We start from the raw sequence: 228,974 nt of genomic DNA, 5'->3' as shown, positions 1-228,974 counted from the left end.
CGATCGGTGCTGGGGCGGCGGCGACGATCTCGAGCACTCGGGCCATCGTCGGCTGCAGCGAGCGGGTCGTCGCCGCCCGGCGCGGCGGCGCACCGCGCAGGCTGTAGAGGGCGTCGACGACGTGCTGGTCTGCTTCGGGCGACCGGTCGATCCGCTCGACCCAGGTGCGGTAGCCCTCGAGCTGCTCGCGCAGCGCGACGAAGGTGAACGGCTTGACGAGGTAGTAGAACGCCCCGAGCTGCATCGCGGTGCGCACCGAGTCGATGTCGCGGGCGGCGGTGACGAGCAGGAAGTCCGGCACCCGCTCCCCCGAGACGGCCACCTGCCGCACCAGCTCGAGGCCGCTGAAGTCCGGAAGGTACATGTCGAGCAGCAGCAGGTCGGGCGCGGTCGACGCCACCAGCTCGAGCGCTTCGGCACCGGTGTGCGCCTCGCCGACCGTCGTGAAGCCGGGGATCCGCGCCACGCTCAGGGCATGGGCGTGCGCGACGTGGTAGTCGTCGTCGACGACGAGGACACGGATCACGTCACCACCTCGCGCACCCGGAGCGGGAGGCGGACCTCGAACCGGGCGCCGGCGGGCGAGCTCGCCTCGATCGTGCCGCCGGCCCGGGTGACGAGGCGGTGCACGAGCGCGAGCCCGACGCCGCGCCGCATGGCGCCGCGCGGCTTCTTCGTCGTGTAGCCGTCGACGAAGACGTCACCGAGCCGCTCCGCGGGGATGCCCGGACCGGTGTCGGTGACCGTCAGGAGGAGGGCGTCGGCGGTGCCCTCGATGCGCACGAGCACCTCGCCACGGGGATGGGTGCCGGCCGTGCGCGAGTCGTCGGCGACGGCGTCGACGGCGTTGTCGACGAGGTTGCCGAGGACCGTCACCACCGGCAGCTCGGCGTCGTGGCCGGCCTCGAGGCGGCTCGCCGGGTCGAGGCGCACGACGACGTCACGCTCTGCCGCCACCGTCGTCTTCGCGAGCAGCAGGGCGGCCACGACGGGTGAGCCGACCCGCGCCCGGATCTCCTCGCTGACGAGGGCCGTCTCGGCCTGCAGCTCCTCGCTGTAGCGCGTCGCCTCCTCGACCTCCCCGAGCTCGAGCAGCACGGACAGCACGTGGAGCCGGTTGGAGAACTCGTGCTCCTGCGCACGCAGGGCCGTCGAGAGCGCCTCCATCGAGTCGAGCTGGCGCATCAGGGCCTCGAGCTCGGTGCGGTCGCGGATCGTGACGACCCAACCGACGCCCCGCCCGCCCACGAGCACCGGCATCCGGTTGAGCACGAGCAGGTGCTCGTCGGTGACGGCGACGAGGTCGACTCCCTCGATCTCGCCGGTGATGACGCGTCGCAGGCGGCCGTCAGGCACGACGTCCTCGACCCGCTGGCCGAGGCTGGCCGACTCGATGCCGAGCAGGCGGCGGGCCTCGTCGTTGAGGACGTTGATCGCCCCCTTGGCGTCGACCGCCAGGACCCCCTCGCGGACGCCGTAGAGCATGGCCTCGCGCTCCTGCACCAGGGCGACGATCTCGGCGGGCTCGACCCCGAAGGTCACCCGCTTGATGGCGCGGGCGAGGAGCAGTGACGCCGCGACCCCGAGGGCGAGAGCGATCGCGGCGTAGAGGGCGATGTCGAGCACCTCGGCATCCAGCCGTCCGCTCACCTCCGACTCGAGGATGCCGACCGACACCTCTCCTACCGGTCGGCCCGCGGCGTCGACGATCGGCGCCCGGGCGTTGGCCGAGCGTCCGAGGCTGCCCTCGTCGATGCCGGTGTGCACCTGCCCGTCGAGGGCCATGACCGGCTCCTCGACGCGCTGCCCGATGAGCGCCGGGTTGGGGTGCGACCAGCGACGGCCGGTGCGGTCGATGATGACGACGTAGGAGGCGCCCGTCGAGGCCCGGACCTGCGACCCGAGGGCCGACAGCACGTGGGAAGGGTCGCCGTCCACGACTGCCTGGGCGACCTGCGGCACCCGTCCGAGGGTCACCGCGATCCCGCTGGCCTGCTCGATGGCGCGCTCGTCGGCGGTCTGCGACGTCAGGCGCGCGAAGAGCGCGAAGCCGACGGCGAGCGTCACGACGACGATCCCGAGGACGGCCAGCAGGATCCGGGCGGCCAGCGTGCGCGCCAGTCGCGGCATACCTCTCCTCCGCTCGTCGAGGTGCACGCTCAAGGCCAACGCTCCAGCTCCACACTCAGGTCCACACTCACGGTCCACGGTCGGCGTCACGTGGAGGGGTGACGCCCTCGTCGGCGTCGCCACCAGCATGGCTGAGCAGATTGCACAAAACCATGTCTATCGCGGCTATCTCTCCGAACGATCACAAGCATTCCAGCCACGCCCGATCCGCTCCTACGGTGACGCCACTCACGACGCCACTCAACGAGGAGAAAGGGCGAGGCGCATGGCAGCCATCGAGCTACGCAATGTCACCAAGAAGTTCGCCACGGCGGACGGCGGCACCTACACCGCGATCCAGGACCTGTCGCTGACGGTCGAGGACGGGCAGTTCTGCGCCGTCGTCGGGCCCACCGGCTGCGGCAAGTCCACGACGCTCACCCTCGTCTCGGGGCTCGAGCGGCCCTCTCGCGGAGAGGCGCTCATCGACGGCGTTCCGGTCCGCGGCATCGAGACGAGCACGGGCTTCGTCTTCCAGCAGGACGCCGTCTTCCCGTGGAAGACGGTGCTCGACAACGTCGCTGCCGGCCCGCTCTACCGGGGGCAGCGACGGTCGGAGGCCCTGGGCCTGGCCCGCGACTGGTTGCGGCGGGTCGGCCTCGGCGGCTTCGAGGACCGCTATCCGCACCAGCTCTCCGGAGGCATGCGCAAGCGCGTCGCCCTCGCGCAGTCGCTCATCAACCAGCCGCGGATCCTGCTCATGGACGAGCCGTTCAGCGCCCTCGACGTGCAGACCCGGGCGATCATGTCGACCGAGCTGCTCCACCTCTGGGACCAGACGCGGCCGAGCGTCGTCTTCGTGACGCACGACCTCGAGGAGGCCATCGCCCTCGCCGACAAGGTCGTCGTGCTGAAGGCCGGGCCCGGCACGGTGAAGGCGGAGTTCGAGATCGACCTGCCGCGGCCGCGCGTCGTCCAGGAGATCCGTTTCGACCCACGCTTCACCAGGCTCTACGAGCAGATCTGGGAGGCCCTGCGCACCGAGGTCGCCGAGGCGTATGCGCGGACGACCCGCCTGGCGGAGGTGGCGTCATGATCGACCTACCGACCCAGCGCGACGCCGTCGCGGGCCCGTCGGGAGCCCCGGCGAGCGCCGCAAGCACCCCCAGCCCGTATGCCGCCCCCTCCGCCGGCTCCGGCAGCCCCGTCGAGAGCCCCGCGGGCGCCCCGGCTGAGAACCTGGCCCGCGGCCCGGTCGAGAGCCACGCTGCCGGCCCCACCCCCCGGAGCCGGGCTCGGCGACGACGTGCGTGGCTCGCCGCCGCACGCCTCGCAGTCGTCGCCGCCCTGCTCGCGCTGTGGCAGCTGGGGGTGGGTGCCAAGGTGGTCGACCCCTTCTTCTGGGGCGAGCCCCAGGGAGTGTGGGCCACGATGTACGGCTGGTTCACCGAGGGCACGAGCCAGGGCTCGCTCGCGGACCAGATCATCATCACCCTCGAGGAGGCGGTGCTCGGCTTCCTCATCGGCGCGGTCCTCGGCGTCGTCCTGGGCATCGCCCTCGGCCGGGTGCAGCTGCTCTCCGAGCTCTTCGCGCCGTTCCTCAAGGCCGCCAACTCGATCCCGCGCATCATCCTCGGCTCGATCTTCACCGTCGCCTTCGGCTTCGGCATGCAGTCTAAGGTGCTCCTCGCCGTCGTCCTCGTCTTCTTCGGGGTGTTCTTCAACGCCTTCCAGGGCGCCCGCGAGGTCGACCGCAACCTCATCGCGAACGCCCGCCTGCTCGGCGCCTCACGCTGGCGGGTCACCCGCGACGTCGTGCTGCCCTCGGCCTTCACCTGGATCCTCGCGAGCCTGCACATCAGCTTCGGCTTCGCCCTCATCGGGGCGCTCGTCGGCGAGATCCTCGGCGCCAACCAGGGCCTCGGCCTGCTCATCCGCTCGTCGCAGAACAACTTCGACATGAACGGGGTGCTCGCCGGCATGGTCCTCGTCGCCGTCGTCGCCCTGACGGCGGAAGGGCTCATCACCCTCCTCGAACGGCGCCTGCTCCGGTGGCGGCCGCCACAGACCCACGGAGGTGCAGCGGTCGAGTGACGACAGCGACCCCAGCGCACCCGCCCGTCTCCTCCGACAACCCGTCCACCCCCACCACCCAACCGACACGACAACCCCACACCACCACTCAACGACTCAAAGGAGAGTTCCCATGAACACCAAGCGGATCGGCGCCGCAGGCGCCGCCCTCCTCGCGGCAACGACGATGGCCGCCTGCGCCAACAACGCCTCGGGTGCCACGACAGCCGCCGGCACCGCAGGCGCCGGCGCGGACGCCCCCACCGTGACGATCATGGTCGGCGGCATGAGCAAGCAGATCTACCTGCCCTTCATGCTCGCCAAGCAGCTCGGTTACTACGACAAGGCCGGGGTCAACGTCAACCTCGTTGACGAGCCGGCGGGTGGCGACGCGACGCAGAACATGCTCGCCGGCCAGGTCCAGGGCGTCGGTGGCTTCTACGACCACAACATCGCGCTGCAGGCCCAGGGCAAGTCGTCCGAGGCCGTCATCTCGATGCTCCAGATCCCCGGTGAGGTCGAGCTGTGCCGCAGCGACCTCAAAGGCACCGTCAAGAGCCCGGCCGACTTCAAGGGTCGCTCGCTCGGGATCACCGACACGGGATCGTCGACCGACTTCCTCACGCAGTACCTCAGCAAGAAGAACGGCGTCGACCCGACGCAGGAGACGCGACGCGGCGTCGGTGCGGGACAGACCTTCATCGCGGCCATGAAGCAGAAGGCGATCGACTGCGGCATGACGACCGAACCGACTGTCTCACAGGCACTTTCGGATGGGACCGCCTTCATCCTGCTCGACATGCGCACCGCCCAGGGCTCCAAGGCGGCGCTCGGCGGCACGTACCCCGCGACCTCGCTCTACATGCAGAGCGACTGGGTCAACAGCAACAAGGCGACGGTCCAGAAGCTCGTCAACGCCTACGTCGCCACCCTCTCGTGGATCCAGCAGCACGACGGCGCCGCCATCGCCGACAAGATGCCGGCCAGCTACTACAAGGGGGTCGGCAAGCCCGCCTACGTCGCGGCGCTCAACAGCGAGAAGGGCATCTTCAACCCGACCGGCGTCATGCCCGCGGACGGGCCGAAGACCTGCCTCGCCGTCCTCGGCGAGTTCAACCCCAAGGTGCAGGGCAAGTCCATCGACCTGAGCAAGACCTACACGAACGAGTTCGTCTCGGCAGCGCAGCCCGTCAGCTGACGCCTGATCCGGACGCCAGGCGTGCACAGGCCCATCGGACCCGGTCCGGTGGGCCTGCCTCGTGCGGCGGCGGCCTCCGCACCGACCTGTCGTGGCTGCCGGCGGGGCTGCGGGTGCGGGGCTACTGCGTGACCGTGATGGTCGGGCAGGGCCGCAGGGTCTGGGTCGGGGTGACGACGGCCGGAACCGGTCCGAAGCTCTTCCACTTGTTGCCGAGCACAAGGTCGACGGTGTCACCCTCGCGCTTGTCGTTGACGCCGACCGCACCGGGCAGGTGGGCGAGCAGCAGCTTGGCCGACGCCTCGCCCTCGGGGCCGAAGCGCACCTGGGCGGTCTGCTTGATCGTCGCCTTCTTCGGGTCGTTGCCGACCTTCTTGACCTTGAAGCCGCGGTCGATGGCGGTCTTGGAGGCTGCCGAGGCGAGGCCGCTGCGGTTCGTCGCGTTGTAGACGTTGAGGCTGACGTCGCTCGTGCGCAACGCGACGACGACCGGCTCGGTCGTGCACGGGCCGGCCTGCGGCTCGGTCGCCCGGAAGTAGGTCGAGGCGTAGTAGAAGGCCCCCGCGAGCGCGAGCAGGACGACGACGATGACGATCACCGAGCGCCGCTGCCGCCGCACCCGGTAGCCACGGCCACCGTCATCGTCGACGATCTCGGACATGCCCGCTCCTTCGTTCGTTCGTCTGCCCCGTCAGCCGCCCGACCGGTGTCCGGTCAGGTGAGCACCAGCACCCTCGCGTGCAGCACCGGTCGCTGCTGCAGCGCCGCCCGAAGCGCGCGGTGGAGCCCGTCCTCGAGGTAGAGCTCGCCCTCCCACTCGACACAGTGCGGGAAGAGGTCGCCGTAGAAGGTCGAGTCGTCGGCGAGCAGCCCGCGCAGGTCGAGCGTGCTCTTCGTCGTGATGAGCTCGCCGAGCTGCACCACGCGAGGTGGCACGTTCGACCAGTCCTTCGTCGTCTCGAGCCCATGGTCGGGATACGGACGGGTGTCGCCAACGGCCTTGAAAATCACCGGGTCAGCATAGGCGGCGAACCCGTGATGTCGGCGGATAGAGTTCGAAGCGTGACCGACACCGCTGCGGAGACGCCCGATCAGACATCCGGCCAGCTCGACGAGATCCGGGCTGGCTACGCCTTCGACGGGCCCATCCTCAAGCTCGGGGCGGTGGTCATCGGCAACGAGGCCCACGCCGACGCGCCGGTGCAGATCCCGCTCAGCGTGATGAACCGCCACGGTCTCGTCGCCGGAGCCACCGGCACCGGCAAGACGAAGACGCTCCAGCTCATGGCCGAGCAGCTGTCGGAGCAGGGCGTGCCGGTCTTCCTCGCCGACATGAAGGGCGACCTCTCGGGCGTCGCCACCCCCGGTGAGGGCGGCACGAAGATCATCGACCGCGCGACGAGCGTCGGCATGGAGTGGACGGCGACGGCATACCCCACCGAGTTCTTCAGCCTCGGCGGCAAGGGCGACGGCATCGCCATCCGCGCGACGATCACGAGCTTCGGCCCGACGCTGCTGAGCAAGGTGCTCGGCCTCAACGACACGCAGGAGAGCAGCCTCGGGCTGATCTTCCACTACGCCGACAAGAACGGCCTCGCGCTGCTCGACCTCAAGGACCTGCGCGCCGTCATCAGCCACCTCACCTCCGACGAGGGCAAGGCCGACCTCAAGGAGCTCGGCGGCCTCTCGAGCGCGACCGCGGGCGTCATCCTGCGCAACCTCATCACCTTCGAGGACCAGGGCGCGGGCGACTTCTTCGGCGAGCCGGAGTTCGACACGCGCGACCTGCTGCGCACGGCTGCAGACGGCAAGGGGATCATCTCCTGCCTCGAGCTGCCCCAGGTCCAGGACCGGCCCCAGCTCTTCTCGACCTTCCTCATGTGGCTGCTCGCCGACCTCTTCCACGACCTGCCCGAGGAGGGCGACCTCGACAAGCCCAAGCTCGTCTTCTTCTTCGACGAGGCGCACCTGCTCTTCGACGACGCGAGCAAGGCGTTCCTGCAGGCCATCGAGCAGACCGTGCGCCTCATCCGCTCCAAGGGCGTCGGCGTGTTCTTCGTCACCCAGTCGCCCAAGGACGTGCCCGCCGGCGTGCTCGCGCAGCTCGGCAACCGCGTGCAGCACGCGCTGCGCGCCTTCACGCCCGACGACGCCAAGGCGCTCAAGCAGGCCATCGCGACCTACCCGCACACGGCATACGACATGGAGAAGCTGCTGACGAGCCTCGGCATCGGCGAGGCCGTCGTCACGGTGCTCTCCGACAAGGGCGTGCCGACGCCCGTCGCGTGGACGCGCATGAAGGCGCCGAACTCCCTCATGGACCCCTCGCCGCAGGCGACGATCGACGGCATCATCGCCGCCTCGACCATCGCGCCGAAGTATGCCGCCGTGCTCGACCGCGAGTCCGCCTACGAGCTGCTGACCAAGCGTCTCGAGGCCCAGACCCCCGCGGCTCCCCCGGCGCCGGCGGCACCTGCGCCGGCCCCCGCAGCCCCGGCACCGAAGCGGCAGGCGGCGCCAAAGGAGGAGCCGACCATCATCGAGCAGGTCGCAGGCAGCTCGGCCTTCAAGTCGATGCTGCGCTCGGCCGGCACCGTGATCGGGCGCGAGATCACGCGCAGCATCTTCGGCACGCGCAAGCGCTGACCGCAACCCTCGCCTCGGGGGCGCCTCGACCGTTCGTGGGTCGGGGCGCCTTCGTCGTCGCGCACCGCGTGCGGGCAGGCCCGCACGCCCCCGCCCGTGGGCGCCCGCCAGATCCCGTGGCCCACCCGATGCAACCGAACCGGCTCCCCGGGTTTCGTCGAGGTGGAAGCATCGGGAGCAGGGGATCGGCAGGTGAGCGGCTCATGCGCCAGCACGACGATCGCCACAGCGGCGACGAGCACGACAGGCGGAGCGACGGGGACGATGCGCTCCGCGCGGTCTATGACGTGTCCTACCGGCGGCTCGTCACGCAGGTGACCGCCCTGTGCGGCAACCTCTCCGAGGCCGAGGACATCGTGCAGGAGGCCTTCGTCACCGCCATGACACACCGGGCCGACTTCGCCGAGGTCGCCAACAAGGAGGCCTGGCTGCGCACCGTCGCCGTCAACCAGCTGCGCAACCGCTGGCGGCGGGCGCGGGTGTCGGCTCGCGCGCTGCCACGGGTCCGTGCCGAGCTGAGCATCGACCTCGGCCCCGCGGCCCCGGAGGACCACGTCGCCATCGTGTATGCGCTGAGCCAGCTCAGCCTGCCCGTGCGGGTCACCGTGGTGCTCCACTACATCGCCGACCTCAGCGTGGCGCAGGTCGCCCGCGAGCTCGCGGTGCCGGAGGGCACCGTCAAGGCGCGGCTCGCCCGGGCCAGGGCACAGATGGCCACCCACCTCGCCGACAAGGAGGCGGACCATGTCTGACCTGACGAGCTTCGCCCGCGACACCGAGCGGCGGGTCGAGCAGCCCGGCTTCGAGCACATCGTCACGCGCTACCGCCGCCACCGCCGGCGGCGGTATGCCCTGGTCTCCGCGGCTGCCGTCCTCGCCGTGCTCGCCGTCGTGCTCGCGGCCAGCGGCGTCGGACGGCCCTCGGCCCAGCGCCTGCCCTCCGCGCCGACCCCGCAGCTGACCTCCGTCGCCGTGCCGGAGTGGACCGCCGACCAGATCGTCGGGCACCCGGACGCGTTCGTCGCGAGCCAGCTGGAGTCACGCGCCGACCGGCGCACCGTCCTCACGGTGTGGAAGCGATGCGAGGTGCCCACCCCCGACCACGACTGCCTCGGACGGGAGGCGATGGCGGTGGTCGACGGGACGGACCACCGCTTCCTCGTGCTCGGTGCCGTCACCGGCTCGAGCAACCAGCCGGACCTGCGTGACCCCGGCCTGTTCCGCGAGGTGGGCGACGGGGTGTGGTACTGGGCACACCGAAGCCCGGGGCCGTATCTGCTCTCGCCGATCATGCGCCAGCCGGTCCAGCTCACCGTCATGGACCGGCCTGTCGCCCCCCTCTACGGCACCCCGACGGTCGAGTGCGCCGACGGCGTCGGCCTCTGCTCCCTCGACGTCAACGCCCGCACCCTGCAACGTCTCGCCCTCCCCCAGGTCGACGGCATCCGGTGGGCCACCCCCACGTCGGCGGGCTGCGGCATCTGGGGCCTCGCCGGCGCGGGTGCGGACCGGCGCCTCGTCATCCAGCAGTCCGACGGCTCCTTCGCCACCGCGTCGCTGCCCCAGACCTCGCGCGGGGTCTCGATGGCGGAGGGAGGGCCCGCGTGCGAGGTCGCCGTCTACCAGGACGTCTCCGACACGAAGACGGAGATCGTCGTCAGTGTCGACAACGGTGCGACGTGGCAGGTGCGCGGACCGGTGCCGCCGCCCGCGCAGCAGAACGGGCTCATCGAGGAGCGTCCCCGCCTCCGCGTGCTCCTCACACCGCGCTGGGCGGCGCTGCCGACCACCCCGGGCACCTACCCGGTGCCCGGGCCACTGACCCCGCTCTAGGGGGCTCTGGGGGCACCAGGGGGAGGGACGCCGGGTGGCCGCGTGGCACGGACGCGGCCACCCGGCATACGCCCTCGTGACGAGCGGGGGCCTAGTAGTCGAACTCGACGTCGTCGAGGTCACCGTCGGCGTCGGCGAAGTAGCTGATGACGCGGATGTCAGGCTCCTCGGCGACCTGGAGCACGAGCTGTCGCAGCTGGATGACCTGCCCGGTGTCGAGGCGAATTCGCTTGGTGCGACCGCGAGTCGGGTCGAAGTCGTGCTGCTCCCACCACGTGGCGGTGGCGGGGTTGGCCTTGAACACCTCGTCGAGCACGCGCTTGAAGGCCGGGTCGTCGGGGTGACGGGCGTAGGCCTCGCGGAAGAGCGCGAGCTGGTCGGCGGCCTCCTGCTCCCAGTCGACGAAGAGGCTGCGCGCGGCGGGGTCGCAGCAGTAGAACCACAGGAGGTTGCGCTCGCGCTTCGTCCGCTTGCTCTCCCAGTCGGTGAAGAGCTGGCAGGCGGTGTGGTTGGCACCCAGGACGTCCCAGCGGGCGCCGACGACGTAGGCCGGGTTGGGGTCGATCGAGTCGAGCAGCTCCTCGAGCTCCTCGCTCAGCATCTCGGGCTCGGCCTTGTGCCGTGGCGCCGAGCCCGAGGCGATGGAGTGCAGGTGGGCACGGCCGTCGGCGTCGAGCTTGAGCGCCCGCGCGAGACCGTCGATGACGGCCTTGCTCGGGCGCAGGTCGCGGCCTCGCTCGATGAGGTCGTAGTACGCGACGGAGATGTGGGCGAGCTCGGCCACCTCGGTGCGGCTGAGGCCCACCCGGCGCCGGCCCTTGGCGCGCCTGATGCCGACCTCCTCCGGGGCGATCTGGTGCCTGCGGGCCCGCAGGAACTCGCCGAGGGGTGAGGGGGTGCGCACGCTCAGCGGCACGTCCGTCGTCATGCCGCTCATCCTGCCAGCGACGAGCGGCCGGCGGTCCATGGGAGCGGCCCGGCGCGGCGGCATACCTCCTTGGGCGATGTCCGATCGCCGGTCGATGTATCTGCGCGGGCTCTGGCCCGCGCAGATACATCGACGCGGGAGGGGACGATGCAACCGACCGGGAGCGCTGGGGTTCGAGAAGGTGAGGCCGGACGTCCCGGCCGCACGTCGCCCAGGAGGACCCATGCACCCCACCCTGCTCGTCCGTGGCCGTCGCGTCCGGCGGTCGCTCCTCGCCGCCGCCCTCGCCGGCAGCGTCGTGCTCACCGCCGCGCCCGCCGAGGCCACCCCGCCGGGCCCCAACGGGCGGATCAGCTTCATGCGGGTCGACGACGCGGGTCACTGGCAGGTCTGGACCGCGAACCCGGACCTGACAGCGGAACACCAGGTGACCGAGGGCAACGGCGACAACGGGTGGGCGACCTGGTCACCGGACGGCACCCGTCTGGCGTTCGACAGCAACCGGCTGGCGTCCGAGGAGAACGGCTACCTCAGCGAGGTCTTCGTCATGCGGGCCGACGGGTCCGACGTCACCCGCGTGACGCACGTCGGCAGCCTGAGCGGGGTTCCCTCGTGGTCGCCCGACGGCGGGCTCATCGCGTTCACCTCCGACGGCGCGGACTACCCACGCGCACAAGGGATCTACGTCATCCGACCCGACGGCACGGGGCAGCGCCAGGTGATCGCCCTGCCGGACCTGCCGGGCGCCACCTGGCTTGACGCACCACGCTTCTCGCCGGACGGTCGTCAGATCGCCTTCACGTTCTACCGTGGCGGCAAGGAGGTCGGCAGGGGCTACCGCGGCGAGGTGTCCTCCCTCTGGGTCGTCGGCAGCGACGGCACCGGCGCGCACCAGGTGACTCCTTGGGGGGTCAGGGTCGGTGACGCCGACTGGTCGCCCGACGGCAGCCGCCTCGTCTTCGAGACGATCACCGAGCACCTCGGCAACGGTGCCAGCGTGATGGTCGTGGACGCGGACGGTCGCCACCTGAAGGCCCTCACCCACGACGCGGGCATCGTCGGCATCGGCAACGCGGGCGCCCTCCGGTTCGAGGCCAGCTTCGACCCCGTGTGGTCACCCGACGGGCGGGCCATCATGTTCTCCCACGACGACTACACCGGCCGAGCGGGCGGTGACACCGGGTTGCAGACCATCGCACCCGACGGCTCCGGTCAGGCCTACGTGTCCGACGTGCACGCGTCGGAGCACCAGGTGGACTGGGGCACGGCGCCCCTGCAGTAGGCGGCGCTCGCGTGTCGGCTCGCGGGTAGCGTTGCGGGTGTGACGGAGCAGCAGGCGTACGAGGTCGTGGCGACCCACGAGGGCTTCGAGCTGCGGCGCTATGCCCCCCACGTCGTCGCCGAGGTCGTCGTGCGGGCGGCGTTCGAGGATGCGGGCAACACCGCCTTCCGGACGCTGCTCGGCTACATCAGCGGGCAGAACCGCTCGGCCACGAAGGTCGCGATGACCGCCCCCGTCATCCAGCGCGAGCCGCAGAAGATCGCGATGACGGAGCCCGTCGTTCAGCGCGAGACCGCCGAGGGTGAGTATGCCGTCGCGTTCGTCCTGCCCGCAGCGCTCACTCTCGCGAGCGCGCCGGTCCCGACGAGTCCCGACGTGCAGCTCCACGAGCGCCCGGCGGTGCTCGCGGCCGCTCGCCGCTATCGCGGGCGGTGGACGCAGGACTCCTACGAGCACCACCGTGCCGAGCTCGACGCGGCCATCCGGGCTGCGGGGTTGACCCCGGTCGGCCCTGCGAGATGGGCGCGCTTCGACCCGCCTTTCATGCCGTTCTTCCTGCGCCACAACGAGGTGGTGCAGGACGTCGTCGACGAGTCGGGCACCGGGTCGCCGTAGCGGTGCGGACGCTCAGACCGGCTTGTGGGGGCGGGGCGGGCGCGGGTGCACGATGCCGTCGGTCGGGGCCGGCACGACGCTCCCGTCGAGGGTGACGAGCGGCGGCATCGGCTGACCGAGGGGGCCGGCCCACGGCGCTGTCGGCTCGGGCTTCGGTCGCACGCTCGGCGGGGTCGGCTGGGTGATAGCAGTCCCCGGTGCCGGTGGCGCCGGCCGCGAGACCGTGCTGTCGACGAGGTGCGCGAGCGACGGCGCGTCGTCGACGCGCGGGACGTTCATGGGCGGCAGGCCGAGCAGGTCGATGATCGTCCGCGGGATGCTGGCGTGGGAGTGCCACTGGGTGTCGATGCGTTGTGGGACCCGGCCCCCGAACATCACGAGCGGGATCCGCGAACCGCCGATCGCGGCATACCCGCTGGGGTGGAGCGCGTCGGGCAGGGTCTCGATCGACGGGGTCGGGACGGAGTCGGCGTAGCCGCCCCAGTCGTCCCACGTGAGCACGAAGGTCGTGTCGTCCCAGCCGCCCCCGTCGATGACGGCCTGGACGCGCTGCCACACGAGGTCGTGGCCCTTGGTGACGTAGGTGGGGTCGCTGACGAGGGGCGGGTGCTCGTCGTAGCCGCCGGGGCTCCACACGTAGCAGACCTGCGGGAGGGTGCCTGCCTTGGCCATCGGCACGAACTGGCTCGGCGGGTGCACGTTGGCGTGGCCGGGCGGCGTGCTGAGCGACCGGTAGAGCTTGGCGGGGTAGCCCGAGTGGTCGGGGAAGGCGGCCCAGCTGACGCCCGCCGCCTGCGCGACGGTGAAGATCGAGGGCAGGTCCCAGACCGGGTGGGCGCCGACGAAGGGCGGGTTCTTCATCGTCGGCATCTGCCCGCCGACTGCGAGCATGTGCCCGGGCGTGGAGTTCGACCCGGACCCGAAGTGGTGGTCGCAGAAGACGAACTGCTTGGCCAGCCACGAGTAGAACGGGATGACGACGTCGCTGTCGACCTGTGCGGCGACGGCGGCGTAGTCCCCCATCGAGTGGTGCACCCAGGCGTTGCGGTCGTGGGGCTGGTCGAAGTTCGGAGGGCTCTCGAGCAGCGCCCCGTTGTCGGCGACGGCGGCGCCCCAGGCCGCCATCGACGCGAAGTAGAAGTCCGTCGTCTTGTTCTCCTGCAGGAAGACGATCACCCGGTGCCCAGGGATTCCGCTCACGTCCGTATTCCTTCCGATCCGTCGCGCGCCCTGTCGTCAGACCAGCCAAGCACGGTCGGCCGGTGCGGGGCCATGGTCCGGCGCTGCCGGTTCGCCGTGAGTCCTGCGGGCTTTGACTTAAAGCACTTGAAGTTCCTAGCGTTGACGACGTGACCTCCTCCACCACGCAGCGCGAGTACACGATCAAGGAAGCGGCGACCCTGACGGGACTGCCGGCGAGCACCCTGCGCTACTACGAGTCGATCGGGGTGATCGCCCCGGTCAGCCGCGGCGCGAGCAGCGGGCACCGCGTCTACGACGAGGGGGACCTCGACCAGCTGATGTGGGTGGCCTGCCTGGCTGCCACGGGGATGTCCGTCAGCGACATGCGCGCCTACGTCGCCAACGGCGCACTCGGCCCTGAGGCCGCCCGCGGCCAGGTCGAGCTGCTCTCCGCCCAGGCGCGCCGGCTCGCTGAGGAGGCCGAGCAGATCGTGCTCCGCCGGCGCTACGTCCAGATCAAGATCGACTACTGGCACGCGGTCGAGAGCGGAGACGGCGAGCGCGCCGACCTGCTGTCCGGGCAGGCGCGTGCCCTGGCCGACGAGCTCCGCGGCGCCGCGAAGAGGTAGCCCCCTCCGCCTGCACTCATGGCCGCCCCTGCGGCCGCGAGTCGCTCACACCTGCCCGAGAAGTCAACCGAGAGAAGGAAGACACCATGCGCGTGAACGCGTACGCGGCCCCGGCCGCCGGCCAGCCCCTGGCCCCCATCGTCATCGAGCGCCGCGAGGTCGGTGCCAACGACGTCCTCATCGAGATCCAGTACGCCGGGATCTGCCACTCCGACATCCATACCGTCAACGGCGACTGGGGCCCGCAGCCCTTCCCCGTCGTGCCGGGCCACGAGATCGTCGGTGTCGTCACCGAGATTGGCGCCGACGTCACCCGCCACTCGGTCGGCGACCGGGTGGGTGTCGGCTGCATGGTCAACTCGTGCGGCGAGTGCACCAACTGCCGGGGTGGCGACGAGCAGTACTGCCAGAAGGGCATGGTCGGCACCTATGCCGCCACCGACCGCGACGGCACCACGACGCAGGGCGGCTACTCGACCCACGTCGTCGTCGACGCCGACTACGTGCTGTCGGTCCCGGACGGCATCGACGGGGCCGCCGCCGCACCGCTGTTGTGCGCCGGCATCACCACCTACGCACCGCTTCGGCGCTGGGGCGCCGGGCCCGGCAAGAAGGTCGCGGTCGTCGGACTCGGCGGGCTCGGCCACATGGCCGTGAAGCTCGCCCATGCCATGGGCGCGGAGGTCACCGTGCTCTCGCAGTCGCTGAAGAAGCAGGAGGACGGCCTGCGCCTCGGGGCGGACGACTACTACGCCACCTCCGACCCCTCCACCTTCGAGCACCTGGCCAGCAGGTTCGACCTCATCATCAACACGGTGAGCGCGCGCATCGACCTCGACGCCTACCTCGGGCTGCTCGCCGTCGACGGCACCCTCGTCAACGTCGGGGCCCCGCCGGAGCCGCTCAGCGTCAACGTCTTCTCGCTCATCGGCGGCCGCCGCTCCTTCGCCGGCTCGATGATCGGTGGCATCGCCCTGACCCAGGAGATGCTCGACTTCTGCGCCGAGCACGAGCTCGGCGCAGAGGTCGAGGTGATCGCGGCGGACCAGGTCAACGAGGCCTACGAGCGCGTGCTCGCGTCGGACGTGCGCTACCGCTTCGTCATCGACACGAGCACGCTCGTCTGAGGCGTCACCGTCGACGCGCGTCAACCAGCAGGAAGGAACACCGATGAAGTTCACGAAGAGCGGCGGCCAGACGGCCGCCGGACCTGAGGACTGGTTCACCGGGCCCGTCTCCATCGACGGCATCCGCAACCCCGACGACCAGTCGGCCGTCGGCGCGGCCCACGTCCGCTTCAGCCCCGGCGCGCGCACGGCCTGGCACCACCACCCCAAGGGCCAGACCCTCTACGTCACCGACGGCGTCGGCTATGTCGCACGTCGTGGCGGTGCCGTGCAGGAGATCCGGCCGGGCGACGTCGTCTACATCGAGCCGGGTGAAGAGCACTGGCACGGAGCCACTCCGGACCGGTTCATGGCACACGTCGCCATCCACGAGGCCGACGCCGACGGCCAGGTCGTGACCTGGCTCGAGCACGTCAGCGACGAGGACTACGCCTCCTGACCCACCGTCCGGCAGTCACTCGAGTGGCCCCGTCGTCACGTGACGGCGGGGCCACTCGTGTGGGACGGCGGGGCCACTCGAGGGTGCAAACTGGGGGGCCGGTCTCAGAGCAGGATGACGGTGCGGCTGCCGTGGAGGATGACGCGGCCCTCGCAGTGCCACTTCACGGCGTTCGACAGGGCGCGGCACTCGGTGTCGCGCCCTGCCGCCACGAGGTCCTCCGGGCCGAACGCATGGTCCACCTCGCGCACCTGCTGCGAGATGATCGGCCCTTCGTCGAGCTCGCTGCTGACGTAGTGCGCCGTGGCGCCCACCGTCTTGACGCCGCGCTCCCAGGCCTGGTGGTAGGGCTTGGCGCCCTTGAAGCTCGGCAGGAACGAGTGGTGGATGTTGATCGCCCGCCCGGTCAGCTGCCTCGTCAGGTCGTCGCTGAGGATCTGCATGTAGCGCGCGAGCACGACGAGCTCGATCTCGAAGCGGTCGACGAGGTCGAGCAGCCGCGCCTCCGCCTCCGGCTTGGTCTCCGGTGTCACCGGAACGTGGAAGAACGGTATGCCGTGCCACTCCACGAGCGCGCGATGGTCGGGGTGGTTGGACACGACGGCCGCGATCTCCATGGGCAGCTCACCGATCCGCGACCGGAAGAGCAGGTCGTTGAGGCAGTGGGCGAACTTCGAGACCATGACGAGGACCCGGCGCTTGGCCGTGGCCTCCCGCAGCTCGAAGCGCATGTCGTGCTCCTGCGCCAGACCGCTGAACGCCGCACGCAGGGAGGCGACGCCCGGGTCGGCACGTCCCTCGCCGATCGTGAAGTGGACCCGCAGGAAGAAGTGTCCGCCCCGGATGTCGTCGAACTGCTTGAGCTCGTGGATGTCGCCGTGCTGCTCGAGCAGGAAGCCGGTGACGGCATGGACGAGGCCGGGCGCCTCGGGGCAGTCGAGCGTCAGGACGTAGCCCGCCTGCTGGGTGGTGTCGGTGGTCATTCGTGTCTCCTCTGACTGGCGCGCCTGTCGATCGGTCCTGCGTCGGCAGGCACGTCGGCTGGCACGCCGGCAAGCCGGCCCGTTCGGTCAGCACTCGACGACGTTGACGGCGAGGCCGCCACGCGAGGTCTCCTTGTACTTGATCTTCATGTCCGCGCCGGTCTCGCGCATCGTTTTGATCGCCTGGTCGATGCTCACCTTGTGCTCCCCGTCGCCCTGGCGGGCGAGCCGCGCCGCGTTGATGGCCTTGACCGAGGCGATCGCGTTGCGCTCGATGCACGGGATCTGCACGAGCCCGCCGACCGGATCGCAGGTGAGGCCGAGGTTGTGCTCGATGCCGATCTCGGCCGCGTTCTCCACCTGCTGCGGCGTGCCACCGAGGACGGCGCAGAGCCCTGCGGCCGCCATGGAGCAGGCCGAGCCGACCTCGCCCTGGCACCCGACCTCGGCACCGGAGATCGACGCACCGAGCTTGAAGAGGATGCCGATCGCGGCTGCGGTGAGGAGGAAGTCGACGACACCGTCGTCGTCCGCCCCGTCGATGAAGCGCGTGTAGAAGTGCAGCACTGCGGGGATGATGCCGGCCGCACCGTTCGTCGGGGCGGTGACGATGCGGCCGCCCGACGCGTTCTCCTCGTTGACGGCGAGCGCGTAGAGGTTGACCCACTCCATCGCCCAGAGCGGGTCGAGCATCGGGCCCCCGTCACGCAGACGTGCGTGGGCTTCCTGCTCCCGCAGGCGCTCTCGCAGCTCGGGAGCCCGTCGGCGGACCTTGAGGCCGCCGGGCAAGGTGCGCTCCTCGCGCGTGCAGCCGCTCTCGACGCACTGCTGCATGACGCCCCAGAGATGGAGGAGTCGCTCGCGCACCTCGCTCTCCGTGCGCCAGGCCCGCTCGTTCGCCATCATCACCCCGGCGATCGAGAGCCCCGTCTCGCGGCACCGCTCGAGCAGCTCGGCGCCCGTGCGGAAGGGGTGCGGCACCGGCGTCGTGTCGGTGACCACCCGGTCGGCGCCGACGGCCTGCTCGTCGACGACGAACCCGCCACCGACCGAGTAGAACGTGCGCGCCCGCAGCGAGCGACCGGCATCGTCGAACGCCTCGAACGTCATGCCGTTCGGGTGGGCCGGCAGCGCCTGTCGGCGGTGCATCACGAGGTCAGCCTCGGGGTCGAAGTCGATGCGGTGCGTGCCGTCGAGCGAGATCTTGCGGTCGAGAGTCACGGCCTCGACCCGGGCCACCGCATGCGACGTGTCGACGGTCTCCGGGTCCTCGCCCTCCAGGCCGAGCACGACGGCCCGGTCGGAGCCGTGCCCGTGGCCGGTCGCGCCCAGTGAGCCGAAGAGCTGGGCCTCGACCCGAGCCGTGCGATCGAGCAGCCCCGAGTCGGCGAGCCCGGCGGCGAACCGCCGGGCCGCCCGCATCGGACCGACGGTGTGCGACGACGACGGCCCGATGCCGACGGAGAAGAGATCGAGAGCGCTCAATGACATCAGCGGAACTCGCGCATCCCGTCGAGGAGCCAGCGCACCACGTGCGTGGCGAACGAGGCCCTGGGCATGACCCGCCACGACTGCTCTCCGGTGCGCCACAGGATGACCCCCGTGGAGCCGAGCAGGGTCGCGACGGCGGCACCGACGGGGAAGACCCGCGGGTGCAGGTCGAGCTCGCAGCTCTTCTGCAGGACCTGCAGCGCGCAGGGGCCGGACAGCTCGAGCGTCGTGCGGTTCGCGGATACGTCGACCACCTGGCCCGGCTCGGAAGCGAGGGCCTGCGCCACGTCGGCCGACCAGACGTCGGGCGAGAGACCGGACCGCCCCTCGTCCTGGCCCACGGCGAGGACCTCGTCGGGCGAGAGCCAGAGCACCGCCACACCAGACCCGTCCGTGGCGCCGGTGACCTCCCCGACCCGGCTCGGCAGAGCCACACCGAGAGCCCCGGCGACCGCAGCGGAGGATCGTCCTGCGCTGGCGGCCCGGACCGCGAGCTGGGAGAGGAACGGCAGCTCGCGCAGGCGCACGCGCTCGCCCGACCCCTGCTCCATCTCCTCCACGAGGTCGTGGGCGGGGCTGCGCCGGTGCGCCAGGACTGCTGCCCGGCCGATCCCCCTCGACCCGGACTCGGCGGAGCCTGTGGTGTCGCCCACCTGCTCCTGGGGTGGGTCGATCGTCAGCGTGCTGTCAGCCATCTCGCCTGGCTCCTTCCGTGTCGTAGAGCACCGCGTCGGCCACCTCGACCTCGGCGAAGCGTCCTTCGAAGGACGCGATGAGGGTCTGGCCGATCCGGTTCCGGCCGTCCTTGACGAGCGCCAGGCCGAAGGACCGGCCGAGCGCCTGGGAGTGGTAGCTCGACGTGACGTGGCCGAGCATGGGGATCGGGCGCGCGGGCAGCCCCTCCCCCGTGTAGTCACCGAGCGCGCCGGACTCCACGAGCTGGGCGCCTTCCGGCAGCCGCAGCGACCGGTCGACCGGCAGGACGCTGACGAGCTGCTTGCGTCCGGCGCCCTGGTGCGAGGCACGGGAGTACGAGCGCTTGCCGATGAAGTCCTTCGTCGTCGAGACGATCCAGTCCATGCCGAGGTCCTGCGGCGTCACCGTGCCGTCGGTGTCCTGGCCGACGATCGGGTAGGCCTTCTCGGCGCGCAGGACGTGCATCGTCTCGGTGCCGTAGGGGGTGATGTCGAAGTCGGCACCCGCGGCGGCGACGTCCTCCCAGACGGTGAGACCGAACCAGGTCGGCACGTTGATCTCGAAGGCGAGCTCGCCGGAGAAGGTGATCCGGCAGATCCGGGCGGGGATGCCCGAGGCGAGCACCGTCTCGCGGAACTCCATGAAGCCGAAGGCCTCCTTGGACACGTCGAGGTCGGGAGCGAGCCGCGCGATGACGTCGCGGGACCTCGGGCCGACGACTGCCACGGTGGCCCACTGCTCGGTCACCGACGTGCAGACGACGTCGAGCTCCGGCCACTCGGTCTGCGACCACTCCTCGAGCCACTCGAGGACGCGGGCCGCGCCGCCGGTCGTCGTCGTCGCGAAGTAGCGGTCCTCGGCGAGGCGCAGCACGACGCCGTCGTCGAAGACCATCCCGTCGGGCTTGCACATGACGCCGTAGCGCGCCTTGCCGACCGCGAGCTTCTTGAACGCGTTCGTGTACACGCGGTTCAGGAACTCACCCGCGTCGCCGCCACGGATCTCGATCTTGCCGAGCGTCGTCGCGTCCATGAACGCGACGCCCTCACGCGCGGCCCGACACTCCCGCGCGACCGCGGCGTCCATGTCCTCCCCCGGACGGGGGTAGTACCACGGCCGCTTCCACTGCCCGACGTCCTCGAAGCGCGCGCCGTGGTCGACGTGCCACGGGTGGACCGGGGTCGTGCGCGCCGCGTCGAAGAGCTCCCCCCGCGAGCGACCGGCGAGGGCGACGAAGGCGACCGGGGTGAAGGGTGCGCGGAACGTCGTGTTGCCGATCGCGCCAGGCGTCGGTCTCGGGGCACCCCCAGCCGGTATGCCGTCCGGCGCGCTTCCGGGTGCACCGACCCTCTCGTCCTGGCCGGGCTGGCCGGGCGGGATGGCCCGCGCGTCGTCACCGGTCAGGAGCCGCGTGAGCAGGCCGATCGCGTTGACGGCTCCGATCCGGCCTTGGTCGACGCCTGTGCTGATCGACGTGTAGCGCTTGACGTGCTCGACAGACCGCATGCCGGCGCCGGTGGCACGAAGCACGTCGGCGGCGGTGTTGTCGCGCTGAAGGTCGACGAAGTGCGTCGCATACCCGCCTTCCCGGCTCTCGACGAGCCAGAGCTGCCGGGTCCGACCGGCCCGCGCGGCGCGCTCCTCGTCGACGGCTGCGACGTCGAGATCCGTTGCGGCGCAGCCGTCCTCACGGGTGAAGCCCACGGCTGCGGCGGCCGTCTGCCCGACAGCGGCTCCTTCGACGAGGCAGCCCTCGGTCCAGTAGGTGCCGCGGACCGCGCCGGCCAGGTGCTGGTCGCGGACAGGCGCCGTCGGCACGAAGCCGGCGAGGTCGTCGTCCCAGTGGAGGGCGCCCTGGCGCTGGCTGTGCAGGCTGACGTTGGGCGTCCACCCTCCCGAGACGGCGACGAGGTCGCAGGGCACGCGCTCGGCATCGCCCACGAGGGCACCGTCGGCGTCGATGCGTGCGATCCACGCGGCCTCGACCGCGACGTCCCCGTCGACACCGACGACCGCCGACCCGGTGCGCACCGTCAGTCCCGCGGCGGTTGCCGCCGCGGCGACGCGCTCCCCCGGACCGCCGTCTCGCGCGTCGACGACCTGCACCGTCGCTCCGGCGCGCACGAGTGCGTGCGCCGCGGCATACCCCGAGTCGTTCGTCGTGAAGACGACGGCGTCACGGCCCGGGAGGGCGGCATACCGGCCGATGTAGCCGACCACCGCGGAGGCGAGCATGATGCCGGGAACGTCGTTGTCGGCAAAGACGATCGGGCGCTCGAAGGCGCCTGTCGCGAGGACGAGCTGGCCGGCGGTGACGTGCCAGATGCGCTGGCGCGACACCCCGTCGCCGGCGGTCCCGTGGAGGTGCTCGGCACGCTTCTCGACGGCGACGACGTGGTTGCTGTCGTAGCTGCCGAAGGCGGTCGTCCTCGTCAGGACCGTCACCTCAGGGGCGGCCTCGAGCTCGGCGCGGACCCGCTCGACCCACTGTGCGGCCGGGAGGCCTTCGACGAGGTCGTCGGGCTGGGCGAGGAGGCTGCCGCCGAGGGCGAAGTCCTGCTCGAAGAGGACGACCCGGGCGCCCGTCGCTGCGGCCTCCCGGGCGGCGGCGAGACCCGCCGGACCGGCGCCGACGACCGCGACGTCCGTGTGGACGTGCATCTTGTCGTACTCGGCCGGGTCCGGCTTCTGGTCGAGAACCCCGATGCCGTCGAGCAGCCGGAGGTCGAGGCCGGACACCAGCTCGAGCGTGGTGGCGGGGAGCATCGACTCGTCGTGCTCACCCTTGACGAGGACGAAGGCGTTGGGCTCCTCGACGCCGGCGGACAGGATGCCGCGCGGCCGGCCCCGGTAGATCGAGTTCCCCACTCGCAGAGCGCCGTTGGCGACGAGCGCCGAGGCGACGGTGTCGCCGGCGAAGCCCATGACCGTGGTGCCGTCGACGACGAGCTCCACGAGTCTGGATCGGTCGATCGCGCCTCCGACCTCGAGGCGCTGGGGCTGCGTGGCTCCCATGGTCAGGCTCCCTTGCTCAGGTCGGGGCGAGGGTCGCCCTGGCGGTAGACGTGCGAGATCTCGTAGGTGCGGGTGTCGCGGACCGCGTTGAACCACTTTCGGCAGCCGGCGGAGTGCACCCAGCGCTCGGCGTAGCTGCCCTTCGGGTTGTCGCGGTAGAAGAGGTACTGCGCCCACTCCTCGTCGGTGAGGGCGTGCGGGTCCGCCGGGTAGGCGACGTGCGCCTGTCCGCCGTAGCCGAACTCGGTCTCGGGGCGGGGCCCGCAGTTCGGGCAGTCGATGATGAGCATCGGGTCGTCCTTTCGATGCGCTCGGTGCGGTGGGTCAGTGGGCGACGGCGGCGGCGCCGTGCTCGTCGATGAGGGCGCCGCTCACGAAGCGGTCGAGGCCGAAGCCCCGGTTGAGCTCGTGCGGCTCGTCGGTGGCGATGGTGTGCGCGTAGGCGAAGCCGGCACCCGGCACGGCCTTGAAGCCCCCGGTGCCCCAGCCGCAGTTGACGTACATCCCGTCGACGGGGCTGCGGCCCATCACCGGCGAGGCGTCCATCGTCACGTCGACGATGCCGCCCCACGTCCGCAGCAGGTGGGCCCGGGAGAAGGCGGGGAAGAGCTCGACGGCAGCCGACATCTGGTGCTCGATGATGTGGAACGAGCCGCGCTGCCCGTAGCCGTTGTAGGAGTCGATGCCGGCGCCCATGACAAGCTCGCCCTTGTGCGCCTGCGAGACGTAGACGTGGACGTGGTTGGACATGACCACCGTCGGGTGGATGATCTCGTGCAGCTCGGAGACGAGCGCCTGCAGCGGGTGCGACTGGATCGGCACCCGGAAGCCGGCGAGCTCGGCGAGGACGGACGTGTGTCCCGCGGCGCAGAGGGCGACCTTGCCCGCGTTGATGCGCCCGCGGCTCGTCTCGACGCCGGTCACCCGGCCACTGTCGATGACGAAGCCGGTCACCTCGCAGTTCTGGATGATGTCGACCCCGAGCTCGCTGGCCCGGCGGGCGTAGCCCCAGGCGACCCAGTCGTGCTTCGCGATGCCCGCCCGGGGCTGGTAGGTGCCGCCCATGACGGGGTAGCGGATGTCGTCGGCGATGTTGATGATCGGGCACAGCTGCTTGACCTGCTGCGGGTCGACCCACTCGGCGTCGACCACGTTGAGACGGTTCGCCTCGACGCGGCGCACGGAGTCGCGCACGTCCTGGAGCGTGTGGGCGAGGTTGAGCACACCGCGCTGGGAGAAGAAGACGTCGTAGCCGAGCTCGTCCTCGAGACCCTCCCAGAGCTTGAGGGAGTGCTCGTAGATCGCCGCTGACTCGTCCCAGAGGTAGTTGGACCGGATGATCGTCGTGTTGCGGGCCATGTTGCCGCCGGCGATCCAGCCGCGCTCGAGGACGGCGACGTTCGTGATGCCGTGGTGCTTGGCGAGGTAGTAGGCCGTCGCGAGGCCGTGTCCGCCGGCGCCGACGATGACGACGTCGTAGCTGCCCTTCGGCTCCGGGTTGGCCCAGAGGAAGTCAGGGTGCTCTGGAAGCTCACGCTGGTTCATCGTCACAGTCCCTTGTCGAGGTCGGGGTAGAGCGGGAAGCGGGCGGTGAGGTCTGCGACCCGCTGGCGCAGACTCGCGAGCGCCGTCTCGGAGTGGCTGCCGGCGAGAGCGATCGCGATGACGTCGGCGACCTCACCGAAGGCCTCCTCGTCGAAGCCACGGGTCGCGAGCGCCGGTGTGCCGATGCGCAGGCCGGACGAGACCATCGGGGGTCGCGGGTCGAACGGCACGGCGTTGCGGTTGACCGTGATGCCGATCGAGTGCAGCAGGTCCTCACCCTGGCGGCCGTCCAGCTCCGAGCGGCGCAGGTCGACGAGAACGAGGTGGACGTCGGTGCCTCCGGAGATGACGCCGATGCCCGCTGCTGCGACGTCGGGGGCGGTGAGCCGCTCCGCGAGGATCGACGCACCGGCGAGGGTGCGCCGCTGCCGGTCGCGGAACTCCTCCGTCGCGGCGACCCTGAAGGCGACCGCCTTGCCGGCGATGACGTGCTCGAGCGGGCCCCCCTGCTGTCCGGGGAAGACCGCGGAGTTCACCTTCTTGGCGATCTCGGGGTCGTTCGTGAGGATGATCCCGCCGCGCGGACCGCCGAGGGTCTTGTGCGTCGTCGAGGAGACGACGTGGGCGTGCGGCACGGGCGAGGGGTGCACGCCCGCGGCGACGAGCCCGGCGAAGTGGGCCATGTCGACGAAGAGGTAGGCGCCGACCTCGTCGGCGATCCGCCGGAACTCGGCGAAGTCGAGGTGTCGGGAGTAGGCCGACCAGCCGGCCACGATCATCCGGGGTCGGTGCTCACGGGCGAGTCGCTCGACCTCGACCATGTCGACGACGTGGGTGTCCTCGCGGACGCCGTAGGCGACGACGTCGTAGAGCCTGCCGGAGAAGTTGAGGCGCATGCCGTGCGTGAGGTGGCCCCCGTGGGCGAGGTCGAGACCGAGGATCGTGTCACCAGGCGTGAGCAGCGCGTGCATGACCGAGGCGTTCGCCTGGGCGCCCGAGTGCGGCTGGACGTTGGCGTATGCCGCACCGAAGAGCGCCTTGACCCGCTCGATGGCGAGCGACTCGACGACGTCGACGTGCTCGCACCCGCCGTAGTAGCGGCGTCCGGGGTAGCCCTCGGCGTACTTGTTCGTCAGCACGGACCCCTGCGCCTGCATGACCGCGGTGGGTGCGAAGTTCTCCGAGGCGATCATCTCGAGCGTGCCCTGCTGGCGTCGAAGCTCCGCGTCGATCGCGTCGGCGATCTCGGGGTCGAGCTGCGCGAGGTCCGCGTCGAGGGCGGAGGGGGTGATGGTGACCTGGGACATGAGTCCTCCGTGCGGTTGATGTCACTGTTGTCGATGACTGATATATCATCTGGACGGCAATAGTATGGCTGAGGATGCGACCCGTCAACGGTCTGCCCAGCACCTCATGACATCGACCAGCCATTCGCTCGACATCCACTCGACATCGACCCGAAGGGAGTCGCCGTGACCGGAACGGCGCCCACGCTCGTCTACGGCTCGCTCGCCGAGGAGGCCTACCACCTGCTGCGCGACCGGCTCGTCATGCTCGACATCGCGCCCGGTGCCCCGATCAACGAGGCCCAGCTCGCCGCCGAGCTCGGCATCGGCCGCACGCCGATCCGCGAGAGCCTCAAGAAGCTCGAGCTCGACCACCTCGTCGTGTCGTATCCCCGCCGGGGCACCTTCGCCACCCAGGTCGACATCACCGACCTCGCCGAGATCTCCGAGATGCGGCTCGTGCTCGAGCCGCTCGCAGCACGGCGCGCCGCCCTCATGGCGCGCTCGGACGTGCGGGCCGAGCTCGCGGCGAAGGCCACGCAGATCGGGTCGATGGCAGGCGCCAACGAGGACAAGCGGGCCCTCATGGACTACGACATCGACGTGCACCGCCTCATCTACCGCGCGGCCGAGAACCGCCACCTCGAGGAGACCCTCGTGCGGCTCGACAACCTCGCGACCCGGATCTGGTGCCTCGTGCTCGAGCGCCTCCCCTCAGTCTCCGAGCACATCACGGAGCACGTCGCCCTCCTCGAGGCGATCGTGGCGAGGGAGCCGGACCGCGCCGCCGCTCTGGCCGAGGCCCACGTCACGCACTTCGAGAAGGCCATCCGCTCCGTGCTCTAGCCGTCGAGCCGGACCGCGAGGCGGACCGCGAGCCTGACGGGCGCCTCAGCCCGAGCGGCCCCGGTTCACGCCGAGGGGTGGTCGCGCAGCTGCGCCCCGCCGCGCACCAGCCGGACTGCCAGACCGAGCGCCACGAGCTGCCCCCGCCCGCGCGGGTCCCCACCGAGCGCGTCGAAGATCCTCCGGAGCCGCTTGTGCAGCGACTGCCGCTCGAGGAAGAGCACGCGAGCGGTCTCTGTCGCGTTGCACCCGGTCGAGATCCACACGTCGAGGGTCTGCACGAGCTCACCGCCGTGTCGCTGCTCGAGCCGCACCAGCTCCCCCAGCGCCTCCTCGACGAGCGCGTCGGCGACGCCTCGGGTCAGCGAGCGCTCAGCCATCCGCTCGACGAGGAAGTCGGATGCGTCGTAGGCGCCACCGGAGCCCTTGACGGACCGTCCGAGCCGCCACGTGGCACGGGCCTCGGCGAGCGACAGCGGCGCCTGCCGGATGGTGGACGCGGTCGGACCGAGGGCGGCCGTGAAGCGGCTGCCCGCGACGGAGGCCCGCAGCGCCGTCAGGACCGAGCCCCGCTCGGCATGCGTGGAGGTCTTCAACGGCACGAGGACGTCCAGCCACTCGCCGTGCGTGACGACGAGGCTTGACGGCAGCGCCCGCCGGCTCCACTGCTCCGAGTCCGTGTGGCCGGCCGGGCGCCGCACGGCGGCCATGACGACGGGGCGGTCCGGGTCGAGGCCGCTCGCCTGGGCGAGCTCGACCAGACGCTCGCTGTTGCTGCCCGCCGCGATCGAGCGGAGCAGCTGGTCCTCGGCGAGCCGCTCGAGGCTGGGCCGGCTCTGTCTGGCGAGGGCGAGGGCCACGATGCTGCGGACCCTCGCCAGCACCGTCTCCACCGTCTCGGCGTCGGTGTCAGCGTCGCCGACGAGCTCGAGGTGCGCGACGGCGAGCCCGCCCACCGCGAGCTCGGCGCCGCGGCGCTCGGCGCGAGCCTCGGTATGCGGCTCAGGCCCGGCCGAGCCCATCAGCACTCCGCGCGTGTCGACGACGCGGACGTGCACGTCGAGCGTCTCGGCGATGAGCGCGAGCAGCGGCTCGAGGGCAGCCCCCGAGCTGGCGATCCGCTCCGTGAGGGCTCGGGAGAGCTCGTCGGCGAGCCGCAGCGACGCGACCTGTGCGGAGACGATGCGTCGGTTGACGTCCTCGGCGACCTCGACGAAGGGGACGACCTGCCGCAGCTCCACGAGGGGGAGGCCCGCCGCCTCGGCCGCCCCGACGAGCTCGTCGGGAAGGTGGCGCCCGGTGCCCGCCGTCTCGACGGCGAGAGCGGCCACACCCCGTGACGCGAGGCTCCGGACGTACTCCACCTGGGCGGCGGGCCGCAGCGCGAGCAGCGCGTGACCGCCGGTGAGGAGCAGCTCCCCGCCGGACAGCAACGGAGCGATCTCGAGCACCTCGCTCGAGTGCACCCACCGCACCCGGGCCGGCCCCACGGCATACGCGGAGGCGACGACGACAGGGTCGCCGGCCGCGAGGACGTCGCTCCCGAGGATGTCGCTCAGGCGCAGGGACACGACGGCACCAAGGTCATCACGGGCGACATTCTGTCACCCGGAACCGCTGCGAGAGGTGACACAACGTATCTGGAGGCGACCGGGGCCGCGATCCTACCGTTGACGCCAGCCGGCAAAACATCCGCAAGGGGAACCCATCGAGAAAGCAGTCCCCACATGAGCCTTTCCACTGAAAGCCACTCGGAAGACGTCACGCAGACCGTCGAAGACATGCTGCAGCCCGTCCCGGAGTCGGCCCGCACGACCAAGGTCTCCGGACAGTTCTGGATCTGGGCCGGCGCCAACGTCGCCCCCATCAACTGGATCCTCGGCGCCCTCGGCATCGCCCTCGGCCTGGGGCTCTGGGACACGATGATCGTGCTCATCCTCGGCAACATCATCGGCATGGTCGGCTTCGGCTTCTTCGTGCTGCTCGGCCAGAAGACCGGGGCCACCGGCATGCTGCTGGCCCGTGGAGCCTTCGGGCGGCGCGGCGCCTACCTGCCGGCCGCGATCCAGGCGATCGTCGCCGTCGGGTGGTCGGCGGTCAACACCTGGGTGATCCTCGACCTCGTCATGGCGCTCTTCGGCCTCATCGGCTGGGTGGACCCGACGCAGTCCAACCTGCCGTGGAAGGTCGCGATCGCCGCCGTCATCATGACCGTGCAGGTCGCCATCTGCTACCGCGGCTACAGCGCGATCGCGAAGTTCGAGCGCATCACGATGCCGCCGACCCTGCTCATCCTCGTCGCGATGTCCGTCGTCGCCTGGACCAAGCTGCCGATCGACTGGAGCTACGCCGGCCCCGCTGGCCACGTCCTCCAGGGCGGAGAGCGCTTCGCCGCGATGTCGGCGATCATGACCGTCATCGGAATCGGTTGGGGCATCGGCTGGTTCACCTACGCCCCCGACTACTCCCGGTTCGTCTCCACGACCGTGCCGAAGAGGAAGCTGTATGCCGCGTCGGTCCTCGGACAGTTCCTGCCGGTCGTGTGGCTGGGTCTGCTCGGCGCCAGCCTCGCGACGCTGAGCGGCTCGGTCGACCCGGGCCAGCTCGTCGTCAAGAGCTTCGGCGTCCTCGCGATCCCCGTCATCCTGCTCGTCATCCACGGACCGATCGCGACGAACATCATCAACCTCTACACCTTCGGCGTCGCGTTCCAGGCCCTCGACGTGCGGATCTCGCGCAAGAAGCTGTCCATCCTCGTCGGGGTCCTGTCGATGGGAGCCGTCGTCCTGTTCCTCTTCGCGAGCGACTTCGCGACGCTGCTCGACAACTGGCTCGCCGCGATCGTCGCCTGGGTCGCCACCTGGGGCGGGATCATCGCGGTCCACTACTTCGGCTTCGAGCGACGTCACAAGGACTACGGCTACCTCTTCCTCAGCCCCCGCGACTCGCGCCTCAAGGCGGTCAACCCGTCGGCGATCATCGCCTTCGTCGTCGGCCTCTTCGCGACCTGGCTGTTCATGTACGGCACGCTCCCCGTCTTCCAGGGGCCCATCGCCACGGCGATGGGCGGCGTCGACCTCTCGTGGCTGGCCGGCACCGTCACCTCGGGCACGGTCTACTTCGCCCTCGCCTACCCCCGGTTCCGCGAGCGCATCCACGCCGGTGTGCCCATCGGGATCAAGCCCACCGTGACCGACGAGGACTACCTGCGCGACCACGGCGACGCCTGCGCACCGGAGCACGGCCGGACGGCGGTTCCTGTGGGAGCCACTGTCGCTGAACCCGCAGCCGCCGCTCCCGCTGCCCTGGGCTGACCCGTACGACCGCCCGCGGTGGGGTGGGCACGAGCTCCACCCCACCGCATACGGCATCGGGCCGAGCGGAACCCGCTCTCTCCCAACGACCCCCGCCGACCCGGCGATCCCACCGACTTCACTGACTTCACCGACTTCACTGACCCACGCCCGCTTCCGAGGAGCTGACATGCCCACCACCGTCCTCATGGAGGAGCTCGACGCCTTCACCTACCGCGACCTCGTCGGGAGCGGAGCGCCGGTCATCGTCCCCGTCGGCGCGATCGAGCAGCACGGACCGCACCTGCCGCTCAGCACCGATGTCGTCCTCGCCAAGGCGATGAGCCGTCGGCTCGCCGAGTCGGTCGGCGGCATCGTCGCGGCGCCGGTCACCTACGGCTACAAGTCGCAGCAGCGCTCCGGCGGCGGCAACCACCTGGGCGGCACGACGAGCCTCGACGCGGCCACGGTCATCGCGATCGCCCGCACGCTCACCCTCGAGCTCGCCCGCCACGGCGCCACCAAGGTCGTCTTCCTCAACGGCCACTTCGAGAACTACCAGTTCCTCTACGAGGGGGTCGAGCAGGCGACGGCGCAGCTGTCCCAGCGCGGCGAGGACGTCTCGGCGATCCTCCTCTCCTACTGGGACTTCGTCGACGAGGCGACGATCGAGGAGATCTACCGGGGAACCTTCCCCGGCTGGGACGTCGAGCACGGCGGCGTCCTCGAGACCTCGCTCATGCTGCACCTGCACCCCGAGCTGGTCCACCTCGACCGCGTCATGGACCTGCCCGCCGCCCAGCTGCCGCGCTTCGACCGGCTGCCCGTGCGACCGGAGCTCACGCCCGCCTCGGGCTGCCTCTCCTCCGCCGCGTCCGCGTCGGAGGAGGCCGGACGGCTGCTGCTCGACCGGACGTCCGCCGCGCTCACCGCCGCGCTCGGACCCGAGCTCGCTGTCCGTCCCCAGACCCCCGCCGAGACCCTCGCCCAGACCCCTGCCTTCGCCACCGCCTGACCTACGACCGCTTCAAAGGAGAACACCATGACCCTCGCCCCCGCCATCAGCTCACCCGTCACCTCGGTGAGCGAGCTCGAGCGGCTCAAGGAGCTGCACAACGGCGCGAAGGTGCCGCTGACCTTCTCGGACGCCGAGTTCGAGCGCCGGCTCTCGGGCCTGCGCCGGATCATGGCCGACAAGGGCCTCGACGCCGTCGTGCTGACGTCCTACCACGGCATCAAGTACTACTCGGACTTCCTCTTCACCTACTTCGGCCGCTCCTACGCCCTCGTCGTGACGCCCACCGAGCAGGTGAGCGTCACCGCCAACATCGACGCCGGTATGCCGTGGCGGCGCAGCTACGGGGAGAACATCGTCTACACGGACTGGCGCCGCGACAACTTCCAGCACGGGGTCCACGAGGCCCTCGCGCAGCGGGGCATCACACCCAGGCGGGTCGGGGTCGAGTTCGACACCCTTCCGCTCGACTCCCACGCCAGGCTCCAGGCCGCCCTCGGCGGCGCCGAGCTCGTCGACGTGGCCCAGGACGCCATGCGCCAGCGCATGGTGAAGTCGGCCGAGGAGATCGAGGTCATCAGGCACGGCGCGCGGATCGGTGACCTCGGCGGAGAGGCCATCAAGGCCGCCATCCGCGAGGGCATCACGGAGTACGAGGTCGCGCTCATCGGCACCGAGGCCATGGTCCACGAGATCGCGCGCACCTTCCCCGACTCCGAGATCCGGGACACGTGGGTGTGGTTCCAGTCCGGCATCAACACCGACGGCGCCCACAACTGGGCGACGACCCGCAGGCTGCAGCGCGGCGACATCCTCTCGCTCAACTGCTTCCCGATGACCTCGGGCTACTACACCGCGCTCGAGCGGACACTGTTCCTCGGGGAGCCGGACGCACGCTCCCTTCAGCTGTGGGACATCAACGTCGAGGTACACCGGCGCGGTCTCGAGCTCATCAAGCCCGGCGCCGTCTGCAAGGACATCGCCGCAGAGCTCAACGAGATCTACGTCAGCCACGGCCTGCTGCCCAACCGCACCTTCGGCTACGGCCACTCCTTCGGCGTCCTCTCGCACTACTACGGCCGCGAGGCGGGCCTCGAGCTGCGCGAGGACATCGACACCGTCCTCGAGCCGGGCATGGTCGTGTCGATGGAGCCGATGATCACCGTCCTCGACGGGCAGCCCGGCGCGGGTGGCTACCGCGAGCACGACATCCTCGTCGTCGGCGAGGACGGCGCCGAGAACATCACGAAGTTCCCCTTCGGCCCTGAGCACAACATCGTCCCCTGCTGAGGCACCTCAGGGGCGCGCACGGTCGGGGGCCCCGGGCGCACCTCGCGCATCGAGCCGGGGCCGGGCCGACACATCACTCGATCGAGTGATGTGCCGGCCCGTCACGCGAGACGACGATGAGCACCGCGAGCGCCGTCCGGCGCCGCAGATGCAGGAGGCACAGGTGAAGTCTTCACGCGCCCTGCTGGCGGCTGCGACAGCCGCACTGCTCGGCATGGTCATCATCGCTCCCTCGACCGCGGCCGTTCGTGCCGACTCGTGGAGCTCGTGGGGGTTCGACACCTCCAACAGCCGCTACAACCCCGGCTCTGGTCTCGGGGTCGGCAACGTCGGCTCTCTCGCGGTCAAGTGGAAGACCACGACCGCGGGCAACGTCTCGGCGACACCCGCCGTCGAGAAGGGCGTCGTCTACGTCCCGGACGACGCCGGGTTCCTCTACGCCATCGATGCGGCCACGGGCATCGTCAGGTGGCAGACAAGCATCGCCGGTGTCACGGGCATCGCGGGCGACTACTCGCGGGCGACGCCCGCCATCGCCGGCGACATCCTCGTCCTCGGCGACCAGGCGGGAAAGGCGTTCAGCCCGGACGGCTACCTGCTCGGGATCAACAAGACGACCGGCGCTCTGGCCTGGAAGACGAAGGTCGCGGGCGGCTACCCCATCCTCACGCAGTCGGCGACCGTCGTGGGCGGCACGGCATACGTCGGGGTCGCTTCCTACGAGGAGGCCCTCGTCAGGTTCGGCTACCCGCTGACCTTCCGGGGCCAGATGATGGCCGTCGAGGCCGCCACCGGCCTCATCAAGTGGGTCACCTACACGGTGCCCGCCGGCTACACGGGCGGATCGGTCTGGGGTTCGGCCCCTGCCGTCGACCTCAAGCGCAACTCGCTCTACATCGCGACGGGCAACAACTACTCGATCCCCGACTCGGCGACCACCTGCCTGTCGACCGCCCCCGACGACGCAGCTCGCGCCGCGTGCATCGACGCGGCGGACATGTTCGACGCGATCGTCTCGCTCGACCTGAGCACCGGCGCCGTGAAGTGGTCGATGCGCGCACTGCCCAGTGACGCATGGAACCTCGCCTGCGGCATACCCTTCCTGCCCGGGTTCACCGAGCCGACAGCCGACTGCCCCAACGACCCCGGCCCTGACTTCGACTTCGGCCAGGCCCCGACCCTCTACAAGGTCAAGGGCACGGAGTACGTCGGCGCCGGCCAGAAGTCCGGCAAGTACTGGGCCGTCAACCCGGACACCGGGGCCGTGATCTGGTCGACGCAGGCCGGCACGGGCGGCGTCGGTGGCGGACTCCAGTGGGGTTCTGCCGTCGACGGGTCGAGGGTCTACACGGCCAACGCCAACAGCGAGGCCAAGCCCTGGACCCTCAAGGACGGCAGCGTCACCACCGCCGGTGGCTGGTCCGGCCTCGACGCCGCCACGGGCCGCATCATGTGGACCACCGCAGCCTCGTCCGGAGCCGGCGCCCCCGGCCCGGTGACGGCAGTCGACGGTGTCGTCTTCGGATGCTCCGCCGATGCCGACGGGCACATGTACGCGCTCAAGGCATCGTCCGGCGCAGTCCTCTGGGACTTCACATCGGGTGACACCTGCTACTCCGGCGCATCCGTGGTCGGCAGCACCGTCTACTGGGGCACCGGCTACGCGCCGTTCGGGCCGGATCCGCGTCCGGGTGGTGCGGTCTACGCGTTCAGCGTGAACGGCAAGTAGCCCCACGAACGCGGCGCCCGCCCTCCGGCCCGGCAGGGGTCGACGGAGGGCGGGCGTTGCCGCGTGCGACCCGCCCGCGAGCGGCGGGTGCTCCGCTCAGGGTTCGGCCAGGCCGGGGCGGTCGACGTCGAAGTCGAGGACCGGTACCGGCGCTGCGAACCCCGCCGCGAGCGCGATGCCGTGGACGTCCTGCAGGCACTCGCGGAACCACTGGTCGAAGGGCTCCTGCGACTCGCCGATGACGACCATGGCGCGGCCGATGTCGTCCGCCTCGATGTAGACCACGGCGAGGTCGCCGCTCGGCGTCGCCTGGAGCCACACCGACTCCTTCGTGATTCCGGCGCGACGGCGGGCGTCCTCGTAGGCCTCCCGCCTCTTCCCCCGCCAGCACGACTCCATCGCGAGCCGATCGACCTCGGCCCTTCCGGGCGACAACAGGGTCGCGAACGCGATCGCCGGCATGAGGGTCTCCTCCCACTCGTGCGCCGATGATGGCGAACCTACGGACCGTTTCGGACGGAAACATCACTCGATCGCGGGATGCGTCCGTCGGACCTCGCGAGAGGCGTCGACTCGCAGAGCCCCACGCCTGCTTCAAAAACGCCTACGCCGCCTCGGGTCCTCGGGCAGGCTGAGGCCGTGTCCTCGCACGACGGTGTCGTGGGGCGTGCGGCCGAGCTGGCCGCAGCCGCTGCAGCCCTCGGCGCTCTCGCCGAGGGACGGGCTTCGGCGCTGGTCATCGAGGGAGAGGCCGGCATCGGCAAGAGCCGCCTCGTTCAGGCCATCGAGGAACAGGCCCGCGCCCGGCAGGTGAGCGTGTTCCACGGGCAGGCGCATCCCTTCGAGCGGACGCGACCGTTCGGGCTGATGGCCGGCGCGCTCGACCTGAGGGGGCGCTCGACGGACGCCCGCCGGACCGCGATCGTCGCGCTGCTGGCGCATGGCGTCCCGGATGGGGAGCACGCCGCCGGGGACGTGCACTTCAGAGCTCTCGAGGAGGTCGTCGACCTCGTCGAGGCTTCGTGCGCCGACCGGCCCGTCCTGCTCGTCGCGGAGGACATCCACTGGTCGGATCCGGCCAGCCTGTCGGTCGTCTCGGCCGTCGTCCGCCGTATGCCGTTCTCCCCGGTCCTCGTCGTCGTGACGCTCCGCCCGTCGCCCGTGTCTCCTGACGTGGCGCGGGTGCTCGAGGACCTGGCGTCGGCCGGCGCGCGCACGCTCCGGCTGGCCCCCCTGTCACGTGACGACGTCCACTCCCTCGCGGCCCTCGAGCTCGGCAGGTCGCCGGGGCCCACCTTGGTGAGGATGCTCGACCAGGCGGGAGGGAACCCGCTATGGGCGAGGGCGCTGCTGCGGTCGCTGGCCGACGAAGACCTGCTCGCGAGCTCGGGGAGCGGTGTCGAGGCGACGAGCTCGACGCTGCCCACCTCGTTCAGCGACCTCGTCGCGCGGCGGCTGGGAGAGCTGCCGCGCACGACGCTCGACGTGCTCCAGGTGACGGCGGTGCTCGGTGATGCCGTGCGGATCCGCGACCTCGCCGCCGTCGTCGGGCAACGGCCCACGACGGTCGCCGCGCTGCTCGCCGACGCCTTCGATGCCCACCTCCTCGACGAGGCCGAGGACCGTGTCGTCTTCCGGCACCAGCTCGTCCAGAGCGCGATCTACCGACACATCCCGGCGCCGACCCGCCGGGTGCTCCACCGCGAGGCGGCGGTCGCCCTCATGTCCACCGGAGCAGAGCCCCTCGACGTCGCAGACCACCTCGTGCTCGGGGCCGAGCGGGGTGACGACGAGGCGGTCGCGTGGCTGAGGGACGCCGCTCGTGAGGCGTCGACCGGCGCTCCGATGGTCAGCCTCGAGCTCCTCCATCGCGCCGAGGCCCTGCTGCCCGGTGGCCACCCCGACGTCGACCTGGTCTCCGCGGAGGTGGTCGAGGCGCTGCTGCGCGCCGGGAAGGTGGAGGAGGCTTCGAGTCGGGCGGAGGCGGTGCTCGCGCGGACCCACTCACCCACGGTGGACGCGAGGCTGCGCCTCTCGCTGCTCGGAGCGCTCGCGCTGCAGAACCGTGCTGCCGAGGTCATCACCGTCGCCCGAGCCATGCTCACCGCACCGACCCGGCTCGAGCCGGTGGAGGAGGTGCCGGTGCTCGCCCAGCTGAGCTGGGCCCTGACGTACTCCGGCGACCCGGCCGGCGGCGAGTCCGCGTCGCGGCGAGCGCTGGCGCGAGCCGAGGGGACGGGGGTCGGCGCGGCCACGGTGCTTGCCCTGACCGCACTGGTCGTGTCGGTGGGTCGACAGGGCCGGTTCGGCGAGGCCCTGGTGCACGCCCGGCGCGCGGCTGCCCTTGCCGCAGACCCGTCGCGGATCGGACCGCTGCCGCTGCAGCCCAAGCTCTTCCTCGGTCTGTCGCTGTTCGACTGCGACCTCGTCGCCGAGGCGCGCGCGGCGTACCGCGAGGCGCTGGACGACGGGTTCGGCTCCGGCTGGTGGCTCGCCGACACGTTGATGGCAGATGCCGAGGCGTGCTTCGAGATCGGCGAGTGGGAGGATGCCGGTCCCCGGCTCGTTGCCGGTGAGGAGGCTGCTCGTGAGAAGCACCACCCGCTCCTGCTGTCCCAGTCGCTCGCCTACCAGACCATCATCGCAACGGCGGTGGGCGACCTGGGCACCGCACAGACGCTGGCGTCCAAGATCGCCGGGTCGCTCGAGGGTCCGGAGCTCAGCTACAACGCCGGCATCGTCGCCTTCGCCCTCGCCGGCCTCCGCTCCGCGCAGGGCGACAACGCAGGCGCCTACGACCTGCTGCTGCGGTGCTGGCGCTACGACGTCGAGCACGCGGGTGCGTACTACCACCGGAGGTTGGCGCCGGATCTCATCCGCCTGGCGCTGGCCTCAGGCCACCGTTCCGTGGCCGTCGAGGTGACCGAGGGCATGGCGGCGGCAGCCGCTCTCGCGCCGGAGGTCGCGACGGTGGGTAGTGTCGCCCTCAGGTGCACCGCGTTGGCCGAGGGCGACGTCGACCACGCCCTGGAGGCGGTGGCTCTGGCTCGGCGATCGACGCTCCTGCTCGAGCACACCGGTGCCTGCGAGGACGCGGCGAGCCTTCTGGCCCGGGTCCGCCGGACGGATGAGGCGGTCGCGCTGCTCGCAGAGGCTCTCGAGCGGTTCGAACGAGCCGGGGCCGACGCGTGGGCGGTGCGGGTGCGGGCGCGGATGCGCGACCTCGGAGCCCACCCCGGGTCGCGCGGCTCGCGGCACCGGCCGGCGACGGGATGGCAGAGCCTGTCCGCGACGGAGCGGGCGGTGTCGGCCCTCGTCGCAGAGGGGATGACCAAGGGCGCCATCGCGAGACGGCTCTACATCTCGCCGCACACCGTGAACACCCACCTGCGGCACGTCTTCGCCAAGCTCGGGGTGTCCAACCGCGTCGCGCTCGCCGGGATGGTGCACCGTTCGATCGAGCGAGACGCTGAGGGCCATATCTGAGCCTTCCTGCATTGGCGCGACGAGCGGCTCTAGAGCGCTCCATGGCCGACGTTGATCAGTAGGAGGATGTCGTTGTGGATGCTGCGCTTCTCCGCAGGCGGCGCGTGCGTGTAGGCCTCGGTCAGCAGGTCGATGGCCTCCTGGACCGTGTCCGTGGCGGTGTGGGATGGCGGATCCGGCAGGGGCGAAGCGGCAGCGGCGGATGACACTGCCAGCAGGGCTGAGGCGACGATTGCGGCGGCGGTGTGACGTAGGTACATGACCTCTCCTGATGAACGAGTTTGACTGGGAGTCAAGCGATGTGACGGGGAATGGGCTCCGACTGCTGAGTCGGTGATGACGCTGGGTTCCCTGTTCAGAATCGCCTCAGAGACCCCCGGCCCACATTCGGAGAATCACTCGACTCGATCGCCGCCGCCTTGGGGATATCCCGCATCGGGGCATCGCGAAGAGTCATTAAAGGCGCAATCCGCCGGGCTTCGGGGCATGCTGCGCCCGCCATGGGAGGTCTTCACAGCGCGTCGGTCAGCCTTGCGCAGAGCCTGACCTCGACATCCCCGGGATCAGATGCTCCGGAGGTAGGTCAGAACCGCCAGGACACGGCGGTTGCTCTCTGGCGACTCGTCAAGCCCCAGCTTCGTGAAGACCTGGCGCACATGCGCCTCGACCGTCCGGTCGGTGATGAAGAGCTTCCTGCCGATGCCCTGGTTCGTGAGGCCCTCGGCGACGAGAGCGAGGACCTCGCGCTCACGCTCACTGAGCTCCTGCACAGGGCCCGCGGTTCGCTGCTTGTGAAAGAGGCGCGCGACGATCGTCGGGTCGATGACGGTCTCGCCCTCGGCCACCCGCCGTAGTCCGTCGACGAGGACGTCGCCCGAGTAGATCCGCTCCTTGAGCACGTAGCCGATGCCCTCGGGCTGGCTCTGAATGAGGCGCATCGCGTACGTCGACTCGATGTAGTGCGACAGCACCAGCACCCCGATGTCGGGGAACTCGGACCGGATCGCGGTCGCCGCGACGATGCCCTCGTCCGTGTACGTCGGAGGCATCCGGATGTCGACGAGGCAGACATCGGGCCGATAGACGCGAACGTGGTTCATGAGGGTGGTGGCATCTCCGGCCTGTGCCACCACCTCGACTCCACCGGACGTGAGCAGTGCGACGACGCCCTCGCGCGTCAGCAGAGTGTCGTCTGCAACAACGGCTCGCATGGAACCTCCGCTCGGAAGGCTCGCCCGGCAAGAGTCCGGCGACCACCCTGGTCACTTGTCAGTGTGACAGCGAAGTCGGCCGAGCACTCGGGGTTGGCGCCGAATGCGCCGCCCGTGCTCGTTCGGCCCGGCATGAGCGCGGATCGTGTCTCAGAGAACCTCACTTCCGCGCGCGATCGGGGGGTTCCGCGTCAGGTGAGGCACCACGCGCGAGCGGCAGCTCCAGATCGACCCGGCTGCCCCCGTCCACCTCCTGCGTCACCGCGATGCGTCCGCCCATGGCGGCAACACGGTCCTCGAGAGCGGCAACACCCACCCTCGCCCGCGCGACCTTCGCGCAGACTTTCAGTCTGCTCCCCTCCACTGTCGCCCGGACGGTCGTGGGTCCGCGGGCGGCGCAGGTCGCGATGACGAGGTATGCCGTTGTCTCGACTTCTGCCGGAAGCCGGCCCTCTGGAGCAGCCACCATCCGCAGGGGAGCTGTCTCGCTCAGCGCCCCGCACGCACCCGCGAGTCCTTCGGTGACCAGAACGTTCGGGAACAAGCCGTTTGCCAGCTGCCGGAGGTCTCGCACCGCGTCCTGAACCTCGGTCTCAGCCTCGTTCAGCATCCGGTCCAGCTCCGGCTGATCGCTCCTGGTGCTCGACCTCAGCAGGCGCAGGCCCAGCAACAGGCCGACGAGACGCTGTTGGGCGCCGTCGTGGAGGTCGCGTTCCAGTCGGCGCCGCTCGCGGTCACCCGCCTCGATGACGCGGACCCGCGACTCGGCAAGGGCTCGAACCTGGGCGAGACCCTCGGCACGCAACCGCTCGTTCTCGAGTCCCAACCGGGCTGCTGTCACGACCTCACGGACGGCATCCGGGTTGTCGAGAAGGCCCGTACGGTGCACCAGCACAGCGATCTCGTCGCCGTCGTTCACCAGCCGGCTGGTGGTTCGTCCCGGCCGGGCCGTCACGTCCACCGCATCGAGGTCGACGTCGCGATAGGTGCCGTCGACGGGATACGCCACCTGCAGTGACGGATCATGCAACCACGCTGCCAGCGCCTCGCGCATACCCCCCGCAACGGCTTCCTGATGCAGGTCGACGACGAGACCGGCGACACTCCGGCGCATGGCTCGCGATCGGAGCAGGCTGAACGCCACGGCGGCTCCGAGGGCGGCCAGCCCCGCGAGCTGCGCCCACCAGAGGGCCGGATCCGTCGTCGAACCGCCAACGAAGCCGTGGTCGAACTCCAGGACCAGCTGTGCCGAGACAGCCAACAGGTACAGGAAGCCGATCGTGGCGACCGCGCCGTGCGCTCGGCGCGACACGGCACTCATTCGAACCAGGCCGACGAGTAGAACGACCATCATGACGACGGTCCAGGCGAGGGCGGCAATCATCGCCAGTCGCGAGGAAGCTGCCGCCACCGCCGGGTCGTCACGCACCAGAAGGAGATTCGCCGGGCAGTCCGAGCAGCCATGGGCCTGCGGGTCGAAGAACAGTGCGGGCGCGAGCCCCAGTGCGCCGACGAAGACGAGGGCTCCGGCAAGGAGCAGATAGCGCTCACCTCGCCCGTCCACCCGTCCGGACTGGAAGGCCAGCACCGCCCACATCGCGGCCACCGGCACCGCGATGGTGAGAAGCAGACCCACCGAAAACATCACAGCAGAGAGGGATTCCGCCGCCGCGGCCCCCGGGATGTCCCACTCGGTGGCGAGCAGAAGGCTGGCGACGAGGATCAGCAGCCAACCGAGGGGGTTCGCCGGTCTGGCGATCCGGTGCACGATCCCGACGGAGGCCAACAGAGCCACCGTGCACACCAACGCGACCTCCGACCAGATCGACTCGCCGCTGTCGGAGAAGCCCGGCGACGTGGCCACGACGCGCATCGTCAACCAGGCCATGCTCGTCACGAGAGCCAGTGCCGCGAACGACCACGTGGCCTCGATGGCACGGATCTCACCTGCCCTCATGCGACCCAGAATCCACCCGAAGCGCGTTGTGTGACTCAGTGTTTGCACTGATTCGCTCGACCGATTGGTGGGACGACACTGGTGCCGACACGAGACAATTGGAGTTTCAAGGCACCGAAGGGAAGTGCCGGCCATGACCCGAGGAGCGAGGTCGACTGTCGCGCTCATGGTGGCCGCCGTACTCGGCCTGGTCGGTTGCACCTCCTCAACCACGGACCGGGCCGGTGGCCGAGGCCTCCAAGCGGTCACCGTGCTGGAGATCGCTCAGCTCGACGACGCTGCACCTTCACAGGTACAGGCCTATGCCACAGAGGTGGAGAAGGAGTCGCACGGGTCTCTGCGCCTTCACTTCAACGACTTCTGGCACAAGGGCGAGGTCGATTTCGAGAAGCACACCCTCGAGGACGTTACCGGTGGTCGTATGCCGGGTGCATGGGTCGGGGTGCGGTCGCTCGACCTCGTCGGCGTGACCTCGTTCCAACCCCTCGTGGCGCCGCTGCTGGTCGACAGCCAAGCCATGCAGGACCGCATCTTCTCGGCAGGAATCCCACTCGAGATGGCGCGCGGCCTCGAGGGGCACGGCCTGGTGGCGGTCGCCGTCCTGCCGGGTCCGATGCGCAAGGTGCTCGGGGTGCGCAAGCCGTTCCGGGAGCCCGAGGACTTCCGCAGGGCTCTCCTCGGGATCCAGGGCGGCGAGATACCTGAGAGCACGGCGAAGGCTCTCGGGGCGACCTTCACACGAATGCCCTCCGGCGCGAGGCTGTCCGCGGTCGACGCGTACGAGCAGCAGGTCGACAACATCTTCGGCAGCTTCTACGGGCTCGCGGCGAAGTACGTCACCGCGAACATCAATCTCTGGCCGCAGGCCATGGCGGTGATCCTCAACCAGGCGGCATACCGTGAACTGACCGACACCCAGCGGGAGATCCTGCGCAAGGCCGCCGGGGACGCGATACCGGCGGCCCTCAAGGCGACTCAGAGCGAGGACGACGCCGGAGTCGCAAAACTCTGTGGGCAGGATGTCGCGTTCCCGACCTCCTCGGACCTGCAGCTCGCCGCCTTGCGCCGGGCGGTCCAACCGGTCTACGACGAGATCGCCCGCGACCCGGACAACGCCAGGATGCTCAACCGGCTCACCACACTCAGGGCTGCGGTCGCGGCACCACCGGACGTCTCCGCGTGTACCCGGCCGGGACCCGGCGCACACTCTGGGTCGTTGCCTGAGGGGACCTACGACATGGTGCTCGAGAACGACGCCAGGTCGCAGTGCACGGACAGTCCGCCGCAGGGCACTCCCGGGCAGAAGTCGTGGTACTCGCTCGAGGTGCGTGACGGCCGAGTCACCATTCGTCAGCGCATAGACAACCAGAGTGCGCCCTGGGGGGTCGGGTACTACGGGTTCTACTCCACCCTGCGTGACCGGATCCGGATCGACAGCCTCAACGCCAGGTGGTCGTTTGACGGGACTGCCCTGCGCCTCAACGACATGACCGGCGGTTCGTGCAGCGACGCCGTCCTCTGGACAACGAAACCGTGGGTCCTGCGGTCCGGACCGGTCCAGGGCGCGCCGGTAGTGCCCGACGGCACCTACGAGGCAGGGCTCACCGACGCCGACCGCCACCTCTGTGATGGCAAGCCCGGAGGCCAAGGCCTCAACCCGCAGAGCGACCCACGCGGCAAGCCGACCTCGTTCTCGAGCATCACGCTCGACGCCGGAGCGCTGCGTGGCTACGCGCGCGAGGGCCGCCCCACGGTGATCCCCAGGTTGGAGTGGGTGGGCAGCTACCGCGTGTACGGCCACACTTTCGAGCTGACCACGCTGACATTCGTGGACGGCCCTGAACACTGGGACCGCTTGACCGCCACGTTCACCTTCGACGGCACGAACCTGACACTCAAACCCGTGGGCACCTGGCCGTGTTGGGCACGCGTCTGGTGGGCCCTTCATCCGTGGACCCTGCCGAAGAAGACGCCATGACACCAACGCTGGTGATCATCGACGACCATGCCGGCTACCGGTCCTTCGCCCGGGCGCTACTCGAGGCGGAGGGTTACGACGTCGTCGGAGAGGCCGCAGACGGCTCCTCCGGTGCTGAGCTGGTGTGCCGCCTCCTGCCCGACGTCGTCCTGCTCGACATCATGCTGCCGGACGTCGACGGGTTCGCGGTTTCCGAGCGCATCGCGGACGAGGCGCCGGGATGTGCCGTCGTGCTGACCTCAACTCGCAGCCGCAGCTCCTACGGCGGCCGTCTCGCAGCCAGCCCGGCGCGCGGTTTTCTCGACAAGAGCCGGTTGAGCGGGCCGGCCCTGGGCCGGCTGACCGGGTGACCCGTGGCCGGGACCGGACTGCTCCGGGCCGTCGACCTGCTGGTCGGCGTGATCGTGATGGGTGCGGGCCTCGCATCGATGCGGTTCGGCCGCGTCGCTCGGCTCATGCTGCTCGTCGGGACGACGTGGCTGGTCGGCAGCCTTTTCGCCGCAGCCGTCTTCCTCCACCGTGGGCCGCTCGTGCACCTGCATCTCACCTACCCCACCGGGCGCTCGAGGCGCCGCTACGTCACGGTTGTCATCGGGGCGGCATACACGCTGGGCGTGGTCGAGGCGTTCGTGCCCACTGCCGCGCTCACCCTCGCGCTCGCGCTCCTGGTCGCGGCAGCGGCGATCGACGTGTTCGTGCGCACGACGGGCCCCGCACGCAAGGCGGGTCGGCCGGCGCTGTGGGCTGCCCTCGGATTCTCCGCCGTACTGGTGACGAGCGCGCTCAACCAGCTGCTGGCCTGGGACATCGACCAGCCCGTCCTGCTGGCCTACGACGCGGTCGTCGCGGGGGCCGCGGTCGTGCTGGCTGCCGACCTGCGATGGGGTCGCTGGACCGAGTCGACGCTGAGCGACCTCGTGGCCGACCTCGGGGCGATGTCCGACACGAGCGGGCTGACCGGACGGCTGCAGCGCGCCCTGGGCGACCCGACCCTCAGGGTCGGCTACTGGGCCTCCGATCAGGCGGCATACGTCGACGAGCAGGGTGAGCGGATCGATCTGCCGGCGGAGGGTGGTGCCCGCTCGGCCACCCGTATCGACGACGAGGGCCGGCCCGTCGCCGTGCTGGTCCACGACCGGGCTCTGCTCGGGGACCCACAGCTGGTCGGCGGAGTCGCCACCGCGGCCAGGCTGGCGATGACCAACGCGCACATGCTCGCCGATATCCGCTCCCGTGTCGGCGACCTCACGCAGTCTCGGCAACGCATCGTCGAAGCCGTCGGCGACGAGCGGGCGCGGATCGCCGACGAGCTCGCAGGCGGCGCCCAGCGACGGCTCGACCGCGTCGCCGATCTCCTGGACGAGATCGCGGCCGCGGGCCTCTCGGGCGACCGGAATCTCACGATGGTGCGTGCCGAGGTCGTGCGGGCCCAGGAGGACCTGACCACCTTCGTCCAGGGAGTACGCCCCGCGGCCCTCGTCGAGGGTGGTCTCGACGCGGCTGTCCGTGACATGGCCGGCCACTTCCCCTTCCACGTCGACGTACGAGTCGACGTGGGACGGCTTCCCGATGCCATCGAGGGCGCACTGCTCTTCTTCTGCTCCGAGGCGGTGACCAACGCGGCGAAGCACTCCGGCGCGAGCCGGTGTCGGGTGACCATCAGCACCGATCCGACACTGGTGGTCGCCCTCGTCGAGGACGACGGGATCGGTGGGGCGGACCCGTCCGGCTCGGGCCTGCTCGGCCTCACTGACCGGCTCGAGACCATGGGTGGTCGGTTGACCGTGACGAGCCCGCCCCAGGGTGGCACGCGTCTCGAAGCGCGCGTGCCGAGACCAGCGATGCAGGGTTCGTTCGACACACCCGAGGGTCGCGGCAGCAGGAGCGAGGGGCGATGACGGCTCCTCGCGAATCGGGACCTACCGTTCGCCGGGGTCCCCGAGGGTGACCACATGCTCAGGGGCTCCGATGCACGCCCAAGGCGGACGGACGTGGATCTATTTGCGGATCCACGGCTTCGTCATGAAGATCGCTCCGCCGCCGCAGTCGCCGCCTTGCATCTTCGACAAGGTCAGAGCATGCCCGATCAGTGCGTACTCGAACGACGCGTCTCCAAAGGAGATCCGGTGCCCGTCGATGCGGTAGTTGTCGGCCAACCCGACCTCACGCTTGGCGGCCGGGCCGCCGACCTGGACCCAGACCACCAACGACCCGTGGTCCAGGTCGAGCTCGTACAGCACCTGAGGGCTTGTTCCCTCTGGGCCACCGACGCACCGGGCCCCGGCGGAATTGACCTTGGGCCAAGACACGCTCATCTGGTACGTGCCGTCGAGTGGTGTGCCCGAGGGGGTCGTGGCTGTTTGCACCGGTCGGGAGCTGAAGCGGATGCCGGCGAGGAGGTCGTTGAAGGACGCGACCTTGGCGGCCACGTCGGCGGCCTTCATGGCCTTGTCGGTTCGGAGCCAGATGAGGATGGTCCGGTCGTGCACCTGCAGCACGGCGATGCGCAGCTGAAGCTCCGGCTGGAGTCCGAAGCAGGCGGGCGCGAGCGTGCCTTTGGCGGGGCACCCGAGGGACCCATCCATGCTGGTGTCGGTCGTGGCCGTGATGATGGTGGCTGTCTGGCCCGCGACCGTGGCGTTGGTCTGGTCACTGAAGTGGGCGCCGACCTTCGTCTGCCCGAGCAGGTAGCCCAGATAGTCGTTCGGGACCGCGCTTTCCTTCGGGTCGCCCGGCCGGTAGATGCTCTCGGGGGCAAGGATGCGCACGGCGGGCAGGTTGGGCTCCTCCCACGTGACGAAGTTGGCCTGCTCGATGGCCGGCTTGGGGTCCAGCCACGCCGGTGGGGTGACATCGAACGGCACCACGAACGAGGTACTCGCATACCCCCGAGGTGGCACGGTCGAAGTAGGCGATGATGCCGCCCGCGAAGCGCCAGCGGACGTTGCCGAGCCCGCCGTGGCGGAACAACCGGCGGCGAAGCCCGCCAGCAGTAGGGCTGCCGTGACGACCACCCCCAGCCGTATACCGCCCGTGGTTCGCCGGGCCATAGGGCCCGCGAGCGCGGGTGTCGCGGCGGTGACGGCATCCTGCGTCCATCGTGATCTGTTCATCTTCCACCTGTTTCGGTTGGTCGGGCGGCTTCCGCTGTGGTCGAGCGGGCCCGCCAGTACCTGGTCTGGGCACTCGGGTCGGGGACGGCGACGATCGGCCGAGGGACGTCCTGCGATTCACGCCGCCCACTTGCGCGGGTGGCCTCGTGTTCGACGCTCGCTCTGGCCCCGCTTTCGAGCGTCGTTGAGAAGGAGACCTCCTGACCTGGCTGGATGTGCCCGGGCGCATGCGTGCCGCCGAGATGGGCTGACAGGGTGTTCGGGTGCGACCGCCGACGCACAGAGCGGCAGGTGCCGTGCCGTGCCGAAGTCCTTCAGTGCGGCACACCCTTCCGGCTACGGGAGCAAGGCGAAGCAGAACGACTGGCCCTCAAACTGGGGGTGGGGACCGTGGATCGCTTGAACAGATCCATCGACGAACACGATCTGGCCTGCATCGTGTTGAACCAGCCCCGGGCCCTGCCCTTGGATGTGCACGGTGTTTCCGACCGTCCGTGCCGACCCGTCGGGGTAGTAGGTGTCCATCCACGTGTCCCGCTCGACGATCGTGTGCCCGTTGGCCGAGATGACGGCCCGGTAGTCGACGTGCACCGCGACGAACGCAACGGCGCCAGAGGGAGCAAAGAACACGCGGAAGGCCAGTACCTCGTCTTGCACGACGTCCACCGAGAACCCCTCTGGCGCGCATACCTCGGAGTCCACGAAGACCTCGTGCGAAGAAAACGTGCCGTGGTAAGGCGGAGACGCCCACGCCGCAGCCGGAACCACCATGAGACCGGCCATCCCGAGGGTGGCTAGAACTGTCGACCGGACACGCCCTCTTGCCCCCGGTCGCCGCCGCGGCACGAATGCCCGGACGATCAGAAGCAGCAAGAGCGCGGCGGCTACGGGGAGAGCGAACATCGGAAACCTCCTGGGCTGCTGGATGAACCTGGCCAAGCGAATGCGACGTTGTGGTCGGTCGCAGAGGATGCTGGCCCACGCGTCGTGCACCCCCCGGGCGAGGGCCGATTGGGGCTGGCGACCGAGACAGCCGTATGGGTGCAGCAACGTGCGTCCATCGTGAACGTGTGCATCCTTCACCTGCCTAGATCGGTGAGGTGTTCTCCCAAGCACTGCCGCGTGCACCCGCATCTGACGTATGCGCTTGTTGGTCGTGGCGACGCGGCGACGAGCTGAGGCCGCCGAGGACTCCTTGACTCTTACGAGCCCTAACGCGCGGCCTCGGTTGCAGGGGCCACCGGACTTTCTCCCGGGCCGCCGTTGGCGCCGTGGTTTCAGCGCGGTGCTTGAACCGCCCGGCGTCAAGAGCGGCACACCAGGACCTCGAATGAGACCACTACGAGAAACGCCGGCCCTCGCCCGGAGGCTCGAACCGGCGTTTCTGCAGGTGACTGGCGGTGGCGGTGGGAACCGTCGCCTGCGCGCCGCGTCGTTCCTCGGCGCCCCGCTGGCTCCTCCCAAATCCCGCAGCGTCCAACAAAATGAGATGGACCGCCCCACTCGGCTTCGCTCCGGGGGCGGTCCATCTCATTTGGCGGTGGCGGTGGGATTTGAACCCACGGTGGAGTTACCCCCACACACGCTTTCGAGGCGTGCTCCTTAGGCCGCTCGGACACGCCACCGAGAGGAGACCTTACCGGAGCCTGCGGCCCTCGAAGAAATCCACCAGCAGGGCCGCCGACTCCTCCGCCCGCACCCCTCCGATGACCTCGACGTTGTGCGTCGCGAGGGGGTCGCGGGTGAGGTCCCAGACCGATCCGCACGCTCCCGCCTTGGGGTCCCACGCACCGAAGACGACGAGCTCAGCCCGCGCCGCCATCAGCGCACCGGCACACATGACGCAGGGCTCGAGGCTGACCGCGAGGGTGCATCCCTCGAGCCGCCAGGTCCCGAGAGCGCGCGCCGCCTCGCGGATCGCCACGACCTCGGCGTGTGCGGTCGGGTCACCGTGCCCCTCGCGCTCGTTGCGGCCGCGTCCGACGACGACGCCGTCGGGGTCGACGACGACCGCGCCGACGGGCACGTCGCCCGTGCTCCGGGCTGCCGACGCGAGCGCCAACGCCTCACCGAGCCACGCGGCATACCGCTCCTCGGTGTCGTCGGGGACGGTATCGCCCCGCGAGGGGGTCTGCGAATGCTTGGCCACACGCTAAGTTTCCACCCATGGACGTCCACGTCGCAGACCACCCGCTCATCGCCCACAAGCTGACCTACCTGCGCGACAAGCGGACCGACAGCCCGACGTTCCGACGCCTCGCCGAAGAGCTCATGACCCTCCTCGCCTACGAGGCGACCCGCGAGGTGCGCGTCGAGCCGTTCGAGATCGAGACGCCGGTGGCGCCGACGACCGGCATCAAGCTGTCCAACCCCAAGCCGCTCATCGTGCCGATCCTGCGCGCGGGGCTCGGCATGCTCGAGGGCATGGTCCGCCTCCTGCCGAGCGCCGAGGTCGGCTTCCTCGGCATGCAGCGCAACGAGGAGACGCTCGAGCCGGTCACCTACGCGAACCGGCTGCCCGACGACCTCACCGGCCGTCAGGTCTTCGTCCTCGACCCGATGCTCGCGACGGGTGGCTCGATGGCCGACGCCATCCGCTACCTCATCGACCGCGGCGCCGACGACATCACCGCCGTCTGCCTCCTCGCCGCGCCCGAAGGTGTCGCCCACCTCGAGTCCGCGCTCTCCGACACCGGCGTTCCCGTCAAGCTCGTGACCGGCACGATCGACGAACGGCTCAACGAGAAGGGCTACATCGTCCCCGGCCTCGGCGACGCCGGCGACCGCCTCTACGGCACTGTCTGACAACCGATTTCGTATGCCGTCCGCTCAGGGCAGCACGTCGCCCCACTCCGCGTCCCTCGCGTCGCGATACCGTTGACCCTGCTTCTTCGAGATCACCTCTCGCCCGGCGGTGCCGTCGGGTCGGCAGACCTGGAACTCGACGAAGCCCTTGCGCTTCAAGGGATGTCGAAGGATTCTGCCGGAAGTCCGTCGTGTGCCAACGGTGCCCGGCCGCGCTCCTGCGACCCACGAGAACTTCTCGTCCTCGTAGGAGAGCTCACCGCCCTTGATGCGGCGGTGCTCGGCGGAGCGGTTGACCCGCGCCGAGAAGTGGCACCAGTCCCCTGGTGCCAGCGGACACGCTCCGGCGTGCGGGCAGGGTCCGAGCAGCTGCCACCCGAGATCGCGGATCGCCGTGCGGGCGTGAAGGATCCGCTCATAGCCGTCAGGCGTGCCCGGCTCGACGATGACGACCACCGTGCCGAGCGCCAGGGCGTCGGCGACGAGCCGCTCCTGCTGCGGCACGTCGAGCTCGCTCAGCACGTAGGAGACGGTGACGAGGTCTGCAGCTTCGTGCGGCCAGGCGCCCGCAGCGGCCCGGGTGAAGCTCGCCTCTCGCAGCACCTCGACCGGGGCCGACCCGACGAGGCGCTCGCCGAGTCGCAGCGCCTCGACGGCCTGGTCGAGCACCGTGATCTGCCGCAGCGAGGGGAAGACCTCTGCCGAGGCCCAGGCCGCCGCACCGGTGCCCCCGCCGAGGTCGAGGTGGCTCACCGGCTCGACACCGGTCGCAGCCACGGTCTGGAGCACCCGGGTCAGGGCCGCGTGCGTCGCGGGCATCCGGTAGGCGGCATACGCGGCGACCTTGTCGGCCGAGTCGAGGATGGGCGGCCCGGCCGGGGCCACCGACCGGTAGCGGCCGATCAGCGCCTCGGTGGCCGACGCCAGGGCTGCGGGCCCGACCCCGCGCGTGACGTCGGCGATCGCCTCACGCAACGCGGCGGCATACGTCGGGGGTGGCAGCGGCACGTCAGGAGACTAGCGGCCGGTCGGCAACACGCGGGCGCCCCAACCGCACCTCACGAGTCACTTGCGGCACACTGGTGCCACCCCTGTGCCGTGGCCCGTCGGGGTCGGACCGCAGCATCACCCCGAGAGCCGAGGAGCGACTGATCGTGGGCAGCAAGGCCAAGAAAGTCATCCTGTTCATCGTGCTCGCGTTCTTCGTCTACGCGGTCTTCACGTCACCCACGAAGGCCGCCGACATCGTGGGCAACATCTGGGGCGTCATCGTCGACGGCTTCAACGCGATCCTCACCTTCTTCAACTCGCTGCTCAACCGATGAGGCCGGCGCACGCACGCGCCCGAGCGGTCTAGCCTGAACGGGGAGGTCACCGGCATGGCACTGCGACACGACGAGGTCCCGGCAGGGCTCGAGCCCATCCTGCTCCCGGGCGAGAAGCTCGTGACCGCGGTGCGCTCCCACTGGGTCAGCATCGCCGAGCCGATCGTCACGATGTTCCTCGGCCTCGCCGTCGCGGTCTGGGTCGACTCCAACGTCACCCGCAGCACGCAGGCGGTCGGCACGATCGTGTGGCTGGGCTTCATCTTCCTCGTCCTGCGGATGCTCTGGCGGCTCCTCGACTGGCACCACAGCTGGTTCGTGGCGACGGACAAGCGCCTGCTGCTGCGCTACGGCATCATCACGCACAAGGTCGCCATGATGCCCCTCATCAAGGTGACCGACATGAGCTACGTCCGGTCGATCCCCGGGCAGTTCCTCGGCTACGGCCGCTTCGTCCTCGAGAGCGCCGGTCAGGACCAGGCCCTGCGTGAGATCAAGTGGGTGCCACAGCCCGACGAGACCTACCGCGCCATCTGCGCCGAGATCTTCCACATCACGCCGCCCGCCGGGGAGCCCATCGACGGCGACGACGCCGACCCCGACTTCGGCGGCTTCGGCGGCACCGGCGGGCTGGGTGGACCCGGCGCCGGCGGTCCCGTCGGGCCTGGCGCGGGCGGTCCCACGGGCTACGGCGGCTACCCCGGAGCGGTACCGGGCGGATACGTGCCCCCGGTCAGCCCGATCACTGCCACACCGCAACCCCAGGAGCCGGCCTTCCCCGACGTCCACGGCACCCACGACCCGATCCAGGAGCGTCTCGACTCCTACTCCCGGGCAGTGCCGATCCAGAAGCGCAAGGACGGCGAGACCGTCTACGAGAGCGACGACATCAAGCGTCGGAGGCGCGGGGCCGACACCGGGCCCATCTGGCCGCAGTCCTGACGCGGGTCGACACGCACGGCCCGCGGCGGCGAGCATCTCTCGCCCTGCGGGCCTGCCGGGTCTAGTTTGGGTCAGATCACCCGACCCACCCCGCTCGGAGGTCAGTATGAGTGTCTTTCGCACCAAGTCGATCGAGCAGTCCCTGGCCGCCGCGGACGAAGCCGACCACCAGCTGAAACGGCGCCTGTCGGCGCTCGACCTCGTCGTCTTCGGCATCGGCGTCATCATCGGCGCCGGTATCTTCACCGTCACCGGACGAGCCGCCCAGCAGTATGCCGGCCCAGCAGTCGTCTACTCCTTCATCCTCGGCGCCGTGGTGTGTGGCCTCGCGGCCCTCTGCTATGCCGAGTTCGCCTCGACCGTGCCCGTCTCCGGCTCGGCGTACACCTTCTCCTACGCCACCCTCGGCGAGATCATCGCGTGGGCCATCGGGTGGGACCTGCTGCTTGAGCTCATGCTCGGCGCGAGCGTCGTCGCGCAGGGCTGGTCGACCTACTTCGTCACCCTGCTCGACCAGCTCGGCATCACCTGGCCCGCGGCCCTGGGCCCGGCGGAAGGCTGGCACTTCGACGTCCCTGCCTTCATCCTCGTCGCCGCGCTGACCCTGCTCGTCGCCAAGGGGATCAAGGAGTCGATGCGGGTCAACCTCGTGCTCGTCGGCGTCAAGCTCTTCATCGTCCTCTTCGTCATCATCGCCGGCATCGGCTTCATCAACCGCGACAACTGGACGCCCTTCATCCCGCCGTCGGCCCCGGGGGCCAAGGGCTCCGAAGGCATTCATGCGCCGGTGCTCCAGCTCATCACCGGCATGACACCCGCCACCTTCGGCGTGCTCGGCATCATGTCGGCCGCAGCGCTCGTCTTCTTCGCCTACATCGGCTTCGACGTCGTCGCGACGACCGCCGAGGAGGCGAAGAACCCGCAGCGGGACCTGCCGCGCGGCATCATCGGCTCGCTCGTCATCTGCACGATCCTCTACGTCGCAGTGGCCCTCGTCATCACCGGCATGCAGCCATACAACGAGATCGACCCCAAGGCCGCCTTGGCCAACGCCTTCGTGGCCGTCGGCAAGGACGGTTACGCGACCCTCATCTCCGCGGGCGCAGTCGCGGGCCTCACGACCGTCGTCATGACGCTCATCATCGGCGCCACCCGGGTCACGTTCGCCATGAGCCGCGACCGGCTGCTCCCGCCCTCCCTGGGAGTCACCAACCCCAACACGGGCACCCCGGTCAAGCTGACCCTGATGATCGGTGGGGCCGTCGCGGTGGCTGCGAGCATCACGCCGATCGGCACGCTCGAGGAGATGGTCAACATCGGGACGCTCTCGGCGTTCATCCTCGTGTCGCTCGCCGTCCCGATCCTGCGCAAGCGTCGCCCTGACCTCAAGCGCGCCTTCAAGGTGCCGGGCAACCCGTGGATCCCGTGGCTCTCGGCGGCGTTCTGCTTCTACCTGATCCTCAACCTCAGCCTCGAGACGTGGATCCGCTTCCTCGTCTGGATGGCCATCGGCTTCGTCATCTACTTCCTCTACTCGCGGCACCACAGCAAGCTGGCGACGGGCGCGGACGCCGCCCGCGCCGAGCCGTCCGAGAAGATCAGCGAGCGCTGATCAGGCCGCGCTCTCGATGACGACGAAGTGCTCTCTCGATCACAGGAATCGAGAGAGCACTTCGTCGTATGGCCGAGCCGCTGACGTGCTGCTCCCGCGGACGGAGCTGGCTCAGAGAGCCTTGATGATGTCCTCGACGCGCTCCTTGGCATCACCGAAGAGCATGGCGCTGTTGTCGCGGAAGAAGAGCGGGTTCTGCACCCCCGCGTAGCCGGCCGCCATCGAGCGCTTGAAGACGACGACCTCCCTCGCCTTCCAGACCTCGAGCACCGGCATGCCGGCGATCGGCGAGGTGGGGTCCTCGGCCGCCGCGGGGTTCACGGTGTCGTTGGCGCCGATGACCAGGACGACGTCGGTATCGGGCAGGTCGGGGTTGATCTCGTCCATCTCGAGCACGATGTCGTAGGGCACCCGCGCCTCGGCGAGGAGGACGTTCATGTGCCCCGGCAGGCGACCGGCGACGGGGTGGATGCCGAAGCGCACGTCGACCCCCCGCTCACGCAGCTTGGCGGTGAGCTCGGCGACGGGATACTGCGCCTGCGCGACGGCCATGCCGTAGCCCGGTGTGATGACGACCGACGACGAGTGGGTCAGCAGGTCGGCGACCTCGGCCGCGCTGGTCTCGCGGTGCTCGCCGTAGTCGACGTCGGCGTTGGACACCGCGCCGTCCGAGCCGAAGCCACCGGCGATGACGGAGACGAACGAGCGGTTCATCGCCTTGCACATGATGTAGGACAGGTAGGCACCGGAGGAGCCGACGAGCGCGCCCGTCACGATGAGCAGGTCGTTGCCGAGCATGAAGCCGGCCGCCGCCGCCGCCCATCCGGAGTAGCTGTTGAGCATCGACACGACGACGGGCATGTCGCCGCCCCCGATCGAGGCCACGAGGTGCCAGCCGAAGGCCAGGGCGATCGCCAGCATGAGCAGCAGGGGCACGATCGAGTGCGACGCGACGAACCACACGAGCAGCGCCGTCGACGCGACGAGCGCAGCGAGGTTCATCCAGTGCCGCGCCGGCAGCATCAGCGGCTTGCTCGAGATGCGCGCCGACAGCTTGAGGAAGGCGACGATCGAGCCGGTGAAGGTCACCGCACCGATGAACACCCCGAGGAAGATCTCGACGAGGTGCACGGCGTCGCCGCCGCCCACGTCGGCGAGGTAGGTGTTGATGCCGACGAGCACCGCCGCCGCACCGACGAAGGAGTGCAGCATCGCGATGAGCTCGGGCATGCCGGTCATCTCGACTCGGCGGGCCCGCCAGATGCCGATGCTCGCGCCGATGGTCATCGCGACGATGATCGCGACCCAGTTGCCCCAAGCGGCGTCACGCAGGGCCAGCCAGAGCGTCGCGACGAGGGCGATGGCCATGCCGATCATGCCGAGGACGTTGCCGTCGCGGGCGGTCTCGTGCTTCGAGAGCCCGGCGAGGGAGAGGATGAAGAGCAGGGCCGCCACGATGTAGGCGGCGCTGATGAGGGCGGTGCTGACGTCGGTCACGGGTCAGCCCTTCCGGAACATCGTGAGCATGCGGCGGGTCACCGTGAACCCTCCGAAGATGTTGATGCTCGCGATGAGCGTGGCGATGAAGGCGAGCACGAGTATCACGCTCGAGGTGGCCCCACCCGAGGTCGACGTCGTGCCCAGCTGCAGCAGGGCACCGACGACGATGATGCCGCTGATGGCGTTGGTCACCGACATCAGCGGGGTGTGCAGCGCGTGGTGCACGTTGCCGATGACGTAGTAGCCGATGACGACGGCGAGGGCGAAGACCGTGAAGTGTCCGAGGAAGCTCGCCGGCGACACGGCGGCAATGAGCGCGAAGACCACCGCGCCGATCGCCATCCCGACATACCTGCGTCTCGGATCCTTCGGCTTGTCAGGCGCTTTCACCACCGCCGCGGCCGGAGCAGCCACCGGCGCCGCCGACACCTGGATCGCCGGCGGCGGCCAGAGCAGCTCGCCGTCGCGCGCCACCGTCATGTTGCGCTGCACGACGTCGTCGAAGTCGAGCACCAGCTGCCCGTCCTTGCCGGGCGTCAGCAGCTTCATGAGGTTGACGAGGTTCGTGCCGTAGAGCTGCGAGGCCTGCGTGGGCAGCCGGGCAGCGAGGTCGGTGTAGCCGATGATGCGCACGCCGTTCGCGCTCATCACCATCTCGTCGGCCACGGACCCCTCGACGTTGCCGCCGTTGGAGGCCGCCATGTCGACGATGACCGAGCCGGGCTTCATGGCCGCGACCATCTCGGCCGTGATGAGGCGCGGTGCCGGACGCCCCGGGATGAGCGCCGTCGTCACGACGATGTCGGCGTCGGGGACCTGGGCGGCATACAGCTCCGCGGCGCGGCGGTTGTACTCCTCGCCCATCTCCTTGGCATAGCCGTCGGAGGACGTGGCCGCCGCGTCGACCTCGGGCATCTGCACCGCGAGGAAGTCCGCGCCCATCGACTCGACCTGCTCGGCCACCTCGGCGCGGGCGTCGGTCGCGCGCACGATGGCACCGAGCGAGCGCGCCGTGCCGATCGCGGCCAGACCCGCCACGCCGGCACCGGCGACGAGCACCTTGGCCGGCGGCACCTTGCCCGCAGCGGTGACCTGGCCCGTGAAGAACGACCCGAACTCGTGCGCCGCCTCCACGACCGCGCGATAGCCCGCGATGTTCGCCATCGACGACAGCACGTCGAGCGACTGGGCGCGGCTGATGCGCGGCACGGCGTCCATCGCCATCGCGGTCACACCGGCGGCCCGCAGCTTCTCGACGAGCTCGGGGCTGAGCGCCGGCGCCAGGAGCGAGACGAGGACCGTGCCGGCGCGGAGCCGCCCGATCTCCTCGTCGCTCGGCGCGTTGACCTTGTGGACGATGTCCGCGCCCCACGCCTCCTCAGCGCTGACGACGCGAGCCCCCGCGGCGGCATACGCCAGGTCGTCGAAGCTCGCGAGCGCGCCCGCGCCACTCTCGATCACGACGTCGTAGCCGAGCCCGACGAGCTGGCCGACGGTCTTGGGCGTCGCCGCGACCCGCGTCTCACGGGGACGACTCTCTCGTGGGACACCGATGAGCACGGCGACTCCTTCGCACTGAGGGGCAGGGGCTGGTCCCGAACCTAGAGCACGACCGGCTGGTAGGCCCGGCAAGTGCCACTCGAATCACACCGGTATGCCGCGCCGCCCGATGGCGGTGTCCACCCCGTGGGCGCCTCCGCGGTCACGCGGGCCTGTCGCGAGTCACTGCGACGGCGCCCGGCGACCGAGGCTGAACAGCTCGGGAGGCGGCTTCTGGTCGGACTCCAGACGGCGGTAGGCGCTCGGTGTGCTGCCCACCTCCGCAAGGAACTGACGGTTGAAGTTGGCCATGTTGTGGTAGCCGCTGCGCTCGGCGATCTGGGCGACCGAGTCGTCGGAGGTGTCAAGAAGACGTCTGGCGTAGGCGATCCGCAGCTTCTTGACCATGCTCGAGAACGTCATCCCGGTTGCGGTCTTGAAGTACTTCGAGAAGGTCGGCTCGGACATGTAGGCGAGGCGGGCAGCCGTCGACAGCCGGATGTCACCGGTCAGGTTGTCGAGGATGTAGCTGAGCCCGGCCTCACCGGCGTCGCGTGACGCCGGGTCGGTGGGTCGGCCCAGCCACTCGCTCGCGACGAGCTCGTACTCGTCGGTCGGGGCGTGCGCGAAGAGCGCGAGCAGCTTGAAGAGGTGGGCCAGCTGCTCGACGCCGTGGCTGTGGACGCACGCCAGGATCGTCTCGGCCGCGCGCCATGCGGTCGCGCCGGAGAACACCAGCCCGCGGGTCGAGCGCTGGAGCAGCTCGGACACCTCGGCGAGCTCAGGCAGGTGCTGGCTCGCCCCCCGGATCCACTCGTCACTGAACTGGATCACGGCGTCGCGGTCGACGGCGACCTGGCCCTCAGCGAGGTCGCTGACCCAGTCGTGCGGCAGGTTCGGACCCATCATGCTGACGTGACCGGGCGCGAAGGTCCCGATGTGGTCGCCGGCGATGAAGCTCCCCCGGGTCTTCGTGATGAGGTGGATCTCGTACTCGGGGTGGTAGCCCCAGCCGCAGATCTCGCTCGGGAAGTCGTGGGTGAGCACGCGCACGGACGCCTGCGGATGGGGCGGGATGACCTCTCGACGGATCGGGGCGCCCATCTGGGACCCCGACGGTGACGAGGTGGTACTCCCCCCGGTCGGGTGGGCCGTTCCTCGGTCGAGAGTCTCGCTGGATCGATACGAAACCATCATGCCCTTCGTCGGCCTGGGACCACGTTGTCTCCACCTCGTGCGGGGAGCGGCACCGAAGCGCGCCTCCCGACCGAGCCACCACGCAAAATCGTATCAACGACAGAGGGTCCATGGTGCTTGTTGACCCCGTCGTCCCGTCAATACCGTTCCGGCTAGTTCCAGTCAAGAACTGTTGCGGACGTCACACCGATCGGTGTGCCTGTCTCGCCCGTGATCGTCGAGCTCGGGCCGGAACGAGATTGCCTACCAAAGGAGTTGGGAATGCTTGCGAACAAGCGCATGCTCGCGCTGGGGACGGGCGCGGTGGCGGTGGCCATGACGGTGACTGCCTGCTCGTCCGGAGCCGTGCAGTCCGGGAACGGGTCGACCGGCGGCGCCGGCGGCGCCGTCACCCTCAAGGTGGCCACGGTGAACAACGGCCAGATGAAGGACATGGAGAAGCTCAAGACCGAGTACGAGTCGGCCAACCCCGGCGTCACGGTCAACTTCCAGGTCATGGAGGAGGGCGATCTCCGCGCCGCCGTGACCGCCGACGTCGCCAGCGGCGCCGGGCAGTACGACATCGTCACCATCGGGGCCTACGAGACGCCTCAGTGGGGCGCCAACGGTTGGCTCGTCGACCTCACCCCGGACCTGCAGGCCGACTCGTCGTACGACGTGAACGACCTGCTCCCGCCGGTGCGCGACGTCAACTCGTACGACGGCAAGCTCTTCGCCGTCCCGTTCTACGGCGAGTCCTCGATCCTCATGTACAACAAGGAGGTCATGGACAAGGCCGGGGTGACGATCCCGCAGAACCCGACCTGGCAGCAGGTCGCGGACGCAGCCAAGAAGGTCAACACCGCCGACATGGCAGGCATCTGCATGCGCGGCAAGCCGGGCTGGGGTGACCTGTTCGCCCCGTTGACGACCGTCGTTCAGACGTTCGGCGGCAACTGGTACGACAGCAACTGGAAGGCCACGGTCGACACCCCGGAGTGGAAGGAGGCCGTCGGCTTCTACAAGAAGATGCTCGACGAGTCCGGCGAGAAGGACCCGGTCTCCTACAGCTTCAACGAGTGCCTGACGGCGCTCAAGGAGGGCAAGGCCGCGATGTGGGCCGACGCCTCCGTCGCCGCCTCGATGCTCGAGGCAGCCGACTCGCCGGTCAAGGGCAAGATGGGCTACGCCCACATGCCCGTCGACAAGACCAAGGAGTCCGGCTGGCTGTGGAGCTGGAACCTCGCCATCCCGACGTCGACGAAGCAGAAGGACGCGGCCCTCAAGTTCGTCAAGTGGGCCACGAGCAAGGACTACATCAAGCTCGTCGGCAACAAGATCGGCTGGTCCAACGTCCCGCCCGGCTCGCGCACCTCGACCTACTCGATCCCCGAGTACAAGGAGGCCGCCAAGGCGTACGCGCCCATCACCCTCGACGTGATGAGCTCGGTCAACCCGAAGCAGCCGGGAGTCAACCCCCAGCCCTGGGTCGGCATCCAGTACGTCTCGATCCCCGAGTTCCAGGACGTCGGCAACCAGTGCGCCCAGCTCGTCGCGGACTACCTCGCCAACCGCGGCACGATCGACGACGCGCTCAGCAAGTGCCAGAGCGTCGCCCAGGCAGCCGGCGACAAGCACAAGAAGTGACGTCCCGCTGACGAACCGGTGACACGTGGTGCCGGGTCCGGCACGCCCCGGACCCGGCACCACCCCACCTTCCCACCCTGCAGTCGCACGAGCCGCACAAGGAAGTGCCGACATGACCGCCACCACGACCACCCCACAACCAGCCGAGCTCGAGGACGTCAAGGCCGCCACCGCGACGGACAAGCGGCGCGTGCAGAAGAAGGAGCTCTGGCGCAACCGGAGCCTGCTGCTGCCGGCCGTCATCTTCCTCATCCTGCTGACCCAGATCCCGTTCCTCACGACCATCGGGTTCTCACTGACGAAGTGGAACCTGCTCTACCCCAACGACCGCGCCTTCGCGGGGTTCGACAACTACACCAGCGCGCTCACCTCCGGCGACCTGTGGCCCTCGATCCGCGCCACGGTGCTCATCACGGCCTTCTCGGTGACCTTGGCCGTTCTCTTCGGTCTGCTCTTCGCCGTCCTGCTCGACCGCCAGTTCCGCGGTCGCGCCCTGGCCCGGACCCTGATGATCACGCCCTTCCTCATCATGCCGGCAGCCGCCTCGCTCATCTGGAAGTACTCGATGTTCGACACCAACATCGGGATGATCAACTGGGTCCTCCAGTCCCTGCACCTGCCGGTCGTCGCGTGGAGCACCGAGCACCCGATGGCCACGGTCGTCATCGTGCTGACCTGGCAGTTCACGCCGTTCATGATGCTCATCCTGCTGGCCGGTCTGCAGGGCCAGGACAAGGGCATCCTCGAGGCCGCCCAGGTCGACGGGGCCGGCGCCTGGCGGACCTTCACCTGGATCACGCTGCCCCACCTGCGGATGTACGTCGAGATCGGCGTGCTCCTGGGGTCGGTCATCATCCTCCAGGTCTTCGACCCGATCGCCATCCTCACCAAGGGAACCGGCGGCACGAAGACCCTCGCCTACCTCCTCTACGAGCGGGCCTTCATCGGCCTCGACGTCGGGCAGGCGGCGGCATACGGCGTCGTGACCGTCATCCTCACGATCATCGTCGCGACCATCGCTCTCAAGAGCGTCTTCAAGGTCTTCATGGCAGGAGGAAGCCGATGAACGGCTCCAGCACCACCACCAGGTCGAGCCGATCGGCCCGAGGTGCCCTCACGACCCTCGTCACGTGGGTCCTCGTGCTCCTCTTCTTCTTCCCGGTCTTCTGGATGGTCCTCAACGGGTTCAAGCCGGAGTCGCTCGCGTCGTCCGTCGACCCGACGTTCATCTTCAAGCCCGTCACGGAGGGCTACCAGCTCGCGATGGACCGCGGGATGGCCGGCTACCTCCAGAACTCGCTGACCGCCGCCGTCATCGCGACGATCATCTCGGTGGTTCTGGCCATCCCGGCCGCCTACGCCCTGTCGATCCGGCGGGTCAACAACGTCGAGAACTCCCTCTCGTTCTTCATCTCGACCCGCTTCATGCCGCTCGCGGCGATCGTCCTGCCGCTCTTCATGATCTTAAAGACCGTGGGGCTTCTCGACAACATCTACATGCTCGCCGTCGTCTACGGCGCCATGAACCTGCCGGTGACGGTGTGGATGATGCGCTCGTTCTTCCTCGAGGTCCCGTTCGAGATCATCGAGGCGGCCAGGGTGGACGGGGCCGGCATGTTCCGCGAGATCGTGCGGATCGTCCTGCCGCTGGTCCTCCCCGGGGTGGCGGCCGCAGCCCTCATCAGCTTCATCTTCGCGTGGAACGAGTACTTCCTCGCGCTGCTGCTGACGAGCTCGTCGGCTCGCACGACGCCGCCGTTCCTCGGCAGCTTCGTCGACGGCCGAGGCCAGTTCCTCGCCGTCCTCTCCGCCGCGGCGACCATCGCCGCACTGCCCGTCATCATCGCCGGTTGGGCCGCGCAGAAGCAGCTCGTCCGCGGCCTATCGATGGGCGCCATCAAGTGAGCGGCACTGGCGCGCAGGCCCGGCCGGCCACCGGCCGGGCAGGTGACCCGGCAGTCGACCGGGCCACCAGCCGGGCAGTCGACCGGAGCCGAAGCCTCGCGGACACGGTGGTCGTCGTCACCGGGGCGGGCGGCAGCATCGGGGGTGCGATCGCCCGGCTCGTCCTCGAGGCCGGCGGCCGCGTCGTCGCCGGCGACCTCCGGCCCGACGCGCTGGCCCCGCTCCGCGACGCGTGGGGCGAGGACCGCTTGGCCGTCGGCCTCGGCGACGTCAGGGACGAGGCCACGGCGGACGCGCTCGTCGCTGCGGGAGTGCAGGCCTTCGGGCGGGTCGACTCCGTCGTCGCCAACGCGGCCGTCGGCTTCTACGGTGGCGTCCTCGACTACTCGGCGGACGATGTCTCGCTCATGGTGGACGTCAACGTCAAGGGAACCGTGTGGCTCGCCCGGGCCGCGGTGCGCCAGTTCCGCACCCAGGGCGACGGCGGCGACATCGTCATCCTCGGCTCCGTCGCCGGCCTCCTCATCGGGGGCGGTCAGGAGGCGGTCTACGCGGCGACGAAGGCCGCCCAGATCAACCTCGGCTACGCGCTCGACCGCGAGCTGCGTTCCGAGGGGATCCGCACGACCACGATCGCACCGGCCGGCGTCAACACCCCCTTCGCCGCGGCCGACGGGCGCTTCGGCGACCGGGACCCGTCCGAGGGCGACTTCCTCGAACCGGAGGACATCGCCCAGGCCGTCGCCTACACCCTGCGACAGCCACGCCGGATGCGGACCGAGCTGTGGACGATGTGGAGCCTCTGCGAGTCGCACTGACCGAGTCGCACTGACGACCGTCAGACGACGACGCGTCGACACCCGCCTCGCCCGGTGGCCGCACGGCGCGCCACCCCTGCCTTCGAGACCTCCGAGAGGACACACCCGATCATGACCACCACCGACGCCCCGGCGTCATCGACGCCGATCCCGTTGTCGCAGAGCACGTATGCCGCCCTCCCGCGCGAAGTGGGCCGGCCGGCATACGACCGGGCGGAGGTCACTGCGAGCATCGTGCACTTCGGCGTGGGTGGCTTCCACCGAGCCCACCAGGCGATGTACGTCGACCGCCTCCTGAACGACGGGCTGGCCCTCGACTGGGGGATCTGCGGCGTGGGCGCTCTGCCCCAGGACCGGCGGATCGTCGACACGATGTCGGCGCAGGACGGCCTCTACACGCTCGTCGTCAAGCACCCCGACGGGCACCGCGAGGCACGCATCATCGGCAGCATCGTCGAGATGATGTTCGCCCCGGACGACCCTCAGGCCGTCGTCGACCGGCTCGCGGACCCCCGGACCCGCATCGTCTCGCTGACCATCACCGAGGGCGGCTACCTCGTCAACCAGGTGACCGGCGAGTTCGACGCCGACGACCCGGCGATCGTGGCCGACCTCGCAGAGGGTGCCGTGCCGGCCACCGTCTTCGGCTACGTCGTCGCAGGGCTCGCCGCCCGACGCGATGCCGGCCTGGCCCCCTTCACCGTCATGTCGTGCGACAACCTGCCGGGCAACGGCGATGTCGCTCGGAAGATGATGACGGCCTTCGCGCGGCTCAAGGACCCCTCCCTCGCGGACTGGATGGACGAGCACGTGTCGTTCCCCAACTGCATGGTCGACCGGATCACCCCGGTGACGGCACAGGAGGACATCGAGCTGCTCGCCGACGAGTTCGGGGTCGCGGACGGGTGGCCCGTCGTCTGCGAGCCGTTCACGCAGTGGGTCCTCGAGGACCACTTCACCGACGGGCGGCCGCCCCTCGAGGAGGCCGGCGTGCAGCTCGTCGACGACGTCGTGCCCTACGAGCTGATGAAGCTGCGCCTGCTCAACGCGAGCCACCAGGCGCTCTGCTACCTCGGCTACCTCGCGGGCTACCGCTACGCGCACGAGGTGTGCCAGGACCCGCTCTTCGTGGACTTCCTGCTCGGCTACATGGAGCGCGAGGGCTCGCCCACGCTGCCCGAGGTGCCCGGGGTCGACCTCGACGCCTACCGCCATGAGCTCATCGAGCGCTTCGCCAACCCGGAGGTGCGCGACACGCTCGCGCGCCTGTGCGCCGAGAGCTCGGACCGCATCCCCAAGTGGCTCGTCCCCGTCATCAACCGCAACCTCGCCACGGGTGGCGAGATCGACCGGTCGGCCCTGGTCGTCGCCTCGTGGGCGCGCTACGCCGAGGGGGTCGACGAGCAGGGCGAGCCGATCGACATCGTCGACCGGGTGAAGGGCAGGGTCACGGCTGCCGCGGCCCGCCAGCGAGAGGGCGACGACCTCGCCTTCCTCCGGGACCGCGACCTCTTCGGTGACCTCGTCGACGACGAGCGGTTCAAGACGGTGTATCGCGATGCGCTCGCTGCCTTGCACGAACAGGGCGCTCGGGAGACCCTTCAGGCATGGAGCGCACGGAACACACCATGACCGATGACCTGACCCTCGTGGCAGGAGTCGACAGCTCGACCCAGTCGACCAAGATCGTGGTGTGCGACGCCGCGACGGGCCAGGTCGTGCGCACCGCGCGGGCCCCGCATCCCGATGCCACGGAGGTCGACCCCGAGCGCTGGTGGGAGGCCTACGAGCAGGCGAGCGGAGACGGCATCCTCGACGGGGTCTCGGCCATCGCCGTCGGCGGCCAGCAGCACGGCATGGTCACGCTCGACGAGCACGACGCGGTCGTGCGCGACGCCCTGCTCTGGAACGACACGCGCAGCGCAGGCGCTGCCGCCGATCTCACCGCCGAGCTGGGTGGCACCGCGGCCTGGGTGGACGCTGTCGGCCTCGTGCCGGTCGCGAGCTTCACCGTGACCAAGCTGCGCTGGTTCGCCCAGCACGAGCCGGAGCTCGCCGCCCGCGCCGCCGGGGTCGTGCTCCCCCACGACTGGCTGACAGGCCGGATCCTCAAGCAGGGCAACGGTTTCCAGCGGTGGACGACCGACCGGGGCGATGCGTCCGGCACCGGCTACTGGTCGGCCGGCACGAACGACTACCGGCTCGACCTGCTCAAGACCGCCTTCGGCCGCGAGCTCGCGGTCCCCGAGGTGCTCGCACCGTCAGCCGCTGCCGGGCACACCGACAGCGGGCTGCTCGTCGCGGCCGGCACGGGCGACAACATGGGCGCGGCTCTGGGCCTGACGCTGAGCCCCGGTGACGTCGTCGTCTCGCTCGGCACGAGTGGCACGGTCTTCACGCCGCACGACTCGGCGATCCGTGACGAGACCGGCGCCATCGCCGGCTTCGCCGACGCGACCGGCCGACACCTGCCGCTCATGTGCACCCTCAACGCCGCCCGCGTGCTCGGCGCGGCGGCGACGATGATCGGCGTCGACCTCGGCGAGTTCGACCGGCTCGCTCTCGCAGCCGATCCCGGCGCCGGCGGCCTCACGTTGCTGCCCTATCTCGACGGCGAGCGCACGCCCGACCTGCCCGATGCCACCGGCACGCTGAGCGGCCTCACCCGATCGAACGCCACGCCGGAGAACCTCGCCCGGGCCGCCGTCGAGGGCATGCTGTGCAACCTCGTGAACGGCGTGGACGCCCTGCGCCGTCACGGCGTCGCGGTCGAGCGGGTGCTGCTCATCGGCGGCGCCGCGGCGTCCCGGGCGGTCCGCGAGATCGCGCCCGGGCTCTTCCGTGCCCCCATTGTCGTGCCCGCGCCCGGCGAGTACGTCGGCATCGGTGCGGCGCGCCAGGCCGCGTGGGCCCTCTCGGGTGAGAGTGCGCCGCCGACCTGGCAGCTCGAGGTCGACTCGGAGTATGCCGTCCCCTCGGGTCAGGAGGCCGCCGCGGCCGACGTCGTGGCTCGTTACCAGGCGCTCGTCGCCTCGACGCACGGCGCCTGAGCAACCCCGCTCGAGTGGCCCCGCAACACCACTCGAGTGGCCCTGTAACCCCATGCGCAAGCCGTGTCCCGGCGGCGGCGCCTGTGACGACGCGACCACTCGAACGGTAAGTCGTCAGAGGAGCCGTCAGACGCCAAAGGTGAGGACGAAGAACAACAGGAACATGAAGGTCGATCGACCGGGGGCGCGCCAGCCCATCCCAGGGCCCCGCTCCACTCCGGGCGGCGGACCCGACACGAGCAGGTAGATCGGCACGGCGACGATCGCGGCGGGACTGACCAGCAACCAGAACCAGCCCCACCGTGTGGCCCACCATGGCTCCGGCCCGAAGATCATGAGCAGCACCGTTGCGCCCCAGAGGAGCATCGTCGCCGGCCCCATCCAGTCGGGGAGGCTCCAGCCCGCGACGACCGGACCCGTCATGGCGGGCAGGTCGCCCGTGACGACGCTCAGGGAGCCGCTCGGATCGGCCGCGACGAGGTGCGAGCGCACGTCACCGACGGTGCGCTCACCGCTCGAGGCGTCGCTCGCGTCCTGTCCCGCGTCACTCAGCTGCAGAACCGTGGCGGTGTGATCGGGGGCGCCTTCCTCCCACTGGAGGGTCACCGCGCTGTAGCCCGTCGCCCCCGGCGGTAGACCCCCGTCGACGGTCACCTCGGTCACTCTGCCCGTCTGGATGGCGCTCGTGAGGTCACTCAACGTCGCACTGCGACTCCCGAGGCCGACCGCGCAGAAGACGAGACCGCCGAGGACTGCAAGGAGCGCGAAGCGCACGCGTGCTGACGTGACCACGACAAGCGCGGCCCTGGCCCGCGTCTCGATCGTCTGGACCCCCGTCATGGCCACACCGTAGGGGGCAGCACGCCCACCCGCCAGCCGAATCGGCTCCGGCGCGCCACTCGTGACATGCCGCAAGCCCGTCCCCACGCTGACGTGGTGACGGGCTCGCGGCGACGTTCAGAGCTGGGCGCTCAGGCGAGGGCCTTCGCCTTGAGGGCGGCGAACTCCTCGGCGGTGATAGCGCCCGAGTCGAGCAGCTCCTTGGCCTTGGCGATCTGCTCCGGGCCTGAGGCGCCGGAGCCGGCGACCGACCGGACGTACTCGTCCTGCGCCTGACGAGCCGAGGTGATTGCCGCCGCCGTGCGCTCGGACATGCCGCGACCGCGGATGATGAGGTAGAGCAGCAGGGTGAGGAACGGCAGGAAGATCAGCGCGATGATCCACACCGCCTTGATCCACCCCGACACGGAGTCGTCACGGAAGAGGTCGCCGATGACCTGGAAGATGACCATGAGGTAGGCCATGAAGGCAAAGAAGATGAAGATGAACCACACGATTTCCCAGAACGACACGGGACAGCAACCTTTCTCGGAGGACACGCGGAACCCCGTCGCAGGGGCCCGCTGACACCAGTGTCCCCAACCGTCAACGCCCACCGCATCATCCGTAACGGGTGATGCGACCCGCACCCGACCGACGGGTCGGGCCGCTCAGCGGTACTCGGGGTTGTGCCAGCCGAAGTGCTCCCCTGCGTTCCACTCGGAGCGCTGGTTGCCCTGTGCGGGAATGCCGCCCGCGTCACGCAGCAGCCTGGCGAGGTGCATGAGGTTCCACGTCATGAAGGTCGTGTTGCGGTTGGTGAAGTCGTTCTCGGGGCCGCCGCTGCCGGGGTCGAGGTAGGACGGGCCCGGGCCGGCCTCGCCGATCCAGCCGGCGTCGGCGTTGGGCGGGATCGTGTAGCCGACGTGCTGGAGGCTGTAGAGGACGTTCTGGGCGCAGTGCTTGATGCCGTCCTCGTTGCCGGTGATGAGGCACCCGGCGACCCGGCCGTAGAAGAGGTACTGCCCCTTGTCGTTGAGCATTCCGCTGAGGGAGTAGATGCGCTCGATGAAGCGCTTCGTCACGCTCGAGTTGTCACCGAGCCAGATCGGTCCGGCGACGACGAGGATCTGGCTCTCGAGGATCCCGGGGTAGAGCTCGGGCCACGCATCGGTCTCCCACCCGTGCTCGCGCATGTCGGGGTAGACACCCGTGGCGACGTCGTGGTCGATGAGCCGGATGACGTCGACGACCACGCCGTGCTCGCCCATGATCGCCGCGCTGGCGTCGACGAGGCCCTGGGTGTGGCTGACCTCGGGGCTCTTCTTCAGGGTGCAGTTGACGTAGGTGGCTCGAAGGCCGCTGAAGTCCCAGTCGCTCATGGCTCGACTGTCCTCCGTCGGCACAGGCCCGGCAATCCCCCGGGCTCGGTCGAGGAGCACGAGGACACCGCGCCGGTATGCCGTGTGGCCGGGTCACGCTCCGGCCGCACGGTTCACATCTGGTCGGGGGCCTCGAGACCGAGCAGGTCGAGACCTGTCGTCATGACGCGGAAGACGACCACGCAGAGCGACAGCCGCGACTCGCGCACGGCATCTGTATCGGCCTTGAGCACCGGGCAGTTCTCGTAGAACGCCGAGAACGACTGCGCAAGCTCGAAGAGGTAGGCGCACAGCCGATGCGGCTCGTACTCGTCACCCACCTCGGCCACGACGTCGCCGAAGCCGAGCAGGTGCAGGGCGAGGGCACGCTCTTGTGGCTCGCCGACGAGGATCGGCGCGTGCTGCTCGGCCGGGTCCATCGCGACCTGGCGGAAGATCGAGCGGATCCGGGCGACGACGTACTGCAGGTACGGGCCGGTGTTGCCGGTCAGCGCGACCATGCGGTCGAGGTCGAAGACGTACTCGCTGTTGTGCGCGACGGACAGGTCGGCATACTTCACCGCGCCGATGCCGATCTGGCGGGCGATGGTCGCCTTGACCTCGTCGTCGAGGTCGGGCCGCGCCTCGTCGATGACGGCGCGGGCCTTCTCGACGGCCTCGTCGAGCAGCATCATGAGCCGCAGCGGCTTGCCGGAGCGGGTCTTGAGGATCTTGCGGTCCTCGCCGAGCACGTTGCCGATCTGCACGTGCACGGGAACGACGTCGTCGGGCAGCCAGCCGGCCTTGCGCGCGGTGTCCCACACCATGTTGAGGTGCAGCGCCTGCGGCGCCCCGATGACGTAGAGCACGCGGTGCGCCTTGAGGTCGTGCACCCGGTAGCGGATCGTCGCGAGGTCGGTCGTCGCGTAGCCGTAGCCGCCGTCGGACTTGCGGATGATGAGCGGCACGGGCTTGCCCTCGCGGCCGGTGTAGCCGTCGAGGAAGACACAGAGAGCGCCGTCGGACATCGTCGCGATGCCCGCCGCCTCGAGCTCGTCGCAGAGCGACCCGAGCACCGCGTTGTAGGTCGACTCGCCCGCGAGGTCGAGGTCGGTCAGGGTGATGCCGAGGGTGGAGTAGACCTTGTTGAAGTACGTCTTCGAGAGGTCGACGAGCTCCTGCCAGAGGGCGAGCGTGTCGGGGTCGCCGGCCTGGAGGGAAACGACCCGCGTGCGCGCCCGGGTGTTGAAATCGCCAGCGCTGCCTGCCGGCTCGGCCTTCTCGGCGAGATCGAACTTGACCCGCGCGGCCTGGTAGAAGGCGTTGGGGTCGGTGACGAGCAGCTCGGCCTCGGCGGAGTCCTTGCCGACGTCGAGGAGGTGCTCGATGAGCATCCCGAACGGGGTGCCCCAGTCGCCGATGTGGTTCTGCCGCACGACGTTGTGGCCAAGGTGCTCGAGGGTGCGGGCCAGCGCGTCGCCGACGACCGTCGTGCGCAGGTGACCGACGTGCATCTCCTTGGCCACGTTGGGCGCGGAGTAGTCGATGGGGATGTTCTCGCGCTCCTGGAGCGGCACCCCGGTGCGCTCGTCGGCGGCGACCTCCTGCAGGAGCGAGGCGAGCCAGGCATTCGAGAAAGTGAGGTTGATGAAGCCCGGGCCGCTCACCTCGACGGCATCGCACACGCCGTCGACGTCAAGCGCGTCGACAATCTTCGCGGCGACCTCGCGCGGCGGCATACCGACCCGCTTGGCGAGCGCGAGCGCGGCGTTGACCTGCACGTCGGCGAACTGCGACGGGCGCAGCACCGGGTCGGCCTCGCGATACTCGTCGCCGAGTGCGGCGGCGATCGCGGACTGGACCCTGGGCGTGAGCGCGACGAGCGGTGAAACCATGCGGGCAAGTCTAGGTGCGGCCCGACGGTCGTCGCGCCGCCGTTTCCCGCTGGGGGGTGCGCGAGCACGCACGACGACGGGCAGGTCGCGTGTGGCGACCTGCCCGTCGAGGTGTGGACGGCCCCGCTGGGGCCGCGCGCCTACTCGCCGTGCCTGCGGAAGCCGGCGCGGCGCGCCGACTCCTCGTTGTAGAACCAGACGTCGGGCTGCGCGTCGTCGTAGCCCTCCTCGCCGGGCAGCAGGAAGGTGCTGCCGTCGCGGCTCGCCTTGACGTCGTGACCGAGCGGCTGGACGCCGTCGGGCAAGGGCGCGGCCGACCCGATGCCGAAGCCGCCGTCGACGACCTCCTCGAAGGACGAGACCCGCGGCCCCGACTGCTGCGGCTCGTCGTGGGCCGATTCGGGTGCGGCGTCGTGAACCGCGTCAGGTGCGTCGTCGGCGGCGGAGTCACCGGAGTCGGCGGTGCCGCCGTCGATCTCGGTCTCCGTCGACGGGTCCATGCGCGATCCCAGGGCGCCCTCGGTCGCCGGGCCCTCCTCCGCACCGGTCTCCGCACCGGTGTCCGAGTCGGTCTCCGAGTCGGTTTCCGAGTCGGTTTCCGAGTCGGTCTCGGCCTCCGGTGCCGGCGTGCCCGAGGTCGTCGCCCACGGCTGGCCCCGGTGGTCGCCGGGGTCGTCGCCGGGAGTGCCCTTGTCGCTCAGGTACTCGTCGCGGTCCTCGAGTGCAGGCACCGAGACGGTCTCCTCGGTGTGGTCGCGCACGAGCAGCCCATGGTCGTCGTACTCCGGCTCCACCGGCCCCTCGTCAGCGTCAGTGGTCGGCGAGGCGGGCGCCTCGCGGGGCTCGCTCGTCGTGTCTGCCTCTGCGCCAGTGGATTCGGCGTCGCTCGCGGTCTCGTCGCGGGTGGTCGTGTCGTCGTTGCTCACGTCGTCCCTGCTCTCGTGGGGGGTGCGGTCAACGGTGTCCGTACCCACCGTCGAGTCCTCCCACGCGGCGTCCGTCGAGGCGTCAGCCGTCTCCGCGCTCTCGTGAGCAACGTTCGTGGCGAAGGGGTTCTCCGCGTCGGCGAGGTCAGGCTCGTCGTCGTCGCGCAGGAACGGCGCCGAGGCTGCGGCGGCGGCGCCGGTCGCCACGACGGGAGCAGCGCCGTCGCGCTCCTTCCCGGGCAGGCGCTGCCCCGACTCGTCGAGCCGGTAGCCCTCGTCGTCGGTGCGCACGTCGGGGTCGATGAGGTCGGCGTTGCGCTCGAGCTCGACGAGCGAGGACTGGGCGGCCTCGGCCTCAGCGGCGTGCTTCTGGGCGTGTCCCTCCAGCCGGCGCGCCTCGGCGGCCTGCTGCTGCGCCTGCTCCTCGAGCGCTCGGGCCTCGGCGGCCTTGCGTTCGGCCTCGGCTGCGGTGCGCTCCGCCTCGGTGCGGGCGTCAGCTGCGATCGCCCCCGTCACCGAGGCGCGGTCCGCGGTCTCCTGCAGGTGCGGGGCGTGTTCGTCGATGCGGGCCCGCAGCTCGCCTGCCTCGAAACGCCGGTGCTCCAGCTCACGACGCTTCCTCGCGTTCATGAAGAGACTGATGATCACAGCGACGACGACAACGACGACGACGATCGCCAGGATCAGCTTGGTGGTGTCCGACATTCCATTCCCTTCGGATGGGCGGTCCTCACGACCCCTTCCCCCGAAACCTACTGCCCGGGAGCCTTCCCCGGCACGGCGGCACCGCACCGGTTCGCCTGGGTCCATACCCAGAGCCCGGCGCACCGCACGTGTCGACCTCAGACGAGACCGAGACGCTCGGCCGTCACCTCCCGCATCTCGACCTTGCGGATCTTGCCCGTCACCGTCATCGGGAACTCCTCGACGATCTCGACGTAGCGCGGGATCTTGTAGTGGGCGAGCTGACCGGTGCAGAACTCGCGCAGCGACTCGGCGGTGAGCGGGGTCGCGCCGTCCTTCATCCGGATCCACGCGCAGAGCTCCTCGCCGTACTTCGCGTCCGGGACGCCGATCACCTGCGCGTCGAGGATGTCGGGGTGGGTGTAGAGGAACTCCTCGATCTCGCGCGGATAGACGTTCTCTCCGCCGCGGATGACCATGTCCTTGATGCGGCCGGTGATCTCGACGTAGCCGTCGTCGTGCATGACCCCGATGTCGCCCGTGTGCATCCACCCGTCCTCGATGGCCTCGGCCGTCTTGTCGGGCTGCTCCCAGTAGCCGAGCATGACGGAGTAGCCCTTCGTCATGAACTCACCGGCCCTGCCCCTCGGCAGCGTCTCGCCCGTCACCGGGTCGGCGATCTTGATCTCGAGGTGCGGCCCGACGCGCCCGACCGTGCCGACCTTCTGGTCGAAGGTGTCGTCGGTGCGGTTCTGCGTCGACACCGGCGAGGTCTCGGTCATGCCGTAGCAGATCGTCATCTCCTCGATGCCCGAGGCGATGAGCTTCTTCATCAGCTCTGCGGGACAAGGGGATCCGGCCATGATGCCGGTGCGCACCGTCGACAGGTCGTAGTCCGCGAAGTCCGGCAGGTTCCACTCCGCGATGAACATCGTCGGGACGCCGTAGAGCGAGGTGACCTTCTCGTCCTGCGTCGCACGCAGCGTCGCCGCCGGGTCGAACCCGGGGGCCGGGATCACCATGCAGGCGCCGTGGGTCGTGCAGGCGAGGTTGCCCATGACCATGCCGAAGCAGTGGTAGAACGGCACCGGGATGCAGACCCGGTCGGCCTCCGTGTAGTCGCAGAGCTCTCCGACGAAGTAGCCGTTGTTGAGGATGTTGCGGTGGCTGAGCGTCGCGCCCTTCGGGAATCCCGTTGTGCCAGAGGTGTACTGGATGTTGATCGGGTCGGTGTTCTTGAGCCCCGCCTGTATGCCGCCCAGCTCGCTCTCCGACACCTCGTCGGCGTGGGTGAGCAGGTCGTCCCAGTCGGACGTGCCGATGTAGATGACGCGCTCGAGCCCCTCGACCTCGTCACGCACCTCGTCGACCATCTGGCGGTAGCTGCTCGACTTGAACGACTCGGCCGAGATCAGCGTCGAGATGCCGGCCTGGCCGAGGACGTACTGCAGCTCGTGGGACCGGTAGCTGGGGTTGATGTTGACGAGGATCGCCCCCATCTTCGCGGTCGCGTACTGCACGAGCGTCCACTCGGAGCAGTTGGGGGCCCAGATGCCCACCCGGTCACCGGTCCTGACCCCGACGGCCAGCAGGGCGCGAGCGAGCCGGTCGACGTCAGCCCGCAGCTCGGCATACGTCCATCGGCGGCCCTGGGCCACGTCGACGAGCGCCTCGCGGTCACCGAAGCGCCGCACGGTGTCGTCGAAGTTGTCGCCGATCGTCTGCTCGATGAGGGCTGGCTCGGACTCGCCACGGGTGTGCGAGAGGGTCGGGTCGAGGGTCTCGAGCGGAGCGTCGGTCATCGTGGCCTCTCGGGCGTGCGTCGGTGAACGGACAGGACAGTCTCCCCACACCCAACTCCGGGGTCGGTGCTGGCGCAAGGGAGAGTGACGGAAGTGGAGCGAACTCACATCCGCCGGTGGCCCGCGTCCCGTCAGGTCGTGCCCGGCAGGTGCTCCCCGCGGTGGATCTCGTAGGCCCGGGCCTGGCCCGGCGAGTTCGGGTCGTCGACGATCGGCTGGTCCGTCATGAACTGCCGGATGACGTTGGAGAGCTCGCCCGGGTGGCTGAAGTTGATGGCGTGCGCCGCACCGTCGATGACGACGAGCAGCACCGAGTTGGCCGTGCGCCCGGCAACCTCCTTCACGCGCGTGGGCCCGGGCATCAGCGGGTCCGACCTGCCGATCACGACGAGGGTGGGCACGTCGATCTCGAGCAGTCGGTCGAGCGCGGGGAACTGCGTGAGGGCGCGGAAGAGCCGCATCGTGCTCGGCACGCCGAACCGCAGGTAGTCGGGCACCGCCACCTTGATGAGGCTCGGGGGCTCGCGCACGGAGTCGATCATCAGCTGCCCGAGTGCCTTGCCGAGCGGCTGGTTGTGCAGGCCCCCGGCGGGGGCGACGAGGACCGCCCGGTCGAGTCGATCCGGGTGGTGGTGGGCGAACTCGCAGATGACCGCGCAGCCCATCGAGTTGCCGACCATCGTCGTCGTGGCCACCTGCCGCTCATCGAGGAAGGAGGCCGCGGCGTGAGCCAGCCCCTCGACCCCGAGCGGGCTGGGGCTGCGGCCGCTCCGGCCGAACCCGGGCAGGTCGGGCACGAGCGTGTGGAAGTCGTCTGCGAGCAGCTCGGCCGTCGGCACGAGGTAGCTGCCGGAGAGGCCGAAGCCGTGCAGGTGCGTCATCGTGGCGCCCCCGGGCGGCCCGGGCGACTCGCGGTAGTGCAGCTTGACCCCCTCGACCGTGGTCCAGCGCTGAGCCAGGGCCGAAGGCCGGGCTGGTTTGCGCCGGAGCGTCAGTCGCCGACGCCTCGCGGCCGGTGCCGTCGCGCCGGTGTCGCCGGCCTCAACAGTGTCGTCAGGCACCTCGGGACCCCTCCCTCTCGGATCACCCGATCCTCCCCCTCACCGCCTGGCCCGAGCGTCACCCGACAAGGGTGACCGACCACCCACGCCACCCTCCGGACACACTCCTCGGACGGCATACGGCCTCGGAACCGCTCTCGCGTGGCGAGTCGTCACGCGCGCAGCAGGTCGATGAGCGACCGGGCCTCCTCGTCGCAGGCTGCGCAGCCGCGCAGGTGGGTGTCCATCGCCTCGTCCACGTGGGCCGGGTCGGCGACGGTCGCCTCCGCATAGGTGTCCATCCGCTCGAAGCACTCCTCGCAGGAGAGCCACGGCGTCGTGTCCCGGAGGAGGGTGTCGACGGCGTCCGGCGGGAGCACTGGCTCTCGTGGCTGGCGTGGGGCGCTCATCGGACACCTCCCGTATGCGTCGTGGGGGCCTCGGAGTAGTCGGCGTTCGCGGGTGCCGGGCCAGGTCCGCCGCCCCTCGACCTGGCGGGCCGCGTCGGTAGGTATCCCCTGGCCGTGAGCTCGACGCGCAGGCGCACCCGAACGTGGTGGAGGGTCTTGTAGAGCGCACCACGCGTCGTGCCCAGCCGATCGGCAAGCACGTCGATCGGCACGCCGTCGACGAGCAGCGCCACGGCCACCCGGCGCTGGTAGGGCGTGAGGACCTCGCGCATGGCGGCCGCCACGGCGCGCGAGAGGTCGGCCCCCTCGGCGTGGCTCTCGGGGTCGTCGTGTGCGGACGCGCGGGGCTCGTCGAGGTCGCGCCACTGCACCTCGCGGTGCTGCCACTGCACGCGCCGCACCTCGGTCGCGGCCTGGAGGATGGCGAACTTGAAGGCCCAGGTGGTGAAGCGGCTGCGGCCCTCGAAGGAGTCCAGCTTGCCGAGCAGGGCAGTCATGGCCTCGTCAGCCGCTTGGTTGACGATGATCTCGACGGTGCCGGGCGAGGGGTCCGGCAGGGCGGAACGCATCCGCCACACCTGGTGGGCAGCGGCGCGGACCATCAGGGCGTGGAGCCGGCGCAGAGCCTCGGCGTGCTCGGCCCCCGCACCGTGGAGGGCCGCCACCCAGTCCATCGGGTCCGGCTCGTCGTGGCGACCGCAGACCGGGGCGCCGGGCGGCAGGGCCGCCGCACCGGGCGGCAGGGCCGCGGCGCCGCGGTGGGGCCGGGACGGTGCCGCCGCGCGCGGCTCGTCCCGGCTGAGGGCGGTCATCGGCCCGCCTCGGGGACGTCCCCGTCGAGGGGCCACAGGATTCGCGCGGCGAGCTCGGGTGGGCAGCCGGCATCGACGAGCCCGAGCAGCTCGTGGAGGTCGACCCGCATACGGGCGAGCGTGTCGGCGAGGGCGGGCCCGAAGCCTGCCTCTCGGAGCCGGCACGACCGCCACTCGACGACGTCGAGAGGAGGGCCTGCCGAGCGGCAACCTGCGGTGGGGGCCGTCGTACGGCTCGGATGGGTGATCATGCCCTGTTTGCCGCGGGCGGGGCCCCCGGTCTTACCGGATCCACCGCCCTCGGTAAGACGTGTGCCTCCGGATGGCGCCAACACACCGTCAGCGTCCCACCCCTTCGCCTCGCTGTCCGGCGAGCGGCGGTCGGACACCCGGTCACTCGTCCAGGAGGACACATGGTCACCACAGCCAGCCACCACTCGATGCAGGACACCCGGCAGAGCGCCCGACGTCTCAAGGGAGACCCGACGTTCCAGGCGTATGCCGTCCTGCGGGGTGCATTCGTCATCGCCCCCATCGTCTTCGGCCTCGACAAGTTCACCAACCTCCTCGTGCACTGGGACCAGTACCTCGCCCCCGTGCTGTCGCAGGCGCTGCCCGTCTCACCCCACCAGGCGATGTATGCCGTCGGCGTCGTCGAGGTCGTCGCCGGCCTCCTCGTGGCCGTCCACCCGCGGTTCGGCGCCCTGGTCGTCGCGGCCTGGCTCGGCGGGATCATCCTCAACCTGCTGCTGCTGCACGGCTTCTACGATGTCGCGCTGCGCGACCTCGGCCTGCTGCTGTCGGCGGTTGCCTTGCAGCGCTTGGCAACTCGCTTCGACCCGCGGCCGACCCTCTGGCCTCTGCACCGGGTCTGACCGTGGTCACGGCGTTCGTGCTGACGGGTGGCGGCAGTCTCGGTGCCGTGCAGGTCGGTATGTTGACGGCCTTGCACGAGCACGGGATCGAGCCCGACCTGCTGGTCGGCACGTCCGTCGGGGCGGTCAACGCGGCATACCTCGGCGGTCCGGGCAGCACGACGGAACGGCTGCGGGCGCTGACGATGCTGTGGCGAGGGATGCGCCGGCAGGACGTCTTCGCCATCGACCCGCGCCGTTGGTTCGCGGCCGCTCGCGGCGCCGCGCCCCGTCGCTGTTCTCCGGGATGGCGTTGCGGCGGCTGCTGGCGCGCCACCTCGGCTACGAGTTCCTCGACGACGCGCGCATCCCCGTCCAGGTCACCGCAACGGACCTCGTGACGGGCCGCGGGCTGGTCATCAGGCACGGTCCGGTCAGCACGGCGGTGCGGGCCAGCGCCGCAGTGCCCGGCGTGCTGCCGCCGGTGGCCCATGAGGGCAGGACGCTGGTCGACGGCGCGATCGGCGAGCTGGACCTGCTCGTGCGCACGGCGACGCAGGGCGTGTCCGACATATACCTGCTGCCGGCGGGCTACCCGTGCGCGGGTGCTCGGCCGACCTCGGCCCTCGGCACCGCCTTGACGGCCCTCAGCCTGCTCCTGCACCGCCAGCTCGCCGCCGAGGTGCGGGGCTACACCGCCCCCGCCCGGCTGCACCTCATCCCACCTCTGTGCCCGCTCGCGGTCTCCCCGGCGGACTTCAGCCAGACGTCGACCCTCATGACGCGAGCGCACGAGAGCGCGAGCCATTGGCTGGCGACGACGCCGGACGTCGATGACCCGAGGACGCTCCGTCTCCACGCGCACCGCACGCCCGCTCCCCTCTCGGACCCCCGTGCTCCGCATGCGCTGTCAGCCGGGGCCCACACCCAGGAAGGACTCATCTGATGAACCCGTCGTCCACCTCGTCGCACCCGTCCCCGACCGTCCTGCCACCCAGGCCTCACCACACTCGCCAGCCGTGGAACGGGACCGGTGCGGTCGGTGAACCAGACCTGGAGCGGGCGGCCACAGGGGCGCGAATCCTCTTGGAGGCGTTGGGCATCGACGTGCACAGCGAGGCCATGATGCGCACTCCGGAGCGGATGGCTGCCTCCCTTCTGGAGATGACCAGCCCACGACCCTTCCACCTGACGACCTTCCCCAACGACGGGAACTACGACGAGCTCATCCTCGCCAAGAGCATCCCCCTCCGCTCTCTGTGCGAGCACCACATGTTGCCGTTCGTCGGCACCGCGCACATCGGCTACCTCCCCGGAGAGCGCATTCTCGGGCTGTCAAAGCTGGCAAGGGTGCTCGAGCACTTCGCGTCACGTCCGCAAGTGCAGGAGCGGCTCACGGTTCAGATCGCCGACTGGCTGAGCGCCCAGCTGTCCGCCGCCGGGGTCGGTGTCGTGATCGAGGCTGAGCACCTGTGCATGACGCTTCGCAGGGTGCAGGCACCGGGCACGACGACGATCACATCGAGCCTGCTGGGCGTGATGCGCGAGGACCCCCGCACCAGGGCAGAGTTTCTCGCCCTGACCAGAGTCCCCCGGTACTGACGTGACGCGTCGGGACGACGATCGCTCCTGCCCGACGTCGGCCCGAAGCTGCGAGGGGCGCCGTCGTCGGGGCGCTCACGCCGACAGGCGCGACGGGTGCTCGGTGTGCCTTCTGGCCATCGAGAGGAAGCGCTCCAGCAGCCGCCAGTCCTCCTCGACATCTCCGGCGTCAGCCCGGTCGACCCCGGGGCCGGTCGGCTCCGTCGTGGGCTCGGCAGGCGAGGAGACCGCGAGGTGCAGCCGGACCACGGCGTCCATGAGTGCCGCCAGGGGGTCGTCGTCGACCTGCTTCGCGCGCTCGAGGAGCCGGCCGAAGGCCTCACGGACACCGGGCCCGGGGGTGCATCCGAGCTCGCCTGCGAGCAGGCGTCGGCACTCGTCGTAGGCGCGCAGGCCGTCGGCGTAGAGGCCGCGGCGCTCGCAGCACTCGAGGACCACGCGCCAGGCCGGCTCGTCGTAGGGGTCCATGGAGATCGCTGCTCGGGCCCAGCGGTGGGCCCGACCGAGGTCTCCGACCTCCAGGGCGACAGCGGCTGCATCGGTGAGGACCTGCAGCAGCTCGCCGTCCAGCTCCTCGCGTGCCTGCTCGATCCAGTCGACGTCCTCCTCGGGCAGCAGCGCGCCGGTCAGCGCGTCGATGGCTCCCGCATAGGCGAGCACGGCCTCCTCGGCCACGGCGGAGCGGGCCGTGAGGCCCAGCCTGCGGAAGCGGTGCACGTCGACGTCCAGGAACGCCAGGTCGGCCAGGTATCCGCCGGGCACCGTGCGAACCGCGTTCTCCAGGCCCGGCGCCAGGCCCTCGAGCCGCTTCCGCAGCAGGCTGACGTACCCCTCGAGCGTGCTGAGAGCCCCGGCCGGCGGTGAACCTCCCCACAGCAGCCGCACGAGACTCGCCTTGCACACGGCCTGCTCGGGGTGGAGCAGCAGCGCGACGAGGATCTGCCGCGGCTTCGCCCCGCCCAGCTGTCGGGGACCCACGGTCGTGCCGCCGACCGACACCGACAGGCTCCGGCAGAGCGTCACCTGTGCGCGTGGGCGCACGTCAGCCTGCGCGCGCGGGCGCGCAGCATGCTGTGCCCCGAAGTGCGTGGGCACCTCCACCTGCGAGGTTCCGGCGCCCCCGCCGGATGCCCTCGCCCACTCCTCTTGCATTGACTTCGTCATGTCAACCCTCCCGTGACCCCACCATGGTGCGCGTGAGGGACGGGATGACTCGACCACCACCTGCGGGGACGCGGGACCCGAAGATTGGGGGTCGGCGGCCGCGTCACTTCGCGAACAAACCGCGAGTCGTCTGCTAGCCGCCGGTCGTGCCGGAGTCGGCCATGCTCGACGTCTGGACGACGTCGAACCAGCCCGGCTGGGTGGCCGCCACCCCCATCACCAGCACGGCCAGCACCGCGACCACCGCGAGGCGGCTCAGGTGCTCCGGCCCGCGGTCACGGGTCCGCACGGCCGGTGCTGCACGCAGGAGGACCATGGCAAGGCCCAGCCCCACAAGCTCAAGGACGCCGGCGCAGACATCGGGCACGCCGACCGGCTCGGGCACGCCTGCACCGGGTCCGATCGGCAGCCCCCAGAGCCTGGTCCAGACCCAGAGCAGGAGCGTCGCGAGAGAGCCGGCGATCACAAGAAGCAGGACGACGCGGCCGGGCCTTCGCATCACGAGGCCCGCAGCCGCCAGCTGCGCAGCCGCCAGGGCGATGAAGAACAGCCCCGCTGCCAGCCACTCGTCGACGTGCTCCGGCACGACCAGGACGTGGATGAGTGCGCTGCCGACCAGAGCCAGCGCGAGGAGCCTTCGGAGCTCGACGTGTCCATCCGCAGCCGCGCGCGGCGGGCGCCCCCAGCGCACCGCGTCGAGACGGCCTCCCCGGAACATCGTCACCCACGAGAGGACCCCGAGGTTGGTGACAAGCAGGAGTGCCGCGCCCAGACCTGTGGCCCGCACCTGGAGCCACAACGTGTCATGCCGCAACCGCTCGATGCAGTCCGCGCGGCAGTCCCCGCGCATCGACGCCATCATCTGCACCTGCTCGGACTGCACGTGGTAGTCGGAGGCTGCGCCCGCCGCGATGGCGGCGACCCCGACGAGGGTCCCGGCCACGACGACGAGGAGTCCGACGACGGCCAGGCTCGGCCGAGACCGGCCCCGGAGCCTCGACCACTCCAGCGCCAGTGCGAGCGCGCCGATCACCGCGCAGACGTAGACGGGGATCAGGACGCTCGACTCGCGCCACCAGGTGGCGAACGGGCCCTGGCCGCGGCCTACGGCACCGACCGCACCGCGAAGCGAGGTGACCCAGAAGCCGTCCGCGTAGGCGAGCGCGACCGCGAGCGGCAGCACGGTTGCCCACGGCACGGCTGCGCGACGGACCGGCCTCGCGTCAGCGGGGTGGGAAGCTGTCGAGGAGGTGGAGGTTGTCGGGGGTGTGGTCATGACACTGCGCTCCTTGCCATCGGCTGCCGAGGCCGTGCGGTGGCGCCCTTGGTCCGGCGGCCACGACACGGCATACGGCTGCTACGACGTGATCTCCCAGCCGAACATCATGGCGTGGTCCTCGTGGGCCAGGTTGTGGCAGTGGGCCACGTAGGGGCCGACGAAGTCACGGAATCCGCGGTAGACGATGACTGACTCGCTCGGGTCGAGCGCCGTGAGGTCCTCTCGCGACACGTCGTCCGGGTGACCTGCGCTGCCCTTCGTGGCGTCCTTGCCGTTGCGCATGACGACCCGGTGCTCCTCCATGTGGAGGTGGAACGGGTGCACCCATCCCCCGCCGCCGTTGCGAATCTCCCAGAGGTTGAAGCTGTTGACCTTCTGCGAGGCCGGAAGTGCCTTACCTGCAGGGTTTTTCAGGCTCGTTCCGACATGGGTCGGGTCGAAGGGCTGCCCGTTGACGAGCCACTCGACATCCGCTGACGCGCTGCCCCGCTCGACCTCGAAGATGAGGCGGTTCTCGAGCATGCTCTGCCAGTTGCCCGGCAGGGGCGGCAGCTCGCGGAGCAGCTGACCGGGCTGTGGCATGAGGCTGTTGTCCGGAGCGTCGTCGCCGATGACGAACTTCAGCACGGGCACCTTGTACTTCGGGTCCGGCGAGAAGCGCGAGGAGCTCGCCCACATGCGCCCGTCCGGCATCTTCATGACGTTCGTCAGGTAGATGACGTCGCCCTTCGTCGTCGGCGTCCCGTCCTGGTAGCGCGTGAAGTCAATGATGACCTCACGCCGCTTGGCCGGCCACAGCTCGAACGAGTCGCGCGTCAGCGCGAAGGGCAGCAGCCCCCCGTCCGAGGCGATCTGGGTGAACTTCATGCACTGCTGGCCGTCGGGGATGCGGTACTGCCCCTCGAGCTCGTCGCCGCCGTAGCCCAGCGACGCCGAGGACTTCGGGCCCTGCGTCGAGGCCATCAGCTTGAACTCGTAGATGCGGGCGATGGAGGCGTCGAGGAAGCGGAAGCGGTACTTGCGACGCCGCACCTGCATGACGGGGTAGGCCGTGCCGTTGACGGTGAAGATGTCACCGACGAAGCCGTGGTTCGGGAAGTGCTTGTAGAACGTCTTGCCCCACCACTCGGGATGCGTCGCAGGGTTCTTCGCGGCCGGGAACTCCCCCATGCCGTCATGCACGTCCTGGTGCGTCGTGACGCCGTCGTCGAGACGGCAGTCGTAGAACGCGAGGGGCACGTCGTAGTCGACGTCGAACGAGCCGTCGGGGTTGTCCCGGCGGACACCGGGAAGCCGGAGGCCCCGGTTCTCGTCGCCCATGTCCATCCCGTTCTTCGGGTCGTAGATCGGGTAGAGACCGACCATGCCCTTGTAGACGTTGGACCCGGTGTGGTCCATCCGGTGGTCGTGGAACCAGAAGAAGGACTGCTTCTCGCGGTCGTCCCCGCCGGCCGGCCAGTTGAGGTAGAGGTTGTCGCAGAACGTCTTCGGCCCGTAGCCGCTCCACTTCGGCCCGTAGGTCATGCAGTAGTGCGGGTTGCCGTCGCTCTCGGGGGCCGTGTGCCCGTTGTGCAGGTGCGTGAGGAAGGACCAGTCCGGCGCCCCGAAGTCCTGGCGGTCGAGGTTCAGGGGGTTCTCGTCGAGATGGTTCTCGAAGCGCACGAGCACCGGCTTGCCGTACTCGGCGTTGATGCGCGGCCCGGGGAAGGTCCCGTTGAAGCCGTAGATGGTGCTCATCGGCAGCCAGCGCTTCGTGCCGGCGGCGTAGGTGGCGCCGAAGGCGTCGTAAGAGGTCGTCGGCTTGCCGTTGGCGTCGATGGGCAGCACCTGCGACGTCGTGAAGGAGTGCGTGCTCACGCGCAGGTCGATCTTGTAGACCAGAGGGTCGGGGTAGCCGATCTTGCTGGGCCAGATCTGGTGCCGCTCGTTGCCGAACGAGTTCTGCTGGCCGACTCCGGGTCCCGGCGGCTGGGCCCAGGCACTGAAGGTCGAGGCCGCGATCGGCGAGAGCGCCTGCGGGACGGGAAGCGCGTCGGTGAACGGCGAGAGGATGAGGGGGCTGGTGGGGAACGCCTCGACGTAGAAGAGCAGGTCCCCGAGCGTCGTCGAGGACTGGGCGAAGGCACCGTCGGGTGAGAGCAGCCCCCGGTCGGCCAGGAAGGGTGCCCCCAGGCCACGCGCAGCGACCAGGGCGGCGCCGAGGCCGCCGGCTGCCCCGAGCCGCAGAACGGTCCGTCGGTGGACCCCTGCGCTCCCCGACAGGGGCAGCTCCTGCTCCTCCGAGGGTGTGAATGCGTTCATGACATCTCCTCGTATGACTCACACCGAGCCGTGCGCCGCAGGAGGTGCTCGACCGTCCATGTGCGACCGGCTCTGGCTGAACCGTCCGCGGATCGCGGACGTCTTCCATTGGTCGACATGGTGAGGAGCCGGCCTCGGGAGAACCTCGGGGTGCGAGGCCGCGCGCCTCTCCGCAGTGGGCAAATGCGGACAACCAGTCGTCAGAACGCAATTCGCGAGACAGCCCCCATCTCCTGCCTGATACTGAGCGGATCAGATGCTCCCGGGGGGGAGGTGCCTATGGAGACTTCACCATGTCTCGACAGCGAGCAGACATCGGTGCTGATCGTCGACGACCACGGGGTGCTCGCAGACGCCATCGGGCTCGCGATCAACCGCGAGTCGGACATGCACTGCGTCGCCACTGCCGTCAACGGGGCGCAAGCCCGTGCCATGGCCGCGCACTGGAAGCCGGACGTCGTCCTCATGGACGTCCGGCTGGGTGACGACGACGGGATCGAGGTGGCCGCCGACCTGGCACGCGCTGCACCCGACGTGCGCATCATCGTGCTCAGCGCCTTCATCGACCAGACGCTGCTCACCCGGGCGGTCAACGCGGGCGCGTGCGCGCTGCTGCCCAAGGACGGCTCGCTCGACGAGATCCTCGCGGCCGTTCGCTCGTCGACGCGGACGGGCTTCGCGGTCAACCCCGTACTCATGCGCAACCTCGTGCGATCCGGCGAACCGCGGCGAGGACCGCCCGTCCCCCGGCTCACGCCCCGCGAGGAGGACGTCCTGCGCCGGCTCTCCGACGGGGCCGATGCCGTCATGATCGCAAGAGACCTGGGCATCTCGCTCTCGACCTGTCGTGGCTACGTCAAGAGCCTGCTGCGCAAGCTCCACGCGCACTCGCAGCTCGAGGCAGTGGTGACGGCGAGCCGGATCGGGCTCGTGTCAACCACGCCTCGTGACTAGGCTCCGGCTCCGGCGAGGGCATGGGTCGAAACCCATTGCCCGTCAGGCGCTCACGCGGTTCGCGCTGTGGAGTCTCGTCGCGTTCGTCCTCGTCGCCGTGGCCGTCGTCCTCGTGGCTCGCGCGCTCTCTGCCGACATCGCCTTGCACGAGGCGAGCCTGCGCGGAGGGACGTTCGCCCGAAACGTCGCGGCGCCCTTCGTCAACAAGGCAGTTCGGACCGGCGACGCCACGGCCTCCACCGGCCTGGTCACGGTCGTCGAGTCACGGCTTCGCGACGGCTCCATCGTGCACGTGAAGCTCTGGTCCAGTGACGGCAAGGTCATCTGGTCGGACGAGCAGGACCTCATCGGCAGGACCTTCACGATGGACGACGAGATCGTGGCGCTCTTCGGCACGTCGAACGTCGTCGCCGACCTCTCCGACCTGAGCAAGGTGGAGAACATCGAGGAACGGGGGGCGGGCCGGCTCCTCGAGGTCTACGCCGGCGCCGTCGACGCCGACCAGCAACCCGTCGTCATCGAGTCCTACTGGTCGACCGACCGTCTCGACAGCGACCAGAGCCTCATCCTGGGTCGGCTCACGGCCCTCGCCGTGGGTTCGATGCTGATCCTCACTCTCTTCGTCCTGCCGCTCGCCCTCTCCCTCGCTCGCCGGGTCGAACGCGCGCAGGCCGAGCGCAGTGCGATGCTGCGGCACGCGCTGGCGGCGTCCGACCTGGAGCGTCGCCGCATGGCGGAGGACCTCCACGACGGCCTGATCCAGGACCTCAGCGCCCTCGGCTACGCGCTCCCCGTCATCCTCGACGAGCTTCCGCCGGAGGCCCATGAGGCCCGCGAGGTCGTGGAGGTCGTGCGGCCGGCTCTCGCGAAGGACATCGCCTCGCTCCGCGGGCTGGTGACCGACCTCTATCCCGCCGACCCCTCACGCAAGGGCCTGATCGCGGCGCTGGGCGTGCTGTCGACGCGCGCCCACGCGTCAGGCGTCACGGTCGGAGTCGACGTGGCAGCCGAGTTCGACGGTGTGTCGAAGGAGGTGATCCAGCTGAGCTATCGCATTCTGCGAGAAGGACTTCGCAACGTCGTCAAGCATGCCCACGCATCGCGTGCCGACCTTGTCGCTGCAGTCGAGGACGAGAAGGCCGTGGTCACCGTCACCGACGACGGGGTAGGCCCCACTGCAGAGCCGGCAGCCGAGGGACACCTCGGGCTGCGCCTCCTCGAGGACACCCTCGCCGACATCGGAGGAGAGCTGTCACTGGAGGACCGTGACGGGGGCGGCACCCGGCTCGTGGCCCGGTTCCCGCTGAGCTTCTCGAGCGACTGGCAACCCTGAGCCCACTGCGCCCGACCGCCGACCGGGCCGGACGGCATACCCCGGCGGACGAGCGCTGACCCGGTCAGACGGCATACCCCGGCGGGCGAGCGCTCCAGGCGCTGCGCACCGCCTCGAGCACCGTCGCCGGGGCGGCGTCCTTGACGACGTATGCCGCCGCCCCCGCCTCGAGGGCAGCCTGCCTTCCCTGGAGGGAGGGCTCGCCCGTCAGGACGACGACCTGGGTCGCCGGAAGGTCGTGCCGGATCTGGCGCGTCGCCTCGACCCCGTCCATGCCGGGCATCCGGATGTCCATGAGGACCACGTCGGGGCACGTCTCCCTCGCGACCTCGATGCCCTGCTCACCGCTGCCCGCCGAACCGCAGATCTCGAGATCCGGCTCCAGACTGAGGAGCGACGCGAGCCCGATCCTCAGGATGAGCACGTCGTCGACGATGAGTACCCGCACCACGCATTCACCACCTGTCTCAGGGCGAGGCCGCCTTCGCGGCCCTGGTGCGAAGTCCTGGTCTCGAGGACGTCGCGGATGCCGTGTCGGCGCGCGGACCGTGCAGCGCGAACGCGGATTCTCCACCGCCACTTGATCATTGCAGTGCCCGGTGTGACAAGAGCCCGCCACGATCGGGGTGAGCGCTCCCCCAAAACTGGGCGGATGCCGCCGGGTTCAGGTGGGCCGCGTCCCCCAATTCTCGGGGAGTGGAGCCCCCCACCGTGGCGCATGCTCGCCGCTGCCGCCGAAGCCACCATGGAGTTCACATCCTTGAGGGGGGATCTTGCGGCGATCACGCCGCACGTCGTGCCGCGACGGGGGCAGTCGCTCGTACAGGCCCGTCCAGCGCACATCAACGCACGTCAACGCGCGTCAACACGGCAGGAAACGGACGGAGGACGACAATGTCTAGTCAACCCGGAGCTGCGCGCATCGCGCGCTCCACCAGCGGCCTGCGAGTGGGAGGTGGCGCGCGACAGCGGCGCCGTCTCTTCTCGGCCTTGGCCGCGATCGCACTGGCCGGGGGGCTGGCGCCGGTGGCAGTCGGTGCCGCGAACGGGGCGGTTGCCCCGTCGATCGCGCCGGTGGTCAACCCGGTGGTGGCCTCGAGCACCCAGTTCGACATCACCGGCTTCCTCCAGACGGCGACGCTCGACACCGCGGGCGACCCACACTCCGGCGGCACCTTGACCCTCGACGGCCACACAGTCGTCGTCCCCAAGGAGACGGTCGTCATCCTCCCGGCCAGCGCACTCACCTGGCAGGAGCTCTTCACCCACGCACCCGCGCCCTACGGGCCGACCCAGACCGGAATGGCGCTCGGTGACAGCCCCAAGCCGCTCACGACCTACGAGGTCCACGTCGTCGGCAACCGCGTCGTCAAGGCGGGCAGCGACCGCTACATCGCCGGGCTGATCCACATCGCCCAGCAGGACCTCAACTCCGGCGCCGGCTACGTCAACTACATCGACTACAGCACCGGGGAGATGGAGGTCGGTGGCACACCGGGCGCCTCCGGCACCGGCACGCGGGTGCGGATCAACGACCCCGCGATCTCCGGGTCGACGACTTCCGGCCGCTTCGGGCGAGCCATGTCACCTGACGACCGCTTCCAGGTCGACCAGGACAACCCGACCATCCTCGCCGAGACCGGCTTCCCGATGTGCATCCCGCGCACCGCTCCGACCTCGACCAACGACGACCCCGAGTGCCCGCAGTCCAACCGGCCGGTCTACGACGGCACGGACACGTCGGGCATCACCCCGCAGCCGGCCCTGCCGGTGCTGGGTGCGGCGTACACGATGTTCCGCATGGACTCCCCGGCCGACGTGGACGCGAACACGTGCGCACGCGGCACCTGCGCCGACCCACGCAAGCAGGCCCCGTTCGAGATCGGTGACTACGTCAACTTCGCCGGCAACCTCATCCAGGACGGTGGAGCCAACGGTGGGCAGTACATCTCGGCCCACACGATCGTGGCCAGCCTGGGCATCTACACGCAGCCCGGGGTCGACCCGGCATACGTGTCGGTCGACGTGTCGCTGATCGGCACCGGAGGCCTCACGATCTTCGGCGCCGGCGAGGCCGCGGTGCGCACGAGGTTCGAGGGCATGTCCACGGACGAGTCGCGGATGATCCGCCTCTACGGCGTGGACATCAACCCGGTCACCGGCGCCACGAGCGACCGCGAGTGGGGCACGATCATGCCCGACCCCGGCCCCCCTGGTGGCGCAGTGCGAGGCCGCTGGCGCTTCCGGCCGCCGTGCACCGCGACAGTCCCGACGCAGAAGGCCTGCACCCCGCCTCCTGCCGGCCAGTTCATCCCGCCCACGCGTGAGGTCCGGGCCGTCGTCGACGGGCTGTCGGAGTTCCTTCCCGGCACGATCAACGAGAACCCCGCGAGCCAGGTCCCTGGCACGCCCGGTGCCAAGACGGCAGCCAACGGCATCTACTACGGGCAGTACCACGCCCCGATCGGCGAGTACATCTTCCCGGAGAACGTCCCCGGCACTGCGGTCCCGGAGGACAACTTCAACTCGATCCCGTTCCTCGCCTACGGCGGCTACACCTCGCTCACGGGCGTCAAGGTCGGCGTTCTCGACCCGTGGCCCAGCAGCGTGGCGGCTCCCGCCGTCGTCTGCGCGACGCCGACGATCAACGGTGCGCCCTACTCGGTCGCGAACGGCGCCAGCATCCCGCTGTCCGGCAGCGTGACGGCAGGGGCGTCGACACCGCTCACGCTCCAGTGGACTGCGGGGACCACGGTCGGAGGCACGGACCTGGGCAGCGCCCTCACCGGCGCCAGCACGACCACGCCGACGTTCAAGGCGACAGGGCTCGCGGCAGGCACCTACCACCTGACCTTCACCGTCTCGAACGCGTGCGGGGTGGCGTCCGACTCCACCACGATCACCGTCCAGCCGGCACCCCCGCCGACTATCGACCCGATCCAGAACCAGACCGTCACGGCCGGCAACCTGGTGACGGTGACGGCTTCCAGCAGCTCGCTGCCGGCGCCGACCTGGGCCTGGACCCAGACGGCCGGCCCGGCGAACCCGGCCCTCTCGCAGACACCTGCTGCGGCCACCGCCAGCGGGACGTCCCAGCTGAAGTTCACGCCCACCGTGGCGGGCACCTACAGCTTCACCGTCAAGGCGACGAACGCCAACGGAACCTCGCCTGACACGACCCTCACGGTCACCGTCACGGCGGCGGTGCCGACCAACATCACCCTGACCCCCGTCGAGTACCGGACGTCGAAGCAACGGCTGATCGTGACGGCGACCTCGACTGACACGACGGTCAGCTCGATGGTGCTCCTGCCGTACCTCACGGAGAAGGGCACGATGTTCGACCCGGCCACTCTCGGTGCAGCGAACCTCACGGTCTCGCTGGTCGCACCGGGCTCCTTCACCGTCACCGCAGTCGGCGCACCCCCGCCGGCCTGCAACCTCGGTGGAACGTATGCCACCCCGTGTGCGCAGACGCCCCTGACGGTGAAGGCGGTCAACGCCTCCGGAACCGTGATCGGCACGAGCCCACCGTCGAGGCTCGACAAGATCCGGCAGTAGGACTTCGCCCCCCGGTGGCTGTCGAGGCCGTTCCCCCCGGCCTCGACAGCCGCCACGGCATCCCGTGACACCGTGACACCGCGGCAAGCGAGTCGGGAGGTCTCCGATGTCGGGTCACCGACTGCAGCGACTGCTCTGCGCGGCCACCGCCGCCCTCGCCGGCGGGCTTCTGTGTGCCTGCGGGGGCGATCGTGCCCAACCACAGCAGGCGTCGAGTGCGCTCGTCTCGCAGGTCGCCGCCGCGACCACGTCGATGTCGGTGACACCGGGCCGGGCGCGGATCACGGCCGTGCCCGATGCCGGAGCGACTGCGGCGCCCACTGCCGTTTCCCCTGCCCGGGCCGATGCCGGGCGCCGCGGCGGCGTCGACCACATCAGGGTCGACAAGTGCTGGACCAACGCGACCGCGAGCAGCGGGGGCCAGCTCCTGATCAGCGCAGACAGCTCTGACCGCCAGGCGCGCCTGCTCGCCTACCGGCAGGACGGCACCCTCATCGGGGAGGTCCAGAACGGCGGCGGCCAACGCTACGGCGGCACCGTCTTCGCATATGAGCCGACGGATCCCCTGACCGTGACGATCATGAGCAGCTCAGGAGGCAGAGTCACCGTGGCGACGACGCCGTTCCGCCCTGAGAACTAGCGGGTGGCCAGTCAGCAGAGTCCTGACTGGCGTTCCACCGGTCAGGCCTCGGGGATGGGGCGCCCGAAGGCTTCGAGCGTGATGTCGGCTGGCTCGGGGCCGCCTCGCTGGCCGGTGTCCAGAGCGTCGATGGCGGTCAGCTCGGCATCGCTCAGGTCGAAGTCGAAGACGTCGAAGTTCTCGGCGATGCGGTGTGCCTTGGTCGACTTGGGGATGACGGAGCGGCCGCGCTGCAGGTGCCAGCGCAGCATCACCTGCGCCGGGCTCCTACCGTGCGTGGCGGCGATGCCGCCGATGACGGGGTCCTGCAGGGTGCTGGCATGGCGCCCGTCGCGGTAGAAGGTGATCCCACCGATCGGCGACCACGCCTGGGTGAGGATCCCGTGCGCCGCGCCGAACTCCTGGACCCGCTTCTGCTGGAAGTACGGGTGGACCTCGATCTGGTTGACAGCAGGCACAACCTTCGCGGTCTCCAGCAGGGCGGTCAGGTGGTCCACCATGAAGTTGCTGACACCGATGGCGCGGACCTTGCCGGCCTCGAGCAGCGATTCGAGGGCTCGGTAGGCCTCGAGGGTGCTGTCGAAGTCGGAGGGAAGGGCCTGGTGCAGGATGAGGAGGTCGATCTGCTCGACACCGAGCTTGGCGGCGCTCTTGTCGAAGCCGTGCAGAGTCTGGTCGTAGCCGTAGTCGCTGATCCAGATCTTCGTCTCGAGGAAGACGTCGTCACGGGCGACGCCGGAGCTGCGGACGGCGTCGCCGACCTCCCGCTCGTTGCCGTATGCGGCGGCCGTGTCGATGTGGCGGTACCCGGTCGCCAGGGCCGCCTCGACGGCGTCGCGGGTCTCGTCGGGCGGTGTCTGGAAGACCCCGAGCCCGATGGCGGGCATCTCGACGTGGTTGTTCAGCTGCAGTGGCGTCATGCCTTCGACCGTAGGCGCGCGACCTGCCCTGTGGGAGGGACTGGCGTTACCCCCCTCGCCCGACTGTCGACGAGCCGATCCGAAGGGGGTACTGACAGCACCTCCCAGTCCGCTTCGTCGACTCATAGCGTGGAGGCATGAGCACCCCGCGAGGTGAGGGTCTGCCGGGTCCCCCTCGGCGGGATGATCGCTCCCCTGCCCCCGGGGAGGAGGGGATCCGGACGGCTGCCGCAGCTTCCGGGGTCAGGGCGAGCCTGGAGTCCTCCCCATGGGCACCGTTGCGGCAGAGGATGTTTGCGTGGTTGTGGGTCGGAGTGCTGATCTCCGGGATGGGCACCTGGATGCAGACGCTGGGTGCTCAGTGGCTGCTCGTCGACTCACCGAACGCCGCGGCGGTGGTGGCGCTGGTGCAGGTGGCGAACACGCTGCCAGTGATGGTGCTGTCTGTGCCGGCGGGGGTGCTGGCGGACTCCTTCGACAAGCGCTGGCTGCTCTTCGCGGTGCAGGTCTACTTCCTCCTCGCCGGCGCGTCTCTGCTCGTGCTGACCCTGGCCGGGCACATGCCACCATCGCTCCTTCTCGTGTTCACGTTGCTGCTCGGGGTGGGGGCCGCGGTGCAGCTGCCGGCCTGGCAGGCCAGCACGCCCGAGCTCGTGCCGCGCCACCAGATCCGGTCGGCGGCACGGTTGGAGATGGTCGGGGTGAACGTCTCCCGGGCGGCCGGTCCCGCCCTGGCGGGTCTGGTCATCGCGCAGTTCGGGGTGGCGGCCGTCTTCGCGTTGAACGCGCTGTCGGTCATCCCGCTGGGTATCGCCCTGCTGTTCTGGCATCGCCGCCCGTCCAGAGCCACCAGCGCCCGGGAACGGTTCTGGCCGGCGCTGCGCGCAGGTGGGCGTTACGCGTGGCACGACACCGACGTCAGACGCGTGCTGCTGCGGCTGGCGGTGTTCCTGCTGCCGGCGTCGGCGTTGTGGGCGTTGCTGCCGCTGGTCGCCACGCGCCTGCTGGGCGTCGGAGCCGGCGGGTACGGAGTGATGTTCGCGGCGCTGGGGCTCGGAGCGATCGCCGGCGCGCTCGTGCTCGGCAGGGTGCGTCGGGTGCTGTCGACCAACGCGACTCTCACCGCCGCCGGTCTGCTGATGGCGACGACCCTGCTGGCGCTGGTCGTGGTGCAGGGCTTCGCCGCGGCCCTGTTGATCCTGGTGGCCGCGGGCCTGGCCTGGACGACGACGATCTCCACCCTGGTCGGGGAGCTGCAGCTGTTCCTGCCCGGGTGGGTCATGGCCCGGGGCATGGCGATCTGGACGATGGTCTTCACCGGCTGCCAGGCCCTCGGCGCCGTGCTCTGGGGGCTCGTGGCCAACCAGGTCGACCTGTTCGCCACGTTCGTCGTCACGGCGGTGCTGGCAGCGGCCGCCGCCGGCACCGGGCTGATCTGGCGGGTCCCCGACGCGTCCGCAGACGCCCTCGACCCGCTCGCGTACTGGGGTGAGGCCCGGGTCGCCCTGACACCCGACCCGTCGGTGGGACCGGTGCAGATCGCGGTGACCTACACCGTCGCCCCCGAACGGGAGCCGCAATGGCTGGATGCGATGGGCGAGATGCGCCGATCGCGGCTACGCAGCGGCGCGACCCGGTGGGAGCTCTACCGCGACGCGGAGCACCGGGACAGGTTCGTCGAGCAGTTCTGGGTCTCGACCTGGGAGGAGCACCTGCGTCAGCACGAGGGACGGCTGACCGCCCGCGACCAGGCCATCGAACAGCTGGCGCTCAGCTTCTCCGACCCGCCGGCGACGGCCGTGCACCTCCTGCCGCCGTGACCCGACCCTGAGGGAGACGGCGTGAAACCTGGGGGAGTCTCACGAACACCCTTGGAAGAGCGCGCTGCTCGTCCGTGGTCTCGCTCCCGCCGCCGGCCGGGTGGAGGAGGTCAGATCCGCCGCAAGATCGCATCGGCGATCTCGGACAGCTCGGAGACCTGCTCGGGCGTCAACGCGTCGAAGATGCTCTCGCGAACCGTGGTCACGTGCCCCGGGGCCGCCTCGGTGAGGACACAGCCCCCCTCGTCGGTGAGGCGGGCGTTGGTCGCTCGACCGTCCTCGGGGCACGGGAAGCGCAGGACGAGCCCGCGTTCCTCGAGACGCCTGACGACGTGGGAGAGGCGGGTGAGCGTCGCGTTCGTGCGATGGGCCAGGGCGGTCATGCGAAGGGTGCGGTCGGGCACCTCGGACAGCATGGCAAGGACGAGGTACTCGAAGTGCGTGAGGCCCGAGTCGCGCCGCAGCTGGGCGTCGAGAACGCTCGGGATCAGCTCGACCACAGCCACGAGTCGCTTCCAGGCGACGAGCTCGTCAGCGTCGAGCCACCGCACGTCGCTGCCAGGTGCCGTCGAGGTCCGCTGCGATGTCATCCAGCCACTCTAGAGGATTACTTGACACATCAAGTAATCATTGCGATATTGGTTGAAGCATCAACCACACATGAGGAGAGCACCATGGCACACATCAGCATCATCGGAACCGGCACCATGGGTCAGGCCATCGCGGGCGTGTTCGGCAAGGGCAGTCACTCGGTCCAGCTGCTCGGCCAGGCCGACGGGTCGACCCCGGTCACCGGCGACATCGTCGTCCTCGCCGTTCCCTACAGCGCGGTCGCCGCCATCGTCGTCGAGCGCGGCGAGAGCCTCGCGGGCAAGACCGTCGTCGACATCACCAACCCGGTGAACTTCGAGACGTTCGACTCGCTCGTCGTCCCCGCCGACGGATCGGCCACGGCGGAGATCGCGCGGTCCCTGCCCCAGTCCAAGGTCCTCAAGGCCTTCAACACCACCTTCGCCGCAACCCTGGTGTCGGGGCTCGTCGGACCGAACCCCACGACCGTCCTCATCGCCGGAGACGACGCCGACGCGAAGTCACAGCTCGCCGACGCCATCGCGGCCGGTGGCCTCAAGGTCATCGACGCCGGCTCGCTGGCCCGCGCCCGCGAGCTCGAGGCCCTCGGCTTCCTCCAGATCAGCCTTGCCGCCGGCGAGAAGATCTCGTGGACGGGCGGCTTCGGCGTCGTCGCCTGAGCTGCACCAGCGACCCCCACCGACCCCTCTGCCGAGTCACTTCCAAGGAGCACACCATGTCAACGACCGCCTTCGACACCCCCGTCGCCGTGACCGCCGGCTCCGGGGACCCGACCGCTCCGCTCGTGGTGCTCCTGCACGGCCGAGGCTCCGACGAGTCGTCGATCATCGCCCTCGCGCCACACCTCCCGGTGGGGCCGACGTATGCCGCCCTGCGCGCCCCCATCCGCGAAGGCGGAGGCTACGCGTGGTTCGCCAACCGCGGGATCGGCCGCCCCGTGGCCGAGTCGCTGGCCGAGACCATGACGTGGTTCCGCCAGTGGCTCGGGGGCGTCGCGCCATCGGGTCGGCCCGTCGTTCTCATCGGGTTCAGCGGAGGCGCCGCCTTCGCTGGCGGCCTCCTCCTCTCCGACCCGCAGCGGTATGCGGGGGCCGCGATCCTCCTCGGGACGCTGCCGTTCGATGCAGGTGTGCCCGTGAGCACCGGCCGTCTCGACGACAAGCCGGTCTTCGTCTCCCAGGGCGAACAGGATGTCGTCATCCCGCGCGAGCTCCTCGACCGAACGTGGACCTATCTGCACGACGAGTCGGGCGCGACGGTCACCTCCCGGCGCGACCCCGTCGGCCACAGCCTCACCGACGCAACCGTCGACGCCCTCGGCACCTGGCTCGCCGGCGTGGCGAACCACCCCGCGGGGACCCACTCGGCGTAGGCCCACCGCACGACCACCTGGACCGACTCCTCTGGCGCCGCCGGCCCCGGAGGAAGCGGTCAGCTGCCGTGAGGTTCGCTCAGGAGCAAGGTCGCGGTGCCGAACGGGGGGACAGCCACCTCGAGCAGCGACGAGGAGGTCGGCGGTAGGGCAGTGACCGTCTCGCCGAGCACCGACGAGACGACACCCCCGGCCAGCACTCTCGTGGTGCGCAGGACGAGGCCGTGGAACGGGGTGGCGTTGACGACGGTGACCTCGCTCGTGCACGCCACGTCGAGATCGATCGTCACGGGGGCGTAGGCGAGCATCACGCTCCGGTGCAGATCTCGCCGCACCGCCGTGACGAGGTCGTAGCCGCGCTCCGGGCCCGACACCCGAATCTCGCCGCGCAGCGTCACCTCGCTGTGGTCGCGCCACAACGAGAGAAGGGCGCGCAAGGCGTGAGCCTGGGTTCCCGAGAGCTCCGAGAGGCGCATCGAGATCTGCGGGACGGCGAACCACCCTGCGTAGAGCTGTTGGGCCACTGCACCGGCACCGGCCGCGGGGCCCCACATCATCGGGTCGGCATGAACGACCTGTCCGACGGCAAGCAGTCGCGCGTCGATGCTCGCCGTCCGGTTGATGATGCTGTCCCCCGGGCAGTCGTTGGCTCGCAGGATCTCCCCGAAGCGGGCAATGGCTGGGCTGACGTACGGCTGCCGGAACTCGAAGGCGACCTCGGGCCGGCCGGCGTCCGCAAGGCGGGTGCGGACGTGTCGGAGCATCGCCGACATCGCTTCGCCGACGCCGCCGATGTCGCCGCCGCAGGGGCTGTCCCGGTAGGCCATGGCCTGGTCCAGGAAGTCGATCTTGAGGATGTCGACGTTGTAGTCACGCACGAGGCGGAGGCAGAGGTCGGCAACGTGATCACGGACCTGCGGGTACCGGGGGTCAAGGACGTGACAGCTGAGATCGTCCTCCCAGTGGGGCGCGTAGGGGTAGAGGTGCGGAAAGATCGTGCTCCGCTGCCCAAGGAGCAGGGGCGACACCCAGAGGGCGACCGAGGCGCCGGTGCCGTGGATGGTCTTGACCGTGCCCGCCAGGTCGGGGAACTTCGAGCCGTCCGGCAGCCAGTCGCCGCAGCCCTGATAGCCACGCCCCTGTGCGAACCTCTGCCAGCCGTCGTCGATGAAGATCGACCGGCAGCCGAGCTCTGTCGCGAGAACGGCCTCGCTGGTGACGAGCCCGGCGTCGATGTCCTGCGCGAACGTGTACCACGTCGAGTACACCGGCTCCCGAGCAATCTGCGGAGGGCTCAAGGACGGTCCGATGCACCGGTTGGACATCCACCGCGCCAGCCACGGGATGGAGTCGGAGACGGGCTCTCGCCTCCGGTCGACGACGACGACCAGATCTCCCTCGAGGGGCGCCACCGGCCTGATGTCCACGACGAACGTCTTGCGCTCTTCGGACACGCCGTAGTCGACCCGAAGCTCGGCGACAGCCTCGTCAGCCGCCCATCCGAGCAGGGTCTGGCCGGCAGCGTTGTAGAGCGCGCCGACCGGCGCCGACTCCACGAGGCTCGTCACCGATGCCGGCAACCAGTCCGGTGGCAGGAGTCGGTTGGTGCGATGACCCGGGTGCCAGTAGCCGACGGCATCACCGAGGTCTACCTCGACATGCAGCCCCGGGAGTCCGTCATCGGACGCGAGGCGCAGCTCGACGACGCGAGCGTCGTGGCTGGTCGAGCTGGACAGCCGCGTCCCCTCCCGCAGCGTCAGGACGGACAGGGCAAGGACGTCGCACAGCTCTGGGGACACAGGCGTGAGGCTTTCTGTTCGAGAGGATCGAGGAGCGCGGCGGCTCGGGGAGACGCCGGGACGAGACGGCATACTCTCTGCTTTGATCTAAGCGTGTAGATATTGAGGGTGACCGTTCAGTGAGCACGATGTCAACCTCTAGACACGACATCATCTAAGGGCTTAGAGTCACTTCACACATCATCGACGATGCAAGGAGTGGTCGAATGGCACGGACGCCAAGCCGGGGACGCAACGTCACCCTGGCCGACGTCGGACGGCACGCCGGAGTGAGCTCGGCGGTCGTCAGCTACGTCGTCAACAACGGCCCGCGCCCTGTCGCACCGGAGACCGCGGACCGCGTGCGGGAGGCGATCGCCTTCCTCGGATATCGGCCCAACACGACAGCCCGAGCCCTGAGCACGGGCTCCACCGGGATCCTGGGCGTCGTGCATCCAGGCACGGCCAACCCCTTCTTCGGCGAGTACAACGACGTGATCTACGAGACGGCCACGCGGGCCGGCATCGCGCTGCTCACCGCGACCTCGGCGGGGTCGGCCAAGACCGAGCGAGGTCTCATCGAGGCCCTCGCCGGACGCAACGTCGACGGCATCATCTCGATGACCAGCATGAACCGCCACGACGTCGCCCGGCTGCGCGACCCGGGCATCCCGCTCCTCTTCGTCAACTGCCCCTTCGCGGTGCCCGGTTTCCACACCATCGGCCCGGACGCCGTGGACGGCAGCCGGCGGGTGGTGGGGCACCTCCTGGACGATCACCACCACGCCCAGGTCGCCCTCATTGCCGGCGACACGGGCGCCTCCGAGCCGGAGGAACGCGAGTCGGGCTGGCGCGATGCCCACCGGATGCGGGGTCTCGAACCGGGGCCGGTGGTGCGCACCACCTTCACCGCCGACGGCGGCTACGAGGCCGCCCAGAGGCTGCTCGACCAGCCCTCCCCCGCCTCCGCGGTCTTCGTCACCTCCGACCTGCAGGCCCTGGGCGTCCTGCACGCGATCCACAGCCGCTCCCTCCGGGTCCCCGAGGACATCGCCGTCGTCAGCTTCGACGGCATCAGCGAGGCAGCCCATACCTGGCCGCCGCTCACCGTGGTTCGCCAGCCCCTGCGGGCGATGGCCCAGGTCGCGCTCGACAACGTCCTGTCCGGCACCGAGCCGGCCCACACCCTCGTCCCCACCGAGCTGGTCATCCGCAGGTCCTGCGGATGCAGCTCCCCAGGTGACGAGCTGCTCGAACCCTGACCGTCAGGTCACGACGACCACAACGGCACAACTGAACGCTTCGCTCTCGCCGCACACCCGACGCGGCGAGCCAAGCACCCAACCCACGGTCCGGCACCGTGCGCGATCCCGCACGTCCGGACCCGGGGAACACCACTCTGCGCACGCCCACGAGGGCGAGCCAGTCCGCTTCACACGTCTTAAAACAGTTCACAACTAGGAGGATTCAATGCGTACACCAACGAGGTTCAAGGCGGGCGCGGTGATCTTGTCTGCCGTCGCCCTCACGGTCACCGCCTGCGGCACGGGGGGTGGCGACACGAGCGGCGGAGCCACCGCAGACGCCGGCAGCGGCACAGGCGAGATCAAGGTCTGGGGCCACCAGGGCGAAGAGGGCGAGGTCGCCGCTTTGCAGGCGGCGGTCGCCGGGTTCAACTCGTCGCAGAAGGGCGTCAAGGCGACCCTCCAGCTCATCCCGTCCGCCGACTACACCAAGACCGTCAGCGCCACCAGCCCGGACCAGCTCCCCGACGTGCTGGAGTACGACGGGCCCCTGATGGCGAGCTTCGCCTACGACAAGAAGCTGGCCCCGGTCGAGGGACTCGTCTCGGCGCAGACCATCGGCAACCAGACCGACTCGGTCAAGACACAGAACACCTACCAGCTGGACAAGAAGCTGTACGGGGTGTCCATGTACGACTCGGGCCTGGGCGTCTACGGCAACAAGGCGCTGCTCGACGCCGCCGGCGTCACCTACCCCAAGGGCCTCGGCGACGCATGGACCGCCGACCAGTTCCAGACCGCCCTCGAGAAGCTGGCGGCGAAGGATCCGGACCAGAAGGTCCTCGACGTCAAGGAGAACTACGGCGGGGAGTGGCCGACCTACGGCTTCCTGCCGATCGTCAACTCTGCCGGCGCTCTGGCCATCAAGGACAACAAGGCCGAGGGCAACCTCAACAGCGCGCCAGTCGTCAAGGCCGTCCAGCAGTTCGCCGGCTGGCGCAAGTTCGTCGACCCGAACAGCGACGACAAGGCCTTCACCGACGGTCGCGTCGCCCTGAGCTGGGTCGGCCACTGGCAGTACAACCCGTACAACAAGGCACTCGGCCAGAAGCTCGTCGTCCTCCCCCTGCCCGACTTCGGCGCCGGCACCAAGAGCGGTCAAGGCTCGTGGGCGTGGGGCATCGGCGGCTCCAGCAAGAACGGCAAGGCGGCAGGCCTCTTCCTCGACTACCTGCTGAATGACAGCAACGTCACGGCCATGACCACCGCGAACGCGGCGCCCCCCGGCACCAAGACGGTCATCGCGACCGACCCGCTCTACAAGCCGGGCGGTCCGCTGCAGCTGTTCGCCGACGGGCTGAGCAAGACCTGCGGAGCGAACCCGCCCACGACGGCGTGCGTGGCCACGCCCCGTCCGGTGACTCCCGCCTACCCGGTGTTCAGCCAGCAGTTCTCGCAAGCCTTCCTCAACATCTACAAGGGCGGGGACGCACAGGCCGAGCTCGACAAGGCGGCCAAGGCGATCGACCAGGACTTCACCGACAACAACAACTACACCTCGTGACCGGCTGCCGTGGCGGGGCTGACGCAAGCCCGCCCCGCCACGGCGCCACCACTCCCGACACCCGAAGGAGGGTCGAGCGTGAGCACCGTCAAGACCATCAACCGTGACGCAGAATCCGCAGAGGTGGGCGCGGGCAGACCCCGACGAGACACCCGCAGCGCGCTGGTCATGATTGCGCCGGCCATCATCGGACTGGTCGCGTTCGTGATCGTGCCGTTCATCGCAGCGGGCTACCTGTCGCTGTTCAACGTCCGCGCGAACTCGAGCCGACCACCCGTCTGGTTCGGCCTCGAGCAGTACCACCGCATCCTGACAGACCCGACGTTCTACCGGGGCCTGCTCAACAACTTCATCTTCGCCGCCGTCGTCGTGCCTGTGCAGACGCTCCTCGCCCTCGGTCTGGCACTTCTGCTCAACCAGAGCCTGCGGTTCATGAGCGTGTTCCGCACCTTCTTCTTCATGCCGGTCGTGTTCCCGATGGCACTCGTCGCCGTGATCTGGAAGCTGATCTTCTCCCGCGACGACCTCGGCATGCTGAACGCGTTCCTCCACGCCATCTCGTTCGGGCACATCCCGCCGATCGACTGGCTCGGCAGCACGACGACAGCGCTGCTCTCGATCATCATCCTGTCGATCTGGCAAGGCGTCGGGTTCCAGATGATCATCATCCTGGCCGGCCTCCAGGGCATCTCCAAGAGCCTCTACGAGGCCGCCCAGATCGACACGGCAAACCGGTGGCAGCAGTTCTTGAACATCACCGTCCCGGGGCTGCGTAACACGCTCATCTTCGTCGTCATGGTCACGACGATCTTCGCCTTCCGCCTGTTCGACCAGGTGTACATCCTGACCCAGGGCGGTCCGCAGAACGCGACCACGACGGTCATGTACCAAGCCGTGACCAGCGCGTTCACCGAGAACAACGTCGGCCGGGGCGCCGCCATCACCGTGGTCTTCTTCGTCATCGTCCTGACCATCACCGTCGTCCAGCGGCGGCTGCTTCGAGAGGACAGGGAAGTCGCATGAGCACGAGACCGCAACCCACCGGAACGGCTCCCGTCGTCGTCACGGCCAACCAGGGACCGAGCGCGGCACGCAAGGCCGTCAACTACCTCGTGTTGATCGTTCTTGCAGTCTTCTTCATCGCGCCGATCCTCTACATGTTCATCGGGAGCCTGAAGCCCGCCGACAAGGTGCTGAACGGCCTGGCGGGATTCATCCCCGAGAGCCTCTCGCTGGACAACTACGCAGGGGTGTTCGCGCGCTTCAACAGTGAGGCGACCGGCTACTTCTACAACTTCTACCTGACGTCGCTCATCGTCTCCGTCGTCATCGTGATCGGCGGGCTCGTCGTCAACTCCATGGCCGCGTATGCGTTCGCCCGGCTTCGCTGGCGCGGGCGCGACGCCGTGATGCTGGCGGTCATCCTCCTGGTCATCGTCCCGTTCGAGGCCATCGCCGTGCCGCTCTTCTACCTGCTCAACGGCTCCCGCAACACCTACTACGTCCAGTTCATCCCGTTCGTCGCCAACGCCCTGTCGATCTACCTCTTCTACACCTTCTTCGTCGGACTGCCCAAGCAGCTGGACGAGGCGGCGCGCGTCGACGGCGCCGGGCCCTGGCGCACCTTCCTCTACATCATCGTGCCGATGTCCAAACCCGTGTTCGCCTCCGTCACGATCCTCACCTTCCTCTCGTCCTGGGGGTCCTTCCTCTGGCCGGTGATGATGACCGACCAGCCGCGCTACCGACCCCTGCCCCTCGAGATCTCGGTGTTCCAAGGGCAACCGCCCACCGACTGGGGACAGATCTTCGCCTTCGGGGTGATGTTCGTCCTTCCCCTGCTCATCGTTTTCCTCGTCTTCCAGCGCTGGTTCGTCCAGAGCGTCGCATCCTCCGGCTTGAAAGGCTGACCATGGCATCCATCACGTACGACAAGGTCCGCAAGGTCTATCCCGACGGCACCGAGGCGATTCCCGCCATCGACCTGGAGGTGAAGGACGGGGAGTTCATGGTCTTCGTCGGCCCCTCCGGCTGCGGCAAGTCCACCGCGCTGCGCATGACCGCAGGCCTGGAGGACATCTCCAGCGGCCGGCTCTACATCGGCGACGACGTGGTCAACGCGAAGTCGCCCCAGGAGCGCGACATCGCCATGGTCTTCCAGGACTACGCCCTCTACCCGCACATGACAGTTCGGCAGAACATGGGCTTCGCCCTGCGCATGATGCGCCTGCCGTCCGACGAGATCCGCAGACGGGTCGACGAGGCAGCCGAGCGCCTGTCGCTGACAGCCCTGCTCGAACGCACCCCGAAGAACCTCTCGGGTGGGCAGCGCCAGCGCGTGGCCATGGGCCGAGCCATCGTCCGTCAGCCGGCGGCCTTCCTCATGGACGAGCCGCTGTCGAATCTCGACGCCAAGCTACGCGTCCAGATGCGGGCCGAGATCGACGCGCTCCAGCACCAGCTCGGCGTGACCACGCTCTACGTCACGCACGACCAGGTCGAAGCCATGACCATGGGTGACCGTGTCGCCGTCATGAAGAACGGCCGGATCCAGCAGTGCGCGCCGCCACAGGAGCTCTACGAGAACCCGGCGAACGTCTTCGTGGCCGGCTTCATCGGCAGCCCCAAGATGAACCTCTTCCACTCGGTTCTGCGTCATGACCCGGACGGCTCGGTGCGTCTCAAGTTCGGACCGCAGGACCTGCACATCTCCCCCGCCTCCGTGGCCCGCATCCGCGGACTCGGCACATACCCGGAGGGTCCCATCACGGTGGGCCTGCGGCCGGAGTCACTGCAGTACACCCCTGACGCCAGCGGTGATCGGTCGATCGACGTCACGGTGAACGTCGTCGAGATGCTCGGCAACGAGAGCCTCATCCACTTCGTGGCGCCCGTCGAACAGGCCTCGGACGCCGACGTGAGAGACCGTGCCCAGGCCTCCGACGAGGAGGAGAGCCTGCTCGCCGGTGCCGGCTCGAGCGTCATGGTCGCCAGGCTCGTCCCACCGGTCCGTCTGGCCGAGGGGCAGGGTGTGCGACTCACGGTGGACACCGACCGTCTGTACCTCTTCGATGCGCAGGGTCAGGCGCTGGGACCGGCGCGCACTCCATAGCCGCTCGACCGCCGCCTACCAGCCGCTACCCCGGTGTCTCGCGAGACGCCGGGGTAGCGGCGGTTGGGGGTCCTTGTGCGTCGCGGCACCGACTCGACCAGACTTTCCGGCCAGTGGAGCTAACAGCTCGAAGTGCTCGTATTGGTGCTGTAGCGGTAGGTGATGCTTCCCTGGGCAAAGCGGTTGCGGCGGCCGTCGGTGATGGCGTACTCGTCGGTGGTGGGAAAGCCGAGGCAGGATCTCTGGTAGCCCATCGACGCGTACTTCGTGCGGATCTTGCCGTAGACGAGGTGCGCGCCGGTCGTGCCGGAGTAGAAGATGCTGCGGCCGCCGGTGAAGTGGGCGTACCAACCACCCGTCACCGCGGTGACGTCGGTCGTGGGCAGCCCGTACCGGTCGGGACCGCCGGCCGCGAGGTACTTGGTCAGGATCGCGCCGTTGACGAGGCGCGCTCCCGTTGTCGACGACCAGTAGATCCGGGCCTTGGTGAAGTAGGTCGCGAGCCCAGCAGTCACCCCGATCTCGTCGGTGGTGGGGAACCCGCGGACGGTCGGTCCCCCAGCGGCGAGGTACTTGGTCAGGATCCCGCCCTTCACCAGGTGGGCTCCGGTCGTGCCGGAGTAGAAGATGCTGCGGCCGCCGGTGAAGTAGGCGTACAGCCCACCGGTCACCGCGGTGACGTCGGTCGTGGGCAGCCCGTAGCTGTCGGGACCGCCGGCCGCGAGGTACTTGGTCAGGATCGCGCCGTTGACGAGGCGCGCTCCGGTTGTCGACGACCAGTAGATCCGGGCCTTGGTGAAGTAGACGGCCACACCGCCGGTCACCGCCACCTGGTCGGTGGTGGGGAACCCGAGGACGGCCGGTCCCCCAGCGGCGAGGTACTTGGTCAGGATCGCGCCGTGCGCCTCGTGTGCGCCGGCAGCAGCGCTCCAGTAGAGGCGACCGCCCGTGTAGTTGCGGGCACGACCCCCGGCGACGTCGTATTCAGGTGTGGTGGGCCCCCCGAGGAATGAAGAGCTCCCGCCCAGCGCGGCATACTTGGTGTCGATCGCGGTGGTGTACCGAGCGCTGATGGTGAGGTCGGCGTCGGGCATGGTGGTGGCGTGCGTGGCTGCACCCCCGTCGCTCCAGCTGCTGAACGACCAGTAGGTGGAGGTCACCGGGGCGGCGAGCTCCACACTCGAGCCAGCCACCACCTGGGCTGAGGCAGCGGTCACCCCGTTGATGTTCACCGCCACCGGGCTGTTCACCGCGATGGTGCGCAGCGTGGGCCTGGCTTCGTAGGTCGCCGTCGCGGTGGCGCCCTTGGAGTCCGCCACGTGGGCGGTCACGAGCATGGTCGTGTCCGCGCCGTGGTCGGTGAACGGCTTGCTGTAGGTCGGGCCTGTCACCGGGTCGGCATCGGGGTGCAGGTGGCAGCTGCCGGCGAACGGGCAGTGCAGCAGGCTCGTGTCCCAGCTGACGGTCAGCGGGCCGTCTTCGGCGTCAGTAGCGGTCGCCGACAGCGCGACGGTGTCAGCGACCGCGTAGGTGGTCGTCGCGGCCGGGGCGGTGAGGGTCAGCGTCGGCGTGTAGTTGTCGGGATAGATCGTCGATGTGGCGGTGTTCGTGGCTCCGAGCTGGTCGCGTACGGACAGGGCCACCGTCATGGGGTCCGCGGTTGCGTACGTGTGAGTCGCCGTCAGTCCGGACCCGCTCGTGCCGTCCCCGAAGTCCCAGCTGTAGGTGAGGGCGTCACCATCCAGGTCGTAGGAGTCTGCCGCTGAGAAGGTGACTGTCTTGCTGGCAGCGTTGGTGGTCGAGCTGAACTTGGCCGAAGGGGCACGGTTGCCGGCCTGGTATACCAGACGCCGCACGGTGCCGCCGAGGAGGTCGGCATAGGTCACATCGCCGTTCGGGCCGGTGTGGAAGGCGACGGGGCCGCCTGCCTCGGTGGCGAAGCCGGCGCTCTCGGGCGCCCGTGTCATGGCGCCGGCGGTGTCGGTTGCCAGGGTCCACAGGTCGTGACGGGCATAGTCGCCGAAGAAGAAGGAGTTGCGGTACTGACTCGGGTAGGACGTGCCTGTGTAGTGCACCCCGCCCACCACCGCGGCGCCTGCCTGCACACCCGACTGGTCGTGCCGGTAGGACCAGATCGGCATCCGCGCCGATCCTGCGGCGTAGAGCGCCTGGCAGACGCTGTAGGTCGAGAACGTGGTGCGGTCTGTGCCTTCGTAGCACGGCCAGCCCCCGTTGGCTCCCGGCACCAGGGTGTCGACCTCCTCGGTGGTGCTCCAGCCCACGTCACCCAGGTGCGGCACCCCCGAGCGGGGGTCGAGGGCGAAGCGGAACGGGTTACGGAAACCGTAGGCATAGATCATGCTGCGCCACGAGGAGGGAGCAGCGGAGGAGTAGAAGGGGTTGTTCGGGACGCCCGTGCCATCCGGGGTGAGGTGCAGCACCTTGCCGTAGGGCTGGTCGAGATCCTGCGCGCGCAAGGTCGTGGGGTCGCCGTTGTTGAGGGCGTCATCGCCGATGCTGACGAACAACGTGTCGTCGGGGGCCACCACGACGGAGTCGATGCCATGGGTGTGCCGAACCTGGGCCAGCTGCGGCGAGGTCTGACTGCCGTCAACCAGCGTGCGGACCAGGGTGAAGCTGGTGGGACTCTCCGCAGGGAGTGCTTTCCACTCCTCCACCATCCCGAAGCCGGTGCCCGCAGGGTCGCCCTTGTCGTACGACACGTACACCCGGCCCGTGGACATGTAGTCGTTGGCCGGCGCGAAGCCCAGGAAGCCGTGGTCGCCGAGGGCCCTGACGGACGGCACCTGGCCCACGACGCGCGCCACCGTGCCGCCTGCCGGCAGGAAGGTGATCAGGCCGTTCTTGCCGCTGGTGAGCAAGCCACCATCGTCCAGCCACGCGAAGTTCGTCAGGTTGTATGCCGCCTGCCCCGTGGGGTAGTCCACCAGCTGGAAGCCGGCCGGTAGCGTCAACGACGCGGTCGATGACGCAAAGGTGCCAGCGCGGCCACTGACGGCGGCTGACGTCACAGAGGACGCGTTCGCGGCAACGCCCGCCCCGGTGGCCAGGAGAGTGATGGTGGCAGCCGTGGCGGCCAGGATCCTACGGATGGGCACAGTGGTGGTTCCTCCCCTTGAGTCGCCGACACGTACGCCCCCGTGAGTCGACGTGCCCAAGGTAGCGGCGGGGTGAGGACGGCGTCTCGAGACTGCACAAGGACGAGTACGACCGTGACCGGGCGTTGTTCCGGCTGCTCTACGCGTCCAGCCACGAACGCCGCCCGACCGAGGCTGGAGCGCGACCCTGATGCCAGCCGGGATGCAGACAGACCCCGGCCGCCAGAGGCGACACGGGGCTGCGAACTGCTGTTCTCTGTCTCAACACAGAGTGCACCCGAAGGGATTCGAACCCCTAACCTTCTGATCCGTAGTCAGATGCTCTATCCGTTGAGCTACGGGTGCGTGTCCGTCGGGCCGATCGGCACCGGGTGGGACGAAGAGTTACCTTAGCGAACTCCCCGCCGATCCACGAAATCGGGCCGGACGGCATACCTCGGCGCCCGCCCGAAGGCGGCGCCAGCGTCCGCCCCGATGCCCGCAGCGGGCCACCCCGTCCCCGCCACACCCCACCCGGTGGGTGCAGCCGCGACGCAGCCGAGACGCACCCAAGACCCAGCCAGGACCCAGCCGGCACCCAGCCCCGAGACCGAACTCAGCACGCGTCACGGAGCCCGAAAACCTACGCACGCGTACCGCAATACCTGCAAGAAACCGACAAGAAGCGGTCGAAATCCTTGCACTCACCGACCGGTGTGAGGCGTCTCACCGGATCGGAACGCCTATGCGGTCAGCAGGGTTCCGGCCCGGGCGTACCTTGAACACATCACGTCATCTGCTCAGCATGTGGACACTTTCAGGCCCCACCGGGACGAGCCTCCACACGCGGGCAGTCACACCGGCACGACGTGGTGCCGGGCGGCACCGCGCGAAAGGGATGGGCCCCGAGTTGACCACCATTGACGAGAAACCGATCACCCGAACGACCCACGCAGGCCTCGCCGCCTGGGTCGCCGAGGTCGCCGAGCTGACACAGCCTCGCGACATCCACTGGATCACCGGCACTCCCGAGGAGTGGACCGAGCTGACCGACGGTCTCGTCGAGGCCGGCACCTTCGTGCGACTCGACGAGAGCAAGAAGCCGAACTCGTTCTACTGCGCGAGCGACCCCAGCGACGTCGCCCGCGTCGAGGACCGCACCTACATCTGCTCGGTGGACGAGAAGGACTCCGGCCCCACCAACAACTGGATGGCGCCGGACCAGATGAAGCGGCTCATGACCGAGCTCTACCGCGGCTCCATGCGCGGGCGGACGATGTACGTCATCCCGTTCGTCATGGGCCACATCAACGCCAAGGCACCGATGTTCGGCGTGGAGATCACCGACTCGGCCTACGTCGCCGTGTCGATGCTCGTCATGGCGCGCTGCGGTGACGAGGTGCTGCACGCCATCGAGCGCACCAACGCGCGCTACGTGCCGGCGCTCCACTCGGTCGGCGCCCCGCTCGTCGAGGGCCAGGCCGACGTCGCGTGGCCCTGCTCGGAGACCAAGTACATCGTCCACTTCCCCGAGGAGCGCACCATCTGGAGCTACGGCTCCGGCTACGGCGGCAACGCCCTGCTCGGCAAGAAGTGCTACGCGCTGCGCATCGCCTCGGCGATCGCCCGCGACGAGGGCTGGATGGCCGAGCACATGCTCATCCTCAAGCTCACGTCTCCCAAGGGGAGGGTCCACTACATCGCGGCGGCGTTCCCGTCCGCGTGTGGCAAGACCAACCTCGCGATGATCACGCCGTCCATCCCCGGCTGGAAGGCCGAGATGGTCGGCGACGACATCGCGTGGATGCGCTTCGGCGAGGACGGTCGGCTGTATGCCGTGAACCCGGAGTTCGGGCTCTTCGGCGTCGCCCCCGGCACCGGCGTCTCGACCAACCCGCAGGCCATCGCCACGATCGACCAGGGCAACTCCGTCTTCACCAACGTCGGGCTCACCGATGACGGCGACGTCTGGTGGGAGGGCCTGACGGACGAGCCGCCGGCCCACCTCACCGACTGGCACGGCAACTCCTGGACCCCGGCCGACGGCGAGGCGGGCACGAAGGCCGCCCACCCCAACAGCCGCTTCTGCACCCCGGCGAAGCAGTGCCCGATGATCGCGCCGGAGTACGACAACCCCGACGGCGTGCCGATCGACGCGATCCTCTTCGGCGGTCGCCGCAAGACGACGATCCCGCTCGTCTACGAGTCGCGCGACTGGAACCACGGCACCTTCATCGGCGCGACCCTCTCCTCGGAGACGACCGCGGCCGCCACCGGCGCGGTCGGCGTCGTGCGGCGTGACCCGATGGCGATGCTGCCCTTCATCGGCTACCACGCGGCCGACTACATGGACCACTGGCTCGAGATCGGCAAGGGCGCGGACGCCTCCAAGCTCCCCCGCATCTTCGGCGTCAACTGGTTCCGTCGTGACGAGGACGGCTCCTTCCTGTGGCCCGGCTTCGGCGACAACAGCCGCGTGCTCAAGTGGGTCGTCGACCGCCTCGAGGGCGAGGCCGACGCCGTCGAGACCCCGATCGGCCTCGTGCCGACGGCTGACGGCATCGACATCGAGGGCCTCGACATGACGCCCGAGCAGGTCGCCAAGGCCGTCGCGGTCCACCCCTCCGAGTGGGAGAACGAGCTCCCCCTCATCGAGGAGTGGTTCGCCAAGTTCGGTGACCGGCTGCCCGCCGAGCTCGTCACGGAGCTCGACACCCTGAAGGCCCACCTCGGCGCGAGCTGAGACGCGTGGGGTAGTCCGCAGCCGCTGGCCGGTGGCGACGGACGACGTGATGCAGGGCCCGGCACCTCTCGAGGTGCCGGGCCCTCCGTCATGCCCCCTCGCGCGTCACCGCGGTCCGGCCAGCGGGTACTCATGGGGGATGAGTGACTCACAGCCCTACACCCGCGACGAGACCGAGGCGGAGCGGATCGATCGCAACTTCGGGGAGCAGCTGCAGGAGCTGCGCATCGCCCAGGCCGGCGTCCAGATCCTCTTCGCCTTCCTGCTGACCATCCCGTTCCAGCAGCGCTTCACGATCCTCACGGACCTGCAGCGCAACATCTACGTCTTCACGCTGCTCGCCGCTGCCGTGAGCGTCGTCGTCTTCACCGCTCCCGTCGCGCTGCACCGCACCCTGTTCCGCGACGGGCTCAAGGACTTCATCGTCACCTACACCGACCGGCTCATGAGCATCGGCCTGTTCACCCTCGGCATCGGCATCGTCGGGGGCGTCGTGCTCGTGCTCGACGTGCTGATGTCGCACACGGCGGCCTTCTGGATCGGCGGCGGGCTGCTGCTCCTCGGGCTCGTCCTGTGGGTGGGGGTGCCCTTCTCGCAGAAGGGGCGGGCCCGCCAGCGCCTCCAGTCCCCCTCCTGACCCACGTCGCAGCCAGCCGCACACCTCGAGGTCAGCCCACCAGCGGTATGCCGTGTGCCGCCGTCCCGCACGTGCGTCTCCTACCGCGGCGCGCACGTCCGGTGGCGGCGCGCACGTCCGGAGGCGGCGCGCACGTCCGGAGGCGGCGGGAGCCGTCGTCCACGAGGCCCCTCGTTCCTCGGGGCCTCGTGGACTCCTCCCAAATCCCACGTGTTCCATCAGCACAAGACAGCAGGACCCCGACGGTGAAGCGTGTCGGGGTCCTGCTGTCTTGTGCTGGCGGAGGCGGCGGGATTTGAACCCGCGAGAGGTTTTATCCTCAACCCGCTTAGCAGGCGGGCGCACTAGGCCACTATGCGACGCCTCCGTGCTCGAGATCCAACCCACCAGCTCTGACGAGGGCGCGCAGGATGCAGGAGCGGACACAGGCTACCGGCCCGCAGACCGCAACCCAAACCGGGCCCCCGCACGGCACGCCCATGTGACTATCGCGGCGCAATGAGGTAGTTCAAAGGATCAGCGTGCACAATGGCAGGGTTGCCCACCCGGACGACCGGTGACCCCTGCCCGAGAGGACCTGATGACCGACGCCAACGCGCCGCGCCCCCGCCGCGCCGCCGCGCCCAGCGGTCGCGAAGCCTTTCGCCGCCAGATCAAGGCCGGCTTCCGCCGCTCGCTCGGACTCACCACTCTCGGCACGGTCATACCCGGTGCGGGCCTGACGCAAACACGCAGCAAGCGGCTCGGCTGGGCGATCCTCGCGCTCTTCCTGCTGACCGGTGTCGTCGTCGGCTACATCGTGCTGCGCGACGGCATCACGAACGCCGCCCTCTCGCTCGTGGCCCGGCCCTCGCTCCTGCAGGGCGTCGCCGTCGGCTTCGTCGTCATCGGCATCCTCTGGTGCGGCTCGATCATCCTCACGGCGATCCAGACCCGCCCCACCCGCCTCGACCGCACGCGCACGCGCACGCTCGCGGCACTGACGACGGTGCTCGTCTTCCTCGTGGCCGGCTCGACCTTCAAGGTCGCCGAGTACACCCTCATCACGACCGACACGGTCAACCAGGTGTTCGGCACGACGACGACCGCCGAGAAGAGCCCCGGGCAGGGCGTTCAGGTCGCCACCGAGGGTGACGACCCCTGGGCGAACCAGGCCCGCGTCAACATCCTCCTGCTCGGCTCCGATGCCGGCGCCGACCGCACCGGCATCCGCACCGACTCGATGATCGTGGCGAGCATCGACACCAAGTCGGGCCGCACCGCCCTCATCTCGATGCCGCGCAACCTCCTCTACGCCCCACTGGCCCCGGACAGCCCGCTCCGCGCCCGCTACCCGTCGGGTCACTTCGGCCAGCCCGAGTCCACCTGCTCCCAGAACAGCCCCGGCGTCACCGGCCAGTGCATGCTGACCAACCTCTACGTCGAGGCGGAGGGCTTCGCGAAGGACCACCCGGGCGCCTACCCCGCTGGTGCAGTGGCCGGTCGTCAGGAGATCCGCGGCGCGGTCCAGCAGATCCTCGGCCTCCAGATCAACCAGATGGTCATCGTCGACCTCTACGGCTTCCAGCAGCTCATCGACGCCATGGGCGGCCTCGACATCAACGTCAAGCTGAGCTCCAACGGCACGAAGCTGACCATCGGCGGCCAGCACGACGCCTCGGGCCGGATCTTCGGCGTCAAGGGCTACTTCACCCCCGGCGAGCAGCACCTCGACGGCTACCACGCCCTCTGGTACGCCCGCACCCGAGCGGCCGACGACGACACCCACCGCCAGATGCGCCAGCGCTGCGTCGTGCAGGCCATCGTCCAACAGGTGAACCCGGCCTCGATGGTCTCCCGCTACCCCGAGATCGCCAAGATCCTCAAGCAGCGCATCTACACCGACATCGAGGCTCAGGACCTCCCGGCCTTCGTCGAGCTCGTCGAGCGCGTCCAGAAGTCGAAGATCACGAGCGTCGCGCTGACCTCGACCCAGGGCGTCTACTCCGGCAACCCGGACTACGACCTCATCCGCAAGCTCGTCAAGAAGGCGATCGCCGCTCCGAAGCCGGCAGCCACCCCGTCGACGACGCCGAGCACACCCAAGCCGAGCTCGACGAAGACGAAGACGCCCACCCCGACGACGACGCCGTACGAGCAGTGCTGACCCGGCCGGACGGCATACCCCCTCGGCGGGGGAGCCGGCCTCGGCGCTGAGCCCACCCGTCGCCGCCCAACCCGTCGGTGACGACGTCAGGACAAACGAAGGCCCCCCGGTCGAAACCGGGGGGCCTTCGCACAAACGACTGTGCGGTGATGCGGTGTCGCTCGTTAAAGGGTGATCAGATCGCTCTGATCAGAGCGGACGGACCGCGTCAGCCTGGGGGCCCTTGGGGCCCTGGGTGACCTCGAACTCGACGCGCTGCGCCTCGTCCAGCGAACGGTAGCCGTTCGACTGGATCGCCGAGTAGTGGACGAAAACGTCGGGGCCGCCGCCGTCCTGGGCAATGAAACCAAAGCCCTTCTCAGCGTTGAACCACTTGACGGTGCCCTGTGCCATACGGGTAACTCTTCCTTCTTTAGCGAGTGGGATGACACACCTCGCGCATCCCAAGCTGCCGCCATCACGCCACTCGAGACGGACGAACCCGTCGAGCCGAAAAAGAACCCGTCACCGGTGATGACGGGCACCTGCTCGACCGCGAGGAACGACGACTGCAACCGCGACGAACCTAGCAGGTTACCGACCAGTCGGCCCCTTGGAGCGAGCGCATTCTCGCAGTTCAGATGGCGTCTACCGGTCGGTCGGTCGCGGGCGGGCTCGCGGTGCCTCGCACGGACAGCATCGGGGGCCGGTCACCGCGCATGGTCGCGACCATGTCGACGACCCGTCGCGTCGCCCGCACGTCGTGCGAGCGGAACACCGTGGCACCGAGCCAGGCGGCCACCGCGGTCGCTGCGAGCGAGCCCTCGAGGCGCTCCTCGGCGGGCAGGTCGAGCGTCTCGCCGATGAAGTCCTTGCGCGACATCGCTTGCAGCACAGGGTAGTTCAGCGCAACGACGTCAGCGGTGTGGCGCAGCACCTCGAGCGAGTGCGCCGTCGTCTTGCCGAAGTCGAGGGTCGGGTCGATGAGCACCCGCTCCCGCGGTATGCCGGCCTGCTCGGCAACGAGGGCACCGCGCGAGAGCGTCGCCAGAACGTCACGGACGACGTCGAGCGGGTCGTCGCCGTAGCTGACGTCGACGGGGTCGGTGCGCGGCGGAAGGCCGCCGGTATGTGAGATGACGTAGCCCGCCCCGACGGCACCGGCGACGTGAACGAGCTCCCGGTCGTGCCCGGCCCACGTGTCGTTGACGAGGTCGACGACACCGTCGGCCTCGCGGGCCACCTCCGAGCGCCACGTGTCGAGGCTGAGGATGACGCCCGGGTAGGTCACCCGGGCCCACTGGAGGAAGGGCACGACGCGGCGGATCTCCTCCTCCGCATCGACGACCTCCCCCTCCTGGCCGGCGCGCACTCCCCCGACGTCGACGATGTCGGCGCCCCGCTCGACGGCGTCCGCGAGCGCAGCCTTCGCCGTCTCGAGGTCGGAGTGCCGGTTGCCGCTGAAGAAGGAGTCGCGGGTGCGGTTGACGATGGCCATGACCGCAGGCGAGGCCGCGTCGAAGCGGCGACCCCGCAGCACGAGGGGGGCCGGGCGGGGCAGGTGGAGCGGCGCGAGGGCAGCGAGAACGAGCTCGGCCTCGGGGGAGGGCTGTGGGGTCGGCTCGAGGCCGGGACGTCGACTCACACTGTCATATCTCACGACTCTTCGAGGGGGTCAACCCACATGGCCCGCATGGATGCCGAACTGTTATGCTTGCTTCGCAGACATCATCCGCCGGCCCGGCCCTGCTCCCGGCCGGGTCAGCGGATGGTCTGACGGTCCTGACCGTCCCGCAATGACGGTCGACCACCGAGCCTGGGGCGATGACTCGTCCGAGGCTTCGTCATGAGGAAACTGAATACAGCGATGTCGCATTTCGTGTCGTTCTTCGCAGCGATGAACCGCCCGTCCCGCTACCAGCGCGTCGGGCAGTACAAGGCACACACCACCTACGAGGAGATGCTCGGACTCTGGTGAGTCGGGTGTCGGTCGGTGCACCGATGAGATGAAAGGGACTCCGGACCTGTCCGGAGGCCCTTTTTTCATGCCCGGGCGACGTCGACATCGAAGAGCGAGGTCGCAATCGAAAGAGCAGTTCGTCGTCTCGCCTGGCGCCTTCGGTATGCCGCCCGGCCTGGGCGCCCAATCGAAAGAGCAGTTCGTCGTCTCGCCTGGCGCCCACGCCGACCTCCGGTATGCCGCCCGGCCTGGGCGCCCAATCGAAAGAGCAGTTCGTCGTCTCGCCTGGCGCCCACGCCGACCTCCGGTATGCCGGCCGGCTCGCCCAATCGAAAGAGCAGTTCGTCGCTCGGACGCTCACCTCACTGAGGCTCGCACGAGGGCGACGAACTGCTCTTTCGATTGGCTGTGGCGGAGGGCGTGGGATTCGAACCCACGATGGGCTATGAACCCATAGCGGTTTTCAAGACCGCCGCACTCGGCCACTATGCGAGCCCTCCAGTGCGCCGAAGTCTAGTGCGAGCCCGCGCCGCACCCGAATCGGTTCCACCGGTTCTGTCGCGCGATCCGCTGCACCGACCGCCTTGCAGCAATAGCGTTGCCGTCACAAGGATCCACGCTCGGGGCTGTCGAAGGAGACGTCATGTCGCGCTGGTCGAGGATGGTGGCGCCGCTCGCAGTGGCCCTGCTCGCAGTCGTGGGAGGCGGGGCAGCCGCGTCGGCCTCGTCGCCGGACACCAACCCGCCACCGGGGCTCCCGATGTATCTGGCCCTCGGCGACTCCATCGCCAACGGGCAGCAGTCCGCCCCGCTCGTCAAGGACTACTGGACGACCGTCGCCGGCTGGCGCGCCAACGGCTACGTCGCGCAGTTCCGGACCGACCTCGTCCGCGACCTCAACTGCCTCCCCGCCCGCAGCGACAACGCGCGCCAGGGGTGCCGTCAGCTCCAGCTCGTCAACCTCGCCCGATCAGGCGTCCCGCCCATGGACGGGCAGCCCGGCAAGCCCGGGGTGACCACCCAGATCGTCATCGACGAGCAGCTCCCCACGGCGACGGCCACGCTCCAGGCGCGCAACCACGACGCCAACCCGCGCAACGACGTCGAGGTCGTCACCATCGACGTGGGCGGCAACGACATCTTCGGGCCGATCACCTCGGCCTGCCTCGGCGAGTCGACCGCTGGCTGCCAGGCCGCAGTCCTCGGCGCCTTCCAGGCCTTCGCCGCCAACTACGCCACGATCCTCCACGAGCTGCGCGAGGCCGCCGGGCCAGACACGGTCATCATCACGATGACCTACTACAACCCGCTCCCCTACTGCTACATCGGTGCGAACCCTGCAGCCGGGCCGTTCGGCGACTGGGTGCTCGAAGGCGGCACCCTGCCGGGCGTCGGAACCCTCCCCACGGGGCTCAACGACATCATCGGCGCGATCTCGCAGCAGAACGGCGCTCGGGTGGCCGACACCTTCGGCAAGCTCGGCGCCGGCGACTTCGTCGGCGGTGCCGACTGCCTCCACCCCAACCTGTCCGGGCACACCAAGATCGCGGCGGTCTTAGACCAGGCCTTCACCTCGTGACCTGAGCGGCGCTCCACGCACGACGAAGGGCCCCGACCGCAGTCGGGGCCCTTCGTCGTCAAGCGTGGTCTCGTCGAGCTCAGATGAAGATCGCCGGGTCGATCCACCGGTTGGTCGCGTCGGGCTTCGGGAAGCGCAGCACCGCTGGTATGCCGGTCGCCACCGCGCCGCTCGGCACGTCCTTGACGACCACGGAGTTCGCGCCGATCTGAACGTCGTCACCGACGAGCACCGGCCCGAGCACGCGCGCACCGGCCCCGATCGTCACGCGGTTGCCCACCGTCGGGTGCCGCTTGACCCTCGCCAGCGACCGGCCGCCCAGGGTCACCCCGTGGTAGAGCATGACGTCGTCGCCGACCTCCGCGGTCTCACCGATGACGACGCCCATGCCGTGGTCGATGAAGAAGCGCCGGCCGAGACGGGCACCCGGGTGGATCTCGACGCCGGTGAGCGAGCGCGAGACGGTCGCGAGCACCCGGGCCGGCAGCCGGCCGCCGGGCCGCTTCCACAGCTCGTGCAGACCCCGGTGGGCCCAGATGGCGTGCAGTCCGGGCGAGGTGAGCACGACCTCGAGTCGCGACGACGCCGCCGGGTCACGCTCGAGCGCGCCGTCGATGTCCTCGAGGGCACGGTCAGCGAGCTTGCGCGCGAGACCGAGCGGGCCGGCATACCGCTGCGGTGCGGCCGGGGCGACCTCGTCGGACGGGGACGGCACCGATGACACCGACGACACCCCCTCGCCGCGGACGAGCGACAGGGAGGGCTCGGCAGGGCGCGCGGGCATCGAGGTCGGGTGGGTCGTGACTGCTGAGCTCATGGGGACGACTTTCAGTCGACGAGACCCTCGAAGAGGATCGTGGACAGGTAGCGCTCGCCGAACGAGGGGATGATGACGACGATCGTCTTGCCCGCGTTCTCCGGGCGCTGGGCCACCTGGACGGCGGCGGCGAGAGCGGCGCCCGAGCTGATGCCGACGAGCAGGCCCTCCTCGGTCGCGGCCCGGCGGGCCCACTTCACGGAGGTCTCGGCGTTGATGTCGATGACCTCGTCGTAGATCTCGGTGTCGAGGATCTCCGGCACGAAGTTGGCGCCGATGCCCTGGATCTTGTGCGGGCCGGGCTGGCCGCCGTTGAGGATCGGGCTCTCCTCCGGCTCGACGGCGATCATCTGGATGCTCGGCTTGCGGGCCTTGAGCACCTGGCCGATGCCGGTGATCGTGCCGCCGGTGCCGATGCCCGCGACGACGATGTCGACCGCGCCGTCGGTGTCCTTCCAGATCTCCTCGGCCGTCGTCTTGCGGTGGATCTCGGGGTTGGCCTCGTTGGCGAACTGGCGGGCCAGCACGCCGCCACGCTCAGCGGCGATCTCGTCGGCCTTTGCGACGGCCCCCTTCATGCCGGTCGACGGGTCGGTGAGGACGAGCTCGGCACCGAAGGCGCGCAGCAGCGCGCGGCGCTCCTTGCTCATCGACTCGGGCATCGTCAGCACGACCTTGTAGCCGCGGGCCGCGCCAACCATGGCGAGCGCGATGCCGGTGTTGCCCGACGTCGCCTCGACGATCGTGCCACCGGGCTGGAGCGCGCCGCTCGCCTCGGCGGCGTCGACGATCGCGACGCCGATGCGGTCCTTGACGGAGTTGGCCGGGTTGTAGAACTCCAGCTTGGCCGCGACGGTGGCCTCGGCGCCGTCGGTGATCTTGTTGATGCGCACGAGCGGCGTGTTGCCGATCAGCTTGGTGACGTCGTCGTAAATCGGCATTGCTGAGTGCCCTTTCGGCCTGGCGGTGCGATGTGGTGCGAACAGTCTGGTGACTCGGCTGTCAGCGACAACCGAGTGTTCCTTATGCATATTCCAACATCTCGTTATCCCTGCCAAGTCCCGCCCATCATCCGGGCGGCGCCTGGGAGACCGCTGGGCCCGCGCTGGGGACGATTGGGGTGGCATCGGGAGGTTCGTCACGTCGCGACGGCCGTCACATTCACTAAGCGCTTGCTCACACGTCAGTAGACTCCCCGGCATGAGTGCGCTCCAGATCGTCGCCGTCGTCGTCTGCCTCGGGGTGACCGCTGTCGCGGTGGCGTTGCTGGTCAAGACGATCAACCACTTCCTGGCGACGTTCCGGCTCGGCCAGCCCGAGGACCGCGGCGATGACAAGGGCGCCCGCACCCGCACGCTGTTCCGCGAGTTCCTCGGTCACACGCGCATGTCGCGGCTGCCGGTCGTCGCCGCGGCTCACTGGTTCACGATGGTCAGCTTCGGGGTGCTCTTCTTCACGCTGCTCAACGCGTTCGGCCAGCTCTTCAAGCCCGACTTCGTCCTGCCGGTGATCGGCCACTTCTTCCTCTACGAGTGGGTCACCGACTTCTTCGCCTTCGCGGGCTTCATCAGCATCCTCGTGCTGATGGCCATCCGCCAGAAGAACCACCCGCGCTCGGCCGCCGGCGAGGACGGGCGCCGCAGCCGCTTCTTCGGCTCCACGTGGTGGCAGGCGTACTACGTCGAGCTGACGATCCTCGGCGTCACCCTCTGCATCGGGCTGCTCCGCGCCCTCGAGTGGACCCTGGCCCGCGAGACCGGCACTGGTATGGACACGGCCCTCCACTTCCCGCTGACCGGCTGGATCGGCAACTTCTTCACCGGCCTGTCGGTCGGCACCATCGAGAACCTCATCGTCATCATCGCCGCGATCAAGATCATCATCTCCTTCGCGTGGATGATCACCATCGCGCTGCAGCCGACGATGGGCGTCGCCTGGCACCGCTTCCTCGCCTTCTTCAACATCTTCTTCAAGCGCCACGCCGACGGCCGCACGAGCCTCGGCGAGCTCCAGCCCATCCGCATCGACGGCAAGCCGCTCGACTTCGAGGACGTCGAGGAGCTCGACGAGGATGCCGCCCTCGGGGTGGGCAAGGTCGAGGACTTCACGTGGAAGGGCCTGCTCGACTTCACGACGTGCACGGAGTGCGGCCGCTGTCAGAGCCAGTGCCCGGCGTGGAACACCGACAAGCCGCTCTCGCCCAAGCTGCTCGTCATGACGCTGCGCGACCACGCGCACGCGAAGTCGCCGTGGCTGCTCGCCTCCGAGGAGGTGCGCGCCGGAGGCATCGACGCGGCCGAGGGCTTCAGCGACGCCACGAAGGGCGCCGTCGCCACCGAGCAGCTCGTCGGCGAGACCGGCTACGACATCCGCCACCCTCTGACTGCCTACAACCCGCACGGACCCGACGCCGTCATCGACGAGGACGTGCTCTGGTCGTGCACCACCTGCGGCGCCTGCGTCGAGCAGTGCCCCGTCGACATCGAGCACGTCGACGCGATCGTCGACATGCGCCGCTACAAGAACCTCATCGAGTCGGCCTTCCCGGCCGAGCTGAACGGGCTCTTCAAGAACCTCGAGAAGAACAGCAACCCGTGGGGCCTCGCGCCGCGTCTGCGGATGGACTGGGCCAAGGACCTCCCGTTCGAGGTCAAGCAGGTCGGCCAGGACGTCGAGGACCTCTCCGAGGTCGACTACCTCTTCTGGGTCGGCTGCGCCGGCGCCTACGAGGACCGCGCCAAGAAGACGACGCGTGCCGTGGCCGAGCTGCTCGACACCGCCGGCGTCTCGTTCGCCGTCCTCGGCGACGGCGAGGCCTGCACCGGCGACTCGGCGCGCCGCGCCGGCAACGAGTTCCTCTTCCAGATGCTCGCCCAGCAGAACGTCGAGACCCTCAACGAGGTCGGCGCGACGAAGATCGTCGTCACCTGCGCGCACTGCTTCAACACCATCAAGAACGAGTACCCCCAGCTCGGTGGGCAGTACGAGGTGCTCCACCACACGCAGCTGCTCAACCGCCTCGTGCGCGAGAAGCGCCTCGTGCCCGTGGCCCGTCCCGGTGACGCCGTGGTCACCGGGGCCGCGTCGACCGGGGCCACGGTGACGTACCACGACCCGTGCTACCTCGGCCGACACAACCAGGTCTACGCCCCGCCGCGCGAGCTGCTGCAGATCCTGCCCGGCGTCGAGTACGCCGAGATGGAGCGGTCGAAGGAGAAGTCGTTCTGCTGCGGCGCCGGCGGCGCGCGCATGTGGATGGAGGAGAAGCTCGGCACGCGGATCAACACGAACCGCACCGAGGAGGCCCTCGCGACGGGCGCCGAGCGGATCGCCGTCGGCTGCCCCTTCTGCAAGGTCATGCTCTCCGACGGGCTCAACGCCGCGATCCAGGACGGCAAGGCGACCGACGCCGTCGAGGTCGTCGACGTCGCCCAGATGCTGCTCGCCGCCGTCCGTCGTGGTGACGACGGCGACGCCACCACCGCGACATCGGCCCCCGAGCCCGAGCCCGCGCCGGCGGGCTGAGCGCGCCACGCGGCATACCGGAGGTTTGCCCCGGTATGCCGCGTGGTTGCGGCACGCCTGCATCGCCCGGCACCGTCGTGGGCCACGCCGTGAGAACGCTCTCACAACCTCTTGACGGCCGCCTCTCGACGGAGAATTCTCGGCTCATGACTCAACGACGAGATCGTGACAGCTGGCGTCACCGGGCCCTGCGGCCACTTGCCCTCATGGCCCTGGCGACCGCCATCGCCGCCGTTCCCACCATCGCCTTCGCCGGAGCGGGGTCGGCCGCGACCCCCGCGACGGCCCCGGCGTCCGTGACCACCGTGGCCACAGCGGCCCCGACGACCACGCCCGACCTCGGTCCCAACGTGCTGGTCTTCGACCCGTCGATGCCGCAGTCCGAGATCCAGGCCAAGGTCGACGCCGTGGCCGCCCAGCAGGTGCCCAACGAGATGGGCAGCGCGCGCTAGGCACTGCTGTTCGCCCCCGGCACCTACGGCAGCGCCGCGAACCCGCTCAACTTCCAGGTCGGCTACTACACGGAGGTCGCCGGCCTCGGCCAGAACCCCGGCGACGTCGTCGTCAACGGCTCGATCTACGTCCGCAACCAGTGCAGTGCCTCGGGCTGCATCGCGCTCAACAACTTCTGGCGCTCGATGTCCAACCTCACGATCAACGTGACGACGCCGAACTTCGGCTGCTACAGCGGCCAGTTCTGGGCCGTGTCGCAGGCGGCGCCATTGCGGCGCGTGCACGTCCAGGGCCAGACGACGCTCATGGACTACTGCACACAGCCGTCCTTCGCGAGCGGTGGCTTCATCGCCGACTCGAAGTTCGACCAGCAGATCATCAACGGGTCTCAGCAGCAGTTCTTCGTGCGCAACAGCACCCTCAACGGCTGGACCAACGGCGTCTGGAACCAGGTCTTCTCCGGCACCGAGGGCGCGCCGGCCGAGTGCTTCCCCGCCGCAGCGGGCTGCGGCGGCCCGTACACGACGGTCGAGAAGACGTCGGTCAGCCGTGAGAAGCCGTACCTCTACATCGACTCCTCCGGCGCCTACCGCGTCTTCGTACCCGCTGCGGCCACCGACAGCCGGGGCGTGACCTGGGCCGCCGGGCCGACCCCGGGTCGGTCGATCGCACTGAGCGACTTCTTCGTCGCCAAGCCGTCGGACTCGGCCCAGGTCATCAACCGCGAGCTCGCCCGCGGGCGACACCTGCTGCTCACTCCGGGCGTCTACCACCTCGACCAGACGATCAGCGTCAAGCGGGCCGACACCATCGTGCTCGGCCTCGGCCTCGCCAGCCTGACGCCCACCTCGGGCCAGGTCGCGATGCGCGTCGCCGACGTGCCGGGTGTCGACATCGCCGGCATCACCTTCGACGCCGGCCCTGTCAACTCGCCGATGCTCCTCCAGATCGGCACGCAGCGTGCGGCGGGCGGTCAGGGCCCGAGCCGCGCCGGGTGGAGCGACGCCGCCAACCCGACCGGCCTGCAGGACGTCTTCTTCCGCATCGGCGGACCCTACGTCGGCAAGGCCACGGTCAGCCTCGAGGTCAACAGCGACCACGTCATCCTCGATGACATCTGGGCTTGGCGTGCCGACCACGGCAACGGAGTGGGCTGGACGTCCAACACCGCCGACACCGGGCTCATCGTCAACGGCGACCAAGTCACTGCCACAGGCCTTTTCGTCGAGCACTACCAGAAGACCGAGGTCATCTGGAACGGCGAGCACGGCTCGGTGACCTTCTTCCAGAACGAGCTGCCCTACGACCCGCCCAGCCAGGCTGCGTGGATGTCGGCCCCCGACCACGAGGGCTACCCGGCCCTGCTCGTCAGCTCCGGCGTCAAGAGCTTCACCGGCACCGGCATGGGCGCCTACAGCTTCTTCAACCAGGGCGTCGACATCTTCGCGGCCAACGCCTTCGAGGTGCCGACGACTCCTGGGGTGCGGCTGCACAACCTGCTGACGATCTTCCTCGACCCGGCCAACGGCAAGGGCGGCATCCGCAACGTCGTCAACGGCGTCGGTGGTTCGTCGACCATCGCCAACCCGGACGTGCCGGTCACGGTCGTCAACTACCCGTGACCTCCAGCCTCCCGGCCCGGCGGCCGTATGCCGTCGGGCCGGGAGCGCGGGACCGGGGCCTTGGCCGCGTAGGGTGTGCCGATGCCTACCGATGTCTCCGACGTAGCCCGCGACCTCGCGCCCACCGGCACTCTCCGAGCCTCTATCAATCTCGGCAATCCCGTTCTGGCGCAGGGCACTTCGTCGGAACCCTCGGGCGTCACGGTCGACCTGGCCCGTGAGTTCGCCTCTCGTCTTGAGGTGCCCGTGGACTTCGTCTGCTTCGACGCGGCACGCAAGTCCTTCGAGGCGCTGACGACCGGTGCCGCCGACATCTGCTTCCTGGCCATCGAGCCGGCTCGCGCTGCGGAGGTGGACTTCACCGCGGCCTACGTCCTCATCGAAGGTGTCTACGCCGTGCCTGACGAGTCGCCGATCGCGGGCGTCGCCGACGTCGACCGCCCTGGGGTGCGGATCGGGGTGAAGGAGGGGTCCGCCTACGACCGCTACCTCACCCGGTCGCTCGAGCACGCCACGCTGGTGCGCGGTGAAGAGGGGGTCGACGTCTTCGTCGAGCAGGGTCTCGAGGTCGGGGCCGGCATCCGCCAGCCCCTGACGGCCTTCGTCGCAGCCCGACCCGGGCTGCGCGTCGTCGACGAGGCCTTCATGCAGATCCACCAGGCGGTCGCCATACGGAAGGGACATTCCCCCAGGGCTTCGGCCTGGCTGCGCGAGACCGTGGAGGAGCTCAAGGCGAGCGGGTTCGTCGCCGACGCCCTCGCACGGTCCCGCCGCGCGGACACCACGGTCGCACCGCGCGGGTGACCTCGGACCGGGCCACACGGCATACGCCCTCGGTCAGACGCGGGGAGCGGCGATGCCGAAGGCGGCGGTCTCCTCGTCGGTCAGCAGGCGCGAGCGGATGAGGAAGCGGACGCCCTCGGGTGCCTCGACGGAGAAGCCGCTCCCGCGGCCCCGCACGACGTCGACGGTGAGATGGGTGTGCTTCCAGTACTCGTACTGCGACACCGACATCCAGAAGGGCACCGGCGCGGGCAGCCCCTCGACGACGAGGTCGCCGAGATGCACGTCCGCCTCGCTCGTGATGAAGTCGCCGTCGGGGTAGCACATGGGCGAGCTGCCGTCGCAGCAGCCGCCGGACTGGTGGAACATCAGGGGCCCGTGCGTGCCGGTGAGGCGGCGGAGGAGATCCGCCGCCTCACCGGTGAGGTCGACCCGGCGGGGGGAAGCCGGGGCATCTCCGGGTCGACCCGTCCGGGCCCCCGTGTGACCGAGAGGGTCGGGGGTCATGTCACGCCCCGGTCAGAAGAAGCCGAGCGCGTCGGGCGAGTAGGAGACGAGGAGGTTCTTCGTCTGCTGGTAGTGGTCGAGCATCATCTTGTGGTTCTCGCGGCCGATGCCCGACTGCTTGTAGCCACCGAAGGCTGCGTGGGCCGGGTACTGGTGGTAGCAGTTGGTCCACACGCGACCGGCCTTGATGCCACGGCCCATCCGGTAGGCACGCGAGCCGTCGCGGGTCCACACGCCGGCGCCGAGCCCGTAGAGCGTGTCGTTGGCGATCGACAGCGCGTCCGCCTCGTCGTCGAAGCTCGTGAGCGACACGACGGGGCCGAAGATCTCCTCCTGGAAGATGCGCATCGAGTTGTTGCCCTCGAAGATCGTCGGCGCGACGTAGTAACCCTCGGCAAGGTCGCCGTCGAGCACGTTGCGCTCACCGCCCGTGAGGATCTTGGCGCCCTCCTGCTTGCCGATGTCCATGTAGGACAGGATCTTCTCGAGCTGGTCGTTGCTCGCCTGGGCGCCCATCGTCGTCTCGGTGTCGAGCGGGTTGCCCTGCTTGATCTTCTCGACGCGGGCCACGGCGTCGGGCACGAAGTCCGAGTAGATCGAGCTCTGCACGAGCGCCCGCGACGGGCAGGTGCAGACCTCGCCCTGGTTGAGGGCGAACATCGTGAAGCCCTCGAGTGCCTTGTCGTAGAAGGCATCCCGCTCCTGGGCGACATCCTCGAAGAAGACGTTGGGGCTCTTGCCGCCGAGCTCGAGGGTGACGGGGATGATGTTCTGCGATGCATACTGCATGATGAGGCGGCCCGTCGTCGTCTCACCGGTAAAGGCGATCTTGGCGATGCGGGGCGAGGAGGCGAGCGGCTTGCCGGCCTCGACGCCGAAGCCGTTGACGACGTTGAGCACGCCCGGGGGCAGCAGGTCACCGACGAGCTCGACGACCTTGAGGATCGACCACGGCGTCTGCTCGGCCGGCTTGAGCACGACGCAGTTGCCGGCGGCGAGCGCGGGGGCGAGCTTCCACACCGCCATGAGGATCGGGAAGTTCCACGGGATGATCTGGCCGACGACGCCCAGCGGCTCGTGGAAGTGGTAGGCGACCGTGTTCTCGTCGATCTCGCTGCTCGAACCCTCTTGTCCGCGAAGGACGCCCGCGAAGTAGCGGAAGTGGTCGACGGCGAGCGGGAGGTCGGCGGCGAGCGTCTCGCGCACGGCCTTGCCGTTCTCCCACGTCTCGGCGACGGCGAGCGCCTCGAGGTTCTGCTCGATGCGGTCGGCGATCCGGTTGAGGATGAGCGAGCGCTCGCCGAGGCTCGAACGGCCCCAGGCGGGGGCGGCGGCGTGGGCGGCGTCGAGGGCGGCCTCGATGTCCTCCTCGGTGCCGCGGGCGACCTCGCAGAACGGCTTGCCGTTGACCGGTGAGATGTTCTCGAACCAGAGGCCCTTCTTCGGGTCGACCCAGTTGCCGCCGATGAAGTGGCCGTAGCGGTCGAGGAGCGAGACGAGCGAGTCCGGCGAGCCGGGGGGTGCGTAGACGGTCATGTGTTCTCCCAACGTCATTGGTGGTCCCCGCCCACAGGTCCGGCGAGGTGTTGGGCGCGACGCTAGGCAACGCAACGTTGCAACCACGTTGCGTGCCGCTCACCCACCCCCGTCGAGTGGCCAATACCTGTCGGCTCACCATGTCGAGTGGCCACAAAGTGCCGGGTCTCACGCGTCGAGTGGCCACGATGTGTCGCGTGGGTCGCCCACCTCACCGCGCGTATGCCGGGTGCTGGCGTGACGGCATACGTGGCCTCCCGCCTCTCCTCGACTCAGCGGGAGCGACACGACGTGGCCACTCGACCCAACGGGGCGACAAGACGTGGCCACTCGACTCAGCGAGAGCGACAGGAAATGGCCACTCGACCCAGCGGGAGCGACGAAGAGTGGCCACTCGACGGGGTGCGGGGTGGTCCCGGTCAGGCGGTGCCGAGCTCGCGGTCGAGGCGGGCGATCTGGTGGTGGACGAGCGGGATGAGCGGCGACGTCGGCCCGAGCGAGGCGGCTTGGGCCTGCCACATCTCGTAGTCGTCGGCGCCCCACGACGAGCGGGTCCAGGCCGACATGAGGTCGGGCCGGCCGCTGCGCAGCAGGGCGAGGCGCAGGTCTCCCTCCACGTCGCCGCGCAGCCGGACGACGCCCGGCGCCACCGAGCGGGGCAGGAGCGGCCCTCGATAGGCGCGCAGCGCACTCGCGACGTCACCAGCCGCAAGGTGCGCCTCGACCGCGAGCCAGTCGCCGGCCACCTCGGCCACGAGGCGGTAGGGCCGCGAGGCGAGCAGCGCGTCACCGAGCAGGCTGCGCAGCCGGCCGAGCTCGACCCTGAGGGTCGAGGCGCTGCTGTCCTCCTCGTAGAGCAGCACATTGAGCTCGTCACCCGACAGACCGCGGGCGGCGGACGCGAGCAGCAGCAGGATCTCGCTGTGACGCGGGCTGAGACGCAGGGTCTCGCGACGGCCTCGCCCGTCGTCGATGGTGAGCAGCGCGTCGTTGCGGCCGAGGCCCTCTATGAGCACCGAGAGGGTTCCCTGTCGCGCCACTCCGGCGGCTGCCCGACCGCTGACGAGCAGCTCACGGGCCAGCTCGGCCTCGGCCATGCGGGCGGCGGCGCGCACCATCGCCATCGTCTGCGGCACGACGATCTCGTCGCCGCCGGTGATGTCGAGCACCCCGAGGATGCTCTGGTCAGACGGGTCGTGGATCGGCACCGCGGCGCAGCTCCAGCGCTGAACCGACCGCCGGAAGTGCTCGGCACCGAGCACGTTGACCGACCGGTCGAGCCGCAGGGCCATTCCCGGCGCGTTGGTGCCCGCGAGCCGCTCGTCCCAGTTGCTGCCTTCGACGAAGCCGATGTGCTCGGCGCGGCGGAGCACGCTCGGTGTGCCGCACACCCAGAGCAGCTGGCCCGAGGCGTCCGACACGGCCATGACCGCGTCACAGTCACGCGCCGCCTGGCCGAGCACGTCGTCGAGCAGCGGGAAGACCGCCGCCAGGGGATGCGCCTCTCGGTGGTCGCGCAGGGCGTCGGCGGGAAGGGTGATGGGCGCCTCGACCCGGTCGACCTCGACGCCAGCCGCGGCCGAGCGCACCCAGGAGTCGGCGACGTGCGCGCGCACTCCCCCGCTCTCGGACGGTTCCGACGTCTGCGTCATGACGCGATTGTGCACGGCGGGCGGCCGGTGCGGACAGGGCCGCAGGTCACAGTGCTGTCCAAGGTTGCCAGAAGGGGTGGTCAACAGCCCGAATGAGGCGCACCATGAAGGGACCTGCCGGGGCCAGCCCCGAGTTGTCCGAGGACCTGCGTCAGCACAGTGCGAGGAGCGACGATGTCACGACGAGCCCCCTTCGTTCCCGACGGCGTGCCCGTGCTCTCACGGGGGCGGCACCGCAACCCCCGCCGGGGCGCGTGCTTCATGGAGATGGCCTCCTTCCTCGCCGGTGAACGCTGGAGCGACCACCCGACGTGCACCCATCCCGTGCTGGCCACGCTCGCACGCTGTGTCAACGACATGCTCGACGACACGAGCCGGCAGCGCATCGCGCTGATGATCCCCGAGGTGGTCGGCCTGCACCCGCAGGACGACCGCGTCGCAGCGGCACTCGTGCTGTCGACCGCGCGCGCCGCGATCCCGGTGGCAGCCGAGGAGCGCCAGAACATCATGGCCCTCGCCATCCTCAACGCCGAGGGCATCCTCGCCGAGCGCGACGGACGCGAGCCGGGCCAGCTGTCCGACACCTCGCGTGCCGCGCTGACGCGGGCACCTGCCGCGGAGCGCTGGGCGCGAATCCACCTCGCCCGCATGGGTTTCAACTCTGCTGCGCTCCGCCCCGCCAACGCGTCCAAGGTCGTGGCCCTGGCCGTCGACGGCGTCGCGCGTGCCTGCGTCGACGACACGGAGCAGCGCCTCGTGCAGATGCTTCGCGACGGCATCGACGTCGTGAGCGCCTTTGCCCCGCTGGAGGCCGCACCTGTCACGGAGGCGCAGCCCCAACCGAGCGTGACCACCGCGCCGGCGCCAAGGTCCCGTTGGACGCCGAGGACCTTCGCACGCTGACGCCACGCGGACGTGCACCCCGTCCAGCAGCCGTTCGAGACCGGCCTGCTAGCCACTGACGACGGTCACGAGGTCTACTGGGAGCAGTGCGGAAACCCTGATGGCACACCGCTGCTCGTCGTGCACGGCGGCCCAGGCTCAGGGGCGAGCTCATGGTGGACCCAGTTCGGCGACCCTGCGCGCTACCGCGTCGTGCTTGTGGACCAGCGTGGCTCCGGCCGCAGCCGACCGCACGCCGGTGACACGGGCCGCCCTCGTGGACAACACGACGGCGCACCTCATCGCCGACTTCGAGCAGCTGCGAAAGCAGACCGGCATCGGCTCATGGGTGCTCCTCGGCGGGTCGTGGGGTTCGACCCTGTCGCTCGCGTATGCCGTCGAGCACCCCGAGAGCGTGCGCGCCCTCGTGCTCTGGGCGGTCGGCACCACTCGCCGACACGAGGTCGACTGGCTGACTCACACGATGGGGCAGATCTATCCGGCCGAGTTCGACGCCCTGCTCGCCGCTCTGCCCACGTGGGCCGACCGAGCGAACGTGCCCCTCGCCGTGAACCGCCTCCTGCTCGATGCCGACCCGGCCGTGGCCGATGCTGCGGCCCGCGCGTGGTGCGCCTGGGAGGACCGCCTTGCCACCCTGTCGGGTCCCGTGCAGCCCAGCCCCCGCTACGAGGACGCGCGCTTCCGGCTCGGCTTCTCCCGCCTCGTCACGCACTACTTCGGCCACCATGCCTTCCTTGCCGACGACGCGATCATGGGGCGCCTCCAGGGCATCGCGCACCTGCCCGCGGTGCTCGTCCGGGGCCGGCTCGACATCGCCTCCCCACTGCGGGTGGCCTACGAGCTTGCTCAGGCCCTGCCGCTCGCCGAGCTCCACATCGTCGAAGACGCCCTCCACGCGCCGGGTGGGGATGGCGAGCAGATCATCGTCGACGCCCTCGACCGTTTCGCCGGGCTGACCGCGTCGTGACGCTCAGCGCGGCCGAGGCGCCCGACAGTCTCAGGGGGTCCAGCGAACCGGCAGCCGCTTGACCCCGCGCTGGAAGTTCGACCGAAGCCGCACGGGCTCACCCGCCGGCTCGATCCACGACGTGCGCCCGAGCAGCTCGGTGAAGAGCGCTCGCATCTGGACTCGCGCGAGGTGCGCCCCGAGGCAGAAGTGCGGACCGTGCCCGAAGGCCAGGTGCGCCCGCGCGTCGCGGTCGACGTCGAAGTCGTCGGGCCGGTCGAAGACGTCCTCGTCGCGGTTGGCCGACGCGAACGACACGACGACCTTGTCGCCTGCGGCCACCCGCTGACCGGCGATCTCGGTGTCGCGCGTCGCCGTCCGACGAAAGACCATGACCGGCGTCCACCAGCGCAGCATCTCCTCCACCGCAGCAGGTATGCCGTCAGGCTCAGCCCGCAGCCGACGCTGGGTCTCGGGGTGCCCGAGCAGCGCGACGAGCCCACCCGGTATGCCGTTGCGCAGGGTCTCGTTGCCCGCGACCGCGAAGAGCCAGAAGAGGTTCTCGAACTCCTCGATGGAGACGTGCCCGTCGCCGCCCGCGCCGTCGTCACGCTGCGCCATGAGGATCGACATGACGTCGCCTTCGGGGAGCTCACGCTTGCGCTCACCCAGCGAGGCGGCATACGCGTAGAGGTCGGGCATGCCTGCGCGCGTGCGCGGGTCGGGCATCCGGCCCTGCCGATCCGGTGCGGGTCGCAGTGCGATAGCCGACCGGGCGATGTCGGTGCCGCGCTCGGGGTCGAAGGTGGCGCTGATCGCGTAGTCGGGGTCCTGCCAGCCGATGACGCGGTTGGACCAGTCGTAGAGCAGGCCCCGGTCCTGCTGCGGCACCCCGAGCACGTCGGCGAGCGTCAGCAGCGGCAGGTCGGCGGCGACGTCACGTGCGGCGTCGACCTCGCGGGGCCCCGCGAGCATGCGGTCGACGATGCGGCGAGCGTGGCCGGCGAACTGGTCCTCGAGGGCAGCGACGGCCCGGGGGGTGAAGGAGCGGGCGAGCATCCGGCGGATCCGGGAGTGCTCGGGCGGGTCCATGTTGAGCATCATGCGCCGCACGTAGGCGAGGTCGGCTGGCGTCGCCGGGTCGCGGATCTGCGTGCCCCCGAGGTGCGACGAGTACGTCCGGGGGTCGCGCAGCACCCGGCTCACGTCGGCGTGACGCAGCACGAGCCAGTAGCCTGGGCCCTCGGGCCAGCCGGCCTGCTCGGGCTCCCCGACCCACACGATGCCGTGCTCGCGGCGCAGGTCGGCGAGCACGGCATACGGCACGTCATCGACGTAGGTCGACGGGTCGTGGAGCTGCGCGGTCACGGCCGCGAGGTCGGCCACCGCGCGATCAGCCCTGCGGCAGGTCGGCGACGAAGGTGTTGACGAGAGTCGCGAGCTGCACCGGCGTCTCAAACATCGGGTAGTGGCCGGCGTTGGCAAGGACCTCGAGCCGGGCGTTGGGATAGAGCGGCAGCCAGGTCTGCGTGACGGTCGCGGCGCCCAGGGCGGGGTCGTGCTCGCCCACCGCGACGAGGACCGGCAGCTCGCTGCCGCGCACCTCGTCCGCGAAGTCGGCGCCCGCCCAGGCGTTGAGTACGCGGGCGAAGGCGTCGACGTCGCTGTGCTCGAGAGACCAGTCGACGATGCGGTTGACGAAGAGGGGGGTGTTGCGGTTGCCGGTCGTGAAGTCGATGATGCCGAAGCGGTTGTCGCGGCTCTCGGCAGCGCCCCAGAAGAGCCCGCGGCCGGCATCGTCGAACGGTGTCGGCATCGCACCGACGGGCGTGATGCCGACGAGGGCCTCGACGCGGTCGGGTGCGAGGGCGAGCGCCCGCTGCACGACGGCGCCGCCCATGGAGTGCCCGACGAGGGTGAAGCGCTTCGCGCCGACCTCGTCTGCGACGGCCAGCAGGTCGCGTGCGGACTCGTCGAGCGACTGGTCGCCCTGCTCGCCGCGACGCTGGCCGAAGCCGCGGACATCGGTGAAGACCCAGCGTGCGGCGTCACGGTCGAGATCGTCGACGAAGGGGCCCCAGCCGTCGGCGGAGCCGAACCAGCCGTGGGTGAGCAGGACGGTGCGCGGGCCGGACCCGACGACGTGGTGGGCGATCGACATGACTCTCCTTCGACGGTGAAGTGAACCGATGCGGCCCCCCGAGCCTAGATCCCCACCAATCGAAAGTGCACCTCACCAATCGAGAGAGCAATCCGTCGGCATCCCAAGAATCGAGAGAGCAATCCCGCGGCACCCCGGCAATCGAAAGAGCAGTCCGTCGGCGCCCAGGAAAATCGAAAGAGCAGTCCGTCGCCGACGGACTGCTCTTTCGATTGGGTGAGCTGGCCATGAGCCTGGCCGACGAGCTGCTCTTTCGATTGGCTCGCCCGACGGAATGCTCTTTCGACTGGCTTGGCCGGCGGAGTGCTCTTTGGATTGGTCAGCGGGTCTCGCGGAAGTCCACGTGCTCGCGGGCGATCGGGTCGAACTTGCGCAGGACGAGCCGGTCGGGCTGGGTGCGGCGGTTCTTCGTCGTGACGTAGCTGAAGCCGGTGCCGGCCGTCGACCGCAGGGTGACGACGGGACGCACGTCGGTGCGCTTTGCCATGGGGTGCTCCTCGATGTCTGGGATCGCACGCTGCGTGCGACAGGAATGATAACCATTACCAGCGCACCCTCATTCCCAAAAAGCCCCCGCACACGGCAGAGGCCCCCGCATCCGAGCGGGGGCCTCTGCCGTCGCGGGCTCAGGAGGAGGCGAGCCAGGTCTTGGCGACCTCGGCGGCGTCCTTCTTGTCGACGACGACCTGCTTGACCATGTCGGCGAGGGCCGGGGTGTCGAGCTTGGCGGAGACGGCGTTGAGGGCCGCCTTGAGCGAGTCGGCCTTCTCGGTGCGCACGAGCGGCACGACGTTGTCGGAGCCGAAGAGGCTCTTCGGGTCCTCGAGCACGACGAAGCCGTTGGCGGCGATCGAGGGGTCGGTGCTGAAGATGTTGGCGGCCTTGACCTGGCCGTTCTTCAGCGCCTCGACGGTCGCTTGGCTCTGCAGCGGCCGGAACTCGTTGGGCACGATGTTGTAGACGGACTTCAGGCCGACGAGCCCCTGCTGGCGGGTCTTGAACTCCGGCGGCGCACCGATCGAGAGCTCGGCCTGGTGGGCGGCCAGGTCGGGGATCGCCTTGAGCGACCACTGGCCCGCGGTGTCCTTGGTGACGACGAGGGAGTTCTTGTCCTCGGCCGCTGACTTGTCGAGGACCGATAGGCCCTGGGGCAGTGCCTTCTGCAGCGCGGCGAAGACCTCGTCAGGGGCGGTGACCTTGGCGTTCTTGTCGAAGTAGTTGAGCAGCGACCCGGTGTACTCGGGAAGGACGTCGACCTCGCCGCCGGTGATGGCCTTGAGGTAGGTCTCGCGGCTGCCGATGTTGAACTGTCGCTTGACGGTCATGCCCTTGGCCTCGAGCGCCTGGGCGTAGATCTCACCGAGGAGTGCGGCCTCGGGGAAGTCGGCCGAGCCGACCGTGACCGAGCCGGCGGCCGCGGTCGAGCCGCCCGTCGCCCCGGCGGCACTCGTCGCGGGGGCGAGCGGGTCGCTGCTGCCGCCGCAGGCGGCTAGCGGCACGACGGCGGCGAGGAGCAGGCCCGCGGCGAGGAAGCGCGTGCGTGTCATGTTCGGTCCCTTTCGGTTGCGGCCCGGGGGCGGTGCTCGCCGTCCGGGTCAGGCAGTGCTGGGGTGGAGCAGGTCAGGTGGCAGTGCTGGCTGGGCTGGTGGACCGGGTGGCCCCGGACGGGTCGGGGCGTGACCCCTCACCGGTGCGCGAGGACCGTGAACGGGCAACACCCACGGACCGGCCCGAGATTCCCGGCGAGACGGCATACCTCTCGACGGCCGCGAGCAGGAGGTCGGCGACGAGCGCGAGCGCGGCCACGAGGATGGAGCCGCAGACCATCTGGACGTAGTCGCGCGAAGCCAGCCCGTCGATGAGGTAGCGGCCCAGGCCGCCGAGGCTGACGGACGCGGCGATCGTCGCGGTGGCGATGACCTGGAGGGTCGCGCTGCGCAGGCCGGACAGCGAGAGCGGCAGCGCGCAGGGCAGCTCGACCCGCGTGAGGACCTGCCAGCCGGTCATGCCCATTCCCCGCGCCGCGTCGCGCGCGGCGGGGTCGACGCTCTCGATGCCGGCATAGACGCCCGAGAGCAGCGGCGGCACCGCGAGGAGCACGAGCACGACGATGCTCGGGATGACGAAGGCGAGGTCGCTCTGGATGAGGGGCCCGACGAACATCGACACGGCGAAGAGCAGCCCCAGGCTCGGCACCGCGCGCATGGCGTTGGCCCCGGTGATGAGCCAGCGCAGGCGTCCGGTGTGTCCCACCCACGCGCCGAGGGGGATGGCGATGACCAGCCCGATGAGCAGCGTGATCGCCGTGTAGGCGAGGTGCTCGGCGAGGCGGTTGGGGATGCCGTCGGCCCCGGACCACTGGGCGGGATCGGTGAACCAGGCCCAGATCGTCGCGGGGCTCATGCGGCCACCGCCCGGGTCCAAGGCGTCAGAGCGCGGGAGACGACCTGGATGACGAGGTCGAAGACGAGCGCGAGCAGCAGGCAGGCGATGATGCCGACCCACACCTCCGTCGGGAAGGAGCGCGCGTAACCGTCGGTGAGGAAGTAGCCGAGCTGCGAGATGCCGATGAGGGAGGCGACGCTGACGATGCTGACGTTGCTCACCGCGGCGACGCGCAGGCCGGCCGCGATGACAGGCACAGCGAGCGGCAGGTCGACCGCACGGAAGCGGGCGAACCCGCCGTAACCCATCGCGATGGCCGCCTGACGGGTCGACGGGTCGACCGATGACAGTCCGTCGGCCACGGTGCGGGTCAGCAGGGCGACGGTGTAGATCGTCATCGCGACGATGACGTTGACGGGGTCGAGGATCTTCGTGCCGAGGATCGAGGGCAGCAGGATGAACAGGGCGAGCGACGGGATCGTGTAGAGCAGCCCGGTCGTCGTGAGCAGGCTGGCCCGCAGCCAGGACGTGCGGCTCGCGAGCCAACCGAGCGGCAGGGCGATGACGAGCCCGAGCACGAGCGGCAGCCCGGCGAGCCAGGCGTGCTGGCCGGCCCGGGTGAGGATCTCGCTGAGGTGATCGAGGGCCCAGGTCACCGGGTGGACGCCCCCTCGGGGAGCTCGCCGGCGGTGGTCGCCGACCGGCGGGCCTCGATGGCGGGCACGACCTCGGCCGCGGTGATCGTGCCGACGAGCCTCCCGTCGTCGTCGGCCACGACCCCGCGCCCGCTGGGCGAGGAGAGGGCCGCGTCGAGCAGGGCGCGGAGCGAGCCAGCGGTGGACGCGACCGTGCCTCCGCGGTGGAGCAGGTCGCGCGTGACCTCGTGGTCGACGGCGGCCGCGCGCACCCAACCGACCGGCTCGCCGGCGTCGCCGACGGCGAGCACCCAGGGCGAGCCGATCGCCCGCACCTGCTCGCCCGTGGCGCGGAGCCGCACCGTCGGCTCGTCGGTGAGCGAGAGCTCGGGGGCGGCGGCGAACGAGAGGGCGCGGTAGCCCCGGTCGCGGCCGACGAAGCCCGCGACGAAGTCGTCGACGGGGTCGGCGAGCAGCTTGGCCGGTGAGGCGAGCTGGGCGAGCACCCCGCCGACGCGCAGGACGGCGACCTGGTCACCGAGCTTGACCGCCTCGTCGATGTCGTGGGTGACGAAGAGGATCGTCTTGCCGAGCTCGGACTGCAGGCGCAGGAACTCGTTCTGCAGCTGCTCGCGCACGACGGGGTCGACGGCCGAGAAGGGCTCGTCCATGAGCATGACGGGCGGGTCGGCGGCGAGTGCCCGGGCGACCCCGACGCGCTGCTGCTGACCGCCGGAGAGCTGGGCGGGGTAGCGCCTCGCCATCGCCGGGTCGAGGCCGACGCGCTCGATGAGCTCCATGGCGCGGCTGCGGGCCTGGCGCTTGTCGACGCCGAGGAGGCGCGGCACCGTCATGACGTTGTCGACGACGGTGCGGTGCGGGAAGAGCCCGGCGTGCTGGATGACGTACCCCATGCCCCGGCGGAGCTCGGCGACGTCCATCGAGGCGGTGTCGCGGCCGTCGACCGAGATCGTGCCCGAGGTCGGGGTGACCATGCGGTTGACCATGCGCAGGGTGGTCGTCTTGCCGCAGCCCGAGGGCCCGACGAGCACCGTGATCTGGCCGGTGGGGGCCTCGAGGGTGAGGTTGTCGACGGCCACCGAGCCCGGGTCGCCGCCGCCCTCCCCAGGGGAGCCACCGTCAGCCGAGCCGCTGTCGGCGTCGCCATAGCGCTTGGTCACGCCTTCGAAGCGGATCATGCAGATCAACGTACCCGCGCGCGCCGACACGGCGTCGCCCGTCCAACCCTCCGTTAGCGGCCCGTGACGCGGCCGCGGCCACCCGCCACCCTCAGGCCGCGGCCACCCGCGACGCGCCCAAGGCCACGGCCACCCGCGACCCGGCCGCCGCCAACCGCCATCCTCAGGCCACGCGAGCCGCGAGCCCGTCGCAGCCAGGCCCTTCGACGTCCGGCAGGGCGGCATACCGCCCGGTGCTGACCAGCAGCAGCGCGGCGACCGGCCCGCGCAGCTCCGCGCCGTCGCCACGCTCCCAGTCGATGTCGGTGGAGACGAGGCGAATACACCCAGGCGCTTCGCCGGGAAGAACGGGAAGCGCCGCTGCCACGCCCACTCGGGCGCGCTTGCACGCCAGTCTCATTCGCCTGCGCGAGATCACCGACCCCTCCTCGGGAGCTGACGTCCAGAGGACGTCTCCCAGAGCTCAACCCTCAGAGGTCGATGACCGACCCACCACCGTGCACGGCGAGAGCGATGGCCGCCCCGACCTCTCCGGACCGCGGCTCGGCGCTCGCGTCGTCGGCGATGCCGAGCTCGCCCGCGAAGCTGCTCGCGACGACGCCCGTGACCAGCTCGGTCCACAGCCGAGGGCGCAGGAGCATGGCGTGGTCGCCACGCGCCACCCGGATGAGGCTCGCGTCGCGGCCCTGCGCCTGCAGCTCCTCCACGAGCCGCCGCGACCGCGACAGCCCGCAGATGACGTCGCGGTCGCCGTGGATGACGACGGTGCGGCACCACGGCCCCGGCCGCGTGTCGCGGCGCTCGATCCACGGCGCGAGCGCCACGACGAGTCGCACGTCGCGCTCCGCGCCCAGGTGCAGCGCGACGCGCCCTCCCATGGAGTGCCCGACGACGGCCACCGGCCGCCCGGGGTATGCCGTCCGCACCTGTTCCAGCGCCCACCTGGCGTCCACGAGGGGTGCCTGCTCGTCGCCGTTCCAGCCGCGGAAGCGGAAGCGGACGCGCGCCACCGCGAGCGGCCCCGGGACCGACCGCAGCGACCGGGCGAAGGGCAGGAGGCGCGCGACGTTGTGCGACCAGGGCCGGTTCGGCTCGTAGCCGTCGACGGCACCACCGTGCAGGACGATGACGACCGCTGCGGCATCGGCGGGCTGCGCGTCCCACACGAGCGCGGCGGACGGCATACGCCCTCGGTCTGTCGCGTCCACCATGTCGCGGTCGCCCACCTCACGGTCGACCACGCCGGGGTCGCCCACGGAGGTGGAGCTCACGGAGGTGGCGCTCACACCGGTGAGCGGTGGAAGTTCTTGAACGACCGGCTCGCCGTGGGTCCGCGCTGCCCCTGGTAGTGGGAGCCGTAGGCCGCTGAGCCGTAAGGGTTCTCGGCGGGAGAGCTGAGCCGGAAGAAGCAGAGCTGGCCGATCTTCATGCCCGGGTAGAGCATGATCGGCAGGGTCGCGACGTTGCTCAGCTCGAGCGTGACGTGACCGGAGAAGCCGGGGTCGACGAAGCCGGCCGTCGCGTGGGTCAGCAGGCCGAGCCGGCCGAGCGAGCTCTTGCCCTCGACGCGGGCCGCGAGGTCGTCGGGCAGCGTCACGGCCTCGAGCGTCGAGCCCAGCACGAACTCGCCCGGGTGGAGGACGAAGCCCTCCTCCCCGGAGCCGACCTCGACGAGCCGGGTGAGGTCGGGCTGCTCGGCGGCAGGGTCGATGTAGGGGTACTTGTGGTTGTCGAAGAGCCGGAAGTACTTGTCGAGGCGCACGTCGATGCTCGACGGCTGGACCATCTGCGGGTCCCACGGGTCGAGCACGACACGCTCCGCCGCGATCTCGGCCCGGATGTCCTTGTCGGAGAGCAGCACGGGGTCGAGGCTACAGGCCGAGCCGCGGGGCGCCCTGTGAACGTCCGGTGCGTTGCGCACGTCAGGGACCCGTGCACGCCCACCCCCTGAAACGGGCCGGGGCCTCCTATCGTCAGGGCATGAACCCCTCGGACCGTCCCCGTCTCGCCAGCGACGAGCTGATGCGCGACTTCCACTCGGTGCTCCGTCGTGTGCTCGACGAGGTGCCGCAGGGCGGCGGTCCGCGGATCGTCGACGTGCTGAGCGAGCACCTCGGCACCGAGCCGCACCTGCTCGCAGTCGTCACCCTCCCCGTCCAGCCGCACCGGCTCGTCGATGCGGACATCGCGATGGCCGAGCTGTCGTCGGTCGACCCGGAGGCGAGCATCGTCGGCATCGCGGGCGACGCGCGGCACCACATGAGCCTCGGCGACCTCGTGCAGCACGGCATGGGTCTGCCGGTGGGCCAGGTCGACTACGACCGGATGCCGACGGGGCCGGGCAAGGAGGACCGGCGGCAGGTCGTCACCTCGGGGATCCGGCTCTTCCACTTCGAGGGCGAGCCGGTCGCGGTGCGCCACCTGGGGATGAACCCGCAGTTCGGCCGCGAGTCCGGAGCGATCGAGGTGATCGCCCGTGACCGAGGGGTGTCCGACGCGCTCATCGCCCGCGCGCAGGAGCTGATGGACCTGCGCAGCGTGATCCGGGGTCGGGTCGTCACCTTCGGGACCGACCCCTACGGCCACGGCATGGCCGGCATCACCTTCGTCGCACGGCCGACCGTCGACGCCGAGTCCGTCGTGCTGCCCGATGGCGTGCTCGACCGCGTGGCGAACCACGTCATCGGCATGGGCGAGCAGCGCGAGCGGCTCCAGGCCCATGGCCAGCACCTCAAGCGGGGCGTCCTGCTCTACGGGCCTCCGGGCACGGGCAAGACCCACACCGTGCGCTACCTCCTGTCGGCGACACCCGACACGACCGCGGTGCTGCTGAGCGGTGGCTCGCTGCGTTTCATCCACGACGCGGCCAAGGTCGCCCGTGCGCACCAGCCCGCCATCGTCGTGCTCGAGGACTGCGACCTCGTGGCCGAGGACCGCTCCTTCGGGCCGGGCGCCTCGCCGCTGCTCTTCGAGGTGCTCGACGCGCTCGACGGCCTCGACGCCGACGCGGACGTCGCCTTCGTCCTCACGACCAACCGCGTCGAGGACCTCGAGGTCGCGCTCGCCCAGCGCCCCGGGCGCGTCGACCTCGCGGCCGAGATCCCGCTGCCGGACGGCGACGGCCGCCGCGAGCTGCTGCACCTCTACGGCGGGCACCTCTTCGGCTCCGAGGCCATCTCGGCCGCGGCCGCCCGGGCCGAGGGCACGACCGCCTCCTTCACCAAGGAGCTCGTGCGCCGGGCGGTGCTCGCAGCGGCCATCGCCGACGAGCCGCCGGCGGACGACCACCTGGGTGCGGCGCTCGACGAGCTCCTCTCGGACTCGCACCGCCTCACGCGCAGCCTCCTCGGGGTCGACGCCGGCGAGGGCGGCCCCGACGGTGCCGGCCCGGACGGGGTCGGGCCCGACGGGTTCCCCCGGGGCTTCCAGCAGGTGCACCGACACGGCCGCGGGGGCGGGTTCGTCGCCTACGCCCCGGGCAGCGGGCCGGCGCGTCCGGTCTGACCCCGCCGGGCGGCATACCCCAGCGGGGTGGTGGCGCGGACTCAGCCCGCGAAGGCGCGCACCGGCAGGCCCGGCACGTCGACGCGCGCGCGGAAGAGCGCGCCGGCCTCGGGCTCGGGGTCGTCGAGGTTCTCGCGCGAGGTCGTGATGAAGAGGTCGCGGCCGTCGTCTCCGCCGAGCGTGCACGACGTCACGAGGCGCACGGGCAGGGTGATCTCGGCGACCACCTCGGCCGACGGGGAGTAGCACTGCACGCGTCCCGCGCCGTTGAGCGCGACCCAGACGTTGCCGGCGCTGTCGACGGTGAGCCCGTCGGGGTGGCCCGTCGCGGGAGTGACGAAGGGGCGCCGGCGGGTCAGCTCGCCGTCCTCGACATCGAAGACGTCGGTGCGGCCGGTCGGCGTGTCGTTGTAGTAGGCGTGCCGGTGGTCGGGCGAGAGGTCGATGCCGTTGGAGATGGTGACCTGGGGCAGGACGGTGGTGACGTGGCCGTCGCCGTCGACGCGGTAGAGCGTCGCGCTGCCCGGAACGCGGTCGTAGCCCATCGACCCGCACCACAGGCGGCCGATGCCGTCGACGCCGCCCTCGTTCATCCGGACGGACGGGTCGGTCCACAGCTCGATCCACGGCGCCGGTATGCCGTCCGCCTCGTCCGCGAGCGCGAGCCCTCGCTCCGTGGCGACGACCCAGCCACCCCCGACGCGCGGGCGCAGGAAGGCGGCGACGTCACCGACGTGCACCCGATCGACGGAGCCGTCGGAGCGCAGCGTCAGGACGTCGCCGGCGAGCATGTCGACCCAGCGGAGGCCGCCCCAGGTGGGCGACCAGACGGGCCCCTCGCCGTGGTAGCAGAGGGCGTCGGTGACCTGCTCGACCGCGGCCATCAGTCCCACCACACGCCGACGTAGTGGTGGCCCTGCGGCACGGTCGGTCCGTCGACGAGCCAGTCGGGGCTCGGCGAGGGCCCGCCGCTCGGGTCGGTCTCTGCATCGATCGTGAGCACGTCCACCTCTTCCGGGCTGAGGGTCGTGATGACGGCCACCCCACTGGCATAGGGCCATTCGTCATCGGGGTAGGTCTGGAACTCGAGCTGGTCGAGCTCGACCCGCACGTCGTGCACCTCGGGTCGCTCGCGCAGGGCGAAGAGCACGTCGCGCACGGACTCGAGGGCGAGGTCCTCGTCGCGGTTGGGGGCGATGCACCACTCGCAGTCGTTGCCGTCGAAGAACTGCTCGAGGGTGACGGCGACCTGCTGGGTGGCCCCTCCGCGGGCCCGGACGTGCTCGACGAAGGCCTGCTGCTTGGCGAGATCCATGCGGTGTGGGGCCCCTGCGGTCGAGGTCTGCGTCGACGTCTACGGGAGGTCTACGTCGACGGCTGCCCGTCGGTCGGGCGGCGGTCTGGTGTCGGCTACACTGGCGCCGCGTGCCGCCTTCGTGCCTCCTCGCGGAGGCTCCCGGCGGCCCGTGCGAGCGTAGCTCAATGGTAGAGCGCCAGCTTCCCAAGCTGGATACGCGGGTTCGATTCCCGTCGCTCGCTCCGATACAAAGCCGCAGGTCAGGACACATGTCCGGGCCTGCGGCTCTGTCGTTGCACCGCGGGCCCAGCGTGATCTCGGCAACTCATCCTTCGCGGCTGAGGCGGACGGCCACGGCCTCGGACGAGCCTGTGGGTGAAGCACCTGATGGCGCCGATCGGAGAGGCGTGAGCGACATGAGCGGCGAGACAAAGTCCATGACCGTCCTGCAGGCGGCCTTCATCGGCGTCGGCGCCATGGTGGGGGCCGGCATCTTCGCGCTGATCGGCCCCGCCGGTGGCATCGCAGGCGCCGCGGTCTGGGTCTCGTTCCTCCTCGCCGGCGTGATCGCCGCCCTGCAGGGCTACTCCTTCGGCAAGATGGGCGCGCACTTCCCGTCGGGCTCGGGGTTGATCGAGTACGTCGCGCGAGGTTTCGGCAACGGCCACTTCACCGGGATCACCGCGTGGCTGGCGTTCATGTCGCAGTGCATCATCACGGCCATGGTCGCGGTCGCCTTCGGTGGGTACGCGAGCGAGGTGTTCGCCGGCGGCAACGCCGCCTGGTCGAAGGTCTTCACCGTCGTGCTGCTCGTCGCAATGGGGTCGCTCAACGTCATCGGGGCGAAGGCGGTGGCGAGGGCTCAGGGCGTCATCGTCAACGTCGTTCTCGCCATTCTCGTCCTCTTCTCCGTCGTCACCGTCTTCACGGCCGACTGGTCCCTGCTCGCCCCCTCCGGCTATCCGACGTTCAGGCAGATCTCCTCGAGCGTCGCACTGACCTTCTTCGCGTTCCTGGGTTTCGGCGTCATCACCTTCACGGCCAAGGACCTGCCACAGCCCTCTCGCCAGCTGCCGAAGGCGATCTACCTGGCGATCGGGATCGCCACCGTGGTCTACGTCGCCATCTCGGTCGGCGTGTACGGCACGCTGACCGTCCCCGAGGTCATGGCCGCCGGCGACACCGCAGTGGCTGAGGCCGCGAAGCCGACCCTCGGCGAGTTCGGCTACCTCCTCATGGCCCTGACGGCCATGTTCTCCACCGCGGGGGCGACCAACTCGAGCCTCTACCCCGCGGCCGGGCTCGGAAAGGACCTTGCGGCGAAGCAGCAGTTCCCACCCGTCCTCGGGCGTCAGCTGGCGGCGCGGATCCCGGTGAGCCTGCTCGTCATGGTGTGCGCGACCGCGCTGATGGCCCTCCTGCTCGACCTCACTGCGATCGCCTCGATCGGAAGCGCTGTCGCACTGACCCTCTTCACGCTGGTGACGATCTCGCACATGCGGGTCCGGCGGGTGACCCACGCGAACACCCTGGTCCTGGTGACCGCCCTCCTCCTCACCCTCGCGACGCTCTTCTCCTTCGTCAGGACGACGCTGGTGGAGGAGCCGGCGACGATGCTCACCCTGCTCGTCCTGCTCGTGCTGGCCGTCGTCCTCGACGCTGTCTGGAAGCGGATCCTGTCGGGGCGTCAGGCGGGAGGGGTTGGAGAGCACAGCCACAGCCGCGACTGACGCCCCGTGCCCGATTGCCTCGTGTGACGACCACGGGGCATCGGCGTGTGCCACGCTCTCTTCATGGCAGATGTCCTGGTCTGTGCCTCTTCGATCCATGGTCACGTCACGCCCATGCTCGAGGTGGCGGCGCACCTTCGAGACGCCGGCCACGCGGTCCGCATGACGACCGGGAGCCGGTTCGTCGACCGCGTGTCTGCCACGGGCGTCGAGTTCGTCCCCCTGCGCGGTGCCGCCGACTTCGACGACACCGACCTCGACCGCGCGTTCCCCGGCCGCGCCGATGCCAAGGGCATCGCCAAGGTGAAGTTCGACGTGTCGCACCTGTTCATCGGCACGATGCGTGACCAGTTCGATGTCGTGTCCGCCGAGCTCCGCCGCCGACCCGCAGACGTGGTCGTCTTCGAGACGACCTTCATGGGCGTCGGACCGCTGCTGGCCCGTCCGGGCCCCCGCCCCCAGCTCGTGGGGTGCGGCCTCATCCCGCTCACCCTGTCCTCCCCCCACGTGCCACCCTTCGGCCCCGGGATCCCGTATGCCGCAGGCACCGTCGCGCGGCTGCGCAACCGCGCGCTCAGCGGCCTCATCCGCAACGTCGTGATGGCGCCGCAGCAGCGCGAGGCCCAGAAGGCCCTCGCGGACTGCGTGCCGGGCGCACGCCTGAGCGGCTACTTCATGGACGGCGTCGTCCACCTCGACGCCTTCCTCCAGCTCTCGGTCAAGGCCCTCGACTACCCGCGGCCGGACCTCCCGCCGAACGTCAGCTACGTCGGCCCCGTCCTGCCGCAGGCACGCGGCCAGGCCGAGCTCCCCGACTGGTGGCCGGAGCTCGACGGCTCGCGCCCCGTCGTCCTCGTGACGCAGGGAACGCTCGACATCATGGACCTCGACCGGCTGCTCGGACCCTCGCTGCGCGGGCTGTCCGATGAGGACGTGATCGTCGTCGCCGTCACGGGTGGCCCCCCGGTGGAGCAGCTCGGGCCACTGCCTGCGAACGTGCGCGCCGCGCGGTTCATCCCGTTCGACCTGCTCATGCCCCTGGTGTCCGTCATGGTGACGAACGGCGGTTTCGGCGGCGTCCACCAGGCCCTCGCGCACGACGTGCCGCTCGTCGTCGGGGGCGACACGGAGGAGAAGGCGGAGATCGCAGCCCGCGTGGACTGGGCGGGCGTCGGTGTCAACCTGCGGACGGGCACGCCTGCGCCCGAGAAGGTCCGCGACGCCGTCCGGTCGGTGCTCGGCCACGCGGCATACCGCGACAGGGCGCGTCTCGTGGGAGCGGACATCCGCCGCTCGGACGCGCTCGGGCGGGTCGCCGCCGAGGTCGACGCGCGCAGCGCGGGCGGCGCTCAGCCCTGACGCCGCGGAATGAGCTTGCCGGGGTTGAGGATTCCCGTCGGATCGAGCTCGGCCTTGATCGCGCGCAGGACGTCCACGCCGAGGTCGCCGATCTCTGCGCCGAGCCACGGGGCGTGGTCGACCCCGACGCCGTGGTGGTGCGTGATGGTGCCACCACCCGCAACGATCGCCTCGGTCGCGGCCGTCTTCACCGCCCGCCACTGGGCCAGCGGGTCGGTCGACTCGGCTGCCACGAAGGTGAAGTAGAGCGAGGCGCCCGTGGCATAGACGTGCGAGACGTGACACATGACGACGGCTCCCGTGCCGCCGTCGACGAGCGACGACCGGATCGCCGACCCGACGCCCGTATGCAGCCCCTCGAGCCGGTCCCACGTCGTCGCGGTCTCGAGCGTGTCGACGAGGACGCGCCGGCCCATCAGCCCGTCGCGCAGGTACGGCCCCGCGAAGCGCCCCTTCTCCCAGGCCCGAGCGACTCGGCTGGGCAGGCGCCGTGCGCCCTCCCGACCGAGCACCCGCTCGCAGACAGCCTGCCGGTGCTTGAGCGCTGCTGCATCCGTGCCCTCCCAGACGAGGATGACGAGCGTCGGCTCGCCGAGCCCGCGAGCCCTCCCGTAGCCCAGCAGCGCCGCGCCCGTGCGACCCGCGAGAGCGAGGTTGACCTGCGTCTCCTCCTCGTCGGAGAGCCTGCAGACATCAGGTATCAGGCCGTGCCCGGCCTCCTGGGCGAGACCCCGCAGGGCCTCGGAGCCCGCGTGGAACGACGGGAACAGCCACGCGGCATACCTCTTGGCGGTGGGACGTGGAGCGACCCGCAGCGTGGCCTCGGTGATGATGCCGAGCGTGCCCTCGCTGCCGACGACGACGTCGAGCAGGCGCGGCCCGGCGGCCGAGGCGGGGCTCCGGCCTCCCAGCACGAGCTCGCCGCGGGGGGTCGCGAGTCGCACCCCGAGCACGGTGTCGTCGATGCGGCCGTAGCCCGTCGACGCCTGCCCCGCGGACCGGGTCGCGACGTAGCCGCCGAGCGTCGCCTCCTGGTGGCTCTGCGGGTAGTGTCCGAGCGTCAGCCCGTGCGGCTCGAGCGCCCGCTCGATGTCGGGGCCGCGCAGGCCCGGCTGGAAGGTCGCGAGGCGGGCGACCGGGTCGACGTGGAGGAGCTGGTCCAGGCGCCGCAGGTCGACGGCGACCACCCCGGCGAGACGACCCTCCGTCCCGGAGCCATCCTCCCCAGCCTCCCCCAGCGCGATCGCGCGCGCACCTACGCCACCGACGACGCTCGTCCCTCCGCCGAAGGGCACGACGGCGACGCGGTGCTCCACGCACACTTCGAGGAGCCGCTGCACCTCGGCGGAGTCAGCCGGTTCGACGACGGCGTCGGGCGCCTCCGACCCGTCACCGTGGCGCAGGCGCCAGAGGTCCGGGTAGCTCTTGCCCCCGGCGTGCTCGACCCGCCACACCCGGTCGGTGTGGACGAAGTCGCTGCCGACCACGTCACGCAACGCCGCAATCTCCTTGTCGCCCAGTGTGATCGGCGGCAGCACGACATCCTCGAGGGCAACGTGAGGCGACTGCGCTCCTCGCGCAATCCCCCGCGAGGCCAACGTCGCCCACGCCCCGGAGCTCAGCGGATGCGCTTCGGCCGGGTCTCCCCAGCCGTGCCACACCGACCGGGGGATCGACCGCGTCAGCTCATCCATCGCAGCGACCTCGACACCCTGCCCGACAGCCACGTCCCATGCGCAACACCGTCGCACACCGCGCCACGTGAGTACCGTTGTTTCGTGCACCGCGACCACTCCCGCGTCGCGCCTGCCGGTCAGGGGGCGAGGTGACGGCGTCCATCAACACGGCCACCCGCGCGGCTGCGCTCGAGCGTCTGGCGAGCGTCCCGTACGACCTCATCGTCGTCGGCGGGGGCATCACCGGGGCCGGCGTCGTGCTCGACGCGGCGTCGCGCGGCCTGCGGGCCGCCCTCGTCGAGCGCGTCGACCTCGCGGCCGGCACGAGCCGCTGGAGCTCGAAGCTCGTCCACGGCGGCCTGCGCTACCTCGTCAAGGGTGACGTCGCGATCGCCTGGGAGTCGGCGCGCGAACGCCACCACCTCATGACGGCGATCGCACCGCACCTCACCCGTCCGGCGGCCAACCTCTTCCCGCTCGGCGACGCCACGCCGCCCTCCGTGGGAGCCGCCGTCGAGGCCGGTATGCGCGTGGCCGACGTCATGCGCGCGCTCGCCGGCACCCCACGACGTCTCCTGCCCCGTCCGTCGCGCATCAGCGCCGCCGAGGCGCTCGCGCTCGCGCCGGGCATCAGGCGGGGCGACCTCCGCGGCGCCGTCCTCCACTGGGACGGCCAGCTCGAGGACGACGCGCGGCTCGTCACCGCCGTGGCACGCACCGCCGCGGCGCTCGGGGCCGACATCGTCACGCGCTGCAGCGCCCTCGACATCGGCGACCGCAGCGTCCTCCTGCGCGACGAGCTGACCGGCACGACGCTCGAGGCGCGCGGCCACGTCGTCAGCGCCACCGGGGTGTGGGCCGCGGAGTACGAGCCGACCCTCACCATCACCCCGAGCCGCGGCTCGCACCTCGTCGTGCGCGCCTCGTCACTGGGCGCACCGCGGGCGATCTGCTACGCCCCCGTCATCGGCCAGTTCGGCCGCTCGGTCTTCGCGATCCCCCAGCCCGACGGGCTCGTCCTCATCGGCCTCACCGACGTGTCGACGAGCGACGTCGACGGCATCGCGCCGCCGGTGCCCGAGGAGGACGTCCGCTTCCTCCTCGAGACGATGAGCCGGGTCCTCGAGCGGCCTCTCGGCCCCGGCGACGTGGTTGGCCGCTATGCGGGCCTGCGCCCCCTCGTCCGCGACCCCGCCGGCGGCGAGTCCGCCGACGCGTCGCGCCGTCACCTCCTCGTCGACGAGCCGGGCCGGCCCGTGACGATCGCCGGGGGCAAGCTGACGACCTACCGCCAGATGGCGCAGGACGCCGTCGATGCCGTATGCCGTCGGGCGGGGCTCGCGGTCACCTGCCGCACCCGCACGCTCCCCCTCGTCGGCGCAGCCCCGCGGCAGGCCTTGACCCGGGTGCCGGCACCCACCCGGCTGGTGCGCCGCTACGGCACGGAGGCCACGGCAGTCGCGCAGCTGGCCGCCGATCACCCGGATCTCGCTGTGGCGGTGGGCGACTCGTGTCCGACGACCGGTGCCGAGATGCTCTTCGGCGTGCTCCACGAGGGGGCGATGACGGTGGAGGACCTCGTGGAACGGCGGACGCGGGTCAGCTTCGACGAGGAGGCCCTGCCTGCCGGCCGGGCCCTCGCAGAGCTGGCGCTCGAGGTCGCAGACGGCCTCGGTGCGAGCTGAGCCGAGCGGCCCCCGGCCCCTGCGGCGGGCGACGGATTTGCGCGATCTGCCCCGCGCACCCGGCAGGTCCACTAGGCATGGACCATGACCGCGACGGCACGGCGGACCTCAGGCCTCATCCCCCTCATCGGGCAGCTTCGCGCCTACGACCGATCCTGGCTCCGGGGTGACCTCATCGCGGGTGTCACGGTCGCCGCGCTCATCGTGCCGAAGAACCTCGGCTATGCCGGCATCGCCGGGATCCCGCTCCAGAACGGCCTCTACGCGGCCGCAGCCGGCGCCATCGTCTACGCGATCTTCGGCAGCTGCCGACAGATCTCCGTCGGGCCGAGCTCCGGCCTCGCAGCAGTCGCGGCGAGCGCCGTTCTCGCGGCCGGCCTCGTCGCCGAGCAGGACGTCGCGAGCTTCGTCGCCGGCATCACGCTCGCATCGGGAGTGCTCTTCCTGCTGCTCGCCGTCCTCAAGATGGGGTGGATCGCCCGCTTCCTCTCCCGAGCCGTCGTCACCGGCTTCCTCTTCGGCGCGGCGATCGACGTCGTCATCGGCGAGCTGCCCAAGCTCACGGGCACCAAGGTCACCGGCTCCAACCCGATCCAGGAGCTGTGGTCGTGGTTCGGCACCCTCGGCGAGGCGCACCCCGCCACCGTCGTGGTCGGCGTCATCGCGCTCGTGGTCGTCTTCGGGCTGAGGGCCGTGGCGCCCCAGGTGCCCGGCGCCCTCGTGCTCGTCGTCGGAGGCCTGTTGGCGGCGTCGATCTTCGACCTCGGCGCCAAGGGGGTCGCCCTCGTCGGTGACATCCCGAGCGGGCTGCCCGCCTTCGCGGTGCCCGACCTCCAGCTGATGTTCGACCACATCGGCACGACCTCGCTCGCGGCGGTGGCCCTGCTGCTCATCGGCTTCTCGCAGACCGCCGGAGACGCGCGGACCTTCGCCGCCAAGCACCACTACCGGATCGACATCAACCAGGAGTCGACGGCGCAGGGTCTGGCCAACACCGCCGCCGGGGTCTTCCAGGGCATGCCTGTCTCGACGAGCCTCTCGGCCAGCTCGCTCAACGACCACTCCGGAGCCAGGACCGGGGTGGCCTCGCTGACGTCGGGCGTCACGGTGATCCTCACCCTGCTCTTCCTCGCCCCGCTCTTCTCCAACCTGCCCAAGCCGGTGCTCGCAGCGCTGATCATCGAGGCGGTCGTCATGGGCATGATGAACGTGCCCGAGATGCGACGCCTCGCTCGGGTCCAGCGCTTCGACTTCTGGATCGCGATCGCAGCCCTCACCGGCGCCCTGGTCTTCGGGGTCCTTGCCGGCGTCGTCATCGGGATCATCCTCTCGCTCATCTGGCTCGTCTCCGTCGCCACCCGGCCGAAGATGCCGGCCCTCGGCCTCGAGGCGGGCACCCAGGTCTTCCGCGAGGTCGACGAGCACCCGGAGGACACCGTCTATCCCGACGTCGCCGTCGTCCGGCTCGACGGAGGCCTCTTCTTCGCCACGGCCGACGCCTTCGACGACCGGCTCCGTGAGCTCATCCAGTCCGGCCCGGGCCTCACGGGCGTCGTCCTCGACTGCGGCGGCATCAACTTCATCGACTCGCAGGGCGTCGACAAGCTGGGAGACATGGTCGACCTCGCCCGCGAGACCGGCGTCGCCCTGAGGCTCGCTCGCCTCAAGCCCGGGGTCCGCGCCACCCTCGAGCGCGACGGCGTCGTCGAGCGCCTCGGCGCAGACCGGATCCACGGCAACATCTACCGTGCTGTCGAGGCCGAGCGGTCGGCCGGCGCGACCCCGGGACGCGGCACCGACGGCCCTGGCGAATAGCTCCCAGCAGGGCCTCGGACCGCCCCCGAGCACCCCTCGACTGGATGCGGCGCGGCAGGTCCGCTATGGTTTCGGTCGAACACGCGGGTGTAGTTCAGTAGCAGAACAGCCTCCCTCCAGGAGGAAGACGTACGTGCGATTCGTGCCACCTGCTCCACGTGTCGAAGGGCCCGGTCATGGCGACCGGGCCCTTCGTCGTCCCCCGGCCCCGCGGCATACCGCAACCCGACCGGCGCCACCCGGCCACGCGGCATACCGCGGCGCGGTCTTCCTCTTGCGTTCGTTACCGGTCGGTAGCATCATGATGAGTACCGGCCGGTAACTTGGCTGTGCCCGCGACGAAGCGGATCACCCGAACGACAGAACGGTGGAGGACCTCATGGGCCACTACAAGAGCAACGTGCGTGACCTGGAGTTCAACCTCTTCGAGGTCTTCGGTCGCCAGGACGTCCTGGGCACCGGCATCTACGCGGACGTCGACACCGACGCCGCCAAGGACATCCTCCACGAGGTCGCACGCCTCGCCGAGAACGAGCTCGCCGAGAGCCTGCTCGACTCCGACCGCAACCCGCCCGTCTACGACCCGGTGAGCAAGTCGGTGACGATGCCCGACTCCTTCAAGAAGTCCTTCCGGGCCTACGTCGACGGCGACTGGGGCAACCTCGACGTGCCCGCCGAGCTCGGCGGCATGGTCGTGCCGCCGTCGCTGCGCTGGTCGGTCGCCGAGATGGTGTGCGGCGCCAACCCCGCCGTCCACATGTTCACGGCGAGCTACTCCTTCGCCAGCCTCCTGTGGCACATGGGCACCCCCGAGCAGAAGAAGCTCGCCAAGCACATCGTCGACAACGCGTGGCACACGACGATGGTGCTCACCGAGCCCGACGCGGGCTCCGACGTCGGCGCCGGGCGCACCAAGGCCGTGCAGCAGCCCGACGGCACGTGGCACATCACCGGCGTCAAGCGCTTCATCACCTCGGCCGAGTCCGACATGGTCGACAACGTCGTCCACTTCGTGCTCGCCCGCCCTGAGGGCGCCGGCCCCGGCACCAAGGGCCTCAGCCTGTTCATCGTGCCGAAGTTCCACGTCGACCCCGAGACGGGCGCGCTCGGCGAGCGCAACGGTGCCTGGGTCACCAACGTCGAGCACAAGATGGGCCTCAAGGTCAGCACGACGTGCGAGGTCACCTTCGGCGAGCACGAGCCCGCCGTCGGCACCCTCCTCGGCGACGTGCACGACGGCATCGCGCAGATGTTCAAGGTCATCGAGAACGCCCGCATGTTCGTCGGAACCAAGGCGATCGCGACCCTCTCGACCGGCTACCTCAACGCCCTCGCCTACGCCAAGGAGCGGGTGCAGGGCGCCGACCTCACGCAGATGACCGACAAGACCGCGCCGCGCGTCACCATCACGCACCACCCCGACGTCCGCCGCTCGCTCATGCTCCAGAAGGCGTATGCCGAGGGGCTGCGTGCGCTCGTCATCTACACCGCCTGCCAGCAGGACGCCGTCAGCCAGGGCCAGTCCGGCGACCCGGCGGCCCCGCTCGAGCCGGGCTCGGATGCCGAGATCGCGCACCGGGTGAGCGACCTGCTGCTGCCGATCGTCAAGGGCCTCGGCTCAGAGCGGGCCTGGACGCTGCTCGGCACCGAGTCGCTGCAGACCTTCGGCGGGTCCGGCTTCCTGCAGGACCACCCGATCGAGCAGTACGTCCGTGACGCGAAGATCGACACCCTCTACGAGGGCACGACGGCGATCCAGGGTCTCGACTTCTTCTTCCGCAAGATCGTGCGCGACAAGGGCCAGGCCCTGCAGCACGTGTCCGGGCAGATCGCCGAGTTCGCCAAGGACCTCGGCGGCTCGCTCGACACCGAGCGCGAGCTGCTCGGCAAGGGGCTCGAGGACGTGCAGGGCATCCTCGGTCACATGGTCGGCGACCTCATGAAGAGCGACCCGCGCATGGGCGGCGACATGTCCAACCTCTACAAGGTCGGGCAGAACACCTCGCGCCTGCTCCTCGCCGCCGGCGACCTCGTCGTCGGGTGGCTGCTGCTGCGCCAGGCCGAGGTCGCCCAGCGTGCCCTCGACGGCGGCGCGTCGGGCAAGGACGCCGACTTCTACCGCGGCAAGGTGGCGGCTGCCTCGTTCTACGCGAAGAACGTGCTGCCCAAGCTCGCTGCCGAGCGCGTCATCGCCGAGGCCACCGACAACGACCTCATGGATGTGCCTGAGTCGGCCTTCTGACCGACCACGTGGCCGGGTGGGCAGCCACGACGACGGCGCCCCACCCGGCCACGAGCGGGCCGACCAGACCCACGGCCACGGCTACCGCCTCTGACCCGGCCACCCGCAGCACGAAGAGCACCGCCTGAAGCTCCGGGCGGTCTGCGTCACGCGCAGCCACGAAGACGTGCTCGACGTCATCGGACGCTGCGACCTCCGCGCGAAGCGCCTCGGCCAGCGCGCTCCACGAGAGCACGCTGGCCGAGAGGTCCCTCCCCGGCTCCGAGTGGCCGGCCGACAGGACGAGGACGACGGGGGTCACCCGGTCACGGGCTGAGCCGTCCGCGGCCACCAGAGCACCAGGCCGGCCCACGACCAGGCGAGGACGGTCGGGGGCACTGGACGGGCGAGAGACGAGAGGCGGCGACGGACGGTGGTTGCTGTGCTCATGGGCCATGACTCCTGAGGGATGGTGACCGCGGGGCCCTGTTCCCCGCGTGGTGCCAAATGTGCCCGCCACCGACGACCCGACGCGAGCCCATTCGGGGGCCCTTTGCGGACCTGACCGGTTCCGGACAGGCGGCCCGTCTTCGGCGACCGCGTCGGGTCGCCCCGGACCGCGGTCGAATCGCTCCGGATGCGCTTCGGGGGTCTGCGCCGAGCCCGCGGTTAGACTGCACACCGTAGGTCGACAAAGCTGCGAAGGGGTGCGCATGCTCGGGGTCTTCGGGGTCGAGGCACGGACCGAGGCGGTCTATCGGGCGATGCTCGAGCATCCGACGGCCGACCTCGCCACCATCGCGGGCGACGTCGGGGCCTCCGTCGAGCAGGTTAGGGCCGAGCTCGACCTGCTCGCCGACCTCATGCTCGTCGAGGTGGTGGCAGGGGCCCGTCCGTTCCAGGCGATCCCGCCGGAGCAGGCCATCGCCGTGCTCGTCGCCCGCGAGGAGGAGCGTCTCGCCGAGCGGCAGCGCCAGGTCACCGAGGCCCGCGCCGACATGGGCGACCTCGTGCAGTCCTTCGTCAGGAGCCGCACCCTGCAGGGCCCGGACGGCCTCGTCGAGGAGATCGACGACCCGCGGGTCGTGACGTCACGGCTCTACCAGCTCACCCAGGCGGCTCGTGAGCGCGTCTCCTTCATGCTGCCCGGCGACGCCCTGCCGCCCGGCGCGATCGAGCCGTCGGCCCGGCTCGACGACGAGCTGCTCGAGCGGGGGATCCCGCTGCGCGTCATCGTCACCGATGCATCGCTCGAGGCACCGCACTGGCGGGGCCACCTCGCACGGCAGGTCACCCGCGGGGTCCAGGCACGGTCACACCCGGCGCCGCCGCACCGCATCGTCATCGTCGACGGCACCGTGGCGATCCTGCCGCGAGACGACTCGTCGGGGGCACTGGTCGTGCACGGCCCTGACCTCGTCGCCCCGACAGCCGCCCTCTTCGACGCGATCTGGCAGGCTGCCATCCCGCTGGTCCCCGACACCGTGGGGGCCGCTGACGGGGAGTTCTCGGACGCCCGCGTGCGTCAGGTCGTGGCGCTGCTCGCCCAGGGCCAGAAGGACGAGGCGATCGCACGACGGCTCAACGTCTCGGTGCGGACGGTGCGGCGGCTCGTCTCGGCAGCCCTGTCCGCTCTGCACGCGGAGAGCCGCTTCGAGGCCGGCGTGCTCGCCGTCAAGCGCGGCTGGGTCGCCTGACGAGCCGCGGCGCCTGGAGCAGGGCGAGACCCGCACCGAGCACCGCGAAGCCCACCGCCGGGGTCACGTCGCCGACGAGGAAGAAGACGGCCCGGTTGCCGAGCACGTCGACGCCGACGATCGACACGATGAGGATGCCGAAGAAGAGCACGGCGGCAGACACCGCCGTCACGGGGTCGACCCAGCGGCGCTGGTCGGGCACCTCCGCGCCCGCCCCTCCCGGGGCACCGCGGTCGAAGCGCACGAAGAGCAGGACGAAGGCCGCCGTGACGAGAGCGAGCACGGCGAAGAGCACCGGGCGCGTCAGCCACCAGAGTGCCGAGTTCACCGGCGGCTGCTCGACGCCGAGGGCACGGGCGGTGACGAGGACCGTCATGAGGGCCGTCAGGTGCCAGAGGAAGGCTGTCATCGCGAAGGGTGACACGAGCACCACCGCGGCCCACACGCGCGCCCGCGCGAGCACTCGGTCCATGACGGGACGGAGCACCACGGCGAGACCGCAGATGCCGATGCCCTGGGCGAGCAGGGCCGCGGTCGGGGGCGCCATGTTGGAGATCGCCTCACCGGGCAGACCCACCATCGACGTCGGATAGGGCCCGACCGTGACGGCGAGGAGCATCGCGCCGTATCCCACGACCGCCATCGCCCAGCCCCGGCCCGTCGTGAGCAGGCCGTCGCGCCAGGCGAACCCGAGCTGGTGCAGTGCCAGCCACACGAGGGCGAAGTTGAGGTTGCCGACGAGCTCAGGGCCGCCGTTAAACCGCACGACGTCCACGGCGACCGCCAGCACGACGAGCACCCCGACGACCCGGAGGCCCCACCGCCGGTGCAGGTCCCGCATGAGCGGTGCGAAGGCGCACGCTCCGAGGTAGATGCCGACGAACCACAGCAGCTGCGGAACCATGACGAGCGCGTCGCGGGCCAGCCGGCCGACGGCGTCGGTGCGCGACGTCAGTCCCGACAGGTCGGCTGCGACACCGAGGAGGAGCCAGACGACGAGGAACGCGAGGGTCGGACGCAGGAGGCGCACGGCCCGGCGGTGGAAGAACGCGGCATACCGGCCCGGGCCGGGGGGCCAGTGGCGGTCGAGCGACTCCAGGGTGTGCGCGTGGGCGACGCCGCCGACGAGGAAGAAGAGCGGCATGACCTGGAGGACCCAGGTGAGCGGCTGCAGGGCCGGCACGAGCGCGAGCGCATTGGTGATCTGGAGGTCGTCGGTGAGCACGACCATGAGCCAGTGCCCGAGGATGACGACGAGCAGCGAGCCCACCCGCAGCGTGTCGACCCAGCGGTCGCGGTCGGCCGGGGTGGCCGCGGCTATGTCGGCCGCAGAGCGGGCGGAGCGGGTGGAGCGGGTGGAGCGGGTGGAGCGGGTGGAGCGGGCGGGTGCTTGGCTCACGCTTTCATGCAAGCACTCCACAGGGGCCGGCGGGATGAGTTCGCCCACTCACGCCGAAACGCACCGAGCAGTCGCGAGGTCCACGCGGCATACCTCGTGGGGTTGGCGACTGCTCGGTGCGTTTCTCGATGGTGCCCGATGGTGCGCGCGGGTGCGCGTCCGGCGGGACCTCAGTAGGTGCCGTCGGTCCGCTCGACGCGGCGCTCGACGACCTCGTCGCCGTCGACGCGACGCTCGACGACGTCAGGTGCCCCACGGCGCTCGGTCACCGTCGTGTGCTGCGTGCGGGTGCGCTGAGCGTTCATGATGAGGGCCAGCACGATGGCCAGCGCCCCGCCGATCATGAGGATGATGCCCACCGTGTTGAGGTTGGTGTCCAGCAGGTTGCTGTCGAGCGGTGTGAAGTAGAAGATCGCACCGACGACGAGCAGGAAGATCCCGAGTCCGATGCCCATGACGTCTCCTTGGCTCGTGGCACGCCACTGCGCGTGCTCCGGCCCCCACATACCCCGACGCGCGACCTCGCGGTCACCGACGACGCGAGCGACCTGACAGCGCCACGCCCAGGAGGAGCACCACCGAGACGCCCACCGCCACCGCCGCAGCGGTGTAGAGCCACGTCGCCGAGAGGCCGTATGCGGCGTCGGCCAGGGTGCGCACGACGGGGTCCGGCACGAGGTCGATCGTCGGTGAGCGGCCGAGCATCAGGCCGGCCGCCAGCGTCACGCCGCCGAGCAGCCACCCGAAGGCGATCCATCCGAGTGTGGGCCGCCGCCGCGCGGCGAGGGCGACCGCGAGGAGCGCGAGGGCCACGACGAGCACGGGCGCCCAGACACCCCAGGCGTGGGCGACGGCATACACCCGCTTGGCGGTGCCGAGGTCGGACGCGGCGACGAGCGGGATCTCAACCGTGGGACGCAGCGCGGCCGGGTCCGTGACACCGACCCGCGACAGCGTCTGCTCGAGCTCGGGCAGCTCGATCGGGACGAGCATCGTCACCCGGCCCTGGCTGTCGAGTCCGGTGTCGGCGCGCCCCTCGAGCACCCCGACGAACTGCCGGTGGGTGTTGCGGAGCGCGACCGTCCACGCCGTCGCGACACGAGGGTCGGCGACGACGGTGGTTGCCACCTGGCGCAGCGGGCCCTCGAGCACCTGCTCGACCGCCGGCTGCAGCTGGACGGCACCGAGCACGTTCGTGACGATGCCGTCGACCAGCGCCTCCTGCACCTGCGGCTGGCGCACGACCGGGCTCAGCTCGTCGACGAAGACGGTGGTGCGGGTCAGCATGAGCGAGGCCCAGACCGCGACGAGCGAGAGCGGCATGAGCACGACCGCGAGCACCCCGCAGACGAGGGAGACCACCGGTCGCACGACACCGTTCGACTGCTGCGCCACGAGCTCCACCTGACTTCCAGCCGAGGGCGACGAGGCCCTCAGACTCCCCTGAGATCGAGCACCATTGTGGCATCTGCCGATTCGTCGATGCTGACAGGGATGCCCCAGTCCTGCTGGAAGAGATGGCACGCGGCGTGCTCGGGCACCTCGCCGGTGTCTGGGTCGCCGTCGCAGGCGGCCGCCTGCACCGACACGTGCAGCGTCCCCGCCGGTATGCCGGGTGCCAGGGTCAGCGACCGGCGAAGGCCCCGCGACCTGCCGCCGCCCGCGACGAGCAGCTCGGGCGGGCTTGCCGAGACGTCGAGCATCGTCGGGTCGCCCCACCGGTCGTCGAGCTTCTGGCCGGGTGGGGGCACGAAGGTGACTTCGAGCTCGACGGCGCCCGAGGGCAGCGGCGTCGCGGGTCGCTGGGTGCGCCGGGCCGGACCGTCGACGCGCTGGGCGTCCTCGGGCAGCGCGACGCGGGTGAGCCGGTGGGCTGCGGACTCGACGACGACGAGTCTCGTCTCGGCCGTGTCGGTGTCGGTCTCGACGACGGCGTCGCTCGGCTCCGCCAGGCCCTGGGCGAGCGTCGTGACCTGACCGCTGACGGGGTCGAAGCGGCGGATGGCGCCGTTGTAGGTGTCGCTCACCGCGACCGAACCGTCTGGCAGGACTGTGACCCCCAACGGGTGCTGGAGCAACGCCTGACCGGCATCACCGTCGAGGTGGCCGAAGTCGAAAAGGCCTGTGCCGACGTGGGACTCGACGACCAGCCGGCCATCGTCGTCGCGGCGGACCGATCGCAGGGCGGAGGTCTCCGAGTCGGCCACCCACAGCCGGGTGCCGTCGGCGGAGGTCGCGAGGCCCGAGGGCTGGGCGAACCACGCGTCCAGCACCGGCCCGTCGCGCAGGCCCTCGTTCGTCGTGCCGGCGAGCACCTCGACGGTGCCGGTGGCGATGGTGTCGCCGGGCGTCCAGGCCCAGAGCTGGTGGGTGCCGGCCATGGCGATGACGACGCGGCCCTCGAACCACGCGAGGTCCCACGGTGTCGACAGCGCCTGGTCGAGGGCGGGCCCTCCCCCGGTGCGCTCGCGCAGCTGCTGGCCCGTGCCGGCGAGGACGTGGATCGAGCTGTCAGAGAAGCGAATTCCCTTGAGCTGGTGGTTGACCGAGTCGGCCACGATGAGGTCGACGCCCAGGCGATCGGCCACCTCGGGCGGCGCGAGCAGGACGCCCTGCGGCTCGGCGAGGTCGCCGGGGCCACCCCACCGGGCGCGTTCGGTCTCGAGGTCTGCCTCGAGGTGGACGACCTCGTGGTTGGCAGTGTCGGAGACGATGACCGAGCCGTCGGGCAGCACGGCCGCCTTGCCCGGAAAGCGCAGCGCGGTGTCGGCGGCCGCTGGCGGCACGTAGGGGTCGTCGCCCGGCTGGAGCGTGCCCTTGGCGGCGTGCTCCTCGATGAGCTCGGCGACGAGAGCCGCAAGCCCGGGGCCGTGCCCCTCTCCGGACATCGAGGCGACGACGTAGCCCTCGGGGTCGATGACGACGAGAGTCGGCCAGGCGCGGGCGGTGTAGGCCCGCCACGTCGTGAGCTCAGGGTCGTCGAGCACGGGGTGGTGGACGGCATACCGCTCGACGGCGGCGGCGAGGGCGTCGGGGTCGGCCTCGTGCTCGAACTTCGGGGAGTGCACGCCGACGATCGTGAGCGCGTCGGGGAAGCGCGCCTCGACGGGCCGCAGCTCGTCGAGGACGTGGAGGCAGTTGACGCAGCAGAAGGTCCAGAAGTCGATGATGCAGACGCGACCTCGGAAGTCCTTGATCGAGTACGACTTGCCGCCGGTGTTGAGCCAGCCCCGCCCCGTGAGCTCCGGGGCGCGGACGCGCACTCGGGAGCGGAGGGTGTCGGCGGCGGCGCCCGGCGCGGTCATCCGAGCCGCCGGTCGGCGAGGACGGGGAAGCTCTCGCGCCACGTCGAGATGGCGGCGGTGTCGATGTCGATGCTCAGCACCTGCTCGTCAGCGCCGGCTGCCGCCAGAACCTTCCCGGTGGCGTCGACGACCTGCGAGTGGCCGCCCATCTCGTGACGCGCGTGGGTGCCCGCGGTGTTGCACTGGAGCACGACGCACTGGTCCTCCATGGCGCGGGCGCGGCCGAGCAGCGTCCAGTGCTCGACGCGCGCCATCGGCCAGGCAGCGGGGACGACGAGCACCTCGGCGCCCGCATCGACGAGCCTGCGGTAGAGCTCGGGAAAGCGCAGGTCGTAGCAGGTGGAGAGGCCGACCCTCACGGGGTCGCCGCCCGCCACGGGCACGTCGATGACGACGAGGTCGGCGCCCGCGTCGATGAGCAGCGGCTCCCCCTCGCCGAAGCCGAAGCGGTGGATCTTGCGGTAGGTCGCGACAAGCTCACCGGCCGGTGAGAAGACGAGGCTGGTGTTCCAGAGCCCCTTGTCGCCCGGCTCGAGGGGCTCGCCGCGCTCGATGACCGAGCCCGCGTGCAGGGTGACGCCGGCATCGCGCGCTGCGTCTGCCATGGCGCTGGCGACCGGGCCGTGGACGGGCTCGGCGCGCTCGTCCCACCGGCGGTAGTCGAAGCCGCCCGGGGCCCAGAGCTCGGGCAGCACGACGAGGTCGTGGCCGGACTGGGCGCGCACGAGGTCTGCCGCGCGGCGGGTGCGGTCGGCGACGGACTCGTCGTCGCCGTAGGCGAGCTGGATCAGGGCCACCTTCATGGCACCACTGTCACACGAGTCAGGGCGCCCCGCGCACGGCCTTCCGCGACATGAGGACCTCGCGGCGCTTCTCGGCGAGCTGCTCACGCATCTCGTCGTCGCTCTCGACGAGGTAGACGAGCCCGCAGTCCTGCGGGCCCGTGGCTCCGGGGAAGCACAGCGTGCAGGGCTCGCCCAGCCGGATCGGACACTGCGGCGTCGGCAGCCTGCGCGTCATGGTGTCACCTCCACCCGACATACTACCGCGCGTAGTAGTGACTGCCGACCGGCGAGGAGTGGCCACTCGACGGAGTGGGGCGACCAGGAGTGGCCATTCGACGGGGTGGAGGCGACCAGGAGTGGCCACTCGACGGGGTCGAGGTTCAGGCCTTGGTGCGTTCGTCGCGGTCGGCGAGTGCGGCGAGGCGGGCGTTGTAGGCCGCCAGCTCGGCATCTCCGTCACGGTCGGCCTTGCGGTCGGCTCGCACCGACTCGGCGCTGTCGGTGCGGAACCACTGCACCGCGACGATGAGCGCCAGCACGAGCGACGGGAACTCGCCGATCGCCCACGCGACGCCGCCCCCGAAGCGCTGGTCGGCGAGGCGGTCGGTGACCCACGGGATGGCGATGGTCTCGAAGAAGTCGCCGCCGAGCAGCGCCGTGCCCGTGATCATCGCGACCCCGAAGAAGGCGTGGAAGGCGATGGTCGCGAAGAGCACGATGAGCCGCAGCGCGGGGCTCCACCGCTTGGGCCCTGGGTCGACACCGATGAGCACCCAGGCGAAGAGGTAGCCCGTGATGACGAAGTGCGCGGTCATGAGCAGGTGCCCGGTGTGGGTCGACAGAGCGAGCTCGAAGAGGCCGGTCCAGTAGAAGACGACGAGGCTCATGAAGAACAGGGCCGCTGCGAAGACGGGGTTGCCGAAGACCGCCATGACGCGGGAGTGCACGGCTCCGAGGACCAGCTCCCGTGGGCCGAGCGTGCCGTCGCGCCGCGGCCGGAGCGTGCGCAGGGCCAGCGTCACCGGCGCCCCCAGAACGAGGAAGATCGGCACGATCATGGCCTCGATCATGTGCAGGGTCATGTGCCACGAGAAGGCAACCCGGCCGTAGATGCCGAGCACGCCGTTGGTCGCGTAGATGAAGAGCAGCCACCCGAGCACCCAGGTGACGGTGCGCAGCACGGGCCACGCGTCACCCCGACGGCGCAGCCGGACGACCCCTGCGAGGTAGAGCCCGATGGCGAGCAGGCCGACCGCGAGGAAGAGCCACTCGACCCGCCAGGCCGTCAGCCACGACATCGCCGTCGGCTCGGGTGGGGCGGGGAAGCCGGTGAGCGCGAGCGCCGGCGTCGGGTCGCTCTCGGTCTCGGGCACCGGTGGGGCCGTTCGGGCGAGCGCCGTCGCGATGCCGACGGCCACCCCCATCACGACGGTCTCGCCGGCGGCGAGGCGGGCGAAGGCGCGACGGCCGCCCGCGTCGACGCGGTCGAGCATCGCACGGCGGTGCCACCAGCCTGCGGCACCGAGGGCGACGAAGGCGAGCACCTTGGCGACGACGAGCAGGCCGTAGTCGGTGGTGAGGTCTTGCCAGCCCGACAGGCGCGTCGAGGCCGACATGACGCCGGAGACGCCGACGATGACGAAGCACCAGAGGGCCAGGGTCGAGTAGCGGCGGGCGACGACCCCGAGCGAGTCGCCGAGCGAGCGGCGCAGTACGACGAGGCCGAGCAGACCTCCGAGCCAGAGCGACACCCCGACGAGGTGCGCTCCGAGCGCGTTGACGGCGGTCTCGTGGTCGGAGGACCCACCCGCGTGCCCTGCCGGGGCCAGCACGAGCACCCCGAAGAGCGCGATGACGGTGAGGGCCACCGTGGCGGCCCGGCTCGTCGCGAGCGCCGCCCAGCTGGCGACGACGAAGGCGGCGACGGCGGAGAGGAGCCCGACGCGCAGCGTCTCGATCGACCAGACCGACCCCGCGAGCTGGGCTCCGAACGTGGGGTCACTGAGCGGCATACCGGCGGCATCGGCGAAGGTCAGGACGACTCCCACGGCGGCCGCGAGGGCCCAGGTGAACGCGGATGCGGTCGCGACCTTGAGAGCGAGCGCCCGCCGGGGCTCACCCGGCTGCGCGCTCGCTGCCCGGGTGACGCCCGGGATCATCGTCGCTGCGAGGAGCAGCACGCCAAGGGTCAGGGCGGCGGCGACGTCGCTGACGACCCGCACGAGCGGCAGGGCGGCGCGCACGACCGGACCGGCGTCGGTGATGCCCGCCGGCGGGGCAGCGACCGCGCCCGAGAACCGGGCCGCCACGAGGCTGGCCAGCAGGCCGGCACCGACCACGGCGACGGCAACCCCGATCGCGAGCGAGGTCCGACGCTCCGCGGACGGAAGGGCTCGCGGCACGGACGACATGGCTCAAGGGTAAGTAGTGTTGCCGCATGCCCATGCATCCGGCCGCCCCTGAGGACCGCAACGGTCTCATCGACGCCCTTGACCAGACGGTCCAGTCCGTCATCGACCTGGGCTTCGGCTGCCGGGACGAGGACTTCGACCGCCCCACCCACTGCCCGGGCTGGACGGTGAAGGACCAGATCTCGCACGTCGTGGGTGTCGAGAAGTCCTTCGCCGGTATCCGCGCCGAGAAGGTCGACGTGCCGGACTACCCGCACCTGCGCCACGACGCCGGCCGCGACATCGAGCGCGAGGTGGAGGCCCGCCGGTCACGCACCGGACGCGAGGTCGTGGCGGAGCTCGCCGACTTCCACCCCGAGCGCATCGAGTCGCTGCGGGAGTCGCCTGCCGACCTCGACACCGTGGTCGGTGGACCGCTCGGCCCGGACACGACCCTCGGGCACCTGCTGCGTATACGTGTCATCGACACGTGGTGCCACGAGCAGGACATCCGCAACGCCCTCGACCGACCGGGCAACCTCGACACACCGGCTGCCGCGGTCTTCACCGAGGCCGTCCTGCGGGCCCTCCCCCGCATCGTCTCCCGGGTCGCCGGGATCGGCGCGGGGCACGCCGTCGTCATCGACGTGACCGGCCCCGTCGTCGCCCGCGAGGGTGCGCGCGTCATCACCGGCGAGGACGAGCGCCCTTACGGTGAAGCACTTTTCAGCGGTCACCACCGACCCGACGGCGAGGAGCAGCTCGACGTCACGTCGATCAAGCTGACGACCGACGCCCTCACGCGACGGGCCGCCGGGCGACGCTCGACCGACGAGATCCATTACACCGTCACCGGTGACGAGGAGATCGCGCGCCGCGTCCTCGACGCGCTCGTCGTCACGCACTGACGCCGGCCGCGGGGCCACCGAGCACTCCGGCGGGCCGCGGCGGGGATTACCGTCCTCCGATCGAAAGAGCACTCCGTCGATCAAGCGAGCAACGCTCGCATTGGGAAAGCGGCACGTGAGTTGCGAGGGCGCGCCTGGCCCGGGCAACCGGTCCTTATACACCGTTTCGTGTCCCAATGGGAACCCCTGCTGCCTTGCTATTGACCGCTCAGCGGCATAGCGTCGAGGTGTCGGTCAAGCCAGCGCCGTATCGGGGGATCTACCCGGAGGACCCATGACCGACACTCTGTCGGGTCCGCGCAAGGATGCGCAGACTCGTAATCTCATCTCACTGATCCGCACCGCGCAGACCAAGTCAGAACGCACCGCGGCACTGGAGAAGGTGACCCTGCTCCACATGCCGTTGGCGCGCTCCCTCGCCCACCGCTACTCGGGCAAGGGCTTGGACCGCGAAGACCTCGAGCAGGTCGCCTTCCTCGCGCTGCTCAAGGCGATCCAACGCTTCGACCTCGAGAAGCCGACCGAGTTCGGCGCCTACGCGACGCCGACGATCACCGGCGAGCTGCGCCGACACTTCCGCGACCACGGCTGGCTCGTCCGCCCGCCGCGGGAGCTGCAGGAGCGGCGACAGCTCGTGACCGATGCCCGATCGCGCCTCGAGCAGGAGCTCGGGCACGACCCGGCCGCCGACGAGATCGCGCACGAGCTCGAGCTCACGACCGAGTCAGTGCGCGAGGCGCAGGTGGCTGCGAGCAACCTGCGGCCGGCCTCGCTCGACGCCACGACGGCCGACGGCACCCGCCCGGTGCTCGACCTCTTCGACGGCAACGGGCGCGGCAGCTCGGACCCCGCACTCGACGAGGGCATCGTGGTGCGCTCGGCCCTCGAGCGGCTGCCCGCTCGCGACCAGCGCATCGTCGAGCTGCGCTTCACCAACGACCTGACTCAGGCCGAGATCGCCCAGTCGATGGGTCTCTCGGCGATGCAGGTCAGCCGTCTGCTGCGCCGCACCCTCGACACGCTGCGCACGACGCTGGACGCCGAGGGCATCCGCTCGGCCTGATGGCCGACCAACGACGACCCTTGAGGCCCCACCCGGGGCCTCAAGGGTCGTCGCGGGGTGGTAGCGGGGGTGGTCCAGAGGAGGACCGTGAGGTTGGCAGCGTCAGGACGTGCGCGCCGCGCCGAACTGGCTCTCCTGGCCCTCGACCACCTGCGCGGCCACGTGCGTGAGCTTCATGTTGAGCTCCTGCGACGTGCGGCGCAGCAGGTCGAAGGCCTCCTGGCCGTTGATGTGGTGCGCCGACATGAGCAGGCCGACCGCCTTGCCGATCTCGCGGTTGCTCTGCAGCCCCTGACGCAGGGTCGCCGCCTCCTCGCGCGCCCGGATCGCCATGAGGGCGACCGAGGCGAACGACGCGATGACGGCGCCGACATCGGCCGACTTCGTCGTCAGCCCGTTGGGGGTGTCGGAGAAGAGGTTGAGCGCACCCACCTTGTCGCCGTCGAGCAGCAGCCGGTAGCCGATCGCGGAGCGCACCGGCGTCTCGGCCACGATGCGCTCGGTGAAGCGCGGCCACGGGGTGCGGGCATCGGTGAGGTCGGGGTCGTGTTGGTACGCCTCGTCGAGGATGGCGTCGACACAGGGCCCCTGCCCGACCTCGAGCTCGATCTGGTCGATCCGGCGCGCGATGTCGTCGGTGCTCGCCGCAGTGGCGAAGCGGTCGCGGGTGCGCACGAGGAGCGAGGCGCGGTCACAGCCGTCGACGAGGCGCTTCGCTGCGTCGACGACGGCCTGGTGGATCGATCCGGAGTCAGCCCCGGCGTAGATGAGCGCCGACACCTGCTGGAACACGTCGTGGATCGTCGCATCGATGGGCTGCGCTGACGGGTTCTCGCTCGACATGGGGCTCCTCTGTGGTCCTGCATCATGCACCTGCACCAGGGTGATGACTGCCGCACCTGACGGCGCCATCATCCCACTCCCCCCGGAGTACGCCCTCAGACAAGCACAAACCGGACGCCGATGCGACCGACTCCCACGATGCGCCCGCGGGGTGCGTCCACAGGGGCGTGCGCGGCGGCCTCCACGGAGTGCGTCCACGGGGTGCGCCCACGATGGCCTGGGGGCGTCCCTCGGGAGCCTGCCTTGACGAACCCCAATCCCCGGCAGATACTTGCATGCTGCAAGCAAACAATCTGAGGGAGGGCATGTCATGGGTGTCAGCGAGCAGGAGGCGAACGACGTCTTCCTGTCCCTGCTCCGGGTGCAGAAGCTGCTCCTCGCAGCCCGCCACACGGCCCCGCGGGTGCACGACGGCGTCGACGTGACGGCATACCCCGTACTCTTCGTCATCGCGGGCACGGGCCCGGTGCGTGTCTCCGACATCGCGACGAGCCTCCACAGCGACGTGTCGACCGTGAGCCGGCAGGTCAGTGCCCTCGCCAGCCATGGCCTCGTGGCCAAGGAGGCCGACCCCTCCGACGGGCGGGCGCAGGTCGCCTCGCTCACCGACGAGGGCCGCTCCATCCTCTCCCTCATCCAGTCGACGCGCGCCCAGTGGTTCCAAGGACTGCTCGCCGACTGGGACGGCAACGCCGCCGCCACCTTCACCGGGCAGCTGCGCTCCCTCGGGGACGCGCTCGACGCGCACCTGCGGGCGCGCGGTGAGGCCCTTCCCATCCTCCCCTTCCACTCCACCCAGGAGAAGTGACATGGACGAACCGAAAGACGGGCAGCTGCGGCTCTCGACTCCGAGCCCGCTCTCCCACAAGGAGATCCTGACGATCCTCGTCGGCCTCATGATGGGGATGTTCCTCGCCGCCCTCGACCAGACGATCGTCGCGAGCGCGATGCGAGTCATCGCCGACGACCTCAACGACCTCGCCGGGCAGGCGTGGGTCACGACGGCATACCTCATCACGGCCACCATCACGACCCCGCTCTACGGCAAGCTCGGCGACATCTACGGGCGCAAGAAGCTCTTCCTCTTCGCGATCACGATCTTCACCATCGGCTCGATGCTGTGCACCTTCGCGTGGTCGATCCCGTCGCTCGCGGCCTTCCGTGCGGTGCAGGGCATCGGTGCCGGCGGCCTCTTCTCGCTCGCCCTCGCCATCATCGGCGACATCGTGCCGCCGCGTGAGCGCGCGAAGTACCAGGGCTACTTCCTCGCCGTCTTCGGCACCTCGAGCGTCATCGGTCCCGTCGTCGGCGGCATCCTCTCCAACCAGGAGACCATCCTCGGCATCACCGGATGGCGCTGGGTTTTCCTCGTCAACGTGCCGATCGCCATCGCCGCGCTCGTCGTCGTGTCACGCACCCTGCACCTCAAGCACACACGACTCAACCACCGCGTCGACTACTGGGGCGCGCTCACCCTGACGGTCACCCTCGTGCCTCTGCTCATCGTCGCCGAGCAGGGACGTCAGTGGGGTTGGAGCTCGGCGACGGCCATTGCCTGCTACGCCATCGGTGTCCTCGGCTTCGTGGCCTTCATCCTCATCGAGCGCGCCATGGCAGAGGAGGCGCTCATCCCGCTGCGCCTCTTCCGCAACCGGACCATCGCCTCGGCCTCGATCAGCTCGGTCTTCATCGGCATGGGCATGTTCGGCGGTCTTGCCGCGCTCCCGCTCTACCTGCAGATCGTCAAGGGCTCGAGCCCGATGCAGGCCGGCCTCCAGCTGCTGCCGATGACCCTCGGCATCATGTTCGGCTCGATCTTCTCGGGTCAGATGATCTCGCGCACGGGTCGCTACCGCATCTTCCCGATCATCGGCTCGGCCCTGCTCGTCGCGTCGCTCTTCGCCTTCCACTACGTCGGGGCAGACACCCCGCTGTGGAAGACGATGATCGCGATGTTCTTCTTCGGCATCGGGCTCGGCTTCAACTTCCAGCCGCTGACCCTCGCCGTGCAGAACGCCGTCGACCGCCGCGACATGGGCGTCGCCACCTCGTCCGCCACCTTCACCCGTCAGATCGGTGGCACGCTCGGCACCGCAGTCTTCCTGTCGATCCTCTTCTCGCAGGCGGGAACGAAGATCAGCGAGGCCTTCGCGGCGATCGCCCCGACGCCCGCCTTCCAGGCGGCGCTGCGCAACCCGACGGGAGGCGACCCGGCCACGAACAAGGCCTTCGCGGAGCAGCTCCAGGCGGCTCAGCAGTCGGGCGGCACCGGTGGCGGCATCGGTGGGGCAGCCCTGTCGGACAGCTCGTTCATCAACCAGCTCGACCCGACGCTGGCCAAGCCGTTCCTCGTGGGCTTCTCCGACGCGATGTCGGTCGTCTTCCTCGTGGCTGCCGGTGTGCTCGTGCTGGCGTTCATCGCCTCGCTCTTCCTCCCGCAGGTCGACCTCGGCCCCAAGCCGGGCGCACCCGCACAGGGATCCGACGAGGTCCCCGACGACGCGGTGACCCCCTTGGCTGCCGGTCACTGACCCCGCCCCACCCCGTCGAGAGGCCAATCCTGGTCGCCTCGACGAGTCGAGAGGCCACTTCCTGCCGTGCGCGGGAGGTGGCCTCTCGGCGTTGGGCGGGTCCCAGCACGACCTCGCTGCCGTATGCCGTCCGCCCCCACCCGCCAGCCCGCGCCCCCCTCGCCCCACCCGTCGAGAGGCCAAAACAAGCCGCCTCCCCTGCGTCGAGAGGCCAAAACAAGCCGCCTCCCCTGAGTCGAGAGGCCAAAGCTGGCCGCCTCCCCTGAGTCGAGAGGCCAAAGCTGGCCGGACCCGGAGAGTTGGCCACTCGACGGGGTGGGGGCGACCAAGGGTGGCCACTCGACGCGGTGGAGGCGACCAAGTGTGGCCACTCGACGCGGTGGAGGCGACCAAGAGTGGCCACTCGACGGGGGAGTCAGCGGAGGTTGTGCAGCTCGCGGCGCGTGAGGAACGCCCGCGTGCCGAGCGCCATGACGAAGGCGAAGCCTCCGGCCACGACCGCCACCCAGTAGCCGTGCTGGGCCCCGACCCGGTCGATGACGACGCCGGATACGGCCGAGCCCGCCGCGATGCCGATGATGAGGCCGGTGAGCACGATCGTCATGCCCTCGTTGAGCTGCGACTTCGGCACGATGCGCTCGATGAGGTTCATCGTCGTGATGAGCGTCGGTGCGGTCGCCATGCCGGCGACGAGCATGAGCCCGGCGAGCACCCAGAGGTTCGGCGCGAAGAGCACCGGCACCTCGAGCACCGCCATGCCGAACGTGCCGAGCATGAGCAGCTTGACGAGGTTGCGACCGTGCGAGATGTGGCCGAAGAGGAGGCCGGAGGCAGCCGACCCGACGGCATACAGCGCGAGGATCGCACCGGCTGCACCCGGCGCACCCCACTCCTGCGAGACCGCGAGCGTGACGACCTCGTTGACGCCGAAGATCGCCCCGGTCATGACCATGATGAAGGCGAGCGGCACCAGACCCGGCACCCGGTAGGCGTGCTCGGTGGGGCGCTCGTGGTGCGGCACGACCGGAGGCTCGGTCGAGCGGGCGGAGATGAAGACGAGGACGCCCACGGCATACGCGACGGTGGCGAAGAGGAAGCCTGCCTCAGGGAAGAACGCGGTCGAGAGCCAGATCGCGAGGACCGGTCCGATGATGAAGGTGACCTCCTCCATCACCTGCTCGAAGGACATCGCGGAGTGCAGGTTGCGCGGGTCGTGGGCGAAGATGTGCGACCAGCGAGCGCGCGCCATCGTGCCGAGGTTGGGGATGGCTCCGCAGAGCGGGAAGGTGATGAAGAGCAGCCAGCTCGGCCACCCCCGCAGCGAGGTCAGCACCGTCATGACGGCCCAGAAGCCCGAGAAGAGGAAGAACGGGATCGCCACCCGCCGCTGCCCGTAGCGGTCGACGAGGCGCCCGAGGAAGGGCGCGCAGATGGCGAGCGACACCATGCCGGCCGCGACGACGGCTCCGGCGAGCTCGTAGGAGCCGGTGCGGGCCGCCACCATCGCGACGACGGACACGCCGAACATCGAGCCGGCCGAGCGGGCTGTGAAGCCTCCGACGATGAACCTGCGGGCACCCGGGACCTCGAAGAGAGGTCGGTAGGTGGCCAGCACGATCTCTCCACTTCTGCCGAGGACGGGGTCGGTGGTCGGCCGCCCATCGGGGTCGGCCAACCTCCCCATACTTGCACCAGAGCCCGGCGAGGCCGAATCGGCGCCTAACCTTCGCGGCGGCGCAGCGACCACATCTGCGGCGACCGCTCGAGCTCGACGGCGACGTCCCACGGCATGCCGCCGGGCGCGGTCTCGCGGCGGAAGCTGCCCACCGTGCGCCGCGCGAGGGCGGGGTCGGCGGCCACCCGGGTCGCGAGCGCCAGCGCGCGTTCCAGCACCTCTCCGTCGTCGTATGCCGCCCAGGCCAGTCCCAGCGCGACGGCGCGGTCGCCGTCGACCTCCTCGCCGAAGAGGCCGAGGGCCGCTGCCGCCTCGCGTCCCGCGACCCGGTTGAGCAGGGTGAAGTGGCCACCGCCCGGGTGGATGCCGATCTGCGCGAAGCCAGGCAGAAGGCGGGCGGTTCGCGACACGATGCGCAGGTCGGTCGCGAGGGCGAGGTTGAGGCCCGCGCCGACGGCGGCGCCGCGCACGGCTGCGATCGTCGGCACGCCGATCTCGCCGATCGTCGTGAAGGCGCGGTAGACGGTTTCGAGGTTGCGGTAGGCGGCGTCCTCGACGGGGTCGCGGCCGGTGTCGGCGAGCACGCTGCGCACGGCGCCGGCGCAGAAGTGCGACCCGCCGGTGACGACGAGCGCCCCGACCGCGGGGTCTCCCTCGGCGGCCCGCGCGGCATCGATGAGCTCCTGCGACATCTCGACCGAGAGGGCGTTGCGCCGCTCCGGGGCATCGAGCGTGACGATGGCGACGCCGTCCGACACCTCGTAGCGGATCTCACTCGTTGCAGCCATGAAGCGAACCTCCTTGGGAATCAATCAAACTCAGATGGGCGACGGCCGCCGGGCTCATCTCCCGACGGCGTGACCGGACGGGCGGCCGGCCTTGGCGCGTCCGGTCGTCATGAGCGACCAGAGCCGGTCGTGCCCGGCCGACACGGCGAGGCTCGTCAGGGTCTCGTCCCACTCGTGGAGCGAGCCGTACTCGCTGCGCCGGGCGAGGATCGGCTTGGTCAGCGTGTGCAGCTCGTGCTCGAGGGTCGTGCCGATCGCCCCGAGCACCTGGTGGGCGCCGCGCACGACGACCGAGGACCCATGTCCCACACAGGATTTCGCCACGCCCACGGCGAAGAGCATGCCGGGGTCGGTCCAGTTCGTCGCCGACGCCCGGGCCACGGCGGCGTCGGTCGCCGCACGGCCGAGCGCGGTCTCGGCCGCGATGTCGCTGATGAGGTGCTGCACCGCCTGGAAGCGACCGATGGGCCGGCCGAACTGTGTGCGCTCGGCGACGTGGCGAAGGACGATCTCGACGATGCGCTCCATCGCGCCGACGTTCTGGGCACTGCGCGCGAGCGCACCGCGCAGGTGGAACTGCTCGCCGACCCCGCGCGAGACGACGACTCCCGCCTCGAGCTCGTCGACGTCGAACTCGACTGTGTCACTTGGCTCCCCGGCAATGTTGCGCCGCTCGGTGAGCGCGACGTGGTCGAGCGGCACGTCGGCGACGCGCCACTCGTCACGGTCCTCCCAGAGCGCGACGACATGCGTCGCCTCCCGGGCCCACGTGACGTTGAGGGCGACCCCGGAAGGGTCCGGACGGCATACCGTGCGCAGGCCGCCGTCGTCGGGAAGGCCAGCGGCCTCGAGCAGCCAGCCACCGAGCACGTCGTGCTCGACGAGCGGCACCGGCGCGGCGGCGCCCGCGGCGATGCCGAGCAGGGCGGCCGCATCGGCCCACGTGCCCCCGCTGCCGCCGCGCTCCGGCGAGCCGGTCAGCCGGCTGAGGCCGAGCTCCTCGAGGTGGGCCCAGAGGTCGCGGTCGAGGTCGACGAGGTGGGTCGGCGCCGGACGCCCGCTGCGGTATGCCGCGAAGAGCTCGCTCAGCACGCCCACGAGATCAGGGTCGGCGCCGTGGAGCTCGACGAGGGGTCGGGCGGGCTGGGCAGACGACGCGGACGACGCGGACGACGCGGGCGAGGTGGGCGGCATCAGCGCATCCCCAGCCCACGCGCGATGACGCCGCGCAGGATCTCGTTGGTGCCGCCGCGGAGGGTGAAGCCCGGTCGCTGGAGGATCGCGGCGTGCAGGAGGGCGAAGAGCTCCTCGTCCTCCACCCACCCGGTGGCGGTGAGCCCGTCGACGTAGTCGGCGATGTCGCCCTCGGTCGTCGTCCCGAGCACCTTGACGACGGCGGCAGCGGTCTCGGCCGGCTCGTGCGCCTCGAGCGCGTGCGAGACGGCGAACGACATCTGGTGCAGCCCGGCGACCCGCGCGACGAGGCGCCCGAGGCCCTCGTCGAGCGGCAGCCGGCCGTCCTCCATCGCCTGGGCTGCCGAGGCGAGCAGCTGGAAGGTCGAGAGCACCCGCTCGGGCCCGCTGCGCTCGAAGGCGAGCTCGGACGTGACCTGGGTCCAGCCCGCGCCGAGCCGGCCCAGCACGCGGTAGTCGGGCACGAAGACGCCGTCGAGGTGCACCTCGTTGAAGTGGTGGTCGCCGTCCATCGAGACGATCGGCCGGATGTGCACGTCGGGCCCGCGCAGGTCGACGATGAACTGGCTGAGGCCGTCGTGGCGGCGCACGGGGTCGAGCGTCTCGGTGCGGGCGAGCGCGAAGAACGCGTCGGCCTCGTGGGCACCACTCGTCCACACCTTCGTGCCGGTGAGCCGCCAGCCGCCGTCGACGCGCTCGGCGCGGGTGCGCACGCTCGCGAGATCGGAGCCGGAGTCGGGCTCGCTCATGCCGATGCCGAAGACGAGCTCTCCGCGGCTGATCGCGGGCAGGAAGGCCTGCTTCTGCTCCTCGGTGCCGTAGGTCAGCAGCGACGGGCCGATCTGGCGCTCGGCGATCCAGTGGGCCGCGACGGGCGCACCGGCGACGAGCAGCTCCTCGGTGACGACGAAGCGCTCGAGGTAGGTGCGGCCACGGCCGCCGTACTCCTCCGGGATGACCATGCCGAGCCAGCCGCGGCGGCCGAGCTCACGGGTGAAGTCGCGGTCCCACCGCGTCAGCCACGTGTCGACGTGGGGCACGAAGACCCCGTCGCGCACCTGCTGGGCGAGGAACGCGCGCACCTCGAGCCGCAGGTCGGTGAGCGCAGGGAGCTCCCTCGGGACAGGCGGGAGCAGACCGGCAGCCATGCCTTCCTTCCTCGGACGCGTGGGTGTGTCGGCCACTCTCCCACACCGCCGTCGAGGTCGACCGGCGGCCTAGCGGCCCTCTCCCCAGCAGCCGACTCCCCGAGGGCGTATGCCGCCGGGCGGGGCGCCGCATGCGCCGCTCAGCCGATGAGGCCGAAGCTGCGGGCGGCCGTGTAGAGCGCGACGAGGATGAGCAGGAAGGCGAAGGCGATGGTGAGACGCCGCGGGTCGACGGCACCGGCCACCCGACCCCCGACGAGACTGCCCGCGATGGCGGCGAGCGTGAAGACGCCGATGAGCCGCCAGTCGAGGTCGGTGCTGCCGTGACTGAGGCGCGCGACGAGCGCCGTCGCGCTGTTGACGGCGATGACGAGCAAGGAGGTGCCCACGGCCGTCGGCATGGGGAAGCCCAGGGCGAGGACGAGCGCGGGCACGAGGACGAACCCGCCGCCCACGCCGAAGAACCCGGTGATGAGCCCGACCGCCGTCGCGGTCACGACGACCTTGGCCACTCGGGGGCAGGCGCACGAGAAGGGGCGGAGCGTGATCATCGGCTCGAGCGTGGCGTCGAAGGGCGGCCCCCCGCTCGGTCGGTGCGCCAGCGCCCGGCGGAGCATGAGCGTCGCGACGACGAGCATGAGGCCGGCGAAGGCGATGAGCAGGGTCGTGGCCGGTAGCGACTGCGAGAGCGCGGCGCCGGCGAACGAGCCGGCGGTGCCGAGGGCGCCGAACATCAGACCGGCACCGAAGCGGACGCGGTGGGCACGAGCGTGCGGGATGACGGCGATGAGCGCCGTCAGGCCGACGATGATGAGCGAGCTCGTCGTCGCGGCCGCCGGGTCGAGCCCGAGGACGTAGACGAGCGCCGGGACGGTGAGGATGGAGCCGCCGCCACCGAGGGCGCCCAGGGCGAGCCCGATGAGCACGCCGATGGGGATGGCCATCAGAAGCACTGCTCCTCCTCACCTCCCGTCTGCAGGCTCAGCGACTCAGCGACCGAAGAGGCGTCCGAGGAATCCGCCGCCGCTCGTGGAGGAAGCGGCGCCGACGTGCCCGGGGCAGCGCTGGCTGTTGGGAACGGAGCGCATGACCTGGTCGACGTGCTGGCCACAGCCGGCCCAGGTCGTCTTGCCGCAGGTCTTGCAGGTGGCGGGTCGGCACATGAAGGTGTCTCCTTGGGGTTGTCTGCCGCCGGGGCGCCCGGCGAGCGGATGAATGTGGGTGCCGCCAGCATACCCATAGGGGTATCGCGATGGGACCACGATAACCCACGTCAGCCTCGACGTCGACACGAGGTCGACACGGCGGTGGCGCCCGTCGCCCAACATGCGGAGGTATGCCGTCCGGCGGGGAATGCGCCCGAGAGCACCCCTGTTGCATACCCCAGAGGGTATGCTTCCGGAAGAGCCGGAACCCTGCGTCCGAAGGAGACCACCTTGTCCACTCGCAACCTGACGTCTGCCGACTTCGCGTCGACCATCGCCACCGAGGGGATCGTCCTCGTCGACTTCTGGGCCGCCTGGTGCGGGCCGTGCCGCATGTTCGCCCCCATCTACGAGGCCGCGTCCGCGACGCACCCCGACATCGTCTTCGGCAAGATCGACACCGAGGCCGAGCAGTCGCTGGCCGCTGCGGCGCGCATCACCTCGATCCCGACCCTCATGGCCTTCCGCGACGGCATCCTCGTCTTCAGCCAGCCCGGCGCCCTGCCTGCGGCGGCCCTCGAGCAGGTCATCGAGGCGGTCCGCGGTCTCGACATGGACGACGTGCGTCGCCAGGTCGAGGCCCAGCAGCCCGACGACGTCACGGCGTGACCACCCGACCCTTCACGACCGACACTCCGAGGAGCACCTCATGAAGTACGCGCTGAGCACCACCGTCGCAGCCGGGTTCGACGAGACCCTCGCCGCCACCCGGGCCCAGCTGGCCGAGGTCGGCTTCGGCGTCCTCACCGAGATCGACCTGGCGGCGACGCTCAAGGCCAAGCTCGACGTCGACATCCCGGCCCAGGTCGTGCTCGGCGCGTGCCGGCCGCCGCTGGCTCATGCCGCGCTCGAGGCGGAGCCCTCCATCGGCCTGCTCCTGCCGTGCAACGTCGTCGTCCGCGCGGCGGACGAGGGGCACACCGTCGTCGAGGCGATGGACCCCGGCGCGATGGTGCGGATCACCGCCAACGACGCCCTCACCGAGGTCGCCGCAGACGCACGCAGCCGCTTGAGCCGGGCCCTTGAGTCCCTGGCACCGGCCGTGCTCGCACAGTCGTAGCGTTACCCCCAGCACCTCACCCCGACACCCCATCTCAGCGCCTACCCCAGCACCCCACCCCAGCACCCCACCTCAGCACCCCACCTCAAGGAGCCGACATGGTCACCCTCAACCCCGATGACATGACCCCCGTGATCAACCGGCTCAAGCGCGCCCAGGGCCAGATCGGCGGTGTCATCCGCCTCCTCGAGGAGGGCCGCGACTGCCGCGACGTCGTCAACCAGCTCGCGGCCGTGAACCGCGCCCTCGACAAGGCCGGCTTCGCCATCGTGTCGACCGGGCTGCGCGAGTGCCTCAGCAACCCCGACGGCATCCAGCCGGAGGACCAGGCGACGATGGAGAAGCTCTTCCTCACCCTCGCCTGACAGCACGTCGCGCGATCGAGAGAGCAGGCCCGGTCCGAACCGGTTCAGCCCCCGGAGACGACGAGGTAGGCGCAGAGCCCGACGATGACGGCCGTGATGAACGCGGCCGTCATCGTCGTCAGCGGGTGGTTGGCAAGCGCCCCCATGAGCGACCGGTCGCGGGTGAAGAGCAGCAGCGGGATGAGCGTGCCCGGCAGCGCGAAGGACAGCACGACCTGGCTCCACACGAGGGCGCTCGTCGGGTCGACCCCGAAGCCGAGGATGACGAGGGCGGGCACGACGGCGAGCAGCCGTCGCAGGAGCGGCGGGATGGGGCGGCGGCCGAAGCCCGCCATGACGACGTCGCCCGTCTGCACGCCGACGAGCGTCGAGGCCAGGCCTGACGCGAGCAGCGCGACGGCCAGCATCGTCGCGGCGATCTGGCCCGCGTTCGTGGCGAGGGCGGCATACGCCGACTCGATGCTCGTGCCCGCCTCACTCCCGAGGCCCGCCGAGAAGACGACGAGGCTGACGTTCGCTGCGCCGGCCACGGTCATGGCGATGACGACGCTGCGCACGGTGCGACGCCCCGCACGCAGGCGCTCAGCCTGCGTCACGGGCGCCGACCCGTCGTCGCGCCCGCGGGACGCGGCCGAGTGGAAGTGCAGGGCGTGGGGCATGACCGTCGCCCCGACGATGCCCACGGCGAGCAGGGCCGCCGAGGAGTCGAGCGGCCCCGGCACGACCGAGCGCAGCAGCGCGACCCGGTCGACGTCGGCGATGAGGACCTGCCACAGCAGCGACGCGATGATGACGACGAGCAGCACGAGCACGACGGAGTCGAACTGGCTGCGCCCACGCACCTTGAGGCCGAGCACGACGAGGCTGAAGCCCGTCACGCACACGGCTCCCACCATGAGCGGCATGTCGAAGAGCAGCTTGAGCGCGATGGCGCCGCCGACGATCTCGGCGAGGTCGGTCATGACGACGACGAGCTCGGCCTGTGCCCAGAGGAGCACGCGTCCGACGCCCGGGTAGCGCTCCGAGCTGTGCTCGGCGAGGCTCTTCCCCGTCGCCATGCCGAGCTTGGCGGCGAGGTACTGGATGACCATCGCCGAACAGCTCGCGAAGACGACGACCCACACGAGCGTGTAGCCGTGCTCCGCGCCGGAGGTGATGTTGACGCCGAAGTTGCCCGGGTCGACGTAGGCGATCGCTGCGAGCAGCGCCGGCACGAGGGTGCGCGGAGCGGTGATCGTGCCGCCCAGCCCGCGCTCCGGCGACCGGTCGTCGACCCGCTGTGGCTCCTGCGCCACTCGCTCACCCATCCGCACAGCATCGAGCCTCGGGGGTGCCAGCGCCAACTCCCGGGTCACATTGAGACGCGCCTCACCGACGCCCAGGCGCTCCGGGTCGTCGCTCCCCGGGATCAACTGGGTGATCAACTGGGATGCGGTGACGCCCTGACAGCACCAGTGCCCAGTTGATCCCCCAGCTGATCGACCGGTTGCAGAGTCAGCGGGCGGCGGCTACGCCGAGGAGGGCGGCCAGCCCGAGGGCGCTGCGCGGGTCGTAGGCCGCGGTCCAGAGCCCACCGTGCACCGCGGCATACGCCTCGTCCTGCCACGGATGCGGCTGGGCAGGAGCGCCGGTGCGCAGGTCATGCACGAGCAGCGCCGCCATGAGTGTGTTGGCGGTGCCCGGCTCGAAGACCTCGATGCCGAAGCGGTGGGCGCCGGCGTAGGCCGCCGCGAGCGCGCGGTTCTTGACGACGGAGCGGGTGCGCGTCGGCGGAGCGACCTTGAGCGACACGAGCCCGCCGTCGGCGCGGTATGCCGTCGCCCGCCACCGCTGGAGACGCTTGGCGAGCAGGTAGTTGGGTCCCTGCTGCAGCACGACGCTGTCGTTGATGCCCGGCGCGTCGGGGCCGTCGACGGGGACGTAGTTGCGGCGCAGCAGGCGACCGCCGGAGAGCGTGCGCAGCGGGACGCGGAGGACCTTGCTCGTGCGCCGCTCGGCGTAGTTGGCGACGGAGCGGGCGACGGCCGACCCGGGAACGGCGAAGACGTCGGTGGGGGTGGCGAGGAAGGCGAGCGCCACCTCGTCGCGTCCCCGGCGCCCGATGACCCGGGCACTGAGCGCGTCGACGGCGGCCGAGACCCGCACGTTGGTGGCGCCGTCGGCATAGACGTAGTTGCCGATGACGAGCGGCCCTTCGAGCCGCTCGACCCAGTCGGTGACTGCGCGGAGGTCGTGGACGAGGTCCCCGCCGAGCCGCTCGGCCAGCGGTGCGTCGCCCCTTCGAACCGGGACGGTGATCGAGCCTGCGCTCTTGCGAGTCTCCGCAATCAGCTTGTCCCACAGGTCCTTTCGCGGGAGATCGACCGCAGCGACGTCAGCGCCCCAGCGCAGCAGCGTGCGCAGAGGACCCATCTCGGCAGCCGCGCCGAGCACGACGACCGTGCGGTCCGACAGGTCGAGCCAGTCAGGGTTGTCGATGACGACGCCGACGGCCTCAGCCAGCGTGGGCTCCACCGTGCCCGCGGCGACCCACGTGTCGACCTGGCGACGGAGCGCGTCTCCCGAGAGGCGCTCACCGGCATAGGGCACCGAGAGGGTGCGGTCGGGGGTGCCCGAACCGCGGATCGTCTCGTGCCCCAGGGCGGACGCGGGGGCGGCAACGGCGGTCGAGCTGACGGCGGCATCGTCCACGTCCGCCGATGCCGCGTCGAAGGCCTCGGCGAGCGGACGGTCCTCGCCGCCGGTCGACCAGCGCATGCGGTCGTGCAGTGCGGCGATGCCGTCTCGAGCGATGGTGACGGCCGCGTCGTCGGAGGTCAGCCCGGCCTCGACGAGCCTGCGGAAGTGCGGGAGGTAGCCCTGTCGCCAGTTCGTCTCGCGGGTGGCGGACGCCGCGCCCACGGGGTCGACGGCGCGGAGCGCTTCGGCGACGACGGACCGCCCCACGACTGCCGTGCTGCGCCGCCCGGAGGAGGCGTCGACGGGGAAGACCACACCGCTGGAGTCGCTCATGGGCACATCCTGCCGGAGGGCCCTGCCGGGCGGGAGTGACGTCGCCCAGGTGGCGCGTGGCCGGCTCGTGGTGTGCGCCACTGCCGCCGTCCGGAAGGTGTCGATCAGCGGAGAATGGGGACCATGAGCGAGATGACGACAGCCCAGGGTGAGAGCCTCGCCCATGACCACGCAACGGAGGTCGAGCGCCTCGCCGCGCTGAGGCGCGAGTTCGCCGAGGTGGTCGACGCCACGGAGATGACGAACGCCGACGACGAGCACGACCCGGAGGGGTCGACGATCGCCTACGAGCGCACGCAGATCGCGGCCTTCATCACCCAGGCCGAGCACCATCTCGAAGAGATCGAGGCCGCGCAGCAGCGGCTGGCCGACGGCACCTACGGGCTGTGCGAGGTGTGCGGCGGCCGGATCCCCGACGCCCGGCTCGAGGCCCGCCCGACCGCGACGACCTGCGTCGAGCACACTCCGTCGGCGAGGACCGCGCCCCTGCTCTGACCGAGGGTGGGCGCCGCGATGGCGCGACTCGGGATCGGCTCGGGATCGGCTCGGGATCGGCTCAGGGGCGTCAGGCGTCAGTCGCGGCTTTGCCGACGGTCGACGACGACGTAGGAGACCGTCGCGATCGCGACGTTGCCGGCCCGGTCGTGCGCGACGCACGTCACCGTGTGCAGCCCGAGGCGGCGGGTGCTGAGGGCCCGGTTGCCGTTGCAGCTCTGCCGCGCGATACCCGAGAGCGCATCCTGCGCGCGAGACGTCGCCACGACGATGCCGAAGCGCGTGACCACCGCGCGGGTCACGACGGGGTGCAACGTCGGAGGGGTGCCGTCGAAGCGGTAGGAGAACGCGCCGTAGGGGGCGCTCAGACCGGCTCCGTTCGTGCAGGTCCCGTAGACGGTCTTTGGCACCACGGACTCGACGGTCTCGATGGCCCCGCCGTGACACGAGAAGATCCCGCTCTCGGCGTCCTGCGCCGTCCACACGTAGTCGGTCGCCTCGTTGTACCAGCCGTCCTCGTTCGGCCCACCGAGGACGGCGAGCGACTGCGGGGGTGTCGTGTCGAGGACGGACGCGGCTGCTGCGGCCGGCCTCCCGTGGGCCTCCCGCGGGCCACCGACGAGGCCGAGGCCACTCCACGCGACGACTGCCAGGACGACCATCCAGATCGACCCCGATGCCACGCCGTGCTCACGCATGCTCTGCATGTCGCGCTCCTGTGCCTCGGCGCCGGTGCGGCGCCTTTCACGGTCGGAGTCTGGACGCGGGGCCGGTGATACCGGCTTTCTCGCTGCGGGCTGCAACTCGTGGGACAGCTCACCCACAGCGCGACAAGGCGGGCAGGTAGCGGGGTTGCTTGGGGTTGCTTGGGGTTGCTTGGGGCCGTGCGTGGGTTGCCGGGGTTGCGCGGGTCAGCCGAGGCCGACGGCGATGCGGGCGAAAGCCGCGTCGATGTTGCTCTCGAGGTCGCCCGAGCCGCCGTTCTGCTGGTGCTCGATGCAGGCCCGGACGGCGGCGATCGCCACGGCGACCGTGATCCGGGGCTCGAGGGCGCTGCCGGGTGCGACGCCGAGGCGCCGTTCGAGCGCCGCGGTCAGGGCGTTCTCGATGCGGATGTTGTTGCCGACGAGGGCGGGGGCGAGCGACGGCTCGCCGAGCAGGATGCGGCGACGCCGCGTGCGCAGCTCGCGGTCGATCGAGGCCGGGGCGAGCATGCCGGCGAGGATGCGGCGAAGCGCGCCGATCGGAGACTCCCCGTCGCGCACCTCCTCGAGCTGGGCGGCATACGACTCGAGCTCCTCGCCCGTCGTGCCGATGACCGCGGCCTCCTTGGACGGGAAGTAGTTGAAGAAGGTGCGGGCGCTGACGCCCGCGCGCGCCGCGATCTCCTCGGTCGTGACGGCGCTGAAGCCCTTCTCCTCGACGAGGTCGAGGGCGGCAAGGTTGAGCGCCCGGCGCGTCTCGCGCTTCTTGCGCTCGCGCAGGCCGCACGTCTCGTCGGTCAGCAGGTCCGTGCTCATGGCTCCATGGTGCCACGCTACATGCACCCTCTGCAATTTTGCAGTGACTGCACAATCGGCGTACGGTGGTGCCCATGCCACAGACTTCCCAGGGGGCCATCACGGACGCCACCACCCACCGCACGAGCAGCCGCGCTGCCGCAACGACCACCTCGAGTGGCGCTGTCGCGCCGGCCTCGTCGGCCACGTCGGCCAAGGCGCCGGGCCTCGACCGCCCCACCCGCAACATCTTCATCGCGCTCATGCTCGGCATGCTCGTCGCCTCGATCAGCCAGACGATCGTCGGGCCCGCGATGCCGCGCATCGTCGCCGAGCTCGGCGGCATCGACCACTACTCGTGGCTCGCCACCGCAGCGATGCTCGTCAGTGCCATCACCGTGCCGATCGTCGGCAAGATGAGCGACCTCTACGGCCGGCGCGGTTTCTACCTCGGCGGGCTCGTCGTCTTCATGGCCGGCTCGGTCCTCGCCGGCTTCGCCCAGAACTTCTGGTGGCTCATCGCCGCCCGCGCCATCCAGGGCATCGGCATGGGCACGCTGATGCCGCTGTCGCAGACGATCATCGGCGACATCATCCCGCCGCGTCAGCGCGGCAAGTACCAAGGCCTCATGGGAGGCGTCTTCGGCCTCTCCTCGATCCTCGGCCCGCTCGTCGGCGGATTCGTCACCGACAACTGGGGCTGGCGCTACCTCTTCTTCATCACCCTGCCCGTCGGGGTCGTCGCCTTCTTCGGCATCAGCCGCTTCCTCCACCTCGAGCACACCCCGCGCGAGACGGTGATCGACCGGGCCGGCATCGGTCTGCTCTCGATGACCCTCATCCTGCTGCTCGTGCCCACCTCGCTCGGTGGCACGACCCTGGCCTGGGGCTCCCCCGCCATCCTCGGCATGTATGCCGCCGGCATCGTCGCGCTCATCGCCTTCATCGCCGTCGAGCGCCGGGCCGTCGAGCCCGTCCTGCCGCTGCGCCTCTTCAAGAGCTCGCTCTTCACCCTGTCGAACATCGCGGCCTTCATGGTGTCGGTCATGATGTTCGGCGCGATGATCTACCTGCCGGTCTACGCCCAGGGCGTGCTCGGCGCGTCGGCCACCAACTCCGGCCTCATCCTCATGCCGATGTCGGTCGCCATGATCGGCCTGTCGATCATCTCCGGTCTCGTCATCACCAAGACCGGCCGCTACAAGCTGCAGACGATCGCAGGCATCCTCATCATGGGTGTCGGCTTCTGGCTGCTCACCCAGCTGCACTACGGCTCGAGCCAGCTCGACCTGACGCTCTCGATGATCGTCTTCGGCATCGGGCTCGGCATGGCCCTGCAGGTCTTCACCCTCATCATCCAGAACTCCTCGCAGCGCAAGGACCTCGGCGTCGCCACGGCGTCGACCCAGTTCTTCCGCAACGTCGGATCGACTGTCGGAACAGCGGTTTTCGGCACGATCATGACGAGTGGTCTGGCAGGCAACATCGCCTCGCACCTGCCGGCGTCGGTAGTCGAGCAGATGCAGGCCTCCGGTCAGCAGGTCAGCGCCGGTTCGGTGCTCGACCCGGCAGCCCTCGCAAAGCTGCCCCCGCAGATCGCGACGGGCGTCCAGCAGGGTCTCGCCGACTCGCTGCACACCGTCTTCGTCTGGGGTCTCGTGCCCTTCGCCCTTGCCCTGCTCGCCGCCCTCTTCATCAAGGAGGTGCCTCTGCGCGACACGGTGCACACGCCCGAGGAGGCCGGCCGCGAGCTGCTCGACACGATGTCGCAGAGCGCCGACGAGGAGCCCGTCGAGCCGCTCGGCCGCGGGGGCGGCAACACCCGCACGAGCGAGCGCACCGAGGCACCGGTCCCCGTCAGCTGACAACGCCCACCCCGTCGAGAGGCCACCTTTCGTCGCCTCCCCCCGTCGAGAGGCCACCCTTGGTCGCCTCCCCCCGTCGAGAGGCCACCCTTGGTCGCCTCCGCACAGTCGAGAGGCCACCCTTGGTCGCTTTCGCACAGTCGAGAGGCCAGTTCTCGTCACGAGGACTGGCCTCTCGACCGTCACCACGCGACAAGCTGTGGCCTCTCGACGGTGACCGGGGGACGCGGCATACGGTGGCGGGATGAGCAAAGTAGCCCTCGTCACCGGCGCGTCATCCGGCATCGGCGAGTCCATCGCCATCCACCTCGCGGCGACCGGGTGGACGGTGTATGCCGTTGCGCGCCGTGTCGAGCGCATGTCCACCCTTGAGTCGCGCGGGGTCACGACCTTCGCGATGGACGTCACCGACGACGCGTCCATGGTCGCGGGCATCGACCGCATCATCACCGAGCAGGGCCAGATCGACGCCCTCGTCAACAACGCGGGCTACGGCTCCTACGGCCCCGTCGAGCACGTGCCGATCGACGAAGCCCGACGGCAGTTCGAGGTCAACGTCTTCGGTCTCGCGCGCCTGACCCAGCTGGTCATCCCGCACATGCGCACCCGTCGTCGCGGGCGGATCGTCAACATCTCAAGCATCGGCGGCAAGATCTACGAGCCCCTCGGCGCCTGGTACCACGCGACGAAGTTCGCGGTCGAAGGCTTCAGCGACAGCCTGCGCATCGAGCTGGCGCCGTTCGGCATCGACGTCGTCATCGTCGAGCCGGGGCCGATCATCTCGGAGTGGAACACCATCGCCCGCGAGGGCATGGTCGAGCGGTCGGTGGGCACCGTCTACGAGGATCTGGCGCGACGCATGGCCGTCATGTTCGAGCGCGTCGACACCCCGCGGATGAGCTCAGGCCCCGAAGCGGTCGCCGAGAAGGTGCTCAAGGCCCTGGAGACCGTCAACCCCGCCGCCCGCTATCCGGCTGGTCGCGGCGCCCGGGCGATCGTGACGGCCCGGCGGCTCCTGCCCGACCGGGCGATGGATGCCCTCGTGAGGCGAGCCTCGGCAGGCTGATTCGCGCCAACCCGGAGCGACGAAGAGTGGCCACTCGACGCGCCCTCAGCGACGAAGAGTGGCCACTCGACGTGTGCTGAGCGACGAAGAGTGGCCACTCGACGTGTGCTGAGCGACGAAGAGTGGCCACTCGACGTGTGCTGAGCGACGAAGAGTGGCCACTCGACGTGTGCTGAGCGACGAAGAGTGGCCACTCGACGTGGGAGGAGCGGCAGGTTTTGGCCACTCGACGGGGTTGGAGGCGGTCAGCCCCAGACGAGGGCCTGGGCCGGGTCCTCGAGGATGGCCGCGAGGTCGGACAGGAAGCGGCTGCCGAGCTCACCGTCGATGAGGCGGTGGTCGAAGCTGACCGCGAGCTGCGTCACATGCCGGATCGCGATCTCGTCGGAGCCGTCGACCGCGGTGACGACCCACGGCTGCTTGCGGATCGCTCCGAAGCACACGATCGCAGACTCACCCGGGTTGATGATCGGGGTGCCGCTGTCGACGCCGAAGACGCCGACGTTGGTGATCGTGATCGTGCCGCCGGACATCTCCGCCGGCTGCGTGCGACCCTCGCGGGCCGTCGCCGTCAGCTGCCCGATGGCCTGGGCGAGCTCGAGCATCGTCAGCGCATGGGCGTCCTTGATGTTCGGGACGATGAGGCCACGCGGCGTCGCCGCGGCGATGCCGAGGTTGACGTAGTTCTTCTGCACGATCTCCTGGGCCGCCTCGTCCCAGGTGGCGTTCATGCCCGGGTTGCGACGGATCGCGAGGACGAGGGCCCTGGCGAGGACGAGCAGCGGGGTGACCTTGACGTCCTTGAACTCGCGGGTGCCCTTGAGGCGCTCGACGAGCTCCATCGTCTTCGTCACGTCGAGAGTGATCCACTCGGTGACGTGCGGCGCGGTGAACGCCGAGCCGACCATCGCCTGCGCCGTCATCTTGCGCACGCCCTTGATGGGGATGCGCTCCTCGCGCTCGCCCGACCCGAAGGGCACGCGGTATGCCGTGCCGCCCGGTGCCGCAGCCACTGCCGAGTCCGCCTGTGGCGCAGTCGAACCCGAGACGTGCGCGTTGACGTCGTCGCGGGTGATGACACCGTCGGGGCCGGTCGGCGTGACGGCGGCGAGGTCGATGCCGAGGTCCTTGGCAAGCTTGCGCACCGGCGGCTTGGCCTTGGGGCGAGCACCGTCTGCCGCCTGCGCCGGAGCCGGAGCGACGACGGGCGCGGCCTGCACCGGCGCCGTCACGACGGCCACCGGGGCAGCCGCGGGGGACACGGGCGGCGCGGACCGACCGGACGGCATACCTGCGCCTGAGTTCTTGCGAGCGCGGCGGGCGGTGGCGCCGGCTTTGGCGCCGTAGCCCACGAGGATGGCCTCTGAGGCGCCCTCGGCGGGAGCGGCCTTCTCGCCGGGGATGGACGGTGCGGCCGCGGGGGCGTCGTCGCCGCCGAGACCGTCGTCGATCGAGATGATCGGCGTGCCGACGTCGATGGTCTGGCCGACCTCGACGAGGAGGTCCTTGACGGTGCCCGCCCACGGGATGGGCAGCTCGACGAGCGACTTCGCGGTCTCGATCTCGAGGACCATGTCGTTGACCTTGACGGTGTCGCCGGGGGCGACCTTCCACTCCACGATCTCGGCCTCGACGAGGCCCTCACCGGGGTCGGGCAGGTTGAACGTCTTGATTGCCATGTGTCGCAGCCCTTCTCAGTACGCGAGCGCGCGGTCGACGCCGTCGAGGATGCGGTCGAGGTCGGGGAGGAACTCCTCCTCCATCCGGCTGGGCGGGTAGGGGATGTTGGCCCCACCGACGCGGATGACCGGCGCCTCGAGCTCGTAGAAGCACTGCTCGGTCACCTGCGCGGAGATCTCCGACGCCATGCCGAGGAAGCTGCTCGCCTCGTGGACGACGACGAGGCGACCCGTCTTGCGCACCGACGACACGATGGTGTCGATCGGCAGCGGCGAGAGCGAGCGCAGGTCGATGACCTCGATGCTCGTGCCCTCGGCCTCGGCCGCTGCGGCGGACTCGATCATCGTCTTGACGACCGGACCGTAGCCGACGAGCGTCACGTCGGTGCCCTGACGGATCACGTTGGCCTCGAAGAGCCCTCGCGGTGCCGACGCTGCGGCGGTGTCGTACTCCGCGCGGTCGTGGTAGCGCCGCTTCGGCTCGAAGAAGATCACCGGGTCGTCGCACGCGACGGCCTGCCGGATCATCCAGTGGGCGTCCTCCGGGTTGCTGCACGCGACGACGCGCAGGCCCGCGGTGTGGGCGAAGTACGCCTCGGGGCTCTCGGAGTGGTGCTCCGGGCTGCCGATGCCGCCGCCGAAGGGGATGCGGATGACCATGGGGATCTTGAGGGCCCCGAGCGAGCGAGCCCGCATCTTGGCGACCTGGCTGACGATCTGGTCGAACGCCGGGTAGACGAAGCCGTCGAACTGGATCTCGCACACCGGGCGGTAGCCGCGCAGGGCCATGCCGACCGCGGTGCCGACGATGCCCGACTCGGCGAGCGGGCTGTCGATGACGCGCTCCTCGCCGAAGTCCTTCTGCAGGCCCTCGGTGATGCGGAAGACGCCGCCGAGCTTGCCGATGTCCTCACCGATGAGCACGACCTTGGGGTCGGCCTCCATCGCCTTGCGCAGGCCGTTGGTGATGCTCTTGCCGAGGGTGACCTTCTCGAGTGCCATCAGTTCGCCTCCTCGAAGCTCGCCTTGTAGGCGAGGTAGGCGGAGCGCTCCGCCTCCATCACGGGGTGCTCCTCGGCGTAGATGTGGTCCCACATCGTCTCGCCGGGCATCGTCTTCATCGTCACGCAGCCCTCGCGCAGCTCGGCGGCGAAGCGGTCGGCCTCCTCGTCGACGGAGGTGAAGTAGGCCTCGTCGGCCATGCCCTCGTGGGCGAGGTAGGACTTGAGGCGCAGGATCGGGTCGCGGAACTTCCACTCCTCGACCTCGGCAGACACGCGGTACTTCGTCGGGTCGTCGGCGGTCGTGTGCGCGCCCATCCGGTAGGTGTAGGCCTCGATGAGCAGCGGGCCGTTGCCGTTGCGGGCCTCGTCGAGGCAGTGCTGCGTCACGGCATACGTCGCAAGGATGTCGTTGCCGTCGACGCGCACGCCGGGGAAGCCGAAACCGCGGGCGCGCTGGAAGAGCGGGATGCGGGTCTGCTTCTCGACGGGCTCGGAGATGGCCCACTGGTTGTTCTGGCAGAAGAAGACGACGGGAGCGTCGAAGCTCGCCGCGTAGACGAATGCCTCGTTGACGTCACCCTGCGAGCTGGCGCCGTCACCGAAGTAGCAGATGACCGCCGTGTCGCGGTCGGGGTCGCCGGTGCCGACGTTGCCGTCCATCCGCATGCCCATCGCGTAGCCCGTCGCGTGCAGGGCCTGTGCGCCGATGACGATCGTGTAGAGGTGGAAGTTGTGCTCGGCCGGGTCCCAGCCACCCTGGCTGACGCCGCGGAAGAGCTGCAGCGAGCTCTGCGGGTCCATGCCGCGCACGAAACCGACGCCGTGCTCGCGGTAGGTCGGGAAGACGAAGTCGTGCGGCTTGAGGGCGCGGCCGGAACCGACCTGGGCCGCCTCCTGACCGAGCAGGCTCGGCCACAGCCCGAGCTCGCCCTGGCGCTGGAGGGCGTAGCCCTCGGCGTCGAGGCGCCGGATGAGGACGAGGTCGCGGTAGAAGCTCCGCAGCTCGTCGGCCGTCAGGTCCGCGACGTACTTGTCGTAGTCGGGGTGGGACACGCGCTGCCCCTCCGGGGTCAGCAGCTGGATCATGTCCGGGCCGCCGTCGCCGACCGAAGGGGTCGGCTCGTGCAGCTCGGCGACTACCTTGTCGCTCACAGGGCGCTCCTTTGCCGGTGGGCCGGCCTGGGTCGGGCCGCGCGCGGGGATCACCCGCTCGACGGCTGTGTCACACGCGGCTGCCGAGGTGACGGCTGACACGTGCGGGTCCTCGGGACGGAACTTACCGGAGCCTCCCGAGAATCTCACAATGCGGGACGACAAGGCGCCCCGGCCCAGCAGGTATGCCGTCCGGTCGCCTCGCGCTCGCCCGGCCCGGCCCGTGGTCCGACGTGGGGTGCGCCTCGGGTCGGTGGCCGTGTCAGCGGCGGCTCCCCCACGTCCACGCCGGGGTGGTGAGCAGGCCCTGGCCCTGCACGAAGGTCTCACCGAGGTCCTTGACGAGGGTGATGGGGTGCGCGGGGGTGCCCAGCCCGACGCCCGTGTCGTCGGCACCGGCCTCCTCGTCGTCACCGGTGGAGTCGACGCCGAGCTCGGCCACGAGATCGGCCGAGTGCGACACGACCATGACCTGGCTGCGCTCGGCGGCCTCCCGGATGAGCCGGGCCAGCGGCGGCAGCAGGTCGGGGTGGAGCGAGGTCTCGGGCTCGTTGAGGACAAGCATCGGGGGCGGGTCGACGGTGAGCAGGGCGGCGACGAGCAGCAGGTAGCGCAGGGTGCCGTCGGAGAGCTCGGCGCTCGTGAGCGGGCGCAACATGCCGGGCTGGTGCAGGGCGACGTCGAAGCGGCCACCCTCGACCGCCACGTCGAGGATCGCGCCGTCGAAGGCGTCGGCGACAGCCCGGTCGAGCACCGAGCGGCCGTCCTCGCGGATCGTCTGCAGGGCGGCTGCGAGGTCGTGGCCGTCGTCGGAGAGGACCGGTGTGCGTGTGCCGACGTGCGCCTGGCGGGCCGGGGCCGCGGCATCGGCCCGGAACGAGTCGTAGAAGCGCCAGCCCCGGATCATCCGCCGCACCCGGATGAGCTCGGGCGCCCGCTCGGGGTCGGCGAGCTCGGTCAGCATGCTCTCCCACGGCCGCAACGACCGGGTGAGCTCGACCCAGCCACGCTGCGCCGCCTTCGGGCCGGCAGCCGCGCCGTGAGCCGCCACCCCAGTGCCGCGCTGCGAACCGCCGGACGGGGAAGGGTCCGACTCCCACTCGTCGTCGCCGCCCCACTCGTCGTCCCACCCGTCGTCGGCGCCCACCGGCGCCCGCGTCTCGACCCGGCCCCAGCGGCGACGCACGAGCACCGAGCCCGGGCGCATGACCGGCCCCGCCCACACCACCTCGCGCTTGATCTCAGGGTCGCGCAGGAACGCCGAGGCGCCCGCCTCGTCGGCCGACCCAGACGACTGCTGCGGCAGGCCGAGGTCGACGAGGTAGCCGATGTCCTCGGTGGCGAAGCCGAGCCGCAGGCTGATCGGGCCCTTGCGCGCCGTGCCCTGCACGGCGTGCCCCTCGCGCCGTGCACCGCCGAGGGTCGCGGGCCCGGCCCACAGCGCCGACTGCAGGCCGCCCTCCCTGGCCAGCGTGCCGACGACGTCACCGCGCCCGCACCCAGCGAGCAGCCGCAGCGCGCGGTAGAGGCTCGACTTGCCGCTGCCGTTCGCGCCCGTGACGACGTCGAGCCCGTGCAGCGGCACGACGACGTCGCGCAGCGAGCGGTAGCCCGAGACGGCGACGGTGGTCAGCATGCGCAGACCGTATGCCGCAGCGCCGACAGCCCCCGCAACTCCCGCCAGCCCTGCAAGCCGCCAGCCCCGTCAGCCCCGTCAGCCCGACGACGCACACCGCGCCCGTCACGCCGACCGAGCCGGACGGCATACCCCTGCGGGTGGGGTCCGCCACCGCGTATCACCGCCTTGGCGCGGCGCCTCTGCTCGGTGGTGATCCGATCCGGATTCCCCTCACCGCCACGGTCACTGGGGGCGTGGCAGCGATCAGAGGAGCCAAACCATGGGGTTCTACATCAAGGACCTTTACGTCCACCGCGTGCCGAAGTTCCGCTGGCACGACCCACTCACGAACCCGCCCACGATCCCGGAGACCTCACCGATCATCCGGGCGTCCGCGCTGTCACCGCACATCGCCGTCGGACGTGGCGGAGGCGGCGGGGTGGGCCTGCCGGCTGACGACAACACGCTCTACACGATCCCGACGCCGATCACGCCGATCGTCTTCCCCGGGAGCCGTCTCGAGGAGACCGACCTGCAGCTCGTGCGCGACAACCTCCAGGTCACCCTGGATGCCGTCAACCGCCAGATCGAGTCCATGCAGGCCACCGGCGAGGACCTCGCCTACGTCGCCTCCGTCGTCGGCAAGGGCTGACCGATGTCACACCCCTCCGGTGGGCGCCTCGCCGAGCTCACGCGCGCTGCCGTGGTGCGGGCCGCGGCGCTCACCGGACGGGTGGACGTCGCGACGAGCGACCCGGCAACGCTCGCCGCGCTCCTCTACCGGGCCGGGGGATCCGTGCCCGACGGGCGGCTCGACCCGCGGTGGGCGGGTCACGTCGTCACGGCAGCCGAGCGCACCGCGCGTGCTGGGCTGGCCGGGCACGCGCGCACCTACGGGGAGCACTGGCGCAGCTGGACGGCCACCGATGTCGACCCCGCGACGCTCGTGCACAAGATCTACGTGAGCCCCGCCGTGTGCGACCTCGGCACGACGCTCGGCGTCATCCTCACGCACGCCCCGTTGCTCGGTGTGCCGGCGTGGAAGGTCGGGGCCGACCTCGCCGGTCTGCACCGTGCCGACAAGATCGTGCTCTACCTCGCGAGCGCCGAGCGTGCCGACAAGGTGGCCGCCACCCTGTCCTTGGCGCTGGGGAGCTTTGCGGCACAGGGTGTTCCGTTCACCGGCCAGGTGGGCGCCACAGGCATCGTGTCACGTGGCCGCGACGTCGCCGGCACGAGCTGGCGCGCCGACGTATGCCGTCAGGTGGCCGAGGCGCTGTGCGCGAGCCGCGCGGAGCTGGGCACTCATGCCCTCGCTGCCGAGGTCGCCGATGACGCGCTCGCTGGGCTCGCCGAGCACGGCCTCGACGTGCACTCCTGGCACCCCGCGGGCGACGAGCTCCACGAGCAGGCCACTGCTGCAAGAACATTCCCGACCCGACCGACAACAGCAACGGGTGCCCCGAGTCGCCTCCTCACCTCCGGAGCGCGACGGACCCGAGCCGAGGTGAGCTGCGCATGACCGTCGCCGACGTCCGCTACGTCCTGCCGACCGACGCCGAGACCGTGGCCCTGCCCGACCACGGCGAGGTGCTCCTCGCCCGCCGCGGCAGCCGGGTGACGCCCCAGCTGCTCTCCGCGGACTCGATGCGGCTGCTCGAGCAGTTCCGCACCCCCTCGACCCTGACGCAGGCCATCCTCGGCTACTGCTCGGCGACGGCGAGCGATCCCGTGTCGACCCTCGAGGCCGCCTTCCCCGTGCTCGTCGCCCTCACCCACGCCGACCTGCTCGTGCCCGACGGGTCCGACAGCGCAGCCGCCATGGAGGACCGGCAGCGCGTCGGCGAGGTCGCCGGCCCTGCCACGATCACCGCTCGGCTGCGGACCTTGCGCGACAGCGAGATCTGGCGCGGGGAGCTGTGCGACGGCACCGCTGTCGTCGTCAAGATCGTCGACGACGCGGCCTTCGGACCGGATCTCTTCGCCCGCGAGGTCGCCGCGCTCTGCCGCCTCTCCCCTCTCGCCGGCACCGACGTGCCCCAGCTCGTGTGGCGCGAGGCGTCGCCGACCGGAGGCACGCTCGTGCTCAGTGAGGTCGTCGGCGACCCCGTCGACCTCGCCGTGGCCGACCGCGACGACGACGACCGGCGCGCCGTGGCAGTCGCCGTGCTCGATGCCTACACCGCCCTCCACGATCGCGGCGTCCTGCACGGCGACGTCCATGCGGGCAACGTGCTGCTCCGCCCCGACGGCACCGTCACCGTCATCGACTTCGGGCTGGCCCAGCTGGCCGATGCCACGGCCGAACCGGGGATGCCCGTCCCCCGGGCGGCCGGCGGCGAGGGGCTCGACCCCTCCTGCGCCAGGGCCCTCCTCCGCGACCGAGCCCTGCCTCCGCTCGACACGGCATCGGAGCAGTACGCGATCGCCGCGCTCGTGCACCGTGTCCTCACCTCCACCTCCTACCTCGACCTCGCCTGCGAGCGCGAGGAGGCCCTGCGCCGCATCACGGCCGACGAGCCCCGCCGCTTCGCCGCCGTCGGCGCGGCGCCGTGGCCCTCGGGCGAGCGGGTGCTGCGCCGCGCTCTAGCGAAGTCACCGGCCGAACGCTTCGCCTCGACGACCGCGCTGCGGGACGCGCTCGCGTCGGCCACCCGTGCGAGCAACGGCGACACCCGGGCGAGCAGCGGCGCTGCCCGGGCGGGCCTCGTAGCCGTCGCCGACGAGGGCACCCACCCCGAGACCGAGCTCCGCCGCGCTGTCGAGGCGCTCGAGGTCGACGGCGCAGTCTGGCAGGGCGCCGACCCCGACGAGGCCGCCCACGCCGCCTGGTTCCTCCAGCGCGTCGCCGACCTCTCGGGCGACGTCACGGCCCACGACCTGGCGGCGGTGTGGACCCTGCGCGCCGGCGGCTCACTGCCGACGGCACCCCGGCCCGACGAAGGGGTCACGCGGGCACACGGCGAGCTCGACGCATACTGCCGCACGGGCCACGACGTGCACCTGCGGCGTGCCCGCGCCATCGCCACCCGGCTCGGCACCGCACCGGTCTGGCGGGTCGACGTGCGACGCGGCCGGTGGGCCAGCGTGCTCGCGACCCTCGAGTGCGAGCGCCCCGCCGACGCCCTGCTGCCCGGCAGCCCTGCCTGACAGGGCGCGCGCGCCGTCAGCCCGCCGGGGGTCGGAAGCGGTCCTCAGGAGTCGCGCCGTCGGTGAAGCCCACGCCGGCGTTGCGCTCACGACCCGGCCCGCCACCGCGATCGGCGCTCGACGCTCCTGCGTCCCGGAGCACGGCCGTGCCGACCCGCGGCGCCCGTCCGGCTGCCTCCCGCTCCGCATCCTCGTCCTCGTCCGCACGCTGCCGCCCGCGCGCCGCCACCCGGCCGGCGACCGCGACGAGCTGCCGAGCCAGGCCGAGCACGGGGCGCCACACCATGAGCACCAGGGCGATGAGCAGGAGCACGGCAGCCGCCAGCTCCACCCGCCCCGCCGGCAGCGTCTCGAGCTCGAGGCCCGTCTCCGCCATCTCGTAGAGGGCGACGGTGCCGAGCCGCTCGAGCAGCGAGCCCCCGACGACGGCCAGGGCGAACGCCACGCCGGCTCCCCCGAGCGCGCGCCCGTCCGGGCCCCGGCGGAGCAGCCAGGTCAGGCCACCGAGCAGGCCCGACAGGCAGGCGAGGCCGAGCCAGTAGGCAGGTGCGACGTTGGTGACGGACACCTGGTCGAGGTCGGCCCCCTCGATCGAGTAGCGACCCCAGCTCCACATCTGCTGCGCGAAGTAGGCAGAGGGCCCGTCCGGGCCGATGGGCTGGGAGATCCGCATCACCGGCCAGATGATCGTCGCGGCGGCGAGCACGGCGCCCAGCACCGCCGGGACCGCGGCCGGCAGGCGCCCCCGGACGAACGGCATATGCCCCTCGACCTCACGCCACCGCGCGACCGCGCTCATCGACCCTCCTCGTCGGTCAAGCCCACCTCGGGGCCCGACAGGCGAGCACCCTTGGGCCGCAGGCCAGCTCGTGCTGCCACCGCGTCCGGATGCCGTCCGGTGGGCTCCTCGCCCTCCGGACCCTCCGCGTCAGCCGGCAGGCGGGGGCAGAAGTCTGCGACGAGCCGCACGACCATGAGGGCGAGCGCCACGACAAGCACTCCGGCCGCGGCGGTCTCGAGCCATCCGGCCGTCGTGGAGCCGTTGGTCACGGTGAGGCCGGCCTCGCTCGCGATGACGTCGCGAAACGCGCGTCCGTGCCGCTCGGCCGAGGTGGTCAGCAGGCGACCGGCCAGCAGCGCCAGTGCGATCGGTGCCAGGACCAGCCGCGGACCACGCGAGAGCACCCAGACCGCGACGGCGACGACGGCCAGCACGAGCAGGGTCACGGCCACGGCGAGACCGACGGGGTTGGGGACGAGCCCGAGCTCGACGCCGGTGAGACCGGTGAGCTCGACCCGGCCCCAGCTCCACTGCGACTGCCCGGAGAGGAGGTCGCCACGCTCGCGGTCGGCGACCGCCTGCACCCAGGTGGGCGCGACGACGGAAGGCGCCGAGAGGGCGACCCCGAGCAGCGCGACCGCCCCGGCCTGCCAGCGACCGGGCACCGGCCGAGCCGAGCTCACGCCGCCGAGCAGCCGGTCGCGCATCAGTCGGGCGCCCCCGCCATCGCTCGCCACCTTCGCCACCCCCGTCGCGCCTGCGTCGACCGAGGTCAGCGGGCGCCGAAGGCGGCTGCGACCTCGATGAGGCGCGAGTTCGCCTCTGCCTCACCGATGGTCACGCGCACCCCGTCGTCGCCGTACTGCCGCACCATGAGCCCGGCCTCTTGGCACGCGTGCGAGAAGGCGGTGGAGTCGCTGCCGAGCGGGAACCAGACGAAGTTGGCGTCGCTGCGGGGCAGCTTCCACCCCTGGTCGGCGAGGGCCAGTACGACCCGATCACGCTCTGCGACAAGGGAGTCGACCCGCTCCGACAGCTCGTCGAAGGCATCGAGCGACGCGATCGCCGCGACCTGGGCAAGGGAGTTCACCCCGAACGGGGTGGCCGTCTTGCGAAGGGCGGCGGCGACGGGAGGGTGCGCGACGGCATACCCCACGCGGAGGCCGGCGAGACCGTAGGCCTTGGAGAAGGTGCGCAGGACGACGACGTTGGGGCGGTGGCGCCAGACCTCGAGGCCGCGCACCGCCTCGGGGTCGCGGACGAACTCCACGTAGGCCTCGTCGACGACGACGATGATGTCGCTCGGCACCTTGTCGAGGAAGGCCTCGAGCTCGTCCTGCCGGACGCACGGCCCGGTCGGGTTGTTGGGCGTGCACACGAGGATGACCCGCGTCCGGTCCGTGATCGCCGCGAACATCGCGTCGAGGCGGTGGCGTGCCTCGGCGTCGAGGCCCACCATGACGGGCTTGGCCCCGGCGAGCTGCGTGACGATCGGGTAGGCCTCGAAGGAGCGCCACGCGAAGACGACCTCGTCGCCGGCGTCGCAGGCTGCGGCGACGATCTGGGCGAGCACGGCGACCGACCCGGTGCCCGTCGCGAGGCACTCCACCGGCACGTCGAGCGCGGCGGCGAGCCGTTCCGTCAGGGCGGTCACCGCCATGTCGGGATAGCGGTTGATCGTCGTCGCGCCGTCGCCGATGGCGGCGAGCACCGACGGCAGCGGACCGTAGGGGTTCTCGTTGGACGACAGCTTGTAGGCGGTGACGCCCGGAGGAGCCGCGGCCGCCTTGCCGGGCTTGTAGTCGGGCATCCGACCGAGCACCTCGCGGAGCCGGACGGCGGCCTCGGGGGCGCCCGTCACCTCCCTCGGCGGTGCACTCTCGGTCACACTCTCGGCGGCGTCGCTCATACCCGAACTCTAGAGGGGTGTCCACGGCGACGCCCGCCCCATGGACGCGGTCCTGACGCCGGACCCCGACTGTGGCTAGGCTCACAGCGTCGAACCAGCGCCGCGTCGACATCTTCCTCATGCCCACACAGACGAAAGTCCACTCCATGCGCATCGGCATTCTCACCGGGGGCGGGGACTGTCCCGGTCTCAACGCCGTCATCCGTGGCGCCACCCGCGCCGCCGAAGTCACCTACGACAGCACCGTGATCGGCTTCCGCAACGCGTGGCGGGGCGTCATGGACAACGACTACGAGCTCCTCGACGTCGACCGCTGCCGCGGCATCCTCCCGCTCGGCGGAACCATCCTCGGCACGAGCCGCGACCAGCCCTTCGCCCACGAGAACGGCCTCAAGCTCGTGCGCAAGGCCTACGACCGCCACGGCCTCGACGCCATCATCGGCGTCGGCGGCGAAGGCTCGATGAGCGTGGTCAGCCGTCTCCACCAGGAGGGCTTCCCCGTCATCGGCGTGCCGAAGACGATCGACAACGACATCAGCCTCACCGAGATGACGTTCGGCTTCCAGACGGCCGTGCAGATCTGCACCGACGCCATCGACCGCCTCCACACGACCGCCGAGAGCCACCACCGCGTGCTCGTCGTCGAGGTCATGGGGCGGCACGTCGGGCACATCGCCATCTGGTCCGGCCTCGCCGGCGGCGCCGCGATCACCCTCGTGCCGGAGGAGCCCTTCGACATCGAGGAGGTCTGCGCCCGCATCGTCGACCGCCACAAGAAGGGCCGTTTCGCCACGATCATCGTCGTCGCCGAGGGTGCGACGCCCAAGGAGGGGACGATGGACATCCCCGCCCCCGAGATCGACAAGTACGGCCACCAGATCCTCGGCGGCATCGGCTCGATCCTCGCCCGCGAGATCCAGGGCCGCACCGGCATCGAGAGCCGGATGACGGCGCTCGGCCACATCCAGCGCGGCGGCTCGCCCGTCGCCTTCGACCGGGTGCTCGGCACCCGCTTCGGCGTCGCGGCTGTCGAGGCCGCCCTCGACAGCGACTGGGGCCAGATGGTGGCGCTCATCAACGGCGCGATCGGGCGCGTGCCCGTCGCTGAGGCGGTCGGCACCCTCAAGGTCGTCGAGCCCGACCTGCTGCGCCTCAACCGCATGTTCCAGCCGCGCATCCCCGGCGACGAGCACCCCGGGCTTCCCCCGGGTGCCTCGGTGCCCGTGGAAGACTGAGCCCATGCTCGTCAACTTCGCGATCCAGACCGTCATCAACGGCATCGCCCTCTGGGTGGCCGCGTGGGCCGTCCCTGGCATCACCTTCGGCACCGGCCAGTCGACGAGCTCGACCTTCTGGACGGTCGCGATCGTCGCCCTGATCTTCGGTGTCGTCAACGCGCTCGTGCGCCCCATCGCCGCGCTGCTCTCGCTGCCCTTCATCATCCTGACGCTGGGGCTGTTCATCTTCATCCTCAACGCCGCGATGCTCCAGCTCACGTCGTGGCTGGCGGGTCAGTTCAACCTCGCGTTCCACGTCAACGAGTTCTTCTGGGACGCGATCTGGGGCTCGCTCATCATCACCTTCGTCTCGCTGCTCCTCGGCTTCGTCAAGCGCCCCGACTGAGTCGTCTTTGCACCCACGTATGCCGTGAGCCCGCCCTCCACGTGGAGGGCGGGCTCACGGCATACCGGGGTGGTGGCGTGTGCGCCGGGCTGGTGCCGGAGCGGGACCATCGGCACTTGTGGCTCGACCGGGCCTCCCGAGGATGGGAGTGAGGGCCGGCCCACGCGCCGCAGAGGACGACGCCCGCCGCCCCGTCCGGAGGGTGATGGCGATGAGGACACGACGGAGGATCCTGGCCACGATGGCGGCGGCCGCGCTGGCCCTGCTGGCGGCGGCGCCGGCCACCGGTGCGGCGCCGGCCACCGGTGCGGCGACGGGCGGTGACTGGGTCACCGTCGACCGGGTGCTGGTCAACCGCCTCGGCGGAGTGAACGTCTCCGGCCAGTTCAGCTGCACGGCGACCTACGACCTGCTGCGTGCCGGCCAGCTCGTGGGCATGCGTGAGACCGAGGAGGGCCAGGAGTGGTACACGATCCCGGCACCGGATCCCACGGACAAGGTGCTGCTGCTGGTCAACGCCGACAACTACACGGTGAGCCAGCCCGCCGGACGGCGGCTCATGATCAAGGTCGACCACGGGTCGTCCCGTGCCATGCCGTGCTACGCCGAGCAGCGCGTGCTGCCCGATGGGACCGTGATCGGACGCGACAAGTGCCCGACCGACAACGGGCCCTGCCTGTGGGAGACCGACCGCTACGCCTACGACCGGCAGGCATACGGCCCGCTCTTCGACTACTCCTCCAACGGGAAGTTCAAGGCTGGGAACCTCAACGTGGAGGTGTACGACTACGGGGTCGCGGTCTTGATCTTCGACGAGGACGGCAACCAGAAGGGCGACTTCCAGATGTCGCCGAACGCGGCTGACGTCTACTTCAACGACGTGATCCGGGCCGTGACGGCCCGCTGACCCCGGCACTCGGGCCGGTATGCCGTGAGCCCGCCTTCCGTGTGGAAGGCGGGCTCACGGCATACCGCAGTGGTGGTGTTTCCGTTTCGCGCAGGACGGGTAGGTATGCACCGACTGTGGTTTACAACGTAAACACCCTGCAAACGAAGGAGTCCCGCGTGGACAGCATCAGCACGGCACTGACGGATCTCTGGCGATCCGTGGCGCTGTTCGTACCCAAGTTCGTCGCGTTCCTGCTCATCCTGCTCATCGGCTGGTTCATCGCGAAGGCGATCGGCAAGGCCGTCGACAAGATCCTCGAGCGCGTCGGCTTCGACCGGGCCGTCGAGCGCGGCGGCATCAAGAAGGCGCTCGCCAATAGCCAGTACGACGCGTCGTCGATCGTCGGCAAGATCGTCTACTACGCGCTGCTGCTCTTCGTCCTGCAGCTCGCCTTCGGCATCTTCGGGCCGAACCCGATCAGCGACCTGCTGAGCGGTGTCATCGCCTTCCTGCCCAAGGCCATCGTCGCGATCGTCATCGTCGTCGTGGCAGCGGCGATCGCCGCCGCGGTGCGCGAACTCATCGCCAACACCCTCGGCGGCCTCTCCTACGGCAAGGTGCTCGCCAACATCGCCAGCGTCTTCATCCTCGCGCTCGGCATCATCGCGGCCCTGAACCAGGTCGGCATCGCCACCACCGTCACGATGCCCGTCCTCATCGCGGTGCTCGCCACCGTGGCCGGCGTGCTCATCGTCGGCGTCGGCGGCGGGCTCATCAAGCCGATGCAGGCTCGGTGGGAGCAGTACCTCCACACCCTCTCCGAGGAGAGCGGCCGCATCCGCGAGCAGGTCCGTCAGGCGCCGAGCGTCGGCGAGCAGGCCCGCGAGGCGAAGGCCCGCTACGACGGCTCCGCGACCGCCACGTCCGAGCGTGACGAGGCCCAGGCCGCCGACGACTTCTACCACGACCGGTCCGACGTCGCAGGCGTGCGGACCACGTCCTTCAGCGCCACGCCCACCACCTCGTTCGAGACGGATGACTACCGAGGCGACCACCGCCCGGCCGACGGTGGTCAGAGCCAGTACTGACCCCCGCCAACACTCCGCCACACCTCCGCCGCACGTCCGCAGCCGGGAGAGGTCCCTCGCAGGGAACCCTCCCGGCTGCGTGCATGACGGCCCTGCTATGACGGCCCCTGCACCGCACGAGGCGCGCTGGCCGCGGGCATGATGGGGGACGCACCGACTCTCAGCGGCGAAGGAGCACCCATGCCGAGCCCCGGAGGCATCAGCCCCGACACGACCCGTGGGGATGAGGGGGGCACAGGCCGACGTCAGCGAGGTGCGGGCGGCGCCGATCAACGGCTCAGCCGCGACCGGATCATCGACGAGGCGATAGCCCTCGTCGACAGCGAGGGCGTCAACGCACTGACCATGCGCCGCCTCGGCACCCGCCTCGGGGTCGAGGCGATGGCGCTCTACCGCTACGTCAACGGCCGCGAGGACCTCCTGGAGGGCGTCGTCGACCGGCTTGTCTCCAGCCTCGAGATCGACCCGGGCGCGAGGATGGAGCCGGCCGACGGGTGGCAGGCCTTCCTGCAGTGGATGGCGCACAACGTGCGCCAGCTCGCGCTCGACCACCCGCTCGCGTTCCCGCTCATCGCCACCCGGCACCCCGCGGCCCCCTGGCTGCGGCCGCCGTTGCGCAGCCTCGCTGTCGTCGAGGAGTTCCTCGACGGTCTGCTGCGCCGCGGATTCACCGAGGCCCAGGCGGTGCGCGCCTATCGGACCTTCACGAGCTTCCTGCTCGGCCACCTGCTGCTCGAGTCGGCATCCCGGGGGGCGCAGTTCTCCGGACCCGAGACGCCTCTCGACGAGGGGTCTGCACCCGTGCCCAACGACGACGCGGCACTCTCGCTCGAAGGCTTCCCGACGCTCGCTCGCCTGGCCCTGCAGCTGGAGAAGGACCGTGTCGAGATCGAGTTCGAGGAGGCCCTCGAGTCCCTCCTCGAGCGGATGGATCTCGAGCTCAGCCAGTAGGCGGACCAGCTCGGGGGTTCGTCGCGTAGCGCAGCAGGAGCGCGCCGTCGTCGAGGCGCTCGACGTCGGTCAGGCGGAGGCGTATGCCGCCCGGCGCGGTCGGGTGGGGCAGCGTGACCAGCCGCTGCCCGTCCGGGTCGCTCGAGATGACCGGGTCGAGCAGGAGGGCGATCTCGTCGACCAGTCCGGCTGTCAGCAAAGCGCCGTTGAGCGCACCGCCGCCGTCGGTGCGCACCGCGCTCACGCCGTGAGTCGTGGCGAGGCGCTCGAGGGCGCGCGCGAGGTCGACGCGGTGCTCGCCCGCCTCGAGGTGCTCGATGCCGCGGCGATCGAGGTAGCGCCGGTAGTCGGCCGGGGTGCTGCGCGAGACGAGCACGACGATGGAGCGGTACCAGGGCTGGGCGAGCGCGTGCTGCCAGCAGCGCACGATGCCTTGGCTGTCAGACACGACGAGAAGAGGTCGTGGCTCGGTCACGAGGGACTCGAAGCCGGGCACCACGGGCAGCCGATCGGGCGGCGGGAGGGCGCGCAGCTCCTCGGCGACGGGCTCCGGCGGTCCGAAGGCGAGCGCGGTCGTACTGCCCATGAGGATCGCGCCGCTGCGCCAGCGGAAACCCAGGCGGTAGTAGCGCGACGGGTCGGTGTCGAAGCCGACGACGCGACCGTCGATGCTGACCTCGTTGTAGACGACGACATGTGGCCTGGTCATCCGGTCACGGTAGGTGCGGCCACCGACGGTCGTGGCCGTGGTGACGCAGATGCGACTCACCCGGGTCGCCGACGGGGTGTCGGGTGGGAGGGTGTCGGCGCGGGGTCCTACCGTCGAGGCATGCGGTTGCTCCACACCTCCGACTGGCACCTCGGGCGCACGCTCCACGGCGTGAACCTCCACGAGGCGCAGTCTGCCGTGCTCGACCGCATCTGCGAACTCGTCGAGGACCCGCCCGACGGCATCCCCATCGACGCCGTCCTCGTTGCCGGCGACGTCTATGACCGGGGCGTGCCGCCCGTCGAGTCGGTGCAGCTCTTCGAGTGGACCCTGTCGCGGCTCTCGGCCGTGACGACGGTGGTCGTCACCTCCGGCAACCACGACTCGGCGATCCGCCTCGGCTACGGGTCGGCCCTCTTCCGCGACCGCATCCGCATGATCACCGACCTGGGCGCCCTCGACCTGCCCCTGCTGCTCGAGGGCAGCGACGGGGTGCGGGCAGCGATCTACGGCATCCCCTACCTCGACCCGGACCATGCGCGAGTTGCGCTGGCCGGCTCGGGTGACGTGCTGCCACGGTCTCACCAGGCCGTGGTCGGCGCGGCGTGCGAGCTGATCCGGGGCGACCTCGCGGCGCGTGACGGGGTGCGGAGCGTCGTGCTCGCCCATGCGTTCGTCGCCGGAGCCGAGCCGAGCGACTCCGAGCGCTCGATCATGGTCGGCGGGGTCGACCGGGTCGCCGGCACGGTCTTCGCCGGCGTCGACTACGCCGCGCTCGGCCACCTGCACGGCCCGCAGTCACCCGAGTCGGCGGAGGGCTCGGTGGTCCGCTACAGCGGGTCACCGCTGCGCTACTCCTTCTCCGAGCAGGACCACACCAAGGTGGTGCTCCTCGTCGACCTGCCCGCCGAGGGCCCGGCGGTCGTGACCCCCGTCGCGATCGAGCAGCCGCGTCCGATGGCCACGTTGCGGGGCCGGCTCGACGAGCTGCTCGAGTCGCCGGAGCACGCCGCCGACGAGACGTCCTGGGTCCGGGTCACCGTCACCGACCGGGTGCGCCCCGACTCCCTCATGGACCGCGTCCGGTCGCGTTTCCCGCACGCCCTCCAGGTCTTCCACGAGCCCGATGGCGCCATCGACCGCGGTCGGGGCGGCACGACGGTCGTCAGCGAGCGCGACCCGCGCGAGCTCGGCAGCGACTTCATCGCCTACGTCACCAAGACGGTGGCAAGCGAGGGCGAGGTCGACGTCTTCGAGGCGGGCTACGAGGCCGCGACCACCGCGCAGCACCTCGCGGAGTCGCAGGAGGTGGCCTGATCATGCAGCTGCACCACCTCGAGATGACCGCCATCGGGCCGTATGCCGGCACCGAGAGCATCGACTTCTCCGCCATCGGGCGCGCCGGCCTCTTTCTGCTCGAGGGCCCCACCGGGTCGGGCAAGTCGACGATCATCGACGCGATCACGTTCGCCCTCTACGGCAAGGTGGCCCAGGCCTCCGCCGACGTCGAGCGCATCCACTCCCACCACGCCGACCCGCGCACTGTGCCCGTCGTGACCCTCGTCTTCGAGACCCAGTCGGGCATCTACCGGGTGCAGCGCACGCCGCGCTTCGAGCGACCCAAGTCGCGCGGGGCCGGAACGACCGTGGCCCAGCCGACGATCAAGCTCTGGCGGGTCGCGACCCCTGACGACCTCCTCGGCGGCGAGCTGCTGTCGACCTCCATCGGCGACTGCGACGACGAGATCACCCGTGCCGTCGGGCTGACCCGCGACCAGTTCGTGCAGACCGTCATCCTGCCGCAGGGTGAGTTCGCGACCTTCCTGCGCGCCCGCTCCGAAGACAAGGGCAAGCTGCTCGAGAAGGTCTTCGGCACGGCCTTCTTCCGACGGGTCCAGGACGAGATCGTCGAGGCCGGGCGAGTGGCACAGGGCCGCCGGCAGTCGGCTGTCGACGAGATCCGCATGGCCGTGCAGGCCTTCGCCGTCTCGGCCGGGCTCGAGACCGAGCGCCGCGACGCGCTCGTCGAGCTGAGCCGCTCCGCCCCCGAGACACTGGCCGCAGAGCTGGCCCAGGTCGTCGACGAGCTGGCCACGCGCGAACGCCACGCCGGCAAGCGCAGCCGTGAGGCGATCGACGCCCACCGCCAGATGGCAGAGATGGTCGGCGACGCGCGGCTGCGCATGCAGCGCCGCGAGCGCCTGCTCGCCCTCCAGCGCGAGGACGAGACGCTCGGCAAGCGCGCCGTCCACTTCACGCAGCTTCGGGCCGAGGTCGAACGCGCTCGACAGGCCAAGCCGGTCGTCGGTGCGGTGCGCACGCTGGCCATCTCCGAGGGCGCGCTCAAGCGAGCCGAGGGCGCGCTGCGGCTGGCCCGGTCACACGTCGACGAGGCCCTGCGCGACGCCACCCTCGAGACGCTGCGTGCGAATGCGACCCGTTCACGTGAGGTCATCGGGTCCCTCGACGGAGCCATCACGCTGGAGACCGCCCTGGCCGGCCGCCTCATCGAGGCCCAGCGCCAGCAGGCGGATCTCGCCCGGTCGCGTACGACGCTGGCCGCCACCACCCGGGAGGTGGAGGCTCTCCCCGACACGATCGCGGCGCACGAGCGGGCGCTGACCGAGGCTCGCCGGCTGCACGCCCTGCTCGAGAGCCGCACGACGGAGGCCACCCGGGCCAAGACGGTCCTCGAGGCGGCCACTGGCCATGCGACGGCACGCGCGCGCGTCGCCGCCCTGGAGCAGAGCACGGGGCAGGCGCTCGAGGCCGTGCGGGCGGCCGAGCTCGACCTCGCCCGGCTGCGGCAGGCGCGCATCGACGACATTGCCGGTGAGCTCGGCCTCGCTCTCACGGAGGGCGACCCGTGCCCCGTCTGCGGCTCGCTCGAGCACCCGGCCCCCGCGCGGCCGACCCCTGACGCCGTCACCCCGGAGCGAGTTCAGGCGGAGGAGCAGCGGGTCGAGGCACTGCGAGCCGTCGCAGCGCGCAGGGTCGACGCGCTGGCCGACCTGCGCGGCGAGGTGGCCGCCCTCGCGGCCGCGGCCGGGGGGCTCTCGCTCGAGGCCGCCCGCGAGCGCGCCGAAGCCGCAGCCACAGCGCTCGAGTCGTCCGTGCGAGCGGGCGACGACGTGACCCGTGCAGAGGCTCGCCTCGTCGAGCTGAGGTCGACCCAGGCTGCCCTGGCCGAGCGTCGTGGGGCGCTCGAGACCACGATCGCCCGGCTCGAGCAGGCCGTCGCCGACCTCGAGGAGCGCATCGCGGGCGAGCGCGCCACCGTCGACGAGGCGCGCGACGGCCACGACACCGTGGCCGACCGGCGCACGGAGCTGGCGGCGACAGCCACCCGCGTCGACGAGCTCATCGACGCCATCGGCCAGCGCGAGGTGGCCGCAGCCGCCGTGGCCGAGGACGAGCTGGCGCGCGACGCCGACCTCGCGGCCGCCGGCTTCGACGACGTCGCCGAGTGGCTCGCAGCGGACCGCACCCTCGAGTGGATCAAGATGCGCGAGAAGGAGATCGCCGACTTCGAGACGGCCTGCACCCAGGTGCGCGCGGGTCTCACCGGCCCTGAGCTGGCCGACGTGCAGCTCGACGCCCTCTTCGACGACATCGACCAGATGACCGAGCTCGAGAAGGCCGCGAAAAAGGAGATGGAGGCCGCCACCCACGAGCACGGCAGCCTGCGCACCCAGGTGGCCCGCACCAAAGGCCACGTCGCCGACATCCACGAGGCCCTGGCCCGCAACGCCGACGTCATCGCCGCCACGGCCGACGCCGTGCGGGTCGGTCAGCTCGTCTCCGGCAACGGCGACAACCAGCTCAACCTCGACCTCGTGAAGTACGTCCTCATCCGGCGATTCACCGAGGTGCTGTCGGCGGCCAACGCCGAGCTCGCCCGCTTCTCCGGGGGCCGCTACACGCTCGAGCACACCGACGCCAAGAAGGGCAACGCCAAGTCAGGCCTCGGTGTGCGGGTCCACGACCTGCACACCAACCAGGTGCGCGACGTCGGCACCCTCTCCGGTGGCGAGACCTTCTACGTCTCCCTCTCGCTCGCGCTGGCTCTCGCCGAGGTCGTGCGGGCCGAGTCGGGCGGCGTCGACCTCGGCACGCTCTTCGTCGACGAGGGCTTCGGCACCCTCGACCCAGACGTGCTCGACGACGTCATGCACACCCTCGAGGGCCTTCGCGAGGGCGGCCGCACCGTCGGCATCGTCAGTCACGTGACCGAGCTGAAGTCACGCGTCGCCGACCGCATCGAGGTCATCGTTCGCCCCGACCGCACCTCCACGTTGCGCATCACCGCCTGACGAAGCACCCCTCCCCCACTCGAGTGGCCCCGTCGTCACACGGCGGATGCGGCTCGCGTGGGACTGGTGGGGCGGCTCGGCCACTCGACAGCCGATGGGGCTGGCGGGGCGGGGGCGGCCCGACCAACTCCCCACTCGAGTGGCCCCGTCGTCACACGGCGAACGCGGCTCGCGTGGGACTCGTGGGGCGGCGCGGCCACTCGACATCCCATGGGGCTGGTGGGGCGGCGCGGCCACTCGACGGTCGGTGGGGCCTACGATCCGGGGATGAGCGTCGTCGCGAGCGTCTTCGTCGGGCTGGCCGCCCTCCTCCACGTCTACATCTTCTGGATGGAGAGCATCGCGTGGACCCGCCCCGAGGTCTGGAAGCGCTTCAGCGTCGCCGACCAGGCGACCGCAGACGTGACCCGCCCGATGGCCTACAACCAGGGCTTCTACAACCTCTTCCTCGCCCTCGGTGCAGGCCTCGGCCTCGTGCTGTGGTGGACCGGGCACGAGACCGCGGGCCGCACCCTCGTCCTCTTCGCCACCGGATCGATGGTCGCGGCCGCGACGGTGCTGCTGGCCTCGGGCCGTCACTACCTGCGGGCCGCCCTCACCCAGGGCACGCTGCCGCTCCTTGGCTTCGTCCTCTTCCTCCTGGCTGGGTAGCCGCAGCGTCCCCCTCGACCAGCAACCCCGCCGGGGTCAGGAGGTCGTCGGTCTGCGAGGCGCGGTCACGGCCACCATCACCACGACCGCGACGCCGACCACAGCGGCCCCCATCGCGAGGGTGCCGTAGCCGAGCCGGTCGACGACGACGCCGGCGAGCAGCCCCCCACCCGCGCCGGCGAGCCCCATGAAGACCTCCGACAGCCCCTGGGTCGCCGGTCGCTCCTCCGCAGTCACCGCCGACGTCAGCATCGTCGAGCCGGAGATGAGCGTGCAGGACCACCCGACTCCGAGCAGCAGCAGCGCGATGAGCAGCAGCGGCGACCACCCCGTCATCGACTGCGACGCGAGCACGGACGCGAGGGTCAGCACCGCGCCACCCGTCGCCGCGATGATCGGGCCGCCCCACCGGTCGACGGCCGCGCCGATGATCGGCGAGAACGCGAACATGCCGAGGATGTGCACCGAGATGACGAAGCCGATGACCTGCAGGTCGGCGTGGCCGTGGCTCATGTGGATGGGCGTCATCACCATGACCGACACCATGACGACGTGGCCGAGCGCGATCGTCAGCACGCCGAGGCGGGCGCGCCCGTTGGAGCGGACGACGCGCAGGCCGCGGGTCAGCGAGCCGTCGTGGTCCTCGTTGCCGTCGCCGAGCTCACCCGGCCCGACCCCGTCGACGGGCTCGAGCGCGGCACCGTTCTCCGCCGCGTGCGTGCGCGGCGTCGTGACGACGCTCCGCGCCGGTTCGGTATGCCGCCCGGCCGAGGCCGCCCGGTCCGCTCGCTCGAGCGCCCGCGCCGTGAGCAGCGGGTCCGGCCGCAGGAGCCGGGTGATGACGACGAGAGCGAGGGCGAACCCGGCGAGGGAGAAGACGAACGAGCCGGCCAGCTCGGGCAGGCCGAGCGCGCGGGCGAAGGCCTGGCCGGGGCCGACGAGGTTGGGCCCGAGCACCGAGCCGATCGTCGTCGCCCAGACGACGACCGAGAGGTCACGCCCACGGTGCTGCGGCAGCGCGAGGTCGGCCGCGGCATACCGCGACTGGCTGTTGGCGCTCGTGCCTCCGCCGAAGAGGAGCATGCCGACGAGCAGCAGCGGGAAGCTGCGGGCGACGGCGGCGGTGACCACGAGGGCCGCGCCGACCAGTGCGAGCGCGAGCCCGAGCTGCAGGCCCGGCCGGCGACCGCGCGCCGCCATGACGCGCGCGACGGGGATGGCGATGAGCGCACCACCGAGCACCTGGAACGTCGTGCCGAGCCCGGCGAGCGACTCCGTGCCGGAGAGGTCCTCGGCGAGCAGGGCCCCGACGGCCAGCCCGCTCGCCATGCCGAGACCCGACAGGATCTGCGACGTGATGAGGGTGCGGATGACGTTGCGCTGCAACCCTTTTCGGTGTGCCGGGTCGAGGTCGAGCGCTTCGGTCGGCTCCGGCATCAGACGTGACGTCGTGACGTGATGACCCTGAAGCGGCCGGCGACGAAGGCGGCATCGGTGTAGGCGGCGTTCGCGGCGGGGTTGGCCCCCGTGCCGTGGTAGTCGGAGAAGGCCGCCGTCTGGTTGACGAAGACCTGGCCGGTGAGGTTCTCCGAGAGGGCGACCCCCCCGGCGGCGGCAGCCTCGCGCGCCTGGTCGAGCACGTCCTCGCTCGTCGAGTAGACCGCAGCCGTCATGGCGCCGTGCTCGCGGATCGTGTCGGCGAGCTGGGCGAGTGACTGCTCGGTCGAGGCGGTGCGGATGAGGAACCCGACGGGGCCGAAGCACTCCTGCGTGTAGACGTCCTCGCGCGAGACGTCGAGCGCGACGAGCCCCGGAGCGCGCACGACGGCGTCGGCCCACGTCGGGTGGGCGATCCGGCGGGAGTCGAGCACGACGCGGCCGTCGGCCTCGCCGGCGATCGTGGCCAGCGAGTCGGCGTTGCTGCGCACCTGGTCGTTGACCGTCGCGCCGAGCAGCTCGACAGCCTTCGCGTCGTCGCCGGTCAGGCGGCCGATGGCCCCGGCGAGCCGCTCGCCGAACTCGTCGAAGGAGAGGTGGCCCTCGTCGGTGTCGACACCGCCCTCGGGGACGTAGATGTTCTGCGGGGCCGTGCACATCTGGCCGGAGTAGAGCGCCAGCGAGAAGGCGAGGTTGCCGAGCGTGCCGCGCAGGTTGTCGGTCGAGTCGACGACGATCGTGTTGATGCCGGCCTTCTCGGTGAAGACGAGCTTGCCGGCGGCCGCGCCCGCCTGCTCGAGCCAGCCACCGAAGCTCGGACCGCCGGTGTAGTCGATGATGGCGATCTCGTCGCGCTCGGCAAGCGTCTTGGCCAGGCCCTGGCCGTCGGCCTCGGCCGCCAGCTGCACGAGCGCCGCGTCGAAGCCGGCCTCCTCGAGCACCGTGCGGGCGATCTCGACCGAGATGGCGAGCGGCAGCACGGCCCGAGGGTGCGGCTTGACGACGACGGGGTTGCCCGTGACGAGCGAGGCGAAGATGCCGGGGTAGGCGTTCCACGTCGGGAAGGTGTTGCAGCCGATGACGAGCGCGAGGCCCCGCGGGACGATGCGGTAGTCCTTCTGCATGCGCAGCGGCGCCGGCTTGCCCTCCCGGTCCTTGCCGGGCTTCTCCCAGACGACGCTCGTCGGCAGGCGCTCCTGCTCGACGAGCCCCGCGGCCACGGCCTCGATCGCCCGGTCCTGCGCGTGCGGCCCGCCCGCCTGGAAGGACATGACGAAGGGCTGGCCCGAGGTGTGCATGACGGCGTTGGCGATCTCGAAGCTGCGGCGGTTGATCCGGTCGATGATCTCGACGCAGACGGCGGCACGCACCTGCGGCCCAGCGTCGCGCCACGCGGGAATCGCGTGACGGGCGGCCTCGAGGCCTGCATCGAGGTCGAGCGCGGGATAGGTCACGCCGAGCTCGGGCCCGTAGGGCGAGACCTCGCTGCCCACGAAGGTGCCGTCGGTCGGCTGCCCCAGCAGGGCGGCATACGGCTGCCCGAGGTGCGCCTCGTGCGCCGCGAGCCCCTCGGCGGCAGCGCTCTCGCCGTAGACGCGAGGGCTCGGCGACTCGGGGTAGCGCGAGTAGTAGGAGCGCGTCGTCAGCGCCTGACGGATCTCGTCGAGGACACCGGCGTGCGCGGCGAGCAGCGGGTGGGTGGGCGTCGTTGCCGTGTCAGTCACCCATCGATGCTAGCCAGATGTCACGCGGCCGTATGCCGTCCCCTCCGCCCCTGGGCCACGCGGGCCCCGCGACCGGGCAGGATGTCAGCCATGGACACCGACGTCACCGAGGCCGGCCAGAACGCGACGAACCGGGGCAGCGACGACGACGAGGGCATCTTCGCGACCGTCGCCGTCATCGGGGCGGGCGCGATGGGGTCGGGCATCGCGCAGGTCGCCGCCACGGCGGGCCACCGCGTCGTGCTCGTCGACCCGGTCATCGGCGCCGCGGTCGAGGCGCGTCAGCGGATCGAGGCAGCGCTCGACCGCCTGGAGAGCAAGGGTCGGATCAGCCGCGAGCACGCGGAGGCGACGCTGGAGCGCCTCGTCGCGTCCGAGTCGGTGCACGAGCTGCCGGAATGCGGCCTCGTCATCGAGGCGGTGCCCGAGGACCTGCACCTCAAGCGGCGGCTCTTCGCCGACCTGTCGGAGCGCCAGCCGGCGAACACCGTGCTCGCGACGAACACCTCGAGCATCGACATCGACGACATCGCCCGCGACGTCATCGACCCCGAGCGGGTGCTCGGGCTGCACTTCTTCAACCCGCCGCCCGTCATGGCGCTCGTCGAGGTCGTCCACGGCGAGGTCACGTCGCCGGCCTTCGTCGAGCACGTCACGGCGCTCATGCGGGCCTGGGGCAAGACGCCGGTGCGGTGCGCCTCGACGCCGGGCTTCATCGTCAACCGCGTGGCGCGCCCGTTCTACGGGGAGGCGCAGCGGATCGTCGAGGCGGGAGTCGCCGACGCCGCGACGGTCGACTGGGTGCTGCGTGAGCGCGGCGGCTTCCCGATGGGGCCGCTGGAGCTGACCGACTTCATCGGCCAGGACGTCAACCTCGCCGTCGGCACCTCGGTCTGGGAGCAGACCGGCCACGACGAGCGCTACACGCCGACGGACTTCCAGCGTCGCCTCGTCGAGGCCGGCACGCTCGGTCGCAAGACGGGCAAGGGTGTCTACACGTATGCCGCCGACGGTTCCGTCGAGCGGCCCGAGCCCGACCTCGAGCTGGCCGGGCGACTCGTCGGCGGCCCGGTCGCGACCGATCCGCTCGCTCGCACGGTGGCGATGCTCGTCAACGAGGCGGTCGGCCTCGTGCACCGGGGCGAGGCCAGCGCCGAGGACGTCGACACGGCGATGCGGCTGGGAGTGCGCTATCCGCGCGGACCCATCGAGTGGGGGGGCGAGATCGGCTTCGACGTCGTCGCTGCACAGATCGCGGAGCTCGACGCTGCGTTCCCGGGTGGGCGCTACCGGCCGAGCCCGGCCCTGACCGACGGCAGCCTGCGGTGACCGCGGGTGCGGGTGAGCCCCCGGTGCGCGGTGATGCCGGCTCCCTGCCGACGCCGCACTCTCCCCCGATTCGAGGTGATGCTGAACCCCACGTCGGTGCCGAGATCACCTCGAACCACCCCGCCATTCGAGGTGATGCTGAACCCCACGTCGGCGCCGAGATCACCTCGAACGGGGGGTCTTCGGGGGCTACGGGGGCGTCGGGGTCAGCTGTGACGGCGGCGGACGGGGTGGCGTTCGCCCAGCAGATGTGGGCCGATGACGAGGCCTCCCGGGCCCTCGGCATGGAGGCCGTCCTCGTCGAGACCGACCACGCCGTCGTCCGCATGACGGTCCGCGACGACATGGTCAACGGTCACGACATCACCCACGGGGGCTTCGTCTTCACCCTGGCCGACTCGTGCTTCGCGCTGGCCTGCAACTCGCAGGGGCGGCTCACGGTGGCGGCGGGTGCCGACATCGCCTTCACGGCACCGAGCCGTCTCGGCGACGTGCTCGTGGCGGACGCTCGGGTGCGCACGGCATACGGCCGCAGCGGGCTGACCGACGTCACGGTCACGCGGGAGGCGGACGGTCAGGTCATCGCGGAGTTCCGCGGCCGCAGCCGCTCCCTCACCTGACAAAGTCGAGTGGCCACACCTGGTCGCTCCGGACTCGTCGAGTGGCCACACCTAGTCGCTCCGGACTCGTCGAGTGGCCAAACCTGGACGCCTCAACCCAGTCGAGTGGCCACACCTGGTCGCTCCGGACACGTCGAGTGGCCAAAGCTCGTCGTGGACGGACTTTGGCCACTCGACGTGGTCCCAGCGACAGCTATTGGCCTTTCGACCTGGTCAGCGCGACGAAGACTGGCCTCTCGACGTGGTCAGGGCGACAGCTTTTGGCCTTTCGACGTGGTCAGGGCGGCGAAGACTGGCCACTCGACGTGGTCCAAGCGGCAGCTTTTGGCCTTTCGACCTGCTGGTGGGGTGGGTCAGCGGGAGGTGCGGCGCGAGCCGGCCCGCGAGCCCGCGGAGAACGAGGCGGCGCTGCCGCCGCCCGAGCTCGTCGAGTAGACCGTCGCGCTGCCGCCGCCGGAGCGACGCGGCGCGCCCGAGCCCCCGCGACGCTGGCCCGACGTGCTGGCCGCAGCGTCGCCGCGACCGGAGCCACCGCGGCGCTGGCCGGACGTGCTGGCACCGGCACCCGCAGCAGCGCCCTCGCCACCGCGACCACCGGAGCGGCCACGCCCACGGGCGGGACGCGATGTCGCGGCGCCGGAGCGGCCGCCGCCCGAACGACCACCCGAGCCACCGGAGCGAGCGCCGGCGGGGGCCTCCTCGCGGACGAGCCCACCGGCATACGACCGCTCGCCGGGAGCAAGCTCCGTCAGGAGCGGGTGGCCGAGCTGGACGCGCGTCGTGGTCGGCTTGATGCCGGCCTTGCGGGTCAGGTCACGCACGTCGCGCACCTGCTCGTCGAGCATCATCGTGACGACGGTGCCGTCGTTGCCGGCGCGGGCGGTGCGGCCCGAGCGGTGGAGGTAGGCCTTGTGCTCGACCGGCGGGTCGGCGTGGATGACGAGCGCGACGTCGTCGACATGGATGCCGCGGGCGGCGATGTCGGTCGCGACGAGCGTCTGCGCGCGCCCCGAGTGGAAGTCGTCCATGTTGCGCGTGCGGGCACCCTGGCTGAGGTTGCCGTGCAGCTCGACGGCCGGAACTCCCGAGGCGTTGAGCTGCTTGGCGAGCTTCTTGGCCCGGTGCTTGGTGCGCGTGAACACGACGGTGCGGCCCGGCGCGGCAGTGAGGTCGAGCAGCACCGGTAGGTGCGCGTCGTTGCCGACGTGGAGCACGTGGTGGCTCATCGTCGAGACCGGCGACTGCGCCGAGTCCGCCTCGTGCGTCATCGGGTTGGTGAGGAAACGCTTGACGAGGACGTTGATCGCGCCGTCCAGCGTCGCCGAGAAGAGCAGGCGCTGGCCGTTGGCGGGCGTCTTGTCCATGATCCGTCGCACGCCGGGGAGGAAGCCGAGGTCGGCCATGTGGTCGGCCTCGTCGAGGATCGTGATCTCGACGGCGTCGAGGAAGACGTGGCCCTGCTGCATGAGGTCCTCGAGCCGGCCGGGGCAGGCGACGATGACGTCGACGCCGGCGCGCAGGCCCTGGACCTGCGGGTTCTGGCCGACGCCGCCGAAGATCGTCTGCGAGGTGAGGCCGAGCGGCTTGGCGAGCGGCGCCATCGCGGTGTCGATCTGCGTGGCGAGCTCACGGGTCGGCGCGAGGATGAGGGCGCGCGGCCGGCGGACCTGGCGGCGCTGGCCCGACTGCGACAGGCGCGTCAGGAGCGGCAGGAGAAAGGCGTAGGTCTTGCCCGAGCCGGTGCGTCCGCGGCCGAGCACGTCGCGGCCGGCGAGCGAGTCGGGCAGCGTCGCAGCCTGGATGGGGGTCGGGGTGGTGATGCCCTGCGCCTCGAGGATCGAGACGAGGGCGGCGGGCACGCCGAGTGCGGAAAAGGTCGTGTCGGTGGACACAGGTGGGTACTCCCAAAGCTGGATGAGGTCGTTCTGCCCGGCGCGAACTCGTTCGTCGGTGGACGTGGTCGCGGCGCAAGAGCGAATCGACGGGGCCGGCGCGACCGCAGTCGCAGTGCCAGGCCTAGAAGAAGCGACCCGAGGCAGAACTGGGCGGGCCGCTGCTACCAGAGTAGCCGAGCGGGACCCGACCGGACGAATCGGGTCGCTGCCCCGGGTCCCGGCCCGGCGGCATACCCCCGGCGGCGTGGACGGGCCACAGAGCACGCTGTGGGTCCGCTAACGGTTCGGTCGCTTCCGTGGGCACCCCTGCGGAAAAGTGGCAGGATCGGCCCCACTCGGACGGTGCATCGTCGCGCCGCTCACCTCTCGAACGACCTGTTCGCCCCGGAAGGACCCCAACATGCGCCGCATGTCCCTCATCGCCCTCACCGGTGTCGTCGCGGTCGGCCTCACGCTCTCGGCGTGCGGGTCGGACTCCATGTCGACCAACCCCGGCTCGGGCAGCACGCCCGCCGGCACCTCGGCCGCCGGCGGCGGCGTCGACCAGGCCCTCGCGGCCAAGGTCCCCGCCAAGCTCAAGTCGGCAGGCAAGATCGTCGTCGGAACCGACCCGACCTACGCCCCCAACGAGTTCCTCGACGCGGACGGCAAGACCGTCATCGGCTTCGATGTCGACGTCTTCAACGCCGTCGCGGCCAAGCTCGGTCTCAAGACGGAGTGGGTGCCGGCGGGCTTCGACACGATCATCCTCGGCGTTACGGGCGGCAAGTACGACATCGGCGTCTCGAGCTTCACCATCAACCCTGAGCGCAAGAAGCAGGTCAACATGGTGAGCTACTACAGCGCCGGAACCCAGTGGGTCGTCGCCAAGGGCAACCCCGACAAGGTGAACATCGACGACGCCTGCGGCAAGCCCATCGGCGTCCAGAAGGGCACCGTCCAGGTCGACGACCTCGCGGCCCGCAGCAAGAAGTGCACCGACGCGGGCAAGCCGGCCATCAACCCCATCGTCCAGCAGGGCCAGAACCAGGTGACCGCCGACCTCGTCAGCGGCAAGACGGTCGCCATGCTCGCCGACTCGCCCGTCGGGCTGTATGCCGTGAAGCAGACGGGCCAGCTCGAGGCGCTCGGCAGCATCTACGACTCGGCCCCCTACGGCTACGTCGTGCCCAAGGACCAGATGGACTTCGCGAACCTCCTCGTCGAGGCACTCAACGCGGCCAAGGCTGACGGCAGCTACATGGCGGCACTGAAGAAGTACGCCGTCGAGGCCGGAGCGATCGACAACTTCGCCGTCAACCCGTGACCACTCCCACGACGGACGACCGGCCGGGCCTCATCGACGCCCGGCCGGTCCCCCACCCCGGCCGGTGGGTGGCGCTCGCCATCATCGTCATCCTCATCGCGATGATGATCAGCTCGTTCGTCACGAACCCGCGCTGGGACTTCGCCAAGGCGTTCGAGATCATGGTCCAGACGCCGGTCCTCGAGGGGCTCGTCAAGGGCACCATCGTCGGCACGATCGGCGCCATGGTCATCGGCATCATCGGCGGCGTGCTCATCGCGATCCTGCGCCTGTCGACGAACCCGGTCCTGCGCGGGGTCTCGTTCGTCTACACGTGGTTCTTCCGTGGCATCCCGCGCCTCGTGCTGCTGGCGATGATCGGCAGCGGCATCGGCTTCCTCTACAGCAAGGTCGACTTCGGCGTGCCGTTCGGCCAGCAGTTCGCGTCCTGGCTGGGGCTGTCGCAGGACTTCACGTTCTTCACGCTCAACGTCAACCAGTTCTCGAGCACGCTGCTCGCCGGCATCGTCGGCCTCGGTCTCTCGGAAGCGGCCTACATGGCCGAGATCGCCCGCGCCGGCATCCTCTCGGTCGACAAGGGTCAGGCGGAGGCGGCAGCCGCGCTCGGCATGAGCCGTGGCAAGGCGATGCGGCGCATCGTGCTCCCGCAGGCCATGCGGGTCATCGTGCCGCCGACCGGCAACGAGGCCATCGCGATGGTCAAGGACACCTCGCTGCTCTCGGCCATCCCGATCATCACCGAGCTCTTCTACCAGACGAGCGCGATCGGCAACCGGACGCTGCTCATCATGCCGGCCTTCGTCGCCGCGACGATCTGGTACCTGCTCATCGGCTCGGTCATGATGGTCGGCCAGTACTTCCTCGAGAAGCGCTTCGGCCGCGGCTTCGGCACCAAGCCCACCAACAAGAGGTTCGCCCGGCCTGCCGGGGCAGGAGGAGCGTGATGACGACGAGCGACAGCACGCCCACGGGTGACGGCCAGCCCCTGGTCCGGGCCCTCAACGTGATGAAGAGCTTCCACGGCAACGAGGTGCTCAAGGGCATCGACCTCGACGTGGAGCGGGGCCAGGTCGTCTGCCTCCTCGGGCCGTCCGGGTCCGGCAAGACGACCTTCCTGCGGTGCATCAACCAGCTCGAGAGCATCGACGGCGGCCGCATCTGGGTCGACGGCGACCTCGTCGGCTACCGCGACGACAAGGGCCAGCTGCACCACCTGAACGACAAGCAGGTGGCTGCCCAGCGCCGCGAGATCGGCATGGTGTTCCAGCGCTTCAACCTCTTCCCGCACATGACAGCCCTCGAGAACATCTGCGAGGCACCGATCCAGGTGCGGGGCGTGGACAGGAAGAAGGCGCGCGAGCGTGCGCTCGACCTCCTCAAGCAGGTGGGCCTGGGCGACAAGCCGGCGGCCTACCCGGCCCAGCTCTCCGGCGGCCAGCAGCAGCGTGTCGCCATCGCCCGAGCCCTCGCCATGGACCCCAAGCTCATGCTCTTCGACGAGCCGACCTCGGCGCTCGACCCCGAGCTCGTCGGCGACGTGCTCAAGGTCATGCGTGACCTCGCCGACCAGGGCATGACGATGATCGTGGTGACGCACGAGATGGGCTTCGCCCGCGACGTCGCCGACCACGTCGTCTTCATGGACGGCGGGGTCGTCGTCGAGCAGGGCAGACCGGCCGACGTCATCAACAACCCGCAGCACGAGCGCACGAGGTCCTTCCTCAAGCGGATGCGCACCGAGGACGAGGAGGCGGCAGCCGACGCCGCCGCCGCCGCGGAGGGGTGACCTGCGGCTGAGTCGTCCTGGGCGCAGGTCAGGGGCCCCTCGAGAGGCCACCTCGTGCGACACGAGGTGGCCTCTCCCCTTTCGTCCGCAAGAATGGCGCCATGACGACGGAGTCAGCCAGCGCCGCCCACCTGCCCGACCACGAGATCCCGACGATGTCGGTCGAGGAGCTGAGGGGCACCCAGCTCACGCGGCTCCAGGAGACGGTGCGGACGGCATACGCCAACGTGCCGCACTATCGGGCGGCATTCGAGGCCAAGGGTTTCCACCCCGACGACCTGCGGTCGCTCGACGACGTGAGGCGTATGCCGTTCACGACCAAGGCGGACCTGCGGGCCAACTACCCCTTCCGGATGTTCGCCGTGCCGCGCGAGCAGATCGTCCGCGTGCACGCGAGCTCGGGCACGACCGGGCGGCCGACGGTGGTCGGCTACACGAAGCGCGACATCGACACGTGGGCCGACCTCATGGCCCGCTCGATCCGCCTCGCGGGCGGCCACCCGGGTGACATCGTCCACGTCGCCTACGGCTACGGCCTCTTCACCGGCGGCCTCGGCGCACACTACGGCGTCGAGCGCCTCGGTGCCACGGTGGTGCCGGTGAGCGGGGGCATGACCGAGCGCCAGGTGCAGCTCATCCAGGACTTCGAGCCGCGGGTCATCATGGTGACGCCGTCCTACTTCCTCAGCCTCCTCGACGAGATGGCGCGCGAGGGCATCGACCCGGCGTCGACGAGCCTGCGGGTCGGCATCTTCGGCGCCGAGCCGTGGACCGAGTCGATGCGCGAGGAGATCGAGCGCCGCACGGGCATGGACGCCGTCGACATCTACGGCCTCTCGGAGGTCATGGGTCCGGGCGTCGCGCAGGAGGCGGCGACGACGAAGGACGGCCTGCACATCTGGGAGGACCACTTCTATCCCGAGGTCATCGACCCGGTCACCGAGGAGGTGCTGCCCGACGGCGAGGTGGGTGAGCTCGTCTTCACCTCGTTGACCAAGGAGGCGATGCCTGTGATCCGTTATCGCACAAGGGATCTCACGCGCCTCCTGCCGGGCACCGCTGTGCCGTCGATGCGCCGGATGGAGAAGATCACCGGGCGGACGGACGACATGATGATTATCCGCGGCGTCAACGTCTTCCCGACCCAGATCGAGGAGCACGTGCTCGCGGAGCCACGGCTGTCGCCCTACTTCCAGTGCGTGCTCACCCAGCCGGGCCGGATGGTCCAGCTCACCGTGCTCGTGGAGCCGCTCTCGCGCCTGGAGCCCGGCGCGGCCGAGGAGATCGCGCGCTCGCTCGAGCACGCCGTCAAGACGCACATCGGCACGACGTGTCGCGTCGAGGTGCGCGAGCCCGGCTCCATCGAGCGGTCGATCGGCAAGGCCCGCCGCATCGTCGACGAGCGACCGAAGAGCTGACCCGCTGCGCACCCTGCCGGCAACACACCGAACAACCGACAACTTTGCGTTGCAGACCTCGCGCGGCTGACGACTGCTCGGTGTGTTCCCCGCGCCCGCGCCGGGCGACGACGGGGCTCAGGTGGCCTGGGCGCCGACCTCCCAGATCGAGTAGCCGTACGGTGTCGCTCGCTGCACGCCGACGACACGGATGTAGCGCGCCGACGTCGGGGTGAAGACGGCGACGTCGAGCCCGCCGTCGCCGTCGGTCACCGACGAGACCGTGCGCCAGCTCGAGCCGTCCGTCGAGACCTCGATGCGATAGGCCTTGGCGTGCGCCGCCTCCCACGAGACGGCGACCCGGCCGACCTGCCGCACCGAGCCGAGGTCGACACGCCACCACTGGTTGTCGCTCCAGGCGCTCGACCAGCGCGTGTCACCACGACCGTCCGTCGCCCGCGAGGGCCGGAAGTCGGTGAAGAGGTCCCACTGGTAGCTGCTCGCCGTCGCCGGACGACCGGTCACGAGGTTGGGGGCCGGCGCCCACGTCTGCGCTGCCCGTGCCGTGCGCAGGTAGGACTCGGCTCCACGGGCGAGCTCGTCGACGACCTGCTGACCGCCGATGCGGCGCATGTCCTCGACCCAGTCGGGGATGAGCCCGTAGTGCGGCACGCCGTCGACGTTGTAGTCCCACGTGCGCAGGCCGGTGACCTGACGGTCGGCGCTGCTGCCGCCCAGCGTCGTGAACGGGTAGCCGACCGATGACCCGGCCCGTGGCGCCGGGGTGCCGCCGAAGCCGTTCATGTCCATGCCGAAGCCGTAGCCCACGCCGTAGCGGGTGCGCAGGGCCTCGTCGGTGTGCATCGTGTCGACGAAGTCGTCGGCGTCGTGGCCGTACTGCGTGACGAAGCCTCCGAGCCGGTAGAGCCGCTCCGTCAGGAGGGTGTCCATCCACGAGTGGCTCGACACGACGCCGGGGTAGTTCGCGGTCTCGAGGATGTCGATCGTCCGGGCCGCCGCCTTGGCGCTCATGTGGTCGACCTCCACGACCATCCCCCGGCGCATCATGCCGGTCAGGGCGTACTCCCCGAGCGAGGAGAGACCACGCGGGTTGCAGTGCGGGCCGGGCGGATACACCGGCAGCTGCACTCCCGGCGGGATGAGCCCCGAGAGGACGGACGGGAGCACGACCGGAGCCACCGTGTGGTCCTGCAGCGCCGTGCGGCACGGCTCGACCTGCCACCACTGCCCCGTGTTGAGGAAGTTGCCGAAGTTGACGATGGCCCCCTGGGTGCCCTCGTCGAAGCGCACCCCGCAGAGCGCGTTGTCGAACTTGTGGCAGAGGAACATCGAGCGGACGCCGAGCCCGTGGAGCTCGGTCAGGCCGGCGTCGATCTCGGCGGTCGTGCACCCGGGGATTCCGAGGGTGAGCTTGCACCCGAAGGGGTTGCTCACCTCGACGCCGAGGACGACCGCGAGCTTGCCCTGCTCGATGGCGGTGCGCGCCTGGTCGGCCGAGTAGGCGATGCGGAACCAGCCACGACCCGCGCCGCCGTACTGCGCGTCGATGAAGGCCTCGAGCTTCTTCGTCTCGGCGATCTGTCGGCGCACGGTGTCCATGTCGTCGCACGAGTAGCGGTTGACCTGCGTCGGCAGGCTGCACAGGACGTTGTTGTTGACGGCGTCGGCGACCATGATGCGCAGACCGCCGCGCCACGCGCGCTCGATCCACTTGTAGTACATCTGCTGGTGCGTCAGCGAGCTCCACTTCGGCCAGTCCCTGAAGGTCGGCCAGCCGACGGGGTCGTGCGGGTCGAGCGGACCGCCGCCCTCCTTGTTCGTGAGGTTCTCGAGCAGGGCGAGCTGACCGGTCGGGTAGTGGTAGTCACAGTCGCGCAGCGCGTCGGCAATTCCGTTGGGGCTGAACGTCGCTCCGCAGACGATATTGCCGCCGAAGCCGACGTCCGACATGAGGTGGGTGTGCGCGTCGACGTAGCCGCGCACCTGGCCTCCCGCCGTCGTGCCGGCGAAGGGTGACCCCGTCACGTCGACCTGGGAGTCCGGGCTCTGTGGGCTCACCGGGGTGAACGGGTCGTCCGCCGCCGACGCAGGCCCGAGCGCGGTGGTCGCGACGACGACCGCGGCAACCGCGACGACCAGCGGCCTCACGAGCCGGCTGACGAGCCGGCTCCCGCTCCCGCGACCGATGGATACGAACAGGTGCTTCGCCATCGAAGCCTCCCCCGAGGAGTGCGTGTCCTGATCCCAAGGACGGTACTCCCGCACAAGCCGCACAGCACGCAATCGGAAGAAACCGCCGCAGATGTATGCCGTCCGGTGCCCTCGGTATCACCGCCCCCGGCCGCCGCTCTGACCAGTGACCACGAGCGCGGCCCACCCGCCCGTGAGCAGCTCACGACAGCCGATGGACAGCACAAGGAGAAGGACATGAGCGGCATCCCCCCGCAGACCGCACGCCTGGTCGGAGCCTGGCCCAGTTCCGCTGCGCCCCAGCACCGCTCGGCACCGGCACAGCGCGCCACCCGCTCCCCGCGGCCCGGCCGCGCCCCGCGCAGCGCCTGGCTCACCCGGCTGCTGCACCCGCTGCAGCGCCCCGTGCCCGTGCGTCGTATCGAGACCACGGGGCCGGCCACGCAGCAGCCCGCACGTCACGCCTGACCCCGTCGGGCGGCATACCCCCTCGGTGACGAAAAGCGTTGGGGCTCAGCCTGACTGAGCATCCTGCGAGCGGAGTGCGGCACGCACGATCTCGATGGCGCGCGTGTCGCTGAGGCCGGCGCCGTGCGCGGCCGAGGCATACTTCTGCGCCAGCGATGCCAGCACGACCTCGGCCGTGTGCTGGCCGGTCGCCACCCGCGTGCCGGCGCGGCTGTGTGCCTCGACGAGACCACCGACCTCGAGCGCCTTGTAGGCCCGCGCCACCGTGTTGCTCGCGAGCCCCAGGTCGGCCGCGAGACCACGCACCGTGGGCAGCTGGTCACCCGGCAGGAGGCGCCCGGTGGCGATGAGCTCCGCGATCTGGGAGCGCACCTGCTCGAAGGGCGGCACGTGACCGTCCGGGTCGACGGAGATGCCCGCCGTGACGTCACCCATCGCGCTCCTTCGCTCGTGGCTGCGTCACCGGACACTAGGCCCCGGCGGAGCGTGACACAACTCTCTACAGGCGGTGACTTCTCCGGGGAGCGAGCGGATAGCATCTACTACGTCATGTAGTTTCGCGCCGCCCTCACGGGAGCTCACCTTGGACGCCACGGACCTGGCCAGATGGCAGTTCGCCATCACGACCGTCTACCACTTCCTCTTCGTGCCGATCACGATCGGCATGTCGCTGATCGTCGCCGTCTTCCACACCGCCTGGGTGCGCACGCGCAAACCTGAGTGGCTGCGACTGGCCAAGTTCTTCGGCAAGCTCTTCCTCATCAACTTCGCCCTCGGCCTCGTAACGGGCATCGTGCAGGAGTTCCAGTTCGGGATGAACTGGAGCGACTACTCGCGCTTCGTCGGTGACATCTTCGGTGCACCGCTCGCCGTCGAGGCGCTGCTCGCCTTCTTCCTCGAGTCGACCTTCCTCGGCCTGTGGATCTTCGGCTGGGGCCGCCTCCCCGAGAAGCTGCACGCCTCGACGATGTGGATCGTGCACATCGGCACCGTGCTCTCGGCCTACTTCATCCTCTCGGCCAACTCCTTCATGCAGCACCCCGTGGGCTACACGTACAACCCGGCGAGCGGCCGGGCCGAGCTCACCGACTTCTTCGCCGTGCTCACCAACAAGGTGCAGCTCGTCACCTTCCCGCACGTCATCTTCGCCGCCTACATGACCGGCGCCGCCGTGATCATCGGCGTCGCGGTCTACCTCATGCGCCGCGAGGCCAAGGCGGCTGCCACCCCGGATGAGCTCGCCTCGGGTGATGCACCCATGTACCGCAAGGCGGCTCGCATCGGTGCGGTCATCAGCCTCGTGGCCGCCATCGGCGTCATCGCCAGCGGTGACGTGCAGGGCAAGATCATGACCGAGGTCCAGCCGATGAAGATGGCCGCCGCCGAGGCGCTCTACGAGTCGGTGCCCGAGGGAGTGGGAGCGCCCTTCTCCGTGTTGACGATCGGCTCGCTCGACGGCTCCGCCGCCACCCCGATCATCGAGATCCCGGGCCTGCTCAGCTTCCTCGCGACAGGCTCCTTCGACGGCGCCGTCCGGGGCATCAACGAGATCAAGGCGGAGTACGCCCAGACGTTCGGCGCGAGCGGCAACCCCCGCGTCGCCGACCTCGCGACGGCCTACGTGCCCAACATCCCGACGACCTACTGGAGCTTCCGGCTCATGATCGGGCTCGGCATCGCAGCCTCCATCATCGCGCTGGCCGTGCTGTGGACGACCCGCAAGGGGCGCACCCCCACGGGCAAGTGGCTGCTGTATGCCGCCGTGGCCGCTCCTCTCCTGCCCGTCTTCGCCAACTCCTTCGGGTGGATCTTCACCGAGGTGGGGCGCCAGCCGTGGATCGTCTTCGGTCTCATGACGACCGCCAACGGCGTCTCTCCGAGCGTGTCGATGGGCGAGGTCATCACCTCGATGACCGTCTTCACCCTCCTCTACGGCGCACTGGCCGTCGTTGAGATCAAGCTCTTCCTGCACTACGTCCGCAAGGGTGCCGAGCCCTTCGAGCAGCCGCAGGACCCCGCCGACCGTGACGAGGACGCCCCCCTCGTCTTCGCCTACTGAGAGGACGACGACCATGGACCTCGCGACCTTCTGGTTCATCCTGCTCGGCGTTCTCTGGACGGGCTACCTCGTGCTCGAGGGCTTCGACTTCGGCGTCGGCATGCTGCTGCCGGTGCTCGGTGGCAAGCGGTATGCCGCTGACGCCGAGGACGCCGAGAAGCGCCGCCGGCTGCTCATCAACACGATCGGCCCCGTGTGGGACGGCAACGAGGTGTGGGTGCTGACGGCGGGTGGCGCGACCTTCGCCGCCTTCCCGCACTGGTACGCAACGCTGTTCAGCGGTTTCTACCTCCCGCTCCTGCTCATCCTCGTCGCGCTCATCGTGCGCAACCTCGGCTTCGAGTACCGCCACAAGCGGCCGGGGGCAGTCTGGAAGGCGCGCTGGGACCAGGCGATCTTCTGGGGCTCGCTCGTGCCGGCCCTGCTCTGGGGCGTCGCGCTGACGAACATCGTCCGCGGTGTGCCGATCGACGCGAACATGGAGTTCACGGGCAACCTCTTCACCCTGCTCAACCCGCTCAGCCTGCTCGGTGGCATCACCTTCGTCGCGCTCTTCCTCACGCACGGCGCGATCTTCATCGCTCTCAAGACGGACGGGAAGGTGCGCTACGAGGCACGCCTCATCGCCCAGCGCGTCGGCATCGTGGCGGCCGTCCTCGCGGTCGTCCTGCTCGGCTGGATCGGCCTGACGGACGGCAAGCTCGCGTCGTGGGCCACGACCGTGGTCGCGGCCGTCGCCCTGCTCGGTGCCATCGCGGCCAACCGGGCCGGACGTGAGGGCTGGGCGTTCATCGGCACGGCCGTCACGATCGCCATGGCAGTCGCGACGTACTTCATCGTGCTCTTCCCGAACGTCATGCCGTCGACGACCAACCCGGCCTACAACCTGACGATCGAGAACGCGTCGAGCACGGACTACACCCTCAAGGTCATGACCATCGTCGCGCTGATCTTCACGCCGATCGTCCTGCTCTACCAAGGCTGGACGTACTGGGTCTTCCGGAAGCGCTTGACTACCAGCGTGATTCCGGACGACGCACCGCTCGAGCCTGCTGCACGCTGACCTGCACGACCGTCGACAACCCCAGCGAGGCCATCACGTGAAGCCGTTCGACCCACGACTCCTCCGGGCGGTCCCTGCCGCCCGGAGGCCCGTCGCTGCCCTCGGGGCGCTCGGCGTGGTCGCCGGGATTGCCACGATCGCAACGGCTTTCGCGATTTCGGCCGTCATCGTCGGGGTGGTCGGCGGTGGCTCACTGACGACGGCGCTCGTGTGGCTCGGCATCATCTTCGTCGTGCGGGCCGGACTCGCCGCGGCCAGCGAGTGGGTGGCGGCCCGGTCCGGCGTCGCGGTGTCGACCGCCTTGCGATCGGCGCTGCTGCGCCGGTGGGGCGAGCTCGACGAGGGCTCGCGCCCCGAGCCGTCCCGTGCCGTCGCGCTCGCCACCGGCGGCGCGAGCGCCGTCGAGCCGTATGCCGCGAAGTTCTTCCCGACGCTCGTGACCGCTGCCGTCGTGCCCGTGCTCGCCATCGGCACGCTGCTCGTCGTCGACTGGCCGAGCGCCCTCGTCGTCATCCTGACGCTGCCACTGCTGCCCGTCTTCGCGGCCCTCATCGGCAAGGCGACAGCCGAGTCGACGGAGCGCCGCTGGTCGGCCCTCGCCGCCCTCTCGGGTCACTTCCTCGACGTCGTGCGGGGCCTGCCGACGCTCGTCGGCTACGGCCGCGCCCGGCGCCAGGTCGAGACGGTGCGTGCGGTCAGCGAGCGGCACCGTGTGGCGACGATGGAGACGCTGCGCATCGCGTTCCTCTCCTCCGCCGCGCTCGAGCTGCTCGCGACGATCTCGGTCGCGATCGTCGCGGTCACCGTCGGCCTTCGGCTGTCGCACGGCTCGATGGAGCTCGGCCCGGGGCTCGTCGCCATCCTCCTCGCCCCGGAGGCCTACTGGCCGGTGCGCCGGGTCGGAGCGGAGTACCACTCCGCCGCCGACGGAGCCGTCGCCCTCGACGAGATCCTCACCCAGCTCGCACCTGCAGCCCTGCCCGCCGCCACCCGTGCAGCGACGAGCGCGGGGCCGGTGGGGAGCAGCCGCGTCGGCGAGGTGCGTCTCGAGGGCGTGACCTTCGCGTATGCCGCCGGGTCGCCTCCCGTGATCCGTGACCTCGACCTCGTGGCCGGCCCCGGCCTCACCGTCGTCACGGGCGAGTCGGGTGTCGGTAAGTCGACCCTGCTCGACCTCGTCGCCGGTCTGCGACGCCCCACGGACGGCGCCGTCAGTGCACCCGCATGCCACTACGTCACCCAGCGTCCCTTCCTCGGAGCAGGCAGCATCCGCGACGCCCTCACGCTCGGGCACCCGGCCTCCGACGCCGAGCTGTGGGAGGCGCTGCGGGCGGTCGAGGTCGACGGAGTCGTGGCCGCCCTCGACGAGGGCCTGTCGACGACGATCGGCGACGACGGCTTCGGGCTGTCGGCCGGTCAGCGCCAGAGGCTCGCCCTCGCCCGGGCCTGGCTCGCGACCGACACCCTCCTGCTCCTCGACGAGCCGACCGCGCACGTCGACCCCGAGGGGGCCGAGCAGCTCGCCCGGCTCGTCGCTGAGATCGCCGAGCGGCGGGTCGTCATCGCTGCGACGCACCGCGACGAGCTGCTGGAGCACGCCGACCAGCACGTTCACCTCCTCATCCCCACCACCCCCCGAGTCGAGGTGATCGCGGACCCCACGTCGGTGCCCACATCACCTCGAACCGGAGGACGGGAGGTCGCACCATGACCCGCGACGAGAGCCACTCGAGCCCGAACCCGAGCATGACCCCTCCCCCCGACACCCCCCGAGTCGAGGTGATCGCAGACGCCACGTCGGTGCCGATATCACCTCGAACCGGGGGCGAGTCAGAGGGTTCTCACTCGCAGCACACCCCCCGAGTCGAGGTGATCGCGGACCCCACGTCGGTGCCCACATCACCTCGAACCGGGGGTGAGTCAGAGGGTTCTCCCTCGCAGCACACCCCCCGAGTCGAGGTGATCGGGGACCCCACGTCGGTGCCCACATCACCTCGAACCGGAGGACGGGAGGTCGCACCATGACCCGCGACGAGAGCCAGCCGAGCCCGAACCCGAGCACGCCCCGTCCCCCCGCCACCCCCCGAGTCGGGGTGATCGCGCACCCCACGTCGGTGCCCACATCACCTCGAATGGGGGTGGGGGGAGACAGCAGCCGGCGGCGGGCGGTGTGGTGGCCCACGGCCGGCACTGCCAAGGGCGGCCTGCTCGGCGGACTCGCGACCGCATGCGGCATGGCCCTCACGGCGACGTCGGGCTGGCTCATCGTGCGCGCCGCGGAGATGCCCGTCATCCTCACCCTGCTCACCGCCATCGTCGCGGTGCGCGCGTTCGGCATGGCCCGGCCACTGTTCCGCTACTGGGAGCGCCTCGTCAGCCACGACGTGGCCCTGCGGCTGCTCGCCGACCGCCGCACGACGGCATACGCCCGGCTCATCCCGCTGACGCCGGCGCGGCTCGGACGCCGGCGGCGCTCCGACGTGCTGACAGGGGTCGTCGACGACCTCACGGATGCCGTCGACGCCCAGGTGCGCGTCACCGTGCCCGTCATCTCGACCCTGGTCGCCGGGGCCATCGTCATCGGGGTCACGACCCTCATCGCGCCTCCTGTCGGTCTCGTGATCACCGTGCTCGCCCTCGTCGTCGCCGCGATCTGCGCCCTGGCCGCACACCTCGAGTCGCGCTCCCTCGCCGACCTGCTCGCCGCCCGAGCGGAGGTCACCCGCGTCAGCGAGCTGATGGCCAACCAGGCCCTCGAGCTGCGCGCCGTCGGCGGGTGGCCCACCGCCCTGGGCTGGCTGGACGACGCCCACGCGACGCTCGCCCGCGTCACCCGACGGGTCAGCCTGGGCCGGGCCGCAGCCGCGGCGCTCTTCCTCGTCGCCGTCGGCGCTGCAGTCATCGTCGTGGCGGTCATCGCCCAGGGCCTCGACGTCGCGGCGCCGGTCAAGGCACTGCTCGCCCTGACACCGGTTGCGGTGTCCGACGCCATCTCACCGCTCGTCGATGCCATGCGCGCCCTCGCCCGCGCCAAGGAGAGCGAGCGGCGCATCGACAACCTGCTCGACCTCACCCCCGCTGTCCACGACCCCGCCGTCCATGACCCCGCCCCCACCACCGGCCACCCTCTCCCCACCGACCACGCCGTCCCCGCAGCCACCACCGCCGACGCCGGCCTGCATCTGCGCACCCTCGGAGTCACGGCGTCGTGGACCGGCGACCGCACCGACCTCGCCCCCGCCGACCTCGACCTGCCGGCCGGGTCGACCCTCGCGATCACCGGCCCGAACGGCAGCGGCAAGTCGACCCTGCTCGCGGTGCTCGCCCGGCACCTCGACCCCGTCGCCGGCTCCTACCTGCACGACGACGTCGACGTCATGACCCTGCCGCTCGAGGGCGCCCGCAGCCACCTCGCCGTCGTCGACGACGACACCCACGTCTTCGCGACGAGCCTGCGCGCCAACCTCGCCCTGGCGGCCCCGGACGCCGACGACGCGACCATGGAGACAGCCCTCGCCGATGCCGGGCTCGCCACGCTGACGACCGACCTGCCCGCCGGGCTCGACACGGTGCTCGGCGCGGGCGGACGCGGCATCTCGGGTGGCCAGCGCACCCGGCTCGGCATAGCCCGCGCGCTGCTCAGCCGGCGCCCCGTCGTGCTCCTCGACGAGCCCGTTGCCCACCTCGACCCGCCGACAGCCCGCTCGGTCGTGGCCGATCTCACGCGCGTCGCGGGCATATCCGAGCCGCCCCGGACGCTGGTCATGGTGACGCATCGTGACGAGGGGGTAGATCTCTTCGAGAGGTCCCTGTCCCTCCGCCACCCGGCGTCGACCACGGACAAAGCCCTCATACTTGATGCCCCCTCGGCGACGGCCGCCCCCGGCCCCAGCCCGCACCACCCGCCCCGTCGGTAGATTGGACACGACATGCCCAGCACTCCCCGCAACCGGCTCGGTGACCTCGAGCGCGCCGTCATGGAAGAGCTCTGGACCTCCCACGAGGCACACCCCGACGGCCTTACCGTCCGTGAGGTGCACGACCGGGTGGGCCTCGACCGCGGCCTCGCCTACACGACCCTCATGACGGTGCTCGACCGCATGTCGAAGAAGGGCCTCGTCGAGCGTGAGCGCGACGGCCGCGCCTGGCGCTACACCGCGTCGTCCTCCCGCGCGGAGCTCACCTCCGAGACGCTGCACCACACCCTGGGCGAGCTCGCCGGCGACACCCGTCGTACGGCGCTGCTCCACTTCCTCGACGAGTCGACGCCCGAGGAGATCGACGAGCTGCGCGCGGCGCTCGCCGAGCTCGAGGCCCGCAACTCCGCCGGCGTCCGCGCGACCACCTGAGCCGTGCTCGTCCTCGCCCTCGTCGCACTGGCGCTGCTGCTCGCGTGGCCGGTGCCGCGCGCGCTCGCCCGCGTGACGACGGTGCGACGCGGCCCGCGGGCAGCCCTCGTGCTGTGGCAGTCCACCGCCGTGGCGGCGGTTCTCGCGGCGCTCTTCGCCGCACCGGCGGCCGTGCCGTGGCTCATCGGCTCGGCGCCGCGCCTTCGCGACAGCTGGCCGGTCCTCGCCGTCGCCGCCCTGCTCACCGGCATCGTGACGGTGCGCCTGCTCGTCTCGGGTGACCGGGTCGGCCGCAACCTGCGAAGCGTGCGTCGGCGCCACCGCGAGCTCGTCGACCTGCTCGCGACCCAGGGCGACGGCCACACGCGCGTCCTCGAGCACACGACCCCCACGGCATACTGCCTGCCCGGCGTGCGGCGCCGCGTCGTGCTGACGCAGGGCACCATCGACCGCCTCTCCCCCGACGAGCTCGACGCCGTCATGGCCCACGAGCGCGCCCACCTCGCCGCCCGCCATGACCTCGTCATGGAGTTCTTCACCGTCGTGCACGAGGCGGTTCCGGGCTTCGTGCGCTCCTCGACCGCGCTGCGGGAGGTGCACCTGCTCATCGAGGTGCTCGCCGACCGTGCTGCCGTGCGCCGCGCCGGTGTCGTGACGACGGCGCGCGCGATCGTGGGCATGGCCGACGGCCCCAAGCCCGCCGGGGCGATGGCCATCCGCGAGAGCACTGCCGCCGCCAAGGCCCGCATCGAGCTCCTCGAGGGTGGCCGGGTGGCCGGCCTGCCCGCACCCGTCGCGTCGACGCTGATGTATGCCGCCTCGATCGTCCTCGTGGCCGCTCCCCTCACGCTGCTGGTGCTCGCCTTCGCAGGCTTCTCGCCCGCTTGAGGCGCCCAGCACCACCAGGCGTCGGCTCGCTAGGGTGAGCACCATGCGCGTACTCGTCAGCGGCGGCGCCGGCTACATCGGCTCGCACACCGTGGTCCAGCTCGTCGCGGCGGGGCACGACGTGCTCATCGTCGACAACTTCGGCAACAGCAAGCCCACCGTGGTCAACCGGCTCGAAGCCCTCACCGACACCCACCTGCCGGTGCACTCCTTCGACCTGCGCGACCACGACAAGACCGAGCATCTCTTCGCGAACGAGCAGATCGACGCGGTCATCCACTTCGCCGGGCTCAAGGCCGTCGGCGAGAGCGTCGAGATGCCGCTCGAGTACTACGAGAACAACCTCGTCTCGACGTTCTCGCTCGTGCGCGCGATGCGGCTGCACCAGGTCAAGAAACTCGTCTTCAGCTCCTCGGCCACGGTCTACGGGCACAACACCCCACCCCTCGTCGAGGACATGCCGACCGCGGCGACCAACCCCTACGGGTGGACCAAGGTGATGATCGAGCAGATCCTGCGCGACGTCGCCGCTGCGGACCCCACGCTGCGCATCGCGCTGCTGCGCTACTTCAACCCGGTGGGCGCCCACGTGAGCGGCACGATCGGTGAGGACCCGCAGGGCATCCCCAACAACCTCATGCCCTTCATCGCGCAGGTCGCGGTCGGTCGGCGCGACAAGCTGCTCGTCTTCGGCGACGACTACCCGACGCCCGACGGCACCTGCCTGCGCGACTACATCCACGTCGAGGACCTCGCGGCCGGCCACCTCGCCGCGCTCGACCGGCTCGGCAAGATCGACGACCCGGTGTCGACGTGGAACCTCGGCACGGGCCACGGCACGAGCGTCCTCGAGGTGCTGCACGCCTTCGAGCGCGCCGTCGGGCACGAGCTGCCCTACGAGGTCGTCGCCCGACGCGCCGGCGACCTGCCCGAGTCGTTCGCCGACCCGAGCCGTGCCAACCGCGAGCTGGGCTGGCGCGCCGAGAAGTCGATGGACGACATGTGCGTCGACCAGTGGCGCTGGCAGAGCGCCAACCCGCACGGCTACCCCGACGCCTGACCAGCCGGGGACACGCAGGAACCCCCGACCATCGGCCGGGGGTTCCTGACGGGACGATGTCCCGAGATGTCTGGCTGGGTCAGATGACCCGGACCTTCTCCGCCTGAGGACCCTTCGGGCCCTGCGTGACGTCGAACTCGACCTTCTGGCCGTCCTGCAGCTCGCGGTAGCCGCCGCTGTCGATGGCCGAGTAGTGCACGAAGACGTCAGCGCCGCCACCGTCCTGCTCGATGAAGCCGAAGCCCTTTTCGCTGTTGAACCACTTAACGGTGCCTGTTGCCACTGGTGTTGCCTCTTCTTGTCAGCGAGCTCTCCCGTGTGGAGACCTCAGGCCGCCGATGACCACGGCGAGCACATCGGACGGAAACGTCGCCCGGGGCTCAGTCGTGCACAGTCCCGAGTGGAGGGACCGGAACGGCAACCGCTATGAACCGTAGCAGCACGGAGGCCATTCGGCCTGATCAAGCCACGGGAGCGCTTCCGGGGAGCTGCTCAGGGCCGGGGCTGGAGCGCGTCAGGGGCGCGGGTCGAGGGCGTCGTAGTCGCGGAAGGACGGGACGCGCGCGACGGTCACCCAGACGAGGACGACGACGAGGACGCCACCCACGAGCGAGGGCACCCACGTCGCCGTGAGCGTCGCGAGGGTGCCGGCGAACATCTGCCCGAGCCGCGGCCCACCCGTGACGACGACGGTGAAGACGCCCTGGGTGCGACCGCGCAGGTGGTCGGGCACGGCCGTCTGCAGGATCGTCTGCCGGAAGATCGAGCTGATGTTGTCGGAGCCCCCGGCGACCGCGAGGGCCACGGCTGCGAGCAGGAGGGCCGGCCCGTTGACGTCGGCGAAGTCCATCGACTGCACGGCGTGGCCGCTGAGCGTCACCCAGGCGAGCACGACGCCGAAGCCGGTGATGCCGAGGCCGTAGCAGACGATGGCGTTGCGGATGGCCCGCCCCTGCCAGCGCAGGCCGGTCACCTGACCGGACACGAGGCTCGAGAGGATGCCGCCGACGGCGAACGACGCGAGGAGCAGGCCCGCCGTCACGGGGCCGCCGCCTATGACGATCGCGCCGACCGCAGGGAAGAGCACCATGGGCTGGCCGAAGGTCATCGCGATGAGGTCGACGACGAAGCTCATGCGGATGTTGGGGGCGCGGCGCAGGTGCGACAGGCCGTCGATCACCGAGCGTATGCCGCCTGCCGGGGTCCGCCCGCCCTCGGGCCTGATGCGGGGCAGGGTCCACAGGCCGAAGAAGCCGGCGAGGAAGAGGAGCACGTCGACGGTGTAGGTCCAGGCGTAGCCGACCTGCGAGACGAGCACACCGGCGACGCCGGGGCCCACGGTCACCATGAGGCCGCCCGAGATGCCGACGAGCGCTGCTGCCTTGGGGAGCAGCCAGGCCGGCAGCAGCCGCGGCGTGATGGCCTGTCGGGTCGTCGAGGCGATCGTCGCTGCGACGGCGTTGACGGTCGTGATGACGTAGAAGGCCCAGACCGCCTCGACGTGCGCCCAGGCGATGAGCGCGAGGCTCACCGTCGAGGCCCACGCGACGAGAGAGGCGATGAGAGCGACGGTGCGCCGGTCGAACCGGTCGGCGATCGCTCCGCCGTAGAGGCCGGCGACGATCATCGGCACGAGCGAGAACCAGGCGACGAGCGAGACCATGAAGGTCGAGCGCGTCAGGTCGTAGATGTGCAGCCCGACGGCCGTGTTGGTGACGAACGTGCCGATGCCGGCGAGGGTGTTGCCGAACCAGAGCCGGGCGAAGGCCGGGCTCTCGCGCAACGGCGTGAGGTCGACGAAGTGCGACGACCGGGCACCCGGAGGCGGGCCGGGCAGCCGTGGGTGCTCCTCGGCCGGCCCCGTAGGTGGAGACCCCGTCTGCACGGGGTCGGGGGGTTCGGCGCTCACCGACGCAAACTACGCCTCCCCCGTCAGGCCGCGCCCAGCAGGTCTGCCACCGCCGCACATCGCAGGTGCGAACCGTCGCGCACCCAGACCCAGCGGCCGTCGGGCTCGCGGCGCGCCACCTGAGTGCCGACGACACCGTCGGCGCTCGTCGAGGTCGTCATCGCGAGGGCGCCCGACTCGATGACCCGGGTGCTGTCGGCCTCGGGCCAGCGCGCTCCGCTCGCGAGCGCCTCGGCGAAGGCCCTGCGGATGGCCGTGTGCCCGGCGGCCTCGCGACCGCGCGGCAGGCTGACGACGGCGTCAGCGGCATACAGCCTCGTCAGCCCGTCGAGGTCACCCTCCGCAGCGAGGAGGCAGAAGCGGGCCTCGAGCTCGGCGGGGGTGGCAGCGCCTGCTGTCGTCGTCATGCGCCCACCGTCGCAGCGACCACCGACAACGGGTGCCGCCGATCGCCCGATACCTCCCGATCGGAGGTGTTGAATGGGTCCATGTCGCCGCGCCCCCTGCACGTCACCTTCGTGTGCAGCGGCAACATCTGCAGGTCGCCGATGGGGCACGTCATCCTCCAGCGGATGGTCACCGACGCGGGGCTGCACGACCAGGTGCTCGTCAGCTCCAGCGGCACGGGCGACTGGCACGTCGGGGAGCACGCCGACCCCCGCACCGTCGACGTGCTGGCGCAGCACGGCTACGACGGGTCCCGCCACCGCGCCCGCGAGTTCGACCCCGACGAGTTCGCCGACCTCGACCTCGTACTCGCCTCCGACGAGGGGCACGTGCGGGTGCTCCAGCGGCTCGCACGCACCCCCCACAACCGGGCGAAGATCCGCCTCGTGCGAGAGTTCGACCCGGAGGCCGTCGCCGCAGGGACCCTGGAGACGGGTGACCCGTGGTACGGCGACGAGTCACATTTCCTGCAGTGCTTCACCGAGGTCGAGGCGGCCTGCCGTGGCATCCTCGACCACATCAGGGGCCGGATCGAGACGGACCACGCCTGACCTCATGCCACCCCAGCGACACGAACGACACCCGCGACACGATGCCTGACCTCAACCTCACCGTCCCCGACTACCCCTACGGTGCCCCCTGCTGGGTCGACCTGCTCGTCAGCGACGTCGAGCGCGCCCAGAGCTTCTACTCAGGACTCTTCGGCTGGCGCTGGCTGGCCGGCGACGCCGCGACCGGTGGCTACACGATGGCGCTGCTCGACGGGCACCCCGTCGCCGGCATCAGCCGCAAGCCCGTCGGCGCACCGATCGCGAGCCAGTGGACGACCTACCTTCGGGTCGGCCAGATCGAGGTGGCCGAGGCGGCCATCAACGCCCACGGCGGCCGCACCCTCGGGCGCCCCGTGCCGATCGGCGCCCTGGCCCGCACCTTCATCGCCCTCGACCCCGGCGGGGCCTACTTCGGGGTCTGGGAGCCGGGCGACCTCCCCGGCAGCGGCCTGCTCGACGAGCCCGGGTCGCTGACGTGGAACGAGCTGCTGACGCGCGACTACGACCGCGTCCAGGACTTCCAGCTGCGCGTCTTCGGGCACGAGTTCACCGACGAGACCGAGAACGGCGGGCCCCGCTGGGCCACCGCGCACACCGGCGACGGCAACCCCGCCTACGGCCTCGCCGAGATCGACGACGAGTGGCCGCGCGAGATCCCGCCCCACTGGGTGGCCTCCTTCGCGACGAACAGCGTCGTGCCCTCGCTCGCCAAGGCGCTCGACCTCGGCGCCACCCTCATCCAGGGCCCGTTCGACGGGCCCTACGGGGTCGGCGCCGTGCTGAGCGGCCCCGAGGGCGAGGTCTTCTCGATCCTCGTCCCCGACCTCGACTGACCTCGACTGACCTCGACTGCCCTCGACCGAACTCGACCCACCTGCTCAAGGAGCGCTGCTCATGCCCGTCCATCCCGACCGCTTCGCGCCCGGCACCCCCTGCTGGGCCGACGTCATGGTCGACGACCTCGATGCGGCGCGGCGCTTCTACGGCGCCCTCTTCGGCTGGACCTTCGAAGACCTGCCGGCCGAGGCGGGCGGCTACGTCATGGCGCGCAAGGACGGCCACGTCGTCGCCGGGGCGATGGCGAAGAATCCCGACGACCCGGGTCAGGTGAGTGCCTGGACGCTCTACCTCGCGACCGACGACGTCGACGCCGCCGCGAAGCGCGCCGCCACGTCCGGCGGCATCTTCTTCCTCGGGCCGATGGACGTGCTCGACGTCGGCCGCATCGCCGTCGGGGCCGACCCCGCCGGCGCGGCGTACGGGCTCTGGCAGGCCAAGCGGCACACCGGCACCGACCTCGTCGACGAGCCCGGCGCGCTCTGCTGGGCCGAGACGATGAGCCGCAGCTACGCCGCGAGCAAGACCTTCTACACCGAGGTCTTCGGCTACCACCTGCAGGAGATCGGGGAGGACGACTTCCACTACAGCGTCGCGAGCCTCGACGACGGCCGGCCCATCGGCGGCATCGGCGAGATCCCGGCGGCGGCGCCCGCCGAGGTGCCGTCGCACTGGATGGTCTACTTCGCCGTCGAGTCGTGCGACGAGGCCGCCGACCGCGTGCTCGAGCTGGGCGGCTCGGTCGTACAGCCGCCGTTCGACACGACCTACGGGCGCATGGCGGTCGTCGCCGGCCCCAGCGGCGAGACGTTCTCGATCATGCGTCCCGCTCCGCCGAAGGACGACCCGACGAACTGAGCCATCGCTACGATCACCGTATGATCCGCTTCCTCGTGCGCACGGCGATCTTCCTGGGCTCTGCCGCCATCGGTCTCATCGCGGCTGACCTCATCCTCGACGACGTCAGCGTGACGGCGAGCGGGTTCCTTCTCACGGTCGTCATCTACACCGTCGTCCAGAGCGTCATCTCGCCGTTCCTCGCCAAGGTCGCGGCGAGCAGCGCCCGTGCCCTGCTGGGCGGCGTCGGGCTCATCGCCACCTTCCTCGCCCTGCTCGCCGCGAGCATCTTCGCCAACTCGCTGACGATCACGGGCGGCGCCGCGACGTGGGTCCTCGCGACCCTCATCGTGTGGCTCGTGACCGCGGTCGTCACGCTGCTGCTGCCCATCGCCCTCGTCAAGGCGGGCGTCGAGTCGGCCCGCGAGCGCCGCGCCGCCTGACCTCCGCATGACCACTGCGTGACCACCGACTGGCCTCAGCCCCACGCCTCCGGCACCCCGCCGGTATGCCGTCCGGCGGGGTCCCAGCCTTCGCGCACCCGCGCTGCGGACGGCATACGGGCGCGGCCAGGACCTCTGGGAGGATTGCGGCATGGCTTCTCTCGCTGACGCGACCCCGCCCATCGCGCTCGGAGCGCTCGACGGCCGCTACCGCGGCGCAGTCGCTCCTCTCGTCGACCACCTCTCGGAGGCGGCGCTCAACCGGCAGCGCGTCCACGTCGAGATCGAGTGGCTCATCCACCAGACGAGCCACGGCGTCGTGCCGGGAGTGCGACAGCTGACCGACGACGAGGTCGCCGCGCTGCGCCAGGTCGTCGACGACTTCGGCACCGACGAGGTCGCCGAGCTCGGCGAGATCGAGCGGGTCACCGTCCACGACGTCAAGGCCGTCGAGTACTTCCTCAAGGAGCGCCTCACCGCGATCGCTCCGGCCGATGCCGACAAGGGTCTCGCCGAGCTGATCCACTTCGGGTGCACGAGCGAGGACATCAACAACCTCTCCTACGCCCTCATGGTCAAGGGCGCGGTCGAGCAGGTCTGGCTGCCCAGGGCGCAGGCGCTCGTCGCGCAGGTCGCCGACCTGGCCCGCGAGCTCAAGGACGTGCCCCTGCTCGCGCACACGCACGGCCAGCCGGCGACGCCGACGACGATGGGCAAGGAGCTCGCGGTCCTCGCGCACCGGCTCGGGCGGCAGCTGCGCCGCATCGAGCGCCAGGAGTACCTCGGCAAGTTCAACGGTGCGACCGGCACGTTCGGGGCGCACGCGCTGGCGCTGCCCGACGTCGACTGGCCGGCCGTGTCCAAGGCCTTCGTCGAGGGCCTCGGCCTCACGTGGAACCCGCTGACGACGCAGATCGAGAGCCACGACTGGCAGGCCGAGCTCTATGCCGACGTCGCGCGCTTCAACCGGATCCTGCACAACCTCTGCACCGACGTGTGGACCTACATCTCGATGGGCTACTTCGCCCAGGTCCGCGGCCAGGGCACCGTCGGGTCGAGCACGATGCCGCACAAGGTCAACCCGATCCGCTTCGAGAACGCGGAGGCCAACCTCGAGGTGAGCAATGCGCTCCTCGACGTGCTCGGCGGCACGCTCGTCCAGAGCCGCCTCCAGCGCGACCTCACGGACTCGAGCATGCAGCGCAACATCGGCACGGCCTTCGGCCACAGCCTCCTCGCGCTCGACAACGTCTCGCGCGGCCTCGCCGGGCTCGACGCCGTGCCCGAGCGCATGGCCGCCGACCTCGAGGCCAACTGGGAGGTGCTCGGTGAGCCGATCCAGTCGGCGATGCGGGCCCTCGGCGCCCAGGGCGTCCCCGGCATGGAGGAGCCGTACGAGCGGCTCAAGGAGCTGACCCGGGGCCGTCGCATCGACGGTGACGACCTGCGTGAGTTCGTGCGCGGGCTCGGGCTCCCCGCAGACGTCGAGGCGCGCTTCGTCGCCCTGACGCCGCAGACCTACACCGCCCTCGCCAGCCGTCTCGTCGACGACTACCTCGTCTGAGACACACCCTCCGATCCCGTCGCGGTATGCCGCCCGGCGGGCTACCGTCGTCAGGCATGGCACGCACGCGAAAGGCCAGGGTCTCCGACGTCGAGGAGCTCGCGCTCGGGCTGCCCGAGGTGACGCGCGACCCCGCGGACCGCGCCGCACCCGGCCGACCGGCATACCAGGTGCGCGGCAAGACGTTCGTTTTCTTCCGCGAGCCCCGCAAGGACGCGTTCGACCCGGACACCGGCGAGCCCTACGACGACGTCATGGCCTTCTCGTGCACCGCCGAGGACAAGGAGGCGCTCGTCGGCGACCCCGGCACGCCGTTCTTCACGACGCCGCACTGGAACGGCTACAACGCTGTGCTGCTCCTCGAGCGCGACCTCGGGCGGATCACCGTCGACGAGCTGCGCGAGATCGTCACCGACGCGTGGCTGGCGAAGGCGCCGAAGCGGCTCGCGGCCGACTTCCTGGCCGCCCCGTGACGACGGGAATACCCCATAGGGGTATGCTGTTGACCATGACAAGGAGGTGGCGATGCCCGGATACGCCGGCAGCAAGGACGACTACCTGAAGCGGCTCCGGCGCGTCGAGGGGCAGGTGCGCGGCGTGCAGAAGATGGTCGAGTCCGACACTTACTGCATCGACATCCTCACCCAGGTGAGCGCCATTACCAAGGCGTTGCAGGCGGTGAGCCTCGGCCTGCTCGAGGACCACGTCGCGCACTGCGTCGTCGACGCCGCCCGGGAGTCCGACGAGGCCGCCCAGGTCAAGATCAGGGAGGCGGCCGACGCGATCGCCCGCCTCGTCCGCAGCTGAGGAGAGACGATGAACGACAGCCACACCACCCAGATCGCCGTCACGGGCATGACCTGCGGCCACTGCGTCGCCTCGGTCACCGAGGAGCTCTCGGAGCTGCCCGGCGTGACCGGCGTCGACGTCGACCTCCACCCCGGTGAGGAGTCGGGGGTCACGATCACCAGCGAGGCCCCGCTCGACCCGGCTGCCGTCGAGGCCGCCGTCGCCGAGGCGGGCTACGCGGTCCGATGACCACCCCCGAGGCCACGGTCACCGAGGGCACGCCGGAGCAGGTCCGGCTGGCCATCACCGGCATGACCTGCGCCTCGTGCTCGGCCCGCATCGAGCGCAAGCTCGGCAAGGTCCCCGGCATCGACTCGGCCACGGTCAACCTCGCGACCGAGAAGGCGTTCGTCTCCTTCTCGGCGCCGGTGACGGTCGCCCAGATCGTCGCCGAGGTCGAGAAGACCGGCTACGGCGCTCGCGTCATCGG

Annotated in this window: 204 protein-coding genes, 6 tRNA genes and 2 pseudogenes (2 of these 212 running past the window's edge); 110 read left to right on the top strand and 102 right to left on the bottom strand. The window is 70.5% G+C overall.

Annotation, left to right across the window (positions count from 1 at the left end; all coding sequences use genetic code 11):
- Together FHX52_RS21660 and FHX52_RS21655 are read right to left on the bottom strand one after the other, a co-directional pair.
- Positions 1 to 526: the 5' portion of a response regulator gene (locus FHX52_RS21660; RefSeq protein WP_141824416.1), read on the bottom strand. 152 nt of this gene lie to the left of the window's left edge; 526 of the gene's 678 nt are visible here — the first part of the coding sequence; its start codon is at positions 524 to 526; its stop codon lies off the left edge, out of view.
- On the bottom strand, positions 523 to 2,157 hold the full coding sequence (locus FHX52_RS21655) for an ATP-binding protein (protein WP_246070376.1): 1,635 nt from the start codon (positions 2,155 to 2,157) through the stop codon (positions 523 to 525). Before FHX52_RS21655 ends, FHX52_RS21660 begins: the two co-directional genes overlap by 4 nt.
- Positions 2,158 to 2,395: 238 nt before the next feature.
- Between FHX52_RS21655 and FHX52_RS21650 the strand changes: the two genes are divergently transcribed.
- From FHX52_RS21650 to FHX52_RS21640, 3 genes are all read left to right on the top strand, one after another.
- Entirely contained in the window at positions 2,396 to 3,205 is an 810-nt protein-coding gene (locus FHX52_RS21650; RefSeq protein ID WP_141824415.1) for an ABC transporter ATP-binding protein, read from the top strand.
- A complete protein-coding gene (locus tag FHX52_RS21645) occupies positions 3,202 to 4,203 on the top strand; it encodes an ABC transporter permease (RefSeq protein ID WP_141824414.1) in 1,002 nt (333 codons plus the stop codon). Before FHX52_RS21650 ends, FHX52_RS21645 begins: the two co-directional genes overlap by 4 nt.
- 112 nt (positions 4,204 to 4,315) lie before the next feature.
- Positions 4,316 to 5,380 (top strand): ABC transporter substrate-binding protein, encoded by a 1,065-nt coding sequence (locus FHX52_RS21640; RefSeq protein ID WP_141824413.1) that lies wholly within the window; start codon positions 4,316 to 4,318, stop codon positions 5,378 to 5,380.
- 121 nt (positions 5,381 to 5,501) lie between these two features.
- Here the strand turns inward: FHX52_RS21640 and FHX52_RS21635 are convergent, their stop codons facing one another.
- Positions 5,502 to 6,041, bottom strand: coding sequence for a LytR C-terminal domain-containing protein (locus FHX52_RS21635; RefSeq protein ID WP_141824412.1), 540 nt, complete (start codon positions 6,039 to 6,041; stop codon positions 5,502 to 5,504).
- A gap of 53 nt (positions 6,042 to 6,094) precedes the next feature.
- On the bottom strand, positions 6,095 to 6,391 hold the full coding sequence (locus FHX52_RS21630; protein WP_141824411.1) for a type II toxin-antitoxin system VapB family antitoxin: 297 nt from the start codon (positions 6,389 to 6,391) through the stop codon (positions 6,095 to 6,097).
- A gap of 27 nt (positions 6,392 to 6,418) precedes the next feature.
- On the opposite strand from FHX52_RS21630, the gene FHX52_RS21625 reads away from it, so the two are divergent.
- The 3 genes from FHX52_RS21625 to FHX52_RS21615 all read left to right on the top strand — a co-directional run bounded on the left by FHX52_RS21625 (position 6,419) and on the right by FHX52_RS21615 (position 9,859).
- A complete protein-coding gene (locus FHX52_RS21625; RefSeq protein WP_141824410.1) occupies positions 6,419 to 8,026 on the top strand; it encodes a helicase HerA-like domain-containing protein in 1,608 nt (535 codons plus the stop codon).
- A 203-nt stretch (positions 8,027 to 8,229) separates the two neighbouring features.
- Complete coding sequence (locus tag FHX52_RS21620) at positions 8,230 to 8,778, top strand: RNA polymerase sigma factor (protein WP_141824409.1); 549 nt, start codon at positions 8,230 to 8,232, stop codon at positions 8,776 to 8,778.
- Positions 8,771 to 9,859 carry a hypothetical protein gene (locus tag FHX52_RS21615; protein WP_141824408.1) on the top strand — a complete coding sequence of 363 codons (1,089 nt, stop codon included), beginning with the start codon at positions 8,771 to 8,773 and terminating at the stop codon, positions 9,857 to 9,859. The genes FHX52_RS21620 and FHX52_RS21615 overlap by 8 nt, the downstream gene beginning before the upstream one ends.
- 91 nt (positions 9,860 to 9,950) lie before the next feature.
- Here the strand turns inward: FHX52_RS21615 and FHX52_RS21610 are convergent, their stop codons facing one another.
- Complete coding sequence (locus FHX52_RS21610; RefSeq protein ID WP_185747423.1) at positions 9,951 to 10,787, bottom strand: helix-turn-helix transcriptional regulator; 837 nt, start codon at positions 10,785 to 10,787, stop codon at positions 9,951 to 9,953.
- A 223-nt stretch (positions 10,788 to 11,010) separates the two neighbouring features.
- Between FHX52_RS21610 and FHX52_RS21605 the strand changes: the two genes are divergently transcribed.
- Both FHX52_RS21605 and FHX52_RS21600 read left to right on the top strand, forming a co-directional pair.
- Positions 11,011 to 12,069, top strand: a complete 1,059-nt coding sequence (locus FHX52_RS21605; protein ID WP_185747422.1) for a TolB family protein — start codon at positions 11,011 to 11,013, stop codon at positions 12,067 to 12,069.
- Positions 12,070 to 12,108: 39 nt separating this feature from the next.
- Positions 12,109 to 12,684, top strand: a complete 576-nt coding sequence (locus FHX52_RS21600; RefSeq protein ID WP_141824406.1) for an SOUL family heme-binding protein — start codon at positions 12,109 to 12,111, stop codon at positions 12,682 to 12,684.
- Positions 12,685 to 12,696: 12 nt separating this feature from the next.
- On the opposite strand, the gene FHX52_RS21595 is transcribed toward FHX52_RS21600, so the two are convergent.
- Complete coding sequence (locus FHX52_RS21595; RefSeq protein ID WP_221630679.1) at positions 12,697 to 13,884, bottom strand: alkaline phosphatase family protein; 1,188 nt, start codon at positions 13,882 to 13,884, stop codon at positions 12,697 to 12,699.
- Between the two features lie 149 nt (positions 13,885 to 14,033).
- On the opposite strand from FHX52_RS21595, the gene FHX52_RS21590 reads away from it, so the two are divergent.
- The 3 genes from FHX52_RS21590 (at position 14,034) to FHX52_RS21580 (ending at position 16,061) form a co-directional block, all read left to right on the top strand.
- Entirely contained in the window at positions 14,034 to 14,495 is a 462-nt protein-coding gene (locus FHX52_RS21590) for a MerR family transcriptional regulator (protein ID WP_141824405.1), read from the top strand.
- A gap of 86 nt (positions 14,496 to 14,581) precedes the next feature.
- A complete protein-coding gene (locus FHX52_RS21585) occupies positions 14,582 to 15,622 on the top strand; it encodes an NAD(P)-dependent alcohol dehydrogenase (protein ID WP_141824404.1) in 1,041 nt (346 codons plus the stop codon).
- A gap of 43 nt (positions 15,623 to 15,665) precedes the next feature.
- Positions 15,666 to 16,061 carry a (R)-mandelonitrile lyase gene (locus tag FHX52_RS21580; RefSeq protein WP_141824403.1) on the top strand — a complete coding sequence of 132 codons (396 nt, stop codon included), beginning with the start codon at positions 15,666 to 15,668 and terminating at the stop codon, positions 16,059 to 16,061.
- Positions 16,062 to 16,165: 104 nt separating this feature from the next.
- Here the strand turns inward: FHX52_RS21580 and purU are convergent, their stop codons facing one another.
- The 7 genes from purU to glyA form a co-directional block, all read right to left on the bottom strand.
- A complete protein-coding gene (gene purU / locus FHX52_RS21575) occupies positions 16,166 to 17,044 on the bottom strand; it encodes a formyltetrahydrofolate deformylase (protein ID WP_141824402.1) in 879 nt (292 codons plus the stop codon).
- 87 nt (positions 17,045 to 17,131) lie between these two features.
- Positions 17,132 to 18,535, bottom strand: a complete 1,404-nt coding sequence (locus tag FHX52_RS21570; protein WP_141824401.1) for an L-serine ammonia-lyase — start codon at positions 18,533 to 18,535, stop codon at positions 17,132 to 17,134.
- Positions 18,535 to 19,230 carry a sarcosine oxidase subunit gamma gene (locus tag FHX52_RS21565; RefSeq protein ID WP_141824400.1) on the bottom strand — a complete coding sequence of 232 codons (696 nt, stop codon included), beginning with the start codon at positions 19,228 to 19,230 and terminating at the stop codon, positions 18,535 to 18,537. Before FHX52_RS21565 ends, FHX52_RS21570 begins: the two co-directional genes overlap by 1 nt.
- Complete coding sequence (locus tag FHX52_RS21560) at positions 19,223 to 22,246, bottom strand: 2Fe-2S iron-sulfur cluster-binding protein (protein ID WP_141824399.1); 3,024 nt, start codon at positions 22,244 to 22,246, stop codon at positions 19,223 to 19,225. Before FHX52_RS21560 ends, FHX52_RS21565 begins: the two co-directional genes overlap by 8 nt.
- A gap of 2 nt (positions 22,247 to 22,248) precedes the next feature.
- Complete coding sequence (locus FHX52_RS21555; RefSeq protein WP_141824398.1) at positions 22,249 to 22,536, bottom strand: sarcosine oxidase subunit delta; 288 nt, start codon at positions 22,534 to 22,536, stop codon at positions 22,249 to 22,251.
- Positions 22,537 to 22,570: 34 nt separating this feature from the next.
- Complete coding sequence (locus FHX52_RS21550; protein WP_141824397.1) at positions 22,571 to 23,791, bottom strand: sarcosine oxidase subunit beta family protein; 1,221 nt, start codon at positions 23,789 to 23,791, stop codon at positions 22,571 to 22,573.
- Between the two features lie 2 nt (positions 23,792 to 23,793).
- Positions 23,794 to 25,098, bottom strand: coding sequence for a serine hydroxymethyltransferase (gene glyA, locus FHX52_RS21545; RefSeq protein ID WP_141824396.1), 1,305 nt, complete (start codon positions 25,096 to 25,098; stop codon positions 23,794 to 23,796).
- A gap of 165 nt (positions 25,099 to 25,263) precedes the next feature.
- Here glyA and FHX52_RS21540 point away from each other — a divergent pair, with 165 nt between their 5' ends.
- Positions 25,264 to 25,923 (top strand): GntR family transcriptional regulator, encoded by a 660-nt coding sequence (locus FHX52_RS21540; protein ID WP_246070314.1) that lies wholly within the window; start codon positions 25,264 to 25,266, stop codon positions 25,921 to 25,923.
- 65 nt (positions 25,924 to 25,988) lie between these two features.
- Here FHX52_RS21540 and FHX52_RS21535 read toward each other — a convergent pair whose 3' ends face one another.
- A complete protein-coding gene (locus FHX52_RS21535) occupies positions 25,989 to 27,494 on the bottom strand; it encodes a PucR family transcriptional regulator (protein ID WP_141824395.1) in 1,506 nt (501 codons plus the stop codon).
- A 156-nt stretch (positions 27,495 to 27,650) separates the two neighbouring features.
- Between FHX52_RS21535 and FHX52_RS21530 the strand changes: the two genes are divergently transcribed.
- The 4 genes from FHX52_RS21530 (at position 27,651) to FHX52_RS21515 (ending at position 33,250) form a co-directional block, all read left to right on the top strand.
- On the top strand, positions 27,651 to 29,237 hold the full coding sequence (locus FHX52_RS21530) for a purine-cytosine permease family protein (protein ID WP_221630678.1): 1,587 nt from the start codon (positions 27,651 to 27,653) through the stop codon (positions 29,235 to 29,237).
- A gap of 169 nt (positions 29,238 to 29,406) precedes the next feature.
- Entirely contained in the window at positions 29,407 to 30,231 is an 825-nt protein-coding gene (locus FHX52_RS21525) for a creatininase (RefSeq protein WP_141824393.1), read from the top strand.
- A 27-nt stretch (positions 30,232 to 30,258) separates the two neighbouring features.
- Entirely contained in the window at positions 30,259 to 31,521 is a 1,263-nt protein-coding gene (locus FHX52_RS21520; RefSeq protein WP_141824392.1) for a M24 family metallopeptidase, read from the top strand.
- A 163-nt stretch (positions 31,522 to 31,684) separates the two neighbouring features.
- Positions 31,685 to 33,250 (top strand): outer membrane protein assembly factor BamB family protein, encoded by a 1,566-nt coding sequence (locus FHX52_RS21515; protein ID WP_246070313.1) that lies wholly within the window; start codon positions 31,685 to 31,687, stop codon positions 33,248 to 33,250.
- Positions 33,251 to 33,346: 96 nt separating this feature from the next.
- Here FHX52_RS21515 and FHX52_RS21510 read toward each other — a convergent pair whose 3' ends face one another.
- Positions 33,347 to 33,712 (bottom strand): hypothetical protein, encoded by a 366-nt coding sequence (locus tag FHX52_RS21510; protein WP_141824391.1) that lies wholly within the window; start codon positions 33,710 to 33,712, stop codon positions 33,347 to 33,349.
- A gap of 177 nt (positions 33,713 to 33,889) precedes the next feature.
- On the opposite strand from FHX52_RS21510, the gene FHX52_RS21505 reads away from it, so the two are divergent.
- A complete protein-coding gene (locus FHX52_RS21505) occupies positions 33,890 to 36,736 on the top strand; it encodes a helix-turn-helix transcriptional regulator (RefSeq protein ID WP_185747421.1) in 2,847 nt (948 codons plus the stop codon).
- Positions 36,737 to 36,765: 29 nt separating this feature from the next.
- Here FHX52_RS21505 and FHX52_RS21500 read toward each other — a convergent pair whose 3' ends face one another.
- The 3 genes from FHX52_RS21500 to FHX52_RS21490 all read right to left on the bottom strand — a co-directional run bounded on the left by FHX52_RS21500 (position 36,766) and on the right by FHX52_RS21490 (position 39,835).
- Positions 36,766 to 36,996 carry a hypothetical protein gene (locus FHX52_RS21500; RefSeq protein WP_141824389.1) on the bottom strand — a complete coding sequence of 77 codons (231 nt, stop codon included), beginning with the start codon at positions 36,994 to 36,996 and terminating at the stop codon, positions 36,766 to 36,768.
- A gap of 303 nt (positions 36,997 to 37,299) precedes the next feature.
- Positions 37,300 to 37,947: a response regulator transcription factor gene (locus FHX52_RS21495; RefSeq protein WP_141824388.1), complete on the bottom strand. Its 648-nt coding sequence runs from the start codon at positions 37,945 to 37,947 to the stop codon at positions 37,300 to 37,302.
- Positions 37,948 to 38,107: 160 nt separating this feature from the next.
- Entirely contained in the window at positions 38,108 to 39,835 is a 1,728-nt protein-coding gene (locus FHX52_RS21490) for a histidine kinase (protein ID WP_185747420.1), read from the bottom strand.
- A 319-nt stretch (positions 39,836 to 40,154) separates the two neighbouring features.
- Here FHX52_RS21490 and FHX52_RS21485 point away from each other — a divergent pair, with 319 nt between their 5' ends.
- From FHX52_RS21485 to FHX52_RS21475, 3 genes are read left to right on the top strand one after another with little or no spacing between them, the layout of a single operon-like run.
- Positions 40,155 to 41,882, top strand: a complete 1,728-nt coding sequence (locus FHX52_RS21485; protein WP_185747419.1) for a TRAP transporter substrate-binding protein — start codon at positions 40,155 to 40,157, stop codon at positions 41,880 to 41,882.
- Positions 41,879 to 42,232 carry a response regulator gene (locus FHX52_RS21480; RefSeq protein WP_141824385.1) on the top strand — a complete coding sequence of 118 codons (354 nt, stop codon included), beginning with the start codon at positions 41,879 to 41,881 and terminating at the stop codon, positions 42,230 to 42,232. Before FHX52_RS21485 ends, FHX52_RS21480 begins: the two co-directional genes overlap by 4 nt.
- A gap of 3 nt (positions 42,233 to 42,235) precedes the next feature.
- Entirely contained in the window at positions 42,236 to 43,780 is a 1,545-nt protein-coding gene (locus FHX52_RS21475) for a sensor histidine kinase (RefSeq protein WP_141824384.1), read from the top strand.
- Between the two features lie 99 nt (positions 43,781 to 43,879).
- Here the strand turns inward: FHX52_RS21475 and FHX52_RS21470 are convergent, their stop codons facing one another.
- From FHX52_RS21470 to FHX52_RS21455, 4 genes are all read right to left on the bottom strand, one after another.
- Entirely contained in the window at positions 43,880 to 44,746 is an 867-nt protein-coding gene (locus FHX52_RS21470) for a hypothetical protein (protein ID WP_141824383.1), read from the bottom strand.
- A 585-nt stretch (positions 44,747 to 45,331) separates the two neighbouring features.
- On the bottom strand, positions 45,332 to 45,934 hold the full coding sequence (locus FHX52_RS21465) for a hypothetical protein (protein ID WP_141824382.1): 603 nt from the start codon (positions 45,932 to 45,934) through the stop codon (positions 45,332 to 45,334).
- 596 nt (positions 45,935 to 46,530) lie between these two features.
- Positions 46,531 to 46,620, bottom strand: a tRNA-Ser gene (locus tag FHX52_RS21460).
- An 11-nt stretch (positions 46,621 to 46,631) separates the two neighbouring features.
- A complete protein-coding gene (locus tag FHX52_RS21455) occupies positions 46,632 to 47,144 on the bottom strand; it encodes a nucleoside deaminase (RefSeq protein WP_141824381.1) in 513 nt (170 codons plus the stop codon).
- Positions 47,145 to 47,161: 17 nt separating this feature from the next.
- Between FHX52_RS21455 and upp the strand changes: the two genes are divergently transcribed.
- On the top strand, positions 47,162 to 47,800 hold the full coding sequence (upp, locus tag FHX52_RS21450) for a uracil phosphoribosyltransferase (protein WP_141824380.1): 639 nt from the start codon (positions 47,162 to 47,164) through the stop codon (positions 47,798 to 47,800).
- Between the two features lie 24 nt (positions 47,801 to 47,824).
- On the opposite strand, the gene FHX52_RS21445 is transcribed toward upp, so the two are convergent.
- Positions 47,825 to 48,808: a small ribosomal subunit Rsm22 family protein gene (locus tag FHX52_RS21445; RefSeq protein WP_246070312.1), complete on the bottom strand. Its 984-nt coding sequence runs from the start codon at positions 48,806 to 48,808 to the stop codon at positions 47,825 to 47,827.
- A 146-nt stretch (positions 48,809 to 48,954) separates the two neighbouring features.
- Between FHX52_RS21445 and FHX52_RS24015 the strand changes: the two genes are divergently transcribed.
- From FHX52_RS24015 to FHX52_RS21435, 3 genes are all read left to right on the top strand, one after another.
- Positions 48,955 to 49,125 carry a hypothetical protein gene (locus FHX52_RS24015; RefSeq protein WP_185747418.1) on the top strand — a complete coding sequence of 57 codons (171 nt, stop codon included), beginning with the start codon at positions 48,955 to 48,957 and terminating at the stop codon, positions 49,123 to 49,125.
- Positions 49,126 to 49,179: 54 nt separating this feature from the next.
- Positions 49,180 to 50,067 carry a PH domain-containing protein gene (locus FHX52_RS21440; protein ID WP_141824379.1) on the top strand — a complete coding sequence of 296 codons (888 nt, stop codon included), beginning with the start codon at positions 49,180 to 49,182 and terminating at the stop codon, positions 50,065 to 50,067.
- Positions 50,068 to 50,173: 106 nt separating this feature from the next.
- Positions 50,174 to 51,679, top strand: a complete 1,506-nt coding sequence (locus FHX52_RS21435; protein WP_141824378.1) for an amino acid permease — start codon at positions 50,174 to 50,176, stop codon at positions 51,677 to 51,679.
- Positions 51,680 to 51,790: 111 nt separating this feature from the next.
- On the opposite strand, the gene pntB is transcribed toward FHX52_RS21435, so the two are convergent.
- From pntB to FHX52_RS21420, 3 genes are all read right to left on the bottom strand, one after another.
- The gene (gene pntB, locus FHX52_RS21430; protein WP_141824377.1) at positions 51,791 to 53,176 is read right to left on the bottom strand and encodes a Re/Si-specific NAD(P)(+) transhydrogenase subunit beta; all 1,386 of its coding nucleotides are present in this window, start codon (positions 53,174 to 53,176) and stop codon (positions 51,791 to 51,793) included.
- A gap of 3 nt (positions 53,177 to 53,179) precedes the next feature.
- Complete coding sequence (locus FHX52_RS21425; protein WP_141824376.1) at positions 53,180 to 54,739, bottom strand: Re/Si-specific NAD(P)(+) transhydrogenase subunit alpha; 1,560 nt, start codon at positions 54,737 to 54,739, stop codon at positions 53,180 to 53,182.
- Between the two features lie 162 nt (positions 54,740 to 54,901).
- Positions 54,902 to 55,822: a helix-turn-helix domain-containing protein gene (locus FHX52_RS21420; RefSeq protein ID WP_246070311.1), complete on the bottom strand. Its 921-nt coding sequence runs from the start codon at positions 55,820 to 55,822 to the stop codon at positions 54,902 to 54,904.
- 354 nt (positions 55,823 to 56,176) lie between these two features.
- On the opposite strand from FHX52_RS21420, the gene FHX52_RS21415 reads away from it, so the two are divergent.
- The 6 genes from FHX52_RS21415 (at position 56,177) to xylB (ending at position 63,314) form a co-directional block, all read left to right on the top strand.
- Positions 56,177 to 57,541 (top strand): ABC transporter substrate-binding protein, encoded by a 1,365-nt coding sequence (locus FHX52_RS21415; RefSeq protein WP_141824374.1) that lies wholly within the window; start codon positions 56,177 to 56,179, stop codon positions 57,539 to 57,541.
- Positions 57,542 to 57,653: 112 nt separating this feature from the next.
- Positions 57,654 to 58,607 carry a carbohydrate ABC transporter permease gene (locus FHX52_RS21410; protein WP_141824373.1) on the top strand — a complete coding sequence of 318 codons (954 nt, stop codon included), beginning with the start codon at positions 57,654 to 57,656 and terminating at the stop codon, positions 58,605 to 58,607.
- Positions 58,604 to 59,446 (top strand): carbohydrate ABC transporter permease, encoded by an 843-nt coding sequence (locus FHX52_RS21405; RefSeq protein WP_141824372.1) that lies wholly within the window; start codon positions 58,604 to 58,606, stop codon positions 59,444 to 59,446. Before FHX52_RS21410 ends, FHX52_RS21405 begins: the two co-directional genes overlap by 4 nt.
- Positions 59,443 to 60,264: an SDR family oxidoreductase gene (locus tag FHX52_RS21400; RefSeq protein ID WP_246070310.1), complete on the top strand. Its 822-nt coding sequence runs from the start codon at positions 59,443 to 59,445 to the stop codon at positions 60,262 to 60,264. Before FHX52_RS21405 ends, FHX52_RS21400 begins: the two co-directional genes overlap by 4 nt.
- Before the next feature lie 111 nt (positions 60,265 to 60,375).
- Entirely contained in the window at positions 60,376 to 61,896 is a 1,521-nt protein-coding gene (locus FHX52_RS21395; RefSeq protein ID WP_141824371.1) for a mannitol dehydrogenase family protein, read from the top strand.
- Positions 61,893 to 63,314, top strand: a complete 1,422-nt coding sequence (xylB, locus tag FHX52_RS21390) for a xylulokinase (protein ID WP_141824370.1) — start codon at positions 61,893 to 61,895, stop codon at positions 63,312 to 63,314. The genes FHX52_RS21395 and xylB overlap by 4 nt, the downstream gene beginning before the upstream one ends.
- A 126-nt stretch (positions 63,315 to 63,440) precedes the next feature.
- Here xylB and FHX52_RS21385 read toward each other — a convergent pair whose 3' ends face one another.
- The 10 genes from FHX52_RS21385 to FHX52_RS21340 form a co-directional block, all read right to left on the bottom strand.
- The gene (locus FHX52_RS21385; protein WP_141824369.1) at positions 63,441 to 64,154 is read right to left on the bottom strand and encodes a hypothetical protein; all 714 of its coding nucleotides are present in this window, start codon (positions 64,152 to 64,154) and stop codon (positions 63,441 to 63,443) included.
- Between the two features lie 131 nt (positions 64,155 to 64,285).
- On the bottom strand, positions 64,286 to 64,666 hold the full coding sequence (locus FHX52_RS21380) for an SHOCT domain-containing protein (protein WP_185747417.1): 381 nt from the start codon (positions 64,664 to 64,666) through the stop codon (positions 64,286 to 64,288).
- 138 nt (positions 64,667 to 64,804) lie between these two features.
- Positions 64,805 to 65,515 carry a flavodoxin family protein gene (locus FHX52_RS21375; RefSeq protein WP_141824368.1) on the bottom strand — a complete coding sequence of 237 codons (711 nt, stop codon included), beginning with the start codon at positions 65,513 to 65,515 and terminating at the stop codon, positions 64,805 to 64,807.
- A 113-nt stretch (positions 65,516 to 65,628) separates the two neighbouring features.
- Complete coding sequence (gene argS / locus FHX52_RS21370) at positions 65,629 to 67,389, bottom strand: arginine--tRNA ligase (protein ID WP_141824367.1); 1,761 nt, start codon at positions 67,387 to 67,389, stop codon at positions 65,629 to 65,631.
- Between the two features lie 140 nt (positions 67,390 to 67,529).
- On the bottom strand, positions 67,530 to 69,020 hold the full coding sequence (locus FHX52_RS21365) for a sunset domain-containing protein (protein ID WP_141824366.1): 1,491 nt from the start codon (positions 69,018 to 69,020) through the stop codon (positions 67,530 to 67,532).
- 137 nt (positions 69,021 to 69,157) lie between these two features.
- Complete coding sequence (locus FHX52_RS21360) at positions 69,158 to 70,801, bottom strand: AMP-binding protein (RefSeq protein WP_141824365.1); 1,644 nt, start codon at positions 70,799 to 70,801, stop codon at positions 69,158 to 69,160.
- A 131-nt stretch (positions 70,802 to 70,932) separates the two neighbouring features.
- The gene (locus tag FHX52_RS21355) at positions 70,933 to 71,862 is read right to left on the bottom strand and encodes an alpha/beta fold hydrolase (protein ID WP_246070309.1); all 930 of its coding nucleotides are present in this window, start codon (positions 71,860 to 71,862) and stop codon (positions 70,933 to 70,935) included.
- A gap of 152 nt (positions 71,863 to 72,014) precedes the next feature.
- On the bottom strand, positions 72,015 to 72,251 hold the full coding sequence (locus tag FHX52_RS21350) for a hypothetical protein (RefSeq protein WP_141824364.1): 237 nt from the start codon (positions 72,249 to 72,251) through the stop codon (positions 72,015 to 72,017).
- Complete coding sequence (locus FHX52_RS21345; protein ID WP_246070308.1) at positions 72,248 to 73,063, bottom strand: sigma-70 family RNA polymerase sigma factor; 816 nt, start codon at positions 73,061 to 73,063, stop codon at positions 72,248 to 72,250. The genes FHX52_RS21350 and FHX52_RS21345 overlap by 4 nt, the downstream gene beginning before the upstream one ends.
- Positions 73,060 to 73,314: a hypothetical protein gene (locus tag FHX52_RS21340; protein WP_141824363.1), complete on the bottom strand. Its 255-nt coding sequence runs from the start codon at positions 73,312 to 73,314 to the stop codon at positions 73,060 to 73,062. Before FHX52_RS21340 ends, FHX52_RS21345 begins: the two co-directional genes overlap by 4 nt.
- A 162-nt stretch (positions 73,315 to 73,476) precedes the next feature.
- Between FHX52_RS21340 and FHX52_RS21335 the strand changes: the two genes are divergently transcribed.
- From FHX52_RS21335 to folE, 4 genes and pseudogenes are all read left to right on the top strand, one after another.
- Complete coding sequence (locus FHX52_RS21335; protein ID WP_342777982.1) at positions 73,477 to 73,938, top strand: hypothetical protein; 462 nt, start codon at positions 73,477 to 73,479, stop codon at positions 73,936 to 73,938.
- A 2-nt stretch (positions 73,939 to 73,940) separates the two neighbouring features.
- Positions 73,941 to 74,090: pseudogene (locus tag FHX52_RS24615) on the top strand (patatin-like phospholipase family protein); the annotation flags it as partial.
- A gap of 38 nt (positions 74,091 to 74,128) precedes the next feature.
- Positions 74,129 to 74,863, top strand: coding sequence for a patatin-like phospholipase family protein (locus FHX52_RS21325; protein WP_281288048.1), 735 nt, complete (start codon positions 74,129 to 74,131; stop codon positions 74,861 to 74,863).
- A gap of 41 nt (positions 74,864 to 74,904) precedes the next feature.
- Complete coding sequence (folE, locus tag FHX52_RS21320; protein WP_281288054.1) at positions 74,905 to 75,519, top strand: GTP cyclohydrolase I; 615 nt, start codon at positions 74,905 to 74,907, stop codon at positions 75,517 to 75,519.
- A gap of 75 nt (positions 75,520 to 75,594) precedes the next feature.
- Here folE and FHX52_RS21315 read toward each other — a convergent pair whose 3' ends face one another.
- The 3 genes from FHX52_RS21315 to FHX52_RS21305 form a co-directional block, all read right to left on the bottom strand.
- Complete coding sequence (locus tag FHX52_RS21315; RefSeq protein ID WP_185747416.1) at positions 75,595 to 76,560, bottom strand: AfsR/SARP family transcriptional regulator; 966 nt, start codon at positions 76,558 to 76,560, stop codon at positions 75,595 to 75,597.
- A 256-nt stretch (positions 76,561 to 76,816) separates the two neighbouring features.
- Positions 76,817 to 77,959, bottom strand: coding sequence for a hypothetical protein (locus FHX52_RS21310; RefSeq protein WP_141824358.1), 1,143 nt, complete (start codon positions 77,957 to 77,959; stop codon positions 76,817 to 76,819).
- Positions 77,960 to 78,040: 81 nt separating this feature from the next.
- Entirely contained in the window at positions 78,041 to 80,263 is a 2,223-nt protein-coding gene (locus FHX52_RS21305; RefSeq protein ID WP_141824357.1) for a multicopper oxidase family protein, read from the bottom strand.
- 279 nt (positions 80,264 to 80,542) lie between these two features.
- On the opposite strand from FHX52_RS21305, the gene FHX52_RS21300 reads away from it, so the two are divergent.
- Positions 80,543 to 81,217 (top strand): response regulator, encoded by a 675-nt coding sequence (locus FHX52_RS21300; RefSeq protein WP_185747415.1) that lies wholly within the window; start codon positions 80,543 to 80,545, stop codon positions 81,215 to 81,217.
- The gene (locus FHX52_RS21295) at positions 81,210 to 82,550 is read left to right on the top strand and encodes a sensor histidine kinase (protein WP_246070307.1); all 1,341 of its coding nucleotides are present in this window, start codon (positions 81,210 to 81,212) and stop codon (positions 82,548 to 82,550) included. Before FHX52_RS21300 ends, FHX52_RS21295 begins: the two co-directional genes overlap by 8 nt.
- Positions 82,551 to 82,614: 64 nt before the next feature.
- On the opposite strand, the gene FHX52_RS21290 is transcribed toward FHX52_RS21295, so the two are convergent.
- A complete protein-coding gene (locus FHX52_RS21290; RefSeq protein WP_185747414.1) occupies positions 82,615 to 83,001 on the bottom strand; it encodes a response regulator in 387 nt (128 codons plus the stop codon).
- 443 nt (positions 83,002 to 83,444) lie between these two features.
- Between FHX52_RS21290 and FHX52_RS21285 the strand changes: the two genes are divergently transcribed.
- Positions 83,445 to 86,111 carry a PKD domain-containing protein gene (locus FHX52_RS21285; protein ID WP_141824354.1) on the top strand — a complete coding sequence of 889 codons (2,667 nt, stop codon included), beginning with the start codon at positions 83,445 to 83,447 and terminating at the stop codon, positions 86,109 to 86,111.
- Positions 86,112 to 86,217: 106 nt separating this feature from the next.
- Positions 86,218 to 86,751 carry a hypothetical protein gene (locus tag FHX52_RS21280; RefSeq protein ID WP_141824353.1) on the top strand — a complete coding sequence of 178 codons (534 nt, stop codon included), beginning with the start codon at positions 86,218 to 86,220 and terminating at the stop codon, positions 86,749 to 86,751.
- Positions 86,752 to 86,792: 41 nt separating this feature from the next.
- Here the strand turns inward: FHX52_RS21280 and FHX52_RS21275 are convergent, their stop codons facing one another.
- Positions 86,793 to 87,671, bottom strand: coding sequence for an aldo/keto reductase (locus FHX52_RS21275; RefSeq protein ID WP_141824352.1), 879 nt, complete (start codon positions 87,669 to 87,671; stop codon positions 86,793 to 86,795).
- Positions 87,672 to 87,808: 137 nt separating this feature from the next.
- Between FHX52_RS21275 and FHX52_RS21270 the strand changes: the two genes are divergently transcribed.
- Positions 87,809 to 89,491 carry an MFS transporter gene (locus tag FHX52_RS21270; RefSeq protein ID WP_141824351.1) on the top strand — a complete coding sequence of 561 codons (1,683 nt, stop codon included), beginning with the start codon at positions 87,809 to 87,811 and terminating at the stop codon, positions 89,489 to 89,491.
- Positions 89,492 to 89,601: 110 nt separating this feature from the next.
- On the opposite strand, the gene FHX52_RS21265 is transcribed toward FHX52_RS21270, so the two are convergent.
- Positions 89,602 to 90,081 (bottom strand): MarR family winged helix-turn-helix transcriptional regulator, encoded by a 480-nt coding sequence (locus FHX52_RS21265; RefSeq protein ID WP_141824350.1) that lies wholly within the window; start codon positions 90,079 to 90,081, stop codon positions 89,602 to 89,604.
- 84 nt (positions 90,082 to 90,165) lie between these two features.
- Between FHX52_RS21265 and FHX52_RS21260 the strand changes: the two genes are divergently transcribed.
- On the top strand, positions 90,166 to 90,741 hold the full coding sequence (locus FHX52_RS21260) for an NADPH-dependent F420 reductase (RefSeq protein WP_141824349.1): 576 nt from the start codon (positions 90,166 to 90,168) through the stop codon (positions 90,739 to 90,741).
- 56 nt (positions 90,742 to 90,797) lie between these two features.
- On the top strand, positions 90,798 to 91,454 hold the full coding sequence (locus FHX52_RS21255) for an alpha/beta hydrolase (RefSeq protein WP_141824348.1): 657 nt from the start codon (positions 90,798 to 90,800) through the stop codon (positions 91,452 to 91,454).
- 59 nt (positions 91,455 to 91,513) lie between these two features.
- Here FHX52_RS21255 and FHX52_RS21250 read toward each other — a convergent pair whose 3' ends face one another.
- On the bottom strand, positions 91,514 to 93,253 hold the full coding sequence (locus tag FHX52_RS21250) for a glycoside hydrolase family 36 protein (RefSeq protein ID WP_141824347.1): 1,740 nt from the start codon (positions 93,251 to 93,253) through the stop codon (positions 91,514 to 91,516).
- Positions 93,254 to 93,459: 206 nt separating this feature from the next.
- Between FHX52_RS21250 and FHX52_RS21245 the strand changes: the two genes are divergently transcribed.
- The 5 genes from FHX52_RS21245 (at position 93,460) to FHX52_RS21225 (ending at position 99,152) form a co-directional block, all read left to right on the top strand.
- Positions 93,460 to 94,494, top strand: a complete 1,035-nt coding sequence (locus FHX52_RS21245) for a LacI family DNA-binding transcriptional regulator (protein WP_141824346.1) — start codon at positions 93,460 to 93,462, stop codon at positions 94,492 to 94,494.
- 208 nt (positions 94,495 to 94,702) lie between these two features.
- Entirely contained in the window at positions 94,703 to 96,040 is a 1,338-nt protein-coding gene (locus FHX52_RS21240; RefSeq protein ID WP_141824345.1) for a type 2 periplasmic-binding domain-containing protein, read from the top strand.
- Between the two features lie 78 nt (positions 96,041 to 96,118).
- Positions 96,119 to 97,063: a carbohydrate ABC transporter permease gene (locus FHX52_RS21235; RefSeq protein ID WP_246070305.1), complete on the top strand. Its 945-nt coding sequence runs from the start codon at positions 96,119 to 96,121 to the stop codon at positions 97,061 to 97,063.
- Positions 97,060 to 97,950, top strand: coding sequence for a carbohydrate ABC transporter permease (locus tag FHX52_RS21230; RefSeq protein ID WP_141824344.1), 891 nt, complete (start codon positions 97,060 to 97,062; stop codon positions 97,948 to 97,950). The genes FHX52_RS21235 and FHX52_RS21230 overlap by 4 nt, the downstream gene beginning before the upstream one ends.
- 2 nt (positions 97,951 to 97,952) lie before the next feature.
- Positions 97,953 to 99,152 carry an ABC transporter ATP-binding protein gene (locus FHX52_RS21225; protein WP_141824343.1) on the top strand — a complete coding sequence of 400 codons (1,200 nt, stop codon included), beginning with the start codon at positions 97,953 to 97,955 and terminating at the stop codon, positions 99,150 to 99,152.
- A 119-nt stretch (positions 99,153 to 99,271) separates the two neighbouring features.
- Here the strand turns inward: FHX52_RS21225 and FHX52_RS21220 are convergent, their stop codons facing one another.
- The gene (locus tag FHX52_RS21220; protein ID WP_141824342.1) at positions 99,272 to 102,127 is read right to left on the bottom strand and encodes a PQQ-dependent sugar dehydrogenase; all 2,856 of its coding nucleotides are present in this window, start codon (positions 102,125 to 102,127) and stop codon (positions 99,272 to 99,274) included.
- Positions 102,128 to 102,543: 416 nt separating this feature from the next.
- Positions 102,544 to 102,616: transfer RNA gene (locus FHX52_RS21215), tRNA-Arg, on the bottom strand.
- Between the two features lie 532 nt (positions 102,617 to 103,148).
- Here FHX52_RS21215 and FHX52_RS21210 point away from each other — a divergent pair.
- Positions 103,149 to 104,993 (top strand): phosphoenolpyruvate carboxykinase (GTP), encoded by a 1,845-nt coding sequence (locus FHX52_RS21210; RefSeq protein ID WP_141824341.1) that lies wholly within the window; start codon positions 103,149 to 103,151, stop codon positions 104,991 to 104,993.
- A 139-nt stretch (positions 104,994 to 105,132) separates the two neighbouring features.
- Complete coding sequence (locus FHX52_RS21205) at positions 105,133 to 105,630, top strand: DUF6328 family protein (protein ID WP_141824340.1); 498 nt, start codon at positions 105,133 to 105,135, stop codon at positions 105,628 to 105,630.
- A gap of 277 nt (positions 105,631 to 105,907) precedes the next feature.
- Here the strand turns inward: FHX52_RS21205 and FHX52_RS21200 are convergent.
- Positions 105,908 to 105,997 (bottom strand) — tRNA-Ser (locus FHX52_RS21200).
- A gap of 213 nt (positions 105,998 to 106,210) precedes the next feature.
- Between FHX52_RS21200 and FHX52_RS21195 the strand changes: the two genes are divergently transcribed.
- Positions 106,211 to 107,776, top strand: coding sequence for an LCP family protein (locus FHX52_RS21195; RefSeq protein WP_141824339.1), 1,566 nt, complete (start codon positions 106,211 to 106,213; stop codon positions 107,774 to 107,776).
- A gap of 189 nt (positions 107,777 to 107,965) precedes the next feature.
- On the opposite strand, the gene FHX52_RS21190 is transcribed toward FHX52_RS21195, so the two are convergent.
- The 3 genes from FHX52_RS21190 to FHX52_RS21180 form a co-directional block, all read right to left on the bottom strand.
- A complete protein-coding gene (locus FHX52_RS21190; protein ID WP_013491183.1) occupies positions 107,966 to 108,169 on the bottom strand; it encodes a cold-shock protein in 204 nt (67 codons plus the stop codon).
- Between the two features lie 223 nt (positions 108,170 to 108,392).
- Positions 108,393 to 109,316, bottom strand: a complete 924-nt coding sequence (gene folP / locus FHX52_RS21185; RefSeq protein WP_246070374.1) for a dihydropteroate synthase — start codon at positions 109,314 to 109,316, stop codon at positions 108,393 to 108,395.
- 808 nt (positions 109,317 to 110,124) lie between these two features.
- Positions 110,125 to 110,215: transfer RNA gene (locus tag FHX52_RS21180), tRNA-Ser, on the bottom strand.
- A gap of 143 nt (positions 110,216 to 110,358) precedes the next feature.
- Here FHX52_RS21180 and FHX52_RS21175 point away from each other — a divergent pair.
- Positions 110,359 to 111,294 carry an SGNH/GDSL hydrolase family protein gene (locus FHX52_RS21175; RefSeq protein WP_141824337.1) on the top strand — a complete coding sequence of 312 codons (936 nt, stop codon included), beginning with the start codon at positions 110,359 to 110,361 and terminating at the stop codon, positions 111,292 to 111,294.
- A gap of 79 nt (positions 111,295 to 111,373) precedes the next feature.
- Here FHX52_RS21175 and epsC read toward each other — a convergent pair whose 3' ends face one another.
- Together epsC and cysK are read right to left on the bottom strand one after the other, a co-directional pair.
- On the bottom strand, positions 111,374 to 112,009 hold the full coding sequence (gene epsC, locus FHX52_RS21170; protein WP_425460127.1) for a serine O-acetyltransferase: 636 nt from the start codon (positions 112,007 to 112,009) through the stop codon (positions 111,374 to 111,376).
- 113 nt (positions 112,010 to 112,122) lie between these two features.
- Entirely contained in the window at positions 112,123 to 113,052 is a 930-nt protein-coding gene (gene cysK, locus FHX52_RS21165; RefSeq protein WP_141824336.1) for a cysteine synthase A, read from the bottom strand.
- 259 nt (positions 113,053 to 113,311) lie between these two features.
- Between cysK and FHX52_RS21160 the strand changes: the two genes are divergently transcribed.
- From FHX52_RS21160 to FHX52_RS21150, 4 genes are all read left to right on the top strand, one after another.
- Positions 113,312 to 115,636 (top strand): (Fe-S)-binding protein, encoded by a 2,325-nt coding sequence (locus tag FHX52_RS21160; protein WP_141824335.1) that lies wholly within the window; start codon positions 113,312 to 113,314, stop codon positions 115,634 to 115,636.
- Positions 115,637 to 115,842: 206 nt separating this feature from the next.
- Positions 115,843 to 116,088 carry a hypothetical protein gene (locus FHX52_RS24705; protein ID WP_342777981.1) on the top strand — a complete coding sequence of 82 codons (246 nt, stop codon included), beginning with the start codon at positions 115,843 to 115,845 and terminating at the stop codon, positions 116,086 to 116,088.
- Between the two features lie 3 nt (positions 116,089 to 116,091).
- Positions 116,092 to 117,711: a glycosyl hydrolase family 28-related protein gene (locus tag FHX52_RS21155; RefSeq protein ID WP_342777995.1), complete on the top strand. Its 1,620-nt coding sequence runs from the start codon at positions 116,092 to 116,094 to the stop codon at positions 117,709 to 117,711.
- 81 nt (positions 117,712 to 117,792) lie between these two features.
- Positions 117,793 to 118,515: a transporter substrate-binding domain-containing protein gene (locus FHX52_RS21150; RefSeq protein WP_141824334.1), complete on the top strand. Its 723-nt coding sequence runs from the start codon at positions 117,793 to 117,795 to the stop codon at positions 118,513 to 118,515.
- 33 nt (positions 118,516 to 118,548) lie between these two features.
- Here FHX52_RS21150 and FHX52_RS21145 read toward each other — a convergent pair whose 3' ends face one another.
- From FHX52_RS21145 to FHX52_RS21135, 3 genes are all read right to left on the bottom strand, one after another.
- Positions 118,549 to 119,001 carry a DUF779 domain-containing protein gene (locus FHX52_RS21145; protein ID WP_141824333.1) on the bottom strand — a complete coding sequence of 151 codons (453 nt, stop codon included), beginning with the start codon at positions 118,999 to 119,001 and terminating at the stop codon, positions 118,549 to 118,551.
- A gap of 12 nt (positions 119,002 to 119,013) precedes the next feature.
- Positions 119,014 to 120,537, bottom strand: coding sequence for an acetaldehyde dehydrogenase ExaC (gene exaC / locus FHX52_RS21140; protein WP_141824332.1), 1,524 nt, complete (start codon positions 120,535 to 120,537; stop codon positions 119,014 to 119,016).
- A 419-nt stretch (positions 120,538 to 120,956) separates the two neighbouring features.
- Positions 120,957 to 122,189: a helix-turn-helix domain-containing protein gene (locus FHX52_RS21135; protein WP_141824331.1), complete on the bottom strand. Its 1,233-nt coding sequence runs from the start codon at positions 122,187 to 122,189 to the stop codon at positions 120,957 to 120,959.
- Between the two features lie 174 nt (positions 122,190 to 122,363).
- Here FHX52_RS21135 and FHX52_RS21130 point away from each other — a divergent pair, with 174 nt between their 5' ends.
- From FHX52_RS21130 to FHX52_RS21125, 3 genes and pseudogenes are all read left to right on the top strand, one after another.
- Positions 122,364 to 123,092, top strand: coding sequence for a hypothetical protein (locus tag FHX52_RS21130; RefSeq protein ID WP_185747412.1), 729 nt, complete (start codon positions 122,364 to 122,366; stop codon positions 123,090 to 123,092).
- Between the two features lie 12 nt (positions 123,093 to 123,104).
- A pseudogene (locus FHX52_RS24785) lies at positions 123,105 to 123,272 on the top strand (prolyl aminopeptidase); the annotation flags it as partial.
- A gap of 28 nt (positions 123,273 to 123,300) precedes the next feature.
- Positions 123,301 to 124,059: an alpha/beta fold hydrolase gene (locus tag FHX52_RS21125; protein WP_221630675.1), complete on the top strand. Its 759-nt coding sequence runs from the start codon at positions 123,301 to 123,303 to the stop codon at positions 124,057 to 124,059.
- A 30-nt stretch (positions 124,060 to 124,089) separates the two neighbouring features.
- Here FHX52_RS21125 and FHX52_RS21120 read toward each other — a convergent pair whose 3' ends face one another.
- The 10 genes from FHX52_RS21120 to dcd all read right to left on the bottom strand — a co-directional run bounded on the left by FHX52_RS21120 (position 124,090) and on the right by dcd (position 132,279).
- Entirely contained in the window at positions 124,090 to 125,424 is a 1,335-nt protein-coding gene (locus FHX52_RS21120) for a cytochrome P450 (RefSeq protein WP_141824330.1), read from the bottom strand.
- Between the two features lie 7 nt (positions 125,425 to 125,431).
- Complete coding sequence (locus tag FHX52_RS21115) at positions 125,432 to 126,199, bottom strand: alpha/beta fold hydrolase (RefSeq protein WP_141824329.1); 768 nt, start codon at positions 126,197 to 126,199, stop codon at positions 125,432 to 125,434.
- 319 nt (positions 126,200 to 126,518) lie between these two features.
- A complete protein-coding gene (rpmG, locus tag FHX52_RS21110; protein ID WP_141824328.1) occupies positions 126,519 to 126,686 on the bottom strand; it encodes a 50S ribosomal protein L33 in 168 nt (55 codons plus the stop codon).
- Positions 126,687 to 126,825: 139 nt separating this feature from the next.
- Positions 126,826 to 127,746: an ABC transporter substrate-binding protein gene (locus tag FHX52_RS21105; RefSeq protein WP_141824327.1), complete on the bottom strand. Its 921-nt coding sequence runs from the start codon at positions 127,744 to 127,746 to the stop codon at positions 126,826 to 126,828.
- A 73-nt stretch (positions 127,747 to 127,819) separates the two neighbouring features.
- The gene (locus FHX52_RS21100; RefSeq protein ID WP_141824326.1) at positions 127,820 to 128,602 is read right to left on the bottom strand and encodes an ABC transporter permease; all 783 of its coding nucleotides are present in this window, start codon (positions 128,600 to 128,602) and stop codon (positions 127,820 to 127,822) included.
- Entirely contained in the window at positions 128,599 to 129,240 is a 642-nt protein-coding gene (locus tag FHX52_RS21095; protein WP_141824325.1) for an ABC transporter permease, read from the bottom strand. The genes FHX52_RS21100 and FHX52_RS21095 overlap by 4 nt, the downstream gene beginning before the upstream one ends.
- Positions 129,237 to 130,418, bottom strand: a complete 1,182-nt coding sequence (locus FHX52_RS21090; RefSeq protein WP_141824324.1) for an ABC transporter ATP-binding protein — start codon at positions 130,416 to 130,418, stop codon at positions 129,237 to 129,239. The genes FHX52_RS21095 and FHX52_RS21090 overlap by 4 nt, the downstream gene beginning before the upstream one ends.
- 163 nt (positions 130,419 to 130,581) lie before the next feature.
- Positions 130,582 to 130,785 (bottom strand): hypothetical protein, encoded by a 204-nt coding sequence (locus FHX52_RS21085; protein WP_141824323.1) that lies wholly within the window; start codon positions 130,783 to 130,785, stop codon positions 130,582 to 130,584.
- Positions 130,786 to 130,888: 103 nt separating this feature from the next.
- Entirely contained in the window at positions 130,889 to 131,689 is an 801-nt protein-coding gene (locus FHX52_RS21080) for an alpha/beta fold hydrolase (protein ID WP_246070303.1), read from the bottom strand.
- 11 nt (positions 131,690 to 131,700) lie between these two features.
- On the bottom strand, positions 131,701 to 132,279 hold the full coding sequence (dcd, locus tag FHX52_RS21075; RefSeq protein WP_141824322.1) for a dCTP deaminase: 579 nt from the start codon (positions 132,277 to 132,279) through the stop codon (positions 131,701 to 131,703).
- Between the two features lie 119 nt (positions 132,280 to 132,398).
- Between dcd and FHX52_RS21070 the strand changes: the two genes are divergently transcribed.
- A complete protein-coding gene (locus tag FHX52_RS21070) occupies positions 132,399 to 133,922 on the top strand; it encodes an AAA family ATPase (RefSeq protein WP_141824321.1) in 1,524 nt (507 codons plus the stop codon).
- Positions 133,923 to 133,963: 41 nt separating this feature from the next.
- Here the strand turns inward: FHX52_RS21070 and FHX52_RS21065 are convergent, their stop codons facing one another.
- Together FHX52_RS21065 and FHX52_RS21060 are read right to left on the bottom strand one after the other, a co-directional pair.
- Positions 133,964 to 134,806 (bottom strand): SMP-30/gluconolactonase/LRE family protein, encoded by an 843-nt coding sequence (locus FHX52_RS21065; protein WP_141824320.1) that lies wholly within the window; start codon positions 134,804 to 134,806, stop codon positions 133,964 to 133,966.
- Entirely contained in the window at positions 134,806 to 135,237 is a 432-nt protein-coding gene (locus tag FHX52_RS21060; protein WP_141824319.1) for a hypothetical protein, read from the bottom strand. Before FHX52_RS21060 ends, FHX52_RS21065 begins: the two co-directional genes overlap by 1 nt.
- Before the next feature lie 153 nt (positions 135,238 to 135,390).
- Between FHX52_RS21060 and FHX52_RS21055 the strand changes: the two genes are divergently transcribed.
- From FHX52_RS21055 to FHX52_RS21045, 3 genes are all read left to right on the top strand, one after another.
- A tRNA-Gly gene (locus FHX52_RS21055) sits at positions 135,391 to 135,461 on the top strand.
- 174 nt (positions 135,462 to 135,635) lie between these two features.
- Positions 135,636 to 136,949, top strand: coding sequence for an APC family permease (locus FHX52_RS21050; RefSeq protein WP_141824318.1), 1,314 nt, complete (start codon positions 135,636 to 135,638; stop codon positions 136,947 to 136,949).
- Between the two features lie 63 nt (positions 136,950 to 137,012).
- Complete coding sequence (locus FHX52_RS21045) at positions 137,013 to 138,308, top strand: glycosyltransferase (protein WP_141824317.1); 1,296 nt, start codon at positions 137,013 to 137,015, stop codon at positions 138,306 to 138,308.
- Here the strand turns inward: FHX52_RS21045 and FHX52_RS21040 are convergent.
- A complete protein-coding gene (locus FHX52_RS21040) occupies positions 138,299 to 140,002 on the bottom strand; it encodes an FAD-binding oxidoreductase (RefSeq protein ID WP_141824316.1) in 1,704 nt (567 codons plus the stop codon). The two genes, FHX52_RS21045 and FHX52_RS21040, sit on opposite strands and share 10 nt — an antisense overlap.
- Before the next feature lie 131 nt (positions 140,003 to 140,133).
- On the opposite strand from FHX52_RS21040, the gene FHX52_RS21035 reads away from it, so the two are divergent.
- From FHX52_RS21035 to FHX52_RS21020, 4 genes are all read left to right on the top strand, one after another.
- A complete protein-coding gene (locus FHX52_RS21035; protein WP_141824315.1) occupies positions 140,134 to 141,669 on the top strand; it encodes a glycerol-3-phosphate dehydrogenase/oxidase in 1,536 nt (511 codons plus the stop codon).
- 84 nt (positions 141,670 to 141,753) lie between these two features.
- The gene (locus FHX52_RS21030) at positions 141,754 to 143,484 is read left to right on the top strand and encodes a SulP family inorganic anion transporter (protein WP_141824314.1); all 1,731 of its coding nucleotides are present in this window, start codon (positions 141,754 to 141,756) and stop codon (positions 143,482 to 143,484) included.
- A gap of 83 nt (positions 143,485 to 143,567) precedes the next feature.
- A tRNA-Gly gene (locus FHX52_RS21025) sits at positions 143,568 to 143,641 on the top strand.
- Between the two features lie 222 nt (positions 143,642 to 143,863).
- Complete coding sequence (locus tag FHX52_RS21020; RefSeq protein ID WP_141824809.1) at positions 143,864 to 145,726, top strand: acyl-CoA dehydrogenase; 1,863 nt, start codon at positions 143,864 to 143,866, stop codon at positions 145,724 to 145,726.
- Here FHX52_RS21020 and FHX52_RS21015 read toward each other — a convergent pair.
- Positions 145,698 to 146,057, bottom strand: a complete 360-nt coding sequence (locus FHX52_RS21015) for a hypothetical protein (RefSeq protein WP_141824313.1) — start codon at positions 146,055 to 146,057, stop codon at positions 145,698 to 145,700. The two genes, FHX52_RS21020 and FHX52_RS21015, sit on opposite strands and share 29 nt — an antisense overlap.
- A gap of 361 nt (positions 146,058 to 146,418) precedes the next feature.
- Here FHX52_RS21015 and FHX52_RS21010 point away from each other — a divergent pair, with 361 nt between their 5' ends.
- Complete coding sequence (locus tag FHX52_RS21010; protein ID WP_141824312.1) at positions 146,419 to 147,402, top strand: helix-turn-helix transcriptional regulator; 984 nt, start codon at positions 146,419 to 146,421, stop codon at positions 147,400 to 147,402.
- On the opposite strand, the gene FHX52_RS21005 is transcribed toward FHX52_RS21010, so the two are convergent.
- From FHX52_RS21005 to FHX52_RS20975, 7 genes are all read right to left on the bottom strand, one after another.
- Entirely contained in the window at positions 147,380 to 148,801 is a 1,422-nt protein-coding gene (locus FHX52_RS21005) for an acyltransferase family protein (RefSeq protein WP_246070302.1), read from the bottom strand. The genes FHX52_RS21010 and FHX52_RS21005 overlap by 23 nt on opposite strands.
- Positions 148,802 to 148,971: 170 nt before the next feature.
- Positions 148,972 to 149,256: a DUF6458 family protein gene (locus FHX52_RS21000; protein ID WP_141824311.1), complete on the bottom strand. Its 285-nt coding sequence runs from the start codon at positions 149,254 to 149,256 to the stop codon at positions 148,972 to 148,974.
- 73 nt (positions 149,257 to 149,329) lie between these two features.
- Positions 149,330 to 150,196, bottom strand: a complete 867-nt coding sequence (locus FHX52_RS20995) for a hypothetical protein (protein ID WP_141824310.1) — start codon at positions 150,194 to 150,196, stop codon at positions 149,330 to 149,332.
- A gap of 38 nt (positions 150,197 to 150,234) precedes the next feature.
- A complete protein-coding gene (locus tag FHX52_RS20990; protein WP_141824309.1) occupies positions 150,235 to 152,106 on the bottom strand; it encodes an NHL domain-containing thioredoxin family protein in 1,872 nt (623 codons plus the stop codon).
- Positions 152,103 to 152,909, bottom strand: a complete 807-nt coding sequence (locus tag FHX52_RS20985) for a carbon-nitrogen family hydrolase (RefSeq protein WP_141824308.1) — start codon at positions 152,907 to 152,909, stop codon at positions 152,103 to 152,105. The genes FHX52_RS20990 and FHX52_RS20985 overlap by 4 nt, the downstream gene beginning before the upstream one ends.
- Positions 152,910 to 152,928: 19 nt before the next feature.
- Entirely contained in the window at positions 152,929 to 153,126 is a 198-nt protein-coding gene (locus FHX52_RS20980; RefSeq protein ID WP_141824307.1) for a DUF6767 domain-containing protein, read from the bottom strand.
- A 145-nt stretch (positions 153,127 to 153,271) separates the two neighbouring features.
- Positions 153,272 to 155,302, bottom strand: coding sequence for a bifunctional copper resistance protein CopD/cytochrome c oxidase assembly protein (locus FHX52_RS20975; protein ID WP_141824306.1), 2,031 nt, complete (start codon positions 155,300 to 155,302; stop codon positions 153,272 to 153,274).
- Between the two features lie 26 nt (positions 155,303 to 155,328).
- Between FHX52_RS20975 and FHX52_RS20970 the strand changes: the two genes are divergently transcribed.
- Both FHX52_RS20970 and FHX52_RS20965 read left to right on the top strand, forming a co-directional pair.
- Positions 155,329 to 156,189: a maleylpyruvate isomerase family mycothiol-dependent enzyme gene (locus FHX52_RS20970; protein ID WP_246070301.1), complete on the top strand. Its 861-nt coding sequence runs from the start codon at positions 155,329 to 155,331 to the stop codon at positions 156,187 to 156,189.
- Between the two features lie 274 nt (positions 156,190 to 156,463).
- Entirely contained in the window at positions 156,464 to 157,252 is a 789-nt protein-coding gene (locus tag FHX52_RS20965) for a sigma-70 family RNA polymerase sigma factor (protein ID WP_141824305.1), read from the top strand.
- 102 nt (positions 157,253 to 157,354) lie between these two features.
- On the opposite strand, the gene FHX52_RS20960 is transcribed toward FHX52_RS20965, so the two are convergent.
- Entirely contained in the window at positions 157,355 to 158,095 is a 741-nt protein-coding gene (locus FHX52_RS20960; RefSeq protein ID WP_141824304.1) for a GAF and ANTAR domain-containing protein, read from the bottom strand.
- Positions 158,096 to 158,405: 310 nt separating this feature from the next.
- Here FHX52_RS20960 and FHX52_RS20955 point away from each other — a divergent pair, with 310 nt between their 5' ends.
- Both FHX52_RS20955 and FHX52_RS20950 read left to right on the top strand, forming a co-directional pair.
- Positions 158,406 to 158,903, top strand: coding sequence for a MarR family winged helix-turn-helix transcriptional regulator (locus FHX52_RS20955; protein ID WP_141824303.1), 498 nt, complete (start codon positions 158,406 to 158,408; stop codon positions 158,901 to 158,903).
- Between the two features lies 1 nt (position 158,904).
- Positions 158,905 to 160,626, top strand: a complete 1,722-nt coding sequence (locus FHX52_RS20950; protein ID WP_141824302.1) for an MDR family MFS transporter — start codon at positions 158,905 to 158,907, stop codon at positions 160,624 to 160,626.
- 415 nt (positions 160,627 to 161,041) lie between these two features.
- Here FHX52_RS20950 and FHX52_RS20945 read toward each other — a convergent pair whose 3' ends face one another.
- The 6 genes from FHX52_RS20945 to FHX52_RS24010 all read right to left on the bottom strand — a co-directional run bounded on the left by FHX52_RS20945 (position 161,042) and on the right by FHX52_RS24010 (position 166,594).
- On the bottom strand, positions 161,042 to 162,301 hold the full coding sequence (locus FHX52_RS20945; protein WP_246070300.1) for an MFS transporter: 1,260 nt from the start codon (positions 162,299 to 162,301) through the stop codon (positions 161,042 to 161,044).
- A 44-nt stretch (positions 162,302 to 162,345) separates the two neighbouring features.
- The gene (locus FHX52_RS20940; RefSeq protein WP_141824301.1) at positions 162,346 to 163,089 is read right to left on the bottom strand and encodes an enoyl-CoA hydratase-related protein; all 744 of its coding nucleotides are present in this window, start codon (positions 163,087 to 163,089) and stop codon (positions 162,346 to 162,348) included.
- A gap of 54 nt (positions 163,090 to 163,143) precedes the next feature.
- The gene (locus tag FHX52_RS20935; RefSeq protein ID WP_141824300.1) at positions 163,144 to 164,283 is read right to left on the bottom strand and encodes an acyl-CoA dehydrogenase family protein; all 1,140 of its coding nucleotides are present in this window, start codon (positions 164,281 to 164,283) and stop codon (positions 163,144 to 163,146) included.
- Positions 164,283 to 165,431 (bottom strand): acyl-CoA dehydrogenase family protein, encoded by a 1,149-nt coding sequence (locus FHX52_RS20930; protein WP_141824299.1) that lies wholly within the window; start codon positions 165,429 to 165,431, stop codon positions 164,283 to 164,285. Before FHX52_RS20930 ends, FHX52_RS20935 begins: the two co-directional genes overlap by 1 nt.
- Positions 165,432 to 165,571: 140 nt before the next feature.
- Complete coding sequence (locus FHX52_RS20925) at positions 165,572 to 166,375, bottom strand: sulfite exporter TauE/SafE family protein (protein WP_141824298.1); 804 nt, start codon at positions 166,373 to 166,375, stop codon at positions 165,572 to 165,574.
- 45 nt (positions 166,376 to 166,420) lie between these two features.
- Complete coding sequence (locus tag FHX52_RS24010; RefSeq protein WP_185747411.1) at positions 166,421 to 166,594, bottom strand: hypothetical protein; 174 nt, start codon at positions 166,592 to 166,594, stop codon at positions 166,421 to 166,423.
- Between the two features lie 273 nt (positions 166,595 to 166,867).
- Between FHX52_RS24010 and trxA the strand changes: the two genes are divergently transcribed.
- From trxA to FHX52_RS20910, 3 genes are all read left to right on the top strand, one after another.
- Positions 166,868 to 167,245, top strand: a complete 378-nt coding sequence (gene trxA, locus FHX52_RS20920; RefSeq protein WP_141824297.1) for a thioredoxin — start codon at positions 166,868 to 166,870, stop codon at positions 167,243 to 167,245.
- A 40-nt stretch (positions 167,246 to 167,285) separates the two neighbouring features.
- Entirely contained in the window at positions 167,286 to 167,696 is a 411-nt protein-coding gene (locus tag FHX52_RS20915) for a DUF302 domain-containing protein (RefSeq protein ID WP_141824296.1), read from the top strand.
- A 98-nt stretch (positions 167,697 to 167,794) separates the two neighbouring features.
- Positions 167,795 to 168,061 carry a metal-sensitive transcriptional regulator gene (locus tag FHX52_RS20910; protein ID WP_141824295.1) on the top strand — a complete coding sequence of 89 codons (267 nt, stop codon included), beginning with the start codon at positions 167,795 to 167,797 and terminating at the stop codon, positions 168,059 to 168,061.
- Positions 168,062 to 168,105: 44 nt separating this feature from the next.
- Here the strand turns inward: FHX52_RS20910 and FHX52_RS20905 are convergent, their stop codons facing one another.
- Positions 168,106 to 169,368 (bottom strand): Nramp family divalent metal transporter, encoded by a 1,263-nt coding sequence (locus FHX52_RS20905; RefSeq protein WP_246070299.1) that lies wholly within the window; start codon positions 169,366 to 169,368, stop codon positions 168,106 to 168,108.
- 187 nt (positions 169,369 to 169,555) lie between these two features.
- Positions 169,556 to 171,073: a hypothetical protein gene (locus FHX52_RS20900; protein WP_141824294.1), complete on the bottom strand. Its 1,518-nt coding sequence runs from the start codon at positions 171,071 to 171,073 to the stop codon at positions 169,556 to 169,558.
- 123 nt (positions 171,074 to 171,196) lie between these two features.
- Here FHX52_RS20900 and FHX52_RS20895 point away from each other — a divergent pair, with 123 nt between their 5' ends.
- Complete coding sequence (locus FHX52_RS20895; protein WP_141824293.1) at positions 171,197 to 171,568, top strand: TraR/DksA family transcriptional regulator; 372 nt, start codon at positions 171,197 to 171,199, stop codon at positions 171,566 to 171,568.
- 77 nt (positions 171,569 to 171,645) lie between these two features.
- Here the strand turns inward: FHX52_RS20895 and FHX52_RS20890 are convergent, their stop codons facing one another.
- Positions 171,646 to 172,275: a hypothetical protein gene (locus FHX52_RS20890; RefSeq protein WP_141824292.1), complete on the bottom strand. Its 630-nt coding sequence runs from the start codon at positions 172,273 to 172,275 to the stop codon at positions 171,646 to 171,648.
- 204 nt (positions 172,276 to 172,479) lie between these two features.
- Positions 172,480 to 173,088, bottom strand: coding sequence for a TetR/AcrR family transcriptional regulator (locus tag FHX52_RS20885; protein WP_141824291.1), 609 nt, complete (start codon positions 173,086 to 173,088; stop codon positions 172,480 to 172,482).
- Between the two features lie 74 nt (positions 173,089 to 173,162).
- On the opposite strand from FHX52_RS20885, the gene FHX52_RS20880 reads away from it, so the two are divergent.
- Both FHX52_RS20880 and FHX52_RS20875 read left to right on the top strand, forming a co-directional pair.
- Positions 173,163 to 174,932, top strand: a complete 1,770-nt coding sequence (locus FHX52_RS20880) for an MDR family MFS transporter (RefSeq protein ID WP_281288046.1) — start codon at positions 173,163 to 173,165, stop codon at positions 174,930 to 174,932.
- A 244-nt stretch (positions 174,933 to 175,176) separates the two neighbouring features.
- On the top strand, positions 175,177 to 175,998 hold the full coding sequence (locus FHX52_RS20875; RefSeq protein ID WP_141824290.1) for an oxidoreductase: 822 nt from the start codon (positions 175,177 to 175,179) through the stop codon (positions 175,996 to 175,998).
- A 245-nt stretch (positions 175,999 to 176,243) separates the two neighbouring features.
- On the opposite strand, the gene FHX52_RS20870 is transcribed toward FHX52_RS20875, so the two are convergent.
- From FHX52_RS20870 to FHX52_RS20855, 4 genes are all read right to left on the bottom strand, one after another.
- Positions 176,244 to 177,677: a dihydrolipoamide acetyltransferase family protein gene (locus FHX52_RS20870; protein WP_141824289.1), complete on the bottom strand. Its 1,434-nt coding sequence runs from the start codon at positions 177,675 to 177,677 to the stop codon at positions 176,244 to 176,246.
- Positions 177,678 to 177,692: 15 nt separating this feature from the next.
- Positions 177,693 to 178,679: an alpha-ketoacid dehydrogenase subunit beta gene (locus FHX52_RS20865; protein WP_141824288.1), complete on the bottom strand. Its 987-nt coding sequence runs from the start codon at positions 178,677 to 178,679 to the stop codon at positions 177,693 to 177,695.
- The gene (pdhA, locus tag FHX52_RS20860; RefSeq protein ID WP_141824287.1) at positions 178,679 to 179,833 is read right to left on the bottom strand and encodes a pyruvate dehydrogenase (acetyl-transferring) E1 component subunit alpha; all 1,155 of its coding nucleotides are present in this window, start codon (positions 179,831 to 179,833) and stop codon (positions 178,679 to 178,681) included. The genes FHX52_RS20865 and pdhA overlap by 1 nt, the downstream gene beginning before the upstream one ends.
- A 262-nt stretch (positions 179,834 to 180,095) precedes the next feature.
- A complete protein-coding gene (locus FHX52_RS20855; RefSeq protein ID WP_141824286.1) occupies positions 180,096 to 181,469 on the bottom strand; it encodes an AAA family ATPase in 1,374 nt (457 codons plus the stop codon).
- A gap of 262 nt (positions 181,470 to 181,731) precedes the next feature.
- Here FHX52_RS20855 and FHX52_RS20850 point away from each other — a divergent pair, with 262 nt between their 5' ends.
- The 3 genes from FHX52_RS20850 to FHX52_RS20840 are packed head-to-tail and all read left to right on the top strand — an operon-like array spanning position 181,732 to position 184,601.
- Positions 181,732 to 182,103 carry a hypothetical protein gene (locus FHX52_RS20850; protein WP_141824285.1) on the top strand — a complete coding sequence of 124 codons (372 nt, stop codon included), beginning with the start codon at positions 181,732 to 181,734 and terminating at the stop codon, positions 182,101 to 182,103.
- A 3-nt stretch (positions 182,104 to 182,106) separates the two neighbouring features.
- Entirely contained in the window at positions 182,107 to 182,973 is an 867-nt protein-coding gene (locus FHX52_RS20845) for a hypothetical protein (RefSeq protein ID WP_141824284.1), read from the top strand.
- A complete protein-coding gene (locus FHX52_RS20840) occupies positions 182,970 to 184,601 on the top strand; it encodes a phosphotransferase (protein ID WP_141824283.1) in 1,632 nt (543 codons plus the stop codon). The genes FHX52_RS20845 and FHX52_RS20840 overlap by 4 nt, the downstream gene beginning before the upstream one ends.
- Before the next feature lie 16 nt (positions 184,602 to 184,617).
- On the opposite strand, the gene FHX52_RS20835 is transcribed toward FHX52_RS20840, so the two are convergent.
- The 3 genes from FHX52_RS20835 to hisC are packed head-to-tail and all read right to left on the bottom strand — an operon-like array spanning position 184,618 to position 187,291.
- Positions 184,618 to 185,400, bottom strand: coding sequence for a hypothetical protein (locus FHX52_RS20835; protein WP_141824282.1), 783 nt, complete (start codon positions 185,398 to 185,400; stop codon positions 184,618 to 184,620).
- Positions 185,397 to 186,119 carry a hypothetical protein gene (locus tag FHX52_RS20830; protein ID WP_141824281.1) on the bottom strand — a complete coding sequence of 241 codons (723 nt, stop codon included), beginning with the start codon at positions 186,117 to 186,119 and terminating at the stop codon, positions 185,397 to 185,399. Before FHX52_RS20830 ends, FHX52_RS20835 begins: the two co-directional genes overlap by 4 nt.
- A gap of 35 nt (positions 186,120 to 186,154) precedes the next feature.
- Complete coding sequence (hisC, locus tag FHX52_RS20825; RefSeq protein WP_141824280.1) at positions 186,155 to 187,291, bottom strand: histidinol-phosphate transaminase; 1,137 nt, start codon at positions 187,289 to 187,291, stop codon at positions 186,155 to 186,157.
- A 146-nt stretch (positions 187,292 to 187,437) separates the two neighbouring features.
- Between hisC and FHX52_RS20820 the strand changes: the two genes are divergently transcribed.
- From FHX52_RS20820 to FHX52_RS20800, 5 genes are all read left to right on the top strand, one after another.
- Positions 187,438 to 188,526 carry a 6-phosphofructokinase gene (locus tag FHX52_RS20820; RefSeq protein WP_141824279.1) on the top strand — a complete coding sequence of 363 codons (1,089 nt, stop codon included), beginning with the start codon at positions 187,438 to 187,440 and terminating at the stop codon, positions 188,524 to 188,526.
- Positions 188,527 to 188,530: 4 nt separating this feature from the next.
- Entirely contained in the window at positions 188,531 to 188,914 is a 384-nt protein-coding gene (locus FHX52_RS20815) for a phage holin family protein (protein ID WP_141824278.1), read from the top strand.
- 211 nt (positions 188,915 to 189,125) lie between these two features.
- Positions 189,126 to 189,821: a hypothetical protein gene (locus tag FHX52_RS20810; protein WP_141824277.1), complete on the top strand. Its 696-nt coding sequence runs from the start codon at positions 189,126 to 189,128 to the stop codon at positions 189,819 to 189,821.
- A 158-nt stretch (positions 189,822 to 189,979) separates the two neighbouring features.
- The gene (locus FHX52_RS20805; protein ID WP_221630674.1) at positions 189,980 to 190,891 is read left to right on the top strand and encodes a mechanosensitive ion channel family protein; all 912 of its coding nucleotides are present in this window, start codon (positions 189,980 to 189,982) and stop codon (positions 190,889 to 190,891) included.
- A gap of 180 nt (positions 190,892 to 191,071) precedes the next feature.
- Positions 191,072 to 191,842, top strand: coding sequence for a TetR/AcrR family transcriptional regulator (locus FHX52_RS20800; protein ID WP_141824276.1), 771 nt, complete (start codon positions 191,072 to 191,074; stop codon positions 191,840 to 191,842).
- On the opposite strand, the gene FHX52_RS20795 is transcribed toward FHX52_RS20800, so the two are convergent.
- Positions 191,832 to 192,551, bottom strand: coding sequence for a RibD family protein (locus FHX52_RS20795; protein WP_141824275.1), 720 nt, complete (start codon positions 192,549 to 192,551; stop codon positions 191,832 to 191,834). The two genes, FHX52_RS20800 and FHX52_RS20795, sit on opposite strands and share 11 nt — an antisense overlap.
- Positions 192,552 to 192,671: 120 nt before the next feature.
- Between FHX52_RS20795 and FHX52_RS20790 the strand changes: the two genes are divergently transcribed.
- From FHX52_RS20790 to FHX52_RS20780, 3 genes are all read left to right on the top strand, one after another.
- Positions 192,672 to 193,868, top strand: a complete 1,197-nt coding sequence (locus FHX52_RS20790) for an exonuclease SbcCD subunit D (RefSeq protein ID WP_141824274.1) — start codon at positions 192,672 to 192,674, stop codon at positions 193,866 to 193,868.
- A 2-nt stretch (positions 193,869 to 193,870) separates the two neighbouring features.
- On the top strand, positions 193,871 to 196,864 hold the full coding sequence (locus tag FHX52_RS20785; RefSeq protein ID WP_141824273.1) for an AAA family ATPase: 2,994 nt from the start codon (positions 193,871 to 193,873) through the stop codon (positions 196,862 to 196,864).
- A gap of 267 nt (positions 196,865 to 197,131) precedes the next feature.
- On the top strand, positions 197,132 to 197,515 hold the full coding sequence (locus FHX52_RS20780) for a DUF1304 domain-containing protein (protein WP_141824272.1): 384 nt from the start codon (positions 197,132 to 197,134) through the stop codon (positions 197,513 to 197,515).
- Positions 197,516 to 197,551: 36 nt separating this feature from the next.
- On the opposite strand, the gene FHX52_RS20775 is transcribed toward FHX52_RS20780, so the two are convergent.
- Complete coding sequence (locus FHX52_RS20775; protein ID WP_141824271.1) at positions 197,552 to 198,952, bottom strand: MFS transporter; 1,401 nt, start codon at positions 198,950 to 198,952, stop codon at positions 197,552 to 197,554.
- The gene (paaN, locus tag FHX52_RS20770; protein ID WP_141824270.1) at positions 198,952 to 200,676 is read right to left on the bottom strand and encodes a phenylacetic acid degradation protein PaaN; all 1,725 of its coding nucleotides are present in this window, start codon (positions 200,674 to 200,676) and stop codon (positions 198,952 to 198,954) included. The genes FHX52_RS20775 and paaN overlap by 1 nt, the downstream gene beginning before the upstream one ends.
- Before the next feature lie 90 nt (positions 200,677 to 200,766).
- On the opposite strand from paaN, the gene FHX52_RS20765 reads away from it, so the two are divergent.
- Both FHX52_RS20765 and paaI read left to right on the top strand, forming a co-directional pair.
- Entirely contained in the window at positions 200,767 to 202,005 is a 1,239-nt protein-coding gene (locus FHX52_RS20765; RefSeq protein WP_141824269.1) for a 3-hydroxyacyl-CoA dehydrogenase NAD-binding domain-containing protein, read from the top strand.
- A 212-nt stretch (positions 202,006 to 202,217) separates the two neighbouring features.
- Positions 202,218 to 202,625, top strand: a complete 408-nt coding sequence (gene paaI, locus FHX52_RS20760) for a hydroxyphenylacetyl-CoA thioesterase PaaI (protein ID WP_342777980.1) — start codon at positions 202,218 to 202,220, stop codon at positions 202,623 to 202,625.
- Positions 202,626 to 202,978: 353 nt separating this feature from the next.
- Here paaI and FHX52_RS20755 read toward each other — a convergent pair whose 3' ends face one another.
- The gene (locus FHX52_RS20755; protein WP_141824268.1) at positions 202,979 to 204,517 is read right to left on the bottom strand and encodes a DEAD/DEAH box helicase; all 1,539 of its coding nucleotides are present in this window, start codon (positions 204,515 to 204,517) and stop codon (positions 202,979 to 202,981) included.
- 403 nt (positions 204,518 to 204,920) lie between these two features.
- Between FHX52_RS20755 and FHX52_RS20750 the strand changes: the two genes are divergently transcribed.
- The 4 genes from FHX52_RS20750 to paaK all read left to right on the top strand — a co-directional run bounded on the left by FHX52_RS20750 (position 204,921) and on the right by paaK (position 209,030).
- Positions 204,921 to 205,826 carry an ABC transporter substrate-binding protein gene (locus FHX52_RS20750; protein WP_141824267.1) on the top strand — a complete coding sequence of 302 codons (906 nt, stop codon included), beginning with the start codon at positions 204,921 to 204,923 and terminating at the stop codon, positions 205,824 to 205,826.
- Positions 205,823 to 206,770: an amino acid ABC transporter permease gene (locus FHX52_RS20745; protein ID WP_141824266.1), complete on the top strand. Its 948-nt coding sequence runs from the start codon at positions 205,823 to 205,825 to the stop codon at positions 206,768 to 206,770. The genes FHX52_RS20750 and FHX52_RS20745 overlap by 4 nt, the downstream gene beginning before the upstream one ends.
- Complete coding sequence (locus tag FHX52_RS20740) at positions 206,770 to 207,612, top strand: amino acid ABC transporter ATP-binding protein (protein ID WP_141824265.1); 843 nt, start codon at positions 206,770 to 206,772, stop codon at positions 207,610 to 207,612. Before FHX52_RS20745 ends, FHX52_RS20740 begins: the two co-directional genes overlap by 1 nt.
- A gap of 101 nt (positions 207,613 to 207,713) precedes the next feature.
- Positions 207,714 to 209,030 (top strand): phenylacetate--CoA ligase PaaK, encoded by a 1,317-nt coding sequence (gene paaK / locus FHX52_RS20735; RefSeq protein ID WP_141824264.1) that lies wholly within the window; start codon positions 207,714 to 207,716, stop codon positions 209,028 to 209,030.
- A gap of 117 nt (positions 209,031 to 209,147) precedes the next feature.
- Here the strand turns inward: paaK and FHX52_RS20730 are convergent, their stop codons facing one another.
- On the bottom strand, positions 209,148 to 211,241 hold the full coding sequence (locus tag FHX52_RS20730; protein WP_141824263.1) for a galactose-binding domain-containing protein: 2,094 nt from the start codon (positions 211,239 to 211,241) through the stop codon (positions 209,148 to 209,150).
- Positions 211,242 to 211,457: 216 nt separating this feature from the next.
- Here FHX52_RS20730 and FHX52_RS20725 point away from each other — a divergent pair, with 216 nt between their 5' ends.
- Positions 211,458 to 211,688, top strand: a complete 231-nt coding sequence (locus FHX52_RS20725) for a hypothetical protein (protein WP_141824262.1) — start codon at positions 211,458 to 211,460, stop codon at positions 211,686 to 211,688.
- Between the two features lie 45 nt (positions 211,689 to 211,733).
- Here FHX52_RS20725 and FHX52_RS20720 read toward each other — a convergent pair whose 3' ends face one another.
- Positions 211,734 to 212,123, bottom strand: a complete 390-nt coding sequence (locus tag FHX52_RS20720; protein WP_141824261.1) for a GntR family transcriptional regulator — start codon at positions 212,121 to 212,123, stop codon at positions 211,734 to 211,736.
- 148 nt (positions 212,124 to 212,271) lie between these two features.
- On the opposite strand from FHX52_RS20720, the gene FHX52_RS20715 reads away from it, so the two are divergent.
- From FHX52_RS20715 to galE, 7 genes are all read left to right on the top strand, one after another.
- Positions 212,272 to 213,747, top strand: a complete 1,476-nt coding sequence (locus FHX52_RS20715; protein WP_141824260.1) for a cytochrome ubiquinol oxidase subunit I — start codon at positions 212,272 to 212,274, stop codon at positions 213,745 to 213,747.
- Between the two features lie 13 nt (positions 213,748 to 213,760).
- Positions 213,761 to 214,810: a cytochrome d ubiquinol oxidase subunit II gene (cydB, locus tag FHX52_RS20710; protein WP_141824259.1), complete on the top strand. Its 1,050-nt coding sequence runs from the start codon at positions 213,761 to 213,763 to the stop codon at positions 214,808 to 214,810.
- Between the two features lie 37 nt (positions 214,811 to 214,847).
- Entirely contained in the window at positions 214,848 to 216,521 is a 1,674-nt protein-coding gene (cydD, locus tag FHX52_RS20705) for a thiol reductant ABC exporter subunit CydD (protein WP_141824258.1), read from the top strand.
- A gap of 310 nt (positions 216,522 to 216,831) precedes the next feature.
- Positions 216,832 to 218,727: a thiol reductant ABC exporter subunit CydC gene (gene cydC, locus FHX52_RS20700; RefSeq protein WP_246070298.1), complete on the top strand. Its 1,896-nt coding sequence runs from the start codon at positions 216,832 to 216,834 to the stop codon at positions 218,725 to 218,727.
- 12 nt (positions 218,728 to 218,739) lie between these two features.
- Positions 218,740 to 219,159, top strand: a complete 420-nt coding sequence (locus FHX52_RS20695; protein WP_141824257.1) for a BlaI/MecI/CopY family transcriptional regulator — start codon at positions 218,740 to 218,742, stop codon at positions 219,157 to 219,159.
- Positions 219,160 to 219,162: 3 nt separating this feature from the next.
- Complete coding sequence (locus tag FHX52_RS20690) at positions 219,163 to 220,047, top strand: M56 family metallopeptidase (RefSeq protein WP_141824256.1); 885 nt, start codon at positions 219,163 to 219,165, stop codon at positions 220,045 to 220,047.
- A gap of 43 nt (positions 220,048 to 220,090) precedes the next feature.
- The gene (gene galE / locus FHX52_RS20685; RefSeq protein ID WP_141824255.1) at positions 220,091 to 221,107 is read left to right on the top strand and encodes a UDP-glucose 4-epimerase GalE; all 1,017 of its coding nucleotides are present in this window, start codon (positions 220,091 to 220,093) and stop codon (positions 221,105 to 221,107) included.
- 79 nt (positions 221,108 to 221,186) lie between these two features.
- Here galE and FHX52_RS20680 read toward each other — a convergent pair whose 3' ends face one another.
- The 3 genes from FHX52_RS20680 to FHX52_RS20670 all read right to left on the bottom strand — a co-directional run bounded on the left by FHX52_RS20680 (position 221,187) and on the right by FHX52_RS20670 (position 223,423).
- The gene (locus tag FHX52_RS20680) at positions 221,187 to 221,390 is read right to left on the bottom strand and encodes a cold-shock protein (RefSeq protein ID WP_141824254.1); all 204 of its coding nucleotides are present in this window, start codon (positions 221,388 to 221,390) and stop codon (positions 221,187 to 221,189) included.
- Between the two features lie 231 nt (positions 221,391 to 221,621).
- Positions 221,622 to 222,944 carry an MFS transporter gene (locus FHX52_RS20675; protein WP_185747456.1) on the bottom strand — a complete coding sequence of 441 codons (1,323 nt, stop codon included), beginning with the start codon at positions 222,942 to 222,944 and terminating at the stop codon, positions 221,622 to 221,624.
- A gap of 95 nt (positions 222,945 to 223,039) precedes the next feature.
- Positions 223,040 to 223,423, bottom strand: coding sequence for a YybH family protein (locus FHX52_RS20670; RefSeq protein ID WP_141824253.1), 384 nt, complete (start codon positions 223,421 to 223,423; stop codon positions 223,040 to 223,042).
- 81 nt (positions 223,424 to 223,504) lie between these two features.
- On the opposite strand from FHX52_RS20670, the gene FHX52_RS20665 reads away from it, so the two are divergent.
- The 9 genes from FHX52_RS20665 to FHX52_RS20625 form a co-directional block, all read left to right on the top strand.
- Positions 223,505 to 224,014, top strand: a complete 510-nt coding sequence (locus FHX52_RS20665) for a low molecular weight protein-tyrosine-phosphatase (RefSeq protein ID WP_141824252.1) — start codon at positions 223,505 to 223,507, stop codon at positions 224,012 to 224,014.
- Positions 224,015 to 224,055: 41 nt separating this feature from the next.
- Positions 224,056 to 224,847 carry a VOC family protein gene (locus FHX52_RS20660; protein ID WP_141824251.1) on the top strand — a complete coding sequence of 264 codons (792 nt, stop codon included), beginning with the start codon at positions 224,056 to 224,058 and terminating at the stop codon, positions 224,845 to 224,847.
- Positions 224,848 to 224,908: 61 nt separating this feature from the next.
- Positions 224,909 to 225,709 carry a VOC family protein gene (locus FHX52_RS20655; RefSeq protein WP_141824250.1) on the top strand — a complete coding sequence of 267 codons (801 nt, stop codon included), beginning with the start codon at positions 224,909 to 224,911 and terminating at the stop codon, positions 225,707 to 225,709.
- Between the two features lie 20 nt (positions 225,710 to 225,729).
- Positions 225,730 to 226,131 carry a hypothetical protein gene (locus tag FHX52_RS20650; protein ID WP_141824249.1) on the top strand — a complete coding sequence of 134 codons (402 nt, stop codon included), beginning with the start codon at positions 225,730 to 225,732 and terminating at the stop codon, positions 226,129 to 226,131.
- Positions 226,132 to 226,282: 151 nt separating this feature from the next.
- Entirely contained in the window at positions 226,283 to 227,695 is a 1,413-nt protein-coding gene (purB, locus tag FHX52_RS20645) for an adenylosuccinate lyase (RefSeq protein WP_141824248.1), read from the top strand.
- Positions 227,696 to 227,751: 56 nt separating this feature from the next.
- Positions 227,752 to 228,168, top strand: coding sequence for an MmcQ/YjbR family DNA-binding protein (locus FHX52_RS20640; protein WP_141824247.1), 417 nt, complete (start codon positions 227,752 to 227,754; stop codon positions 228,166 to 228,168).
- Between the two features lie 52 nt (positions 228,169 to 228,220).
- On the top strand, positions 228,221 to 228,502 hold the full coding sequence (locus FHX52_RS20635) for a metal-sensitive transcriptional regulator (RefSeq protein ID WP_141824246.1): 282 nt from the start codon (positions 228,221 to 228,223) through the stop codon (positions 228,500 to 228,502).
- A gap of 9 nt (positions 228,503 to 228,511) precedes the next feature.
- Positions 228,512 to 228,733 carry a heavy-metal-associated domain-containing protein gene (locus FHX52_RS20630; RefSeq protein ID WP_141824245.1) on the top strand — a complete coding sequence of 74 codons (222 nt, stop codon included), beginning with the start codon at positions 228,512 to 228,514 and terminating at the stop codon, positions 228,731 to 228,733.
- Positions 228,730 to 228,974 carry the start of a heavy metal translocating P-type ATPase gene (locus FHX52_RS20625; RefSeq protein ID WP_141824244.1) on the top strand. Its footprint extends 2,218 nt past the window's final position, so 245 of the gene's 2,463 nt are visible here — the first part of the coding sequence; it begins with the start codon at positions 228,730 to 228,732; the stop codon falls past the right edge of the window. The genes FHX52_RS20630 and FHX52_RS20625 overlap by 4 nt, the downstream gene beginning before the upstream one ends.

Origin of the sequence: Humibacillus xanthopallidus, from assembly GCF_006717145.1 — a bacterium.
Classification (GTDB): Bacteria; Actinomycetota; Actinomycetes; order Actinomycetales; family Dermatophilaceae; genus Humibacillus; species Humibacillus xanthopallidus.
Note: the sequence above shows the minus strand (reverse complement) of the source record. Positions and strands in the feature narration are given on the sequence as shown.

Coding starts and splice junctions, on each gene's coding strand:
- FHX52_RS20670 (WP_141824253.1), bottom strand. CDS start 223,423: ATGACGACGACAGCAGGCGCTGCCACCCCCGCCGAGCTCGAGGCCCGC.
- FHX52_RS21435 (WP_141824378.1), top strand. CDS start 50,174: ATGAGTGTCTTTCGCACCAAGTCGATCGAGCAGTCCCTGGCCGCCGCG.
- FHX52_RS20985 (WP_141824308.1), bottom strand. CDS start 152,909: ATGAAGGTGGCCCTGATCCAGCTCGCCTACGGCGACGACGAGTCCGTC.
- FHX52_RS21605 (WP_185747422.1), top strand. CDS start 11,011: ATGCACCCCACCCTGCTCGTCCGTGGCCGTCGCGTCCGGCGGTCGCTC.
- FHX52_RS21480 (WP_141824385.1), top strand. CDS start 41,879: ATGACACCAACGCTGGTGATCATCGACGACCATGCCGGCTACCGGTCC.
- FHX52_RS20820 (WP_141824279.1), top strand. CDS start 187,438: ATGCGCATCGGCATTCTCACCGGGGGCGGGGACTGTCCCGGTCTCAAC.
- FHX52_RS21635 (WP_141824412.1), bottom strand. CDS start 6,041: ATGTCCGAGATCGTCGACGATGACGGTGGCCGTGGCTACCGGGTGCGG.
- FHX52_RS21270 (WP_141824351.1), top strand. CDS start 87,809: ATGAGCACCCCGCGAGGTGAGGGTCTGCCGGGTCCCCCTCGGCGGGAT.
- FHX52_RS21255 (WP_141824348.1), top strand. CDS start 90,798: ATGTCAACGACCGCCTTCGACACCCCCGTCGCCGTGACCGCCGGCTCC.
- FHX52_RS21385 (WP_141824369.1), bottom strand. CDS start 64,154: ATGACGGGGGTCCAGACGATCGAGACGCGGGCCAGGGCCGCGCTTGTC.
- FHX52_RS21030 (WP_141824314.1), top strand. CDS start 141,754: ATGACCGCGACGGCACGGCGGACCTCAGGCCTCATCCCCCTCATCGGG.
- FHX52_RS20925 (WP_141824298.1), bottom strand. CDS start 166,375: ATGGCCATCCCCATCGGCGTGCTCATCGGGCTCGCCCTGGGCGCCCTC.
- FHX52_RS20895 (WP_141824293.1), top strand. CDS start 171,197: ATGAGCGAGATGACGACAGCCCAGGGTGAGAGCCTCGCCCATGACCAC.
- FHX52_RS20980 (WP_141824307.1), bottom strand. CDS start 153,126: ATGACGCGCAGGCTGCCGACGCCGCAGTGTCCGATCCGGCTGGGCGAG.
- FHX52_RS20950 (WP_141824302.1), top strand. CDS start 158,905: ATGGACGAACCGAAAGACGGGCAGCTGCGGCTCTCGACTCCGAGCCCG.
- FHX52_RS21530 (WP_221630678.1), top strand. CDS start 27,651: ATGAGCCTTTCCACTGAAAGCCACTCGGAAGACGTCACGCAGACCGTC.
- FHX52_RS21190 (WP_013491183.1), bottom strand. CDS start 108,169: ATGGCACAGGGCACCGTCAAGTGGTTCAACGCTGAGAAGGGCTTTGGT.
- FHX52_RS20725 (WP_141824262.1), top strand. CDS start 211,458: ATGAGCGGCATCCCCCCGCAGACCGCACGCCTGGTCGGAGCCTGGCCC.
- FHX52_RS21560 (WP_141824399.1), bottom strand. CDS start 22,246: ATGGGAGCCACGCAGCCCCAGCGCCTCGAGGTCGGAGGCGCGATCGAC.
- FHX52_RS21565 (WP_141824400.1), bottom strand. CDS start 19,230: ATGGCTGACAGCACGCTGACGATCGACCCACCCCAGGAGCAGGTGGGC.
- FHX52_RS21285 (WP_141824354.1), top strand. CDS start 83,445: ATGTCTAGTCAACCCGGAGCTGCGCGCATCGCGCGCTCCACCAGCGGC.
- FHX52_RS20990 (WP_141824309.1), bottom strand. CDS start 152,106: ATGACCGCGCCGGGCGCCGCCGCCGACACCCTCCGCTCCCGAGTGCGC.
- FHX52_RS21145 (WP_141824333.1), bottom strand. CDS start 119,001: ATGACCCCCGACCCTCTCGGTCACACGGGGGCCCGGACGGGTCGACCC.
- FHX52_RS20795 (WP_141824275.1), bottom strand. CDS start 192,551: ATGACCAGGCCACATGTCGTCGTCTACAACGAGGTCAGCATCGACGGT.
- FHX52_RS20665 (WP_141824252.1), top strand. CDS start 223,505: ATGTCGCCGCGCCCCCTGCACGTCACCTTCGTGTGCAGCGGCAACATC.
- FHX52_RS21490 (WP_185747420.1), bottom strand. CDS start 39,835: ATGGCCTGGTTGACGATGCGCGTCGTGGCCACGTCGCCGGGCTTCTCC.
- glyA (WP_141824396.1), bottom strand. CDS start 25,098: ATGTCCCAGGTCACCATCACCCCCTCCGCCCTCGACGCGGACCTCGCG.
- FHX52_RS20640 (WP_141824247.1), top strand. CDS start 227,752: ATGGCACGCACGCGAAAGGCCAGGGTCTCCGACGTCGAGGAGCTCGCG.
- FHX52_RS21615 (WP_141824408.1), top strand. CDS start 8,771: ATGTCTGACCTGACGAGCTTCGCCCGCGACACCGAGCGGCGGGTCGAG.
- FHX52_RS21300 (WP_185747415.1), top strand. CDS start 80,543: ATGGAGACTTCACCATGTCTCGACAGCGAGCAGACATCGGTGCTGATC.
- FHX52_RS21105 (WP_141824327.1), bottom strand. CDS start 127,746: ATGACACGCACGCGCTTCCTCGCCGCGGGCCTGCTCCTCGCCGCCGTC.
- cydC (WP_246070298.1), top strand. CDS start 216,832: ATGACCCGCGACGAGAGCCAGCCGAGCCCGAACCCGAGCACGCCCCGT.
- FHX52_RS20870 (WP_141824289.1), bottom strand. CDS start 177,677: ATGGCAATCAAGACGTTCAACCTGCCCGACCCCGGTGAGGGCCTCGTC.
- FHX52_RS21245 (WP_141824346.1), top strand. CDS start 93,460: ATGGCACGGACGCCAAGCCGGGGACGCAACGTCACCCTGGCCGACGTC.
- FHX52_RS21620 (WP_141824409.1), top strand. CDS start 8,230: ATGCGCCAGCACGACGATCGCCACAGCGGCGACGAGCACGACAGGCGG.
- FHX52_RS21570 (WP_141824401.1), bottom strand. CDS start 18,535: ATGTCATTGAGCGCTCTCGATCTCTTCTCCGTCGGCATCGGGCCGTCG.
- FHX52_RS21150 (WP_141824334.1), top strand. CDS start 117,793: ATGCCTACCGATGTCTCCGACGTAGCCCGCGACCTCGCGCCCACCGGC.
- hisC (WP_141824280.1), bottom strand. CDS start 187,291: ATGAGCGACGCCGCCGAGAGTGTGACCGAGAGTGCACCGCCGAGGGAG.
- FHX52_RS24010 (WP_185747411.1), bottom strand. CDS start 166,594: ATGTGCCGACCCGCCACCTGCAAGACCTGCGGCAAGACGACCTGGGCC.
- FHX52_RS20890 (WP_141824292.1), bottom strand. CDS start 172,275: ATGCAGAGCATGCGTGAGCACGGCGTGGCATCGGGGTCGATCTGGATG.
- FHX52_RS21175 (WP_141824337.1), top strand. CDS start 110,359: ATGTCGCGCTGGTCGAGGATGGTGGCGCCGCTCGCAGTGGCCCTGCTC.
- FHX52_RS20885 (WP_141824291.1), bottom strand. CDS start 173,088: ATGAGCACGGACCTGCTGACCGACGAGACGTGCGGCCTGCGCGAGCGC.
- FHX52_RS20750 (WP_141824267.1), top strand. CDS start 204,921: ATGCGCCGCATGTCCCTCATCGCCCTCACCGGTGTCGTCGCGGTCGGC.
- FHX52_RS20810 (WP_141824277.1), top strand. CDS start 189,126: ATGAGGACACGACGGAGGATCCTGGCCACGATGGCGGCGGCCGCGCTG.
- FHX52_RS21100 (WP_141824326.1), bottom strand. CDS start 128,602: ATGAGCCCCGCGACGATCTGGGCCTGGTTCACCGATCCCGCCCAGTGG.
- upp (WP_141824380.1), top strand. CDS start 47,162: ATGGACGTCCACGTCGCAGACCACCCGCTCATCGCCCACAAGCTGACC.
- FHX52_RS21310 (WP_141824358.1), bottom strand. CDS start 77,959: ATGACCACACCCCCGACAACCTCCACCTCCTCGACAGCTTCCCACCCC.
- FHX52_RS21580 (WP_141824403.1), top strand. CDS start 15,666: ATGAAGTTCACGAAGAGCGGCGGCCAGACGGCCGCCGGACCTGAGGAC.
- FHX52_RS20915 (WP_141824296.1), top strand. CDS start 167,286: ATGAAGTACGCGCTGAGCACCACCGTCGCAGCCGGGTTCGACGAGACC.
- FHX52_RS21305 (WP_141824357.1), bottom strand. CDS start 80,263: ATGAACGCATTCACACCCTCGGAGGAGCAGGAGCTGCCCCTGTCGGGG.
- FHX52_RS21230 (WP_141824344.1), top strand. CDS start 97,060: ATGAGCACGAGACCGCAACCCACCGGAACGGCTCCCGTCGTCGTCACG.
- FHX52_RS20940 (WP_141824301.1), bottom strand. CDS start 163,089: ATGGCTGCAACGAGTGAGATCCGCTACGAGGTGTCGGACGGCGTCGCC.
- FHX52_RS21065 (WP_141824320.1), bottom strand. CDS start 134,806: ATGGCCGCGGTCGAGCAGGTCACCGACGCCCTCTGCTACCACGGCGAG.
- FHX52_RS21440 (WP_141824379.1), top strand. CDS start 49,180: ATGGCACTGCGACACGACGAGGTCCCGGCAGGGCTCGAGCCCATCCTG.
- FHX52_RS21280 (WP_141824353.1), top strand. CDS start 86,218: ATGTCGGGTCACCGACTGCAGCGACTGCTCTGCGCGGCCACCGCCGCC.
- FHX52_RS21010 (WP_141824312.1), top strand. CDS start 146,419: ATGCTCGGGGTCTTCGGGGTCGAGGCACGGACCGAGGCGGTCTATCGG.
- FHX52_RS21335 (WP_342777982.1), top strand. CDS start 73,477: ATGGTCACCACAGCCAGCCACCACTCGATGCAGGACACCCGGCAGAGC.
- FHX52_RS21060 (WP_141824319.1), bottom strand. CDS start 135,237: ATGGATCTCGCCAAGCAGCAGGCCTTCGTCGAGCACGTCCGGGCCCGC.
- FHX52_RS21000 (WP_141824311.1), bottom strand. CDS start 149,256: ATGGGCATCGGACTCGGGATCTTCCTGCTCGTCGTCGGTGCGATCTTC.
- FHX52_RS20635 (WP_141824246.1), top strand. CDS start 228,221: ATGCCCGGATACGCCGGCAGCAAGGACGACTACCTGAAGCGGCTCCGG.
- FHX52_RS21625 (WP_141824410.1), top strand. CDS start 6,419: ATGTCGGCGGATAGAGTTCGAAGCGTGACCGACACCGCTGCGGAGACG.
- FHX52_RS20975 (WP_141824306.1), bottom strand. CDS start 155,302: ATGTCGTCCGTGCCGCGAGCCCTTCCGTCCGCGGAGCGTCGGACCTCG.
- FHX52_RS21555 (WP_141824398.1), bottom strand. CDS start 22,536: ATGCTCATCATCGACTGCCCGAACTGCGGGCCCCGCCCCGAGACCGAG.
- FHX52_RS20695 (WP_141824257.1), top strand. CDS start 218,740: ATGCCCAGCACTCCCCGCAACCGGCTCGGTGACCTCGAGCGCGCCGTC.
- FHX52_RS21500 (WP_141824389.1), bottom strand. CDS start 36,996: ATGTACCTACGTCACACCGCCGCCGCAATCGTCGCCTCAGCCCTGCTG.
- paaK (WP_141824264.1), top strand. CDS start 207,714: ATGACGACGGAGTCAGCCAGCGCCGCCCACCTGCCCGACCACGAGATC.
- FHX52_RS20955 (WP_141824303.1), top strand. CDS start 158,406: ATGGGTGTCAGCGAGCAGGAGGCGAACGACGTCTTCCTGTCCCTGCTC.
- FHX52_RS20855 (WP_141824286.1), bottom strand. CDS start 181,469: ATGCTGACCACCGTCGCCGTCTCGGGCTACCGCTCGCTGCGCGACGTC.
- FHX52_RS20850 (WP_141824285.1), top strand. CDS start 181,732: ATGGGGTTCTACATCAAGGACCTTTACGTCCACCGCGTGCCGAAGTTC.
- FHX52_RS21265 (WP_141824350.1), bottom strand. CDS start 90,081: ATGACATCGCAGCGGACCTCGACGGCACCTGGCAGCGACGTGCGGTGG.
- FHX52_RS21020 (WP_141824809.1), top strand. CDS start 143,864: ATGGGCCACTACAAGAGCAACGTGCGTGACCTGGAGTTCAACCTCTTC.
- FHX52_RS20765 (WP_141824269.1), top strand. CDS start 200,767: ATGGACACCGACGTCACCGAGGCCGGCCAGAACGCGACGAACCGGGGC.
- FHX52_RS21130 (WP_185747412.1), top strand. CDS start 122,364: ATGTCACGACGAGCCCCCTTCGTTCCCGACGGCGTGCCCGTGCTCTCA.
- FHX52_RS21225 (WP_141824343.1), top strand. CDS start 97,953: ATGGCATCCATCACGTACGACAAGGTCCGCAAGGTCTATCCCGACGGC.
- FHX52_RS20840 (WP_141824283.1), top strand. CDS start 182,970: ATGACCGTCGCCGACGTCCGCTACGTCCTGCCGACCGACGCCGAGACC.
- FHX52_RS21275 (WP_141824352.1), bottom strand. CDS start 87,671: ATGACGCCACTGCAGCTGAACAACCACGTCGAGATGCCCGCCATCGGG.
- FHX52_RS20800 (WP_141824276.1), top strand. CDS start 191,072: ATGCCGAGCCCCGGAGGCATCAGCCCCGACACGACCCGTGGGGATGAG.
- FHX52_RS21525 (WP_141824393.1), top strand. CDS start 29,407: ATGCCCACCACCGTCCTCATGGAGGAGCTCGACGCCTTCACCTACCGC.
- FHX52_RS21160 (WP_141824335.1), top strand. CDS start 113,312: ATGAGTGCGCTCCAGATCGTCGCCGTCGTCGTCTGCCTCGGGGTGACC.
- FHX52_RS21205 (WP_141824340.1), top strand. CDS start 105,133: ATGAGTGACTCACAGCCCTACACCCGCGACGAGACCGAGGCGGAGCGG.
- FHX52_RS21395 (WP_141824371.1), top strand. CDS start 60,376: ATGACCACCACCGACGCCCCGGCGTCATCGACGCCGATCCCGTTGTCG.
- FHX52_RS20910 (WP_141824295.1), top strand. CDS start 167,795: ATGGTCACCCTCAACCCCGATGACATGACCCCCGTGATCAACCGGCTC.
- FHX52_RS20965 (WP_141824305.1), top strand. CDS start 156,464: ATGACCGACACTCTGTCGGGTCCGCGCAAGGATGCGCAGACTCGTAAT.
- FHX52_RS21345 (WP_246070308.1), bottom strand. CDS start 73,063: ATGACCGCCCTCAGCCGGGACGAGCCGCGCGCGGCGGCACCGTCCCGG.
- purB (WP_141824248.1), top strand. CDS start 226,283: ATGGCTTCTCTCGCTGACGCGACCCCGCCCATCGCGCTCGGAGCGCTC.
- FHX52_RS21365 (WP_141824366.1), bottom strand. CDS start 69,020: ATGTCGGACACCACCAAGCTGATCCTGGCGATCGTCGTCGTCGTTGTC.
- FHX52_RS21410 (WP_141824373.1), top strand. CDS start 57,654: ATGACCGCCACCACGACCACCCCACAACCAGCCGAGCTCGAGGACGTC.
- FHX52_RS20815 (WP_141824278.1), top strand. CDS start 188,531: ATGCTCGTCAACTTCGCGATCCAGACCGTCATCAACGGCATCGCCCTC.
- cysK (WP_141824336.1), bottom strand. CDS start 113,052: ATGCCGATTTACGACGACGTCACCAAGCTGATCGGCAACACGCCGCTC.
- FHX52_RS20935 (WP_141824300.1), bottom strand. CDS start 164,283: ATGCCGCCCACCTCGCCCGCGTCGTCCGCGTCGTCCGCGTCGTCTGCC.
- FHX52_RS20780 (WP_141824272.1), top strand. CDS start 197,132: ATGAGCGTCGTCGCGAGCGTCTTCGTCGGGCTGGCCGCCCTCCTCCAC.
- FHX52_RS21040 (WP_141824316.1), bottom strand. CDS start 140,002: ATGGATGAGCTGACGCGGTCGATCCCCCGGTCGGTGTGGCACGGCTGG.
- FHX52_RS21405 (WP_141824372.1), top strand. CDS start 58,604: ATGAACGGCTCCAGCACCACCACCAGGTCGAGCCGATCGGCCCGAGGT.
- xylB (WP_141824370.1), top strand. CDS start 61,893: ATGACCGATGACCTGACCCTCGTGGCAGGAGTCGACAGCTCGACCCAG.
- FHX52_RS20930 (WP_141824299.1), bottom strand. CDS start 165,431: ATGGCTGCCGGTCTGCTCCCGCCTGTCCCGAGGGAGCTCCCTGCGCTC.
- FHX52_RS20845 (WP_141824284.1), top strand. CDS start 182,107: ATGTCACACCCCTCCGGTGGGCGCCTCGCCGAGCTCACGCGCGCTGCC.
- FHX52_RS21550 (WP_141824397.1), bottom strand. CDS start 23,791: ATGAACCAGCGTGAGCTTCCAGAGCACCCTGACTTCCTCTGGGCCAAC.
- FHX52_RS20960 (WP_141824304.1), bottom strand. CDS start 158,095: ATGTCGAGCGAGAACCCGTCAGCGCAGCCCATCGATGCGACGATCCAC.
- FHX52_RS21375 (WP_141824368.1), bottom strand. CDS start 65,515: ATGAGCGACTGGGACTTCAGCGGCCTTCGAGCCACCTACGTCAACTGC.
- FHX52_RS20835 (WP_141824282.1), bottom strand. CDS start 185,400: ATGAGCGCGGTCGCGCGGTGGCGTGAGGTCGAGGGGCATATGCCGTTC.
- rpmG (WP_141824328.1), bottom strand. CDS start 126,686: ATGGCAAAGCGCACCGACGTGCGTCCCGTCGTCACCCTGCGGTCGACG.
- FHX52_RS20730 (WP_141824263.1), bottom strand. CDS start 211,241: ATGGCGAAGCACCTGTTCGTATCCATCGGTCGCGGGAGCGGGAGCCGG.
- exaC (WP_141824332.1), bottom strand. CDS start 120,537: ATGACCGTCTACGCACCCCCCGGCTCGCCGGACTCGCTCGTCTCGCTC.
- FHX52_RS21640 (WP_141824413.1), top strand. CDS start 4,316: ATGAACACCAAGCGGATCGGCGCCGCAGGCGCCGCCCTCCTCGCGGCA.
- FHX52_RS20875 (WP_141824290.1), top strand. CDS start 175,177: ATGAGCAAAGTAGCCCTCGTCACCGGCGCGTCATCCGGCATCGGCGAG.
- FHX52_RS20630 (WP_141824245.1), top strand. CDS start 228,512: ATGAACGACAGCCACACCACCCAGATCGCCGTCACGGGCATGACCTGC.
- FHX52_RS20660 (WP_141824251.1), top strand. CDS start 224,056: ATGCCTGACCTCAACCTCACCGTCCCCGACTACCCCTACGGTGCCCCC.
- FHX52_RS20775 (WP_141824271.1), bottom strand. CDS start 198,952: ATGCCGGAGCCGACCGAAGCGCTCGACCTCGACCCGGCACACCGAAAA.
- FHX52_RS21210 (WP_141824341.1), top strand. CDS start 103,149: ATGGGCCCCGAGTTGACCACCATTGACGAGAAACCGATCACCCGAACG.
- FHX52_RS21050 (WP_141824318.1), top strand. CDS start 135,636: ATGAGCGGCGAGACAAAGTCCATGACCGTCCTGCAGGCGGCCTTCATC.
- FHX52_RS21650 (WP_141824415.1), top strand. CDS start 2,396: ATGGCAGCCATCGAGCTACGCAATGTCACCAAGAAGTTCGCCACGGCG.
- FHX52_RS21645 (WP_141824414.1), top strand. CDS start 3,202: ATGATCGACCTACCGACCCAGCGCGACGCCGTCGCGGGCCCGTCGGGA.
- FHX52_RS24705 (WP_342777981.1), top strand. CDS start 115,843: ATGGCCCTGGCGACCGCCATCGCCGCCGTTCCCACCATCGCCTTCGCC.
- FHX52_RS21045 (WP_141824317.1), top strand. CDS start 137,013: ATGGCAGATGTCCTGGTCTGTGCCTCTTCGATCCATGGTCACGTCACG.
- FHX52_RS21420 (WP_246070311.1), bottom strand. CDS start 55,822: ATGGGCGCCCCGATCCGTCGAGAGGTCATCCCGCCCCATCCGCAGGCG.
- FHX52_RS21115 (WP_141824329.1), bottom strand. CDS start 126,199: ATGTCGATCGCCCACCACGTCGTCGGGTCCGGCCCGCGCACCGTCCTG.
- FHX52_RS21135 (WP_141824331.1), bottom strand. CDS start 122,189: ATGACGCAGACGTCGGAACCGTCCGAGAGCGGGGGAGTGCGCGCGCAC.
- FHX52_RS21360 (WP_141824365.1), bottom strand. CDS start 70,801: ATGACCGACGCTCCGCTCGAGACCCTCGACCCGACCCTCTCGCACACC.
- FHX52_RS21610 (WP_185747423.1), bottom strand. CDS start 10,787: ATGACGACGGACGTGCCGCTGAGCGTGCGCACCCCCTCACCCCTCGGC.
- FHX52_RS21240 (WP_141824345.1), top strand. CDS start 94,703: ATGCGTACACCAACGAGGTTCAAGGCGGGCGCGGTGATCTTGTCTGCC.
- FHX52_RS21495 (WP_141824388.1), bottom strand. CDS start 37,947: ATGCGAGCCGTTGTTGCAGACGACACTCTGCTGACGCGCGAGGGCGTC.
- FHX52_RS20880 (WP_281288046.1), top strand. CDS start 173,163: ATGCCACAGACTTCCCAGGGGGCCATCACGGACGCCACCACCCACCGC.
- FHX52_RS21510 (WP_141824391.1), bottom strand. CDS start 33,712: ATGCCGGCGATCGCGTTCGCGACCCTGTTGTCGCCCGGAAGGGCCGAG.
- FHX52_RS20655 (WP_141824250.1), top strand. CDS start 224,909: ATGCCCGTCCATCCCGACCGCTTCGCGCCCGGCACCCCCTGCTGGGCC.
- FHX52_RS21415 (WP_141824374.1), top strand. CDS start 56,177: ATGCTTGCGAACAAGCGCATGCTCGCGCTGGGGACGGGCGCGGTGGCG.
- FHX52_RS20785 (WP_141824273.1), top strand. CDS start 193,871: ATGCAGCTGCACCACCTCGAGATGACCGCCATCGGGCCGTATGCCGGC.
- FHX52_RS20790 (WP_141824274.1), top strand. CDS start 192,672: ATGCGGTTGCTCCACACCTCCGACTGGCACCTCGGGCGCACGCTCCAC.
- FHX52_RS21585 (WP_141824404.1), top strand. CDS start 14,582: ATGCGCGTGAACGCGTACGCGGCCCCGGCCGCCGGCCAGCCCCTGGCC.
- FHX52_RS21520 (WP_141824392.1), top strand. CDS start 30,259: ATGACCCTCGCCCCCGCCATCAGCTCACCCGTCACCTCGGTGAGCGAG.
- purU (WP_141824402.1), bottom strand. CDS start 17,044: ATGACCACCGACACCACCCAGCAGGCGGGCTACGTCCTGACGCTCGAC.
- FHX52_RS20905 (WP_246070299.1), bottom strand. CDS start 169,368: ATGGGTGAGCGAGTGGCGCAGGAGCCACAGCGGGTCGACGACCGGTCG.
- galE (WP_141824255.1), top strand. CDS start 220,091: ATGCGCGTACTCGTCAGCGGCGGCGCCGGCTACATCGGCTCGCACACC.
- FHX52_RS21260 (WP_141824349.1), top strand. CDS start 90,166: ATGGCACACATCAGCATCATCGGAACCGGCACCATGGGTCAGGCCATC.
- cydB (WP_141824259.1), top strand. CDS start 213,761: ATGGACCTCGCGACCTTCTGGTTCATCCTGCTCGGCGTTCTCTGGACG.
- FHX52_RS21070 (WP_141824321.1), top strand. CDS start 132,399: ATGAACCCCTCGGACCGTCCCCGTCTCGCCAGCGACGAGCTGATGCGC.
- FHX52_RS20650 (WP_141824249.1), top strand. CDS start 225,730: ATGATCCGCTTCCTCGTGCGCACGGCGATCTTCCTGGGCTCTGCCGCC.
- FHX52_RS21090 (WP_141824324.1), bottom strand. CDS start 130,418: ATGATCCGCTTCGAAGGCGTGACCAAGCGCTATGGCGACGCCGACAGC.
- FHX52_RS20740 (WP_141824265.1), top strand. CDS start 206,770: ATGACGACGAGCGACAGCACGCCCACGGGTGACGGCCAGCCCCTGGTC.
- FHX52_RS20720 (WP_141824261.1), bottom strand. CDS start 212,123: ATGGGTGACGTCACGGCGGGCATCTCCGTCGACCCGGACGGTCACGTG.
- FHX52_RS20900 (WP_141824294.1), bottom strand. CDS start 171,073: ATGAGCGACTCCAGCGGTGTGGTCTTCCCCGTCGACGCCTCCTCCGGG.
- FHX52_RS20865 (WP_141824288.1), bottom strand. CDS start 178,679: ATGGCACTCGAGAAGGTCACCCTCGGCAAGAGCATCACCAACGGCCTG.
- FHX52_RS21340 (WP_141824363.1), bottom strand. CDS start 73,314: ATGATCACCCATCCGAGCCGTACGACGGCCCCCACCGCAGGTTGCCGC.
- argS (WP_141824367.1), bottom strand. CDS start 67,389: ATGGTTTCACCGCTCGTCGCGCTCACGCCCAGGGTCCAGTCCGCGATC.
- FHX52_RS20970 (WP_246070301.1), top strand. CDS start 155,329: ATGCCCATGCATCCGGCCGCCCCTGAGGACCGCAACGGTCTCATCGAC.
- FHX52_RS21195 (WP_141824339.1), top strand. CDS start 106,211: ATGACCGACGCCAACGCGCCGCGCCCCCGCCGCGCCGCCGCGCCCAGC.
- FHX52_RS21350 (WP_141824364.1), bottom strand. CDS start 72,251: ATGAGCGCCCCACGCCAGCCACGAGAGCCAGTGCTCCCGCCGGACGCC.